We start from the raw sequence: 230686 nt of genomic DNA, 5'->3' as shown, positions 1-230686 counted from the left end.
ATCGCTTTATGGATATTAGCGATTTCTGTCATCATCTCCTCATCTACCGCCAAACGACCCGCAGTATCGACAATCACCACATTATGGCCATGCTGTTTCGCATGAGCTATTGCATTGGTAGAAATTGCCACAGGGTCCATATTGCCTTCTTCGCTATACACATCGACCTTGATCTGTTCCCCTACTACATGCAATTGATTTATGGCCGCAGGACGATATACGTCGCAAGCTACCAACAAAGGTTTCTTGGTTTTCTTCGTTTTAAGGAAATTTGCCAGCTTCCCGGAGAATGTAGTTTTACCACTACCCTGCAAACCAGACATCAGAATCACAGTAGGGGCTCCACTTAGGTTAATTCCTTCGGCATCGCCTCCCATCAATTGCGTAAGCTCGTCCTTTACAATCTTCACCATTAATTGTCCTGGTTGAAGGGTGGTAAGTACGTCTTGCCCAATGGCCTTTTCCTTTACCCTATTGGTAAATTCTTTGGCTATTTTAAAGTTCACATCCGCATCCAATAATGCACGGCGAACTTCTTTGAGTGTTTCTGCTACGTTTACTTCGGTAATACTCCCATGTCCTTTGAGGACGTGTAGGGCTTTATCCAGCTTATCGCTTAAATTATCGAACATATGCTTGCTTCCATTTTTAAGAATCGCAAAGATACAAATTGAGTAGGGAGTGGCAAAGGGTAACATTTTAATAGTTTACGCGTCCAAATATTTAATCGGAGCTATAGAAAATGAAAGCCATTTTAGAGCCTTGCGCAACTACATATGAAAAACCGCCTTGGTTCCCGAAGGTTCCAAGGCGGCCTAACAACTAACTAAACAACCAAACTATTTATAGCCAGTTAGCTATAAAGTGGGTAAAATAACTTTATCAATGGCGTGAACTACACCATTTATTGCTTGTACGTCTACCACTATAATATTACTAACCCTTCCGTTCGAGTCGGTAATGGTAGCATTTGTGGCATCTACGGTCACATCGCCACCAAGTGTGGTTACAGGACCATCGGTAAGATCGGTAGAACGTACATTGGCTTCGCCAATTACATGTAAATTCAAAGTGGCCGTGAGCGTAGCGGTATCAATATCATCCAAACTTCCAGCTCCCAATTCTGTCAATAAATCCCCAAAAGCATCGTTAGTGGGCGCAAATACCGTGAATGGCGCCGGAGCTGTACCATCGGGTGTACTCAATATTCCTACAAAATCCGGTTGATCGGAGCGCGTCAAGGCCGCTACCAATGTAGAGAAGGTCGGGTCTGCCGTTGCAAATGTAACTACCGTAGGCAGCCCAATAACAGCATCCACAGCATGGATTACCCCATTATCTACTTCGACGTCTGCAGTAGCTACCGAAGACTGTCCATTTAATGTTACCCCAGAAGTGGTATCTACAAACATGCTTAGGTTTAAGCCGTCAACAGCAATACCCAAGGTATTAACGTATCCAGTTGTTAACTGGGTAGACAGCACGGTGCCATTTACCACGTGATTCAACAACACATTCGTAAGAACATCGGTTGGCACATCATCCAACGAGGTGAAGTTATTGGCAGTTAAAAAGGCATCGAATGCCGTATTATTTGGGGCGAAAACTGTATAATTTGTAGTTCCATCTAGCGTGCTTACCAATCCTGCTCTGTCTAGAGCGGCCAGCAATGTAGAGTAATCTGCATTATCGGCTACGAAATCGGCTATGGTTTGTCCACCGGGATCCATTACATTGCCATTGTCGTCGTCGTCACTACAGGACACAATAGCCAATGTTAACAATAGAGTCAGTGTTAATTTTAAGAAGTTTTTCATTTCAATTTTTGTTTAAGGTTTGATTCTATACATAAAACAATCTCATGCCAAAAATTACTACCCATGGAATCGGTTTTTATTACTTTTTTAACGTTTCATGGGACTCCAAAAGAAAAGCCTGCTGATAGGGCAGGCTTTGAATAATCTATGTTTTTTAAGCGTTACTGGGGAAGCAATACGGTATCTATTGTATGGATTACGCCATTGGAAGCCTGAATGTTCAATAGTTGAATAATGCTGGTTCGATCATTGCCGTCGGTTAGCGTGGCATTAACAGCATCTACAGTTATTTCATCCCCTAAAGTAGTTAGTGGCCCACTAATTAAATCTTCTGCCCTTAGGTTGGTCTGTCCTACCACATGTGTATTCAACACAGCGGTCAAGGTGGCTCCGTCTATTTCTGAAAGATCACTTATTCCCAATTCCAATAACAATGCCTCGAAGGCCTCATTGTCTGGTGCCCATACTGTGAAAGGAGCATTCCCAGATCCTACACCCGTGGCAAGTATTGTTGCATAATCGGGCTGATCGTCTCTTGTTAAAGCAGCTGTCAATGAACTAAGGTCGGGATTGGCCACCACTAATGTTACGATGGTGGGCAACGTAATAATGGCGTCGACTATATGGATGGTTCCATTTGCCGTGGGTATATCGGCCTGTGATACAGACGAAGTTCCATTAAATGTCACTCCATTGGTCGTATCCACGTACATGCTCAATTGGTTTTCTGTGCTCTCATAGGTAGCTTGGGTGTTCACATATCCATTGGATAAGTCTGTGGACAAGACGTTGCCTTCAATAACATGATTCATCAATAAGGCAGTAAGCTCATCTGTAGGCAGATCGTCTACATCTTCCCCATCTAAATAAGTTAAAAATGTAGCATTATTAGGAGCCAAAAGTGTATAGTCCGAATTTCTGTCATTTAAAACAACATCCAATCCTGTTAACTGTAAGGCTTCTTCAAGAATGGTAAAATCCTGATCTACTTCAATCCATTTTGCTATGGTAGGGTCTACCGTTTCCTGGAGAATTTCGGACCATAGTACACGATCCAATAGATGCATCACCCCATTTAAAGTTTGTACATTGGGTGTTACAACTCCTGTGGGTACGCCCGAAGCATCCAGAAACTGAATGGCATCGCCTAAAGACACCAATACATCTTCACCGGAATTGGTAGTTAAAGCTTGGTCCTGTTGCAAATCGTCACTTTGAAAATTTTCCCCTACCACAATATGATGATCTACGATATTGCGTAATAGGTTTGATGGAATCTCTTCAAAATTCGAAACGCCCATGAAGGAAAACAAGTCCTGAAATGCAGCATTGGAGGGTACAAAAACCGTATACGTGATTTCTTCGAAAGATAAGAGTTCGTTATAATCCGTGATCTCTTGAGAGGCTACATTTAACAATTCACCAAACATGGAGAACTCAGCACTAGTCTGGGCCATATCGGTAACCGTAAACAAATCTATCACAGCCTCAACCTCATGAACAATTCCGTTACTCCTATTCACATCGGGAGTTACCACATTTGCATTGCCGTTTACGACCACGCCACCGTTATTGGAGGCAACCAAGGACAATTTTCTGTCTAAAGATTCTGCGAATGAGTTTACAAACCCCTGAAGATTTGTAGAGGATACATTGCCCACTATTAAATGGTTCAGCAATACCTGTCGCAATGTTTCTAGTGGTACATCGGAAAGACTAGCGTACTCTTCAGCAATCAAAAAGTTCTCGAAAGCTGCATTATTAGGTGCCAAAAAAGTGAAATCGTCTGTTCCATCCAAAGAAGTCTCTAGCCCCACCATTAAAACAGCTTCGTTTAACAGGGAAAACTCGGCGTTGGTAGCTATGAAATCGGCTATGGTTTCAGAATTATCCGGGGTTTGTCCGTTTGAGGTTTCATCGTCATCGCAGCTTACCAAAAAGAGCGAAATCACTAAACTTAGGACAAGGAGTAGGTTATAATTTCTCATAATGTGTTTCAAAGTAGCGCAATTTAAAAAATGATATCTCCACTTTAAAACAAAACGGGGTATAAGTTTTTCAGAATGATGACCTAATTAGTCACAAATTGGAATATGAGCCAAAATCTGGAACTTTAACTCATCGTTGGATTCGATGGTAACGGCCCCGCCATTCTCGAGCATGATATTGATGGGATAACTTATGTTGGCAATCCAATCTTCATTCAATAACTCAATACCTGTAAACGTATCCCTATCATGGTTGAAGGTAATGGTTTCGAAATTTGATGTGGAGGGATCGAATACAGAAATCTCTACGGGATATTCCAAATCTACACAGGTAATCCTTTCGTTATAAATATCGCCATTGGCACATTGCGCCATCAGGTTCTTTAGGGCTGCGTAGGTGGGCACTTCCATCTGGAAATAATCGGCAAAGGTGACATTCACCGGAAATTCAGGAATAAGCTCGTCATACATGGTAAAAGGCCAAAGATCTTCGGCTTTGGTTACCGTATATTCTTTCCCATTGGCAGTGCAATTGTAGGGAAAATCTATACTAAAACATGAGGATTCGTCTACCACATCATCGAAAGAACCATCATGGGTAGCAACTGTTTTCACCAGGTTAAGTAATTCATCATCTTGAGAGAGTTGTTGCTCGTCTTGACTTTCAACAACCCTGAATTCTTCTTTCTGGCACGAAACAAGTGTTAGCAATAAAAATACCCAAACATAATTTTTCATATCAACATTTTTCAACTGTTAATATAACAACTTAAGCGTAAAAATTCCTACTTTCGATACCACAATTTATATATCCAATACTCCTATGGCGAAACCGCTCTTTAATAATGTGTGCAATGAGCAGGTGTTTTCACAATTATACAAAAAATGGTCGAAGGACCTGTATAATTTCATTTATTATCGATATGGTGAGAAGATTGGCCCAGAGGATAAGGTACAGGAAGCGTTCATTAAATTATGGAAGCATTGCAAGGAAACCCCGCCCGAAAAAGCCAAGAGTTTTTTATTTACCATTGCCAATAATTTGAGCTTAAACGACATCAAGCATCAAAAGGTCGTATTGAAATTTCAGGAACGCAAACCACGGGAACACACCAATGAAAGTCCTCAATTTATATTAGAGGAAAAGGAGTATATGGTGAAATTTGAAAACGCATTGGCCAAATTGTCGGATGGACAACGTGAAGCGTTCATGCTAAACCGCGTAGAAGGCAAACGACATAAGGAAATTGCAGAGATTTTGGGAATTAGCCGAAAAGCCGTTGAGAAGCGTATTTACGCGGCTTTAGAGAACTTAAGAAAAGATATTGAAGAAATTTAATGCAATCGAGGTAGGAATTTTTGCGATTCGATTGTTTTATAAGTGAATTGACATGAAAAAGGAAGATTTAATTATTAAGTGGTTGGATAACAACCTCAGTGAAGAAGAGCTAAGGGCGTTCAAGAAATTGGACGCCTCTAGTGCTTTTATGAAAATAGACGAGGCAGCGCAAAGCTACTCGGCTCCTTCCTTCAATGAAGAAGACCTATTCAACCGCATCCAAGAAGAAAAAAATAGTATTGAGAAAGGTACGCACTGGTTCCGTTATGTGGGTGGAATCGCTGCTGCAATTGTGGTTTGCCTTGGTCTTTATTTTGCAATTTTTGATACTGCCAACAACGGAGGTCATTACTTGGCCGAAAATGGACAGCGTATAGAATTCACGCTTCCAGACAATTCTGAAGTGATTCTCAATGCAGGTTCATCCATTTCCCTCGATGAAGACGACTGGGATTCGCGAGAATTGAAATTGGATGGTGAAGCCTACTTCAAAGTAGTAAAAGGATCCACATTCAGTGTTGTGACGGATCACGGAATAGTATCGGTAGTTGGCACCGAATTCACGGTCAATTCTAGGGACGGTTATTTCGAAGTAACCTGTTACGAAGGTATTGTGGAAGTTAATGACAACGCCAATACGGTTCGCTTAACAGCAGGTAAAAATTATAGAGTATATAATGGTAAGGTTTTCGATGGGTCGGTTACCCAAATTGAGCCTTCTTGGGTGCATGCCAAGACCATTTTTAAAAGTGTTCCTTTCTCAGAAGCGGTAAGTGAATTGGAAAGACAATACAATATAGATATCTCCTTTGACCCATCATTACAGAACACCCTGTACACTGGAAGTTTTACACATGAAAATTTGGAAACAGCTTTGGAAGCTATCACAATTCCCCTTAACTTGTCGTACGATATGAAAGGAAAGAATGTGGAGCTAAAATCCAAATAAACTGTGATCCAACCCCAGAAGTTAACATTACTTTTTACACTTCTTATCTCTAGTTTTGTCCTTGCACAGGATGCAACGGGACTACGGGACTATTTAGAGCTTCTCGAAAGTAAATATCCCTATACCTTCTCATTTAAGGATGAAGACGTATCCAGTCATTATATAGTGGATCCAAATCTGAACAGCATCGAGAATTGCCTGGATTATTTGGGTAAGAACACACTTTTCCAGTATATGGTATTACCAGACAATACTATTGCCATAAGCCGTAAGGCCAACCTCATCAGCATATGCGGTACGGTTATCGACGAAGGGACTCAACAAACATTTGCCAGTGTTGGGGTTATGTCGCCTTACCAACAGGTACTCACAAATGTGGAAGGAACTTTTTCCATGGATGTTATTTCTCCTTCAGATAATATCACATTTCAGTACACGGGATACCAAACCATTTCTTATCCAGCACAGAATTTTGCCGACACCCCATGCACTCAAATAGCACTCTCCACAAAAGTGGAAGTACTGAATACGGTAAACCTGACCAATTATTTTGCCAAGGGAATTTCCAAAAATAAAAGTGGAGCCCTAGCCATTAACTACGGCGAATTCGACATACTTCCCGGGCTAATTGAACCGGATGTTTTGCTTACTATACAAGCCCTCCCGGGAATACAGAGCGTAAACGAAACGGTTTCTTTCCTGAACATCCGCGGGGGTACAAACGACCAGAACCTCATTCTATGGGATGGCATTAAAATGTACCAAAGCGGTCATTTTTTCGGATTGATCTCTGCCTTTAACCCTTTCCTAACGGAAAAGGTAACGGTAACCAAAAATGGAACTTCAGCTATTTATGGAGATGGCGTTTCTGGGGTTATCACAATGGAAGGCGACACGGACATAAACGATAAAACCAGAGCAAGTTTGGGTCTCAATCTCATTAGTGCCGATGCTTTTGTAGATGTCCCATTGGGTAACATTGGTTCCATACAGGTATCGGGGCGCAAGAGCATTAACAACATTCTGGAAACCCCTACATATACCTCCTATTTTGACCGTGCCTTTCAGAATACAGAGGTTACGACCATGGGTGGCGATCTACTACCAAACAGCGACGATGACTTTAGTTTTTTGGACACTAGTTTTAGGTTATTGTTGCAACCCAATGACAAAGACCTCTTTCGGGTAAATTTTATGGTATTGGCCAATCAATTGGAGTTTTTGGAAAATGCGCGGATCGATGACGAATTCCAATCACTGCGGAGTGATTTAGTACAAAACAATGTTTCAGGGGGATTCTATTACAAAAGACAATGGAACCCGAATTGGAGTACCGACCTACAGGTATATGGCACCGCCTACGAGCTTCAGGCATCCAACCAGGATGTTGTGAACAATCAGCGATTGTTTCAGGAAAATGATGTGTTGGAATCGGGCGCTCGACTTACCTCGCACCATCAATTTTCCGAAAAAGTAATGGGTCGTATTGGTTATCAGTTTAATGAATCTGGCATCACCAACTTTGAACAGATCAACAATCCTTTCTTCGAGCGAACCGACAAACAGGTAATTAGGACCAACAGTGCCTTTGCCGAAGTGAATTATCAACCCTTTAATTCGACCGCCATTAATGTAGGATTGCGAATGAATCACGTAGGTAAATTCAATGAAGTACTCTGGGAACCCAGATTAAGCTTCAACCATCGCTTCTTAGATTATTTTACCTTCGAATTATTGGGCGAGCTTAAGAGCCAAACCACATCACAAATTATTGACTTTCAAAATGATTTTCTTGGGGTAGAAAACCGTCGCTGGGTACTATCTCGGCCCGATGAAATTCCAATTGTAAAAAGCCAACAGGTTTCTGCTGGGCTTACCTTTAACAGAAAAGGATGGCTGGTTAATGTAGAACCCTATATAAAAATGGTAGACGGGATTACCACGCAAAGCCAAGGGTTTCAAAACCAGTTTGTGAACGAACGCACCTATGGCAGTTATACCGCCAAAGGGGTCGATGTACTTTTGAACAAGAACTTCAAAAAAATCAATACTTGGCTTAGCTATTCTTATGCTAAGAACGATTATGATTTCGAGGAGCTCATACCTTCCGAATTCCCTAATAATTTAGACATTCGGCATACGTTCACCTATGGTATAAACTATTCCTTAAATAATTTCAATCTTTCCGGTGGCTTCAATTGGCACACAGGAAAACCGACAACCACCTTGGTTGCTGGTGAAGAATTGGTAGATGGCGAACTTAATTTTGAACGGCCCAATGCGGTAAACATTAAAGATTACCTACGGGTAGATGTATCGGGAACCTACGAATTTAAGTTGAGCAAAAAATTCAAGGCCTTTGCGGGTGTATCTATCTGGAATCTATTGGATACTCAAAATGTAGTGAATCATTTCTTCAGGGTGAATAGTGAAATGGAGGTTGAAGAAGTAGATGAATTTGCCCTCGGTTTTACGCCAAACCTTTCTTTTAGGATTATTTTCTGAATCTCCCTTTCAGATTATTGGTATATTTAGTGAATTCAATCAAAAAATAACCAAATGAAATCAAAATTTCTTACCCTTTTAGCTGTCTCATTATGTACCACCATTGGTTTTGCCCAAAGCGACAAGGACAAAGTCATGGAAACCGTAAACAAAAGTGAAATTGAAGGTCACATTTATTTCTTGGCCGATGATCTTTTGAAAGGCAGGGAAACAGGGACACCCGAAAATAAAATAGCCGCATCCTACTTAGCGAATATGTTTCGTAACTATGGAGTACAGCCCAATCCAAAGAGTGGAGATTATTACCAAATGGTTCCATTCGAGAAGACTTCTCCTCCTTCTACCTTTACCCTTGCCATTGACGGAAAGGAATTGGATGATAAAGTAGTCCTTAATGCACAAGAAACCATTGTAAATGGAGATGCAGTCTATTTGGGTTATGGACTTGAAGATGACTATAAAGGAAAAAATGTTACAGGCAAAGTGATCTTAATAAAAGCAGGGAGCGACGAGGCTAAAGACGCCCGAGCTGCCTTTGGATTACGCGATAAAAAAATGGAATTGGCACAAAAGGCAGGAGCTACTGCTATTGTAGAGTTTATACAGGCAAGTCCCAATATGTGGGGATTCATAGACCATAACTTCAATGCGCCAAGATTGGCATTGGCCGATGGCGATAGTGATGAAAAAGGAGGTCCAGCTTATATCTGGGTGCAGGATGAAAAAGGATCCCATTCAGAAAAAATGTCTTCAGGTAGTCATTCCATTAGTCTAAAAATGAGTGCTCAGGAAAAAGTGAAGGTTATGAGCCAGAATGTAATTGGAATGGTGGAAGGAACAGACCCGAAACTAAAAAAAGAATTTATTATTTATTCGGCCCATTACGATCATGTGGGTGTAGGTTCTCCTGACGAAAGTGGGGATACCATTTATAATGGCGCAAGGGATAATGCCGTTGGGGTTACCACCGTATTGAGCATGGCAGAAAACCTTGCCAAATACCCAACCAAGCGCTCCGCCTTATTTATTCTCTTTACTGCAGAGGAAAAAGGGTTATTAGGTAGTAAATACTATGTGGAGAATCCTGTATTGCCATTAGATCAGATGGTATATTGTTTTAATAGTGACAATGCAGGGTACAATGACACTTCTTTGGCAACTATTATTGGCTTGCCAAGAACAACTGCTGGACAACATATAAAAGATGCGGCCAAAACATTTGGGCTCACTGCGGTCGATGACCCAGCTCCAGAACAAGGGCTTTTTGACAGGAGTGACAATGTGCACTTTGCGGCGAAGGGTATTCCGGCACCTACTTTTTCTCTGGGATTCACATCCTTTAGTGGTGACGTAACCAAGTACTACCATCAACCAAGGGACCATGCGGACAGTATAGACTATGACTATATGGAAAAATTCTTTAAAGCCTATGTCATGGCTGGAAGAAGTATTGCGAATGATCCTATCACTCCATTTTGGACGGCAGGTGACAAATACGAAGAAGCCGGAAAAGCGCTCTATAAACGCACAGACATTAAGAACTAAGAATAAAAGACTGGGTATTCTCCATTTTTGAATGGAGACTACCTAGTACCATTACATACGGTCTGGCACTTGTATACCCAATAACGAAAAGGCCGTTTTAATTACCTCTCCCGTAGCTCTGGAAAGTTGTACCCTAAAGCTTTTTTGGCGCTCAGTATCGGCGCTTAGAATACTTACGTTTTGATAGAAGGAATTAAAGCTCTTGACTAGGTCATACGTATAATTCGCGATGATAGCAGGACTGTATTGATTGGCAGCCAACTGCAAGGCTTCGGGGAATTGCTGAATTTGTTTCAACACTTCCTTCTCCTTGGCATGCAGCTCGAAACCGTCAAAACTTTCATTCAAGGATACATCGATCGCCTGTCGCTGTATGGCCTGTATCCTAGCGTAGGTATACTGAATAAATGGCCCTGTATTTCCTTGGAAGTCCACACTCTCTTCAGGATTGAAGAGAATACGCTTTTTAGGGTCTACTTTTAGGACATAGTACTTGAGTGCACCCAAGCCTATGGTGTGATATAACTTATCCTTTTCCTCATCGGAAAAATCATCGATCTTACCTAGATCTTCAGAAATATCCCTAGCCGTTTTGGCCATTTCAGTTATAAGGTCATCTGCATCCACTACAGTACCTTCCCTACTCTTCATTTTACCGGATGGTAGATCTACCATCCCATAGCTTAAATGATGCAGGTTCTCCGCCCAGTGATACCCCAACTTTTTTAGGATAAGGAACAATACCTTAAAATGATAGTCCTGTTCGTTCCCCACGGTATAGATCATTCCGTTAATATCCGGCTGATCCTTTACCCGTTGTACGGCAGTACCAATATCCTGTGTCATGTACACAGCTGTACCGTCACTTCGCAGTACCAATTTTTCGTCCAAGCCTTCATCGGTAAGATCGCACCAAACCGAGCCATCGGGTTGTTTGAAAAATACGCCCCTTTCGAGGCCTTCCATGATATTATCTTTTCCTAGTAAATAGGTATTGCTTTCGTAATAATAACTATCGAAATCTACCCCAATGTTCCTATAAGTTACATCGAAACCATCGTACACCCAGCCATTCATCATTTTCCAAAGTGCCACAGTTTCAGGATCCCCTGCTTCCCACTTTCTCAACATTTCTTGGGCTTCCACTAAAAAGGGTGCTTGTGCTTTAGCTTCATCTTCGGTCTTTCCGTTGTCCATCAATTCAGCAATTTGCTCCTTGTATACCTTATCGAATTTCACATAGTAGTTCCCTACCAACTTATCTCCCTTCAATCCAGTACTTTCTGGGGTTTCCCCATTTCCGTAGGTCTTCCAGGCCAACATACTCTTGCAAATATGAATTCCCCTATCGTTAATGATCTGGGTTTTATATACTTTCTTTCCTGCTGCCTTTAAAATTTCAGCTACAGAATACCCTAACAATACATTCCGCACATGTCCTAGGTGCAATGGCTTGTTGGTGTTAGGTGAGGCATATTCAACCATCATCGCATCGTCTCCCTGCTCTACTTTTCCATAAGTAGCAAAGTCGGAAACCGAAGTAAAGAAATTCAAGAAATAGTCATCGCTAAGCACCAGGTTTAAAAAACCCTTTACCACATTAAACTTGGACACTTCGGCGACATGTTCTACCAAATATGTACCAATGCTCTCGCCAATCTGTACAGGATTGCCCTTTACCACCTTAAGCATAGGAAAAACCACGACCGTAATATCTCCTTCGAACTCCCTGCGTGTAGCTTGAAATTCTACGCGCTCCAAGGAAGCACCATAAAGGGATTGTACCGCCGCTTTAATCTTTTCTGAAAGAATATCCTGTAATGCCATGATAACTATTGAAAGGTAACTAAATTAAAAAAGAACACCTTTGCCAAAGCTGCGGTGTTCAAGGGGCAAAGATAAAATTTTTATTTCATACCTTTTATCCAGAAACAAACAACTAAAAGAACCATCTTACATGAATAAATTTGTCCTTCTCTTCCTATTGGTAGCCTTTGCGTCGTGCAAAAACAAAGAAACCCAACCCGTAGTTGCCGAAGCACCACCATCGTACTTGCCGGAGCTCTATGACTTAATGCAGGGATCGTTTAATTCTGAAAAACAATCTATCGCCGATACCACTTACTACAATATTTCCTTGCATATGTACCCTATTTGGAAAGACCAAGGGAACTATTTATATGTAGAGCAAGCCCTTAATAGCATGCAGGACAAACCCTATCGCCAACGGGTTTATGAGCTTACCCAATTAAATGACTCTATATACAGTTCTGCTGTATACACTTTGCCCAATGATTCCCTTTGGATTGGTAAATGGAAATCACCCATGGCCTTTGACAGCATCTCACCTTCCCAACTTGTTGTACGTGAAGGCTGTGCTGTATTGCTGAAGCGTTTGGGCGAAAATCATTACAAGGGATCTACCGATGGCGACAAATGCAAAAGCACACTTCGCGGTGCGAGTTATGCCACCTCTTCTGTAGAAATTACACCCACAAAAATTGAATCTTGGGACCAAGGTTTTGACGCCGAGGGCACACAGGTTTGGGGCGCAGAAAAAGGTGGATATGTCTTCGATAAGTTGGATTAATGAAGGTAAAGAGCAATATCTTTTACGATTTAAGACCACTTTTTTCAAAAACAGAATGATGACTAAAGTCACTTTTTAGGCAAATTCCTCTTTTTATATTTGGGAAGCTGAAAGACGATGAACGCACTTAAACAATTACTTGCCTTGTCATTGGCATGATCTGTTAACAGCAATCATTGTTTCTATTCAGCTACTGTCTAACAAAACTTTATCATCATGAAAAAGAACATGGGAACAACCGACCGAATTATTAGATTCCTGATTGCTGCTGTGGTAGCTGTACTTTACTTTACCGGAACCCTATCTGGAACTTTGGGCATTGTACTAATGGTTGTAGCTGGTATTTTTGTTCTTACCAGTTTCATTAGTTTTTGTCCATTGTATGCACCTTTCGGACTTAGTACCTGCCCAAGGAAGAAATGATACAAGGTTGTAAAAAACATTCTTGACACATCCACAACCCTTTCCTAATATTTGGGTAACCTAGCAGTTCGTCCTTTGTAATAAAAACAATGGATGTTTTCCTCTATGTCTTCGCTGCTTTATTCTCCGTGATAAACCCTTTGGGAACTGTCCCCGTTTTCGTGGGTCTTACTTCTAATGAATCTACCAAAGAACGTAACAAAACTTCTTTGCTTACGGGTATTAATGTAACTGTCATCCTCCTCATTTCCTTTTTTGCCGGCACCTATATATTGAAGTTTTTTGGAATAAGCCTAAATGCACTGCGCATAGCCGGAGGTATGATTATTGTGACTTCGGGCTTTGCCCTTCTAACGGGTAGTTTCAGTAAGCATAAGGGAATGAAAAACAAACGCGTAAAGGAAGATCTAAAAGACCGAGAGAAGTTTTCGCTCACACCACTGGCCATACCCATGTTAGCGGGACCAGGGTCCATATCCCTGCTCATAACCTTTCAGCAAGAGTATTCAAGATGGCTGGATATTGCGATAATTCTCATGGCAATTGTAGCGGTTGGGTTATTGGTATTCTTAATTCTGCGGAGTGCCTATTTTATTACCAAAATTTTGGGTGCCTCAGGAATCAACGCCATTTCACGTATTGTAGGATTTATTGTTATTGCCATTGGGGTGGAATACATTTCCACTGCTGTGGTGATTATTTTTTCAAAAGCATAAGGAATACCTTAATAAGTCTTTATCGGAACCAGACCCATATAGCCTGTATAATACACATAACGGAAGCGCCCTTAAAGAAAACTTTGACGGCATTAAAAAACCATTGCATTTTTCCTGAAACTTCGGGGTTTTTCCTTCGAAAATCCTGTTCCCCTTTCTTCGCCATATAGGGCGCAATAAACCAAAATATTAAAGCACCCAATAAAAAAAAGAGTGTCATTTCAAGCTTTGGGCCCATAGGTATTTAGCTAAATTGAATATTTATCTCCTCGATTTGGCCAATAGTGCAGCTAGGAATGCCGTACCCCCAAGAATGATTTTGGCAAGGGCTTGGTTGTTTTCGGGATTGTCATCGAGATAATCCATGATACCCAAACCTACCAAGACTAGACCTCCTAACATAAGTACCAAACGAAGTATTTTCATGGCACTAAATTACAAAAAGGGTTTGTTTTATGGCTTCCATAGTATTTTTAGCTTTAGGGTTGCTCCATACGATTTTGAATTTGCAAATCACTCGTTCACCCAAAATTTAAAAAGCGTAGCTACCGGTGGCTTCGATACAATTTTATGATTGCACCAGCAATCACAAAATCACTCAGCCACCACTTATTCCTTTGGCAGAAAAACCTCGGCCATCATGCAGCGGGCACTTCCGCCCCCACAGGTTTCTATGGTTTCCAGGTCACTGCTCAAGATCTCACAGTGTTTCTCTATCTGGGCAATCTGTTCTGCACTAAGGCTTTTATGTGCCGCCAAACTCATGACCATGTACTTTTTCCCTTCAGCACCACGAACCTGTAACATATTACCAGCGAACTGATGCATTTGGGCCTCGGTTATGTTTACTACTTCCTTTTTGGTTTCCTTAAGGTGACGAAGCACATTCTTCTTTTCATGTTTATCATCTATGGTATCCAAACAGATAACGGCAAAGTTTTCGGCCAAGGCCATCATAACATTGGTATGGTAAATAGGAAGGCGTTGCCCCTTAACGGTTTGGTTGGCTGTAAAAACCACAGGATCGCATTCGAAATCCTCACAGAATTCTATAAACAATCCTTCATCGGCACGCGGTGAAAGGGCACAATAGGCTTTCTGATGTACCCTATCCATTAAGATACTACCGGTACCTTCCAAAAAATACCCCTCATCTTCGGCGGCCGTATAGTCGACCACATTGGCAATCTTAAAACCTTCTTCCTCCAACCGGTGAATCGTACGTTCACGACGTTCGCGACGACGGTTTTCAGCAAACATGGGATAAAGGCCCACGGTACCGTCTCGGTGGAAACTCACCCAGTTATTCGGAAAGATGGAATCTGGTGTATCATCTTCCAACACATCGTCCTCTACAATAACAGTCACACCAACGGCTCGAAGCTTTGCCACAAAGGCATCGAACTCGGCTTGCGCCTTGGTGTTGATCTCTGCATTTTTAAGATTAAGATCTTCCTGAAAGTAGTTATTTACGGCGGTTTCTTCGTTCATACGAAAAGCCACCGGACGAATCATAAGGATCGTATTGGTGATTTGTTGCATGGCTTCAATTTATAGCGGTACAAAAATACTATGTTCGCACAAATTTTTGTGTAAAGTAAGACAAAGTTTATGCTAAAAAAGCTAATTTGGACTCATCCTCTTTTTACCATCAAATTTATCGCAACATGGGATATTCAATAAAAGGACTGCTTCTACTTCTTTGCTTCACATTTAGCTGTGTTTCTTTTGCACAAACACTCTCTTGTTCCGATTTTAAGGAAGGTACTTTCTATGCGGAAGCTACCGATCCATTTAAAGCCAAATATAAAATTGAACGTAAGGGAAACCATCAAGTAGAAACCCCTTTGGAAGTTCCGCAGGAATTCTTGGATGCCGGCGAGAGTATGGAACCCTATGATGTGAATATAGAATGGATTAACGATTGCACCTATAAATTAACGGTAGACAAGGAAGAGGGAGACCTTACGGAGCTAGAGAAGGAAATGAACGAGGTGGAAGTGCTTACGGAGCTCATTAAGATTGAAGGAAACTGTTTTTATTACAAGACATCTACCACTTTCCAAAATGAAACACTCGTTATAAAGGGTAAGATTTGTAAGGAAGCGTTCTAGCCTGACAGGATACTATATTTTAATCCCAAGCCAAGGTTCTTATCATTTCTCTTATCGTCTCATGATCTACTTAATGGTAATTTTCTGAAAATCAGGAAAAACCCTATTGGTTCACAACACTAAATTAGATACCTTAGGGGTCCCTTACTTTCCGTTACTGCCTATTATTTTTCAACCATTAAATGCCAACCGCATGAGATCCTCTATTTCCATTGTTTTGTTGCTCGTCCTATTCGGGCTTTGCACCAGTTGTTCCACGAGCCTTTGGGGCGTTAAAGGTAGTCACGACACCGTTACTGTTAACATCAAGAAATCGAGCAAGGAAAAATTCACCCTGCGTACCAAGGATGGGTTATTGGTAGATAGTGCCATCCCTACGGCTGCTGGGGTACTTACGTTTAAATTACCCACGGATGTCGCACCCCAAACCCGCCTTTTTAAGGTCGAGGACCCAAAAGGCAAGCCGGTAGCCTTTAAAAGTACGGGAATCACCACTTTTAGAAACCCAACTTGGGAACAGTACCTAAGCAGTAGGGAAAACTATATTACCAGTAGTAAACTCGTAAAGAAATACGAATTCCTGAACGAGGAAATGTTTGGCTATATGCAACGTGCCAGAAGGTCATTACGGTCCAACGATGCCTATGGCAGCGGAACCTGTACCCGACCCAGAAGGGGCAGTTTGCCCCGTTTGCCCTCAACAGCCTGTACACGGAGTGAAGCCCATAAAGTGGGAACGGCGGTATGCCTCGCCTCTACTGGGTCTGCAGAAGCCTGTAGCATGGTAGCCAGCCAGATTGGAAGCAGTTTAGACTTCAATGTACGCAGTTTTATTTCCAGTCCAGCCTGTGGATATATGGTTTCCAAATACCTTAACCAACCTTATACACTTGAAAACTTTCTGGGCGATGTGGCCCTTGGCTTTGGAGAGGATTTGGCGAAGAAGGGCATACAATCGGGCAATCTTTTCGATATCCTAGCCGGATTAATCATTGGAGGGGTGGTGTTGGACCAAAAAGTAAAACGCTTCAATTCGTGTGTGTCTACGGTAAGTCAACAGTGCCGTGCCGAATATCAGAATTGGGAATACCGAAGCCAACAGATCATTAACCGCCCGGGGGAAGTCATGGCCGAATGCGAACGATCGCTCAACAACCTACAGCTCACAGAACCCGTCTACGATGCAGGCGTGGTGCAACTCACCAAATACAGAAAGGAATTTGCCGACAGGAAAAACACCTTGAACCGGGTAGCGGGCAAAGGGCCTTCGGTGATCATGGGCGCCATCATAGCGCCCAAACCAACTACCACCAGCACAGCGGAACCCCAAACGAGGGGCTTGATCGGTTTTAGGGGGGAGAACCTCAAATCGTTTCAGCATGAAGGCAAAACCTATGCCTATGGCGTTCGTATTACGGATATTATAGACAGAGGGCTTCCTGCGTACAAAGCGGGCTTGCGTAAAGGGGATATTATTGTGGGATTGGATGGCTACAAGGCCAAGGATATGGAATATGTGTCTGGGCATGTAAACAAAAACTCGGGCAAAGCCATACGGGTTACCTATAAACGAGGAGCAACCATAAGCGACGCCACCGTGATACCGGAACGGGTTCGTTTTGTGATGGGCGTTACCGTACAGCAGGACGAATACGGGGCCAAGGTGACGAAGGTGAACCCAGGACAACCAGCTGCAGATGGTGGCATGCGGGTAGGTGATATTGTGTTAATGGCCGATGCCGCCCCTGTAGACACCTTATTGGATTTGCAGAACTACCTCACCGAAACCGCAGGACGACAGGTACGACTGGCGGTAAAACGCGGAAACAGTGTAAAGATCGTCTTTGTAACCCCCAAGGTGATGCGACTGTAGTAGCTAATGGGTATGACAATTATTTTAACAATGGGCAGTTTTTGTAAATAATTTTACCAAAGCAGGTTTTTACAACTCAGGATCATACGCCAACGTGGCTACTTGATTGAGGGAACCACCACCAGTCCTGTTTGTTATATAGAGGGTATATACGTGGCTCCCAATTACCGACGAAAAGGCTATGCTGACCTCCTTATTAAAAAGGCTGAAACTTGGGGCAAACGCATGAAATGTAAAGAAATAGCCCCGGATGCGGAGATTTTAAACGACGCAAGCATTGCCCTGCACAAGAATGCAGGTTTCAAAGAAATAAACCGCATTGTCTGCTTTGCCAAGACACTTTCTTAAGCTCCTTGATGACATTCCCCACTGCTATCGATGTATAGGAAACTATAACCAATATCGATATGAAATCTTTTATCATTACCTGTCTTTTCCTTGCTTCTTCTGCCATATTTGCCCAAGAGGGCTTCCGGATTGGACTCAATGGAGGTTTTCCCGCTGGGGACGAAGGCGACTTTGCCTCCTTTGTAGCCAACCTTGAAGTAGAGCACGACTGGGCCATTACCGAAACTATACGAGCAGGAGCCAGTGCCGGAGTTACCGTGTTCTCCGGTAAGGAGGAGTTCAACGACTTTAAATACGCTCCTATCCTGGCCTCTGGCGACATTAACGTGGTAGATTCCTTTTCCTTGGGTGCCGACGTAGGGTACGGTGTATCCCTAGAAGAGGATTTTGATGGTGCCCTTGTGTACCGCTTTACCGCCCACTATGGAATCTCGGACCATTTCGATGCTTCGGCACGTTTTGGTTCCTTCGACAGTGACATTGGGACGTTATCCAATGTTTCCTTCGGGGTGGGTTATCGTTTCTAATACCCATTATTTTTGGTTTGTAAAAGGTCTGGAAACAACTCCCCTTGAGTGACAATTCAAAATAAGGAAATAGGGTTTCAGTTTTTTTGAAGGGAATTCAACCATTGTTTTCAGGCCTTTTTATAGGTATCTTTAGGGTATTAAAAACACGCATTTGCATACCCTAACCCCGACAATTTCCCTGCGCCCGATCAGCTTGCAGGATCATACCGAGCTTTTCACACTTATGGAAGAAATCTACCCTCCTGCGTATCGGCACCTATGGGAAGATGGGGGTATTTGGTACCTCTACCAACAATATTCGAGGGAAAACCTGCAACTGGAGCTTGCCGAACTTAATTCGCATTACTTCTTTATAGAGGTTGCCAAGACCCCTGTCGGTATTCTTAGGTACCTTACCCAATCGTCATGGCCAGAAGACGGTATCGGAAATTCGGTAAAACTGCATCGTGTTTATTTACACACGAATACGCAAGGTACAGGTGTAGCCAGCGTAGTGTCACATTGGTTAGCCGAGCAAGCCAGTACCATAGGGGCTTCCTCCATTCGCTTAGAAGTAATGGATACGCAACCACAGGCCATCCGATTTTATGAAAAAATGGGGTACAAGGTATTTGGAACACGAAGATTAGTGCTTCCTGGACTTCATGAGCATCTTCAAGGAATGTTGTTTATGGAAAAAAGCCTAGTCCCTAATGAGCGGCATGGTAGAACAGCGCAATAGGCCTTCTTGCTTGGCGATTTGGGCATAGGGTACTTCTTCTACCGTAAAGCCTTGTTCTCGCAACCATGTGTTTAATCGGGTAAAATGCCGTTCGGAAATAACAACGTCTTCAGAAATGGAAAATACATTACTGTTCATATCGTACATTTCATCCTTACTGATATGGAAGCAGTTTTCCTTTCCAAAGTGATCTACCAACCATTGGTACTCCCCTTCTTCTAAAAACCCTTCCTTATGAATGATGCACTTTCCTTTTCCCAATGGCTGAAAGCAACAATCTAAATGCAAGGCATTATCCCTGGCTACGGTATTGGATTTACGCAGATTGAATGACTTTACGGTCTTATGGGGAAAGGCTTCCTGTAAACAGACTACAGCTTCCATATTGGTACGTGCCGTGATATAATCTGGATAGTCCTCGCCACGATAGGTTCCCACAAAAATATAGTCACCCCAAGGCATGACATCGCCACCTTCTACATGCGCTTCCTCGGGAAACTGAATTACTTTTTCAGGATCCATCTGGTCAATGACATACTGTATGGCCTTGATCTCTTCTTCGCGATCGGGAAGGATGTTGGCCTTAATGAAGGTATCCTCGATTACAAACCCTATATCACGCGCAAAAATCTGGTTACAGTCCTTGATCACCTGTGGGCGAAACACCTTTACATCGTATTTAGCAAATACGGCTGCCACAGCTTCCATTTCTGGGATCATATCGGCTTCCTTGGGATAGGTCCCCTCTTTTATATGCATAGCACTTTTAGGGTCGTAGGCGTCTTCTAGATGGGGAGTAGGGCCGTTACTTTCGGCAGTTCCGAGTACCACAGCCCGAAGGCGGGATACTTCATCGTTTACATTGAGTTGTAGCATGCGCAAATATAAAAAAAGCCCTTAAAGAATCGGGAAGGCTACGTGTGTTCTTCAAAACAATTTAAAAAAACGCACTCTTAAAAAGATGGAATGTTGTACTGCGGAAAAAGATCGTGTGAGGGCCAATCTGTAGCTTGCATATTATCCGCAAGTGCACTCAATGAGTTATATATGTTGCGAATTTCCTTGATGCTCTTGTTTAGGAGAATGACAAAGGAAACATCTGTATTCCTATGGTGAATGTGCGTACTTGTGGTAGAAGACGAACCGCCTTTTGTATATTTTATAACACCGTTGGAGGCAGTGGTAATGGAAAGTCCAGAATTATTCAGCAATTCGCTTAGAATGGGCCTGCTCAATATAGGATTTTGAACGTTACTATGTAGACTTGCCAGTACCTTGGCCATATCCGGAGCCGAAAAAATCCATCCTCCACTAGAAAGTGTTAAGTAATAATTACGTCCTTCATAGGCCTGGGAAACCAAATTGTCATTTTTGTTTAGGGCACTTTTTACCACACTAAGCTTTGTGGGTTGGTACTTTACCTCTTCCGGATAATCACCAAAGGGGTTACCAATATGTGGACGGGTTAATCCCAACGGTTTCAATATCCTTTCGTATACGTATGAATAATATAGTTTACCTGTTTGTTCTTCTATAAGTTGCCCAAGAAGGGTATATCCAAGGTTGCTATAGCTATAATCCATCCCTACTTTTTTATCTTTTGCCATTTTGCGCATACGACACCATTTCCGTTTTTGCTCAAGGGTAATGGGGACGGCTACCTTTAGGTCTTTTGCTATGGTTGTACTAACTCCATGACTTCTGCTCAATCCGCCCTTGTGATTCAATACGTCTATGATCTTAATTTTATCGTACCCCAATGCTTTGTTCTCTTCATTTTCCGTGGGAATGTAGTTCTGGAACAAACCATTAACATTGAACCCATCCATTTCCATACTACGTATGGCATAGGCCGTTATGAATTTGGTCACACTTGCCGTCCTGTAAATACTTGTGGGCTTGGTAATTGGATATCCTTCCATGGCATTGGTATATCCACGACAATGCACCAGTCTCCCTTTGTACACCACACCTAAACTCCCCGACAGCACATTATTGGCTTCCATGACATCTTGCATGGTTTTATCCCATTCAGTGAATGAGGTATTGGCATTACCAGTCATGGTAAATTTGTGGGGGCGAGGGTGTATGTGTTTCCTGAGTATGATCGAATACTTAATAGTACTCCCATCATCGTACGCATGTATTTTAAACGGATGCAATCCCAAAGACGCTCCATTTTGGATGCGCTCACGCAAGGCTGCTTTATCAGGGCATAGCCACACTTGGAATGGGCCTACCGAGGCATTGGTAAATATGGAAGTAATTTTATTGCCTGCTCCATGAAACACTATATCGGGTCCCGCCCAATGCGAATTATGGGCATGGTAACGCTTAAAGAAGTTCGCTTCGGTGCCATTTACAGCATGGCCCCAAATCAAGGAATCGGTATTAGGTACCATGACACATGCATACAGTGGATCGGACTTGGTGCCATATTGTGTTAAGGTTCTTGGAATATACCCTTTTTTACGGGCTTCACTTATTACTTCCGATATGGAGAGAAGACCACTACCCGTTTTCTTTTTATGGGTCGCTTGCAATACCATATAAGAACCCCCTTGCCCCTGCACCCTTAGTTTAAAAGTTCCTGAAAAAACCGCTGTGGCTGGATCTGTTCCAGATACACTTATGGAAACAGGTTCATAGCCTTTTTGCACGTACACAGTGAGTGCACGTACATAAGCATCCATGCCCTTCTTTGTTGTCGAAACTTGGCGTGGGTTATTGGTTTTTAGCCAAACTACCGCATATCGCAGTTTGCTACCCTGTCCCGACACCGATTTGCAGATCATTTCATAACCTTTTTTATTGAGCTCCTTGTACTTTTTGGATTGATAACCCTTCGTTTGATCGTAGTAATAGATGAGGTGTTCATTATCTACATAAGCTTCCCCATAGCCAAGTTCTTGAAGCTTCGCCATTATCTTCATACTCAATGAAGGATCGTAATTAAATTTCTTTGCCATTAGGGAACCATAAATAGTTATTTACAAGTTACTAAATTGATTTTTAACTACTTAGGCAATACATCACAAATAAGAAAGAGGCGGATAGGATCCGCCTCTCAAAGTTAGCCTGTCTTTTCAATAAGAGCTAAAACAGTGGGGTTGTTTTAACAGGCTTTTACATACTACTTATGCCTACTTTGTATTTCGGTTCAGGAAATTATAAGCCTTTCGTATGTAAATTCCATACCAAATGTTTTATGTACTTCCCCTTATGTGACTTCATGTTTAAAGTCTATACTCAGGAAGCATATTTTAATAAATGCGAATGAAGAAAGTTAGCTGAAATACTACTCTTAAGGGTCGCTTTATATAATCGTGATTTGGTATAGTTAAAAGTAGGCACCGCAAATAGCTTAGCAGTGCTGAGACTTACAATTTGTAAGAATCAGGACTCACAGTTTTTCTCATAATGAGATCTATATGAGCCTGGGGTCTGGCCAGTGAGCTTCTTGAAAGCCGCATAGAATGCAGACTTAGAGTTGAATCCGGCCTCTAGTGCAATAGAAAGCATATCGTACTGCCTAAAGGTGTCGGTTTCCAACATTTCCTTGGCATGGGTAACTCGATAACTGCTTATATAGTCACTAAAGTTCATTTGTGCATGCGAATTAATAACTTTTGAGAGATAATTTGGGCTTATCGATACTTCTTCAGCCAATAAAGGAAGGTCCAAATGTGGGTTGAGGTATATCTTCTGTTCCCTCATCAATACATCTATTTTCTGAAAATGCCTTAGGGTACTCGAATCTTCCCTATCTTCAGAATTGAATTTTGGGTTAAAGGTTTTATCCTTGCTGAATTGATGCAAAGCATGGCGCTCTTTTAATATACTGGTCTGTCGAAAACCTGTATACCCCACGTAAATGATAAGGGATGAAAATCCGAACCAGGAAGGAAGGTATACATAATTGCCCCAGTTGTATATGCTTACCATATCCAGCAATAAAGAAAGCAGCCATATGACACAAAGTAGCAGACCCATACCCAAGACCTTCTTAATCCAGCCTGTATGGGAAACTACTTGATCGTATTTCTTCTTCTTGTTCTGGCGCTCAAAATTACGCACCACCCTGAAACACCATAAGATGACCAAGAAGGAATAGGACAGTGTAATGATTTCCTCTACCTTAAAGACCTGAAAGTATTTCTTGAAGGCCGTTTCATACGGCAAACTGTTTACCACCACATCCAGTTTCATTCCTAAGTACACCACCATGAATATCCAAAATGGTAAGAACAGCCAGAATTTTTGTTTCTGAATTTTTCTTTCCAATCCCAAAAAACGAATGGCAAATAACAAAAAGAAAGGCCCAGGCAATAGCTGGTAGGGTAAAAAAGACAGTACTATGTTCGGGTAGAAATAGGGCGGTTTTAAAAAGATCATCCACAACTGTAGATTGACCAATGCCACAAAAATCATGAACCATGCAAGATACTTTATCGAATCATGCATCTTTTTGGATTGCACAAGTGCTCGGATACCCAGCAATAGGGAAACCGTCACCAATACAAGTAGTGCACAGTTAATCAGAAGGTTAGTCACGCCCAAATATAGTAGAAAAAAGAAAAGTAGCACACAAAAAAACACCCAACTATGTGGGTGTCTTATTATTTGATATACAACAGGTTACCTAAAATCGATGTCTTTAAATGGGCGAAGGTTCTCCCCAATATAAATCTGTCTTGGACGGCCAATGGGTTCTTTGCGCATGCGCATTTCCTTCCATTGCGATATCCAACCTGGCAAACGACCTAAGGCGAACATTGGAGTAAACATTTCTACTGGAATGCCCATAGCCCTATAAATGATTCCTGAGTAGAAATCTACATTAGGGTATAGTTTTCTATCCACGAAGTACTGGTCTTCTAGCGCTTCCCGTTCCAATCCTTTGGCAATGTCCAAAACTGGATCTTCTACCCCAAGATCTTTTAACACCTCATCTGCAGCTATTTTTATAATCCTAGCACGAGGGTCGAAGTTTTTATATACTCGATGACCAAAGCCCATTAGACGGAAAGGATCACTCTTATCCTTGGCTTTTGCCATATATTTTTTCGTGTCACCACCATCTTCTTTAATGGCTTCCAGCATTTCTATCACAGCCTGATTTGCTCCACCGTGCAATGGGCCCCAAAGGGCGTTAATCCCTGCGGAAAGGGATGCAAATAAGCCGGCGTGGGAAGACCCCACAATACGCACTGTAGATGTAGAGCAGTTTTGCTCGTGATCTGCATGCAGGATTAATAATTTATCCAATGCATCTACTACCACTTTGTTAGAAGTATATTGTCCATCTGGCTTCTTGAACATCATTTTCAGGAAGTTGTCTACATACCCTAGTGTATTATCCCCATAATCTAATGGAAGTCCCGCTCGCTTGCGATAAGCCCAAGCCGTCAACACTGGAAATTTACCCATAATGCGTACAATGGCATTGTACATCTCGTCATGGCTATCTACGTTTACCGAAGATGGGTTAAAGGCAATCAAAGCACTTGTAAGGGACGATAAAACGCCCATAGGATGTGCAGATTTTGGAAAACCATCCAAAATTTTCTTTACATCTTCATCAACATGGGATTGCTCCCTAATATCGAAATGGAACTTTTCTAACTGTTCTTTATTCGGCAATTCACCAAAAATCAATAGATAAGCCACTTCTAGGAAGTCAGCTTTCTCAGCTAAGTCCTCAATAGCATACCCTCGGTACCTCAAAACTCCTTCTTCCCCATTCAAAAAAGTAATGGCACTTTCGCAAGAACCTGTGTTCTTGTACCCCGGATCTATAGTTGTTACACCACCAGTGACCCCTCTAAGGGTCTTTATATTGATAGCAACTTCATTTTCCGTTCCTTCTATAATTGGGAATTCATATTTCTCACCGTTGATTTCAATGGTAGCGTTCTTCGACATAGTTCAATTTGATTTTTTTGTTGATTTAAAAGGATTGCTAAATTACGAAAAATTGGACGATTTTTTTAACATTTCATTACTCATGTTGGGTTAAAAAAACCTTAATTAATCAATAACGTAAGGGCAATTGCCCTTGTTAAAGTAACTGCATAAAAAAACGTCTGTCCTAAACTCATAGAACAGACGTCATTGTAGGTAAGGTTATTATTATATTTTAAATGCATTCCTGCCTGGGTAAAAGGCCGTTTCGTGCAGTTCTTCTTCTATTCGAAGTAATTGATTGTACTTGGCCATACGGTCACTACGGGATGCAGAACCAGTTTTAATCTGCCCGGTATTAAGGGCAACGGCCAAATCTGCAATTGTGTTATCCTCGGTCTCCCCACTTCTATGCGACATAACTGAGGTATACCCCGCATTATGGGCCATATTTACAGCAGCAATGGTTTCTGAAAGGGTTCCAATCTGGTTTACCTTGATAAGGATAGAATTGGCAATTCCCTCATTGATACCTCGGGACAATCGCTCCACATTGGTTACGAAAAGGTCATCTCCTACCAATTGTACTTTATCTCCAACCTTATCGGTTAAATACTTCCATCCTTCCCAGTCATTTTCGTCCATTCCATCTTCTATAGAAATGATCGGATAATTTGCGCTCAATTCGGCTAGGTAATCAGCTTGTTCTTGGGAGGTTCTTACCATTCCCTTATCCCCTTCAAATTTGGTGTAGTCATATTTTCCATCTACATAGAATTCTGCAGCGGCACAATCCAATGCGATCATTACTTCATCTCCAAGTTTATACCCGGCCTTTTCAGTAGCTAGTGCGATAGTGTCTAACGCATCTTCGGTTCCATCTAAAGTTGGAGCAAATCCTCCTTCGTCACCAACTGCAGTACTTAATCCCCTATCATGCAACACCTTCTTTAGGTTATGGAAAATTTCTGATCCCATTTGCATGGCATGGGTAAAGCTTTGAGCCTTAACTGGCATTACCATAAATTCCTGAAAAGCAATAGGGGCATCACTATGGGATCCTCCATTAATAATATTCATCATAGGAACGGGAAGTGTTTTTGCGCTTACTCCTCCTACATATCGAAACAATGACATCCCCAATTCGTTAGCTGCTGCTTTGGCTGCTGCCAGGGAAACGCCTAAAATGGCATTGGCTCCCAATTTCGATTTGTTGGGCGTACCATCTAAGTCGATCATGATTTTATCAATGGCTTCTTGCTCAAAAACAGATACTCCTAAAAGGGTTCCGGCAATCTTTCCATTTACGTTCTCTACTGCTTGCAGTACTCCTTTTCCCATATAATCATTTCCACCATCACGAAGTTCGACAGCCTCATGTTCTCCTGTGGAAGCTCCTGAAGGCACTGCTGCTCTCCCAACTACTCCATTTTCCGTAATCACATCTACTTCAACTGTTGGATTACCCCTGGAATCGAATATTTGTCTTGCGTGGATATCGATAATAATGCTCATAATTTCTTTTTTGTTTGGTTGCGTGAAGATACGAATTGTACTGTTTAATAAGGTCTGAAAACAGTAACAAACGTCCTGTTTTCAAACTAAATCGTTTTCGTTTTAACCATTAAAAAAAGCCCAACTTAATGGGCCTTTTCCAATTTTGTACTTTTTAAGTTTTCCACAAATTGATCGAACAAGTAGGCCGCATCGTGTGGTCCTGGACTTGCTTCTGGATGATATTGCACAGAGAATACTGGCTTATCTTTCAACCTAATTCCGGCCACTGTGTTATCGTTAAGGTGTACATGTGTAATTTCCACCTCAGGATGTGCTTCGGTCTCTTCCCTGTTAATAGCAAAACCGTGGTTTTGGGAAGTGATTTCCCCTTTACCGGTTAAAAGGTTTTTAATTGGGTGATTAATCCCTCTATGTCCGTTGTGCATCTTGTACGTGGAAATGCCATTGGCCAATGCCAAAACCTGATGCCCCAAACAGATACCAAATAATGGTGCTCCCGTATTAAGAATATCCTTGGCTGTTGCTATGGATTGGGTTAACGGCTCCGGATCACCGGGGCCATTGCTCAAGAAATAACCATCTGGATTAAAGGCAGCCATTTCTTCGAATGTCGTATCGTATGGGAATACTTTAATATAACAATCCCTTTGGGCGAGGTTGCGGAGGATGTTTTTCTTAATTCCAATATCCAATGCCGAAATCTTGTAGGTAGCATTTTCGTCCCCGTAGAAGTATGGTTCTTTTGCAGATACTTTACTGGCAAGCTCCAATCCGTTCATGTCGGGCACATCTGCCAATTGCTTCTTCAGTCCTTCAACATTATCCACATCGGTAGATATCACAGCGTTCATGGCTCCATTGTCCCGAATATAGCTTACCAGTGCCCTGGTATCTACATCACTAATGGCCAAAAGATTATTCTTATCCAAGAACGACTCTAATGAATCATCGGCCGAGTACCGTGAATGATGATAACTGAAATTTCTACAAATAAGCCCAGCGATTTTTACGCTATCGGACTCTACTTCTTCCTCATTGGTCCCGTAATTACCAATATGTGCATTGGTGGTAACCATTAGTTGACCGAAATAGGATGGATCTGTAAAGATCTCTTGGTAACCCGTCATTCCGGTGTTAAAACAAACTTCTCCAAAGGCTGAGCCTTCTTTTCCCCCTACGGCTTTTCCATGGAAAATGGTTCCGTCTGCCAATAGAATTAGGGCTTTTTTTCGTGTTTGATATTTCATAGTAAGAACAAAAGTTTTGCAAAAATAATTCAAAAAAAGGGATAAACTTTAAAAGCTTATCCCTTTGTTATTCACATTCGAAGAAATCAATTTATTCTTCTTCTTTATTTGCTTGCGTCTCGGCTACTGGAGCGGCTGCTTTTGCAGCTCCTCCACGACGACTACGACGTGTTGATTTCTTTTTAGCTGGTTTTCCAGCATTGTACAACTCATTGTAGTCTACTAGCTCGATCATTGCCATATCCGCGTTATCTCCCAAACGATTACCCAATTTAATGATTCGGGTATATCCTCCTGGACGATCTCCAACCTTTACAGCTACCTCTCTAAACAATTCGGTCACTGCTTCTTTCTGGCGGAGTCTGCTCATTACGATACGACGGTTGTGCGTAGTGTCTTCTTTCGACTTAGTTACCAAAGGTTCTACGAATCTCTTAAGAGCTTTCGCTTTAGCAACAGTAGTGTTGATTCTTTTGTGTTCGATCAACGAACAAGCCATATTGGCTAACATTGCCTTTCTATGGGCTGTTTTTCTACTTAAGTGATTGAATTTCTTTCCGTGTCTCATGACATTTGTTTTTAATCATCATCTTGCTACAACCCTTCTGGGGAGCAAAATATGATGGATTACTTAATCTTTATCTAATTTATATTTTGAAAGATCCATACCGAAGTTCAAACCTTTAACGTTTACTAGCTCTTCCAGCTCGGTTAAAGACTTCTTACCGAAGTTTCTGAACTTCATAAGATCATTCTTATTGTACGATACAAGGTCACCCAACGTATCTACCTCTGCAGCTTTAAGACAGTTCAAGGCACGAACGGAAAGGTCCATGTCTACCAACTTGGTCTTAAGCAACTGACGCATGTGCAAGGACTCCTCATCGTATGTTTCGGTCTGAGCAATCTCATCAGCCTCAAGGGTGATACGCTCATCACTAAATAACATAAAGTGGTGAATCAAGGTCTTAGCGGCCTCTGTCAATGCATCTTTTGGGTGAATGGAACCATCGGTAATGATTTCAAAAACCAACTTTTCGTAGTCAGTCTTTTGCTCTACACGATAGTTTTCTATACTATACTTCACATTCTTTATAGGAGTGTAGATAGAATCGGTAAAGATAGTTCCAAGAGGGGCATTCGCCTTCTTGTTCTCTTCTGCTGGAACGTATCCACGACCTTTTTCGATAGTGATTTCGAAGTTAAGGTTTACCTTGGAATCCATGTTACAGATTACCAAATCTGGGTTCAATACTTGGAAACCGGAGATGAATTTTTGAAAATCACCAGCGGTTAGCACTTCTTGACCAGACACGGAAATAGTTACAGTTTCGTTATCTATCTCATCAATTTGACGCTTAAAACGTACTTGTTTCAAGTTCAAAATGATTTCAGTAACATCTTCCACTACTCCTGCAATCGTAGAAAATTCGTGATCTACACCTTCGATACGTACTGAAGTGATTGCAAAACCTTCTAATGAAGAAAGTAAAACACGTCTTAATGCGTTACCAACTGTCAATCCATAACCAGGTTCCAAAGGACGAAATTCGAATTTCCCCTCGAAATCTGTCGAATTGATCATGATAACTTTATCAGGCTTCTGAAAACTAAATACTGCCATATTATTGTTCTTCGTTTTAATTGTTATTTGGTTGCGCGGTTTAGAAGTTTGAAGAAGACTAACAAACCCTTTGGCCAAATACCAATATGATTAATTTATTATTTAGAATATAATTCGACGATTAACTGCTCAGTAATGTTTTCTGGGATTTGAAGACGCTGAGGCACAGAAACGAACGTTCCTTCTTTTGTCTCAGAGTTCCAAGTGATCCACTCGTAAACATGACTGGCGTTTGCCAACGAATTTTGGATGGCTTCAAGGGATTTAGATTTTTCCCTCACAGCAATAACGTCACCCGCTTTTAACTGGTAAGACGGAATGTTCACTTTCTCTCCGTTCACGGTAATGTGTCGGTGAGAAACCAATTGTCTTGCAGCACTACGAGAAGGGGCGATACCCATGCGGTAAACTACGTTGTCCAAACGGGACTCACACAATTGAAGCAATACTTCCCCTGTAATTCCAGAAGCTGCAGTTGCTTTTTTAAACATGTTTCGGAACTGACGCTCCAAAATTCCGTATGTGTACTTTGCTTTTTGCTTTTCTGCCAACTGAATAGCGTACTCAGATTTTTTACCTCTCCTACGGTTGTTACCGTGTTGTCCTGGAGGGTAATTTCTTTTTTCGAAAGATTTGTCTTCTCCAAAAATAGCCTCTCCAAACTTACGGGCGATTTTTGTTTTGGGACCAGTATATCTTGCCATTTTAAAAAATTGATTTTGAAGGGAAAACTAAATTAAGGTCATCCTCTAGTTTTCTAGTTCCTTCGGTTTATACTTAAATTAATTATACTCTACGTCTTTTTGGTGGACGACATCCATTGTGCGGCATTGGAGTTACATCGATGATCTCAGTAACCTCAATTCCTGAATTATGGATGGTACGAATGGCAGATTCCCTACCATTACCAGGTCCTTTTACGTAAACTTTTACTTTACGAAGACCTGCTTCCTGTGCAACCTTTGCACAATCTTCTGCAGCCAATTGAGCTGCATAAGGAGTGTTCTTCTTAGATCCTCTAAAACCCATTTTTCCGGCAGAAGACCAAGAGATTACATCCCCGTTTTTATTGGTCAACGAAATGATAATATTGTTGAAGGATGCGGTGATATGTGCTTCACCGGTTGCCTCGATATTAACCTTACGTTTTTTTGTACTTTTTGAGCTAGACTTTGCCATATCTCTAGGTATTATTTAGTTGCTTTTTTCTTGTTAGCAACTGTTTTACGTTTTCCTTTTCTCGTTCTTGAGTTATTCTTTGTACGCTGTCCTCTTAAAGGAAGACCCGATCTGTGACGAATACCTCTGTAACAACCGATGTCCATTAAGCGCTTAATGCTCAATTGAACTTCACTACGTAGCTCACCTTCGATTTTGTAAGACCCAACAGCTTCACGAATTTTTCCGATTTCATCATCGTTCCATTCGTTTACTTTTTTGTCTTCGCTAACTCCGGCTTTTTCCAATATATCCTGTGCACGGCTTTTCCCGATTCCAAAGATATACGTTAACGCGATTACACCCCTTTTCTGTTTCGGGATATCTACACCTGCGATTCTTGCCATAACTTATCCTTGTCTTTGTTTGAACCTTGGGTTCTTTTTGTTAATTACATATAATCGGCCTTTTCTGCGAACGATCTTGCAGTCGGCACTTCTTTTTTTAACGGATGCTCTTACTTTCATCTCTTTAGTATCTGTATGTTATACGAGCCTTAGTTAAATCGTACGGGCTCATCTCTAATTTTACCTTATCTCCGGGTAATAATTTAATATAGTGCATACGCATCTTACCCGAAATATGCGCTGTAACAATATGACCGTTTTCCAATTCGACACGAAACATTGCATTAGATAATGCTTCTACAATGGTTCCGTCTTGTTCTATTGCTGGTTGCTTTGCCATATTATGCTACTGCTTTTCTGTTTTTACCACTTTTCATTAATCCGTCATAGTGACGATTTAACAAGTAGGAATTAATCTGTTGCATTGTATCGATAGCCACACCTACCATAATTAGTAGTGAGGTACCTCCGAAGAACAATGCCCATCCTTGCTGCACTCCCATAAGCTTTACGATAAAAGCTGGGAAGATGGCAATAAGTGCCAAGAAAACCGATCCTGGCAATGTTATCTGAGACATGATTCTATCTAAGTACTCCGCCGTATCCGTTCCTGGTTTAATTCCTGGAATAAATCCTCCACTGCGTTTAAGGTCATCTGCCATTTTATTGGTTGGTACCGTAATTGCCGTATAGAAATACGTAAAGATGATAATCAATAATGCAAATACTACATTGTACCAAAGACCGAAGATATCGCTAAAGGTAGCCAACATATTCTGTCCGAAATCCGTATCCCTAAGCCTAGGTAAGTTTGCCAACGCCGTTGGAACAAACATCAATGCTTGGGCAAAGATAATTGGCATTACCCCAGAAGCATTTAACTTCAAAGGAATGAACTGTCTTGCTCCAAAAATATTCTTTTCATATCCTCCGCTTGCTGTTCTACGGGCATACTGTACGGGTATTTTACGCACAGCAAGTACCAGTAGGACCGAGAGCAGTATGATGACAAACCAAATTACCAACTCGATCAACACCAACATAAATGGACTGGAATTTACTTCCTGAACAAATGCCTGAGGCAACGTGGCAATAATACCCACCATAATAAGAATGGAAATACCATTTCCAATTCCTTTGTCGGTAATTCTCTCACCTAACCACATGGCGAAAATACATCCTGTTACCAATATGATAATGGAAGAAACATAGAAGGTAGGTGTAAGACCCAAGACAAAAGCATCTGAAGGGACACCCAAATATTGGATACCTGCAATGTAACTTGGCGCTTGAACCAAACAGATACCAATGGTTAACCAACGAGTAATCTGAGTGATTTTCTTTCTACCACTTTCTCCTTCTTTCTGTAGTTTCTGAAGATAAGGGACGGCAATTTGCATCAATTGTACCACAATAGAGGCAGAGATGTAGGGCATGATCCCCAAAGCAAATACAGAGGCATTTGAAAATGCACCTCCTGTAAAAGCATCAAGTAATCCACCTAGTCCTCCTCCAGCAAATTTACCAGAGAACTCAGATAGCTTTGACGCATCTATTCCCGGTAATACAATTTGGGCACCAAAACGGTACACCAATAGAAGACCCAAAGTAACCATGATACGGCTACGTAGCTCTTCTATTTTGAAAACATTTTTTATGGTATCAATAAATTTCATCCTTTATAAATAATTAAAGTTCTACAGCTTCACCTCCTGCAGCTTCGATAGCCGCTTTTGCAGAAGCAGTAAACTTATGAGCAGATACTTTCAATTTAGCTTTTAGCTCGCCTCTTCCCAAGATCTTTACCATCTCGTTCTTACCAGCAAGTCTTAGACTTACCATAGTATCAAAATCTACAGTATCCTTAATTTTCTTGTTGTCTACTAACGCCTGAAGTGTATCCAAGTTTACTCCTTGGTACTCCTTACGGTTAATGTTCTTGAAACCGAACTTAGGCACACGACGCTGTAATGGCATCTGCCCTCCTTCGAATCCTAGTTTCTTGGAGTAACCAGAACGTGACTTAGCCCCTTTGTGTCCACGGGTAGCGGTACCACCTTTACCGGAACCTTGCCCACGTCCTACGCGCTTTCCTTGTTTTTTAACCGAACCTTCAGCTGGTTTTAAATTACTTAAATCCATTGTTCAATATCTTATTTAGTCTCAACAGAAACTAGGTGATTAACTTTTTTTATCATACCAAGAATATTTGGCGTATCCTCATGCTCCACTGTTTGACCAATTTTTTTCAGGCCTAGAGCTTCAAGGGTTCTCTTTTGGTTTTGCGAGCGCTTGATCGCACTGCGTACCTTTGTTACTTTAATCTTTGCCATAACTCTTCAGTAATTTTATCCTTTATACAATTTCTCTAATGAAATTCCTCTTTGTCTCGCAACGGTTTGGGCGCTTCTCATTTGCAATAGAGCATCGAAAGTTGCCTTTACTACGTTGTGAGGGTTAGAAGATCCTTGAGATTTTGACAATACATCGTGAACTCCAACGGCTTCCAATACGGCACGAACTGCACCACCGGCAATTACCCCCGTACCAGGAGCAGCAGGTAACAAGGTTACTCTAGCTCCACCGTACTTTCCTTTTTGCTCGTGAGGAAGTGTTCCTTTATTAAGAGGAATACGTACCAAGTTCTTTTTTGCGTCTTCAATTGCTTTGGCAATGGCACTAGCAACATCTTTAGACTTTCCAAGTCCTTGACCTACTACTCCATTTTCATCACCAACCACTACGATAGCTGAAAATCCGAAAGCTCTACCTCCCTTGGTTACTTTGGTAACACGTTGTACACCAACCAAACGGTCTTTCAATTCTAGACCTCCGGGCTTAACTGTTTCTACGTTTTTATAATTTTGATACATATTCTTAGAATTTTAGTCCGCCCTCGCGAGCTCCTTCAGCCAATGATTTAACTCTTCCATGGTATAGGTAACCTCCGCGGTCAAAAGTAATGCTTTCAACTCCAGCTTTTACAGCTTTTTCGGCAATTGCTTTACCTACCAATTTTGCTACTTCCGACTTGTTCGCCTTGGAAGCATCTATATCTTTATCTCTTGAAGATGCAGCGGTAATGGTTTTACCATTTACATCGTCAATAAGTTGCGCATAAATTTCTTTATTGCTTCTGAAAACCGCCAAACGTGGTCGTTGCTCGGTACCAGAAACCGACTTTCTAATTCTGAAACGGATGCGATCTCTTCTGTCGCTTTTAGATAATGCCATAACTTAATTTCTTATGCAGATTTACCTGCTTTTCTTCTAATGATCTCACCAACAAACTTGATTCCTTTCCCTTTGTAAGGTTCTGGTTTACGGAAGCCACGGATCTTAGCCGCTACCTGCCCTACCAATTGCTTGTCATGCGAGGTTAATTTTACAATAGGATTTTTTCCTTTCTCACTTACGGTCTCCACTTTAACTTCGGGAGCAATGTCCATAACAATATTGTGAGAAAAACCAATGGCCAAATCCAATTTGTTGCCTTGGTTGCTGGCACGGTAACCTACTCCTACCAATTCTAGTTCTTTGGACCATCCTTCGGATACACCTTTAACCATATTGGCTACAAGAGCACGGTACAACCCGTGTTTTGCTCTGTGATCTTTGGCATCGGAAGGACGCTCTAAAACAACGTTTCCTTCTTCTACTTTTACGCTAACATCGGATATCTCCTGAGTTAACTCGCCTAACTTCCCTTTTACGGTAACTACATTTTCATTCACCTCTACGGTCACACCGTCTGGGATTGCTACTGGGCTTTTACCTATTCTTGACATTTCTAGTCTTTATTAAATTAGTATACGTAACAAAGTACCTCACCACCTACATTCTGAGATTGAGCTTGCTTTCCTGTCATTACTCCAGCTGAAGTAGAAACAATAGCGACACCCAAACCATTCAATATACGAGGCATTTCGGAAGCACCTGAATACTTACGTAAACCTGGTTTACTAATTCTTTGAATCTTCTTGATTACCGGATCTTTGGTAAGCTTGTCATATTTAAGGGCAATCTTAATGGTCCCTTGGGGTCCTTTGTCCTCAAATTTGTAGCTCAATACGAATCCTTGATCGAATAGGATCTTGGTAATCTCTTTTTTAACATTTGAAGCAGGGACTTCAACTACTCTGTGTCCTGCTTTTACTGCATTTCTAACCCTAGTTAGAAAATCTGCGATTGGATCTGTTGTCATTTATCCTAATTTACGGTAACGGTTTTCGGCTTTTGCCAAACCTTCTACCCATTTATAATTTACTACCAGCTAGCTTTTCTAACACCGGGAATTAATCCTTGGTTAGCCATTTCACGAAAAGTTACACGTGAAATACCAAACTGTCTCATATACCCTTTAGGTCTACCTGTTAATTTGCAACGATTGTGCATACGGATAGGAGATGCATTTTTTGGCAGTTTCTGAAGTGCTTCGTAGTCACCAGCTTCTTTCAAAGCTTTGCGCTTTTCAGCATACTTCGCTACCGTTTTTGCTCTTTTCACCTCGCGGGCTTTCATTGATTCTTTAGCCATCTTAGTTCTTTTTAAAAGGTAATCCTAGTTCAGACAATAATGATTTTGCTTCTTTATCGGTTTCGGCAGAAGTAACGAAAGTGATGTTCATCCCTTCGATTTTCTTTACCTTGTCGATATCGATCTCTGGAAAGATGATTTGTTCGGTAACTCCTAAAGAGTAGTTACCTCTACCATCGAATCCAGTAGCTTTAATTCCTCCAAAGTCACGTACACGTGGCAATGCAGAGGTAATTAAACGATCTAAGAACTCATACATACGTTCTCCACGTAATGTAACTTTTGCTCCAATGGGCATTCCTTTACGAAGTTTGAAAGTAGCCACATCCTTTTTGGAAATGGTTGGAACTGCTCTCTGACCCGTAATATTGGTCAATTCGTCTACGGAATACTCGATCAATTTCTTATCGGCTACTGCATTACCAACTCCACGAGATACTACGATGCTCTGCAATTTTGGTACCTGCATAACGTTCTTGTAACCGAACTCATCCATAAGAGCGGTAATTACCTTGCTCTTGTATTCTTCTTTAAGTCTTGGTGTATATCCCATAACTATATTGCTTGTTGCGATTTTTTAGAAAACCGTACTTTTTTACCATCTTCCATTCTGTACCCTACGCGTGTTGCTTCACCTGATTTAGGATCTACAATAGATAGGTTAGAGATATGAATAGGAGCTTCTTTCTCTGTAATTCCACCTTGAGGGTTTGCAGCACTAGGCTTCTCATGTTTCTTTACAATGTTTACTCCTTCTACAATTGCTTTGTTCTTTTCAAGGAAAATACGTAGCACTTTACCCTCGGATCCTTTATGGTCCCCAGCGGTTACGATTACGTTGTCTCCTGTTTTTATCTTAAGCTTTGCCATCTTACTTTCGCATTAAAGCACCTCAGGTGCCAATGATACTATTTTCATGAATTGCTTGTCGCGAAGCTCTCTTGCCACCGGACCAAATACACGAGTACCTCTCATTTCCCCTTGAGGACCTAATAATACACATGCGTTGTCGTCGAAACGGATATAAGATCCGTCAGGTCTTCTAACTTCTTTTACGGTACGCACAACCACAGCTGTAGAAACCGTACCTTTTTTTACATTTCCGTTAGGAGTTGCTTCCTTTACAGTAACCACAATTTTGTCTCCAATAGAAGCGTAACGTTTCTTTGTACCTCCTAACACACGGATGGTAAGTACTTCCTTAGCCCCGGTGTTATCTGCTACTTTTAGTCTTGATTCTTGTTGTACCATGATTACTTAGCTCTTTCAATGATTTCTACTAATCTCCAACATTTGGTTTTACTCATAGGTCGTGTTTCCATGATCTTAACAGTATCCCCTTCGTTGCAGTCGTTTTTCTCGTCGTGTGCTACGTACTTCTTCGTCTTCAAAACGAACTTTCCATACATAGGGTGCTTTACTTTTTTCACCTCTGAAACAACAATGGATTTTTCCATTTTGTTAGAAGTTACTACACCAATACGCTCTTTTCTTAAATTTCTTTTTTCCATCTTTCAGCTTCGTACAATTATTGCACCTCTCTTTTAGTTAGTTCTGTCGCAATTCTAGCAATGGCTCTTCTGTGACCTCTTAATTGAATTGGATTTTCCAACGGTGATATAGCGTGTGCTATTTTTAGATCCGTTGAGGCCTTTTTAAGTTCAGCCAAACGCTCTTGTAGCTCCGCTGTTGATGCTTCTATTATTTCTGATTGTTTCATATTGACAATTCTAAAAATTAAGCTTGATAGTCTCTTGAAATCAAAAACTTGGTTTTCACCGGAAGTTTCTGAGCTGCCAATCGCAATGCTTCTTTGGCAACTTCTAAAGGAACTCCAGCCACTTCAAACAAAACCCTTCCAGGTTTTACTACAGCTGCCCAGTACTCTACGGCACCCTTACCTTTACCCATACGTACCTCGAGAGGTTTCTTGGTAATTGGCTTATCTGGAAAGATCATGATCCACAAGGAACCTTCCCTTTTCATATAACGGGTAGCTGCAATACGAGCGGCCTCTATTTGACGTGCTGTCAAGAAATTCGATTCTAAAGACTTAATACCAAAAGTTCCGTATGACAACTGATTACCACGACCAGCATTACCTTTCATACGTCCTTTCTGCTGTTTACGGAATTTTGTTCTTTTAGGTTGTAACATCTTCTTTTCTCTTTAAAAAATTACTTTCTGTTACGACGTGATTTGTTGTTACCACCTCGACCAGAACCACCTTTTCCACCTTTCTTGGATAAACCAACTAGCGGAGAAAGCTCTCTTTTTCCATATACTTCACCTTTCATAATCCATACTTTTACACCCAGTCTACCATAAGTAGTATGAGCTTCTACCAAAGCATAGTCTATGTCGGCTCTAAAAGTCGATAAAGGAATACGACCATCTTTGTACGCTTCACTACGTGCCATTTCAGCACCGTTTAGACGTCCAGAGATTTGAATCTTGATACCTTCGGCATTCATACGCATAGCTGCAGCAATAGCCATTTTAATCGCACGACGGTATGAAATTCGATTTTCAATTTGTCGAGCAACACTGGCAGCTACCAAGTAAGAATCCAATTCTGGTCTCTTGATCTCATGAATGTTGATCTGTACTTCTTTACCAGTAATCTTCTTAAGCTCTTCCTTTAACTTGTCTACCTCTTGACCTCCTTTACCGATAATGATACCGGGACGGGCTGTAGTGATAGTAACGGTTACAAGTTTCAGGGTTCTTTCGATGATTACCCTAGACACACTAGCTTTACTTAAACGAGCGTGAACATATTTTCTAATCTTATCGTCCTCGGCCAATTTATCGCCGTAGTCGTTACCTCCGTACCAGTTGGATTCCCATCCTCTAATGATACCTAAGCGGTTTCCGATTGGATTTGTCTTCTGTCCCATTTAAATTTAGCTTTGTGTGTTATCGTTAGCTCCAAGCACCAATGTTACGTGGTTGGAACGTTTTCTGATTCTGTGAGCGCGTCCTTGTGGCGCAGTACGAAGTCTTTTCAACATAGTACCACCATCTACACGGATTTCCTTAATAAAAAGATCTGCATCCTCAATAGAAGCATCTTCGTTCTTTGCTTGCCAGTTGGCAATTGCAGAAAGTAACAACTTCTCCAAACGGCGTGAAGCTTCTTTTTGACTGAATCTTAAAATATTAAGCGCTTTATCTACTTTCTCACCTCTTACCAAATCCGCTACTAAGCGCATCTTTCTCGGTGATGTAGGGCAATTGTTCAACTTAGCGAAGTATTGAGTCTTCTTCGCCTCCTTGATTTGCTCTGCTCTTTCTCTTTTACGAACTCCCATGGCCTATTATTTTTTTCCTTTATTTTTTGCACCAGCGTGACCACGGAATGATCTTGTAGGTGAAAATTCTCCTAGTTTATGTCCTACCATGTTTTCAGTTACATATACAGGAACAAATTGACGTCCATTATGTACTGCAATGGTCTGCCCAACAAAATCCGGAGTAATCATAGAAGCACGTGACCAAGTTTTAATCACAGTCTTCTTATTGGCCTCCACATTTGCTAGCACTTTCTTCTCTAACTTATAGTGAACGTATGGTCCTTTTTTTAATGATCTTGCCATAGCTTATTTCTTTCTACGTTCGATTATGTATTTATTACTCGCTTTTGTCTTAGAACGGGTTCTATATCCTTTTGCTGGGATTCCGTTTCTAGATCTTGGGTGTCCTCCAGAAGATTTACCTTCACCACCACCCATTGGGTGATCAACAGGGTTCATTACAACTGGTCTCGTACGAGGCCTTCTACCTAACCATCTTGATCTACCTGCTTTACCAGATACCAACAATTGGTGATCACTGTTAGATACGGCTCCAATTGTTGCCATACATGTAACGAGGATCAAACGGGTTTCACCAGAAGGCAATTTAACCGTTGCATACTTACCGTCCCTTGCCATAAGCTGTGCGAATGCACCAGCACTACGAGCCATTACGGCCCCTTGACCGGGACGTAACTCTAAACAGGAAACAATAGTACCTAATGGGATATTTGCTAAGGTCATGGCATTTCCAATTTCTGGAGCCACTTTTTCACCTGAAACGATGTTTTGACCTACTTGAAGTCCGTTTTGAGCAATTACATATCGCTTCTCACCATCTTGATAGTTTAACAAAGCGATAAATGCTGTACGGTTTGGATCGTATTCAATAGAGGCAACTGTAGCAGGAATTCCATGCTTGTTGCGTTTAAAGTCGATAATTCTATATCTTCTTTTATGACCACCACCTTTGTAGCGCATGGTCATTTTTCCTTGACTGTTTCTACCTCCAGAACGTTTTTTCGGAGCTAATAAACTCTTCTCCGGCTTATCAGTTGTAATGGCGTCAAATCCATTTACAACTCTAAAACGCTGTCCTGGGGTGATTGGTTTTAACTTTCTTACTGACATTGTTGTCTTTTTAAATCTAAATTAGATTAGATGTTTGCGTAAAAATCGATTGTATCACCTTCCGCCACCTGTACAATTGCTTTTTTATAAGCGTTTGTTTTACCAGTTTGGATACCCGTTTTCGTATAACGAACACGTCTATCTGGGCGGACATTCATTGTGCGAACTGTAGTAACAGAAACCCCATAAGCAGCCTCAACTGCTTTTTTGATTTCAATCTTGTTCGCCTTTGAGTTTACTACAAAAGTGAAACGGTTATTGTCTTCCGCATCCCTTGTAGCTTTTTCTGTAATAATAGGTTTAATTAAGATATCCATCTTATTTCTATTTACTTAAGTTTTCTTCAATTCCTTCCAAAGAACCTTCAAACAACACTAGGCTGTTTGCGTTCATAATTTTGTAAGTGCTTAATTCTGAGTTAGTTACAACTTCAGTGCCTTTCAAATTACGAGACGACAAATATACATTATTATTCGACTCTCCCAACACAAACAAAGATTTTTTGTTCTCCAGTCCTAGCTTCTTCAAAACAGCAGTGAACTCTTTGGTCTTTGGCGCATCTAACGTAAAGTCCTCAAGCACAACGATTGACTTATCATTTGCCTTCATTGTAAGGGCAGATTTACGTGCCAAACGCTTTACATTTTTGTTCAATTTAAAGGAGTAATTCCTTGGTCTTGGACCGAACATTCTTCCTCCTCCTTTAAACACACCAGACTTGATACTTCCCGCACGGGCCGTACCAGTTCCTTTTTGCTTTTTGATCTTACGGGTACTACCAGTAATCTCACCACGCTCCTTGGATTTGTGGGTTCCTTGACGCTGATTTGCCAAGTACTGTTTTACATCAAGGTACACAGCATGATTATTAGGCTCAATACCGAACACGTCCTTAGAAAGGTCTGCCTTTCTACCCGTGTCTTTTCCGTTTTTATCTAATACAGCTACCTTCATTATTTCTGAATCGTTACGTAAGCGTTTTTGTGACCTGGCACACACCCTTTCACAACAAGCAGGTTCTTTTCAGCAACTACTTTTAACACTCTCAAGTTTTGTACTTTCACTTTCTCATTCCCCATTTGTCCAGCCATACGCATCCCTTTGAATACTCGTGCAGGATACGATGCCGCACCAATGGAACCAGGTGCTCTTAATCGGTTATGCTGACCGTGAGTAGCTTGACCCACTCCCGCAAAACCATGGCGTTTTACAACCCCTTGGAAACCTTTACCTTTGCTAGTTCCTGCAACATCCACGAACTCACCTTCGATAAAGTGCTCTACCGTAATAGTATCACCTAATTTATACTCCTCTTCAAATCCTTGGAATTCAACAACTTTACGCTTTGCAGCGGTTCCCGCTTTTTTAGCATGCCCATCGGCAGCTTTGTTAGCAGTCTTTTTGTCATCGAAACCAAGCTGAAGAGCTTCATACCCGTCAACCTCTTTGGTTCTGACTTGGGTAACAACACAGGGGCCTGCCTCTATAACGGTACACGGAATATTCTTTCCGTTCTCGTCGAAGATGCTGGTCATCCCTATCTTTCTTCCAATTAACCCAGACATATTTACTAATTTATAGTTATTACTTATTTACTTTTTTTCTCGGAAACCCTTTCTAAAAAATCGGGGTCAAAATAAATTCGACCCCGAATGTTATTTTGTTTCCGTTTTTCCCTCGCCCGCAGCTCAGGACATGTCTTCCAGATAATTCTGGAGGTATACTTACACCTTGATCTCTACTTCTACACCACTTGGAAGCTCTAATTTCATAAGAGCATCGATGGTTTTTGATGAAGAACTGTAGATGTCCAACAAGCGCTTGTAAGAACTTAGTTGAAACTGCTCTCTACTCTTCTTATTCACGTGTGGCGAACGCAACACGGTAAAGATCTTTTTGTGCGTAGGTAAAGGAATAGGACCTGTTACTACAGCACCGGTACTTTTTACGGTCTTTACGATTTTCTCAGCAGATTTGTCCACTAAATTATGATCGTAAGATTTTAATTTGATTCTAATTTTTTGACTCATTGCTGATTATTTATACGTTAGCGGTTCCTCTTGCTGCTGCAATCACCTCTTCTGAAATATTAGAAGGGGTTTCTGCATAATGTGAAAATTCCATGGTAGAAGTTGCACGACCCGAAGACAACGTTCTCAATGTGGTTACATAACCAAACATTTCAGAAAGTGGCACTTCTGCCTTAACAACTTTAGATCCTGCACGGTCGCTCATGTCATTTACTTGACCACGACGACGGTTAAGGTCTCCTACAATATCACCCATGTTTTCTTCTGGAGTTAATACCTCCAATTTCATAATAGGCTCCATAATTACAGCTCCAGCAGATTTTGCTACGTTCTTGAAACCAAGCTTCGCAGCCAATTCGAATGACAACTGATCGGAATCTACAGGGTGGAATGAACCATCCTTAAGAGTCACTTTCATACTGTCTACTTCGAATCCAGCTAAAGGACCGTTTTTCATAGCGGCTTTGAATCCTTTTTCAACTGAAGGGATAAATTCTTTAGGAATATTACCACCTTTAATATTGTTAACGAATTCAAGACCAACTTTTCCTTCATCGGCTGGCCCTAGTGTAAATACGATATCCGCAAATTTACCACGACCCCCTGTTTGTTTCTTATATACTTCTCTGTGATCCGCATCACGCGTAATCGCTTCTTTGTACTCTACCTGAGGCTTACCTTGGTTCACTTCCACCTTAAACTCACGCTTCAAACGATCCACGATAATATCTAAGTGAAGCTCTCCCATACCAGAGATAACTGTTTGACCAGAAGCCTCGTCAGTACGCACTTGGAATGTTGGATCCTCTTCGGCCAATTTTGCCAAAGCCATACCCAATTTATCCACGTCCGCCTTTGTTTTAGGCTCTACAGCAATACCAATTACCGGATCTGGGAAATCCATAGATTCCAATACGATTGGAGATTTCTCAGCAGAAAGGGTATCACCTGTCTTAATATCTTTAAATCCTACAGCTGCACCAATATCACCAGCTTCGATAAAATCGATAGCATTTTGTTTATTGGAATGCATTTGGTAGATACGAGAGATACGCTCTTTCTTACCCGATCGGTTGTTCAACACATAAGAACCTGCATCTAAACGACCAGAATAGGTACGGAAGAATGCCAAACGTCCTACGAAAGGATCGGTAGCAATCTTAAATGCCAAAGCTGCAAAAGGATCTTTCACATCTGGCTTACGGCTTATTTCTTCTTCGGTATCTGGGTCGGTTCCAATAATCGCATCCCTATCTACAGGAGATGGAAGGTAACGACATACAGCATCTAACAAGAATTGAACTCCTTTATTTTTAAATGCAGAACCACAGATCATAGGAATGATAGACATATCCATTACGGCAGCACGCAATGCAGCGTGAATTTCTTCTTCAGTAATAGAGTTTTCGTCCTCCATGTACTTCTCTAAAAGATCTTCGTCATACGCAGCAACCTCTTCAATAAGCTTACCTCTTAGTTCAGCAGCTTCCGCCTTCAAATCCTCAGGAATTTCGATTACATCGAAAGTAGCTCCCTGCGTCTCATCATGCCAAACAATAGCACGGTTCTTCACCAAGTCTACGATACCTTTAAAATCTGCCTCATCACCAATGTTCATAACAATTGGCACAGCATTGGATCCCAACATATCTTTTACTTGCTGACAAACACCCATAAAGTTAGATCCTTGACGGTCCATTTTATTCACGAAACCAATACGAGGTACTTTATAGTTATCTGCCAATCTCCAGTTAGTTTCAGATTGTGGCTCCACACCATCTACTGCACTAAACAAGAAAACCAATCCGTCCAATACACGTAAAGAACGGTTCACCTCTACTGTAAAGTCTACGTGACCAGGAGTATCGATGATGTTAAAATGGTAACCTTTAGTTTCATCTGTTGGCTGTCCATTTTCGATTGGGAATTTCCAAGTACATGTAGTAGCTGCAGAAGTAATGGTAATACCTCTTTCCTGCTCTTGCTCCATCCAGTCCATAGTAGCAGCACCATCGTGAACTTCTCCAATCTTATGGCTTACCCCAGTATAATAAAGGATACGCTCTGTAGTGGTAGTCTTACCGGCATCAATGTGCGCAGCAATACCTATATTTCTAGTAAGTTTTAAATCTCTTGCCATTTTTTATTAGAATCTAAAGTGTGAGAATGCTTTATTTGCTTCAGCCATCTTGTGCGTATCTACACGCTTCTTAACTGCAGCACCTTCTTCTTTAGCAGCTGCCAAAATCTCAGCAGCTAATTTTTGCGCCATCGACTTTTCGTTACGCTTTCTAGCATAACCGATTAACCACTTCATAGCAGTTGAAATCTTACGGTCTGGACGTATTTGCATAGGGATTTGGAAAGTAGCCCCTCCTACTCTTCGGCTGCGAACCTCTACGTGAGGCATTACATTGGAAAGTGCGTCTTTCCAAAGTTCCAAAGCCGATTTTTCTTCGTCTTGTTTTTTCTCGTCTACGATATCGATTGCATCGTAGAAAATTTTGAAAGCCACCGACTTCTTACCGTCCCACATTAAGTTGTTCACAAAACGCGTTACTAACTGATCGTTAAATCTTGGATCTGGTAAAAGCGGTCTTTTTTTGGCTGCTCTTTTTCTCATTTCTTCGTTTTAAAGCTGTTTAAAATTACTTCTTAGGGCGTTTGGCGCCATACTTAGACCTACGTTGTGTTCTACCTTCAACACCTGCGGTGTCCAAAGCTCCACGAACGATGTGGTACCTAACTCCTGGCAAATCCTTTACCCTTCCACCTCTAACCAATACTATCGAGTGCTCTTGAAGGTTGTGTCCCTCACCGCCGATGTATGCGTTTACCTCTTTTCCGTTAGTCAAACGAACACGCGCTACTTTACGCATCGCAGAGTTCGGTTTCTTAGGAGTAGTGGTATATACACGTGTACACACACCGCGACGTTGCGGGCACGAATCTAAAGCAGCCGATTTACTCTTCTTGGTTATTTTGGCTCTTCCTTTTCGTACTAATTGTGAAATAGTTGGCATATAATTCCTTATTATACTTAATTAAATGATATAACTTCCCCTATAAAAGGGCGTGCAAAGGTAGAAATAAAATTGAATTAATCCAATACGGCTGAGTTTATTTTTGGCTGCGGAACAATTATTTAAAATACAGATATGAAAAGCGCACCAATAGCGTTAGTTTTACAGACCCTAAAGTTGGTATTTTGAAGCACTTATTGCATCTTATTTTATACCTTAATATATGTATACTAATTTCTGAAACTGCTTGCGCCCAGAATTTGAAGCTGGAAATATCTGCCGAAATTGTATTTCCAGATGGGCTTTTAGATTCATTACAAACCCAAACAAGCCATCAGAATTACAAATCCCTCTCCTTAGAGATTGACTCCCTTTTGCCTCGATTGCAAAAGCGTGGTTTTCTTGAAAGCCGGCTCTTAAGTATCCGTAAAAAGAACGACACCACCCATGCAGCCAAATTGCATTTGGGAAATCGGTGGAAATTTTTGAAAATACATTTTGAACCAGAACAATTGAACTTGGATATTTTATCTATCGTTTCTGAAGAAGTGAACGAAGATCATTTTGTCATACCCATGAGCAATGCGGAGGAAGTTCTTTCCTATCTCAACAAACAACTTAGCCTTGAAGGCAATCCATTTGCGCGCATAGCTCTTTCCGACATCACAAAGCAGGATGACAAAACCCTTAGGGCGAACTTGAACATATTGCTCGGCCCTCAAAGGACTTTAGATGCGATAGTGATTAAAGGCTATGAAAAGTTTCCGAAGTCCTTTCTGAAATACTATGCCGGGGTGCGAACCGGAAAAACTTTTGACCGCGACAAGATAACAAGGCAGAACGACCTTCTGAACAATCTTGGGTTTGTTAACACATTGAAACCACCAGAAGCACTATTCAGAAAAGATTCCACTTCTGTGTATTTCTATCTTGAAAAAAGAAACAACAATCTTTTCGATGGCATCCTCGGGTTTGCCACAAACCCAGAAACCCAGAAAATTGAATTTAACGGCTACCTGAACCTAGAACTAAACAACAACCTGAATTTTGGGGAGCAATTGTTAATCAATTATAAGGCAGATGGACGGGAACAACAAAACTTCAGGGTAAAAACCGTTTTGCCTTATTTGTTCAAATCTCCTTTTGGGATAAGTGGCGAGCTAACCATTTTTAAAAGGGACAGCACCTTCTCCACAACCGACCAACAAGCTAGGTTTCATTACCAAGCAGGCCCTAGCCTATCCCTGTCTACTGGATATCGTGCTTACGAATCCAGCAATTTACTGGATGAGGTTGTTGCGGGATCCCCAGTACAGGACTACAACTCCAGGTATGCCCTTTTGGGTGTTACTTACCGACGCCCTCAAACACAGGGCTTCTTCCGCACTAAAACCTTAATTGAATTAAATGGGGAAGTTGGTACCCGGGAAAATGACGCTGGCGCTCAAGATCAATTTCGAATTTCGGGACGACTTAGCCATATTTTCGATCTTAATTTAAGAAACTCGATATATTTAAATAGTGAAAGCAGCGTCCTGTCCAGCGACGATTACCTTACCAATGAGCTCTTCCGGTTTGGTGGTATTAACAGCATTCGGGGATTTAGCGAAAACAGTATTGACGCCTCCCTTTTTTCTGTTCTTAATACAGAATATCGCTACCTGTTCAATGGCACCACTTACATACACAGCATTGTAGATCTTGCCTACTTCGAAAACAACGTGCTAAACCTAAAGGAAGAGTTATTCAGTTTTGGCTTGGGCCTAGGACTTAACACCGAGGCTGGTATATTTAGGTTTAACATTGCAAATGGAATTTCCCAAGATCAGGAGTTCAAATTCTCGAACACCAAAATTCACATTAGTCTCTCCTCCCGCTTTTAATATGACCTGGGCGGCACTAAGCTAGCCAACCTATCACATCCTAATTAGCAATGCATGTCCATTTCATTCTTCAAGAACTCAGACCACCCTCGTGCTATGAATAGTATACCACACCAGACTATCAAGGTTTTGACTTCCCGACCCACAAAGACAATTACCCCTACCTTTTTCGCCACGGAAAACATTGATAAGTCATTGACGAAAGTGTAACACCCCTTCGGCATTAACTTTTGATTAAAATGTCAGGAACTGTTCATTTGTATTCTTAATACAGAATGAATATTTATACCTTAATATATGTACACGGTTATAAATCTGCTTTTGCATTGCTCCAATATATGCTGGATGAAGTCCCTAACAATGCGTTAACGTTCCCATAAAAAAAACTAAACTTTAAGTATAAAAAGTTGTGTAATTAACTTTTTATTGTGATTTTTGGCATTGGCTAATTCAAATAAATTATAAAATGAGAACAAAGTTTAGTGGAATTTTAACGCTATTACTGGCGTTTGTAGTGCAACTGACGTTCGCACAAGAAAAAACGGTCTCAGGTACAATCACAGATGAAACAAATCTGCCATTACCTGGGGTCAATGTTATTGTAAAAGGCACATCAAATGGTACTCAAACCGATTTTGACGGAAACTATTCCATCAACGTAGGTGTTGGGCAAACTTTGGTGTACAGTTACTTAAGTTACAAGACTGAGGAAAGAGGAGTGTCTGCAGGGACATCCAATATTTCCTTCGCGATGCAACCTGATGCCTCTATTCTAAACGAGGTGGTAGTAACTGGATTTGCCGTTAAAAAAGAGAAAAAAGCTCTTGGGTACTCGGTATCATCCATCCAGCAGGAGTCTATTAAGGAAAGTCCACAGACTGACCTTACACGTGTATTGACTGGTAAAGCTGCCGGTGTAAATATCACGACTCAGAATGGTTTGTCTGGATCGGCCAACAAAGTTATCATTCGAGGAACCAATTCCTTCTCCGGTGATAACAATGCACTTTATGTAATTGATGGGGTGCCGATTAGTAACGATACGAATGAGGCGGGTAACTTTGTTGACGGTAACATGGGATCCAGTCGTTCTTTCGATATTGACCCTAACAACATTGAGCGTGTGGATATCCTGAAAGGTTTAGCCGCAACAACGCTTTATGGAACCCAAGGTCGTAATGGGGTAATCCTTATTACAACAAAAACGGGTAGCTCTGTTGCACGAAACACTAAGCAAGAGATTGAGGTTTCTTCTTCAGTTTTTGTGAACGAAGTAGCACTTCTTCCTGACTACCAAAATCGTTTTGGTGGTGGATTCGACCAAGCTTTCGGTTGGTTCTATAGTAACTGGGGACCTGGTTTCTATCAAGATGGCTTAGGAGGCTGGGCTAATGACCCTGCGTTCGATGAGGACGGAACACTTCCTCACCCTTACGCAACTTCTAACTTCTTAGCTACAAACTATCCAGACTTCCAAGCATTGTATGAAGATGCTCGTTATGACTGGAAACCAAGAAATAGTGTAGAAGAATTTTTCCGTAAAGGTCTTGCAATTAACTTATCCGTTAGTGCAAGAGGTAGAAGTGAAGATGGTAAGTATGGGTACGGTGTTGTATTCTCTCACCTTGATGAAGACGGATTTACTCCAGGTAACAATGTTAAGCGTAATAACTTAACTATCTCTGGAGACGCTAAACTAAATAATAAGGTAAATATTAGAGGGTCTATGACCTACACCAAGACAGACCTTAAGACTCCTCCTGTTGCTACCAGTTTCGGTAGTAGTGTGAATGGAGCTGGTTCTTCTATCTTTGGTGACCTTTTCTATACTCCAAGAAGTGTTGACTTCTTCGAGCTTCCATTCGAACTTCCTGATGGAGCAAGTGTGTACTATCGTGATGACAATGCGATTCAGCACCCATTATGGACAGTGAAGCACGCTCGTTTCTCTCAGTTGGTAAACCGTATCAATGGTTTTGCAACAATCGATTATGATATCTCAGACAACTTCAACGTTTTCTATCAAGCGAGTGTTGATAACTACTCTGAAGATTCTGTAAACAGACAAAATCGTGGTGGTGTAACTGGAGACATTAACGTTGATAGAGGTTTCTATGAAACGGTTAATACTTCTAACACTATTTACGATCACAGGATTGTACTTTCAGGTAACAACTTTAGTTTCTTTAACGAAAAAGTTAACTTGAACTTCTCTTTGGGTGCAACATCCCAGAGTACAGACTTTAACCGAATCGGTTTACGTAGTTTCAATCAGCAGGTATTTAACTTCTTTGACCACTCAGGTTTTGTGGAAAGAACTCAAATTGAGTTCCACCAGAGAAGAAACATTATAGGGGTATTTGGACAGATCTTGTTAGACTACAACAACTACTTCTTCTTGAACCTATCTGGAAGAAATGACTGGGTATCTAACTCGAACAACAACTCTTTGTTCTATCCTGCAGTTAGTGCTTCGTTTGTACCTACAAGTGCATTCAAAGGACTTCAATCTGACAATGGTATTAACTACCTAAAACTTAGAGCTGGTTACGGAACATCTGCAAACTTTGTAACTGGATATCCAACTGTAACATTGGTTAACCTTGATACTCAAGCTTACCAAGACAGTGACGGAACAGATGTAACCACTAACACTACAGACAGTAGCATTGGTAATCCAGATATTAAGCCTGAACTTTTCGAAGAAATCGAATTTGGTGTGGAGGGTAAATTATTCAACAGATTAAGTTTTGATATCTCTTACTTTACAAGAGAAACAACAGACCTTATCGTTGAAGATCAGCCTATTCCTGCTTCTACTGGAGCTCGTTTTACTGATAACAACATTGGTAAGATCGAATCTAGTGGTATTGAAGCCGACCTTGGACTGAATATCTTCAAGTCTGACGATGGTGGATTCGATTGGAAAGTAAACGTAAACTATACTACCTTCGAAAGTGAAGTTGTTGATTTAGGTCAAGATACTGAGCAGGTAGTATACGCTGGATTTACAAACCTTGGTAACTTCGCAACTGTTGGAGATCCTCTAGGAGCTCTTTACGGATCGCGTGTAGCAAGAAATGAAAATGGACAGCCATTAATTGACTCTGCTGGTAACTATGTTGCAGAGACTGTTACAGAAGATGGTTTGGTTCCAAAAATTGGAGACGCTAACCCTGACTTCGTAATGAACTATATCAGTACCATGTCATGGAAAGGGATTACATTGAATGTTCAGTTTAACCACATCTCTGGTGGAGATATCTTCTCTGCTTACGTATCTACGTTATTAGGTCGTGGTCTAACAACCGATACAGAAGATCGTCTAGGTACTTACATCCTTCAAGGGGTGAACCAAGACACTGGATTGCCTAATGACATTCAAATTAACAACTCAGATTTCTACTTTACTAATGGATTCGCAAGTGCGGCTAGTGACCTATCTGTTTATGATGCTTCTGTACTTCGTTTACAAGAAGTTTCTCTAGGATATTCTCTACCTAGCAAGTTACTTGAGAAGACTCCATTTGGTAGCTTCAGAATTAAAGTAAGTGGATTCAACCTTTGGTATGATGCTTACAATACACCTGACGGAATCAACTTCGATCCTAACACAACTGGATTGGGTGCTGGTAACGGTGCTGGATTTGAGTTCTTAACTGGTCCAAGTAGCAAGAGATATGGAGTTAGTATTAACGCTACATTCTAATTAAAAAAAAGAGATTAAGACATGAAAAAATTAAATAAAATATCAGCAATTGTTTTTCTATTTCTTGGACTTGCTTTTACATCTTGCGAAACCACAGATTTAGATTTACTTGACGATCCTAATGAGATCACCACGGAAAATGCGAGTTTGGACCGTTTCCTTTCTCGAATCCAAATAGACTTTGCAAGCTTTATGCGTCAAATGGGACGTAATGGAGCCCAATTAACTAGAGTTGAGTACATGTTCGGTAGAACTTACGTAAACAACTTCCAGCCAGTAGCTCTTGACGGAGAGTGGACATTGGCTTACCAAAATATGTTCTCGGATATGGCAGCAGCTGAACCTGCAGCCGTAGCAGAAGAAAACTTCCTTCATATAGGAATTATGAGAATTCTGAAAGGATACACTTTAATCACTTTGGTTGATAACTTTGGTGCTGTTCCTTTTAGCCAAGCTACTAATCCTACCGAGTTTCCTGCTCCTGTAGCAGATCCAGGACAGGATGTGTACGCCGGTGCTTTGGCTTTGATCGATGAAGGAATTGATTTCCTTGGTCAAGGAGGCATCCCTCTAGAGAACGATTTCTTTTATAATAACGACGCAGATAAGTGGAGAAAATTAGCTAACTCTGTAAAGATGCAAGCTTACCTTGCCACAGGAAATACATCTGCTTTCAATGCTATCGCAAATAGCCCTGGTAGTTTTATTTCTACCACTGCAGACGATTTCGAATGGCCTTATGGAGCTAACGAAGCAAACCCTGACACAAGACACCCAGGATATTCTGCAGATTATAATACTTCTGGAGCGGGACGTTACAGATCTAACTGGATAATGAATACCATGCTAGAATCAAATGACCCACGAAGAAGGTATTATTTCTACAGACAAAATGATTGTACTCCAGGTGCATCATGTAACCCAGGTGGTAACCAAACCACTTTAGGTTGTTCTGTTGCTCCTAGACCTGTACACTTCCCAGGAGATATGATCTTCTGTAGTGTTGAAGAAGGTTACTGGGGTCGTGACCACGGTAATGCTGAAGGTATTCCACCAGATGGGTTCTTGAGAACTGTTGCTGGTGTATATCCTTATGGAGGACGTTTTGATGACGATACTTTCGGTTCAGCAACTGTTGGATCCGGAGGTGGTGGAGCTGGAATCATGCCTATCATGCTAGCTTCTTACACAGACCTTATGAGAGCAGAAGCTTCTTTAAGTGCTGGTAATGCTGGTGCAGCTCAAAGTTCACTACAAGGTGCCTTGAACAAGTCTATCGCTAAGGCTCAGACTTTTGCTAGTCTTGACTCTGGAGCAGATACTAGCTTTGAACCAACAAGTGGTGAAGTTAATGCCTTTGTCTCTTCGGTTGTAAGTGACTTTGGAAGTGCTAACACCAATGGAAAATGGGAAATTTTGGGGAACCAACATTTCATTACACACTATGGTAATGGATTAAACCCTTACAACTTCTACAGAAGAACTGGGTATCCAAATGATGGATTACAATTTGTAATCGATCCTAACCCAGGTGGATTTGTACGTTCGTTCTTCTACCCTGCCAATGAGGCCAACGTGAACGCGAATATTACACAAAAGCCAAACGTAAGTGTTCAAGTATTTTGGGATAACAATGGTCCTTCACCTGGATTCCCTCCTGCTAATTAATTTTTAAAAAGACACGTATTATGAAAAACATATTCAAATTTTTAATGATAGCGATGGTCGTTCTAGCGGGAAGTTCTTGCGAGGATTCAGATTTGATCATCGATGAAGTACTAGATTCTGTTGACACTGAAACTGGAGCAATTGTAAGAACAATTGAATCACCAGCGGAATTAGTGACGGCAAATAACCCAGACAACAATAACATTGCCATGGTACTTGAAGTACAACAAGGGAATGGTAGTTTTGTACCTGACTTCAAAGAAGTTAGAGTATATGTAAAGTTGTGGGAAGATCAAGATTTGACTACACCTGTAACAGATGGTGCTGGTAATGATGTAGCAGAAGTATTGGTTACAACTTTACCGTCCAGTCAATTTACAATCGACTCAAATGGTTTGCCAAGAACAAGTGTAGAGTTTCCTACTCAGTTTATCCTAGATGCATATCCTGCAGATGCTCAAATTACTGTTCCTTCTTTTATCGCATTGCGATTGGAGCTTGAAATGAGCAATGGAAATATATTTACAGACACTAATGTAGGTGCCACTATTTCTGGGGGTATTTATTTTAATGCTCCGTTCTTATACAGAATCATTTTCCTTAACATCTAAGGAAGAGTTATAATTTAAGTATTAAAAGGTGGGTTTTTGACCCACCTTTTTTTATTCTTTTTAACTTATTTTTATTACAAACCGCGTATTCAATGCCTGTATATGGCGTTTTTTAACAAAAAAATTTGATCTACAAAATTGGTTTTGCCAAAAAATTTGTACATTTGAGATCATATTAAACTTTAAATTTATCTATTATGAAAAAAAATTATTTCGTTTTTGCACTAGCTGCAATGCTTTCCTTTGGCGCTTATGCACAGTTTACTGATAATATGGAAAGCTACACTGCTGGAGCTCCTATCTGTGAGAACTGGTGGACTGACTGGACTGCTGACTGTTCAATTCCTGGTATTGGTAGTGACGCTACTGTAAGAAATGGTGCCATTTCTTACCATGTACCTGGTGACCCAGCTGTTTATGACCCAGTATTGGATCTAGGAAGCAAAATCTTTGGTGAGTGGTACCTAGAATTCTATTTCTATGTTCCATCTAACAAAGAAGGATACTTTAACTTCCAAGGACAAGTACCAATTGGTGCTGGTGAGTGGGTAGTAGGAAACATCTTCTTTAACCAAGACTTATTAACTCCAGGTGAAGGACAAATTGACAACTCTGCTTTAGGAGCTGTTACTTTCAACTTCCCACACGATCAGTGGTTCAGAGTTTATGCAGGATGGGATATCAACAACGGTATCTCTCTAGCAACATGGTTCTTTGAAATTGACGGTGTTGAAGTAATTCCTCCAGGAACTGCTTTCACTGACTCTGCAGGAACAACTGCTACTTCTTTAGGTGGTGTAAACTTCTTCTCTATCTCTGCTAACAATGAGTACTTCATCGACGATATGATCTACTCTGACCAGCCAATTGGAACTGGTGGAATTGCTGAGTTAGATGCTTTAGGAGTTTCTATGTACCCGAACCCAGTACAAAATGTATTGAACGTTCAGGCTAAAGAAGCTATCTCTTCTATCGCTATCTTCAACGTACTAGGACAGCAAGTTTACGCTTCTAATGTTGATGCATTGTCTACTTCAATTGACATGTCTCAAATGGCAAGTGGAGCTTACTTTGTACAAGTTGACGTTAACGGTCAAAGAGCTACAAACAAAATTATCAAGTAATTTTAATTACTTCTTAATATGGAAGGGCTGTCGTAAGACGGCCCTTTTTTCTTTTTACCCATCATCCCCTTACTATCCCTATGAACAAGGAACACATAATTTTCGGCATCTATCCGGTCTTGGAAGCAGTTAAATCTAATGTAACCATAGATAAGGTATTCGTTCAGAAAGGTATTCGTAATAATACCATTGACGAAATTGTTAGTTCTCTTGAGAAAAAAAATGCCTCTATTAGTTATGTCCCGGGAGAAAAATTAGATAAACTCACTCGATCTAACCATCAAGGTGTGGTGGCATTTTCATCCCCCATAGAATTTCAATCCTTAGAAACTGTGGTAGAAAATGCTATTAATAGCACAAAAACCCCGCTGTTTCTAATTTTAGATCAGATTAGTGATGTGCGCAATTTCGGAGCTATAATTAGAACTGCAGAGTGCACCAATGTAGACGCAATTATTATTCAGAAAAAAGGTGGTGCCCCAGTAAGTGGGGATACCGTTAAAACATCTGCTGGTGCCATTTTTAAAATCCCTTTGTGCAAGGTAGATCATATTAAGGATGCCATTTTCTACTTACAAGGCTCAGGAGTTAAAGTAGTGGCTGCTACTGAGAAAACCGACATATCTATACATGATTGCGATATGAGCGCTCCTACGGCAATTGTAATGGGGTCTGAAGGCAAGGGAATTTCTAAATCTATATTAGGCCTTGTAGACGAAAAGGCCTCCCTTCCCCTATTGGGCGAAATCAATTCCTTAAATGTATCGGTAGCCTGTGGAGCATTTCTTTACGAGGTGGTTAGGCAGAGAAAAATTTAAGAAGGGGAATCTTCTTTATCGTTATCCTCTTTGTAGATGTAGTTCACTTTTATATCGTTATTGTCCAAATCTTCTTCCGCTTCTTTCCTTAGTAATTCAAGCCGATTTTCAACGAAATTCCCATCTTCATCAAAATGTTGTAAAAACACATCCTTTTCCTCGTTATAATGTTCCTTCTCCCATTCGTACTTTTTATTTTCCACTGGATAGTTCCCTTTATATATCAGTGCTAGGGCTATACCAACGAGAAAGCCCGAAAGATGACCTTCCCAAGATATTTTTGGATCTACAGGAAATAAGTACCAAACCATACTTCCGTAGAGAAATACGATGATTAAAGAAAGTGCTATTAATTGAAAACGCTTGGACACTATTCCTTTAAAGAATAAAAAAGCCACCAGCATGTACACGATACCACTTGCCCCAATATGCCATGCGGGTCGCGCTATTAACCATGTGAGAAAGCCCGTAGCCAAGAAGCCCACAATCAACACTTTCCAACGTATGTCACGATAAAAGTAAAATAACCCCATGCTTAATACAAAAAGGGGAATGGAGTTGTTAAATATATGGGATAGTCCACTGTGTACAAAAGGGGAGAAAATGACACCTCTTAGCCCTTTTAATGTTTGAGGATATATGCCCCACCTGTTAAAGCTAACATCGAACCTTACCTCGACCCAATACACTCCCCAAATTAAAAAGATGAAAAGTAAGGGATACAGAATTACATCTGTGGAAAACGGTAGCTGAGTTTTCTCCTTCATGATTAACTGTTTGTCAAAAAACAATCCAAGTTCTAATTTATGATAAATTGTCAGTATACTACTTTGGAATAAATGGTAACTTTGTTTCATGAGTACGCCTCTTGCCGAACGAATTCGTCCTTCTTCCCTTAAAGATTATTTAAGTCAGCATCATTTAATTGGACCCAATGGGGCTTTAACCTCTCAATTAACTTCTGGGATGATTTCTTCCATGATATTCTGGGGCCCTCCAGGAACGGGAAAAACGACTTTGGCCAATATCATTGCCAATGAGTCCCAAAGACCCTTTTATACATTAAGTGCGGTTGACAGTGGGGTCGCTGCTGTTCGCGAAGTAATTCAGAAGGCCAAGAAAAGTGATGGCCTATTCTCCACTAAAAATCCTATTCTTTTTATTGATGAAATTCATCGATTCAGTAAGTCGCAACAGGACTCCTTATTGGGAGCTGTGGAGAAAGGTTTGGTAACCTTAATTGGAGCCACGACCGAAAACCCAAGTTTTGAGGTTATTCCTGCCCTTTTATCAAGATGTCAGGTCTATATACTCAAGGCATTTTCTAAGGAAGATCTGGAAGCCCTTCTGGAAAGGGCTATAAAAGAAGATGAGCTAATATCAAAAAAGAAAGTTACCTTAAAAGAAGCCGAGGCATTGATTAGATTGTCCGGTGGTGATGCCAGAAAGCTTCTGAACATGCTAGAACTTGTGGTGTTATCTGAAGAAAGCGATAAGGTCATTATCACCAACGAAATGGTTTTGAAAAAGGTACAGAAGAATACAGTACTCTATGACAAGACTGGAGAACAGCACTATGATATCATTTCTGCTTTTATAAAATCTATCAGGGGAAGTGATCCAAATGCGGCTGTATACTGGTTGGCACGAATGATCGAAGGGGGTGAAGACGTGAAGTTTATTGCGAGGCGTTTGGTAATACTGGCGTCCGAGGATATTGGAATGGCCAATCCCACGGCATTGGTACTTGCCAATAGTACTTTTCAAGCAGTTAATACGATTGGTTACCCAGAGGCTAGGATAATTTTGAGTCAATGTGCGGTGTATCTAGCTACTTCCCCAAAGAGCAATGCGTCGTATAAGGCCATTAAAACAGCCCAGCAGCTCGTAAAGCAAACAGGTGACCTATCTGTGCCATTATCCATTAGGAATGCTCCTACGGCGCTCATGAAAGAACTGGGTTATGGTAAAAATTATGAATATGCTCACGATTATGAAGGGAACTTCGTTGCCCACGAGTTTCTTCCCGAAGAAATTAAGGGAACCGTGCTCTATGATCCAGGGAAAAACAATAGGGAAGCTTCTTTACGAAATTACCTATCTCAATTGTGGGGTGACAAATATGAATACTAGCGTTGGTACTTGAATACCAATTCTTGAAAAGAGGTCGCAATAACCAAATTTTTATTCTCGTCAAAGGAACAACTAAATGCATTACCAGATACATCGGTAAATGAAAGCCCTTCGTCCGTTTTATCAATTTTCCCCTTCAGGGTCAATTCGTCAGTAACCAACTCATAAAGCTTAAACCCTTCCCCTATTTCTTTGAGAATAAATACCTTGCCATTATTCTCATAAAAAGTATCAGTTGTGTTAATATCCGTCTTGCTCAAAACTTCAGTAGGCAGTTCTTCTTTTGTTTCGGCAACAACAGCTTCTTTAGTCTCTTCTACTTCTTCTTCGGGTGTTGGTTCCTTAGTAAAATCAAAAATCTTTAACTCCTTTTGTTTAACTCCTAGGGCAATAATACTTTGAAATGCTTCCCGAAGACCCTCCTGGTAAGCTTTTCCATATTCCTTTAGCTTGCTCCTTCCTTCACTCGATTGAAATATCACCTCACCATTACAGTCTTTCAGCACCACAGTAACCTTGGCCCATACAAAACCGGACTTCCTGGTAACATCCGCCCATAAGCCGTCACAACGTTCTACATTGGGAAGTTCATTGTTATAGTAAGCGTGAAATCCATATTTGTTAAACAAAAATTTTGTGAGTGAATTCAGCTGATACTGATCATCTTCAAACTGAAAGTCATACCTAGTGGGTACTACTACAAAGCTATAGGAATCCAGATCTGATTGTGAAAAAATTTGGGTAAGGGAACATATAGTGAAAAGGGCAGCAACTACATATTTATTCATTCTTCGTCAAATTTTATATTAAAGCCGAGCTGCAAAGATACACTTTTTGCCTTTGCGATATTTCCATAGCTCAAGATGTTATCGGCTGCCACATAAAAATTAAACTTTCCAAAATTTGTTGCAATTCCCAGTCCAACATTGGTGAAGGTATAGGAATCTACAGTGTATGTCGCCTTTGCGGACAAAAAATCGAATAGACGTCTATAATAAAACAGAGTACCTGCCATTTGAGGCCCTTTTGGCCTGAGTATACTGTAGTATTGCAATCCAACCGCTTGCATGCGATCTATGCCTCCTTTATTCAGGCAATCACATTCTGCACCTCCCACAAAACCACCAAAGCTATACTTTATTCCTGCGTTTACCTTCATAGGACGCATTTGGGTGTATCCGTTGGTCAAGGTATCTATAGGAATTTCACGTTCCAATTCATCCTCCAAATCATCATAGTAGGGTATACCTGCCTCTCCAGTACTTAACGGGGGAAAGATAAGCTCAATCCCGTCGAGGGTATAGGTTCCCGTAGCTCTGTAGCTCTCTACATTCTTGGTATGGAATATGGCACCAACGTCCAATACACTGGCACTGGCGGTTATTTGATCTGTTACTTCATAAGTAGCCCCCAAATCTACACCAACCCCAAGGTTGCCTCCCAAGAAAGCCCTTCCAACGATTTGTCCTGCCGTAAGGTTATCGGAAAACCCAGAAGTATTCACTGTCATATCTACATCTTGCACGGTATGCTCATAAATATTTTCGCTATCCGCATCGCCTATATTGGTTACAAACGTCCCCTTATTGTTAGTGCTGCGACCACTGAACAAGCTAGAGTAAATTTTGGCCCTTGCACCCACCGTCCACTTTTTGTTGATTTTTTTATTTGCTCCAAAATGATATACCACCAACGCGTCTGCTGTGGCGCTTACTTGACCAAGATCGAATTCATAGCCAATATAATTGGCATTTCCTTCCCATGCCAAAATGGCTAAATCCCGAGGGAAATAAGAAATAAAATCGAACTCTTGGTACACCCCGCCCGAAAAGTAAATATCCTTTTGAGATCGCCATCCAAAGGAGAGAATTTCCAATTGCTGAGTCGCAGTGAAAAAGTCCTTGTCGGTCATTTCAAAAATCTTCTGTTCAATCCGAGTATTAACATCTACCGAAGATCTTCCAAAAATATCATACACACTCACTCCGGAGGCGCCTCCATTCACATGTATTTGAGACAATAATGGAATACCAAAGTGCATTTTTTGGGTAGCACTTACCTTGCCACCTGGATTTACGAGTAGTGCTTGAGGCACTTCCTCGAAACCATAGAGGATTTGCTTATTTTGAGCCATAGCTGCAACCGATAGCCCGAAGGCTATAAAAAAGAGGGATCGTACTTTCATATAGTTAGTTTCTCTCTTTAATTTCTAGATAATAGGTGGTCTTGGATTGTAAGATTAGATTACCCACAAGATCGGCATCTGCCGAGGGTATGGTCACATTTGCCACTACCTTATTTGCTTGGGTAAGCAAAGCGATGTCATCTCCTTCAACTACTTGGATGAAATCTGGCGGTGTTGCAGGACTCCCTTCCTCACCTGCCGGAACAGTAGTGGCAGTGACATAGGTAATTTCATTTGCCTCACTCAAAAATTGAAAATCTACGACGAAGGACCTTGGAATACTATTGCTGAAACGAAACAAAAAATCTGCACGTAAAAGGCTTTCCTGAATTTCGGTATCATCCAAAAAACGGATTTCAGTAGTATCGGTCAGTGTAAGTCTTGGGGTATTGGATACCTCATCAAAAAACTCATTGGCTTCGAGGTTGAAATGAATAAGATTCAATTCCACAATGGGGGTAGCCGTTACATTTTCGGCTTCATCAAAATCTGTATCCTTGACGCAGGAGAAAAAAAGTAGGCCTCCAAAAATACAAAGCGCGGGTATTAGTAGGTTCTTTTTCATTGGGATTAGGGCTATACATAAGTAACGCTAATATAGTTGAAAAAAGTATAGCTATAGATGTTTTTTAATCTCCACTATATCGTTTATGACCCTATATTCCCCTAGCAAGCGCTCCTTTCTATAATTAAAAAACAGGGTGTGCATTCCCACATTTTCGGCCCCGAGAATATCTGCCTCGAAAGTATCACCTACCATAATACTTTCTTTGGGGATAGCCCGTGCTTTTTGCAAGGCACGATGAAAAACCTTAGAATTTGGCTTCTTAACCCCTACCTCTTCACTAGTAGTGACAGTACGGAAAAAGTGGTCGATCTCACTGTTTTTAAGTTTTAAATGCTGTACTTCCTCAAAACCATTGGTAATGATGTGCATTTCGTACCCCTTCACTAGAAGGTACTCCAAAGTATCGCCTACTCCATCGAAAAGGTAATTATCTTTTGGAAGCTCATCGATATAAGCTGTTGCCAAATTATCGATTTCTTCGATCGAGAACTCAATTCCAAAAGGTTTAAAAGAGTCTTGAAATCTCCCACGACGCAATCCTTGTTTATCGATTCGTTCTTCCCGGTACATTTTCCAATAATCAAAATTAATGGGTTCGTATACCCGAATAAAATCATTCAACGGAACACCAATTTTGAATGCTTCGAACATCCTTTCGAATGCCAACATGGAATTTCGATCGAAATCCCATAAGGTGTGGTCTAAATCAAAGAATATATGCTTTACTCCTAAATTATTCATCCGTTTCGTTTCTTGTAAATAAAACTTTCCAAAATTTATTATTTCTGTCTGATGTAAAATCTTTATTGGAAAATACAAAAGAGAAGGTACCGCCTACTTTTTTCACCTCGCTCAAAAGTTGATTTACAATAACCTCCTGCTCGGAGGCTTTGCTGTTTGAAAGCGCAGTGGTCGTTCCACAAACAGGGTGAATGATTAAGGGGGTTTTAATTTCGTAATCCAAATCGTAAAACAAAAATGGAGTACAGGTTCCAGCCCTAAATCCTATTTCAGATTCGTAAAGCATGGAATAATCCCGCTTCACTTCCAATTCAAGCAGGCTCCTGTAAGTATGCGGAAGCCCAACCTTAAATTTATCGTTCATTGTATTTCCCAATGTCCTATGGATTAAATCTTCCCATTCCCTTTTCTCAAGTTTTAATCGTAACGTATCCATGAGCGAATGAAAAGAAAAAACCAAGCCTACATAGGTATAATCGGCTACGTGTTTCACTAAAAGCCTTATCCTTTTTCTTTTGGTATTTAGATCGAGCGCATAGTTAAAGCCTTCACCCAACAGAAAGAATACCGATAACTTGGCACCATTCTTCTTGGATGCATTAATGATAAAAGTAAAGGTGTCGTAAGGATCTTTCCGGAGGTATAGCAACACCCTGCTTCGCAATAGGATGTTTTTCAGTCTTAGCCTAAAAAGATCTTGGCAATATCCGGTGAGATTCCTCAGGAAACCCCGTTGGAAAAATTCGAAAGGCCTACTGGCTTCAACTACATGATGAACGCCAAAGCTCCTATTTCCAATGGGAAGTTCGGGAAAATGCATCTCTAGCACCTTTCTAAAACGAAAGGCCCAAATATCTATAACGGGTTGTCGTAAAAACCCTTCTTTAAAAGCCAAACTTTCCTGGGGTGGAAATCTTCCCAATTCATCCTTTACGTGTGGCATATATTCTTCGTAACGACTCAGTAAGTAAAACGTTGCTGAAAATATATCGAATGGTAGTGCGCTTTTTTCTCCGGATACCCCAAAAAAGCCAACACTGTCTTCCCAAGGGGTCACAGTAATTTCTAAATCCTCGAAACCCTGTTGAAACAATAGACCCTGAGACTGAATAAACAGTTCATTTCCCATGGGTACTTTTCCGTAGGACAATTTAGGGCCTTGATGGGCAATAAATGTTTCAATTACCGAGGTAAAGGATACTGTATACCCTAGTATTCGGGTACAAATATGCTTAAAGGAATAATCTAGTCGCGGAGTTTGTTTTTGGGTATAAACTAAAAGCATTATAGCAGTTGTTCATCGGCAAAGCTAAAGTACGTCTTTTCAGTGATAATAAGATGGTCCAAAATTTTTATATCCAGGCTATTTCCTGCAAACACAAATTTCTTGGTTAGCTGTTTATCTGCCTCACTGGGCCTTAAGGTGCCACTTGGATGGTTATGGGCCAGTATAATACCCATAGCTCCTATTTGAAGTGCTGTCTTCATGGTTAGCCTAATATCGACCACTGTACCGGTAATGCCCCCTTTACTTAGCTGTTGGGTTTGCAATACCTTGTTTGAATTGTTCACATATACAGCCCAAAATTCTTCATGGGGAAGATCACAGAGCATGGGGCGTAAAAACTCGAAGGCAACCTGACTAGAAGTTATCTTACTACGCTCTAGGACATTTTCCGCCTGACGTCTTCTGCCTAATTCCATTGCTGCCAGAATAGTAATTGCTTTGGCTTCCCCGATACCGTGAAACTCCAATAGATCTGGGATGGATTTTTTCCCTAATTCCTTTAGGCTATTCTCGGCAACACTTAGTATTCTTTTACTCAATCCCACTGCACTCTCATTTCGGTTTCCCGAACCAATGAGAATAGCTATTAACTCTGCATCACTTAAACTAGAAGGACCCTTAACCAAAAGTTTTTCCCTAGGACGGTCGTCCTCATTCCAGGTCTTAATCGAAAAAGATGTGTTGTTTTCCCCCAAAACAATTCGCTTTTCAATAAAGATAATAATGTATCTTTAAAGTGAATTATACTTCACTAATTATTTTATAGAATGAAATCCTTATTTGATTCAGAAGCGCATTCAGAAATTAAAGCCCGAGTAGATCATTTACACGAAAATTCCGAAAGGCTTTGGGGTAAAATGACGGTTGGGCAAATGATGCATCACTGCCAAGGGCCTTTCAATATTATGTTGGGAAAGAATGATTATGGCATGAAACCCAATTGGTTCGCCAAAGTATTCTTTAAAAAGTCTTTGTACAATGACAAATTATGGCGCAAAAACCTTCCAACTGCCAAATTCCTGAAAGAGACAGAGCCTCGCGATTTTGCAACCGAAAAAGTGGTTTTAAACGAATTAATTGATGAATTGGCTTCTCGAAAAGATCAAGAGGAGTGGGACCCCCATCCGGGTTTTGGATACTTTACCAAAGATCAGTGGGGACAGATGCAGTACAAGCACCTAGATCATCATTTACGTCAATTTGGTGTATAAGAAATGAATCCTAAATACCCACCACAACATCATCAAATACAGGATATCGATAAAATGGTATCCCTTGTACAACAATACCCATTCGGGATGTTGGTGTCGGCTGAAAACGGAACGCCTTTTATAACCCATATTCCAATTATATACAATGAGGAAACCGGACGATTGGTGGCTCATATAGACAAATACAACCCACAGGTTAGGACTTTAACCGAAGGGGCACAAGTTACCGTGGTCTTTAAAGGGCCCGACACCTATATATCCCCTGGTGTTTATTCTACTACCCAATTGCCAACATGGAACTATCTCATTGTGCACGTTTCCGGAACAATTCATTTAATTAATGACCCAGAAGCTGCGAAGGAAACCATGATCGCCATGACCGAATTTTTAGAAGGACAGAATCCGAAGTTTGTACTAAAAAAGGACAACAAGCGCATGGAAGCGGCTGTAAATTATATTCAAGCTTTCGATATCTCTATTACAAATTGGGAAGGAAAATTCAAGTTATCGCAGGATAAAAACAAGAAAGATCAGGAATTGGCTAAACAAGCTTTAATCGAAAAATCCAGGAACGATGCCCTGGATTTCATAGAAGCTATGTATTCATAATACTACTCTACCAGGGTATACGATCGTAAGGTAATTAAATACAGTGGCTGCGACTGGCCGACCAAGGCAATGGTTTTCTGAACGGTTCCCACATTTTCTGAAATATGCTGCGAATCTGTTCCGGGTGCCTGCTCACCATCGGGCAAAACCACGTATCGATCGTTTTGGAACGCCTCAAATTCTCCTGCAGGTGTACTTATTGGGATGTTACCCCCTACAAATGTTCCAAAGATATCCCCCCAAGTATTTGAACTAAGCAAGTAATCGTCCGTTTCAGATTTGGAAAAAAGAATAAGGCCCTGTTCGTCTATTAGATACCCCAGGGAATCCCTTACGGTCTTGTTGCCAATATCTGCTATACAATGAACACAATCATCGCTGCCCTCGGAAGTTGTGCTGTAAGTGAAGTACGTTTCGCCATTTATAATGGTCTGTTCGGATATAGTATTGGTAATCACAATATCCATGGGAATGTAATCGTCTTGGGATTCCGAGTATCTTGATACGTCATACTCCCAGGTATTCCCTACGGATAAGGCAAAGAAATTCGTTTGTTCGTTCTCGGTATTATTCGTGTCATCGCTGTTACAGGATATGACACAAAAAGAAAGGAAAAGCACAAAAAATGATAATCTATACATACTACAATGGTTTTTGGTGAATAATGAAGTACTAGTATAGAATAAGCTGACTGGTTAGATTGCTTGAACGGAATCCATACCTGTTTTATTGCTTTTATCCAGCAAACAACTGCCTGGATTCTTGAAAGCCCAGTAATCTGTTATTTTTCTAACTTACTGAAATTGAAGTTTTCCAATAAAGTGTAAGGATACTCCTTTTTAGCTTCCCTCTGTTCTAACTTATATAATTCCCTAATTTTCCCTACTCCATATTGAGACTCTTCCCAAGTAACCGTTGTCATTTGGCTTCTCAATTCGAATAGGGCCTGTTTATATATGCTTAATACGGAGATATAATTCTGAAAGGACGTAGAAGGCTGGTATTTTATATTAAAGCCTGTTGAGGCATTTATATGATCCTTAAAAAAGCGGAGAAGCTCTGATCTATTTGAATATTCTTCGCCATTGACATAGATTGAATCATGAATATCGATTTCAACTATCTTCCAACTTTCTAATTCCTCCCAATTAATCTGAACATAACCCCCTAACCATACCTCAGGCTTAAATCTATTCTCCATTTCTAAAGCATTCAATGTCATCTCGGTAATCCTATAATTAAGGCCTTCCAATTCATACCTACCGGTAAATTGGGTTTTTGGTTTTTGGGTAATATATCGAATCTTAAATATCCCCGTATAGGCCAATTCGTTCTCCACCTTTTTTAATTCTGAAATGGGAAGGTCACCGGAAGCCAGAATATGTACAGGAATTTGGCCTACTAACTCTGGGCGTGTTCTCATTTCAAGTTGCGCTATCCTATTCTGAATTTGATCGAATGACACAAATTCTTGATTCAGATTATATTTTATGATACCGTTTTCGGCATACATTTTTAGGTAGTAGGGTCTCCACGACCACTCTACACTTTCAAAAGAGCTTATTGGGGTTTCTACTTTTGGGTTTCCAGCGAGCAGGGCTTCGTCTAACTTCTGATAATTGAATATGGATGTTCTAGATATAGCAAATACCAACAGGGACAGGATGAGCAAATTAATAACCATCGGTTTAAAAGCCTTCCCTTTGAATACTTTACGTATGTGTTTCCAACTTTCCAAAAATAGCACAACAGCGAATAGATAGAATATGTACATATGCTCAACAAAATATGGGAGCATGTCTATACAAGCGAGAATTCCAATTAGCGCGAACATTTTGAAGAAAAGATGAAGGAAGTTTCCCCCTAGAAATATTTGATCGTTGAGTATCGTCAAACGTCTGTATTTTCTTAAAGTTCCTTTTATAGGACTCATAAATAGAGTTCCCAGAAAAATAGAATTACCAAAAACCGCGGAGATCAATGCATAGCTTACATTTTGACGAGTTCTAGCTACTTTATCGAATAGTAATGGGCCATTGGAAGTTCCGAACTCCAATGCTCTAAATCCCTCCCTTAAAGCACATAGGAAAATATAAATACCTAAAGTCGCAGCAATACCCCAAAGGATAGCTCTTACATAACGCCCACGTGAAATATGAATATTGTTCTTTGCCCTGAGAAAGCCTTTTTGAAGCATGTACCTAAGATACGATTTTCCGTACCTCTTCAAAGTCCAATCCGCCGTAATTACCGCTACTCATTAACAATAAGGAGGTATTTTCAAGTTTCTTGGCAAATAAATAGTCCTTAAAGGCTTTTGGATCTGTATAGATAATTAGATCGTCCCTTTCGAAGGCCTCTGCAATTTGTTTTTCCGATATTGGATCTAACTTCTTTATGGCCACTGCATGTGGTGAATAGAATACAACCGCCGTATCGGCGGCATCTAAAGCTCCTTTATATTCTGAAAGAAACTCTGGGTTTAAACTACTGTAGGTATGTAGTTCCAGACAAGCCAATAAATGTCGGTCTACATATTGGTCCTTCACAGCTTTTGAAGTCGCTTTCACTTTACTTGGAGAGTGCGCAAAGTCCTTATAGGCAATACTGGTATCACCTTCTGCAATTTTTTCGAGGCGTTTACTGGCTCCTTTAAATGTCCTAATCGCCTCATAAAAATCATCCTGATCCACTCCCATAAGTTGGCAGATCCATCGTGCCCCTTCTAAGTTGTTCAAATTGTGCTTTCCAAAGACTTCTATGGGCATAGGACCTTCTGGGGTGTCCAAAAGCGTCTCTCCATCCTCAACTTCATAATCTGGTGTAGTATATGGGTATTTCTTTATCATATGGGTAGAACCTTCTACCACCTTCTTCACTTCTGGATCTTCTTCATTATAAATAATAGCACCTCCGGGAGTGATCTGTTCTAAAAATATGGAAAACTGATCCACATATCCGGAGAATGTTGGAAACACATTGATATGGTCCCATGCAATACCACTAAGCAACGCAATATTGGGTTTGTAAAGATGAAATTTCGGGCGTCTATCTATGGGAGAGGAAAGATATTCATCCCCTTCCAAAACCATAAAATCATTGTCATTCGTAAGACGCACCATAGTATCGAACCCTTCTAATTGGGCACCAACCATATAGTCTACATCCCTATCATGGTAATGGAGCACATGCAAGATCATGGAGGTAATGGTTGTTTTACCATGAGAACCTCCAATTACCACACGCGTTTTGTCCTTGGATTGTTCATAAAGGAATTCGGGATAACTATAGATTTTAAGGCCTAGTTCTTGCGCTTTGAGCAACTCAGGGTTATCGGCCTTGGCATGCATTCCCAAGATAATGGCATCCAATTCGTTGGTTATCTTACTTGGGAACCATCCGTACTCATCGGGTAAAAGTCCTTTATTCTGCAATCTAGATTTGGAAGGATCAAAAATCTCGTCGTCACTTCCTGTTACTTGATATCCTTTTTCGTGCAGGGCCAACGCCAAATTGTGCATGGCTGCTCCTCCAATAGCTATAAAATGTACTCTCATAAAATTGCTGAAAAGAAATTGATTGGTGCAATTCGTTTACCGAAGTAAATATACTGCAAATACATTCACTACAAATGCGGTTTATCCTTTTTTGAAAAGACGGCTAGCCTCGGTACTAAAGTCCTAAAATGATTTCTTTCTCCTCCTGTGCTTCCCTGAAATCCGGTCGATCATGTAAGGCTTTGTCAATCCAGGCCAGTGCAGTATCCTTCTCCCCTTTGTTTTTATATATCTGGGCCAGCCTATAATACGCCCAGTCTTTGGGAACTCCATCTGCCAAAGAATGGTTTTCAATATACTTTTGAAGGCAATTTATTCCCAATTCGGCATCCAGATTGTATTGCGCAGCAATTTTTCCAATCTGATATCGCAAGGAATTCCTGTCGTGAAATTTGAGGCAGGTCTCTACCGTACGAAGTGCCTTTTCTGGTTGATCCGTACTTTCATACAAATTTGTGAGTTTTTCGTAGGTATGTACAGAACCTCCCACAGCTATGGCATCCTTATAATGTCTTTCGGCATCCTTAGGTCGTTTACTGTACTCGGCAATATAACCGTTGGCCAAATGGCCATCTACAGGTGAGATTTTTCCCAACTGATTGGCATATTTAGTAGCTTTCTTTTCACTACCTCCAATGATGCCGGGTAATTGAATGTAAAATTCTACCAAGGCCCAACGTGCTTCGATATGATTGGGATCCAATTTCGCAGCGGTCTCCAATTCCCTTTTAATATCGCCAATGTATGAAAGTGCCCGTATTCGTGAAATCTCCAAGGCCTTCATCCCCATGGTACCACCATATTTAAAGTGATAATTGGCATTGGACTCATCGTCTTCAACCAATCCTTCGTAATAATCCATGGCCGTATCCCAATCTTTTTCATAACCAGCAATATCCCCTAAATATTCACGGGTTTTGCGGTGTTCCGGATGATCCTTGAGATAGGATTCGAACATAGCTTTGGCTTTCTGATAGTTCTCCGCTTTGAAATGGGCTTCAGCCTCCGAAAAATCATTTTGGGCAGCAACAGTAAAAGGTGCAATGAAAAGAAGTAGCAGGAAAAGTCTATTCATAGTGTTCTTTTGGGACTTCAAATATAACTAACTTATTTTTTCGTACTTGAAAATGAAACGTTAAGACCACCGCTTTATTTTTAATTAAGTACCTTTAATAAGTAACAAATTAAATTTTTAGATTATGAATTCTAAAGTTTTTATGGTCATCCGAATCCTCCTCGGACTTTTCGTTCTCGTATTCGGACTGAATAAATTTTTTCACTTTATCCCAATGGACGCGCCTTCAGGTGATGCTGGGGCCTATTTTGGAGCGTTAATGAGCTCTAAAACGCTAACGTTAGTTGCCATTGTTGAAATTGTGGCAGGAATTTGCTTAATCATCAACAAATTTGGGGCACTTATGTCCATAATCCTGATGAGCGTTTCTGTGAATGCAGTTTTATTCCATTTAACCCTGGATCCAGGTAATAGTGCAGGAGCCGTAGTGCTGCTGTTGCTCAATGTATTAGCCCTAGTCGGCTACAAAAGCAAGTACAAAGAATTACTGAATTAACAAAAAATGGGCCCGAAAGGGCCTTTTTTACTTTGTAGGCGGAAACTTCTTCAACGCCTTGGTAATCACATTAAAATAATGCGCATCTTTTTGTTCAGGACTCGCTTTCTCCTTTAAACGACAATCGATAATTGCCTGCCAGATTAACTGATCTTTTCTGGCATCGATAAAGTCTATGGTGATTTGTTGTTCTATGGTTGGCCCTCCAATGGGAATTCCTACACTTCCGCCAACACCCACATTACCACCTCCACCACCTAAGCCAACACCAATGGTGTTTCTAGAATTGGATAAGACCTGTGATGCATAAAAATTTATCAAGAAATCCGGGTTCGTAGACGGACGGTACGATCTAAATGCAAATACACTATCTATCGCATTTTTTATGCGCTTATCATCCAATTCACTGAGGCCGGATTCTATATCTGCATAAAACTGATAATGGGTATATGGTGACCAATCTGTCTGTTTTTCATAATCTGTAGATACAGTTGCTCCACAAGAAAACAGTAGAAAACAAACAGGGATCAATAGTCCTAACTTAAACGCATTCTTTTTTTTCATTGGCCTTAAGGGTAGCTCTATTCCTTTACAAACTTTCTGGTCACAATTCCCCTATCGGTGTGTATCGTTAACAAATATATGCCCTGTGCCAAATGAGAAGCGTCTACGATCCTTTCGGTAGTTTGAGATAATTTCTGACCTAGCAACGAATGAATTTCCATTCGTTCTATGACAATAGTTCCTTCGGCATGCACTGTGAGAATATCGGATACTGGATTTGGCATTATTCCAATGTTGGATAATTCAAAATCATTGGTTGCCAGTAAACAAGAATCCTGTATTTCTTCTACAGAACTACAGCCAGTAGCATTGTTCCCTATAGATTTGGTAATCGATGCGTCGCTTACAACACCACATAAAAAGGGATTCGCACAAACGGCAAGATTCACGTTATTGGCTAATGCCAGCTCTTCAAGTTGCAGAGAAGACACATCGCTTAGGGCGGAAACATCATTTAGGCTTGGGTTGCTAATAATTAATAAACGCTCATTGATAATTCCCAAATTTTCCAATCCATCTAAGGAAGTCAAATTATCATTATCGTAAATATCCAAAAAGTTCACAAAGGTCAAATTACTTAAAAAAGATAGGTTGGTAATCTCCGAATTATAACCAATACGAAGACGTCCAGTAATGGTCGTAATGTTTTCCAGTCCGGAAAGATTAACCAAGTCGTAATTCTCTGTGATGAACAGGTCTTCCAGTGTATTCAATCCATCCAGAGCCGAAATATCCAATAAGCTCTCATTGGCCTGGACATAAACTGAACCTCCCACGTTTTGAAGTGAAGAAAGCTCATTCAGATTCTGGATAGCCTCAGACGAAATCTGAAGATCTCCATCTACGGACTCCAAATTTTCCAAGCCTGCCAGGGAAGTCAAATTATTTCCCCCTAAGGTAAGACCGGATAGGTTTTGAACGAAACCAATCTGGGAAATATCGGACAGGTTATCGTTTTCAAATAGAAACATACTGCTAATACTCTGTAAATTGGGCATTCCCTCTAAACTAACTGCGTTATTATTTATGAACATTTCGAGTCCTCCCAATGCGGTAAGAGCATCCAATCCAGTCAAATCCTGAATACCTTGATTGTTCCAAAGTGTCAACTTACCCATGGTTTCCACATTTTCCAATCCTGATAAATCGACAATATCAGTACTAAACAAAATTAAATCTTCTACATGGGTAAAATTAGAGAAGCCCAGTAAATTGGTAACATCGGTACTTTCCACACGAATTTCATTAATCGGCATGGTACATCCTGGGTAATTGGCAGCGAAATTATCCACTTCCGCTTGAGTAGTTAACACAATATCTGAAGTTGGGCATTGAGAAAGGCCCAAAAAACAACTCAATAAGAAGGACGGGAGTAGTAGTCTTTTCATAGCTTTCAGCGTAATTTGATTATCCCTGTAAGATACGCAAATCTTCGCTTGACCCCCCTATTACTTCTCTTAATTTATAAATTGCAAGAAATTAGGATTTCTTAGTTGAGCATTTCCCAAAGTTTGTCCTTCAATTCCATTAAACCCTGCTGGGCAACCGATGAAAAGAACAAATACGGGATCCCTTCAAAATCCTTATCCAATTCCGCCTTCATTTCAGCTTTCAACTCTTCGTCTAGCATATCACTTTTGGAAATAGCGACCAAACGTTCCTTATCCAGAAGTTCTGGATTGTACCGACGCAGCTCATCTACCAAAATATCGTACTGCTTTCTAATGTCATCGGCATCAGCCGGAATTAAAAACAGTAAGGTAGAGTTACGTTCAATATGCCTTAAAAAGTAATGCCCCAATCCTTTTCCTTCGGCAGCACCTTCTATAATCCCGGGAATATCTGCCATAACAAACGATCGATAATCACGATATTCTACAATACCAAGGTTGGGTTTTAGGGTTGTAAATTCATAATTGGCTATCTTGGGTTTGGCCGCAGTAATGACGGACAGCAATGTAGATTTGCCCGCATTGGGAAACCCTACCAAACCAACATCTGCCAAAACTTTCATTTCTAAGGTAATATTGGCTTCTTCCCCAGGCAATCCAGGTTGTGCATAACGAGGTGTCTGACGGGTAGGACTTTTAAAATGATCATTTCCACGCCCTCCTTTACCTCCTTTGGCGATGATAAACTCTTCGCCGTGTTCAAGGATTTCATGAATGGTTTCGCCAGTATCGGAGTTTTTCACCAAAGTTCCCAAAGGTACTTCAATGTACACATCATCCCCGTTGGCGCCTGTACTGGTTTGTTTACCACCAGCGCCTCCCTGACCTGCCTTAAAATGTCGTTTGAACTTCAGGTGATAGAGGGTCCACATATTTTCATTAGCCCTCAGGATTACATGCCCGCCTCGACCTCCGTCGCCACCATCCGGACCTCCTTTTGCCACAAATTTCTCTCTTCTTAGGTGAGCACTACCTTGCCCTCCTTTTCCAGAAGTAACGTGAATCTTTATATAATCAACAAAATTTCCCTCAGTCATGATTCCTTATAAAAACAGCTTGGTTCAAGCTGTATATTAACTATAGTGTATCGATCACTTCACTCAAGCGCTCGGTGATTTCTTCAATGGTTCCAACACCATCTACACCGTAGTACTTATTCTCGGCTTGATAGAATTCTTTTAAAATATCTGTTTCGGTATAGTACACAGTTATCCTGTTGCGTATTACCTCTTCGTTAGCGTCATCTGCCCGTCCACTGGATTTTCCCCTTTCCAAAAGTCGTTGCACCAAAATTTCGTCATCGACCTCTAAAGCCAACATACCATGAACCTCTGTCCCTTTGCCGGCTAGAAACTCTTTTAAAACATTTGCTTGATCCTTTGTTCTAGGATACCCATCGAAAATAAATCCGTTTACATCTCCCCTTCTATCCACTTCTGCCTTCAACATTTGATTGGTAACACTATCTGGCACCAAATGTCCTTTATCCATATAACTCTTGGCAAGTTTACCCAGTTCGGTTTCGTTTTTCATGTTGTAACGAAACATATCTCCCGTAGATAAGTGTACCAATTGATATTTTTCCTTTAAAACTTCGGCTTGGGTTCCTTTTCCGGCACCTGGAGGGCCAAATAATACGATGTTTTTCATCCGTTTCTTATTACTTCTGAATAATGATTTAAAAAAATTCCACATAACGAAGGTGCAAAGATACCCATTTCGAAGAAGATTGTACCTTTGCGCCATGGCAAATTATTTTTCTTCGGAGTTTGTCCTCGGAATTTTAGGAGGCGGCCAATTAGGCAAAATGATGTTGTATGAAACCCGCAAATACGATATCGCCACCCATGTACTTGATCCCAGTACAGAAGCACCTTGCAGAATCGCTTGTGATCTGTTCCTACAAGGGGATTTAATGGACTTCGAAACCGTTTACGATTTTGGAAAAAATGTAGATGTACTCACCTTCGAGATTGAAGGTGTAAATGTGGATGCCTTGGAAAAATTGGAAGCCGAAGGAAAGAAAGTTTTCCCTTCTTCCAAAACACTTCGGAACATTCAGGACAAAGGGGTTCAGAAGCAATTTTACAAAACACATCAAATACCTACTTCCCCATTTATCGTTTTTGAAGATAAGAATGCTTTAAACGAAGCCATTGTTAGAAAGGAATTGCATTACCCTTTTGTATGGAAAAGCTGTACAGGCGGATATGATGGTAAAGGAGTGAGCATCATTCGAGATGCTGGGGATATTATTCCATTATCCAGCGGACCCTGTATTGCCGAAAAATTGATTCCCTTTAAAAATGAATTGGCGGTTATTGTGGCCAGAAATCCTTCGGGGGAAGTTACAACATACCCCGTCGTTGAAATGGAGTTCCACCCCGAAGCCAACCAAGTAGAATATGTAATCTGTCCTGCGCGTATTGAGGCTCATGTAGCTGAAAAAGCTCGAGCCGTTGCGGCGCAAGTGTCGGAAGCATTTGAACATGTAGGATTACTTGCAGTAGAAATGTTTCAGACCCGCGATGATGAAATTTTAGTAAACGAAGTGGCACCACGACCCCATAACAGCGGGCACTACAGTATCGAAGCAAGTTATACCAATCAGTTCGAGCAGCATGTTCGTGCCATTCTAGATCTTCCCTTAGGCAATACCGATAGTAAGGTGGGAGGAATTATGGTCAATTTGGTGGGTGCAGAAGGACATACCGGTGAAGTAGTGTATGAAAACATTGCAGAAATCATGGCCATGGATGGCGTTACACCACATATTTATGGTAAAAAGCAAACACGTCCTTTTCGAAAAATGGGGCATGTGACTATTGTAAATGAAAATATAGACGAAGCCCGCGTTGTGGCCGAAAAAGTTAAGAACAGTATTAAAGTAATAAGCAAATAAGATGAGTAAAGTAGGTATCATTATGGGGAGCACGAGCGACCTGCCCGTTATGCAGGACGCCATAGACATCCTAAAAGGGTTCGATATAGAAGTGGAAGTAGATATTGTATCTGCCCACCGTACGCCAGATAAACTTTTCGATTATGGAAAGAATGCCCATACCAGAGGTATCTCTGTCATCATTGCGGGTGCTGGTGGTGCCGCCCACCTACCGGGAATGATCGCATCTTTGTCTCCCTTGCCAGTTGTTGGAGTTCCTGTGAAATCCAGTAATTCTATAGATGGCTGGGACAGCGTTCTTAGCATCTTACAGATGCCGGGTGGCGTACCTGTCGCCACTGTGGCGCTAAATGGCGCCAAGAACGCGGGAATCCTTGCCGCCCAAATTATAGGTAGTGCCGACAAATGTGTGCTGGATAAAGTCTTGGCCTATAAAGAAGGACTCAAGATTAAAGTAGAAGAAGGGGCCAAAAAAGTAAGAGGCTAGCACTAAATGAAACATGCCGTACTATCCATAATTGTAGCGGTCTTAGGAATGGTATGGGTAGTGTATCTTAACCATAGCTTTGCCGAGGCCATAATGAACTATAGTGATTATCCCAAAGGCACCACCCTTTCCGATTTCAACCTTAAAATTCCCAACTTTTTTAAAATGTCCGGCCTTATCATAGGCCTTATTGGAATTTTCTTCGGAATAAAAGGATTCTTTAAGACCAAACTTATTAGCATTGTCGGGATTGTTTTAAACATCCTTCTTATCATACTAACTTTCATGCCGATTTATACATATATACTTTCAAATTCCGGCTACGACATTAACATATCTTAATAAAAATTACCGCTCCCGATTCGTATCTTCGTTTCCAATTTTGTGAACCCATCAGATTATTTACCTCATGAATCCACTTCTTCAAAAATTCGATACCGCTCCTTTTTCAAAAATTAAGGAGGAACACTATGTTCCTGCCATTGTGGAGCTAATTGAACAAACGAAAAAAGAGATCGACATCATTGTCAATTCTGAGGAGTTACCATCGTTCGAGAATACGGTGGAAGCCTTAGAAAATACAGGAATGCAGTTGGATCGGGCCACTAGTATTTTCTTTAACCTCAACAGTGCAGAAACGAACGAGGAAATTCAGAAAATAGCTCAGGAAATTTCACCCTTGTTAACCGACTTTAAAAACGATCTTTTATTGAATGAAACTCTATTCAAAAGGGTAAAAGCAGTGTATGATTCTAGGGAAGGCCTGTCATTAAATGGGGAACAGCAGATGTTGTTGGAAAAGCAATACAAGGGATTTGCCCGCAATGGTGCCGATCTTTCCAAAGGGAAAAAGGACAAACTACGTGCTTTGGATGCAGAATTGGCCAAATTGAAGCTAACATTTGGAGAAAATGTACTGGCCGAAACCAATGCTTTCGAAATGCATATCAGCAATGAAGATGACTTGGAAGGGTTGCCAGAAGGAGCCAAGGAAGCAGCCCAACAAATTGCCAAGGAAAGGGGGAAAGAGGGATGGATGATCACTTTGGACTACCCAAGCTATATCCCTTTCATGAAATATGCAAGCAACAGGGATCTGCGCAAAAAATTATCCCTTGCCTTCGGCGGCAAGGCATTTCAGCAAAACGAACATAATAATGAGGAAAATGTCCTGAAAATTGCGAATCTTCGACATGAACGGGCGCAATTACTGGGTTACCATAACCATGCTCATTTCGTGTTAGAAGAGCGCATGGCAGAAACACCGGAAAATGTAAACGAATTCTTGAATGAATTGTTGGAAAAGACCAGACCAGCGGCCCAAAAGGAATTTGATGAATTAGAAGCGTATGCCAAGCAATTGGATGGAATAGATAAACTACAAAAATGGGACAGCGCCTATTATGCCGAAAAGTTGAAACAAGAACGTTTTAACCTAGACGATGAAAAATTGAAGCCCTATTTCAAACTGGAAAATGTGATTGCCGGGGTTTTCCAAGTGGCCGAAAAATTATTTGGGCTTAGTTTTGAAGAAGATGACAGCATTGACACTTACCATGAGGACGTTAAAACCTATCAGGTTAAGGACGCCGAAAATGTCTTGGTTAGTATGTTTTATGCAGATTTTCATCCTAGGCCCGGAAAAAGGGGTGGTGCTTGGATGACCAGCTACAAACCCCAGCAGATAAAGAATGGGGTGAATGATCGTCCACACGTTTCCATCGTTTGTAATTTTACCAAGCCTACCTCCAGCAAGCCTTCCCTACTCACTTTTAATGAAGTAACTACCTTATTCCATGAGTTTGGGCATGCCCTTCACGGTATGCTAGCCAATACCACCTACAAAGGGTTGAGCGGTACAAGTGTATATTGGGATTTTGTGGAGCTACCCAGTCAAGTATTGGAAAACTGGTGTTACGAAAAAGAAACCTTAGAACTGTTTGCCACTCACTATGAAACTGGGGAACTCATACCTATGGAGTATGTTCAGAAAATAAAAGAATCTGCAACTTTCCATGAAGGAATGCAAACACTTAGACAATTGAGCTTTGGTATGTTAGACATGGCATGGCATGGTGCTGATCCATCTAACATTACAAACGTAAAATCCTTCGAAGAGAAGGCGTTCGAGAAAACAAAATTGTACCCCAGCACTCCAGAAACCTGTATGAGTACGGCTTTTTCCCACATCTTTCAAGGAGGCTACAGTGCAGGTTACTACAGCTACAAATGGGCAGAAGTATTGGATGCCGATGCATTTGATTATTTTAAGCAGGAAGGTATCTTCAACAAAAAACTGGCCACTCGATTTAAGGAAACTGTATTATCCAAAGGAGGAACAGTAGACCCCATGGAACTGTATGTGCAATTCCGGGGTAAGAAACCGAATCCAGATGCTTTATTGAAAAGAGCTGGGCTTATTTAGATTCAAATAAATCATTAATATCCCATGTAGTTTTTAAAACAAATTTTCAATTATTTTTGAAAGTTTAAAATTATTTATATATTTGATTCATGAATTACAAAGAAGCAAAAGAAAAATTCATCAGTACCTGGGGAGCATTGGGAACCTTATGGGGAATTAATAAGGCGATGGCACAAATACATGCCTTGCTCTATGTATCCCCAGACCCTTTACCCATGGAAGAAATCATGGAAGAATTAGGTATTTCCCGAGGGAATGCCAGCATGAACCTAAGGGGACTTATGGATTGGGGCATAGTCTACAAAGTAAATGTCCCTGGAGAGCGAAAGGAGTTCTTTGCTAGTGAAAAAGATGTAGCCGAATTGGCCCGAACCATAGCAAAAGAGCGTAGTAGAAGGGAAATTAGACCGACAGTCCGTGTGCTGAAAGAGGTGTCGAACATTGAAGATGACGGAAGCAGGAAAACACAAGAACTTATAAAGAAAACGAAAGAAATGCATGAATTGGTAGAAACTGCCGATGCGATGCTAAATAGAATGGTAAATCAAGAGCAGAATTGGATTACCAAAACCCTGGTAAAGTTTCTGAAATAGGAACAAAATCCGGATGAGATCACAGGGAGTTTGTCTCCCTTTTCTTTGAATAATATATTTCAATAATTATTGAAAGTTTAGAATAAATGGAAAATAAAAAACAACAGATCGGAATTATCACCTTTACCTTGAGTTATATTTTAATGATACTAACTTTCTTCCCATCGGACCATCATTCTTTCCTATTCTTTACTAGTTGGTTTTTTGGAATTGTGAGCTATGTATCTAACCTTAGTCTGAGTGTTAGTATGGGAATGCCCAAGTGGCTTTCGCTTCTATTAATAATCACAGGGCTCTTTTGGATCATCCCTCCTATCGCCTTAATGACATATTTCGGAATTCCATTCGCTATTATTTTCCTGCTCGTTGTGCCAGTGGTTCATATTGAGCATCACAATCAGTGGGAATACCATCAAATGAAAAACAAAATCTAAACATTATGAAACTTGAAATTCCCAATTGGCTCATCGTATTAGGAGGAGCAGGACAAATATTCACCGCATTGGTTTATCCATACATTCGGCACCAAGTATTCGATTGGTATAACGATGTAAAGCAACTCAAACCTTTAAATCAAGAAATTGCAAAAACTTATGGTCGCTACATCCAAGGGTTGAATTTTTCTTTCGGATTAATAGCCATCCTTATCCCCAACGAACTCAAAAATGGGACTTCTTTAGCAATTGCAATTACTGGGCTTATTGCCGCCTATTGGGTTGGAAAAGTTGTTACGCAAATAGCTTACTATCCCATGTATGATATACCTAAGAAGTTTCTATTCAAGTGGGGAGGCATTGGTATGAACTTATTATTTGTACTATTTGCTTCAGTTTACACCCTACTATTGATTCAAAACATTGTATAAATAACTGGCCATGAAAACAATCACCCTTCCTTTTCAAAAGAAAAAAACAAATGCTTCGCAACAAGACATAATTCACTTTTACGATGAAGCTACAGAGGATTACGAATTTTGGAGTAAAGACCTCAACATGCACTTTGGCTATTTCATTTGGGGTAAAACCAACCCATTTAAAAGGGACAGTATGCTTAATGAAATGAATAGTCAAATCTATAATCGCCTTGATCTAAGGGGTGGTCAAAGGATCGTGGCCGATCTGGGGTGTGGAATGGGAGGGACCATGCGCCACTTTATGAGAAAAGATCGGCTACTTTCCATGATCGGAGTCACCCTCTCCCCTTTTCAGGTTAAAGAAGGAAATCGGTTGTTAAAGAATGAAAAGGGAGTCATTTTAGAAGAGAATTACACTCAAACTTCTATTTCGTCCAGTACAATGGACGGGGTAGTTGGTGTTGAAAGCCTTTGTCATTCCGGTCACAATATGGAATGCCTTCGCGAGGGGTTCCGTATTCTAAAAACTGGTGGTAAAATGGTTATCGCAGATGCTTTTCTTAAAAAATCCCCCACACAGCTATGTATGGGAAGTCACTATAGCTACAAAGGGCTCTGCAAAGGTTGGAGTTTAAGCGGATTAGGTGTGATCGATGAGGTAGAAGAACGACTGAAATCTATCGGTTTTCAAAACATTAACGTGGAAGAAGTGTCCATGCGCGTGGCTCCCTCTGTATTGCACGTTCCTTTTGCTATTACTGGATTCCTACTAAAAAACATAATGAAAGGGAATCCTATAAAACCCCAAAGCTGGAACAATCTTAAAGCTTCGTTTTATGCTTTAATTTCGGGATTGCACCTTAAGGATTTTGGGTACTACATTATAACGGCTACAAAATAATGACCACAATAGTCCTACATACACCTATTAAGGCGTCGCTAGATGAGGTGTTCGACCTTTCAAGAAGTATAGACCTTCACTTAGAATCGGCTCACAAATCCAATGAAAAGGTCATTGGTGGAAAGTCATCAGGCCTCTTGGGACCCGACGAGACGGTTACTTGGCAAGGAAGGCATTTAGGTCTTTTATTATCGCATACGAGCAAAATAATCTCATATGAAAAACCCTTTCATTTTACGGATATTATGGTGAAAGGAAATTTTACCTATTTCGTGCACCAGCACTTTTTCAGAAAGAAAGGGAGTCATATAGAAATGATAGATGTTTTAAAGTACAGGGTCCCTTTTGGTTATCTTGGAAGATGTTTGGATAGATGGTTATTAAAAAATCACCTTACAAAATTCCTTTCCCAAAGAAATGCTTTCATTAAAAGGCAGGCAGAACAAAAAGCACTCTATTCCTAGGCTTTTATCAGATTCCGTTAAGGTTTCCCTAAACTTTGTTATTTTTGAAAAAAACTACGACAAAGCCCGCATGCCAATCAACGAAATAAATCCCAGTGGATGGATAGACAAGTATTCAGATTACTTGTACAACTATACCATTGTTCGCGTAAATGATCATGAAATTGCTCAAGACCTGATTTCGGAGACATTTCTGGCCGGACTTAAATCGAAAGATAACTTTAAAGGGGAGTCTACAGAGCGCACATGGCTCATCTCCATCCTGAAAAGAAAGATTATTGACTATTACAGAAAAATAAACTCCAATAAAGGAAAAGCCGAAGTACGGGTTAATTACAAAGAAGGTGAAGATGATGGAGACTGGCTTGAGGAGCGAGTGGGAGATCCTTTCGACAAAACTGCAGAGGATACAATGGAAAATGAAGAATTGGGGATGGCTATTTTTGGGTGCATGGATAAATTACCTGAAAAGCAGTCCACTATTTTTAGGATGAAAACAGTAGATGGTTTTGATACGGAAACCATCTGTAATGAATTCGACATAACCCCGTCTAACCTATGGGTAATCATTCACCGGGCGCGTAAAGCGATGGCTGATTGCCTAGAAGAAAATTGGTTTTAATACGTTATGAATATAAAATTAGAATGCCACGAGGCGAATCACTTTTGTGATAAAAATCAGTACAAGGAAGCAACTTTTTGGGAGAAAGTTCGCCTTAACATTCACCTAATCTATTGTAGGGCGTGCAGAAAGTACACGGCAAGGAACACCAAATTGTCCAAAGCCATAAGAAACCCTACGGTTAAAACAGCAGATAAGAATGCGTTGAAAGAGCGATTACAGCAGGAATTATCCAAGTAATCTTTCAAAAGCAAGAGTTAACATACACCAAACGATCGGGATACTTTCTACTAGAAATGATGCAAAGTATTTCGATTGTTTTTTTTTCGATATCCCAAGAAGATAGGCACTAAGAACACCTACGAGTACCAATCCCGTGAAATGCGCATAATTGATTTCATCTTTAAATCCTTCGGCAAGGATTACTGCAAGCACAAGGGAAAACCCTAATACCTTTACTCCCCTAATTCCGAACTTTTGTGGCAAGGTTCCCAAACTGGGCGCATCATAGGAAATGTCCCTAATTTCAAAAGGTAATGTCCACACAATTACCAAAAAGAACAATTGAAAAAACGACAGCCAAACATCCATTTGTCCCAGCAAGTCTGTATTCCATAAGGGTATTAATACAGATACCCCGGCCCAAACACCTGCTACCACAAATATCTTAAGTCCGTTGAGGGTTCGAAGGCTTTTTTTTCTAAAGAAGGGCACGGCATATAACAATGTCAAGAATCCCAAAACCGATAAAGGACTTAGAAGGTCCGCGGGCACAAAAAACAGGATCGCCAATAGAGCTCCGGCACTTAGCAAAGAAAAAACCTGGATTGCTTTTAAGGAACTAGCCAAACTTCTATGATGCAATCCAGCTATTCGGGCATATTTAATGAAATTATACCCCGAAATTGCCCCAAAAAAAATAACTCCAATCAAAAGGAATAAAGGAGTTACGTCAAACTCCAAAAGTGTCACATACCCAAGTGAGGTGACTGCCAAAGCCACGTGTATGCTTGCATTTATATAAAAGTCGAATACTAGCCTTAACAAGCGCATGAAACAAAAATACCCAAAGTGTTAGTAACTCAGGTTTTTGGTTGAAAAATTCTTAATTCCAACCCTGAAAAAGCCAAAAATTTTGAGGTATATATCGTAATTTTGTGAAAATTTAATTATTTCTTAATGAACACTTCTTCTTTTGCCCTTAGACATATAGGCCCTAGGCCAAGTGACTTACCCCAAATGCTTAAAACAATTGGGGTGGAAAGTATGGAACAACTCATTCATGAAACCATCCCTAACGATATCCGTTTGGAAAAGGATTTACAGTTGGATCCAGCTTTTAGTGAACAGGAATATCTTGAACATATTAACGAATTGGCCTCTAAGAATAAGGTGTTTAAAAGCTACATTGGATTAGGGTATCATGCCGCTAATATTCCCGCTGTTATTCAAAGGAATATTCTAGAGAACCCAGGTTGGTATACCGCCTATACGCCCTATCAGGCTGAAATTGCCCAAGGGCGATTGGAAGCACTTCTAAATTTCCAGACCATGGTAACCGACCTCACTGGAATGGAACTCGCTAATGCTTCGCTATTGGATGAAGCTACCGCAGCAGCGGAAGCCATGAGTTTGCTTTTCGCAGTGAGGGAAAGAGCTCAGAAGAAGGAGAATGTGGTAAAGTTTTTTGTTTCTGAAGAAATTCTTCCACAAACGCTTTCCTTACTGCAAACACGTTCTACTCCGTTGGGAATAGAATTGATGGTTGGGAATCATGAAGAATTTGACTTTTCAAGGGACTATTTTGGAGCCATCCTGCAATACCCAGGCAAAAGTGGTAAAGTATATGATTACGCCTCATTTATTAAGAATGCGAATGATGCAGATATCAAAGTGGCTGTGGCTGCAGACATCTTAAGTTTGGTCAAATTGGAAGCTCCCGGAAATTTTGGTGCTGATATCGTTGTTGGAACCACCCAACGTTTCGGAATCCCATTAGGGTATGGTGGTCCTCATGCTGCATATTTTGCAACCAAAGAGGCTTACAAAAGAAATATTCCGGGAAGAATTATTGGGGTTACCCGCGATACCTCTGGTAATAGAGCGCTCCGAATGGCACTTCAAACACGGGAACAGCATATTAAACGTGACAAAGCCACATCTAACATTTGTACTGCTCAAGTATTGTTGGCTGTAATGGCCGGCATGTATAGTGTCTACCACGGCCCTGAAGGATTAAAGGATATTGCAAACAAAGTACATCAAAAAGCAACTACCCTAGCAGACGCATTGGAAAGGTTAGGGCTATTTCAGGCAAATGAGACTTATTTTGACACTATAGCAATTAAAGCCAATGCCAAGGAAGTTAAAACCATAGCGGAAACACACGGAATTAACTTCTATTATCCAGATAACGACACCGTTTCCATTGCTTTAAACGAAGCTACAACAATAAAGGACATAAATGCTATTGTGGCTGTTTTTGCAAAGGCAACGAACAAGGACGCTTTCCATATTTCTACACTTATGGACGGCAATGCTATTCCAGAAGCTGTGGCTAGAACTTCGGAATTTATGACCAACGAAGTCTTTAATAGTTACCACAGTGAAACAGAATTGATGCGTTATATCAAGAAATTGGAGCGAAAGGACCTAGCCCTTAATCACTCTATGATTTCTCTTGGATCTTGCACAATGAAACTGAATGCCGCAGCCGAAATGCTTCCTTTGAGTGACGCTCGTTGGGGAGGTATTCATCCATTTGTACCTGTAGCACAAGCAGAAGGATATCAAACCATGCTGAAAAAGTTAGAGGAACAGCTTACAGAAATTACTGGATTCGCAGGAACCTCTTTACAGCCGAATTCGGGTGCTCAAGGAGAATATGCCGGTCTCATGGTCATTCGGGCGTATCATGAATCGCGCGGGGATGCACATAGGAATATATGTCTCATACCCTCTTCTGCACACGGAACCAATCCAGCAAGTGCTGTCATGGCGGGAATGAAGGTAGTCGTAACAAAAGCTACTGAAGAAGGAAACATAGATGTGGATGACTTAAGGGCCAAGGCAGAAGAACACAAAGAAAACTTAGCTGCTCTCATGGTCACCTACCCATCTACACATGGGGTATACGAAAGCGCAATTCGTGAAATTACGGGAATCATACATGATAATGGCGGCCAAGTATACATGGATGGTGCCAATATGAATGCACAGGTTGCCCTAACACACCCAGGTGCCATAGGGGCAGATGTATGTCATTTAAACCTTCACAAGACCTTTGCTATTCCACATGGAGGTGGTGGCCCGGGCGTAGGTCCTATCTGTGTAGCAAAACAATTAGTTCCTTTCCTACCTTCTAACCCAGTAATTGAAACCGGAGGAGAAAAGGCAATAACTGCTATATCCGCTGCTCCTTGGGGTAGTGCATTGGCTTGCCTTATAAGTTATGCGTATATAAGCATGTTGGGTGAGAATGGATTGAAAGCATCAACACAATATGCCATCCTAAATGCCAACTACATTAAGGAACGCCTAGACGGGCATTATAGCACGCTATATACAGGTGAACGAGGACGTGCAGCGCATGAGATGATTATTGATTGCCGTCCATTTAAGGAACATGGTATCGAAGTTACCGATATAGCCAAAAGATTAATGGATTATGGTTTCCATGCACCTACCGTTTCCTTTCCCGTTGCTGGGACTATTATGGTTGAACCTACCGAGAGCGAAAGTAAGGAAGAGTTGGATCGATTTTGTGATGCTATGATCTCTATTAGGAAAGAGATTGAAGTAGCTAGTAAAGAAGACCCTAACAACGTGCTTAAAAACGCACCGCACACCCAAGCCATGCTAACCAGTGATACTTGGGAATTTCCTTATAGCAGAAAAGAAGCCGCTTTTCCATTGGACTACGTTTCTGAGAATAAATTTTGGCCGAGCGTTAGACGTGTAGATGATGCATATGGTGATAGAAATTTAATCTGTACTTGTGCTCCGATTGAAGAATTTATGGAGGCATAGTTTACATTTTTAATACTAATGGAAGCTCGAAACTGACTTTTTTGGTTTTGAGCTTCCCTTTTTTTGAACGTTGAACGTCGTATATTTAATGGTATGGAGTAAGGCTAGCAAATACTTTTTACCTACATTTAGCAAATAATTTTTTTTATGGGCATACAAATCACGGGCATTGGGAGCTTTATTCCCAGTAAGGTCGCACCGAACAAAGGATTTGAAAATCACGATTTTTACAATGTTGACGGATCCCCTTTCGGACATGAAAATGAGGTGATCATCAAAAAATTTAAGGCAATAACCGGCATTGAAGAACGGCGTTACCTTAAGGATAAATTGGTTACTTCGGAGATTGCGCATTTTGCTGCCGAAAAAGCCATTGAGGATGCAGGTATTGACAAAGAAACCCTTGATTATATTATAGTAGCGCACAACTACGGTGATGTAAAACATGGAACACAACAGAGTGATACCGTTCCTAGTTTGGCCTCACGGGTAAAGCATCTTTTGCGTATCAAAAACCCTTCATGCGTAGCCTATGACGTGCTTTTTGGTTGTCCAGGCTGGGTAGAGGGAATGATACAGGCACAAGCTTTTATGAAAGCTGGTATGGCACAGAAATGCTTGGTCATTGGTGCAGAAGCACTATCGCGTGTTATAGATCAGCATGACCGGGATTCCATGATCTATAGTGATGGAGCTGGTGCAGTTGTTCTAGAATTGAACAAATCTTCAGAAAGTGACATTTTAGGACATTCCAGTGCTACATACACATACGATGAAGCTCATTTTATTTACTTTGGGGAGTCCAATAATCAAGAATTAAATGGCGCCCGACGTTACATAAAGATGTATGGACGTAAAATATATGAGTTCGCCCTTAGCAATGTGCCCTTAGCCATGAAGGATTGCTTAGACAAAAGTGGGGTTCCCATAGAAGACGTAAAGAAGATTTTCATTCATCAGGCAAATGAAAAAATGGATGAAGCGATTATAGCAAGATTTTTTAAACTTTATGGGATAGATCCGCCAGAAAATGTCATGCCTATGACTATAGATAAATTAGGGAACTCGAGTGTGGCAACCGTTCCCACGGTCTTAGATCTTGTGGTGAAGGGAAAATTGGACGGCCATGAAGTAAACAGTGGAGATATCGTTATCTTTGCTAGTGTTGGTGCAGGGATGAACATCAATGCTATTGTTTACAGAATCTAACTATGTACGAAGGAAAATATCCCAAAAAACGTTATAAATACACCCTAAAGTTCTTAAAAGAATTCATTTCTAAAGAAGAATCCATATTGGATTTGGGTGTTTCCAATCCGTTTTCAGAAATACTTAAGAAGGAAGGCTTTCAGGTAACCAATACCCAAGGTGAGGATCTGGATTTGGACACCAAAGCCGTTCAGACAGAATCGTATGATGTAGTTACAGCCTTCGAAATTTTTGAACACCTTGTTTCTCCATTCAATGTCATAAATGACATCAAAGCCAAAAAGTTAGTTGCATCTGTCCCACTAAAACTCTGGTTTGCCTCAGCATATAGAAGTAAAACGGATGAAAGGGATCGGCACTACCATGAATTTGAAGATTGGCAATTCGATTGGCTGCTGGAAAAAGCTGGATGGCGAATTAAAAAGAGAGAGAAGTTTACCAATCCAGTTAAAAAGGTGGGGATACGCCCCATTTTAAGAAGGTTTACACCACGTTATTACTTGGTATATGCCGAAAGAAAGTAAATGGACTTTTATATTGTTATACCTGCTTATAACGAGGGAGCTTATTTAGAACGAACGCTTCAATCGCTGGTTGAACAAAGTCTATTGCCAAAAAGAATCATCGTTGTAGATGATAGTTCTTCGGATAACACTCTCGGTATTGCAAAATCTTTTTCAGAAATTCATCCTTTCGTTTCAGTTATTTCTAACACCTCCTCAAAGGAGCATCTTCCGGGTAGTAAAGTGATTAGTGCATTTAACGCCGGATTAAAAGAATTGGATGAGCAATACGACATCCTTTGTAAGTTTGATGCCGATCTCATATTTCCCAAAAATTACCTTGAGACCATAGCTTCAGCCTTTCAAAAAAATGAAAAATGCGGCATGGCCGGTGGTTTTTGTTATATCCTAAAAGATGAAGAATGGGTTTTGGAAAGCCTCACGAACAAGGACCACATTCGCGGTGCCCTTAAAGCGTATCGAAGAAAATGCTTCCAACAAATTGGAGGATTGAAAAAATCGATGGGTTGGGATACAGTAGACGAATTACTAGCAAAATATCATGGTTGGGATGTCATTACGAATGAAAACTTGCGCGTAAAACACCTTAAACCCACTGGCACAAACTATGCTGCCAAAGCTGGAAAGAAACAAGGTGAGGCGTTTAGGAAAATGAGATATGGTTTTCTGCTTACGCTAATTGCTTCTGGCAAACTAGCTTTAAAGAAGAAAAATATCGGTTATTTTTTCAGTGCCATAGGTGGCTTTTTAAAGTTTAATGACAATTACATCGTCACCAAGCAAGAGGGGCGATTTATTAGAAAGCTTCGCTGGCTTGCTATACGAAAGAAGCTTATGGGTAGTAACTAACGCAATCTTAACATTTAAGACACCAACATTATCCGTATTTTTGAAGTTCAATTTTTTTATATGAAAAAACTATTCGCCCTTTTGTTAACCATATCCTTGTTCTCATGTAATTCTGGAGATAAGGAAACTACTACTACAGATATAAAGGAAGTTAAGGAACATCCTAAAAATGTCATCTTACTAATTGGTGATGGTATGGGATTAAGCGAGGTTTCCGCTAGTTTATTTTTTAAAGATGCTCCGTCTAACTTTGAGCAATTTCCCGTAGTTGGGCTCATCAAAACATCGTCTTCAGATAAATTAATTACCGATTCAGCAGCAGGGGCTACTTCGTTTGCCAGTGGTGTAAAAACCTACAATGGCGCCATTGGGGTTGATGCCGACTCCACTGTGGTTAAAACAATTGTAGAACATGTTTCGGAAAAAGGTATGGCAACGGGAGTTATAGCCACTTCGTCCATTACACATGCTACTCCAGCCGCTTTTTATGCACATAGCACATCACGAAGGAAAGAGGAAGAAATTGCTTCCTACTTACCAAATTCTGGTGTGGATTTTTTCGCCGGTGGAGGACTGGAGTTTTTCAATAAAAGAAAGGACAGTCTAGATCTACTTTCTGAGTTAACTGCGAAAGGGTTTGTGGTTGATACGGTTGGCCTGAGTAAGAAGGATGCCCAGAAACAAGGCTTCTTGCTTGCACAAAGAGGGATGCCCACTATGGAAACACGTGGGGATTTTCTTCCAAAATCAACTCAACTAGCTTTAGATCAACTATCTAAGAATGAAAATGGGTTTTTCCTTATCATAGAAGGTTCACAAATAGATTGGGGAGGCCATGATAGAGATGGGGAGTATTTGATTGCAGAATTGTTGGATTTTGATGCTACCATTGGAGTGGCATTGGATTTTGCTAAAACTAACGGCGAGACCTTGGTGATTGTTACGGCAGACCACGAAACAGGTGGTTTCACATTGTCCTCGAAAGAGCATAATTATAACGAAATCGAGGCCACATTCTCTACAGACGGACATTCCGCTACGATGGTTCCCGTTTTTGCCGATGGACCTGGTTCCGAGAACTTTGGGGGTATTTATGAAAATACAGGGATCTACCATAAAATAATGGATCTACTAAACAAATAAAGGCCACAACGGAATAGAGAGAAAACACTCCCCGAATTTTGTTACTTTAGCAACAGACGACCGCCTATGAAGTACCTGCATGATATTGGCTCCTATTTTTTAATGCTGAAAACCGTTTTTAGCCGTCCTACCAAAGGTTCGGTATTACGGGAATTGATCCTAAAGGAAGTAGATGAGCTTATCATTAATTCGCTAGGTATTGTTGCTTTTATTTCATTTTTCGTCGGAGGGGTAGTCGCCATTCAAACAGCACTAAACATTGACAATCCATTGATTCCGGAATACTTGGTCGGATTCGCAACAAGGCAATCCATTATCCTTGAATTTGCCCCTACATTTATATCCATCATTATGGCTGGTAAAATGGGATCGTTCATTACTTCGAGTATTGGTTCCATGCGAGTTACCGAACAAATTGACGCATTAGAAGTAATGGGTATTAATTCCATTAATTACTTGGTGTTTCCCAAAGTCATTGCGCTTTTTTTCTACCCTTTTGTCATTGCCATTTCCATGTTTTTGGGCATCCTTGGGGGATGGGTAGCTGGGGTGTATGGTGGATTTAGCACATCGGAAGCCTTTATACAGGGGCTTCAGGAAGACTTTATTACTTTTCATGTCATCTATGCTTTTATAAAGACGTTTGTGTTTGCTTTTATCTTGGCCACTGTGCCTTCTTGGCAAGGATATTTTATGAAAGGTGGAGCTCTTGAGGTTGGAAAAGCGAGTACGAATTCGTTTGTATGGACCAGTGTCTTAATCATTCTAACAAACTACATTATAACTTCTTTACTCCTTAGCTAATGATAACTGTAAAAAACCTACATAAGAGCTTTGGAAGTGAACATATTCTAAAAGGGTTATCCACCACATTCGATAAGGGAAAAACCAACCTTATAATTGGGCAAAGTGGTAGTGGTAAAACCGTTTTCCTGAAATGCCTTTTAGGGCTATTCGAGCCAGAGGAGGGCAAGATCATCTTTGAAGATAAGGCGATTCAGGACATGAATGAAGAGGAAAAAAGAAAGCTACGGGAGAATATGGGCATGGTATTTCAGGGTAGTGCCCTTTTTGATTCCATGAACATTGAAGAAAATGTGATGTTCCCCCTTCGTATGTTTTCGAAGAAGAAAAAATCGGAAATGCTGGATCGTGTGAACGAAGTACTAGCCCGGGTAAATTTGGAAAATGTAAACAAAAAATATCCTTCAGAAATTTCTGGAGGAATGCAAAAGCGGGTTGCGATAGCAAGAGCCATTGTAAACAACCCCAAGTACCTTTTCTGTGACGAACCCAATTCGGGATTAGACCCAAGAACCGCAATCCTTATAGATAACCTTATTCAAGAAATTACTAGGGAATACAATATTACCACGGTGATAAATACCCACGACATGAATTCTGTTATGGAAATTGGCGAAAAGATCGTCTTCCTTCAAAAAGGAAACCTAGCCTGGCAAGGTGATTATACACAAATCTTTAAAACGGATAACAAGGATGTTACCGATTTTGTCTATTCATCGGATCTATTCAAAAAAATACGGGAAGTTCAAATGAAGGAAAACTAGGTTTACTCGTTCTTCAAAACAATAGAATCGGCCTTAATTTGTCCTTTTAACCAAGTTATCAATTGCTGGTTCCTTGCATTTAAAACACTATCCTTAATCGAGGTATTCCACTTTACGGATGCTACATTGATAGTATCTACAGACCTGAAGTCTTTTGAAATAAGCATTTTAGCCAATCCAAAGTACTCCAACTCCTGAAATTCAATCTTGGCATCTTTAGACACTATGGAAAAGGAATACGAATTGCTACTCTGATTAATTGTTGCAATCTCCTCCCTTAGATTTTCGATCTCATTCTGAAGGCCTGCAATGATATTGTCCTTTTCGTCCAAATCGCTTATAGCCCTATCGTAGGCATCGGAAATTTTATCAAAACTCCGGTTTTTGTTTCCATTGATTTTAAGGTCGAAATCACCAATATTGGAATATCTTTTAATCTCATTCCTTAGATCCGTCTCCGTAGCATCTGCAATTTCTCCGTTGAAATAAAGTGTAACTGTTTTCGAATCTGGGTCCAGGATTCCTTTCTGAAACCAAAGCTCATTATTGGGTTCTATTTCAGTCTTTAAGAAGCTGGTATAGTCTCGTTCAAATCCGCTATCCTTCAACACCTTTAAAAAGGTAATGGTAGGATATACCATTACAATTATGGCAGCAAGGGATGCCAATTGAGCGATTCGCTTTCTCTTCTTGGAATTGGCATACTTAAGCATTGGGAAACGCAGCACCTTAAGCACAATAAAGGTCGCCAAGGCGATAAATATTGTGTTAATGGTAAAGAGGTTCATTGCTCCCCCAAAATATCCAATATTACCATTGGCCAAACCGTATCCAGCGGTACAAAGAGGTGGCATTAACGCTGTGGCAATGGCTACACCAAATATTACCGATGCTATCGTACCTTTTTTAGTCCTGGCAATGATGAGTGCCAAACCACCAAAGAAAGCAATAAGCACATCTCGTATATCGGGTTTTGTTCTACCCAATAACTCTGAGGTTTCTTGACTTCCCAGTGGGAAAAACTTAAAAAACAAATAAGCCGTTAACAAACTCAATACGATCATGGTAGCGAGATTGATCAACGATTTTTTTAAGGTATCGATATCGTTTAGGGCTATGGACATTCCGATACCCAAAATAGGGCCCATTAAAGGGGAAATTAACATCGCCCCGATTACCACTGCAGTGGAGTTTGCATTTAAACCAATGGAGGCGACGAAAATTGAACATATAAGAATCCATGCTGTTGCTCCCTTAAAAGGGATATCATTCTTTATGGCCTCTATGGTGGCATCCCTATCCGTATCATCCCTAAAAGCCAATAGCTCTACCATGAACTTTTTGGTACTTACCCAAAGTCCTTTGGCATCTTGCTTTATAGCTTCCTTATTCTGCTCAATTTCTTTCTCCTTGTTCGCTTCTTCCATATGCTATTATTTTAAGAATATCGATCCCCGAATTTTTCTTTTACTTCATTAAGCAACTGCTTTATGTCCTGTTCCTTCTCTTTTGGGAATACAAGCAATACGTCTTCTTTATCTACTACTATATAGTCGTTCAACCCATCTATGACTACCAATTTATCGGTAGCGGTATAGATCATATTTCCTTCTGAGTTCTTAACGTAAGGAGTAGCACGAACCACTGCATTTTCAGTAGTTGCTTCAGTTATCTTATCATGCAATGCACCCCAAGTACCAAGATCATTCCAATCGAAGGTAGCTTTTTTTACCAAAACATTATTCGCTTTCTCCATTATGGCGAAGTCTATGGAAATGTTTTCGACATTGGGATAATTTTCATCGACAAATCTTTTTTCTTCGGTCGTGTTTAGCACACTAAATCCTTCATTAAAAGACGCATACATCTCTGGCATTAATTCCTGAAAAGCCCTAATGATACTCTTCACACTCCATATAAATATACCTGCATTCCAGAAGAAATTTCCTTCTGCGATAAACCGCTTAGCGGTTTCATAATCCGGTTTTTCACGAAACTGCAACACCTTTTTTAAAAGAGCATCATCCTCCTTATCACTTTCAATATAGCCATATCCCGTATTGGGAAAGCTGGGATGAATTCCCAGGGTTACCAAAATATCACTGGAAGCACAAGCCTCGAAACAGGTTTTAATATCCTTAATGAAGGATTGCTCGTCTTCAATCCAGTGATCACTGGGAGCCACAATCATTATTCCATCTGGATTCTCTTTATAAATTTTTAATGCAGAAAGAAGGATACACGGAGCGGTATTTCGCATAGCAGGCTCCAATACAACTTGATCTTCCGATATTTCGGGCAGCTGTTCCAAACATAGGTCCAAATAACGTTCATTGGTCAGCACCTGTACATTCTGTGAAGGTATTTCCCTTGTTAATCTAGAAAAGGTTTGCTGCAATAGGGTGTTCCCCGTTCCCAGCATATCGTGAAACTGTTTCGGAAATTCTGAGGTACTTACAGGCCAAAATCGGGATCCAATGCCCCCAGCCATGATAACTGCGTAATAATTTGTGTTCAATACAATCGATTTTATTTCAAGAACTCTACTTCGGCATTAGGGTTAAATAGGTATACCCTACCAGTGGCAACTTCCACACATTCGTAACGTTTTACCCTTTTATTGCCCCGTTTAAACACCTTTCCATTATACAAACGGAAGGTTCCCCCAAATGGAATTTCAAAGATATAGTTTTTATCATTGGGCGGATCAAATTGCTTTAATGCTAACGATAATTTAGCATCTGTATCGCTACTCGCCTTGGGGTTCTTAAAATGATTTGCCAAAAGCGGTAACAATGCATTTGGAAATACTTCGGGCCTTAAAAAAGGTAGCATTAATCGCTGAAAGGTATGTTTCCATTCCCTCCCATGTGGTTTAATTAGTCTTCCATATTCCGTAAACGCTACCAAATGAGCTATTTCATGGACTAAGGTAATCGTAAATCTATAGGGATTCAAATTTGCATTCACGGTAATCTGATGCTGGCCATTGGGCATTTTTCGATAATCCCCATGTCTTGTAACCCTTTCGCTTACAATCTTGAGATGTACTTCGTGATCTTTGAGAAGCACAAGTACGCTGGATATAGCTGCTGAAGGAATGTATTTGGAAAGGATGTCATCCATTTTTAGGGCGTACTATTAGATACCTGAAGTACTTTTCCGTTATAATATTGTTGACCATTCAAGGCAAAATCCAAAATATACTGGGCCATTTCCTTTGCCGTAACGGGTGCTTTGAATCCGGGAAAGGCTTCCTCTAACATTTCGGTTTGTACCGCCCCAAGGGCAAGTGCATTGAACGCCGGGCCCGAATCCTTATATTCTTCTGCCAAAAGCTCTGTAAGCGTTATTAACGCTCCTTTACTACTACTATAGGCAGCAAGTCCGGGAAACTTTAAACTACCTTGTATACCACCCATACTACTTATATTGAGCACATGGCCTTTCTTGTTCATGAAGGGTAGCACGGCTTGTGTTAGTCCAGCCACTCCAAAAACATTGACATCAAATGAATACTGAAAATCTTCCTTTTTCAATTTTGAAAATGGCTTATTTACCAAATAGCCCGAGTTATTAATAAGTATATCTACCGATCCCCAATGCTCCTTGACAAAGGCGGGCACCTTTTTAATGGCCTTAACATCTGTTATATCGCAGGGAAAGCAATGGCAATTGGTCATACCCATTCCCGAAACGGGTACTTCATTTCTGGAAAGGGCTAAAATTTCATGTTCAGTGTCGGCCAATAGTCCAACCAGTTCATAGCCAATCCCTCTACTGGTGCCTGTAATGATGATCTTTTTCTTCATAGTTGAAAGATACAAAACCTAGTGTTTATATTTTACGGAAAGAGCCTCGCAACAAATGGTTACAAGGCTCTTTGATTATTTCAGTATCCAATTATCCCTACACAAACATGGTAACTGGATTCTCTACATAGTTTCTTAAGGTCTGAAGAAAAGCAGCACCTGTGGCACCATCTACCGTTCGGTGGTCACATGCAAGGGTAACTGTCATGGTATTTCCAATGGCGATAGCTCCATTTTTCACAACTGGCTTTTGCACAATTGCTCCAACCGATAAAATTGCCGAGTTGGGCTGGTTGATAATAGAGGTAAATTCTTTAATACCAAACATCCCCAAATTAGAAACCGTAAAAGTACTTCCCTGCATTTCGTCAGGAGTTAATTTCTTATTTCGGGCCTTTCCAGCTAGATCTTTAACCGAAGCTCCTATTTGTGAAAACGTCATCTGATCGGCAAACTTCAGCACAGGTACTACAAGTCCGTCATCTACCGCTACAGCAACACCTAGGTGAATATGGTTAGCTATTTTAGTGGTTTTATCTGCCCAAGTAGAATTCACTCTTGGGTGTTTTCTCAGTGCCATGGCGCATGCCTTTACGATCATATCGTTAAAGGAAATCTTTACTTCAGGATCTGAGTTAATAGCCTTTCTTGAGGCAATGGCAGCATCCATATCGAACTCAACCGTAAGATAATAGTGCGGTGCAGTGAATTTGGATTCGCCTAAGCGTTTCGCAATGGTTTTACGCATTTGCGAATTGTTCACTTCTTCCCAACTTTCCTCTCCAACAGGAACATAGGCAGGACTACCAGCGACTACTGCACTTGGTTGATAATTTTCTATATCGCGCTTTATAATGCGTCCATTCTCACCAGAACCTTGAACTCGCGTCAAGTCGATTCCCTTTTCTTCTGCCAATTTCTTGGCCAAAGGAGAAGCAAATATTCTCCCACTAGAAGTTTGAACAGCAACCTTCGGTGTATCTGCTTTAACCGGTGCTTTAGTCGGTTCTGGAGTTTTCTTCTCTTCTTTGGGTGCAGATTCCACTTTGGCCGAAGGCTTAGGACTTGCACTTACACCAGAAACATCGGTGCCAGCGGGTCCTATGATTGCCAGAAGTGCGTCTACCTTCGCAGTTTCGCCTTCTTGAATGCCTATTTTGAGTAAGGTGCCACTATAGAAGGATTCAAACTCCATAGTAGCCTTATCGGTTTCTATTTCGGCAAGTATATCTCCTTCTTCAACGGCTTCCCCTTCTTTCTTTAACCATGTGGCAACGGTACCTTCTTCCATGGTATCACTTAAGCGGGGCATCGTAATTATTTCTACTCCATCTGGCAAAGCAGCTCCTTCCGACGCTTCTTCCTCAGCCTCTGCTGCACTTTCGGTAATAGTACCGTCTGCTTGATCCTCTTTCACTGGAACATCTCCTGATAGCAGTCCAGAAATATCTTCCCCTTCCTCACCAATTATAGCTAGTAGGGCATCGACATTTGCTGTTTCACCTTCTGCAATACCAACATGCAACAAGGTTCCTTCATAAAAGGACTCAAATTCCATGGTAGCCTTGTCGGTTTCTATTTCAGCAAGTATATCTCCTTCTTCAACTTTATCCCCCACTTTCTTCAGCCATGAGGCAACGGTACCTTCTTCCATGGTATCGCTCAAACGGGGCATGGTAATTACTTCTGCCATAGTTTATAGTTTATGGGGTAAAAATGGATAGTCTTCTTGTTCGTAAACAGCATCATACATTACGTTTTTCTCTGGATAGGGCGATTCTTCTGCAAACTTCTCGCATTCACTCACCAAAGCCTTTACACGCTTATCTATCACTGCTATTTCCTCTTCGGTAGCATATTTTTTCTTGTAAATGGTATCCAACACATAGCTTATAGGATCTTCCTCCCTCATTTGCTCTACCTCAGCCTTGGTTCTATAATGTTGGGCATCACTCATGGAATGTCCTCTATAACGATACGTACGGATTTCCAAGAAGGTAGGGCCTCCACCCTTTCTTGCACGGGTAATGGCCTCATCTAACTCTTTAGCTACCACTTCTGGTTTCATTCCATCTACCGGGCGACATGGCATTTCATACCCTAATCCTAGTTTCCAAATATCTGTATGGTTTGCAGTTCGTTCTACTGAGGTTCCCATTGCATAACCATTATTCTCAACACAGAACACCACTGGTAAGTTCCATAGCATTGCCAAATTAAAGGTTTCATGCAAAGATCCCTGACGCGTAGCACCATCTCCCATAAAAGTAAGGGTAACACCGTCGTTCCCTGCATACTTATCTCCAAATGCAAGACCGGCTCCCAATGGAATCTGTCCACCTACAATACCGTGTCCTCCATAAAAACCATGCTCTTTCGAAAAGATATGCATAGAACCCCCCAAACCTTGAGAAGTTCCCGTGGCCTTACCATAGAGCTCTGCCATTACTTTTTTGGGATCAACACCCATACCAATTGGCTGAACATGATTTCTGTATGCGGTAATCATCTTATCCTTGCCCAATTCCATAGCATGCAAAGCACCCGCCAAAACGGCTTCCTGACCGTTATATAGGTGAAGGAATCCGCGTACTTTTTGTTTGATGTATACTTGTGCTAGTTTGTCCTCGAACTTGCGCCAGAAAAGCATATCTTCATACCACTGAAGATAAGTTTGTTTGGTTATTTTTTTCATTGAGTTAACGCTAAATTTTCTCCTGAAAAAATTTCAGAATAACAAAAATACTACATTCTTAGGGACTACAAAACCACATTTTCTGAAAAAAACGAGCGAAAACGTTGTCGGAAATGAAATAAGGGTTAGATACTTACAAATAAGAGTTGTCAAAAATAAGCGGCAGCAGGTCCTTTACCGATTGAGAACGTACCACTTTACCTGAAACTCCCATAAAATAGATAGGAATGGGCAATTTTTGTTTCACTTCATATTCGGCCAAAGACTGACGGCAAGCACCACAAGGTGGTATAGGTACCGTGGTTTCTTGTTTCAAGGAGCCGGCGGTTACGGCCATAGCCACAAATTTTGAGGACGGATATAAAGCTCCCGCATGAAACGCAGCAACGCGTTCGGCACAGAGCCCCGAGGGAAATGCCGCATTTTCCTGATTGTTTCCGATAACGATTTCACCAGAATCCAAAAGTAAAGCAGCTCCCACCTGAAAATGCGAATAAGGCGCATAAGCATTTTTACGTGCTTCATGCGCCTTATTCATTAATTCCTGAATATGTTCTGAAAGCTCCGAAACAGATTCGAAAACGTCTAGTTCTGTTTCAATTTTCAGTTTCTTCATTTCTAGTATTCGGTATACTCATCCCCAAAGTTGAAGGTGAGTCCAAAACGAAGGGTTCCTTCTAATGGGCTTCTAACCTTTGAGGTAGAGAATAAGTATGAAATATCAATATTAATGGCAGTGTAACGGAATCCAGCTCCAAGAGAAAGGAACTTTCTAGATCCTTTTTCTTCACTTTCATTGAAGTAACCTGTTCTGAATGCAAATACATCCTGATACCAGTATTCGGCTCCTAATGCCCAAGTAAATTCTTTCAGCTCTTCACCAAATCCATCAGGTGCATCCCCAAAAGAAGAAAACATACCACTAACGAAGCTTTCGTTGTAAAAGTCATCATCCCTTGTTATGGCACCATCGCCATTTGAATCGCTAGGTGTGGGTACCAAAAGTTTATTCACCTCTGCGTTTACACCAATTTTATTGTACTGATCCAGAATAAAGTCGAAACCACCACCTATTCCTAGATTGATGGGTAGACTATTTTCCTGTCCTGTTTCGTCATATTTAAGCTTAGGCCCCATATTGGAAAGATTGAAACCAGCTCTCCAACGACCATCAAAATCGTTGTAAGCTATTTCCTCACTTTGATAGTAACCTGCTACATCTACCGCAAAAGAACCTGCAGCAGAAGCATCTTCATTTGCTGTCTGTAATTTAAGGTCTGATCGTATATAACGCCCTGCGACTGCCATAGAGAATCGATCGCTTAATCGAAGTGCATAGGCAACATCGATAGTCAATTCATTCGGCTTTACAACCAAAGGCTCTTGATCAAAAGTTTCACGCAATTCGATCTCTCCATTACTGAAGTATCTGAAACTTGCTGAAACTGCACTTCGTTCATTAATTCTATTATAGTATGATAAGTTTCCTAAGAAGATATCATTTACCAGGTTACTTAAGTATGGTGTATAGGTAATACCTACTCCCTGTTTGGAAATCGCAAAAGCGTATTTCGCTGGGTTCCACTGCTGTGAAAACGCATCGGCCGAAGTTGCTACTCCCATATCGGCCATACCACCAGATCTTGCATCTGCAGCAATCAATAAGAAAGGTACTCCTGTAGTAATTACCCTATCTTCTGTATTTTGAGCTGTTGTTTTTACAACGAATAAAACCAATAACATTGGAATAAAAAGTTTCTTCATAAGGTCTGAATTTTGAGCAAATATAATTGTAATTTTTAAAGGATGACCAGTTTTTCAAATTTTTCGACTTGCTGATCTATTAACGAAGATTTCACCGTAAGCTTGTATACATAGACACCTTTTCCGATTTTATCACCGAAGTCATCGAGTCCATCCCAGACAATTTCACGTGAAAGTCCTCCTTCGGACATGACGCTTTGATTAATAGTTCGAACCACCTTCCCTGTAACCGTGAATATTTGAACTTGGACATCCAACATTTCCGAGGGGCGATTGTGTTCGAACCAAAACTCGGTGTAGTCTACAAATGGATTAGGATAATTGAGTACACGGCGTATTTCGAGCTGGTTATCACCAAATACGATGAACTGTATTTCGGCGGTAGAGGAATTATTGTATACATCCCATGCCTTTAGGGTTAGTGTATGGAGTCCTTCTTCCAAATTTCTAAGCTTATAATTGGCTGTCCCCATAGTAAAGTCATCGACTTCGGCCTGATAGTATTCATTCAACACGAAGGGATTGGTTTCATCGCCATCCAATATGGCTACTATATCATGACCAATTCCACTAGCGGTATTGATACCGTTCTCATCGGATAGCTTGGCAATTAGGTTAGGGGAATCATTTGTTATTCCACCAGAAATAAAGGACTCATCGTTCATGAATAGTTGAATTTCCGGTCCTTCATTATCGGAGGGTGCATTTTCATTAAGCCCTCCTACCCTAATATCTAGGTTGAAACCTGTCTGATCCTCCAGCACATTATTGCGTCTTGAATACAAGCTTACTTTTCCTTGTCCGACTGGAATTTGAATATCCCTAGGAACCACGAATTCAAATTCGAACTCACCATTCACCACAGTAGCCTTACCATTGAATAATACTTCCCCCAAGGTTTTAAAATCAAGAATTTGAAGTTCGCCATTATTATTGGTCTGTCCATCATTCCCCAGTGTTTGGCGCTGCACATCCTTATCAAAAACCTTTGCCTCCAATACTCCATTGTAATTGGTAAGTACGTTTCCTGACGGATCCAAAACCTGCCCTCCCAATTTGACCCGGCTTAATGCTTCCAGCACTACCGACGACGAACCTACTGGCTCATCATTTAGGGTTGTTATTCGAATGCTTTGTTTAGGAAAAGCCAATTGCAATGCTGGATCTCCCAAATAGAAGACCACTCGCTTATCTGGATTATCTATTCTATTTTTGGTAAGTCGGAGCGCTTCGGCTGGCGGAACAGGGATATCCCGACCAAAACCAAATAAATCTTCGGCCAGCTCCCTATTTACGGTAACTCCAGTACTAATTAAAATGGATCGCGTGGTGGTAATTAAGGAAACTGCACCGCCAGCTGGGTTCCAAAAGGTAAGTTCCCCTGCCGTAATTCGTAAGGGGTTATCGAACTTACTAAACTCACAAGTAACGGTTACAATACAAGAGTATCGATTTTCATTCTTTAGGTTATTGGCCAATTCCTTGGTATAAATGAACTCACTGGCCAGACCATCCTCACCTCCGTGGCCGAAATAATTCACAATAAGTGCCCCTAGTTCTACATCATTAATAATTTTTTCATTTACTTGAGGATAGCGGTCCCCACCAGCAGAAGTTTCTTGTTGGAAAGCATCTGAGTGTATTTTCTTTACATTTATGTAGGGTTTCTCATCGGTGATTCTATCCCCAATTCCGTCCAAGGTCACTACCAAACTCTGAAACTCTCCAGATTTATCGACATCATCCGAAACAAGTACCAAATTATTTCTCCAGTTACCATAGGAAGGACTTAAGGAATAAGCAATGGCTTTATCTACCATTTCATTTGCCAGGGAAACTTCATCTGCTAATATCCTTCCCACAGCTATATCGAGAATATCACCTGTTCTCACTTCTCCGTCATCTTCATCCATCATGCAGAAAAAGTCATCGGACATAAAGGAACCCAAAGAATCATTACTTCGCACCGTATGGAATGTAGGGACGATATTATTGTTGTTCGAAAGCCTGTCCTTTAAATCGACTGAGGTATCTCCAAAAAGACACAGGTATTTTATCCTTCGCTCGGGGGAAGATGCATTTTCATAGATATACCGAACCATATTTCGAATGGCCCCAATATCCTGCTTTCCCGAACTAAATTCCGTATATATCTGCTCAGTGGTAACCACCTTTACATTTAGTCCAGTAACATTTTTATGGTGATTTGCCAATCTAAGCGCTGGTTGTAGTAAAAATGAAGGGGTGACTATCAAATAATCTATGTCCTGAAAATTTCCGGAAGCATCATTAAAAATGGTTCCTTTTAAATCTTGATTTGCGACCCGACTTTCCCTCGCACTAACCGGACTGAAGTAATCGTTCGGATTAATAGCGACATAATCCCTTACCTCTCCCAGATTTGCTTTAAAGGAAAAAGAACTTCCATTGTTTTCATTAGAAAGCGATCTAATGGATTGCGGATCGGTTACATCCCAGACTTGATTAAACTGACTTGCATTGGTTATTTGATATGCTCCGATACCTGATTGATCTGCAACATCATTATTCCTAAACAATAATTGTCCGTCTACACCTTCCAACCGCCGCAAGGCCTCTATATTGATAAAGTCTAAATACCCTACACTTGATGGGTTTCCTCCATTCACATATTCTAAATCTACCACCACATTATTTTGTCCAGAGGCGGGAAATTCCCCATTGAAAAAATCTTCGCTCAATAAAGTAGTACTACCATTCAGTCCAAAAAATGTCAGTGGATCTAAACTGGTTGAATTGATTGAAAGCAACAAGCTAGTGGCCACCTCGGCAGTGGAGGCCGCCCGAATATTCACGCTCATGGAAGATCCCGAAACTAGGTTTGGGAAATTGAATTCGTAACTCTGCTGACTTTCTATATCGAATCGGTTTCCAAACCACTTTCGCCCTACCAATGCTGGCGTAAACTCATCTACTTCATGGAACTGATAGTCATGAAAAGTAGTAATATCCACAGTGGCGGCACCTGTAGGCTCCACCATAGGTTGCACTCTTAATCCTTGCTGTCCGCCTACAGTTACGTAATAGTACGCTTCATCACTATACGGATTGAGGTTGGTACCGTTTTCTTCAAAACTTTTATCGGACCTTCCATCTACACTAATACCGTAAAAAAGGATGAAGTCGGCGTTATCGAAGCTACCATCTTCTTCTCCCACTACCTGTATGGCATTTTCGGGAAGATCCAATGATGGGTTATCCCTATTTAGTAAGGGTAATGGTTTTCCACCATGTCCGTATACTTTTAATGTTCTAGGATCAATACCATTGGTATTCATTCCTAAATCATTCAAAAATGATCGTGTAAGTCTATGAACCCCTGTTTTCTCGACCTTAAATTTGAACCACTGTCCAGAAGCCAACACCGAATTCTGAATAGCCAATCTATTGTTGGTATTTTTTCGTGGGGCATATGAATAATTAATGGAGAACGAACGAATTTTTCGAAGTTGTCCATTCACACGCACTATAGGTGAAATGGCAACAGAGGTATATATAATATCCCTCCCATAGGAGCTGTACATTTCTACGGCTGGTTCATTGGGCACCAACGCCCTATTTACTTTTTTTAAGTCATTGGGGGTTAGGTTACCATATACAATATTAGAAACCCTTGCACTTCCTGGGTTCGCCAACCCCTTATCTTCCCATCTATACCTAAATATTTGTTCCTCATTAGTAATCACAAGATTGAGAGGAGCCATGCGCATGTCGCGCTCGGCTTTTTTATCTGTGGGTTTTTTAACGGGGCTAGTAAGAGTGAGGTCTTCGTCCCAATAAATGGTAATATCTTGTTTTTGGGCATAAACGGATCCCACACCCAAACCTATAAGTAATAGAAGGAGTATTTTTCTCATCATAACAAATAACGCATTAAATATACACTTAGTATAGGTGTTTTTTAAACTTTACAGAACAATTTTTACGTGTAAATAATAATTTTAAAAGACACACGTTACAATCTTGGTCGAATAACGAACAACAGTCATTACAGCGCATAAATATTAAAATATTATTGCTCTTTTATCGTTAATTACTATATTGCGAACCCAATTTTTTCATATTTGAAACTATGAACTTAAGAAAGAACCTATTTACCAAGCTATTTTTGGCAGCTGCTGTTATGTCCCTAATGGTCAGTTGTAGTAAATCTAGAGATTACTCCAATAGCTCGCGAGCCACAGGCTGGCAAATGAACTCCAAAGAAGGTGGTTTCCAGTACAATCCTAAAGCCAAAGAGCAGGAAACTGGACCCGGACTTGTTTTTATTGAAGGTGGTACCTTTACTATGGGTAGGGTTCAAGATGACCCTATGCATGACTGGAATAACAGTCCTAACCAACAGCACGTACAATCATTCTACATGGATGAGACCGAGGTAACTAACCTCATGTATTTAGAGTACTTAGACTGGATTAAGCAAGTATTCCCTCCAAGTGATGAGCAATATCGTCGTATTTACGAAGGTGCGGTTCCAGATACTTTGGTTTGGAGAAACCGGTTGGGTTACAATGAAGTAATGACCAATAACTACTTGCGTCACCCAGCCTATGCACAATACCCTGTTGTAGGAGTAAGTTGGGTACAAGCGGTAGAGTTTAGTAACTGGCGTAGTGATCGTGTAAACGAATTTATTCTAGAAGAGGAAGGATTTACCTCTAGAGGGGCTCGTTATGATGTTAAACCAGGAGAAACTTTTAGCACTCAAACCTATTTAAATGCTCCTAATGTAGCTTACGGTGGAAATGATTCCATTACCCGTGGAGGAAAGCGCTCTGAATCCTTGATGAAGAGAAACGAAGATAGCACCAATCTTTACGTACAGCGTAAGGATGGATTGCTTTTACCTTCGTATAGACTCCCAACCGAAGCAGAATGGGAATATGCCGCCTTAGGTCTTGTAGGACTTAGAAACTACAATGTTTATAGAGGTAGAAAAAAATACCCATGGGACGGACAGTACACCCGTTCTGGCAAGAGAAGATCACGTGGTGATCAATTGGCTAACTTTAAGCAAGGAGATGGAGATTATGGTGGAATTGCTGGATGGAGTGACGATGGAGCGGATATCACAGCAGAAATCAAATCTTATGAGCCCAATGACTTCGGTTTATATGATATGGCAGGAAACGTTGCTGAATGGGTAGCTGATGTATACCGTCCGATTGTTGACGACGAATTTAATGACTTCAATTACTATAGAGGTAATATTTATACTAAGAACGCCATTGATGAAGATGGTAAAGTGAAAGTAGTTACAGCCGACTCTATCGTGTATGACACTTTGAGTAATGGTAAAATTGTAGCACGTAACCTACCAGGGGAGATTTATCAGATCCCTGTAGATGAAAACGAAACCTATTTAAGAACGAACTTCTCAACTGCGGATAACCGTGACTATCGTGACGGTGACAAACGATCCACTCGTTACTACCAATCATTTGGAAGTGAAGATGAGGATGAAGAAGAACTGGACGACAGCAAAAGAATGTATAATTCTCCACGTCACAGGGTAACAGCAGCAGAAGATGGCAGTGACCTTAACCGCCAATACGATAAGTCCTCAAAGCGAACTACATTGGTTGACAACCAGGTTCGTGTATACAAAGGAGGTTCTTGGAGAGATCGCGATTACTGGTTAGACCCAGCACAAAGACGTTATTTCCCACAAGATATGGCTACTGATTATATTGGTTTCCGATGTGCTATGTCGCGTGTAGGATCTAAAACGCAAAAAGCAAAACGACCTAGACACTAAATTATAGTTTCAAGATATAGAAAACCCTCTGATAGTTCAGGGGGTTTTTTTGTACCTTTATATTTTACAAAAAAACCCGAATCCTATTGAAAATAGAGCAACTGCATCAGTACTTTTTGCAAAGTAGTGGCGTCTGTACGGATACAAGAAAAATTACTCCACAATGCCTTTTCTTTGCCCTAAAAGGCGATAATTTTGATGGAAATACATTTGCACAAGAGGCCTTGGACAAAGGGGCCTTTAAGGTGATAATCGATGATCTTCGTTATCACAAAAATACAGGTGAAACCGTATTATCAGGCAATGTCCTTCAATCCCTGCAAAAACTGGCCACTTACCATAGGAATTACATTAAACCTCCCATCATATCCTTAACCGGAAGCAATGGTAAGACTACCACCAAAGAACTTATGAATGCTGTCCTGTCGAAGAAATTCAAAACGACAGCCACAGTAGGCAATCTAAATAACCATATTGGTGTACCGCTTACCCTATTATCCATGACCCAGGAAACTGAAATGGGTATCGTTGAAATGGGCGCCAATCACCTGAAGGAAATTGAAACCTTAAGCAAAATTGCCCAGCCAGATTATGGTTATATCACCAATTTTGGCAAGGCCCATTTAGAGGGTTTTGGAGGAATTGAAGGTGTCATAAGAGGTAAATCCGAACTTTACAAAAATATCAGCGATCGGGATAAAATGGTTTTTGTGAATGGAAATGACCCTAAGCAAATGGAACTAACCCAAAGCATGAACCGTTATGTCTTTGGCAAGGATAATACCGACTGCCCCGTACAGTTATTAAATAGCACAAACACCCTTATCATTGGTTATGACAATCTTGAAATTGAAAGCAATCTAATTGGAATCTATAATTTCCATAATGTGGCCGCTGCCATTGCCATAGGATCCTATTTCGAAGTTCCGTCAGAGGACATAAAAGAGGCAATCGAAGGTTATGTTCCCCAAATGAACAGATCGCAACTCCTAGAAAAGAATGGACATCATATTATTCTAGATGCCTACAATGCCAACCCAACCAGCATGATGGCAGCCCTGGAAAACTTTGAACAAAGCGAAGGAATTAATAAACTAATGATCTTAGGGGATATGTTCGAGTTGGGTGAAGTTGCCAAAAAGGAACATCAGCACATTGCGGATTATGTTGGGCAAAATACCTTTGGAAAAGCATATTTAATTGGCGAAAACTTCTTTGGCATTCAAACCAATTCCGAAAGCATAGTGAAGTTTAAATCCTTTGAAGACTTTAAGGCCTCGGGAGTACTCAAAAACGTTCCCCCAAGCACCTTGCTCATAAAAGGGTCAAGAGGCATGGCATTAGAACGCACCTTAGAATTATTGTAAGAAAATGAAAGAGAAAAAACCAGATCAGGTCGTATACAATGAAGAAGAGCAGCGTTATGACGCTTCCTTAAAGCCTTATGCTACTGGAGTTGGTGCCCCGAAAATCACTACTCCCGATACCATAGCCTGGAAAAACACCAATATAGACAAGGTCAATAAACAAGTGAAAGCGAAATATGACGAGCTAAAAAGTCAGTTCGATGCCCTTATGGATCAATTTGAATACAACAACCTAGTCTATCAGGCCAAGTTTAATTTTGAACCTATTGTAGGGCAGAACTATCACTTATATAAGGATACAAAAGAACAATCCTTCCTTTCTTTAATAAAACCTGAAGAATGTAATTTTGATCATCTTGGAAGCTTCCGCTTAAATGCCGACAAGATGTGGGAAAAAATATAACCTATGAAACCGTTCACACTACTATTCGCTATTTTAATTTCCATTTCACTGCAAGCCCAGGAAAAAGAATATATCAGTATCGACCCTCTTATGACAACCTTATATGAGGTGATATCCGGACCCGCCGATCAGGAACGGGATTGGGATACGTTTTACGATCTATTCCATGAGCAGGCTCTTATGGGTCCAACAAGGAAAAACAAGGACGGCGTGACTAAGTTTAATGCCTTAACGCCTTATCGCTATGTGGAACTTAGTGCCCCACAAATGCGGAAAAGTGGTTTCTTTGAAGAGGAGCTAGCGCGTAAAACAGAAATCTATGGTGGAATTGCCCAAATATTATCGGCCTATCAGTTCCGCTTCGAACCCGATGGCCCTGTCATTCAAAGAGGCGTAAATAGCATTCAATTGATTTTCCGAAATGGCAGATGGTTCATTACCCAAATCTTTTGGCAAGACGAAACAGAAGAATATCCTTTACCAGAATGGGCAGATCAATAAATCATAATATTTACAATGCAATGGTTATTGCTCCCATGGGCCATTTTTCGTTACACTTAAAAACACCTCACCATCTTTTAGTTTTCCTTCGGGATCATACCTAAAAAGCCCTTTCCATCCACCAAACCAAAACCTGCCTTCCCTATCCTTAAAAATGGAAAGAACGCCCTTTGTAATCAAACCATCATCCTCATTTAAGATTTCGAAAGACTGACCATCGTACTTGTAAACCCCCACTCCTTCGACCGAAAACCAGATATTACCATCTTTTTCATAGAAACCCGCAGCCTCTACCCCTTCGATCACACCCTCCTTAGTAAAGTTGGTAAAAGTAGTGCCGTCATAATGACTTATGCCTCCATACATGGTGCCAATCCAAATATTTCCCTTGCTATCTTCCATTATTTCACTCACATTATTATCTGCAAGGCCATTTTCGGTCGTGACAAAGCTAAAATGATCTTCTGAATTAGGGTTGAATTTTGTAATGCCATAACCATCAAAACCAAACCAAATAATACCAGCGCTATCTTCCATTATAGTTGATACCCGGTTTGGGGATAAAATAGGATTCGGGTCTTCAACCTTAGGTTTGGGCACCGGAAAATGGGTGAATTCCTTCCCATCAAATTGCACTACCCCTTCCACTGTACTGATCCAAAAAGTATCCCGTTCATCTATAACAATATCAAAAAGATCATTTTTTATCGGCCCCACCTCAACGCTGAGATTGGTAAAGGTTGCTCCGTCATATTTGGTGAGCCCTCCATAGGTACAAAACCAAACATTGCCCTCCTTATCTTCGGTAATACCATTTACCCTACCTGCTCCAAGTCCGTCCTCTTCGGTAAAATACTCCAACTCCTTTCCATTATAGCGCATGAGCCCAAAATGATTGGTGCCAAACCACAAATTCCCCCTTGAATCCTGAAAAATATTCCGTACCCAATGACAAAGTTGTCCGTCATATGAAAATTCGAGACCTGTATTGTTGGGTCTCGTATTAGCATCTACCGAGAAAGGGGAAGCCACAAAATCGCCAGAAGAAGTTTGCGACTGTGCAGTACTTTCTCCTTTCTGCTCCGATTTATCGTTTGGGTTTGTTCTTTTATCCTGCCCCTTACAAGAGACTATAAAAACCATAAAAAATAGGATACAATAGTACTTGGCCCAATTGTTTCGCCAATATGTATTGAAGTTTCTTTTCATATTTTAATATACTCTTTTTTTAAGGCATTTACACCAAGTGAAAACTTTCATTCGAATTTCTGAAGTTATTAAAAACTAAAATCCCGATGCAATGATACATCGGGATCCCGTTAATTGTGGGTCATACTGGATTCGAACCAGTGACTTCCACCCTGTCAAGGTGACACTCTGAACCAACTGAGTTAATGACCCAAATTCCTAGCATATGCCTATGTTCTAAACAAAACCACTATACCGATAAAACATTCTTTTCTGAAGGAGATCCCTTAAATATCTGGGAGTAGTCCATTACATTTTTAATTCCATCCAAACTACAAAGCAATTCAATAGCCTCACACAATCCATTGAAAAGAACATCCCTGTCCGTTGCATTGACCGGTCCTATTGAATTATGGCGTAAAGGAAGTGCATAACCACATCCTGATAAAAACGCAGCTTCAATTTGCAACAATTCCTGAGGTGTATATCCACCAAACCTACGACCCAATTTCTGATGCACCAACCCTACGTAATTTAATTGAAGTGAGCCGTGATCATCCGCCAGGTGTTTCCACGACTCAGAATTATTCAAAATATTACCTACCGCACATTGTTTACAACACTCGGGATGAAGGTTTCCTGAGTAATAGGCAGTGTACAATTTATGTATGGCTTCTTCGAATCGACGAGGTGTATTCATAGCAACAAGTCTTTCCATAAAAATACAAAAATTGAATGCCAAATTCTTTTCGGTAAATGTTAAATTGAAAAATATATCGGGATATCAATTGAACCAGGACTTTTCAGGTTTTCAAAATAAAAAACCCGATACAAAAATGTATCGGGTTTTCTTGAAGTGGGCGCTGAGGGATTCGAACCCCCGACCCCTTGGGTGTAAACCAAGTGCTCTGAACCAACTGAGCTAAGCGCCCTAACTGTGTTAGCGGGTGCAAATATAAGGGAGTTTTTATTTATCGCAAACAATTCACACAAAAAAATCACAAAACTTCCGCCACCACAAAAGTGCTTCCACCAACATAAATAACGTCTTCTTTTTGTGCTGCTTTCAATGCACTTCTATACGCTTCTTTTACAGTAGCATACACCTGCCCTTTTAGACCAAATGCATTAGCTTCACTTTGCAATATGTGGGCATCTAATGCCCTTGCTATTTTTGGACGACAGAAATAATATTGCGCAGATGTAGGGAAGAGCGGTAGAATGCTTTTTAGGTCCTTATCGCTCACTACTCCCAACACTATTCGAAGCTGTTCATGTGGCTCCCTTTCCAATTGAGCCAATGCAATAGTCAAGCCTTCTTTATTATGGGCTGTATCACAAACAACTTTAGGTTCATGATGCAAGACCTGCCAACGTCCCAAGAGACCTGTATTATTCACCACATTAAGCAAACCTTCTTTTACTTGGTGCTCGGGAATTTCCCACCCTTTCTCCCTAAGATGATCTATTGCTACCAAGGTGGTTCGTTGATTTCCGATTTGATAATCACCTAATAAATCACAAGGAAAAACCTCCTTCTTTGCCGCATCAACAAAATACAAAGGTGCGTGCATTTCCTTGGCAGTGACTTCAAAAACAGGGCGTGTTTCTTGATGATTTTCGCCAATCACCGTAGGAACACCTGTCTTTATGATGCCCGCTTTCTCCTTGGCTATCTTCGGTAATGTGTCCCCAAGGAATTGGGTATGATCCAATCCAATATTGGTGATAACCGCAACTTCCGGCGAAACAATATTGGTACTATCCAACCTACCTCCTAGCCCAACTTCAATTACTGCAATGTCTACTTCTTTGTTTTTGAAGTAATCGAATGCAAGTCCTACCGTCATCTCAAAAAAACTGAGCTGATTGGCTTCAAAAAAAGGTCTGTGCCTACTAACAAATGATGAAACATATCTTTTGGGTATCATTACCCCATTTATCTTGATACGTTCCCTGAAGTCCTTTAAGTGTGGTGATGTATATAAACCCACTCTATACCCCGCTGCCTGCAGAACAGATGCTAGCATATGACTCGTTGAACCCTTGCCGTTGGTTCCACCCACGTGAATACACTTCAACCCTTTTTCTGGATTGCCCAAATAATCGGCTAATTTCCATGTATTGGATAAATCTGCCTTATACGCCGCTTTTCCCACGCGTTGATACATGGGAAGCTGGGCGAATAACCAGTCTAAGGTTTCTGAATAGGTTATGGCCTTGAAGTTTGATGATTAGTTAACCAGCAACCGTTTTACCGCGGTTTTACCTTCTTGCTTTATTCTAATATAATACACCCCTGTAGATAAACTAGAAATATTCAATGTTCCCGTGCGAATCTCACGTAAAGGAATAACTTCTCTTCCCAAGGCATCATAAATCATTACTTCCAGTTCGTTAGTATTTCTCTTTGTTGCTATTGTAACGACTTCGGAGGCAGGGTTTGGATACACTGAAATAGAGGCTTCAAATTCATTGTTGCTATTACTCAGAACATCATCAGAAATGTCTATTTTGTAGGTAGATCTACCATAAGTGGCGGCATACAAATATTCATCAGCTTCATGAATATGCATGTCGGTAACAATGGCCGGAGGCATATTATCCCCAAAAGGAGCCCAATTATTGCCATTATCATCACTTGCAAAAACACCAACATCGGTTGCCAAAAAGAGGTTTCCGTACTGATCCTTTAAAATATCATTAATAGGAATATCTGGTAGGGTAGCACCTATATCGTCCCAGGTGTTACCAGCATCCGAAGTCCTATACACATGTCCAAAATCTTCTCCATATCTATAACCAGATAATGTAACATAGAATGAATTTGAATCATCCCTATCTGCCAGTACTTTGGTGACCCATCTGTCGGGAAAAGTAGCCGAGACATCATTCCAGTTCGTGCCACCGTCCTGGGTAATCCACACATTACCATCATCGGTTCCTGCGATAATAACATTGCTATCCAAAGGAGACACATCGATTGAAATAATAGTACCGTAGGTAAGGTTACCCCCTCCATCTCCGTTGGTTAGATCAGGACTAATGGCCGTCCACGTACTTCCTCCATTCGTGCTTTTGTTTACTCGTTCGGTGCCGAAATACACCACATCGGCGTTAGCGGGATCCAATAAGTGCGGAGTATTCCAGTTTTTTCTTCCAGAGGGAGTGTTCAATGCCACAAAACTTGCTCCATTGTTCGTAGATTTTATGAAATTCCCATTTTGCCACATGGAGTAAATAGTATTGGTATTGGTTGGGTCTACCTCGGTATGAAATCCATCTGCAAAGAACAGAATATTCCAATCATCAATTCCGCCTGTAGTAGTTCGCATAACACCGTTGTCTTGAGACCCTGCATATACTTTATTACCATCTTGGGCATCTACATGTATTCTATAAAGCTGTGTGATTGGTAAGGTTAAGTCCTTAACCCAACTAGCTCCGTCGTTACCACTTTTGTAAAAACCTCCATCATTACCCAGTAACACCTCTCCACCCATACTGGCGTTAAACGCCATAGCATGCTGATCTACATGTACATCTGGAAATGCGGTAAACCAGGTATTTCCTCCATCTGTTGATTTCTCTACAACGAAATCAACATTATAGATGGTGTTTTCATCTGTTGGATCTACAAATATTCCCCGAAACCACCAGTGAAATCCGACATTGGTAAGCTGACTCGAATTAACTTCGACCCAAGTATCACCACCATCCGCAGTTCGATAAACACCTTGAATTCCACCAGTAGCATCCGAATATCGCGCATAAAGCACATCAGGATTCGATTGGGAAATATCGATGCTTATCCTTCCTTTGTCGTTTGGATCGGTGGGCAAACCATTGGTCATTTCCGTCCATGTAGCTCCTCCATCTGTAGATCTATGCAAGCCGGAACCAGCTCCTCCGTAGTCCCTGAATTGTGGACGACGAACACGTTCCCAGGTCGATGCATAGACAATATTTCCATCGGTAGGATGAATAGCCATATCTATGGCTCCTGTCATATCATCAACAAACAGCACTTGATTCCAAGTAGATCCGCCATCGGTGGTTCTATATACTCCACGATTGGCATCATCCCGAAATAGGGGTCCCATAGCAGCAGCTAGAATAATGTCTTCATCGTTTGGGTTTATTACTACCTTTCCAATACTCCCTACATCCTCCAATCCCTTGCTTTCCCAAGTAAGACCACCATCGGTGCTTTTGAACATGCCGTTTCCATCATACGCCAAAGACCCACCACCTGCATTTACCTCTCCTGTACCTACCCAAATGACATCGGTGTCGCTTTTCGAAATTTCCATATCACCTATAGAAAGAGCACCTTCATTATCAAAAATTGGATTCCATGTAGCCCCGGCGTCAGTAGTTTTAAAAATACCCCCTGAAGCAGCGCCTACATAATATGTTTGAGCCTGGTCTATAGGAATTTCAATATCTGTAATACGCCCTCCAATGTTTATTGGGCCTGTAAATTCCCAAATACCCGCTTGAGATCTATTTTGGTTTTGTTTACGCCAGGCCAATGCTTCCGCAAATGCGGCAGTATTTATTTCCCCAGTCGGATATGCTCGTTGCATGAACATATAATCATGTGGGGCTTTTTTCGCTTCAACTTCAGCAACTTCTAAATCCGATTTTTGTGCGCAGCCCACTAAAATAAGGCCCGTCATCACGAGGAAAGTAAATCTTTTCATACCATCTAATTTTTTATAAAGATAGTAAAAATAGCTTCGGTAAATTTTGAGTTTACCCTTCAAATTAAACCATCTCCCTATCGAAATTACCTATCTTTGCACCTCAGTATTTACCAGCCCAAATTGTTAAGAGGAATCATTTACATCTTGATTGCTACCTTCTCCTTCGCATGGATGAACCTCTTGGCACGTTACCTCTCCGAGATGCATCCCTTGCAAGTAGTATTCTTTCGAGCACTTGGCACTTTTGCCTTCATTTTTCCCTATATGCTCTACAAACGCATTCCAGTTATTGGCAAGGAAGTATTTTGGCTTAGCGTTCGTGGCATTATTGGCTTTGTATCCTTGGCGGCCTTCTTTATCGTGATTCAAAGAATCCCTTTAGGGTCTGCTATTTCCATTCGATATATCGGTCCTGCTTTTAGTGTGGTTCTTGCAGTTCTATTCCTAAAGGAAAAGGTAAAACCATTACAATGGCTCTGTCTTATTGTTGCATTAGGAGGAGTCTTTATTTTGAAGGGAGCAGACTTTAGAATAGATGAATTGAGCTTTCTATTGGCCATTTTATCTGCGGTACTAGTGGGTGCTGTTTTCACTTTAGTGCGTTACTTGGGCCCAAAGGAGCATGCCCTTACCATTATTAATTACTTTATGGTTACTTCAATTCTTGGAAGCTTATTCTTTGTAGAAAGCTGGCGAGTGCCTTTTGGCATTGAATGGCTCTGGGTGGTGCTTATTGGAATTTTCGGTCTTGTAGGACAGGTCTTTATGACACGTGCATTTCAGCTAGCGGACACGAATACCATTGCTCCTTTTAAGTATATGGAATTGGTGTATGCACTCGGTTTGGGACTTATCTTTTTAGATGAAGAACACAGCTACATGGCGCTATTGGGAATGTTGCTTATAATTATTGGAATGGTTCTGAATGTCTATGCTAAAAGTCGTGGTCAGAAACCTGAAAAGAAATCTAGTTTGAAAGAGTGAAATTATAAATAATCTTTCCTATTTGCTTGGCAGGCGCATTCGAATCTGAATTGAACTTCGTAGCTAAGGCAGCTCTCTTGGCAGGTTCTAAAAGGCATTTCGAATTATTGGTCGTTCCCCTTACCCCCGGGGTAGCACTTATAACCTTACCGCTTCTATCTACTTCGATACTCACCACTACTTTTCCTGCTTCGTTACAGTCCTGTGTCTTTTTGGCTTTATTAAGCGCCTTTCTTCCTCCCAACAAGTAATTACCATCGCCATCAAGCCCCATACCTGTTCCGTAGTAACTTTTGGCATTTGGATCACCATTTGGATCGCCCTTGTCGCCATCCCTGTTATCATCTCCCTCCCCACCTTGAGACTTTCCATCCTTTTTGGGACCATTGATTAAACTGGACAAGGCATCTGTAGTGGATTTATCAGGCTTAGGTTCCACCTTTTTTGGCTCCACTTTCTTTGGCTCTTCTTTTGGGGTTTCCTTTACTTCTTCTTTTTTCTTTTTCTCCTTTTTTATAACTGGGGCGTCTTCGCTGTCTTGAGTTACAACCTCCTCTTTTATCTCGGTCTTGGTCTCTGGAACAGGTTCGGGAGTGGTTTGTTTTGGAGCCGTTTTTATGGGTTCGGTAGGCTGCACATTTCCTTTTCCATAGTTGGTAGTTCCAAAGTTAACCGCTATACCATTTTCTGGTGGTGGATCTAAATATGTAAACCCGAAAAAGATCAGCAATAAGAGGATGATCACGTGTAAAATTACCGTGATTGTCATGCTTTTCTTTTTATGTTTCGTATCTACTAATCCCATCTGTTAATTAGGCCGAACGGCCAGTACCACTTTAAAGTTGTTCTTATTGGCTATATCCATCACGAATACGGCATCCTCGATTGGCACACCCTCTTCCGCCCTTAAAATAATGGTCGGTTCGTCTTGACCAGCCAATAAACTTCTTAGTTCTTTTTCGACCCCGTATTCGCTTACTCGTTCTTTATTTACATAGTACGCACCGTCTTTGGTGATACTTACCGAAGCCTTTTGTTTATTGGTAGACTTTCCTTTGGCCTTTGGTAAAATTAGGTCGAGCGCGTCGGGTGTTATAGCGGGTGAAGTCAATAGAAAAAACACCAATAATAGAAACACTATATCGGTCATGGAACTCATACTGAATTCTGGACTCACTTTATTTCTTCCGCGTAAATTCATTAAGCAGGCTCGTTTAATAGATCCAAAAAGTCTACTGCCGTGGCCTCCATCTGGTGTACCACTTTATCCGTTTTTACCACCAAATGATTGTAACCCATATAGGCTATAATACCTACGATAAGTCCTGCCACTGTGGTAGTCATAGCCGTATAAATCCCTTCGGCCAAACTTCCCATTTCGGCCTGACCACTGCTGGTTGCCAATTGGTGAAATGCCAATACCATTCCTATTACAGTTCCTAAAAAACCTATCATAGGTGCTGCCCCAGCAATGGTAGCAAGTATACTTACATTTTTTTCCAGCTTATACACTTCCAAGCGCCCCGCATTTTCAATCGCAGTATTTATGTCTTCCAAAGGGCTACCAATACGGGATATTCCTTTTTCAGTTAATCGGGAAACGGGACTGTTTTGCTGCATGCATAGCACTTTAGCTCCCTGAATGTTTCCTGTTGCCACATTGTCCTTAATCTGGCTCATAAAATTCGTATCCATTTTGGATGCTGCCTTTACAGCGAAAAGGCGCTCAAAGTAAATATAGACAGCTACAAATAACAATACGAAGAGTACAATGATGATAACCTGTCCGGCTATTCCTCCATTCATAAGGAGTTCCATTAAGGATAAGGTTTTCTCTACGGATTCATCATCAAGATTTTCCAGAGCCTGTTCGGCTCCATCTTGCATAAAAGAGTTTAGCATAAATAAGGCAATTTAAAGAATAACGGGTTAAGCGTATAGAAATTGTAGGGTCTTAAAAAACTAAGTATTTAAAAAGCAGGAATACGGCAGCTCCCGCTAAGAAACCAACGAGTGCCAACCAAGCCACTTTTCTTAAATACCAGATGAAATCTATTTTTTCCATACCCATGGCAGCTACACCAGCAGCAGAACCAATAATTAGCATGCTCCCACCTGTTCCAGCCGAGTAGGCGATAAAATGCCACAAGGGAGAATCAATTTCGGAAGAGTACATACCTATGGAGGCAGCCACCAATGGCACATTATCTATAATGGCAGAGAATACTCCCAACAACATGACAACAATATCCTGGTTCGGAATTGCACTTTGCAATACTTCGGCCAAATAGCGAAGGGTTCCCACAGGATCTCCATTCTCGGCCACACCATACACCAAACTCTCCAGACCGGCTACCGCCATTAAAATTCCTAAGAAGAACAGGATACTCGATATTTCAATTCTAGAAAGTGCTTTATGGGCAGAATACAAGTGCCTGCGCTCTTTACTAAAATCCTCTTCGGGATGAATATATTCGGAAACAAGCCATACCACTCCCAGGGCTAACATCATTCCCACATAAGGAGGAAGGTGCGTCAAGGTTTTAAAAATGGGCACCGAAACAATCATTCCCAAACCTAGGAATAGCATAGTACGGCTACTTAATAACTTCTCGGCCACTACATCATGTGTGGTATCAACCTCAATATTTCCTTTGAATGGTTTCAAGAAACTGGCGATCCAGAACGGTAGTATAAAGCATGCAATAGAAGGCAAAACTACCCATTTAATAAGGCCGCCTGCAGATACCTTCTTGGCAATCCACAGCATCGTTGTCGTTACATCCCCAATAGGAGACCATGCTCCCCCAGCATTGGCTGCAATCACTACCATGGCCGCAAACCAAAGTCTTTCATTTTTATTCTGAATTAATTTTCGAAGCAAGGTTACCAATACAATAGTAGCCGTAAGGTTATCAATAATCGCGGATAATATGAATGCCAAGATCCCGATAATCCATAATAATTTCTTTTTGCTCTTTGTCCGAACGACACTCTTAAGAACTTCGAAGCCGCGGTGCAGATCGATAATTTCTACAATGGTCATCGCTCCTATAAGGAATATGAGTATCTCCGCCGTTTTACCTAAATGATGCAACAAGGTATTCTCAAAGCCATGTTCGGCTGCTTCACTTCCTGAGCCGAAACTAAATACATTTTCATAGGTATCTATTACATTGAACCACCCTTTATGGAATCCCACTGCCAATAGTGCCCAAATTAAGGCCGCCATAATTAAGGCGGGTACTGTTTTATCGAGACGTAATGGGTGTTCTAGGGTTATGGATAGGTAGCCAATGGCAAAAACGAGAATAATAATTGATTCCATACAAGGGATATTTGGTAAGTCGATTTACGAAATCTAAAAATAGGTAATTAGATTTAATAACCATAAAAAAATCCTGTCATTGAACAGGATTTTTTTGACCTAGGTCGAATTATGTAAAAAAACATTTTTACGCCCTTACAATAACTGATTTAGAGCTATCTCGAAGGCCGTTTTACTGATATTCTTTTTAGTACTGTTGTGATCAAATGTATTCTTGATCGCATTTTTAATGGTCATGGACGTATCATTAAAGATAGCATCGTCCGTCATTTGTACCCTTCTCTCCATAAAATATGCAAACACCCTTGCCATTCCACAATTGGAAATAAAATCTGGAATAAGGCTTACGCGCTCATCGGTATACTCCATAATAGGACCAAAGAAAATCTCTTTATCGGCAAAAGGAACATTGGCACCACAACTAATCACCTCAAGTCCAGAATCGATCATTTGGGATATCTGTTCTTTTGTAATTAATCTCGACGCAGCACATGGTGCAAATATCTCGGTTGGAATCGACCAAATTTTTTGGTTGATCTCTTCGAATGGAATCATGTTCTTTGCCACCAGGGTATTCCCATCTTTCGTAAGAAAAAGCTCTTTGATCTCTTCAAAAGTGAACCCTTCTTCATTCAAAACACCTCCAACACGATCAATGATTCCAACGATTTTTGCCCCCATTTGGGACAAATAATAGGCTGCCGCTGCTCCTACATTACCAAAACCTTGTACGACTGCCCTTTTACCTTCAACCTCGCCACCATATATTTCATAATAATGACGTACGGCTTCAGCAACACCGTATCCAGTAATCATATCGGCTACTGTATATTTCTGTGAAATATCCGGAGAGTAACTCGTGTTCTCCAGCACCTTGATTACTCCATGACGCAATTGTCCAATCCGGTTTATTTTATCTGCTTCAGTAGGTGTAAAATGTCCATTAAAAACCCCTTCCTGGGGATGCCACACACCACTTTCTTCGGTAATGGGAATTACCTCATGAATCTCATCTACATTTAAATCCCCTCCTGTTCCATAGTATGCCTTCAACAAAGGAGAAACTGCTTTATACCAACGCTCCAACACTCCCTTTTTTCGGGGGTCCCTTGGGTCGAAATTAATTCCCGACTTCGCACCGCCAATCGCAGGCCCGGAAACGGTAAACTTTACTTCCATGGTTTTTGCCAAGGATAATACTTCGTTCATATCCAATCCTGGACGCATTCGGGTTCCTCCCCCTGCGGCGCCTCCGCGTAACGAATTTATTACCGTCCAGCCTTCGGCGTCGGTTTCTGGATCCTTCCAGTGAAACACAATTTCGGGATCCTTCTCTTCGTATTTTTTCAGTAGTTCTTTCATAGGTTGTTGTAAAGTGTCGCAAAGATAGGAAAGTGCGTCCTTATTTTTTGGCAAAAAGTAATTACCTTACACAGGAGAACCTATGGACGAAAATTACCTATATAGCGCAAGGAAGCAATTCGAATATTATAAAAGTCTGGGCGAAAGAACTTTTGAACAACTAAACGAAGAAGAATTGCTTTGGCAATACAACCCAGAAAGCAATTCCATAGCCATTATGGCAAATCATCTTTGGGGAAATATGCTATCCAGATGGACGCAATTTCTAAGTAGCGATGGTGAGAAAACATGGCGAAACAGGGATTTGGAATTCGAATCCGTTATTCAGAACAGGGAAGAACTGATGATCAAATGGAATGAGGGATGGCAATGTCTTTTTAATGCCCTTGACACCATTTCACCTGCCGATTACGACAAAAAGGTTCTCATTCGAAATCAGGAGCATACCATTGCCGAGGCATTGAATCGGCAAATGATGCACTACGCCTATCACATTGGACAGATAGTGTACGTAGGAAGAATGATAAAGGCAGGGGAATGGAATAGCCTATCCATTCCTAAAGGTTCATCCCAAAATTTTAATAAGGAGAAATTTTCCAGGGGGAAACACAGGGGGCATTTTTCGGATGATATAAAGTAGCATTCACAACACCTTGTTCAAATTCTTGATATTACCGCAACTCCTAAACCATTAAACCATTCCTATCTTCATTTGCTTCAAAATAGGAACAGAAAGGGAAATTTACCCATAAATGCGCTGGTCAGGGTAAATTGCAACATTTATTTTTTCTGTCGTCTTTATACAAAACAGCAGGACCACCATGAACAGACTTCTATTACTACTATTTGTATGTGCTCTAGGATGCAAGGAACCCAATGGCATAGACTATAGCGTTTCCAAAGCAAAAACCAACAACAAACCCTCCTTACAGGTAAAAATGAGTTTCGATGCCGACCCGAGCGGTGAAACGGTACTTTTATTTCAAGATAAGGCTTGGGGAGAGGAAAACCTACATGACGTCCTAACTGATATCGACTCCGAAGAAGCTTCTGAAATCATAATGGAAAAGGACAGTAACAGGATTAGACTAAAGCATCCAAAAGGACTAAAAACACTTCAGGTATCTTATAAAATCCATCAGGACACAGAGGGTGCATTGACCACTCGAAGTACCTATAGGCCCGTTATTCAAGAAGAATACTTCCATGTTTTTTCACATTCCTTTTTTATGCTACCTAGGCATTATGTCCCCGATTCGCAAGCTCATTTTAATGTGTCGATCACATGGGAAGGTTTTGATGAGGATTTCTCTTTGGTGAATAGTTTCGATACCAATAACAGACAACAAACCCTACAGCATACCACTGAGCAATATTTCCACAATGCTATCTTCACCGGGGGCGATTACAGAACCCACACAATGGATATAAACGGAAATAGGGCTGTTTTGGGAATACGCGGGGATTGGGAAGTATTCCAGGATTCTACCCTTGTCGATGTACTGAAAGAAACTTTGGAAGCCCAAAGGGATTTTTGGAAAGATCATAGTCAGGAGTACTTTGCAGTTACCATGACACCTACTGTTCAGGAAAGGGGAAGTAGTTTTCAGGGTACGGGTCTAACAGATTCCTTTTCAACTTCGGCATCGAATAATGAGTATTTGGATCCACAGGGAATTGTTTATCTCTTCAACCATGAATTACAGCACAATTGGATAGGCCACCTCATTAAAAATGACAACGAGGAGGAGCAGTATTGGTTTAGCGAAGGATTTACCGATTATTACACCATTAAAAACGTGGCAAAACACAAAATCTACGATTTGGATGAAGGTTATTTCATTAGGGAATTCAATGAAATGATAAAAGCATTGTTTGCTTCTCCGGTAAAGGATGCTCCCAACTCAGAAATTAACTATGATAATTTTTGGTCTAATCCTGATTATTCAAAACTGCCGTACCGAAGAGGAGCTGTTTTCGCTTTTTACTTGGACCAAAAAATTAGAAAAGACACTAATGGTGCTCAAAGCTTAGACGACCTTATGATCACTTTGAAGCAAGATGCTGAAAAAAATGATCAACTCATTACCCATTCCTACTTTATTGAAACAGCGAATGCATTTCTTGAGGATGATCTCACTCCCTTCTTCAACACGCATATTGAGGAAGGACAACTGTTCGACCTTAAAGGAATTTTTGAAAGTTTCGGTTATGAGTACAGTCCTACAGCTGAAGTTTTTGACCTAGGGTTTACTTTTTCTGAAGACGATTTATACGTGAGTGCAATTGATGAAGCCTCGAAGGCCTATGCCGCAGGTTTGCGCCAAGGAGATCGAATTACTTTGAGAAGCTATTACTACAACAGACCCGATAAGGAAGCTGAATTTAAAGTCATGCGTGGAAATGAAGAGATTCCCATTCGATACTTTCCCGCCAAGAAAATTCCTTTGCCCTTGCTTTCAGATACTCCGGACAATCGCAATAGGTTGGGATTTAGTGAAAATTCTAATTCCGATTAGATAGTAACCTAGCTATAGGTATAATTTTATATATTGACGAAAAACCGATATATATGAAATTAGGCGCATTCTCTATTAGCTTAACCGTTAAGGACCTTCTAGCTTCCAAAACTTTTTACGAAAATCTAGGTTTTGTAGTCACTGGTGGCTCTATGGAACAGAATTATTTAATCCTGAAAAACGAAAGCACTTTGATTGGGCTTTTTCATGGTATGTTCGATAAAAACATCCTTACTTTCAACCCCGGTTGGGACATTGATGCAGGCAAATTGGAAGATTTTGATGATGTACGTGAAATCCAGAAAAGCCTTAGAAATAAGGGTGTGGAATTTGCATCTCAAGCAAATGAATCTACCACAGGCCCCGGTAGTTTTGTTATTGTAGACCCTGATGGCAATCCTATTCTGGTGGATCAGCACATGTAAGCTTACTTTATTTTCATTACCCCGAAAGAAAAATAGGATTTCCCAGTTGCCTTCACATAGTTCGAATAAAGGCTAAAGATATGCCTTTTGGTACAACAAGTACCGACAGATCTTGAAATCATGGCATAAACACAATCCCACCACAATGATCCCTTAGTGCTCCTGTTACACTAGCCAGACAATTCACCTCATTCCTTAGTCGCAATACCCCAAGTAGACCAAATACCAATGCTTCTTTATACTCGATTATGATATTATCTGGAACTACCAGATCCAAATCCTTTTGTGTTCCAAGGCGCTCCAGCAAGTAGGTATTGTAAGCACCTCCTCCTGTAACCAGCACTTTTCTTTTTTCTTCAAATGCCTGGGCTAATTGAAAAGCTATGTGCTCTGTTACGGTGTGAAGTTTATCCTCAATTGAAATTTCAGAAGAATTCAACAATGGAAAAACATGCTGTTGTACCCATTCCAATCCAAGGGACTTAGGCGGGTCTTCCTTGTAGAAAGCAAGACGATTCAATTCATGAAACAGTGCGTCGTTCAAACTTCCGGACGCCGCCAACTTCCCGCCTTCATCAAAATCATGTCCCAATTGCTCTGCCAAGGGGTTCAAAACAATATTTGCGGGACAGATATCGTAGGCGATACGCTGGTTATTCAATTCGGAAGAAACATTGGCAAAACCTCCCAAGTTAAGACAATAGTCATATGCTGGGAACAAAAGCCGATCACCTATAGGAACCAAAGGTGCGCCTTGCCCACCCAAGGCAACGTCCTGAACCCTAAAGTCGCATACCACTTTGGTGTCAAGTTGTTCTGTGATGCTTTTTAAATTCCCTACCTGTAAGGTGATTCCCCTATCGGGTCTATGTAATACGGTATGGCCATGACTACAGACCGCATCGATATTCTGAAGTTGGTTTTCCGAAATAAAATCACCAATCAATCTACCCAAAAACTGGGTGTATTCTTTATTAAGGGAATGCAACCTTCCTTTCGAAAAATGAATTGCTTCCTTCAACTTGTCTTTCCAGATTTCGGAATAGGCAATGGTAGTGGCTTTCCCTATTTCAAAACTCCAAACCCCAGTCCCTGAAATTTCAAAATTACATTCTGCCAGATCGATCCCGTCTAGGGAGGTTCCGCTCATGACCCCAATTACTTTATAATGTGATTTATTCATCTAAGTAAAAGTAACAAACTTTAACAATAGGGATTTCACATTAATTCGGCTTTAAATTGACAATTTATCAATAAAACGGTATCTTTGCGGCACTTTTTTGAACATCATTTAATATTCCGACCATTATGGATTTTAGTCTTTCTGAAGAACACTTAATGATACGCGATGCAGCTCGCGATTTTGCAAAAACCGAATTACTTCCGGGAGTTATTGAAAGAGACAATAAGCAAGAATTTCCCGCCGAACAGGTGAAGAAAATGGGAGAGCTTGGTTTCTTGGGAATGATGGTAGATCCCCAGTACGGTGGAGGTGGTATGGACACCATTTCATATGTGTTGGCAATGGAAGAATTGAGCAAAGTAGATGCATCTTCTTCAGTAATTGTCTCTGTAAACAACTCCTTAGTATGTTATGGGATACAAGCCTATGGAACCGAAGAGCAAAAACAAAAATATTTAACCAAATTAGCCAGTGGTCAATCCATTGGGGCATTCTGCTTAAGTGAACCAGAAGCCGGGAGTGATGCTACATCGCAACGCACAACGGCCATTGATATGGGTGATCACTACTTACTGAATGGCACCAAGAACTGGATAACCAATGGAGGTACTGCAGATTATTATCTTGTCATTGCCCAAACCGATAGGGAAAAAGGACACAAAGGAATTAATGCATTTATTGTTGAAAAAACCTGGGAAGGTTTTGAAGTAGGACCCAAGGAAGATAAGCTTGGTATCCGTGGTAGTGACACACATACCTTGAACTTCAACGATGTCAAGGTACCAAAGGAAAACCGAATTGGTGAAGATGGCTTCGGGTTTAAATTTGCAATGAAAACACTCTCTGGCGGGCGAATAGGTATCGCTGCCCAAGCACTGGGTATTGCTTCTGGTGCTTACGAATTGGCCAGGGACTATTCCAAAATCCGTAAGGCTTTCGGAACCGAAATATGCAATCACCAAGCCATCGCTTTCAAATTGGCAGACATGCATACTAAAATTGAAGCCGCTCGTCACTTAATTATGAAAGCAGCCTGGGATAAAGACCAAGGGAACAACTACGATATGAGCAGCGCCTTAGCCAAGTTGTATGCGAGCCAGGTTGCCATGGAAGTAACCGTAGAAGCAGTTCAAATACATGGTGGTAATGGTTTCGTTAAAGAGTACCATGTAGAAAGAATGATGCGTGACGCAAAAATCACACAGATTTACGAAGGTACTTCCGAGGTTCAAAAGATTGTGATCTCTAGGGGGTTACTACGTGATTAATACAATTCCGATACGATAATAGAGCCCGGCACATGCCGGGTTTTTTTGTGCTCGGTCGTAACAAAGTATTCCTCTCAGCGACTCATTAAAGGCATTGTGAGCACAATCCTTCAAGATTTCAAGAATTCGGGTTTCCCAACTCGTTTTTTTTACCGAAATTGATACTCCAAAATTTTTGCCTATGCTCGCATAGGCGGTAAAGCAGTTAATAACCATAAAATAGCCATACCTATGTCTGATGATTTTGATTTATTAGAAACCGATTCCTCCTCCCAAAAAGAAGAAAAAGTTGAAGTGAATTGGGGTAAAGCCGTGGACCAAATGAAGTCCAAGCTTGCCCAAGAGGATGATCCCGAAATGCGTCAAAAAATACTGAACGCTACGTTGGATGATGTAGTGCACATGGCCGAAAAAGACCGAACTTCATTATTGGACGCCATTAAGGATTTAACAGATTATCAGGATGAAGTAGGAATTATATTTGAAAAGTTCTCCACCCTTAATGCCGCCGAGCAAAAAGTAATCGATGATGCCCAAAAAGCCTTGGAGCGGGCTCGTTTAGAACTCGAAGACGCAGAAAATGTTAAGGACAATTGGTGGAACAACCTCTGGGGCCGCAAATCACGCATTAAAAAGCGGCAACAGGAATTGGCTGCTGCAGAAAAAGTACGGGAAGGCGCTGACCTAAAGGCCAAGCAAATGTTCCAAGAACGTATTGAAAATGCCGATATACAAACGCTCTTAAGTGAACTTTCCTATAAGAGTCAGGCTGCCGTATCCCGCCTTAAGAATCGGGAAGTGGAGATTAAGGAAGTGGAAGATAAATTGCAGGATGCGATTGTCGAAGCCAGTAAGAACCATACCAAAGCGCTTGAAAAGAAAAAGGAAACAGAGGAGAAATTAGAAGAACAGTATGCCCTTTTAAAACAAGCACGTGCTGCCCTTGAAGAAATTGCCGACAAACAATCTACGGAATATAGTGAGGCCATTGGTAAAATCACCGAATTGGAACAAAAGGTAGAAGAATTGGAAGGCCTTAAAAACGCATATACCACATTGGCAGCCTCTAAAGACAGTTTCGTTCATAAGCACAACCTTACCATAAAAGTATTGACTTCATTACGGAGTAATTTACAAACGCACCGTGCTAAACTAAAGAGTGATACCGATGAGCGTTTGAAATATTATGATGGTTATGTAGTAGCCTTGAAAGCTAGAACGGATCAGGAGTTTGCGGCTATCCTAGAACATTTAGGTGTTAAAACCGATGAGCATATTGGTCAGACCCTAGCTTCCATGCACTCTGCAAGTGCCAGAGCCCGTCAAGAAATGATGGACAATATTCCTGTGCATGAAAAAGTAATGCAAGGTGTGTATAGTAGTTATGCCGAAGCCCTTCAGGAAATTAGAGAGAAAGATCAGGCCATTCAGAAGGATTTTGCCGATCGCTATGGTATTGACATGAAGGAAATTTTCGAAGAGTACTATGCAAGTGATGGTGATGCACCTTCGGGAGATGAGCCCTCTAATGAAACACCAGACAATCCTGCTCCATCTGGAGATGATGATCTGTTAGGGTAATCAAGGTACAATTTCATAAATCAAAATATTAGGTCTCGCCTCCACTCCATCGTTTGTGCTTTGGAGTAAGAGTGCTCGACCAGACTTAACTAATAAATTTTCAGGTTCAAACCATAAAACATGCTTTTACAATAAAAGTCCAATGTCATCCATTAACCAAATAGTCACACCATTAGATAGTGCTATCCTTGAAAATAAGGAACAGTACGACGCCTATTTTAAAATTGTGCAACATGCCTTTAGTGAATCGGTACGTGGTATGGTTGAGAATGAACTTTGCAATCCATTGGAGATTTCCTTTTTCAAACAATATGCAGAATTACTATTGTATTCGCTAGAGGCATTCCGGGTAAAGTATTTATACGATGAGGAGGAAAAAATGAAGGTGGATCTAACCGAATCTGGGTTCCCAAATTACTTAGAGTTTAGATATCTCGTTAACGACTTAGCGCTAAAACAGGAACATATAGCCAAGCTCCCGGATCCTGAGAGCTTAAAAGCCGAGTTTCTGGAAAGTTTATTGAAGTACAAAGAACCTGTCTCCAAAAGGAAACTAGAACAGGCAGCTTCTATAGTGTATTACACCTCGGTTGAAAAGAATTATATCTTTCGGAGGTTTGTACAGGGAAAAATAGTGAAAATCGAAAATAATCCTACGGCTCCCTATTTAACCAGTTGGGGATTTTACGATGTAACCCATAATCGCCCATTTATATGTTTCATGTACTTCGATTTGGATAAAACCTCAGTAACCGAGTATACCGAGAAGATTTATGAAGTACTGGAAAAAACTGCCGACCGTAATATGAGCCTGGATATGATGGCCTATGCGATTGACAAGAAATTGCCCAAACTCATGCCCAAAAAGTTCAGGAAGCTGGATGTTGGGCCATTACATAATGTGTTTGCCAAAGACCAATTGGAAATTACCCATGTCATATTGGAAGGGATTATTCAAAAGAACCTGTCGCTAGCTGCCCATGCCATGAGCTTTTCCATTGAAGAGATTGTGTCCACTGGACAATTTACCGAAGGAAACTTTTTCAGTAAACAAAAATTCCAAATGTGGGAACAGGAAAAACCAGAAGCTTACCTTTTTGCCCCTCACAGGGTAATGCAAACGCTATATGATAAGATTCCCGAAAGCATCAATCAACTAACAAAAGAACCCATAGAAATACCCGAATTAACACTGTAATATGGAGCACAACACTACATTTCCTATAAAACATTCCGAACTCGCCACTTTAAGGGATGAAGCCACGTCCTATTTAAAAGGGGTGCAATGGGACCAAGGAATGAAGGCCAAAAACCGCGATAAAAACGCAAAGGATGAGTCCATTTTATTATACTTATCCAAAGCAACTGGAAATGGAGCCTCGACCAGTGTGACCTCAGTATCCAAAAGTGTATTGGCACTGAAAAAACGGCTCTTACCAGATTCGGTGGCCATACCCTTACACCTTAACGAGGCACTGTTTGGGCTTCAAGAAGGATTAACATTGGGTATATGGCTTAAGGATAGTTATTCGGACGCATCAGGTTTGAGCAATTTGAACGAACGAAAGTCTTCCCTGGATAATATTCAACGTAGGGAATTCGACTCCAAACAACACACAGCCACAGCTTTCATGATTTTTGGTATTGCCTGTAGAGTTTTGTTCGAACTAAAACCCAAAGCGTCAGATGACCTTAGCGTATTGAAAAACAAATTTGCCGGTATTCCGGAGATTTCCCTACTATCGCCTTTAAAGGGGATTTCCTGTGTGCTTTTCTACTATGACAAGTACTTAAACCATCCCGAGATTATTACTAAGGATAAAGATGTAATCGATTTTACCGTGGTGTATTTTGAGGCGATCATAGCCGAAATCCAATTGCGATTGGGCTCTTTGGAATATACCGAAACCATTACCGATAGAACCTATAAACTGGAAAACAGCGAATTTGCCATTTCCGGTTGGGAAAACGTGTTCGAGGGAACTGCCGTAAGTGTAGAATTCAATAAAATACAATTCGAACAGATTGTTGGAAATCGGGATGCAAAACACTTTGCCCGTCGTCTAACGGAACGATTGATGAGCTATGATTTTACAGCCAAAATGAATCCGTTTCAGGAATTGGGAGGATTTATGCCTGTATTTATGGGGTACGGAATTCCAGGAACGGGAAAGAGTATGTTAATTGCTGCCATTGCCACCCGACTCAAAGAACATTGCGATAATTTGGACATACCATTTCTGTTTCATCCCATGCCGGATACTTTGATCTCGACTTTTCAAGGTGGATCTGCCGAGAAAATGGTTCAGTGGATGAAGCCTTTGCAAGATCCAACCAAGCTCATTTTCGCTCCTATTGACGATGCCGAGAACAACCTTCAAGAGCGAACCGCACAAGGGGTTTCTGCCGGGGTAAAGGAAGTGATAGGTGTTTTCCTTCGGTATACGGAAGGAGCTTATGCGGTGAATTATGGAAATAGTTCCATCGGGCTTTTTACCAACCTTCCTGAAATGTTAGACAAAGCAGTCATTTCCCGTGTACAAGGGCGATTTAAGATTGATGGAGCCAGAACCATTCCCGATTTTGTGGATCAGGATTATTTATGGTGGCGAAACCTCAATGAAACCATGCCAGGATTTGTAAACATGAGTGACCCGAATGACTATACCTATTTGAGCGAGCAGGGGTTGGCCAAAAATTTAGGCGAGATACTGCAACAGGCTGAAAAACCGACAGAAGAACGAGTATTGGAAATTTATGACTCGGTGGAAGGCAAGTTTAAAACGGACGAACACTTATTCTATGCAGAATTGTACAAGAACATTCAAAAAGCATTTCCGTTTTTCTCATCCCGGGATATCCGTAACATTCAAAGTGCAGTGTCCCTGAGATTAACCGATTTCGACTTGCCACAGGATTGGTTCGAAAATCCGGATGATTATTTCAGAAAAGACTATGACACCAAATATGGAATGCTTCAGGAACTAATGAAAAGCAATATGAAAGGCTTGAGCTTTTCAGACATTAGAAGACAAGAAGTAGTGCGCTATCTGGATAATGTGGCCACCATAGCCGATACGGACTTTAAACGCAAGGTAGATCAGCGGGTGAATGACTTGAACATACAGCAGGAAGCCAGAAGGCAATTTGAGGAAGGACAATAGAAATTATAACCTCCATGGTATCTATAGTACTCATACCAGTTGTAGCAGTAATTATACTGATTTATTTAACTAATGAAAAAATAAGATTTATAAACGAAAGAAAAGCATCTAAGAAACTCAATGCAAAAGTAGTTTCCTATATTTCGGAAAAGGGGCCGATGAGAAATGATCACACCATGCTGGAGTATCCTTATGTTAAGATTGGTAGTGATGAAGATTCCATTCCTAGAAAGCTAAAGTTTGCAAATAATATCACAAGATCTTTTGAGCTAGATGAAGAGATTAACGTTTTTTGGAGTGGAACAGACTTGCTTTATTGGAATGCTTATGACAAAGGGCTTTACAAATACCTCCCAGAAAAATGGAAATTTTGGGAATAGAATAACTAAAAAAAGCTTCGAAACGAGCTAATTATGGAAAAACTAAAACAAGCAGGATTATACGGGGACGCCTTGGTTAAGGTATCTGGATCGTTAGCGGAACGCTACAACGGTTGCCTGTCTATGTTAGGTCTTTCGCAAACCAAGTTGAAATCGTTCTCCATAGATGGGATGGGATGGAGTCCAGAAGTTGCCGAAGAGAAAGGAGATCATTTTTATCTCAATATTGGGGAAGCCAATAGCAATGCCATTATTATCTCCCCCAAACAAAAGGATAAAGCAGTACATATGCCCTTTCATAGTTTCGACAGGGACATTATGACCGCTATTTTTGCTGCCTATGACAAAGAGATTCGGGATATCACGAAAGATTCTGCCGTATGCGTGCATTTAGATCAGAATATAGACGCCTATTACGAACCTTTCGATCTGCTGCGCTACAAAAAGCTATCTGTGAGTTTTCGATTATTAAACCGTCTTCAGGAAAAACAAAAAGAACAATTGGAATTGGTGAGTCAATTCAATGAAGGCAACAACTTCATAGACAGAAATCTTCATAACAAGTTATTGGAATCGGCCAAGCAATATGGAGATTTACGTAGCCGAAACCTGCAACTGGAACCCATTAGCTTAGATATTGGGTCTTTCTACACCAGAGCCTTTGGCGGCATATTCGTCCTGAGGGATTTTGTAAACGACATTATAGTTTTCGAGGATTTGGAAATGTTCAATAAGGCGATTAAGAATACAGTGTATGAAGTCTCCTTGTTTCACACTTCACACAACGAACTTACCTCTGCCTTGGTAAATTATCGTATTACTGAATTCGATATCAAAAAGGCAGCTAAAACAAAACGTTACGAGCGCATTAAAAAACATAGGTTTGTAGCACATTTGGAAAATGTGGAACATCCCTTACATGAAGTTTTGGAAAGTCCATTCCTCTTCAAAAAGTACTTGAATGATATCGATTTAGAGACACGAAAACAATTGATGAGTGTAGAACTGTACAATCAGCGTAAAATTGTAGAACGTGACCTAAAAATAGACGAAGTCGTAGACCTTCAATACACCAAGGCCCTGTTAGAGCCACATTCTTCTTTAGAGGAAGAACAAGAAGAATTGGTGTGGATGCTGCTTACAAAAATAATTCCATTAGATCCCTTGCACCTTTACTGGTATGACAAGGAGACCTTCTACGAAACATTCCCTACGTGGAAAGACTCATACAAAGACTGGGTGATACAATGCATCCTAGATGAAAACAAAAAGTATAACGCATGACTATAGAAATAATCGTTTTTATTGCCGCCATCCTTTTCGGGATCGTTTGGTATGTTCGCGAATCGAAAAACAACAAACTGTATCGGTTTTTCAACAAACTAATGCACTCCAAGGACCTTCAAATGAAGGCAGATAACAAAAAGGGCTTTGTACACATACAACCTTTCCTGATGCGCTTGGTATGGGTAACCGTACTTTTCGTTGTAGCCGCTGTAATTGTAGCTTTTGTTACACCTATCAATGGCTTTTACATTCAATACTTCGCTTCTGCTATCGTAGGAACTTTGATCGGCACCTATGTCGCTTCCATGTTCTTCGTGGCTTCTGAAGAATTGACCAAAGAAAACATTAAGAAAAAAGCGGAGGAAGCTTATCAAAAAGGAAAGGAGTTTGTCGAAGACTTAAAAGGCGATGATGAGCCAGAAAGTGATTCAGATGTGACAAGTTCCGAAACCGTTACAAACGAACCTGCTTCGGATACGTCGGAACCCGAAACAAAGAAAAGCGCCCGTGACCGATTGAAAGACAAGGGAATGATAAAATAACTAACCTATGGAGGCCGAGTGGCAGTGCTTTAGGCACAGCTGTATCGAAGCCTCAGTAAACGATATACCATGTTAAAAAGATATTGGAATAAAGGACGCAAGCAAAAGATCATTACGATCCTGGGAAGTTTACTATTGCTTATCCTGTTATTTGTATTACGGGACGACTATCAACCCGCCTTACTTTTTCTTAGGAGATTTGTATTCATGATACTGGTTGGGCTGCTCTTTCTGTTTTTTACCATTTCCAAATTCCGAAAGGCGCCCTCGGCAGGTCGTCGTATTCTTATCTTTCTGGGAATCATTGCATTCTTTGCTACGGGTTGGTTTTTTGGACACAAACTAAAGCTCTACGAATTTATGCAGAGCTATAATATTTATAGCGACTTAAATAAGGTAGAAATACATGAACTCCCATTAACACAAAATGAACGCATTCAACCCCTCAACAACATCCTTACCATGGCTTACGAGAGTGTGGGAGAAACCCAAGAGGTGACCATTCCTCATTTAATTAGGGTAGATAGCACGAATCAATGGACCATGGCTGTACAGCCTTCGAAGGATTACACATGGCAGCGAATGAACGATAACACCGAAGAGCTTTTTGCTGTAGAAAGCACTTCCCCTTTTCCACGTTTTTCGGGAGACAATAGGGTACCCGTTACTTTTTCTATAGGACAGTCCTTGGCATTTAGCCGAAATACCTATAATGCCGTAATACAACGACTTAATTTCTTTCAACTCTTTACCCATCAGCCGAGTGATGTTTTTTATATGAAGAATGATACGGGAAAGTGGGTACAGGTGGTTAGTCTGGTAAAATACAAAGGCTTCTTTTTTCCATACCCTACTTATGGTGGTGTCATGGTCATTGAGCAGGGCGAACATGATTTTTCAGACTATATGGAGCGCATCCTTATAGGGAAAGGAACGTACATTCCTCCTTCGGAAATACAAAATTATCCCTTTCTAACAAGGCAGAATACCCTTTCCGAGAAAGTATCCCGATTGCAGGCCCAATCCCTACAGTTTTTAGGAGGGTTTACAGATCCATTACCCTGGAACAAACAAACCGCAGTAAAAATTCCGGATTTAAAGGATGATGAGAACCAACAACCCTTCGTAACCGATTTTAATTGGGACACTATGGAAAATGACGCCTATAGCGGCCTTTACCATTGGTTCGGATTGGAACCCATTGGGGAAGAACGAACCAGTCTTTCCTTTAGCGTTATGATCCCTGCTGATGGGACGGATAAATTATTCTATTACAATCACGCCGCCAAAAAGGAAGGAATGGCCGGTGTAAGCGCAATGCCACTTAAAGTGATTGAATCACGCAAGGAATATGACTGGAGTGTCAACAAACCTGTAGAGTTTAGGCCTTTCGTAAAGGAAATTGCAGGAAGAAAACGGTTGTTCGTTCTTAGTACCATTGCTGCCAAAAAAGACGACAGCAAAAAATTTGACGGTGCGGCTACGCCAGACTTGGCCTTGATCGATTGTGAATACCGTGATGTGGTTTGGATCGATGCCAAGCATCCTTCGCAATGGGAGATGAGCATTCTGGATCAGTTAGGGGAAACCTGGAAGACCAGTGAGGGACTAAAGGATGAAGATGTATGGCCAACCCGAACGGAGATGGACATTTCAAAAGTTCGGGATAGTTTAGTATTGGACACGGTTGTGGAAAGGATTTTCGATGTAATTCCCGATACTATTCAGTAATACGATACTCCAACAATACCACCTTATTCCCCCAACAATTTGAACTCACCATAGGATCATGGGGTGCCACAAAATGTTCGACCACCTCGAAGCCGAAGGTTTTATAATAATTGACCAAATCTGGGTTATCATCCCAAGTATCCATACGAACAAAAGGTCTGTTCTTACTTTTAGCCAAAGCTATAGCCCATTCTAAAACATGAGCAAACAATCGCTGTCCTTTGTATTTCTGTGCAGTGATAACCCGATGAAGAAAAATGGCATCATCTTTATCCTTCTCTCTCCAAATGGGCACATCATTGTACACGATATTGAATACACAAGCCAGGTCCCCTTCGATCAAAACCTTATAATGTAATTGCTTGGCGATGGCTTGTTTCACCCCTTCCCTATCATTACTGCGATACTCAGGATATCCTTTTTGCTTCTGATAGGCTATGGCATCATCAAATAATCGGCAGGCGGCATCAAGGTCTTTCAGTTGGGTATGTGTAATCTCCAATGACATGATTATAGGAAAAAGTTCCAAACGAAACCAAAACGTATGGACGCATCGCGATACGGATATCCCGGTGCCGAGAAATGATCGTTGGTACTGTTGAATAGTTGATTGACAAACTCGTACTTCACATAAATCCTTGTCTGTCGCACTTTGGCATTAAAGAAAATATCTACTAAAGGAAATCCACCAATTTCCTGCCCGTTCTGCACATAAAATTCAGCTAACACAGGATCATATCCATTGGCATTGTAGGCCGTAAAATATTTGAAATTGATCCCTGTTTGAAGGAACATGGCTTTCTTAAACCATTCGTCTTGATAGTAGATAGACTGTCGCGTAACGATTTCGGGCACATTGAATACCTCTTCACCGCTTAACGCCTGTTGAAACATAATGGTATTGTTCAATGCAAATTTCCCCAAACGGAACTCCCTTCCCACCTTTACCTTTACATAATCTACCCGATCCCCAAATTGCTGCGGTGTTGGAGTACTATCATTTGCTTTAATCGTAAAATACGTATAGTCGTCAATTCCAGTATAACTTATTTCGGCATCCAACAATTTTTTTGAAGCGATTTCCAATTTCAACTCTTGGGTTTTTATATTGTTGAAATTATTCTGCCAATTGTAATTTACGTAATCGCTCTGATAGAGCAGAAAATTAAAATTTGGAGCAGCACTGTGAATTTTCACTTGCGCTTTTACGGCGTTTTCCTCATCAAATTGATAGGATGCACCACCTATTATATAGTTTCCATCGAAATCACCTGAAATGTTTATGGCACCTTTCCCATAAATATCGAATCCCTTATACTGTTTGCGATAGCTCGCACCTGCCTGTACCAGGTTTCCCTTTAATCTATTGGTAATTCGGCCTTCATCCAATTCCAACACCGAATCGTATCCATAATTATAATCGGTATATCCAATAAACGCAGACAGCTCTCCCAATATAGAATTATTGAAAGTGGCATTACCTTCTACCCGAAAATCCTCCAACTTTGTTTGTGTAAGCAGATTTGAACTAACATAAGCCTCCCCCAAAAGATCGGAGGCAGCTGTTTGACCGTACTTAAAATCCTTTTCCTCAAAACTTATGGTATTGCCAAGGGTAAGTACAGAGTAATTAAGGCTATCCTTTTTGGAAACGAGCTCGTACTCATGGGATCCCCAAAAGCGAAGGCCCTCCAATTTGTTTTCGGCATCTTCAAAGTTTACATCCAATCTGCCACGATCATCAAATTCTGGATCGCCAGCCTCAAATAGATCTATAGATGTTTGGGTGAGCCCTCCATTTTCCTGATTCAAAATATCCTGTGCCGCTACATGAGCCCTAAGACGATATCTATTGTTCTCGGTTTGGTAATTCGTTGTAAAACGGAAATTCCCTGTACTCGTTAGCACATTTTGATATCTCCCCAAAGAACGTAAACCCTTGTAGGCAATAGAAAAGTTGAAACGTTCATTCGTATTCACGGTAAAAAAAGCATCCAACTGCTGCCCTTGAGCAAAGGCGGTTCTAAAATAGATCTCCGTAAGGGGCGTAGGGACATTGTAATAACTCATATCATCGGCATCCATATAATTGAAATGGTGCGATTGAGCCACAAATTTTGGCATCAGGTTAAGTGCGTCAAAGGTATATCCCAAGGAATTGTATGTCTGACCGATATTGGAAAAAGGAAGTAATTCGAAATCGTCCCTTCGCAAATAGTTGAATTTGTATTCCCTTTGCACAGAAAGTGTTGTGTCTACAAATGTGGTGTCCCTATCCGCAGAAATAATCTTGTACAACTCAATGGGTGGTTTTTCAGGTTTACCCTTAGCTCCCTTATTCTGAAATTGGCTCGGAATATTTTGTGAAAACACCATTGCCGAAGCACTGAAGAAGAAAAGTAGCAAAAGTGTCCTAATCATTTATAAAAGCTGTTAGTCAACAAAGGTAAATGTTTAAACGGAAATGTGTATTTTTAATTTTGAGTGTTGAAGTTAAAAATTCATAAAGATTTAATTGAATGTGGAACCGATGAGGCCGGTCGTGGATGTCTCGCAGGACCCGTTACGGCTGCTGCAGTCATATTACCCGATGATTTTTCCCATCCTTGGCTTACCGATTCCAAACAACTTTCCGAGAAGAAACGAATGGAACTAAAACCCATTATTGAGGAAAGCGCCATTTCATTTGGGGTCTCCCATGTAATGATGGAAGAAATTGATCAGATAAACATTCTCAACGCTTCCATTGCCGGAATGCACAGATCTATTGATCAGCTTAACAGCACACCACAATTCATTGCGATCGATGGAAATCGATTTAAACCCTATGCCAAAATCCCTTATGAATGTGTCATTAAAGGCGATGGCAAGTATCTGCATATTGCTGCTGCTTCCATTTTGGCCAAGACGTATAGGGATCTTTATATGAAGCAGTTGCATGAAGAATACCCCATGTACAATTGGCTCAAGAACAAAGGATACCCTACCCAAGAACATAGGGAAGCGATAAAGAAATACGGTCCGAGCCCGTTCCATCGTAAAAGCTTTCGATTGCTACCCGAACAACTTAAGTTGGATTTCAAATAATTCGATGTTGAAAACCCGTCGATAAACTGTTTCCCTAACCCCTTAATTACCTCCAAAAGCTTGTTATTTTTGTGTATGCGCCTATCATACACACTCCTGTTTTTGGTTATGCTAACCCTATTGTTTTCTGCTTGTGAAAAACAGGTGAAAAGAACAGAGAGTTTGGTCGATTATCTTCCACCCAATCCAGAAGTTGTGGTTAAGATTGCAAACTTGGAAACGGCCAAAAAGGATTTCGATAACAGTTCACTCTACAATGAACTTTCCAATCCACTTTTACACGATTTTCTTAAAGATCATCCTGAATTTATAGGCTCTTTCCATCCATCGCACCCTAGCGTCCTGTCTTTTGTAAAAAATTCGGATTCCCTTCAATACACCTTTGCCACTAAATACCATCCCGGGGTTTTTGCATTCGATTCCTTGGAAACACCAAATAACCGATCGTTTAAAAAACAAAATATACAGATTTTTGAAAGGGATGGCAGGCCCTATTTCAGTACTCTTTTGGACAGCGTATTCGTGGTTTCATCCTCGGATGAATTGATAGAATCCATAATTGAAGGCACATTATCCGATGAAGATCCCTTACGTAAAGCCTTTCAGCTTAAACAGAATGCAGACGTATCATCCATCTTTTCACCAGATCCGGTTACGATCGATTCTTCTCAAATAAGATTGGCTTTCCAGGCCGTAATGGCCATGGACATTTTACCAAAAAGTGTTTCAGCGACAGGTGTACTAACCAATAAGGATAGCCTTCCGAGCCTTATTTCTTTGTTCAATGGGTTGGTACCGCAAAGAAATGAGATCGCCAAGGTAACTCCAATGAATGCCTCACAGGTACGGACCATGACATTTCAGGATGTAGAATTGCTGTCGAACAACCTCATGCAATTTCATGGCGACAGTATTGCATTGCCACATTTTTTTGATGCCATATTGGAAATTAGCAGTATTGTTGCCAACGAAGGAACGAACCTTATCGCAAGGAGTATAGACCCTGATATTACCCGGGAAGAGTTAAATAGCAATCTCACAGAATTATCGGAGTTTAGGGAAATACAGTTATTTCAGTTTACGCCTGAAGAAACACCTCTATTTGAGAGGCTATATCCCATGTTACACACCGCTACCCCTACCATCCTTTTTCAATGGGAGGATTTTTTCGTTTTTGCAGAGAATGAGGAAAATGCCAAAAATATGATTACGGCCATAAAGAACGGATCTGTTTTGGAAAAATCAACAGCTTATGAAGATGCCGTTCCTAATCTGAGTCAAGCATCTTCATTTCTGGTCTACAATTTAAAAGGACAAGTAGATGCATGGATTGCGCCTTTTCTTGGCGCGGACGAAGGAATTGTGACTGGACACCCCCTAATTTCCCTTCAAATAAGTAATGATCGAGGTTTTGCACATCTTAATTTGGTGTGCAAAGAACTCAATGGATCCAAAAAACAAGTATCCGGAGTGGTAACCCAGTTGTTCTCCGAAACCCTTGAGGCTCCCGTATTGGCTGCTCCTCAATTCTTCACAAACCATCGTACAAGGGGCAAGGATATTGTAGTTCAGGATATAGAAAATCGCATCTATCTAATATCCACCAGTGGTAAAACCTTATGGAAAAAAAGATTGGATGGTCCCATTTTGGGAACCATTCAAGAAGTAGACCTATTACGAAATGGCAAGAAACAACTGGCTTTTGCCACCACAAACACTTTTTACATCTTGGACAGAAATGGAAATGCAGTGAGTCCATTCCCTAAGAAATTTCAAGATCCTATTACACAGCCATTGTCCATTTTCGATTATGACAACAAAAGAAACTACCGATTTGTGGTTACACAAGGAAAAGAGGTTCATATGTATGATAGCAAAGGAAAAACAGTGACAGGATTCACCTTCAAAAAAACGAAATCCAATATCGTTTTACCTCCGCAACACATTAGAATGCGAACCAAGGATTATCTGATCATCGCCGAAGAAAATGGAAAACTGAATATTCTAAGTCGTGTTGGGAAAGAACGCGTTCGTGTTTCCAATACATTCGATTTTTCGGATATGCCTATTGCTAAAGAAGGGGATAACTTTGTCGTAATAACCCAAAAAGGAACCAAAGAAACCATTTCCCAAAATGGCAAAGTCACATCGCAATCACTGCAAGTCTCCGATAATTATCAATTTAGGGTTCTTGGAAACACCAAGGTTACCTTAGACGACAACCTATTGCGGATTAACGGAAAATTAGTTGAACTTCCTTATGGCATTTATACGGCTCCACGGGTATTCAATTCTAATAGGGGTGTTTTCATTACGATTACGGAAACACAAGAGAAAAAATTATATGTCTTGGATAAATCTGGAAGTATAGTGGATGGATTTCCAATTTATGGTGGTACAACGGCGGATGTTTCAATTGTAAAAGGTAGATTACTAGTCACAACTGGAGTAGAAGAAAACGAAATTGCGGCATATTCCCTGTAAAAAAACAAGAAAAACCCTGTTGTAAATCAATTAGTTGGAGTATATTTTTGTGCAATAAGCTAAAAACCACTCCATGAAAACCTCGCTAAGAATTTCCGTTACCCTCGCCTTATTATTATTTGTAGGCTCCTCTATCCAAGCCCAAACCAAACGAATTAAGCGACCCAAAAGCAGTGTGGGCATCTATAGTGTAGATACCTTCGTTCGAAATTCGTTCGATATATACGATAAAGTGTATCGCTACGATGGTTATGCGAAGGCAGGGACACCGTTGGATGATGACGATATTGATGTGTTGGAAGATGCGTTGCTTGATGCAGAGCAGCTTCTTACTAGTGCTCCCAATATTCTATCCGACCTAGACGGACAAGGAGCTTTGAAACAGGCAAAGGCAACATTGCAGATTAATAAAGCAAAGAAAGCCTTAAAATACAGTGTAAAAACGGCTAAAGAACTTTTGGCTGGTAAACGGTCAGGCGATGAAGGGAATTCTGACACCACGGAGGAGGATAATGAAGGTAGCAATGGTAATAGCGGAGGATCTGGAACCAATTCTGGATCGGGGTCGGACTCAGGCAGTTCAAATGAGAGTACCTCTTCAGAAACCTTCAAAATAAACAGCAAATTCGATTTTGTCCCTGGGGACGAACTATTGTTTTTCGATGATTATTCCAATGATTACATCGGTGATTTCCCAAGTAAATGGAATACCAATGGTAGTGGGGAGGTCGTCACCTTTAACGATAGTTCGGATCGTTGGTTGGAAATTCTTTCGGGATATGGCATTTTTTATGCGCCATTAGACGTGACCCTACCCGAAGAATACACTATAGAATTTGATGTGTTTGGATATGGTTTGGACAGCAAGACCTCTTCTACGGCAAAATTGCACATCCTACTATCTGACGACACCAAATTGAAAAGAGGTGAAAATTGGTGTGCCGCTTGGATCCCATTTGGACAGTATGGTGCTTTTGGTATTCAGGTAAAAAGTTATACTCCAAGTGAAGGGTATATCATTAATAACAGTATTACGGCGGATATTAGGAATGCCACACAAAATAAACCTCACATTTCAATTGCCGTAAACAAGGAGCGCTTTCGTTTGTGGGTTAACGACAAAAAATACATCGACATTCCGAAAATGTTGACCCAAAGAGAACATATAAAAGCTTTAAAATTTAGCGCTGAGGGTTTCAAAGATGGCAAAGAGAAAATTTTCATTTCCAATCTAAAAATCGCTAAAGGTGGAGTCGATTTACGCAGAACTTTGCTTTCAGAGGGTAAGGTATCTACCAATGGCATCCTATTCAATTCTGGATCTGCCACCATACAACCACAATCCTACGGTATATTAAGGCAGATTTCCCAAGTACTTCAACAGGAATCTTCCATTAAATTATTGATCGTGGGACATACAGATAGTGACGGAAGTGATAGTGCTAATCTTTCCCTTTCAAAATCTAGGGCTGAGTCGGTGAGACAAGCGCTAATGACAACCTATGGGGTGGACGGAAGTCGTCTTACTACAGATGGTAAAGGGGAAGGTGAACCAGTTGCTGACAATAGTACGGTCGATGGAAAAGCTAAAAATCGTCGGGTTGTTTTTATAAAGCAGTAAATCAATTAAAGAAGAATTGAGTTACACTGTCTTTTTCTCTAGTAGCCTTGCTTCGAAGAGTTCGGAGAAGTGTTTCATTAATTTTTCCTGAACCTCTGTCATGGACACTTCTGTTTTACCCAATTCCACATTTAGGGAGGTAACGGCTTTGTCCTTTATACCACATGGAATCATATAATCGAAATACCCCAAGTCGGCGTTGACATTGAATGCAAATCCATGCATGGTTACCCATCTACTTGCGCGAACACCCATGGCACAAATTTTACGGGCAAAAGGCGTCCCTACATCTAGCCAAACACCTGTTTCGCCATCCGATCGTTCAGCTTTAATCCCATATTCCGCCAGCGTCCTTATAATCATTTCTTCTAAAAGACGTAAGTACTTGTGAATGTCGGTAAAGAAGTTTTCCAAATCGAGAATTGGATATCCCACTATTTGCCCAGGTCCATGATAGGTAATGTCACCTCCACGATTTATTTTATAAAAAGATGCATTTATCTCTTTTAATCGGGACTCGGATATCAATAAATTATCGAAGTCCCCACTTTTACCCAACGTAAATACATGAGGATGCTCCACAAAAAGGAAGTGATTGGGTGTAGGTAAATTAGCCGCCTCCCTCCTGTTCTTAATTTTCAAATCCAGGATTTCCTTGAACAATTCTTCTTGATAATCCCAGGTTTCTTTATAATCCTTAAGACCTAAATCTTGTATGTATATGTCTTTGTTCAAAAATGAAGTGATATTTCAACGAATTACAAAAATACTCCATAATTATGGGATAGTTTCAAAATCTAACCAAAACCTCATAAATCCAAGGGTGCGGGCATTATTTAGTATATTTGGAGTTATATCACAAAAAAAATTGCAATGAAAATTAGAATTATTAAATGGGCATTTGTTTGTGCTGCCTTTGTTTGTTCATCCGCCTCCTTTGGACAATCGGATAATTTCTGGACTTCGGTTCAGGAAACAAGGGTAAGCTCTTTAGATAAGGAGTTTAGAAACTCTATGCCCTCTCACTATGAGTTGTTTGAATTAGATGTAGATGCATTTGCTCAAATTGCGAGCATGGCACCCACCCGAAAAAGCAATCATACCTCGAACACTTTTCTTTCCTTGCCTTCGAACAATGGCAAGGCAATGACCTATCGTGTACTGGAAGCTTCTGTGTTAAGCGATGGATTGAAGGCTCAATTCCCGAACATTCAATCCTACGTGGCCCAAGGAATAGAAGATCCTTCCTCTGTGGCTCGTTTTAGCGTATCACCCATTGGGGTTCACGTTATGATTAGTTCGCCCAAACACAAAACCATTTACATAGATCCTTATACCAAGGACAAAAGGTTCTACATTCACTACTCCAAGGATGCCGTTCCGACGAACCCAGATTCTTTTGAGTGCCATGTAGAAAATACTGTATCCACTTATGTGGAAGACTCAGAAAATGGCAATAGAAATGCAGATGACGGAATGCTAAGAACCTTTAGGTTAGCATTGGCATGTACTGGTGAGTATGCTATTTTTCACTTAAACAACCAAGGAATAGACCCCGGCGAGCCAGATTCTGTTAAGAAAGCGGCTGTATTATCTGCGATGAATGTTTCCATGACTCGAGTAAATGGGGTTTTTGAGAGGGACGTAGCTTTAACTATGGAAATTATCCCAAATAATACGGATATTATTTTCCTGGATCCCGCTACCGATGGTTATACCAATAACGATCCATTTGCCCTCTTAGGTGAAAATCAATCCAAATGTGATGCAGTAATTGGAAATGCTAATTACGATATTGGCCACGTATTCAGCACACAAGGTGGTGGTGTAGCGCAATTAAATTCGCCCTGTGTAAGTGGTGCCAAAGCACAAGGAGTTACAGGGATAAACAATCCTATCGGTGATTTTTACGATATCGATTATGTTGCGCACGAAATGGGACACCAATACGGTGCCAATCATCCGCAGAATAACAACTGCCAACGTTCTTCAGTTTCCATAGAACCAGGTAGTGCCTCCACAATTATGGGCTATGCAGGAATTTGTGCTCCAAACGTACAAAGTAATAGCGATGATTACTTTAACGGAGTAAGTATTATTGAAATGTGGAATAATATCTCGGCCGGAAACTCTACTTGTGCTGAACAGACCGATACCAATAATGAGCCACCAGTAATAAACAATGGTGGTGGGTTCTTTATTCCATTATCTACTCCTTTTGTGCTTCGTGGGGATGCTACAGACCCAGACGCTGAAGATATATTGACCTATTGCTGGGAACAGATAGATGCGACACCAGCTCCAATGCCACCGGTATCTACATCGACTGTAGGGCCCTTGTTCAGATCATTGGATCCCTCGGAGTCACCAGACCGATATATGCCAAAATTGGAAACCGTATTATTGGGATCTACCAGTACCACTTGGGAGGTAGTACCTTCTGTACAACGTAGTATGGGATTCCGTTTGACCGTTCGTGATAATGTCGTTAATGGTGGGGCCAGTGCAAGCACTGTAACAGGCGTTACCACAATTGACGGGACGGGTCCGTTTGTTGTAACATCACAGACCTCGGCAGAAGATTGGGCACTCGGAAGTACCCAAACAGTAACTTGGGATGTAGCCAATACAGATGCTGCTCCAATTAGTACTACTGCTGTGGATATTTTATTATCGGTAGATGGTGGATTGAATTTCGAATATACCATTGCCGAAGATGTTTCGAATAATGGAAGCCATACCCTAACGGTACCCAATGTACCGAACACCTCTGAGGCTCGCTTAATGGTAGCTGCTAGGGATAACCTATTCTACAATGTGAATGCAGTAGAGTTCGTAATTTCCGGTACCGCTGCGACTGAAGATTTCACGTTGGAAAACCTAGCGGTTTGGCCTAACCCAACTTCAGGAAACCTTTCTGTTTCTTTTATCGCGGTGGATGAAAAAGTCGCCATCGACTTGTATGATATTAGAGGAAGAAAAGTGTCTTCGAATACGTTTAATTCAGGTTCTGGAGCTGTATTCAATGAAACTTTGAACTATAACAATCTTCAGACTGGAATGTATTTCGTAAGAATTACTAATGGAAGTGCAGTGGCAACACAGAAAATTATCCTTCAGTAGTGATCATTATCACATAAAAAAAAGGGAATCTAAACGATTCCCTTTTTTTATTTTCTGATGATTCTGTGTATGGTATGTGTAAGATTGTTCATTTTAAACTGCAAATCGAAATTGAGTGCGCCGTCCTTATCATGAAATAGCTTTAGGGCACCTTCGGTGACCTTATAATATCCTGCCTCACCTTTGCAGAAACAATGCTTGTTAAATACAAGATTTACATCTTGTAGGGCGTCTCCTGTATAGGATTTACCTTTCCCTATATCCTTCGGAATATTAAACTGGATTACTTCGGCATAGTCGCCATCTGCTGTTCCTTCCGGTCCTTTCTCCTTGTAGCTAAATTCTGCAACTGAACCATCGCCTTGTTCAAACTTTGGGTATAAGGCCCCTGTTCCATCAGTTTCAAAAGTAAAGGAAGTACCTTCCTTTATTTGGAAAGAGCATGTTCCTGCCTCTGGACAAGTCCCTTCATTAACGACCACTTTTGGATCGACCGATGTATTTTGTTCGTCGGACGCTTTCTTTGAACTATTGCAAGCAAACAAGGTTATGACGAGCAATAGGGATACGTATTTTTTCATAGCAAATATTAATTAATTTTCTAATTCTACTTCTAAGTCCAGTACATCTGGGTCCTTGAAATAGTCGATAAATGGGACTTCAAATTCTACCGTCTTGCCATCTAAAGAAAATCTGGCATTGTCTACAGATACGGTCTTAATACGCCTTGGGAAGGTATATTTTATTCTATACTTCATGCTGCTCATAAAAGCTTCGGCATTTTTTATACTATCCATTTGTACTCGATGCTTTTCCTTGTCTGTAATAAAGGCATCACGAACAAACTTGCCATTTTCGTAAGAAAAATTTACTGCCATCATTCCACCGGAATCAGGATCGCTATATATGTCACCTCCTCCAGGCCCAGCACTTGGAATGAAATCCCCACTGGATTCGAAGGCGCTCATTAAATCATTTGCTTCGTTCACATTCTTGAAATTTGCATAAAGATTGAAAAACATTTCTTGTTTTTCAGAATCCATTACCGTGTGAAAATTAAAGTTTTCCAATTTTTTCAGTTTTGCCTGTTGCTTAGCCGGCAACTGGGCAATACTATCTTTTTTGTCCTCAAGGACATCTTTCATCCGAATGAGTGTGTCCATTTTCTCTACTTTGGCCGAGTCGGACAGTTCTCCAGAAAATGCCATCATTTCCGACATATCCATTGAGATCGAAATCCTTCCACTGCCATCCTCATTTAAGGTGAGCGTTTCGTTAAACTGGCAACTTACTGTTAGCAAAGCAAGTGCCAAGAAATAGAATAGTTGTTTCTTCATAATTACATTGATTAGGTTGTCTAACCACACTATACAGTATGACCATAGCAACAAAGATACCGAAATGACCTTAATAAAAACTGCTGGGTTTCAAGTACCACCCAATACCCGAATTTAAAAGTTATTTATCCGGATTGTTCAAAATGATAAGTGCGGCAATAACGCCAGGAACCCAACCACAAATGGTTAGAATGATTACAATTAGGATAGAGCCGCAGCCTTTATCCAAAACGGCAAGGGGCGGAAACAAAATAGAAAGTAGGACTCTCCAAAAACTCATGGGCTAAAATTACTTAATGATTCATCTATATGTGTTATTCAAACTACTTTTGTTACAACAACGTTTCTTGTATATTAGCTTCGTGATTATGAAAACGAAAATTGTATGCATCATATGTTTCTTGACAGGTCCAGCGCTATGGGCTCAATATCAATTTTCGGGTAAGGTAAATTCAGAAAATCTCGATGGAAGAATTTATCTGTCGGTCGTTGAGGATTATCGAAAAATGTCGGGGGTGTATCCGGAGCAGATATTAAATGAAACCCAAGCAGATTCATTGGGTTACTTTCAATTTAATGGCAACAACCTTCCAGATGAAAATAGGATGTACCGAATTCATATTGACAATTGTAATGAGGAAGAAGAACGGGTGAACCATTTTACGGGTCACTGTCCCAATAGCAAGGAAATTGTTTTTGTTGCCAATAACCATACAGAGCTCATGCTTCCCTTTTCCTTTGAAAATGAAATGTTCTGTGAAGTGGTTTCTCCCAATGAACAATCGAAGGCACTTTTAAAAATTGATTCCTTGAAGAACGATATGCGCTTTGCCTTTAGTACGTATCGAAGTGAGGCGAACCGCAAACTTAACTCGAAGAAATGGTTTAGCATCCTTCAGCAGTATGGCGAGCAACTGCAAGAACCCTTAGCAGAATTGTATAGCTATGCGTTCCTAAGTGATCGTAGCAACGAACTTTATGGTTATTATTTGGAAGATTTAAAGAAGAATACCTACTACGACAATCTATTGGTTCGGCTTCAGGAAAAATACCCAGATAGCCCTTACACCCAACAATATGCTGCAGAATTACAATCGGATCGATACCTAATCGCACAGCATGCCAAAAGCGAACTACCCTGGTGGTTCTGGCTTTTAACCACCATATCGGCACTATCTTTATTGGGAAATTATTACTTCTTCAAAAAGAACAAAAAGCTGGTACGTAAAGATAGTTCCAAAAGTAATTTGACTCAACAGGAAAACAAAGTACTGGAATTAATCCTCCAGGATAAAAGCAACAAGGAAATTGCTTCCCAACTATTTGTAAGCGTTAGTACGGTGAAAACACATATAAATAATGTGTACAAAAAACTGAATGTCTCTTCCCGTGAAGAGGCTAAAAAGAAACTGGCCTAGGCCAGTTTTGAAAATTCCACCTAGGGTCTAGACCCCATTTCCAACGCTGTATTCTTTCCTCTTTTACCAATCGACTTCATCTTAGCGCTGTCAACTAAAAAACGAACAAAGATGAAATCGAAACTATTTTTCACAGCACTATTCCTATTATTCTCCACAGCCGGGTTTGCACAGGCATTCAATCAGGAAGTTACTTTGGAAGGAAAAAAGCCTTTTCTATTGGGCAAAATAAACAAAGAAGGATTTACCCAGGAGAATTACCCTTGGTTTAACGAAAACTACCAAGCATATCCAATTAATTCTACTGCAATAGATACATTAGAACGTCATTTAGACAAGTATACAATAACTGCATTTATGGGCACTTGGTGTGGGGATAGTAAAAGGGAGACCCCTCGTTTTTACAAGGTATTGGAACAGGCAAATTTCCCATTGGAAAGATTAACCATGGTGGCAGTAAGTAGGGATAGGGAAACCTATAAGCAGAGCCCAGGTGGCGAACACGAATCCTTGAACATACATAGGGTACCTACCTTCATTATTTATAAAAATGGAAAAGAGGTAAACCGAATTGTAGAATCCCCAGTCGAAACCCTTGAAGAAGACCTTGTGAAAATTATTCAGAAGGAGTATACACCAAATTATCATGGAGTGACCTTGGTAAACGATATGCTCACCGAAATGAACTTGAACAAATTCAACAAAAAGCAACGAAAACTCCTTCCGAAATTGAAGGAACTCGTCACCAACATGTACGAACTAAACACTTATGCCAACGTTTTGTTCTATGCGCATAAAAAAGAAGAAGCCATTATTGTGGCCAGATTGAACACACTGCTATATCCGGAAGAACCCAAGACCTATGTAAGCCTAGCCAACAAGCTATCGCAAAACGCAGATCCCGAAGGGGCAATGGAAAATTATAAAAAAGCACTCTCCTTAGACCCGGAAAACGAGGAATACAAAAAGACGTTTCTCGAACTGCAAGGCCTAAGAAATGGAACACAATAATCCGTTGGCAACAAAACAATACCTTGAATTGAAAAACACATAGTTTGTCTGTATCTTTGCCTCTTATTTTTTATAGACAGTTATGCAACTTTCAGAACAAGAGCTCGTACGACGCGAAAAATTGGCTCAATTGCGCCAAATGGGAATAGACCCTTATCCTCCCGAATTATATCCGGTAGACCACACGTCTGCCAAGATTAAACAGGATTTTTCGGAAGGTAAGAAGGTGACCATTGGTGGCCGTTTAATGTCGCGCCGTATTCAAGGAAAAGCTTCCTTTGCCGAGCTTCAGGATAGTGAAGGACGCATTCAGGTATATTTTAACCGCGACGAAATCTGTCCAGGGGAAGACAAAACCCTGTACAACGATGTGTACAAGAAACTTCTTGACATTGGGGATTTTATTGGTATTGTTGGGGAACTATTCACCACACAAGTGGGTGAAAAAACCGTAATGGTAAAAGAGTTTGTATTGCTTTCGAAAGCATTAAAGCCGCTACCCCTTCCCAAAACGGATAGTGAAGGGAATACCTTTGATGAATTTAACGATCCTGAGCTGCGGTACCGTCAGCGCTATGCCGATTTGGTTGTAAACCCAAAGGTTAAGGATACATTCGTGAAACGTACGAAGATTACCAATACCATTCGCGAATTCTATAATGAGATGGGATTTCTTGAAGTGGAAACCCCCATCCTACAGCCTATTCCGGGTGGAGCTGCGGCGCGACCGTTCGTAACCCATCATAACGCATTGAACATACCATTATACTTGCGAATCGCCAATGAATTATACCTAAAAAGATTGATTGTAGGTGGCTTTGATGGAGTATACGAATTTGCCAAGGATTTCCGTAATGAAGGAATGGACAGAACCCATAACCCTGAGTTTACGGTAATGGAAATGTATGCTGCTTACAAGGACTATCATTGGATGATGGATACTACCGAGAAATTGCTGGAAAAAGTGGCCATTGCTTTACATGGTACAACCAAAGTCCAATTTGGTGACAACGTAATCGACTATAAAGCACCTTATAAGCGCATCGGAATACTAGATGCCATAAAGGAACATACGGGTTATGATCTTTACCAGAAAAGCGAGGAAGAAGTAAGGGAAGCCTGTAAGGCCTTAGATCTGGAAGTGGACGAAACCTTCGGTATTGGTAAAATGATCGATGAAATATTTGGTGAAAGATGTGAGCACAATTATATCCAACCCACCTTTATCATGGATCATCCGGTAGAGATGAGCCCGTTGACCAAAAAACACAGAAGTAAGATAGGTCTTACCGAACGTTTTGAATTAATGGTAAATGGAAAGGAATTGGCCAATGCCTACACAGAGCTTAACGATCCCATTGAGCAACGTGAGCGTTTCGAAGATCAACTAGAGTTATCTGAAAAAGGGGATGACGAAGCCATGTTTATAGATCAGGATTTCCTAAGGGCATTGGAGTATGGTATGCCTCCTACTTCCGGAATTGGAATTGGGGTAGACAGGTTAACCATGTTTATGACCAACAATGAATCCATTCAAGAGGTATTGTTCTTCCCGCAAATGAAGCCCGAGGTAAAACAAGTAGCGATGACGGACGAGGAAAAAGCTGTATTCGCAATCTTGAAGGATAGTAGCCCTATAGATCTCAATGCGCTCAAAGCCCAATCTGGTTTAAGTAACAAGAAGTGGGATAAAACCATAAAGGGATTGACCAAAAACGGTCTTGCCAAAGTAAACAAGACAGATGACGGTCTTTTTGTGGAGGCAAACTAAGACGACGGCAAAATTTATAAAACTTAAAAGGAATCACAGTTCTGTGATTCCTTTTTTTTATGAGACCTAATTAGCCTTTTGGAAACTTAGGGAGGTCGCGCAAATTTCACCTGTTTGATTTTACGATTTATTATTATTTTAGGCCCATCAACGTAAAAAACAAATTATGATCATTGAAAAGCAAGAAGCGGATTACAATATGCTCGATTGGTGGAAAAAAGTTTTTATAAAGAATTACGCCAATTTTGAAGGTCGTGCACGTAGATCAGAATATTGGTACTATGTGCTCGTTAATATTCTTATCATGATAATTCCAATAGTTTTAATGTTTACTGGAATTGGAACTTATGATGGTGATTCTCCCCTTTACTACATAGGTCTTGCACTGGTAGTTTTATTTGGTCTGGCCTCCTTTATACCTAGTATTGCGGTGGCCGTTCGCAGATTGCACGATACGGGAAAATCAGGATGGTGGTACCTAATAGGTATCATACCTGTTGTTAGCTATATAGGAGGTATTGTCCTCTTTGTATTCTACTGTATCGATGGTGATAAAGGACCCAATCAATATGGCCCAGATCCCAAAGGCAATAATGATACAGAAATCGACCAGATTGGAATAGAGTAATAAACCAAGGCCCATTTTTAGGATACGAGTATCAAAAAGGTATCGGCAAAAGGGTCGGTCCCAACAACGGTATAATAAAAAATGGCTCCCAGCCATCCGTGAAATATTCCCAAGACATACACATTGCGTTCCTTTAAGAATACAAAGCCATAAAATAGGGCCAATAAAAAGGTCCCTAGCATAAGCCACAAAGAAGGATAATGCACCACCGAAAACAGGACGGCAGAACCCAAAATGATTTGCCAGTTCTTCAATCCGAACAAATTACTGTCCTTGCTGTTTCCTGTTACAAGTGAAATGAGCAGAAATTGCTGAATCGTGCCCCAAATAGGGTAGGTAATGAGGATAGGAAGAATATGCCAAGTCACATGAATACTCCCCTGCCAAAAACCAATGACGAAAAACACCATTATTGAAAATGCCCCAAAGGGCATGACCCATGTCAGTGCTTTTTTAAAATTATCTGTTCTAAAGCCCCAATACTTTAATATCCCGGGTGTTTGCCGCTTTCTGTACAAGATATAGACCAACCAAATTAGAACAGCAGTTGCGACATATGGAAACCTCCAATTCAGGAAATCCATAAAGATAAACTTACCCAAAGCTGTTAGTATAACTCCCAGAATTTCGTAATAGCGGATTCTATTTTCAATTTGTACGTTGGCCATCGTTAAAACATGGTATAATAGGAAAGCAATACACTGGAAATTACAGAGCCAAGAATAACCATTTGGGACGCCCCTATTTTTTGGTACGAATTGACCAACTTCAGAAAAACAACCGTTACTACAAACGAAAGGAACAACCATGGGAAAATGGTCAAAAGTTCCGATGAATATGCAATGCTGCCATCACCTATTCCTGTTAACATAGTTTCAGAACAGAGGAACATAGCGACAATGGATAGTGCTAACCCCAATAAGCTTCCCCATCTTTTATTGAAAAACAGTCCCATACTGGTAGTAATGGAAAGCAAGGTGATTAGTAGGGGAGCTTTTAACAACCATACAAATTCCAGTACTCCCATGTTCTTTCCGCTCCAGCCAATGCCAATGGCGGCTATCCAGGCAAAACTAAAAGTATATACTGCAGCCACTATGGACCATGCTAGGAATACCAAACCGAATACTACTCTTATTAAATACATTGAATCTAAGTTTAAAGTTTGAAAAACCCCGCCCATGGACGGGGTTAATGGGTTAGAACAACCCTTCATCAAAACAGGAACCTAACAGATAAGTCCCTGTTTTGGTTTACTTCGTCTCTTGTCTATCCAAAAAGTGAATATCCCTCGTGTTCTTTTGTACCGCGACTGCGGAAAATAGACTCAACAAAAATGACATTCCGTAGAAGCCCTTTTCACTTAGCTCTAAATCTGCATTCCAAAGTCCTATGATTAGAAGTAGGATGGAAGCAATGGTAACGAACCAACTTATGCCGTAGTAAATTTCGGTAACGGGAATTCCCTCCAATTTGTCCCGAACACTTTTTTGAACAGATACTACGGCAAAAAGTCCAAACAATAAAATGGTAAAATAGTAGCCTTTTTCATTCAATTCCATATAAGCATTCCAGAGTCCTACACAATAGGACACCATTCCTATAAAAAGTGCCGTCCATGATGCGGCAATAAAGGCAGGTGTAGGTCGACATTCAAATTCGTCCTTGGTCTTCTTAATTTTTTCAATCAATGGTGCATTAACTGGTTTCTTGTCTTTAAAAATTGGATTTTCCATAATCTAATGTTTTGATGATTTAATTTGATTACGGAGCAAATATGTAGGGAATCCTTCTTTGAAAAAATACCATTTTCAATAAAAACTTATGATTAAATATTTAAATAATATGATTTTAATTCAATATTTATAGTATTTTTATTATATAAATACTTATGATTTAAATGAATACTTTATTACAAATAACAAATATATTATCAGTAGAAGACAAGCGGGATTTTGTGGGGCTCCTTCGAAAAAGGAACAGAAGGGGGGACACAAAAAACATAGAATTGTTTCGGCTTATAGACCAAGGAAAGGTTACTGGTATTGATGAGGCGCTGTACGGAAAGCCATCCAGAAACGCATACCATGCCCTTAGCAAACGACTCCATGATAGCTTGATCGATTTTTTAGCCACCAAAAGCTTTCAAGGGGAAACAAGTGAAGAACTGGACATTTTGAAATTGCTCCTGGCCAGTAGAATATTTTTTGAGCACAAACAGCACAAACTAGGGCATAAAACCCTGTCAAAAGCAGAAAAAAAAGCAACTCAATTCGACCTGTATGCCATACTAACAGAAATCTATCATACCAAAATACAATATGCCCACACCCAAGTTGACCTCAACCTAAAAGAGTTGATAAAAATTTCCCAGAGGAATCTTTCCCTTTTTCACCGAGAACAACGACTTAACATGGCTTATGCCACCATTAAATCGAACCTTAAGTCGGAAAAGCCAAAATCTATAGATAGTATCATTACCCAAGCCTTCTCCGATTTTGAGATCGAACTGGATCAAAACCTTGGCTACAAATCACTTTTTCAATTAATGAGCATCGCCTTTTCGGCGGCTCAACTTCAGAGTGATTTTCACCAAATAGAGTCGTTCATGACCGAAATTCACGGAATTGTATTGCAAAAGACCAGCCCCGAAAAAAAGCACCTGTTCTATCTAATCGAAATAGAACACTTAATGGCGAATACCCATTTCCGAAATCGCAATTTCGATCGCTCCATACAGTTCTTGATGAAAATGGAAGAACGGATGCAAATGAACAACCGTTCCTATTTCAATCGTTTTCTGGAAAAGTTGGTTCTCCTAAAGGCATTAAACTATAATTATACCGGAAACCCCGAGAAAGCACTTTCCATACTATCGGATTACCCCAATCACTCCTTGGAAATTTCATTAACACAGATCATGTGCCTATTTCAACAAAATGAACACCACCAAGCATATCAAATTCTCAAAAAACTTTCGCATAGTGACCGATGGTATGAAAAAAAAGTCGGTTGGATCTGGGTGCTTAAGAAGAATATTATTGAACTATTATTATTAATAGAATTAAATAGATTGGACCTTGTGCTAAATCGAATGCAAAGTTTTGAAAGACGATTCTTTAAAAGATTGACTCAAGAGAATGAGCATCGAGTGGTACAATTCATGAAATTAATTGCTTTTGTATACGATCACCCAAAGGAAATCACCACTGCTGATTTTAGAAAAAAAGTAGAGGCTTCTTTTACCTGGAAGGAAGCATCGCAAGAGGATGTGTTCGTAATGAGTTTTTATGCTTGGCTAAAATCCAAAATGGAACAAAATGATTTGTATACCACTACCCTGCAATTGGTAGCCATGAAATAAAAAGGAAACACCGCCCAAGCGCTCCTCCTTTTGGCATAGGGGGCCAGTATCCCTACCGGCGGACTTGGGCGGTGTTTAACCAACCTAAACTATTTGTAGTCTAAAAGTAGCAGGTTGTCATAGAACATCAAAAAAAGTGGCCTCTGTTTTTATAAATCAAGACCTTTTATCCTACTCTTTACCTACTTTGCTTAAGAATTTTATGTCATTCTCTACAGTAAGCAACAACAGGCTTGTTGCCGTACAAAATACTGGACTTGTAATACAGTGATGCCCATTCCAACTTCCGTCTTGGTTTTGGATTTTTAGGATTCTTCCGCTCATATCATCATACCACTTCTTCCAATCCTTATCCTTGTTTACCACAAGGGATTCGCCCGTTTGTAAAAAACTAAGGAACTCTTCACCTCCATTGTTTCCAAATCCATTCATCACGTCTTCCTGCTGTGCTCTATTCTTAGCAGATTCATAAATTTCGTAGGAAGTACTATACTCCATTGCCTTGGCATTATCATATCCTATATCCTTTAAGGTCTCTACAGATATTTCAGCGTCCTTGTCAATTTTACCTTCCTTTTTGGCTTTGGCAAAGTCCTCTTTCGCTTTTCTGGCTTCTTTAGCACTTGCCCTTACACTATTACTTACAGCATACAACATAACCCCTGCGCCATCGGCAGTATTTACACTTCCGCTTTGGGAATCATAATTGCTTTTCTGGTAATTCTTGGAGCGTTCTATCACCTCTTCCTCTACATCGGCCCCCACAGCTTGGGCAGCTTCCAATGCGCTTGTAGCCAGGCCACTTTGTAGTACTCCAGCCCAACCTGCACCTTTTTGACGTCCTGAAGCATCTGTTCCCAATTGAATCTTGGACACACAAATATCCAGACACTTATTGATTCTCTTTTTATCGATTCCCTTAAGGTTTCTATCAAGCAAATTTGACAATACCTGAGCCGTAAGGACTGCATCAATATTCTCCCCCAGTTTTGACTGTATTTGAGTACCCCTAACGTCGGTGACATACGGACTATCTTTAGGGGTATTCTCAACGGTTTCCAACAAAAAGGATATCGCATTCTTCAAATTACCGGCATACTTGCCGCTTTTAAGGGTGGTTCCACTTCTTAGGAATGCTTGCACCACCATTGCCGTAGTCGCGGGATCTGCTTTGACCGCATGAGGATCCCGGATGTGCTGGGCATTATGGGTCCCAGCCCCATATCCGCCGTTGGGTAGTTGGGCGTCGTTTAACCACGCCAAACCATCATCTACAGAACCACTTAGGTTCTCATTGTTTTTAAAAATTCGATAATCGTCTGAAGGCTGTTCACCCATTACCGTCATAAATACACAGCCTTCCTCCGGCTGTAATGTGCGCTTGGTTTCTGCATAGTCCCCTTCCGAGAAAGTGGCCGAAACATAAAAAGCACCAAATAGTACTGGCAAGGCCAGCAAAAGCAACTTACTTTTCATCATTATTCTGTTTAAAAGTTCTTGGGTAAAACTAGGCCTGGGACTTCGGCCTGACAATACAGCTTGAGGGAAAGGGTCTTTTCAATTAGGAAAATGCAACGCAATGGAAGGGGAACCCATTTTTTGAATCGGATTTAACAAAACTTTATTGATTTACTGTTTAAACCCTCTATCCCTCAAGCAGTCATAAGAATGTTAAACTTAAAATTCTATAACAAATGAAAAACGCAGTATTAATCCTATGTTTATTGGCCGCTTTTGGTCAAACCCTGGCGCAAGGACATCCCCAAAGAAAAGGACAGGAACGTGGTGAACGACTTGAAATGATGAAGGATCTGTCGCCAGAGCAACGGGCAGAGTTAAAAACAAAACGAATGACATTGGATTTGGATTTATCTAGTACGCAGCAGCAGCAGGTAAAAGCACTATTGGTACAAGAAGAGAAGAACCGTCCTTCTTCGGAGGAAATGAAGGAAAGAAGGGAAAAAAGGAAGGAGTTAACTAGTGAAGAATTCTATCAAAAAAGCATTGAGCGATTAGATTCTCAAATAGCCATGAAGGCCAAATTCAAGGAAATTCTTTCTGAAGAGCAGTACGAAAAGTTCGAAAAATCCAATAAACGCAAGAGTCACGCAAGAAAGCGTCAGCATAAGCGACAAGGGCGTAGATAGTTTTTTGGCCCAGTTCTTGGTTCTTTGATGCTAAATTGGTTACTTTAGTGACCTCTAAATTAAAGACCATGAAAAACATTTTTAAAATTATCGCCCTATCCTTCGTGCTCTTTTTGGGAATGAACACGGTGAATGCCCAAACGCTTAAACAAGACCAAAATCGCCCTGAAGTTATAGCCAAACAACAAACGGCAGACTTAAGTGAGGCATTAGGACTTAATGGAGACCAACAACGCACTATTTTTAGAGCCTTGGTTCACCATAAGGCAGGAATAAAACGTGTAGAAGGAAAAAGTAGCAGTATTGTGGCTGCTGAAAAGAAGAAACTAGACGCATCGCTACAAGCCACTATGAAGAAAACGTTGACTAAAGAACAGTACGACAAGTGGCTAACGCTTAAGCAGTAGAAATTTTGAATACATAAAAAAAAGGCTCCGATATTCGGAGCCTTTTTTTTATGCAATTTCTTTGGAAGCCTTATCGCATGCTTCAATGGTTCTATCCAGATCCCCTTTAGTGAGGGCATCGCACAAAAACCATGTTTCGTAGGCACTGGGAGCAATATATATCCCTTGGCGAAGCATACTATGGAAGAATTTACCAAATGCATCACCCTTGGCAGCCACAGCCGCTGAATCAAAATCCAAAACCGGGGTTTCGGAAAAGTGAACCGAAATCATAGATCCAATTCTATTAATGGTATAAGGAACACCATTGGCTTTTAATACTTGATCCATCCCATCATGCAAATAGGCTGTCTTTTTTGCTAGTGAATCAAATATATTTGGGCTATCATTTAAGATGGTAAGCATGGTAAGGCCTGCTGCCATTGCCAAAGGATTTCCGCTTAATGTTCCCGCTTGGTACACTGGACCTTGGGGAGCTAGAAAATCCATAATCTCACTTCTAGCACCAAAAGCGCCTACTGGAAGGCCACCGCCGATCACCTTCCCGAAGGTTACAATATCCGCATTAACACCTAATAACTCCTGAATGCCACCCTTCGCTAAACGAAATCCGGTCATTACCTCATCGAACACCAACAATATCCCATGTGCATCGCATAGATTCCTTAATCCATCCAAAAAACCTTCAACAGGAGGAATACAGCCCATATTACCCGCTACGGGTTCCAGTATGATACAAGCGATTTCATCGGAATTCTGAGAAATGATCTCCTGCACATGCCCCAAATCATTGTATCGGGCAAGTAGCGTGTCCTTTGCAGTCCCCGATGTTACACCAGGACTATTTGGCGCGCCAAAAGTAACGGCACCACTCCCCGCCTGAATAAGGAATGCATCACTGTGTCCATGATAGCATCCAGCAAATTTTATGATCTTTTCTTTGCCTGTATATCCCCTTGCCAAACGCACTGCACTCATGCAAGCTTCAGTCCCACTGTTTACGAATCTAATTTTATCGATATTGGGCACCATTGAAACTGCCAGAGCAGCAATTTCAGTTTCAATTTCAGTAGGCATACCAAAAGAAGTGCCTTTTCTAGCTTTGTCAACCACAGCGTTCACTACATCGGGATGCGCATGCCCCAATATCATGGGCCCCCAAGAGTTGATATAATCTATAAGCGTATTTCCGTCTTCATCATACAAGTAGGCACCCTTAGCTTCTTTTACAAAAATAGGATCGCCCCCAACCGCTTTAAATGCCCGCACTGGGGAATTTACACCGCCGGGAATTACTTTTTGCGCTTCGGCAAACAAAGCGCTACTTCTTTTATATAGCATGGAAAAAAATTATCGTCCTTTTACAGGATGCAAATATAACACTTGCCCGACAGAAATTGAATTGGTAAGTAGGCCATTGTACTGTTTTAAGGTTTCAACAGTGACATTGAACCTTCGTGAGATACTATACAGGGTATCCCCTTTTACAACAGTATATGTTTTTATCTCAGGTTCTCCTTTACCACCCCTATCATCACTATTGCCCAATACCTCGTCATCATATTGCGTAAGATCATAGCGTTCAATAATGCTAATCAATTTGTCCGGATATTTGGGATCGGTGGCATAACCGGCTCGTTTTAGCCCTTTCGCCCATCCTTTGTAGTCATCTTTTCGCAATTTAAAGAGACCGCTATACCTACTCCTTTGTGTTAGGAACAATGAATGGTCGCGGAAGGAATATTTGGGATCCTTATACTTTCTGAAACACTCCCCTTTTTCGTCATCATCATGATACACCCTTTCACCTGTCCAAGTGGTATGGCATTTAATTCCAAAATGGTTGTTTGCGCGTTTGGTAAGATCTCCACGACCGGCACCACTTTCCAAAATCCCTTGGGCAAGGGTAATACTGGCAGGAATACCATACTGAGCCATCTCATCCTTTGCAATCTGGCTATAAGAATTAATATAATAGGCCACGACTTCGGCATATGGGGCATTGGCGCTTGGGGCTGTACTTTTATTTTTTTCGGTTTTGGGAGGAGGCGTCACTTTGGTACCCCGATCCTTTATAACTACCTTTTCCGTAGTTGTTTTACCTTTAGAAGTAATGGTCTTTTTCTTCGATTTACAGGAAGTGGCAAAAAGAAGCATGAGTGCCAATAAGGAAATCCATTTGAGGTTCATATTATTCAATTTGAGGTAAATTTTTCTTTACTAATTTTTCATTCATACCCTTTATCCCTTGTAATCCTCCAGTATGTATGGCCAATATTTTACTGTTTACTTCGAAAAAGCCTTTTCTCGCCAGATCAAATATTCCATACAACATCTTACCAGTGTAAATCGGATCTAGTGGAATTTGGGTATTCCGTTTGAAATCATTGATAAAACGAACCAAACCTACATCTATTTTACCATACCCTCCAAAACAATAGGTATCCAAAATTGTAAAATTAGCGTTATCTGTATATTTCTGCACTTCTGAAGTCTGAAAAGTCCCGTTCAAAGCCGAAAAGCCGATAACCCTCTGATAGGGTTGTGCTGCTTTTACAATTCCAGCTAGGGTGCCTCCCGTACCCACAGCAGTACATATATAATTATAATGCTTCGTTCGCTCTGAGAGTATTTCTTGACAACCCTTTACAGCCAGAGCGTTAGTGCCTCCTTCTGGCAATAGAAAAAAGTCACCAAAAAGCTTCCTCAATTCCGAAATATATGATGGCTTCTCCTTTTGGCGATAGATTTCCCTACTAACAAAATGCAAGTGCATCCCCTGTGATTGCGCAAATTGCAATGTGGCATTCCTTTTTTTGCGTATCAATTCTTCCCCACGTATGACGCCAATCGTCTTAAAACCCAAACGTTTGCCCGCGGCAGCCACAGCAGCAATATGGTTGGAGTAGGCACCCCCAAAAGTGAGTAGACATTCCTTCTGTTGCATCTTAGTCTCTTCCAGATTATAAATTAACTTCCTAAATTTATTCCCAGATACAAAGGCATCTAACGTGTCTTCCCTAAGCACATCCAAAGCTCCTAATTGAAATGGCAAATGGTCCGGATTAAGGGAATGTATTGGGGCGGTATTTTCGGATAAAAACAAATTATCGGATTAAAGAAAGTTCATATGTATAATTATTCCCGATTGCATAACATTTTAGGAGGGAAAAAACCTCATTATTTTGTCAATGTTAAACACATGGAGTACTTAATGGTTTCACAAAATTAGGTATCTTTTTCGTATGACACCGCTCAGATTTCATATTAGTCGGGACACAGCGATATTGATGAAAAGAGATCTTTAAACGACCCCTGTTTATGATCGTAAAATAGTAGGTCTTTAGCACTTTTTGGCTAAATCGATGGAAAGTTGAATTTTTCGACAGCAACGTATAAATTGCTGTTTTCTTGTAGTTTTTTGTAGTATTTTTCTTATTTAATTGGTTTTTAGTGCATTTCATCGATTTTTTTTGGTTTTTATGGAATATAAAATGTAAACTTGTTCTAACCAAATCACTAAAGACCCTTAAAATGCGATCCAAATTTACCATGGATTACTTATGCTGGATTGGAATTAACGTTCCAAATCTTACATTGAACGAGTTTATTAATAAGCTTGTTGTACCCCTTTTCGGAAACCTTGAAAATGAGAAGTGGGCCACTAATTGTAACGCCCCCTTCTTCAAAATCAAATTGTTTTCGAAACCCCCCCAACCGGTAAATTATTCAAGGATCACATCGAAAGTTTTGGTGATTTGACCGAAAACAATTTTTGAAAGGATTCTTAGAATCCATTAAATGTTGAATTTTAACGGATACTTTTCTAGGTGCGCAGCAATGTTACCTAGGGACCCCTAAAAGTCAAATCATGAAGAAAAACTACTTTTTCAATGGGATGCTATTGTGCCTTTCCTTTTTTGCTTTCATGACCTATGGTTATGGGCAAGTTGGGATTAACACAGACATGCCACAAGGAAGCTTAGAGGTAAGCAGCTCCAATATGGGAGTGGTACTACCTCGGGCCGCATTAACTTCATCTATAGTGCAAGCTCCGGTAACCAATCCGCAAACAGGTTCAATCCCTGTAGGAACTACCATTTACAACACTGCAACCACAATGACGGGAACTAATGACGTAGCTCCCGGGATATACTCTTGGGATGGCAGCAAGTGGATCCCTCAATTTCCGAAAAAACAATATTCTATTTACAAAAGTAGTACAGGATTTCGCCCATCTGCAGGATCGTCGCAAACGATCATAAGTACCACTGCATTTACAGCAGAGTTTACTGGGAAATATAGAATTAACCTGAGGGTAGATTTTGGAGCAGGGGGAGCATTAGTTCCTAATGTTAGCGGAGGTACTTCTCAAGGACACCTAAATATAGCCGGTGTAGATGGTACTTATACATTTAATTTCGACGGAACAGCCTATACGATCCCAGTATCGGCCTACTCTACATCCTATGATGGCTCTATCGGTGCTACCAATTATTTTGCCATTTGGGAAGAATCGCACAGAACTTTTTACACTACCATGGATGCCGGGGACACGGTTAATTTTAGCCTATCCTTTTTACATGGAGCAGGTTATGCAATGGTTAGTGGTGCAACATCAGGCACTGGACGTGGCTACGTGGCCTATGATATTCCATGTCATGTAGAAATAACCTATTTAGGCGAATAAAACTTAGCTTATGAAAAAACAGTACTTATTTATAGCATTATGTATTTCCTCTTTGTCCCTGATGGCGCAAGTAGGAATTAATACCACTTCCCCAGAGGGAGTACTAGACATTAGCGGAAGTAACATTGGTCTTATTTATCCAGTGGTAAGCCTTACCGATGTAACGGTAGAGACCATTACAAATCCGAACGGAGTTTCCATTATTGAAGGAACCACCGTTTTCAACACAAATACCTCCACAGCAGGATCGGACAGTGTGTATCCGGGAATCTATATCTGGACAGGTACCAAATGGATACCCCAGTTCAATAAAAATGACAGTATGATTGCCACACAAACTACTGTTGTTCTTAGAACGGATGGTAATATCGGTGTACAGACCATTAATATGGATACTTCGAGTTTTACCCCTAACTTTTCTGGGGAGTATCGCATTGTGGTAACGGTTCATTTTGGTGGTGGAAGACTGAACGTGGTTTCTAACCCACAATATGCCAATTTTGCACAGCAAAAGGGTGAATTCAATTTCAGTTTCAATAGTACACCCCATAGGTTTGATGTCCGCAGTTTTTCCGGGATTAACAACGACGATTACTCCGATGGTGGAACTAATAGAATATACGACAACAGATTTCATCAAGTTACTTATGTAGTAAATAAAACCCTGACAAGGGGAACCAACTACCCATTTGAATTGAGGTTCGACATGGATTCTAACGCTGCCTTCCAAAATAGCGGAAACAGTGGAAACGGTAGAGGGTATATTAATCAAAACAATGATATTCACTGTACCATTGAGTTCAATTATATGGGCGAATAAATCAGTATAATTATGAAAACAAATTACTTTTTTACAATAGTACTTTTTGCACTTTTCTTAGGTTCGTCTGGCATTAGTCTTGGACAAGTAGGAATTGGAACAACATCTCCGGAAGGTGCATTGGATGTTGCGGATGATAGCCATGGGATTGTATATCCTCGTCTCGCACTATCCAATTATAGTGTGCAGGCACCAGTTATTAACCCAAATGGAGGAAATGTGGCTGTTGGAACAGTAGTATACAACACAGCACTGACGACAAATGGGGCAAGTGATGTATCCCCAGGATTGTATGCTTGGAACGGTTCCCGTTGGGAAGCGCAATTTATCCGTGTGGATTACGAAAAATTTGAACAAACCAGTGCCCCTTTCAGAACAACCATTAGAGAGAGTTATTCGGATGCCCAACCAGGGGATTCCGATAATATCCCAGGTTTGACAAACCGAACCTTTACTCCTGAATATTCTGGCTTTTATAGAGTTGAAGTAAGAGCCAATTTTGCAGCTGGTGAAATATCGGACTTTACCAGTACCGATGCCATATCATTGGCTACTACCGAAGGAGCCATCTTCTTTACCATGAGTGGAACAGGTATAGATATTGATCCCTCTAGTGGATTCTACGATAATGACGAAGGTTGGCTATATATGCATTCCTATGGTTCGCATAGTGATGTAGGCTCTCCTGCGGTTGTTAGTCAAGGATTTGTTCATTACGCGACAAGTGTATATTATTTATATCTTCGTGGCGGCCATGACTACGACTTTAATCTAAGCAACTGTATTAATACAGGTCACAGCTACTTTGTCAATAATGGCGATAGTGGCACAGGCCAAGGATATATAGGACTGGAAATTCCATGTTCTGTAGAATTCACATTTATTGGTGACTAAAAACTAAACTCAATTAAAAATTGCACAGACCCCTATGAAACGACTCTTACTTACCTCTCTTACGTTATTTATTTATTCATTGAACGTATCTGCCCAGACACCCTGCTCTGGAGGAACTGCTGGAAGCTATCCTTGTGATGGATTAGATCTACAGGATTATATTTCTGCCTCGGACATGAATGCAGACGAAGCCCAAGATTCTTGGGGCTGGACAGATCCTTTAGATGGAAAAGAATATGCCATTGTTGCACTAGATAACGGTACCGCATTTGTAGATATTTCTACACCAACCAATATTCGCTATTTAGGAAGGATGAATTCTCATTCCGGAGGTAGTAATTTGTGGCGGGATGTAAAAACCTACAACAATCACGCCTTTGTGGTTAGTGAAGTAACCTCTGACGGAATGCAGGTTTTCGACCTCACACGACTAAGAGGACTTTCTACAAGCCCTACAGGTGGCGGAAGCAGAACATTTTCTGAAGACGCCTTCTTATTTATAGGAGATGGGGGGAGTAATGACGGACGTGCCCATAACATCGTAATCAATGAAGATTCGGGTTACGCTTATATTGTTGGTGTGAATAGGAGTTCTAATTCGTCGGACGGCCCATTATTTGTGGATATCTCGAACCCAACAAGCCCATCTATTGTAGGAGAGTATGGTCCTAGCGATTATTTCCACGATGCGCAAGTAGTTACCTATGACGGTCCAGACCCTGACTATCAGGGAAAGGAAATCATGATTGGTTGTAACGAAAACAATATGGTTATTGTAGATGTAACCAACAAATCCGCTCCAAGTAACATAGCGACTATTGCTTATAGTAATGTTGAATATACACACCAAGGATGGTTTACAGAAGACAAACGATTTTTCCTAGTGGGAGACGAATTGGATGAAGATAACTTAGGAATTCCTACAAGGACCCTTGTTTTTGATTTAGAGGATTTAGATAACCCATCTTTACATTATACCTACAGTGGACCAACGAGTGCAATAGACCATAATGGCTATGTAAGAGGCAATCGCTTCTATCTGGCTAACTACGCAGCTGGAATGCGAATCTTGAAAATTGATGGTTTATATGATGCCACGCCAAGTATGACCGAAATAAACTATTTCGACACCTACCCATTAAATAACAACGCTGCGTTTAATGGAGTTTGGAACGTGTATCCATATTTTGAAAGTGGAAACTTAGTGGTTTCCGGATTTGGTCGAGCGAGTATTAATGGAGATGGAGGATTATTCATTATTAAGGATCCTTTATACGACAACACAGACCCTACGGCAGTATGCCAAAACATAACGGTAACATTAGATCGTCTTACTGGAACGGCTTCCATTACAGCAGCCGATTTAGACGGCGGTTCTACTGATGACTTCGGTATTGTGGCGAGTAGTATAACCAATGGACAAACCACTTTTACTTGCGATGATGTTGGGGATACATTCAATGTGACCCTTACGGTTGAAGATGACTACGGAAACGAATCTTCTTGTGTAGCCCAGGTAACAGTAGCTGCCGAAACTACAGCCTTTACGGGTGCAACATGGTCCAATGGAACCCCATCTATAGGTTCCAATGCCAAAATAAGTTCAAATTACAATACAGCCTCTGATGGCGGAAGTATAGATGCCTGTACCTGCGAGGTAGATGCAAGTCGTACGCTGACCATTGAAGGAGGAGACTATTTAAATATTACTCAGGATATTACCGTAAACGGTACATTGGTTGTTGAACACCAAGGAAGTGTAGTTCAATCAGACGACAGTGCTGTTACTACCAACAACGGCACGATCAACGTGAACCTTACGACCCCAAACCTTGCCTCCCGTGACTTCATGGTCCTTGGTAGCCCTATGAGCACTGAGACGCGCGAGAGCGTTTGGAGCAGTGCCTTTTTGGTACTGGAGGCCAACACGATCGACTTCGTCCCCCACCCGGACGTAACGGCCCTGTTCCCCGGTGCGGAGAACTTCGCTGACGACAACAACGATTTCTGGACCGAGGTGGTGACCGGCACGGCCAACCCGGGCGAGGGTTACATCGTGCGCCCACAGGCGGGCTACGGCCAGCCCGGCGGTATCTTCAACTATACCTATGACGACGGCACCCTCAATACGGGCGACGTGGACTTCACCGTGATACAGAACACCCCCGGCCCCACGGCCGCGGACAACAAGAACGCCAGTCCCAACGTACTGGCCAACCCATACCCGTCCGCCATCTGGGCCGACGACCTTATCAACGCCAACGCCATGATAGACGAGGTGTACTTCTGGGAGCACCTTACGCCCCCTAGCCCTTCGTTGCCTGGTGCTGGCAGCATGAACTTTTCCATGGAGGACATCTCCATGTATAACCTTTCGGGGGGTACGGCGGCGGCCTCGGACCCCGGGACCTCGACGGAGCCCAACGGGTACATATCCACCGGGCAGGGGTTCGGCATAAAGGCCAGTGCGGCCGGTACGGCGACCTTCACCAATGCCATGAGGAGGACGGGCAACAACAACACCCTCCGCCTTCAGGGGCAGGACAGGGAACGCATCTGGCTTAGCGTGACCAACACTGAGTTCGGGATGCAGAAACAGGCCCTTGTGGCCTTCGACCCGGTGGCGACACTGGGGATGGACGCCGGTTACGACAGCAGGAGGCTGGCCACGGTGGTATCGCTCTACACGCACCTACAGGACGGTAGCGGGGAACTGGGGATACAGAACCTTGGGGCCTTCGACGAGTCGATGACCGTCCCGATGGGCTTCAGCACACTGATCGATACCGATACGGAGTACAAAATATCCATTTCCAATATTGAAGGGCCACAACTTACAGAATCTGAAGTATACCTCGTTGATAACCTTACTGGAGCCATGCACAATCTTAAGTCGGACTCTTATTCATTTACAAGTGACAACGGTACTTTCGACAATAGATTTACTATTTATTTCTCTGGACAAGTACTTGGTTCTGAAAACAACATAGAAGATAGTATTCTTCTATATCCAAACCCTGTAAACGACGAACTCTCTATATTCTCCATGAATTCCTATATAAATTCAATTGAAGTATTCGATATACGTGGTAGAAGAATGAAACAAGATATTGAAGAAGAAAAAAACTCTTGCACATTAAATGTTTCAAGTTTAGAAACAGCAGTTTATTTCGTTCGAGTAGTTACTGAATCTGGATCTGTTACCAAGAAGATCATAAAAAGATAACACCGAAGCGACTTGATAAAAAGGGCGGCATGAATAACGATTCTTGCCGCCCTTTTTTTGTTCTTTCATTAAAGGTTTACCAATAATGATACAGATCAAACTAAGGTGAAGCAGTTCCCTTACATACCTCTTATAAATTTAATTAGATTGTAATGCCCTCATTAGAAATTAACAAATAGTGCGTTTCATCGATTTTATTTGTTTTTTATCTGTTAATATAGTAATATTGAGTAAGAATTTTAATACGATTATTAGTAAATACATAAGATATGCCCCAAAATCACTTTTCACTACTTAAACGCATCACTTTGGTGGCCGGAATCCTTTTGGTATCAGTGGCCGGACATGCGCAAATGGACTATGAAACGGCCGAAACCGAAACTGGATTTGTGACCGTACACGAAACTTCAGAAGATGACATTATCACTATGGAATCGGGAGTCGGAAAATTAGAAAATGGAATTGCAAAGATTCAGATAAATCCAACAATTGCAGACCTCATTAATGGTGACCGTATTGAGGATATGGTAAAAATTTCCATTCAATTAGAAGGAGAAAGCAACGGAATTTATGTGTCCAAAAAAGGAAAACATTCGTTCGAAATCTTGGAATTGAACAATGGAAAATCCAACGCAAAGTTTACCTACGAACTTGTTGTAAAGGACTTATAGAATTTCTAAATATATTTTAAAAATAACCAAAAGGACCTCTTTTTTAAATAATGGAGGTCTTTTTCGTTTGCATACGCTTCTTTCTCAAAACTAATCCCGTAGTAAGCAGCCTTTCGACTTTTCAATTGAATCCACCTTACAAAAAATTCAATCACATACCATACGTAGAAGAACACGACGAGCATTTCCAATTGTTGCCGGAAGTGAATCCTTTCATGATTCATGAATACACCGTCCTGTTTCAGGCGTTTTTCCTTCAGAATTACAAACGGCCAAATTGTAATTCCCAAAAAACCTTTTCGTATTAAATTCGGATTCACCAATACAATCATCCACACAAGTTAATAAAATGGTATTTTTGTAGTATGTTCTTCAAGAAAAAAATAGAACTGGAAGAAGGAGATTATTACCTCACCCCTGAAGGGTACAAATGCTTCACAGAGCAATATCACTTAAAACGGGGATATTGTTGCGAGAGTGGATGCAGGCACTGCCCATATGGTTTCAATAAAAAAACCAACAGACAAACTTAATTCGTGGATACTCAACTAAGGAAATACAAAGTCCTAATAGCGATGCACTATCACCGTGCTGACATTAGATATCCATAGTTACTACTACTTGCCAAAAGAAAACGAAGTAGTAATTAAACAGATATTCAAATGACATTCAAAGAAGAAATAAAGCAAGGAATCCCTTCACAAATTCCAGCAGAAAGACCTTATGATTCAACTGCGAATCATGCACCTAAAAGAAAAAAAATACTTTCCCCAGCCGAAGAAAAATTAGCTTTAAGAAATGCCTTAAGGTATTTCGATTCTAAATTTCACGCCTCCCTCCTTCCTGAGTTCAAGGAAGAACTAGAAACCTATGGTCGAATCTATATGTATCGCTATCGCCCTCATTATGCTATGTATGCACGGCCCATATCGGATTACCCAGGAAAAAGTGAACAGGCCAAGGCCATTATGCTCATGATCCAGAATAACCTAGATCCTGCAGTGGCTCAGCATCCCCATGAATTGATTACCTATGGGGGCAATGGCGCTGTTTTTCAAAACTGGGCGCAATACCTTTTGGTCATGCAGTATTTGGCTGAAATGACAGACGAACAGACCTTGGTCATGTATTCCGGACATCCGTTGGGGCTTTTTCCATCCCATAAAGATGCTCCTAGGGTGGTGGTTACCAATGGAATGATGATTCCTAATTATTCACAACCAGATGACTGGGAGAAATTCAATGCCTTAGGCGTCACCCAATATGGCCAAATGACCGCAGGTAGTTATATGTACATTGGTCCCCAAGGGATCGTCCATGGAACTACCATTACCGTTTTAAATGGCTTCCGAAAAATAAAGAAATCCCCTTACGGCGGCCTATTTGTTACATCGGGACTGGGAGGAATGAGTGGAGCACAACCAAAAGCGGGAAATATTGCGGGTTGTGTTACTGTTTGTGCTGAAGTGAACCCAAAAGCAACGCATACAAGGCATAGTCAGGGTTGGGTAGACGAAGTTATTTCAGATCTTGACCAATTGGCCGATAGGGTATCAATGGCTTTAACCAATAAGGAAACGGTTTCTATTGCCTACGATGGAAATGTGGTAGAGGTATGGGAGCATTTCGACAAGAAAAACATTCATATTGATTTGGGAAGCGATCAAACCTCGCTTCACAATCCATGGGCAGGAGGGTATTATCCGGTGGGCATGAGTTACGAAGCTTCTAACGAAATGATGGCCAACAACCCTTCCCTTTTTAAGGAAAAAGTACAGGAAAGTCTAAGAAGGCATGCGGATGCTATCAATAAACATACTGCCAAAGGAACCTATTTCTTCGACTATGGCAATGCCTTTCTATTGGAGGCATCCAGGGCCGGTGCCGATGTAATGGATGCCAATCATCCTTTGAGGGAATTTAAGTACCCCTCGTACGTTCAAGATATTATGGGCCCCATGTGCTTCGATTATGGTTTTGGGCCTTTTAGATGGGTTTGTGCCTCTGGCGATCCTTCCGACTTGAAAAAAACGGATGATTTAGCATGTGAGGTATTGGAGGAAATGATGAAAAACGCCCCCAAGGAAATTCAACAGCAAATGGCCGATAACATTCAGTGGATCAAGGGAGCCCAAGAAAATAAATTGGTGGTGGGTTCACAAGCCCGAATACTATATGCAGATGCCGAAGGAAGGATGAAAATTGCATCCGCCTTCAACAAAGCGATTAACGAAGGAACTATCGGAATAGTGATTTTGGGTCGGGATCATCATGATGTATCGGGGACGGACTCTCCATTCCGGGAAACATCCAACATCTATGATGGCAGTCGATTTACTGCAGATATGGCCATGCACAATGTAATTGGGGATAGCTTTCGGGGTGCTACATGGGTGAGTATTCATAACGGCGGAGGCGTAGGATGGGGAGAAGTTATGAATGGAGGTTTCGGTATGGTTCTTGATGGTACTAATGAAGCGCAACGCCGCTTGGAATCCATGTTGTTCTGGGATGTGAACAACGGTATTGCCAGACGTAGTTGGGCTAGAAATGAGGAAGCAATCTTTGCTATAAAGCGAGAAATGGAGCGAACTCCTTCTCTAAAAGTAACCCTTCCAAATTTCGTAGACGACGAATTATTAAATTAAAAATTACTGCTATGAAAATTTTTAAAGGAATCGCTTCACTCTTCTTCTTACTTATTTTTCTTTCTTCATGTACTACGGTTCGCGTTGCGACCGATTACGATCGCGAGGCCAATTTTGGTGAATACAATACGTTCGCGTTTTTTAAGCCGGGTATTGACAAGGCTCAGATTAGTGATCTAGACAAAAAACGGATCTTACGGGCCATCGATGCCGAACTTTCCGCCAAAGGAATGGTAAAAAGTGAGAACCCAACCATTTTGGTGAGCATATTTACCAAGGAACGTGAACGGGTAGATGTGTACAATAACAACTTCGGATGGGGATGGGGATGGAATCCTTGGTGGTATGGAGGTGGTGCTTTTGGAAGCACCGTATCACGATCGACCGAAGGAAGTCTATACATTGACCTTATTGATGCCCAAACCAAAGAATTGGTATGGCAGGGTGTTGGAAGTGCTAGACTCATCACGAGTGGCAATATCGATAAAAAGGAAGAACGAATTCGAGAAATCGTTCGGGAAATTATGGCCGCGTATCCACCGGGCATTGCTTCCAACTAAAAACGAAATATCCCATTCATAAAAAAGCCGTTCCATAGAACGGCTTTTTTTAATAATTAATGAGTTCCTGAATTTTCTGTTTTACCTTTTCCACAGAAGGGATCATGGTTTGTTCCAGAGTAGAATTTAATGGAATGGCGGGCATGTTCTCACTTCCAATGACCATAACGGGACCATCCAGTTCCTGAAAGCACTCTTCCTGTATTCTCCCTTGCAGTGCCCTACTAAAGCTATTTTCGGAAGGTTCCTCGGTTACCACCAAACACTTTCCGCATTTCTTCACACTTTTAAAGACGGTGTCATAATCTAAAGGATGTAAGGTCCTGAGGTCTACAATCTCTATAGAATCTTGCAAGCCGAGCTCTTCGGACGCATTGATGGCCCAATGCACTCCCATTCCATAGGTAATGATGGACAAGGTTTCTTCTTCTTCCTGTTTCCAAATTTCCTGAAGCACCCAAGCCTTCCCAAAAGGCAAAACATAGTCATCGGCAGGTTCTACAGATGTGGCACCCTTGGTTCCGGGGACTTTGCTCCAATACAAGCCTTTGTGTTCGAAAATAACTACGGGATTGGGATCGTAGTAGGCTGCCTTCATCAGTCCTTTTAAATCGGCGCCATTACTAGGATAGGCTATTTTAAGCCCTCTAATATTCGCTACTACACTTTCTACTGAAGAGGAATGATAGGGCCCACCACTGCCATAAGCTCCGATAGGAACCCTTAAAATCATGGAAACGGGCCATTTACCATTGGAAAGGTAACAGCTTCGACTTACTTCAGTAAAAAGTTGATTGAGTCCCGGCCAAATATAATCGGCAAACTGTACCTCAACAATGGGCTTTAACCCCACTGCACTCATCCCTACGGTAGATCCTACAATAAATGCTTCCTGAATTGGGGTATTGAATACCCTATTGTCACCAAACTTCTGAGCCAGGGTGGCCGCTTCGCGGAAAACGCCTCCTAGCCTTCCTCCAACATCCTGTCCATAAAGCAGGCATTCGGGATGTTTGGCCATAAGCTCCTCTATGGCAAATAGGGCACAATCTACCATGACCACTTTATCTGCTCCTTTTGGGGAACGTTCCCCTATTTCCTCTGTGATGGGAGTTGGGGCAAAATCGTGCGTAAATAAATCTTCAGGGCTAGGGTCTTCTGCCTGTAAGGCTCGATCCAAGTCACCGCGAACTACAGCAATACATTCATTTTCTATCTCCTGTAATTCATCATCGGACAAACCACGGGATTTCAATAATTCTTTAAATTTCGGATATGGGTCACGACTCCTTGCTTCTTCCAAATCGTCGCGATACCATTCCATTCGAACTCCTGAGGTGTGGTGATTTAGCAAAGGGGCTTTGGCATGTACCAAAAACGGACGTCGTTCTTTCCGAATAGTTTCCAATACATACTGAATGGTAGAATAAGATTCCTCGAAATCGGTTCCATCTATGGATATTGCTTCCAGACCATGAAATCCCTGGGCATACTCATAGGCATCCTGAGCACGTGTCTCTTCTGCATTAGCACTAATGTCCCAACCATTATCCTGTACTAAATACAAAATAGGCAATTGCTTAAGAGCAGCCATTTGAAAGGCCTCCGCAATTTCCCCTTCCGTTACCGATGCATCTCCCAAAGAACACACTACTACAGGAGCTTCTCCATCAGAATAGGATGCCAGGCTCTCCGCTTCGGAGTACCAGAATCCCATAGCCACGCCCGTTGCTGGGATAGCTTGCATTCCAGTTGCCGAGCTCTGATGGGGAATCTTTGGCTTGTCATCATCCCGCAAACTAGGATGACAATAATAGGTTCTTCCACCAGAAAAAGGGTCCTCTTTTTTGGCCAATACCTGAAGCATTAGCTCGTAAGGCTCCATTCCAATCGCCAATAACATGCTATCATCCCGATAATACGGAAATGCATAATCTTTAGGTGTTAATTGCATGCCAACGGCTGTTTGAATCACTTCGTGCCCCCTAGATGTAGCGTGTACATATTTGGAGACTACTTTAAAATTCTCTTCGTACTGAAATGTCATCGCCTTGGCCGTAACCAAATTCCTGAAACCTTTTAGTAGTATTTCTGTATCTATTGCAGATGTGTTCAAATCGTGTGCTTGTTCTTTTATCATTCTATTGAACTTGGGTCATCCAATTAAATTTATCCTCTATTTTCCCAGTCTTGATAGCATTAAGCGTATTGTTAACATCCAAACCTACTGGACTATCATCGCTTACATGTATGGTTTCCTCTCCCCATCCAATTTCTTGAATATACGCAATTCCAACTGCGGTTCCGGTTCCGAAAGCTTCTTCCAAAGTACCATTTTCTGAAGCCTCCTTAATTTCATGAATAGTAATAGGTCGTTGCTCAATTTCGAATCCTTTTGCCTTTAGAACTTCCATAACGCTCATGCGGGTAATTCCATCTAAAATCGCTCCATCCAAATTGGGAGTTACGAACCTCCCATCTATTTTGAAGAAGATATTCATGGTACCCACTTCCTGTATATATTCATGCTTTAAAGCATCTAACCAAAGTACTTGATCGTATCCTTTAGATTTGGCAATCTCGGTAGGGCGAATAGCTGCGGCGTAATTTCCTGCAGCCTTGGCTTCACCGGTTCCACCTTCGGCAGCACGAATGTATTTTTTCTCCGCCCAAAGCCTAATTCTTTTACTGAAGAAAGGTCCGGCTGGAGAAGCTATGATCAAAAACTTGAAACTTGTAGCTGCGCGCATTCCAATAAAAGGTTCGTCCGCATACATGAACGGACGCAGGTATAATGCACTACCGTCTTGCGGTGGAATCCAGTTGCGCTCCACCTTGACCAAGGTTTTTAATCCTTCTACAAAAAGGTCTTCTGGAAATTCTGGCATTCCCATTCTTCGGGCGCTAAAATTGAGACGTGCCGCATTCTTTTCGGCCCGGAAAAGCATGGGCGTTCCGTCTAGTGACACCGTTGCTTTCATTCCTTCAAAAATAGCTTGCCCATAATGTAATGCCATGGCCGCCGGATGCGTTGGAATATAGGACAAAGGTTCTACCCTTGGATTATTCCATTGGCCATGTTGATAATCGCAAATGAACATATGGTCCGTAAAAGTTCTCCCCAACGGGATATTGCTAAAGTCTAATTCAGATACTTTAGAGTTCTCTACTGTGGTGATTTTTATGTTTTCTGTTGTTATCATTTCAATAACTTTTTATTCATTAGGTCATTTCTTGAACTCAGTCCCTGTCCATTCTGAACTCGATTCAGAATTCATTATTCGTACCATTCCTTTGCAAGATCCATCCCAACCATCTCTCTTCATTGGACGCTGAATCAAGTTCAGCGTGTCATGCGTTAAACTTTCCTACTTACATCAAACTGCTCCATCTCATCGGCAATCCTACGCAAGAATGATCCAGCCAAATAGCCGTCTACAATTCGATGATCGAACGAAAGGGATAGATACATCATATTCCTTATTTCGATGGAATCCCCTCCTGGGCGTTCCATTACTTCTGCTCTTTTCTTAATGATTCCCGTTGCAAGAATGGCAGCTTCGGGCTGATTGATAATAGGTGTTCCCATCAAACTTCCAAAGGTTCCCACATTGCTTATGGTGAAGGTGCTTCCCTTGGTATCGTCTCCTTTTAATTTACCTTCACGTGCCTTGGTTACCAACTCATTTGTGGCCGAAGCCAATTCTTTCAGATTTTTCTTGTCTGCATCTTTTACCACAGGCACAATAAGGTTACCACTGGGAAGTGCCGTAGCCATTCCTATATTAATATGCTCTTTTACAATAATGTTCTTTCCATCTAAAGAAGAATTTATCATTGGAAACGCCTCTATGGCCTTGGCTACACATTCCACAAATAAAGGGGTGAAAGTGAGCTTTTCACCATGTTTCTCTAGAAAAGCCACCTTGTTCGCATTTCGCCAGTTGACCATTTCGGTAAGATCGGCCTCTACGTATGCCGTAACGTGTGGAGACGTATGTTTGCTGAATACCATATGGTCTGCGATCATCTCTCGCATCCGGTCCATTTCAACAATTTTACCAGTACCTTTATCAAATTGAAGATCGGGTACCTGAAAACCAGATTTCTCCACAACTGGTTGTGCAAATTGGAAAGGCCTTCCCTCTTCCACATATTGAATGACATCACTTTTGCGTAACCGCCCATCCTTGCCAGTTCCAGGAATACGGGCAAGTTCCTCGTAGCTTATATGATGCTTTCTTGCCATGCTGTCCACCAATGGCGAGATGAATATATTTTCATTCACCTTAAAAGCAGTATGTGTCGCGTTTTTGGCCTTTGAAGCTTTCTTGGTCACTGACACTTTCTTAACTGGGCTTTCAGTAGTGGAAGGCTCTTGCTTTTTTTGAACTCCTTCTGCAGAAGCATCCAAAATGGCAATGGTGGCACCCACCGCAACGATATCTTTTACAGCAACTTCATGACGAATCATGGTGCCCGAAGACGGAGCCGGAACTTCATTATCGACTTTGTCGGTTCCCACTTCTACCAAAATATCCCCTTCTTCAAAAGATTCCCCTTCCTGAACCACCCAATTGAGAATGGTTCCTTCGGTTATGGACTCTCCCATTTTTGGGAGTTTAAATTCAACTTCTGGCATGTGTTGCGATTATTTTTCTTTTCTGAATTCTTCTAATGTTTTATAAAAATTTTCCTGAACGGGACGATCTCTCGGAATTTCACGCAAGGGATCTACCTCCCGTAGACTTTCGTGACAATCGGCAGGCAATTGCTGATACAACCTAGTCCCAGCCGTCTTCCATTCGATCATTTCGTCTGAAACTTCCTTTACAGACTTGGCAGGGTTACCCACAATTAGTTGTCTTTTTTCAAAAACGGTTTTCGCCTTCACAAAGCTCATGGCCCCTACAATACATTCATCTCCAATTTCGGCATCGTCCATAATGACGCTGTTCATCCCTATGAGGCAATTACGCCCTAGGTTAGCACCATGAATTACGGCCCCATGCCCTACATGTGCTCCTTCCTTTAGTACGATGCTTTTACCCGGAAACATGTGTACCGTGCAATTTTCCTGTACGTTTACCCCATCTTCCAAAATGATCTCTCCCCAGTCCCCGCGAATGGCAGCGCCAGGTCCTATATAACAATCCTTTCCAATGATCACATTACCCGTAACGGCAGCCAATGGATGCACGAAGCTGGATGCATGAACGACAGGAATATGTCCTTTGAAGGAATAGATCATTTATTTAAATCGTTTCAGTGTTTCTTTTGTGAAATCGGAAAGCACCAACCTTCCTGAAATGGCAGCTCTTTCTGCTAGTAAATTATCCCAATCTTCGGTTCCTTTCCAGAAGACTTTCTTCATTTCCTTCATGGCCTCTGTATTGTAGGTACATAAATTTCCCGCCAAACCTTGAACGGCTTCATCCAAAGCTTCGGTCGATTCATACACCTGGGCATACAATCCTTTTTGGCGAGCCCATTCTGCATCGTAAAAGGAATTGGCATCTATTGCAATTTGAGACATTCCACTTAGCCCTAATTTGCGTTCTACAGCAGGGCCTACCACAAAAGGTCCTATACCTACATTCAATTCACTCAGTTTAATAGCGGCAAACTTCGTAGCCATACAATAGTCGGTTGCGGAGGCAACGCCAACACCACCCCCTACTGTCTTACCTTGTATTCTCCCAATGATGAATTTTGGACATTTTCGCATTGCATTGATCACATTGGCAAAGCCACTGAAAAATACACGTCCCGTCTCGGCATCATTGATATTGATAAGTTCCTTAAAACTAGCCCCGGCACAGAAAGTACGATCCCCACCACTTTTAAGGACAATTACCTTTACCTCATCATTAGTTCCGGCATTGGTGATGGTTTGGGCCAACTTGGCCAATAAATCCCCTGGGAGGCTATTGTGGGCAGGATGGAAAAACTCAATAGTCGATATCCCGTTTTCTATATGTTCTTTTACGTATGGATCACTCATAGTTTGATTTTATGTTCATTCCTTTTGCTCGTCCAAAAGAAACGAACCAAAGAAAAAGACGCCTTTTCCTAGGAGTTTTTCAGCATAGCTGAAAACCGATTTCAAAACTCCGCGTTGCAAAGCTCCTGAATCTCGGAGCTTTTGTACATCTATTCTGCGGAAAAGGGGTTAAAAACTTCATTTTCTAATATTATATCAAGTTAAACTGTTCGAAATGGTGGTTTAGGTGCTTTCGCTCCAATAGATACCATTCGAATCTATTCAGTTCGCCAAAGACCACATTCTTGGTCTTAGCATCTGGGTTTTGTTTGAAATATTCTAAGTATTCCTCGCGCGCTTCCAACAACTTGGCTTTGGCTGTTTCCAAATCAGGATGCTTAGCTTTGGTTATTTCAGATCGCTCGGCCAATGGAAAATCATAACCCGATGGCATTTTTTGATAGTTATATAAGGTCGCATGTACCTTTTCCAAAATCTTTTCTGGGGTGGCAATTTCGAAATCCTGAATTTGGCCAGAAGCGATTCTATAGGTATACTCTAAATGCTCTATCATGGTTTGGGCCGTAAGATCGCCCCAATTCGGTTTGGCACCTTCGGTTAACTTTCCTAAACATTCATGGATCTTTTCTGAGGTCATTTCCACTAGGGTGGTCTGTTTCTTTTGCACCATAGTTAGGACGGTCACAATCGCTACCAATTCATCATCGGCATCAAATACTTCGCCATACCATTTTACGATTCCACTGGGTAATTCCGTTCCCCTTTGCTCACGATCGATCTTTTGCTTGCAAGTAAGGCGCACATAGATGGTATCGTTATGATAAATGGGACGCAGGAAACGACAGTCTTCCAATCCATAATTAGCTGCCACGGGGCCTTTGTTAGGATACACAAACAATCCAGCTGCTGCCCCTAGTAAGAAGTAACCATGGGCGGTTCTCTTTTCGAAGATACTGCCATCCAAGGAAGTGATATCGGTATGCGCATAGAAATGATCCCAAGTAAGGTTCGCAAAATTTACAATATCACTGTCCGTAATGGTTCGCTTGTGCGTTTTTAGGGACATACCAGGTTCTATGTCTTCCCAATGGTATTTAAATGGATGTTGCTCAGCTTCTTTATAAGCACCCTTAGGCTGATAGATTCCCGTAACCTCTGTTAAGGTAGTTGGGGTTCCCTGCACTGCACATCGCTGTAAATAATGCTTTACACCACGCATTCCGCCCATTTCTTCGCCTCCTCCGGCCCGACCCGGACCTCCATGTACCAATGCTGGTAATGGTGAACCGTGACCTGTACTTTGCTTCGCATTTTCACGATTCAGTATAAGAATTCGACCGTGATGGGAAGCCGCATTGATTGTATATTCTTTCGCAATGGTATCATCGTATGTAGCAATAGATGACACCAGGGATCCTTTACCCATATGCGCTAGTGTAATGGCTTCATCCAAATTTTTATAAGGCATAAGCGTACTTACAGGACCAAAGGCCTCAGTGATATGCGCGGCTTCATTTTTAAAAGGGTCATCTTCCCTGAGTAAAATTGGTCTTAGGAAAGCGCCCTTTTTCGCATCGGCACCAATAGTTTGCACCTCATCGAGATTTCCATACACCATCTTGGCAGTTTCAGAAATTTTGGCCACTTGCTCCCGAACCGAAGTGCGTTGTGCATCACTTACCAAGGCTCCCATTCGAACCTCTTTTAGTCTCGGGTCTCCGATAGTTACTTTATCCAATTGTTTTCCTAGCGCAATTTGAACATCTTCAAGCACGTTCTCAGGGACAATGATTCTTCGAATAGCCGTACATTTTTGACCCGCTTTTACCGTCATTTCCTTTCGAACTTCTTTAATGAACAAATCGAATTCTGGAGTTCCAGGAAGGGCATCTTCCCCTAAAATAGAAGCATTCAAACTATCGGCTTCCATGGTAAAGGGAACGGATTCTTCAATGAGCTGTGGATGGTTTTTTAGCTTTCTACCGGTATGGGCAGATCCAGTAAAGGTTACTACGTCCTGTGACTGTACCGTATCTAAAATATTTCGTGCAGTACCGCTAATTAATTGAATGGATCCTTCAGGCAATATACCTGAAGCAACAATTTCCCGTACCACGGCTTCCGCCAAATAGGCTGTTTGCGGTGCAGGAAGGACTACTGCCGGCATACCGGCCATCCAGTTCACCGCACATTTTTCCAACATACCCCAAACTGGAAAATTAAAGGCATTTATATGAACCGCAACCCCTCTTTTAGGCACCATAATGTGATGGGCCATAAACCGACCTCCACGCGATAAATCGATGGGTTCACCTTCTACATGATAGGGTTGATTCGGAAACAATTTGCGGAGGGAAGCATTGGCAAAAAGATTTCCAAAACCTCCTTCTATGTCGATCCAGCTATCTATTCGGGTAGCACCAGTGCGATAGCTAAGCTCATAAAATTGTTCTTTTCTTTTATTAAGGTACATGGCCAATTTTTTAAGCATGAGGCCGCGTTCCTGAAACGTCATTTTACGAAGGGTGTCGCCTTGTGCCCTTCCATACTGAAGAATATCCGGTATGTCCAATCCTTCAACGGTAACACTGGTAAAGTGTTCCCCTGTTACGGAATCTAGCACAGGAACACCTTCTCCAAGTCCGTCTCTCCATTGCCCTTGTACGTAATGTTGTGTTTTTGTCATGAGTTATGCGTTTACACGTATGATTTGCCCTTTAATTCTCCCTTCGGCACTTTTAGCATAGCCGTTTACCACTTTGTTCATGGCAACGGGATCGTGTCCCGGGAAATAGTCTTTGTATTTTTCGAAGGCATCTTCTACCAACCCAGCGGACACCGCATTTACCCGAACTCCTTCTAATTCTAATGCTACGGCTTTTACAAAACTGTGAATACCTCCATTTACCATGGCGGCACTTGTGGTCATGTCTACTGGGTCATCTGCTAAAATCCCAGTGGTTAGGGTGATAGACCCTCCTTTATTGATGTACTCTTTTCCAATTCGAACCAAATTGACCTGTCCCATCAATTTACTCTTGATGCCTATGTAAAAATCTTCTTCCGAAAGATTATCGAACTTATCCCATTTAGCCTCACCAGACACATTAATGACAGCATCTAACCGTCCGACTTTTTCAAACGCACTTTTAATGGATTGCGAATCGGAAATATCGACAGTAACATCACCGCTACTTCTTCCTCCCACAAGCACTTCATGAGTCTGTTTAAAGTAAGCAGTCACTTTCCTTCCTATGGTTCCATTTCCTCCTATGATTAATATCTTCATATTATACCCGAGATGACTTTTAAACGTTTACATTTTCGATAATAGCTGCATACCCTTGCCCTACCCCTACACACATAGTGATAAGAGCATAGCGCTTCCCTGTTTCATTCAATTCCAGCGCTGCGGAATAGGCAATTCGTGTTCCTGTAACTCCCAATGGATGTCCGATGGCAATAGATCCGCCATTCGGGTTGATTCTTGGATCGTCATCGGCCAGGCCCCATTCGCGAATACAAGCCAAGGCTTGTGATGCGAAGGCTTCATTCAGCTCAATGACATCTATATCTCCCATTTTCAATCCAGCCTTTTCCAAGGCTTTATTGCTTGCTTGCACTGGGCCAATTCCCATAATCCGGGGTTCTACACCCACTACAGCAGAACTCACAATGCGGGCTAAAGGCTTCAGATCATATTTCTTTACAGCTTCTTCGGAGGCAATTATGGTAGCGGCTGCTCCATCATTTAAGCCCGATGAATTTCCCGCAGTAACGCTTCCTCCTTCTTTTTTGAATGCGGGCCTAAGCTTCGCCAAAATATCCTTGGTTGTGGTTGGTTTTATAAATTCATCGTCAGAGAAAACAATCGGGTCTTTTTTGCGCTGTGGAATTTCAACTGGTACAATTTCTTTGGCCAATCGTCCATTGTCCTTTGCTTTGGCCGCCTTCATTTGGCTTCCGTAGGCAAACGCATCCTGATCTTCGCGGGATATCCCGTATTTCTCCACAAGGTTCTCTGCAGTATTCCCCATACCATCCGTTCCATACAATTCCTGCATTTTCTTATTCACAAATCGCCAACCAAAACTTGAATCGTACATTTTACTATCGTTACCAAATGCCGATGAAGGTTTAGCAATGACGTATGGCCCCCGCGTCATATTTTCTACACCACCGGAAATGAACAAGTCTCCGTCCCCTGCTTTGATTGCCCGATTGGCCTGAATGATAGCTGATAGTCCGCTGCTGCACAGTCTATTGACTGTTTCACCAGGCACGGTGAAAGGCAACCCTGCCAGCAGCAGCGCCATACGCGCCACATTTCTATTATCTTCTCCTGCCTGGTTGGCACATCCCATAATTACATCGTCATAAGCCTCTTTTGGTATACTTGGATTATTTGCTACCAATGCCTTAATAACATGGGCGCCTAAATCGTCCGTACGAACAGCACTTAGGGTTCCTTTATAGTTTCCGATTGGAGTACGTACTCCGTCAATGATATATGCTTCTTTCATATGTTATTCTTCCCAGTCCTTACTGGTTCTATATACTACTCCTTTAAATAGGGCTACAATTTCCTCTCCTCGTTTTACTTCAATTACATTAAAACCCACTTTCTTTTTCTGAATATCGATAACAGCTTCCGCAACTAAATAATCCCCAGCTTCAAGTGCTTCTATATGATTTACACTAGTCTCAATAGACACCGCGTACTTTCCATGGGTATTGGCGGCAAATCCAAATGCCGTATCGGCTAACGAATAGCTTATCCCTCCATGCGCATACCCCATACTATTCAACATTTCGGGTCGAACCGTCAGGGCAACCTTGCAACGTCCTATCTCACATTCCAATATTTCAATACCTAACCAAGTACTAAAAGCGTCGAGCGAAAGCATTTTATATGGTATCCTTTCCCCTTTCATTAGAAAAATGATTCATTTGCTTTATTCATCCTTCTCAGTAATGGGGAGCATCTGTAACGATCTTCATGGTACTCTTCATAAAGGGCATCCAATTTTTCCACGCACCAATCAATTCCTTTTTCGTCGGCCCATGCCAATAATCCTTTGGGGTAATTCACTCCTTTGGTCATAGCATTGTCAATATCCTCAGCAGAAGCAATATTTAAAAACAAGGCATCTACTGCCTCGTTAATAAGCATTACCAATACACGATCGAATATCTTTTGTGCCAAGGCAACATCTTCACGGGGTTGTGGCTTATCGACCCCTTCTTTATAGGTATAATACCCTTTTCCCGTTTTTCTTCCCAAATATCCTGCTTCACTCAATCGTTTCTGGGTAAATGAAGGTTTGTACCTTGGGTCGTAATAGAATTCCTTAAATACAGTCTCGGTAACCGTATAGTTTACGTCGTTGCCTATAAAATCCATTAATTCAAATGGGCCCATACGAAACCCTCCCAAACTTCTAAGTGACCAGTCTATCGTAGCAAAATCGGCAATCCCTTCTTCATAAATCCGTAGCGATTCACCATAGAATGGTCGAGCTACCCTATTAACAATAAATCCTGGGGTGTCTTTTGCCAATGCCACTGTTTTGTTCCAACCTTCAATAGTTTCCATCACAACTTTGGTCGCTTTCTTGGAGGTCTGAACAGCCGGAATCACCTCCACCAACCTCATCAAGGGAGCTGGGTTGAAAAAGTGAATCCCAATACAGCGTTTAGGACGCTTAAGGGATGCGGCAATTGAGGCTATTGACAGCGAAGAGGTATTGGAAGCGATGATGCACCTTCTCGATACATATCCTTCCAACTCTTGAAAGACCTTCTTTTTGATTTCAAGGTTTTCTATTATGGCCTCTATAGTCAGATCGGAATCGGATAGGTCTTCCAAAGAATGAACGTACTGAATATTTCCTTCAATTCTATTCTTCTCTACAGTATCGATACGTCCCTTTTCTACAAGTCGGTTCATTATTTTAACCAAACTAGCCTGTGCTTTTTCCAAGGCTTCTGGCTTTGTATCGAATATCTTTACTTGGCAACCAGCGGTAGCCGCCACTTGGGCAATTCCGCTACCCATGGTACCACTTCCAATAACTCCAACTTTCTTTATATCTGACATAGAAAAACCCCTTTATGCGATCGGGGGTAGTGTTTAGTTACTATTATTTTCCCTGAAAATTCGGTTTGCGCTTTTCAACAAAGGCAGCCACACCTTCACGATAATCATCGCTTTGTGCCGCCTCTATCTGATATTTTGATTCCATTTCCAATTGGGATTGTAAATCATTGGTCATGGAGGCATTCATCAATTCCTTTGTCATTCCTAAGGCTTTGGTAGGCATCTGTGCTAAACTTTGGGCAAGCTTTTCCACCTCATTTATAAATTCTTCTTGGGAAAACACCTTATATACCATTCCTAATCGTTCTGCTTCGGAAGCCCCTACTTTATCTCCCAACATCATAAGTGCAGATGCTTTTTGGAATCCAATTAATCTGGGAAGGAAAAATGTACCCGCACTATCTGGAATAAGGCCTATTTTACTGAACGCCTGAATAAAACTCGCTTTTTCTGAAGCCACGACAATATCGCAAGCCAATGCAATATTCGCTCCTGCTCCCGCTGCCACTCCATTCACGGCGGCTATCACTGGTTTTCGGATGCTTCGGATACGGGAAATTATAGGATTGTAATGCTCTTCCAGTATTTTTTTGAAACCTGGGTTCAAATCCGGTGTGGTTACCTCTTTTAAATCCTGTCCTGCACAAAATGCTTTCCCACTTCCAATAACCACAATAGCCCGCACGGCATCATCCTTTTCGGCCGAATCTAAGGCAGCTTGAAAAGCCAATGCCATTTCCCTATTGAAACTGTTGAAAACATCTGGGCGATTTAAGGTTAAAGTCGCCACGCCATTTTGAATATGGGTTTGTATACTACTCATTTATTTCAAACATTTAAAGTAATCGAAAGGTTCTTGACAGTGATCGCATTTAAATAATGCCTTGCACGCCGTTGAACCAAATTGACTTACAAGATGTGTATTTGTGCTACCGCAATTCGTACATTTTACGATCTTTTCATTTCCCAACAATGCTGCCTTATCGGCCGTTTCTTCTAACGGTGCAGCAATCCCGTATGCCTCCATTTTCGTTTTGCCTGCCTCGCTAATCCAATCGGTGCTCCAAGCAGGTGACAATACAAGTTCTACAGTGGTTTCCTTTCCTTTCTCGGCAAACGCACTTCTTAGATCATCGCCTATGACATCCATCGCAGGGCAACCAGAGTATGTTGGGGTAAGCTTTATGTATATGTGCCCATCTTTTTCTATTGCCTCACGAATTACCCCCAAATCCAATACAGTGAGCACAGGAATTTCCGGGTCGGAAACTGTTTCCAATACTTCCATTAAGTGGGAATCGATATTTGGATGCAGTGCAATTGTCATTGGCTATTGGATTAAACGGGTTACCATTGCATATTGGGATAGGCCCGCTGCATGTATTGTAGCTCTGCCAAAAGATATCCCATATGTTCTGTGTGCACCCCCTTTTTTCCTCCATAGGTAAAGTTAGTGCGCTCTGGAATTTCCAAAGTTGCTTCAGCTAGTAATTCGGATACTTCCTCATAGTACGTCTCCTTAAGCTTGGAAATATCGACTCCAATTCCCTTGGATATCATTTCCTGATCCGTTTCAACCATTTCAAACAATTCATCTGTATACCTCCAAAGACCATTGATTGCTTCTTGCATCTTCTCGTGACTCTCCTGAGTACCATCACCTAGTCGTTTCACCCAATCACCAGAAAAGCGCTTGTGGTAGCTTACTTCCTTTATGCATTTTTTGGCTATGGCAGCAAATGTTTCGTCCGAACTGTGTTGTAGTTCATTCAAAAACAGAAGATGGAAAACATCGAATAGATATTGTCTTGCAATGACAAATCCAAAATGTGTATTGGGTTGCTCTACCAAAAGTGCATTTTTGTATTCGTGCTCATATCGCAAGAATGCGACATCATCTTCGGTCTTGTCCTCTCCTGAAGTTTTAGCAGCATATTGGTAATAACTTCTAGCTTGCCCTATTAGATCCAAGGAAAGGTTTGTGCAAGCGATGTCCGTTTCCAAGCTAGGCCCGTGACCACACATTTCGCCCAAACGCTGTCCTAGTACCAGACTGTTGTCTGCAATTCCCAATATGTAATTATATAACATTTGGCTCTTCATACTACATATGTTTTAGCTCATCTGGAAGGGTATAGAACGTAGGATGTCTATACACCTTATCTTGAGCAGGCTCGAACATCTCGCCATTATTTTCAGGATTGGAAGCTGTTATATGCTTGCTTTCTACTACCCATATGCTTACTCCTTCATTACGCCGCGTATATACATCCCGTGCATTTTCTAATGCCATCTCGGCATCTGCAGCATGTAAACTTCCAAAATGCCTGTGCTCCAATCCGTTCTTACTGCGAACAAATATTTCCCATAAGGGCCAACTCTTCTTCATATCGTTGTTTTAACTTGCTTTTGATACTTTTTTACTTTCTTGCTTTTCCGCATAGGCCATGGCAGCATCCCTAACCCAAGTTCCTTTTTCCCAGGCTCCAACACGTGCTTCCATGCGCTCTTTATTACAGGGCCCATGCCCTTTAACCACCTGCCAGAACTCATCCCAATTAATTTTACCAAAATCATAGCGGCCTGTTTCCTCATTCCATTTTAGATCTGGATCTGGAATGGTTAACCCCAGAATTTCGGCTTGGGGCACCGTTTGATCTATAAATTGCTGGCGTAATTCGTCATTCGTTTTGCGTTTTAGCTTCCACTTCATGGATTGCTCAGTATGGGTAGATTCTGCATCGACAGGACCAAACATCATTAAGGAAGGCCACCACCAACGGTTTAATGCATCCTGTGCCATATTCTTTTGTACTTCCGTTCCCCTACAAAGGGTCAACATAATTTCGTACCCTTGTCGCTGATGAAAACTTTCTTCCTTACACACCCTTACCATGGCGCGTGCATACGGCCCGTAGGAGGTATTGCACAAAGGCACCTGATTAATAATGGCTGCGCCGTCTACCAACCATCCTATGGCCCCCATATCGGCCCAAGTAACTGTTGGGTAATTGAAAATGGAAGAATACTTTGCCTTGCCAGAATGCAACTGTTCGTATAGCTCCTCCCTGGATATACCCAATGTTTCACAGGCAGAATATAGATACAATCCATGTCCCGCTTCATCCTGAACTTTCGCCAGTAAGGCCGCTTTTCTTCTCAAAGAAGGTGCTCGAGTAATCCAATTACCTTCTGGGAGCATTCCCACAATTTCTGAATGCGCATGTTGAGAAATCTGTCGTATGTGCGTTTTACGATACTTCTCGGGCATCCAATCTTTTGGCTCAATCTTTTCGTCACGCGCTATGCGTTCTTCGAAAATTGCTTCTAAATTCTTTACTTCTTTTTCACTCATATTTTTATGTTTTAACCTAAGCTATAGCCATAGGTAATTAAACATCGAAATCTACTTTTACTTTTTCTGATGTGGGAACCGCTTGGCAACTCAATACAAAATCCTGAGCAACTTCGTCTTCCTCTAAAGCATAATTGATTTTCATTTCAACATCACCATCCAATATTTTACACTTACACGTACTACATACGCCACCCTTGCAGGCAAAAGGAAGGTCTGCACCGGCTCCTAGGGCCGCATCCAGAATGTTGTCGTATTCATCGGTCATGGTGAAATGAAACTCTTTTCCACCATCGACGATGGTAACCTCAACACCTTCCACATTTTGTTGTGCGAGTCGCTCAGCTCGTTTTTTGTCTTCTTCGGATAATCCTGTTACAAACAACTCGAAGTGAACTAATTCCTTCGGCAAACCAGCCTTCACCAAATAATCACCCACATAATTCACCATTTCCTCTGGGCCACACAAAAACACCTCGCTTGTATCGGGTATATCTATAAAAATACGGGTTAGCACCTCCATTTTCGCATCGTCGAAACGACCATTGAACAATTCAATATCACGGCGCTCCTTGGTGAGAAAATAATAAATCTCCAACCTTCCAAAATACTGATTACGAAGCTGTTCCAATTCTTCCTTAAAGATAATGGATTTTGATGTTCTATTTACATAAAAGAGCTTGCACGTAGATTGTGGTTCTTGGGCCAAATGCGTCTTAATCATGGATACTACAGGTGTAATTCCACTACCTGCAGCAAAGAATAAGTAATTCTTCGCTGTGCCGGAAACACAATCCACACCAAAAGTTCCACTGGGTGGCATTATTTCTAATGTGTCTCCCGCCTTTAATTCTTCATTTACATAGGTGGAAAACTTCCCTCCCGGAATTTGTTTTACCGCTACTTTCCAGGCACCTTCCAAAGGACTGGAACATAAACTATAGGAGCGCCGGGTATCTTCGCCATCAATTTCAGCCTTTAGGGTAAGGTGCTGTCCTTGACGAAATGCAAACTCCGTAGTAAGGGATTCTGGGATATCGAAGGTAATCACACTGCAATCAGCAGTTTCTTTATAAATGTCTTTAACCGATATTGTATGGAATGTAGCCACTAGTTCTGATTTCAGGAACACAAAACTAACGATTGTTAGTTAGATTTGCAAATGGTCTATTTCTTCCATTTATCCTTCCATGCTTTACGGTAGTATATATGGGTAACCAACAGCGCTATACTTCCGAAAAACCACAACCCTAAAGTAGCAGCCATAGTAGGCAATCCACATCGTATGTCGCCTTCATCATATTCTGGGTAGAACCATTCTGGAAACACATAAATGTAACCCACTACAATTAAAAGGACTGTGATAAACTTACCTCCCTCCCAGCTAAGCCGATGACTTAGAAAGTAGAAAAACAATTGTAAGATGGAAATAAGAACACAGAAAACCAGGATCATACGATACCTTCGATCAAAACGCATACCATATCCTTTTTCAGGACATTAACATCCAGTTTTCCGCGTTTTTGGTACCACAGGTACAGCGTTCTAAGTGTGGAAAGAATGGAAAAAAGAATAACTTCTGGATGACGTGGTTGGATCTGTCCCATCTCGATTCCATTTTTTATGATATTCCTGAAATTCTCTTCATAATCTTCCCGCATTTGCACAAAATCGATCAAATCCTGTCCTTGCAAATGCATCCAATCATTGTTAAGGGCAGCCAAGGCTTCAGAATGATTCACCGTGATATCGATATGCAATTCGATAAGGGCCTTTACCTTCTCCAAGGGTGAAGCGCCAACCTGTTGCACCTGCTCCATACCCTTGGTGAAATCCTGGGCCAACTTCAAGATCAAGGAAGAAAGGATCTCCTGTTTACTGCTAATATGATTGTATAGACTTGCAGCCTTTATTCCCATTTCTTGGGCAATATCCCTAACAGAGACGGCTGTAAAGCCCTTCTCTTCAAAGAGCCTTGAGGCTACCGTAATGATTTCTTCTTTGCGTGTGGTCCCTTTCATCATGTACAAGTTAACAAATATGAAAACATTTGTTTGAGGAATAAAATTGCAACAAGACATTGGAAACCGCAAGGATTTAAATGATATAATTTCTAAAAATGATTATGCGTTTTAAAAATTCGAATTCTTTAAGCAGAAAAATCGATGAAATGCACTAAAAGAAGATTATTTGAAAAAAATATCGATAAAAAGATTTTTGTTTTAACACAATATTAACAATCAAGACTTATATTTGTAGTGTTGTAATACGTTTACAAAAAAGAAGTCCGGTAACTGGAATTACCGAACTTCAAAGTAATATTACACTTTTTCAAGCCAATATTTGATAATATCCCACATCATTCGAGCCGCGGGATATATCCAACCAAAATTGAGCCATGTCCTCCTTGAGGATTTAGGCTCGCGCTTATTGAAACGCATACCATTAATTCACATGAGTCTTAGTGAATTAATTTTGTTAAGGTTGTAAAAGAACTGCTCTGCAGATAGTCCGTAAATTCCAGCGAACTATTATTCAAATTTAGTTAATATCTTACTCTATTTTATACTTTTTAGCTAAGTATTAGCCGAACGGAATAATTATATCGATTAAATAACGCTATTATACGGTTTTTCCATAATTTATTGTAGGAATACAAATTATCTAATTGTTCTATCAATATTAATTATTCATAATTACCTTACTAATTAATGAATACTTCCTACTTTTGATTGTCTATGGAACAGCAGATAGAAAGCAATGAGCTTATAGATCGGTTACCCCCTCATTTGAAGCAGTATATCAAGCCGCAAAATTATGAGGAATACACGCCTATAAATCAGGCAGTTTGGCGCTATGTAATGCGTAAGAATGTGGATTACTTGAGTAAAGTCGCACACGAAAGTTATGTGGAAGGACTCGACAAAACTGGAATTTCCATAGACTCCATTCCATCCATGTACGGCATGAACCGAATCCTAAAGGAAATTGGTTGGGCTGCTGTGGCGGTAGATGGATTTATCCCGCCAAATGCCTTTATGGAGTTTCAGGCTTATAAAGTATTGGTCATTGCCAGTGATATCCGCCAACTGGAAAATATAGAATACACCCCAGCACCAGACATTATTCATGAGGGAGCGGGACATGCCCCCATCATTGCAAGCCCAGATTATGCCGAATACTTACGTCGATTTGGAGAGGTGGGCGCTAAAGCCATTACCAGTGCTCATGATACAGAAATGTATGAGGCAGTTCGGGAATTGTCTATCTTAAAAGAAGCAGAAGGCACCCCGAATGAACAAATAGATGCGGCAGAAAAGAAGGTGGAAATGCTGCAAAATAAAGAGGTAGAACCTTCCGAGATTTCCCTTATCCGAAACCTACATTGGTGGACCGTTGAATACGGAATGGTAGGAACTGTCGAAAACCCGAAAATTTATGGGGCAGGGTTGCTTTCTTCCATTGGGGAAAGCGAATGGTGTATGAAGGAAGAGGTTAAAAAAATACCTTATTCCATAGATGCGGCATATCAGGATTTCGATATTACCAAACCCCAACCTCAACTCTACGTAACGCCTGACTTCGCGTATTTACAGGAGGTTCTTGAAGAATTTGCCAATACCATGGCTGTTCGTAAAGGAGGCTGGAGAGGCCTGAAGAAACTGATAGGATCCAAACAATTGGGTACCATAGAAATTAGCACGGGGCTTCAAGTTTCTGGGGTATTTACCCGAATGATTCAAAATGAAGATAATGAAGTAGTTTATTTTGAAACCGAAGGGCCTACAGCTTTGGCGTATCGGGAAAAAGAGGTTATTGGACACGGTGTTAGTCGACATAACCATGGATTCCGATCCCCCTTGGGAAAGCTGAAAGGCATTAATCTCGCCATTGAGAATATGGGACCCAGGGACTTACAGGCATATAATTTCTACGACGGGAAGCCCATTGCTTTCGAGTTTGAAAGTGGCATCACGGTAGAAGGAATGAACGTTACGGGAATGCGAAACCTCCGCGGGGAACTCATGCTCATACAGTTTACCGACTGCACCGTAACCTATAAGGGCGAGGTTCTCTTTTCTCCGGAGGATGGGGATTTCGATATGGCCGTAGGGACCGACATACTTTCTGCATTTGCAGGAGCCGCAGATTATTTGAGTTTCGATCTGGCCACCCATCAGATTAGTGAAACCGAAACGGTTCGCACTTCCTTGTCTGAAGAAGAGAAGCAATTGAACGAGCTCTATGGAAGGGTTCGGGAATTACGCGAAGCGAATACCCAAAGCCAAGACGAACTGGTAACAATTTTTAATGCGCTAAAAACGGATCATCCTTTAGATTGGTTATTACCACTAGAAATTTTTGAACTTACTGCGAGCACTCTAGTATTGGAGTATTTAAATACCTTGAAACAAAAGCGCCCAGAAGTGGCTCACTTAATTTCAGGTGGGCTAGATTTACTTCAAAAAGAGCCTCAGAACTTATAACATATAAATTCAATTGAAACGAAACGCTTTACTACTGATTTTTCTATGCCTGCCATTTTTCACCCTGGTAATTGCTCAGAATAATTATACTATCCAAAAGAATAAAAGAATAAAAATTGGTGTTTCGGAGCATTTCAAATATGCATATGATTTAAATTCTGGCGATAGCACCCTAGTGCATCATGTGAAATATCATAAAAATGGAGAGCCCATTAAGGATTATGTATACAATGAAATGGGGCAGCTCAAAGATTCTTCTGAGTATACATTCAATTCGAAAGGATTACGGGCCAAACGAACCAGATTCAAAGATGGCAAAGTCTTTCGTATAGACCTCTACAATCATGATGATCAGGGAAACATGATCGATCACTTTCAATATGATGGTGAAGGGACACTTCTTATTCATCAAAAAAGAAAGTATAACAGTAAGAATGAAAATACGGTTATTCACAATAAACATCGTAATGGTAAAGATTATTACCTAGCTGCAAAGTATAAGTACACCAAGAGTGGCAAATTCGAATCTAGAAAACGATTTAACCCTTTAGGCAAAATTCATAACACTTCGTTATACACTTACGACGAGAAGGATAATTGCACCTCAGTTGCCCAAGATAAAGGTTCAGGTTACCAAACCTATCTCCAACTAAAATATGACGAAAACAATAATTTAATTGAAAGAAACTTCGTCCTAGAAAAACTAACCAAACAATATGCTTACGATGGTGAAGGCGCCAATATTGAAGAAATCCATCGTGAGAACAATACACTGACTAAGAAATTTAGATATTTTTACAAGAAATTTGAATAATTGAAATTGCTATGGGACTATTCGGTCTATTTGGAAATAAGAAAAAGAAAATTGCCGACTTTCAAAATCGCGGGGCCATTATTATCGATGTGCGCACCAAAGGAGAATACAAAGGTGGAGCCATACCCGGTTCCAAAAACATTCCATTACAACAGGTTTCCGTTCGGTTGGCTGAAATAAAAAAATGGAACAAACCAGTGATTACATGCTGTGCTAGTGGTGTGAGAAGCGGAAGTGCTGCAGCCATATTGCGGTCTAACGGAGTGGAGGCCATGAATGGTGGCGGATGGTTTTCCTTGAGCAAGAAACTAGAGTTTTAACTCGGAGAAAGATTCTTCAGAATCAAGCGTTTCACCATTGTACTGTAAGGTCCAACCCATGGAATTGGTCAGAATATAGATTTTCTGCAATTCCGATATCAACCTATTTTGCGCATTATCGGTTAATTTGGAAGCTTCTATCTTTTTGCGAAGCGATTCATCCACCTTGGAAGATATGATATTCAGGTCTTCTGAAGTAAACTTATTGAAATAACCCTCCTCCATATCGTAATATTCAATCTTAGGATAAATTTTCAATTCTGGTTCTGGAATATGCGTAATGGTAACAGTCTTCATTTCTTCAGAAATTTCAGTTTCAATCCGACTTAGATCATATGAAATGGTAGCATCGGCATTTACGATCACCAATGCTTTTTTGGTAGAAAAGAAATCGAAATACAGTTCCTTGGAGTCTTCATAACTAAAGACCTCGGCAAAGGAACCTTCAGTCACGACAAGCTTCCCCACATTTTTAAGTTCTTTTTGAATAAGCGAACTATGCTGAATTACTCGTTCCTTTCCATCTTTACGATATTCACAATACTGAACCCCAAAGACCAGAAGCAACGTAATTACCACGCCAAATAGTATCTTGCGCATTCCTAAGTTTTTCAGAAAGATAGCAAAAAAAGCCTCTCAAATTTGAGAGGCCTAGTGTCATTTCTTCTTCACTTGTTCTGCCAATACCCCGCTTACAATCTTAAGGATATCGTCTAACAGTGATTCGTGGTTCTTAAAAAGCTCGAATAGCTTGGCTACCATAAGGGTGATTTCATCACCGGTATCGCAAAAACCCAAAGCCGAGGAAATTCGTTTCGGATTTTCCTTCACACTTTTTAGAAAGGTTTCGTTGGTAAGCATTACCCTGAAAAGCTCCAACCGTCTTTCTTTTAGTTCGGCTGCCATGATCTACTTTTTATTGGAAGTCCTATTGGATTTCTTCTCCTCCTTTTCTTCCTTTTCCTTCTTAGCCTTGGCGTCTGCCTGTTTTCGCACCTTGTACTTCTTTTCGAAATCAATCTTGTCTAAGATTTCCTTAAGTTGTTTTAGGTACACTTTAGCTTGCGAAAGCTGATCCTTAGCCTGTTCATCCTTATCATCGTTATGGTACTCGATGAACTTTCTAAAATGATCTTTAAACTTTTCCCATTGTTCCTGAGCTTCTTCAATGCGTTTCACTTCCTGTTCATCTGGTGGCAACTTCGCATTGTTCTTGTTCATTTCAAGGAGCATGTCGGTAATGTCCATGATCTTGTCATGAACTTTGTCCTTCTCCTGATTTCGCTTGTCTTTGGATTTTTTCTTATCCAGAAGTTTCAATAAATCATCAATAATACTGATGATACTCTCAATAGTGGTTGTCTCTGCCATGATTTTTGATTTTTAGATTCGACAATTATTAAACAACCTAGCTAACCTACCCCAATAGTATCACCATCAGGTTAGAAAAACAAAGGAAAAACCACGGTTTTCAAAGAATGAATTCCACCAAAAAAATAAGGCAAACAACTGTTAATGTGTCGTTTGCCTTTAAAAATTATAGGTTGAAATTTTATAAATTGTATTTCACTACCAGCATTACAATTCGAGGCAATACAAAGTATTGGTTGGTGGTATTGAATTGATCATTAAAACTATCACTATTCGTAAATTCAGTATTCAGTATGTTACTGGCCTGCACGGACAACTCCCAAGGACTTTCCCCTTTCTGAAAGTAGAGTTTGGCATTTACAAATGAGTACTCATTTTCTATGGTATCTGCGGCATCGGTATAATTGTAGAAATCCCATTCCGCATTCAAATAAAAATGCTTCAAAAAGCTTACATCTATATTCGCAAACGGCCTTTGTGTATAAAAGGTCTGCTCCAAACCACCATTATTGTAATTGTTCACTGTAATACCATAACCTACCTCAAAATTGGGCCATTCCCTAAATGAGCTCCTAACGGTAGCACGATAGCTCTGTGTGAAACTTTCACTTTTCTGAACCTCTTCATTGAATATGTTGTATGACGTGCTATAGTTTACATTTACATTTCCGTTAAACTGAAGTCGTTTGATTCGTTTACTGAAACGACCAAAGGCAGAAAACGTTTCATCCGGGAAATTACTGTCGATATTCTGAACGGTAGATGCCTGATTTATCCTATCTATACGTCCATTGCTCTTAATCCCTTCAATGCGCTTGGTATAGCTTATATTGGCATTTACATTGGTATAATTAAACATATTAAAGCTGAAATAGGTTAAATTATACGTGTGGGACAAGGAATTCTCCAAATCCCTATTACCACGGAACAAACTATTGTAGTTATTGAAAATATAAGCTTCCGCAAAATTATTTACATCAGTATATTCTGCGGCCATGGCATAATTAAATCGAAGACTTTCGCTTTTCTTAATATCGAATATGGCATTGAAATCCGGAAGTAATCGCCAATCATTCTGACTGGTTTTAGCACCCAACTGCTCATTGCTAATATTGTAATTGTGAAGAGTGGCTCCAGGGGTAAATGTGAATTTTCCGGTTTTCAATTTATAATGGAATCCCAAGAACAAATCGCTAAAATTAAAATTTACATCATTCGTCAATGGCTCCGTTTCACCATCCATTTCTTCCGTTTCCGGTAGATCCAATCTATTGCCATTATCCAATAGTTGAAAAATGTTGGAATTAAACTTCTGGTTGCTGTAAGTGCCACCCAAAGTTAAATTGATATTACTCGTATTATTCAAGACACGGTAGTAATCTATCTTCGCATCCGCCTTATGGCTTTCTACATTTCTATCCTGATTAAGGTTATATCTATCCTGGGGCGTATCTAAGGGTAAAATAGTTTGGAAAGGAATAGAATCCTGTACCACATTGTAAAATGGGTCTTCATCCTGCCACATATGCTGTGCATACCCTGCAAAAATATTGTTATCGTCCAAAGTATAGTAGGCATTAATATTCTGACTTATGGAGGCTGGTTTGTTTTCCATCGCCTCGTCGATATCGTTCACGGCAGTACCAAATTGGGATAGCGTGTTGGACTCTTCCGTTTGCTTCGACACCTTGATAAGGGCATCGTAATCGAACTGGAAGTTGGTATTGGGCTTGTATATACTACTCAATTTTAGCATTCCCAATTGATTCCGCTGATCTATATCATTACTCGTATTTTCAATGAACCCAGTAGAAATGTATTGTCGAATTGCATTGGTAACTATGTTGGTTTTATTGTCGCTTAAAATGGTAAAACCACTTACATCCCATTTTGGACTAGCTCTCCAGCTGAAGTTTCCAGCTACAAAATTGGACTCTATGGCATTGGCCCGATTGTTTTGGGTAAGGGCAAAACCTAAGCCACTGTCACTTATATTAAAGCTGGTCCCTCCACCACGGTTAAAATTTCGGAAACCTCCAGTAAAATTGAAGTAATCCCTCCAAGTAAAGGGTACTTCCCCAATGTCATTAAAATCGGTAATAAGGTTAATACTGTAATCTGGACTGTAATAGAACAATTTGGGATGCACCAAATATCGGGCTTCGGATTCATCATCCAATCCTCCTCCGGCTGTTATCTCTCCAAACCAAAACCTTTTTTTACCTTCCTTAAGCTTAATGTTAATGGCTACATTATCCTGATCATTTCCCAGTCCGCGCATCTGATCTACTTCATTGTAATTCCGAAGCACTTCTACTTTGTCTACTGCATCGGCCGGAATGTTCTTTGTGGCCAATTTAGAATCGCCATCGAAGAAATCCTTTCCTTCTACCATGACCTTTTGCACGGTTTTTCCCTCAACTTCTATTTCACCATCTTCATTTACCTCTACTCCCGGAAGGTTCTTCATGACATCTCCCAATTTTTTTTCATCCCCGCGATTAAAAGAGTCTGCATTGTATACGATGGTATCCCCCTTAACCGTAACCGGCATTTCATACACAATTTCTACTCCTTCCAATTGTGCCGCCGACTGCCTTAAGCTAAAATCCTGTGTCATATTTTCGGCATTCTCGGGAACTGTAATAGTGGTCTCAGCATTTTCATACCCCAAGAAGCTGGCTTTTAAAATGTAGCTATCTCCTTTTCCCAAATCCAATTGATACATCCCGTCGCTATTGGTAATGGCATAGGACTCTATAGCTCCCGATTCTGCTTTGGTTGCAATAACATTGGCCAATTCCAATGGATTGCCAATAGAGTCCTTAATGACCCCTCGTACTTTTATAGTTTGAGCGGAGAGCCCGGTAACTATTAAAAGCAACATACAAAGTAATAGGTTTTTCATGCTTAGTTTTATTTAGTTAATAACCAATAGTATCCTCCTCCCATATTGTATTGGGAGCATTCATGGTTGTTAAATAAAATGTGATTTTAACCTCCGAATCTGCGACCACCGCCTCTACGGCCTCCTCCCCCTCGCCAGTTATCGCGCATTTCTTCGGTTTTTTCTTTTACGATCTTATTATACTCTTCCCTGGTAACTTCTTTTCCCTTTTCAGGTTTCTTTATTTCCTCAGCCTCCTTTGGGTTCAGCACTATTTTAGAACATAAGATGGTGGTTCTATCTATATTCATTTCTAATATTAGACCAGGCAAACCTCCGTATTCCCCCGGACCCATTTGTACCGGAATCTGTGGTGTAAACCAAGCGGTAACAAGAACCTCTTTGGGCACCTCAATCTCATCCATCGGATCTTTTACTTCTGTACTATCCTTTACCTCTTCGGCCCCTTCTTTTCTTTCTCCGTTCCGATCCCTTCCCCTTCTTCTTCGGGCCATACTGAAGTCGTTAGGATCGACCTGTTTCATAGCCGTAGCCTTTATGGCTAAGTACTGTCCGATCTGTTTGGATTCCTTCCCAACCTGCCATTGCAAATTGGTTATGGTATCATTTATTAGGAATTGCTTTCCGAAGAACTCCCGTTCTTCTAAAATCTGATTTGTCCCAAGGTCCTTGTATTGTTTCCCAGCGGAAAAACTACTCATCATCATCCTAAATCCGCCCCCATTATCACCTGTTTCCAATCGCTCTTCTTCCTTGTAAACCGATTCGTTCCCGCTAAACGTAAGGATATAGGTTTTTTCCAGCATATTCTTCATTCTATCGGCCACCCGACGTTTCTGCTCCTCGCTCATTCGACCTCCTCCCCATTCGCTCATATCGACAGTGGTCTTAGATTCGTAATAAGCCTTTCCACTAATGTTTTGAGCTATACAAATGGACGAAACTAAAAGCAGTGCTGCTAAGAAAAAGGATTTCATGGTCTTATGGATTTTTTGAATACTTTCAAAGTTATTACAATATCCTTAGACTGTTGAAATTCCCAAAGGTTTAATTAGCCTCCAATTCTTATTTCTATTTCATTGCCATGGCCCCCTTTTCTGTTATCACTTTCATAACGTTCCCGCATTTCTTCCATTTTTTTCTCCATAATTCCATCATACTCTTCTTGGGAAACCTTTTTTCCTTGATTGGGCTCTTTTATCGCTACTCCTTTTTCAGGATTTAAAACTACCTTGCTGCACAAAATAGTAAGTTCGCCATCTCCAACCTCCAAGATAAGGCCCGGTAAACCATCGTAATTATCCGGTCCATTTTTTACCGGAATCTGTGGTGTGTACCATGCTGTCAAGGTAATGGTCTCCTTTTGTTCTTCTTCTTTAGAGTCCTTTTCGCCATTCTCATTAGAATTCACCATGCGCATCATGCTTCTTTCATAGGTACTAGTAGCTTTGAAGCAGGTATATTGACCAATGTTCTTGGTTTCCTTCTCCAATTTCCATTCACGCTCTTCCATAGCGTCCTTAATTAGGAACACTTTCGAAAATGATTCGGTCTGATTGGCGAATCGGTTTTCATCCAAGTTTTTATACAATACACCTTCTCCTCCGGACCCAATAACTTCTACCTGAACCCAACTTGCACCTGCTTGGGGACCGTCCAATTTTGGAACCTCCTTATATACAGATTCAGCATTGGTAAACTCTAACGTATATTCCTTTTCGAACTGCTTTTTGAGCATGGCCATCATTTGTTGCTGCATAGCATCGTCCATCTGGGTACTATCCAATTGAATGTCAACTTTTCGCTGCGTCTTATAGGTCGCTATTCCTTGAATGTCTTGACCCATGCTAAGTGTCGAGACAAAAAATGCTAAACAACAAACTATTCGTATTACTGATTTCATGATTACGGTTTTTAAAATTTCACCCCACAAATATGCAAAGGAGTAGTGTTTTTATGCGTTAAGCAGTGTTAACGAGTGTTAACCGTTTTGGCGAAGAGCTAATCATATTAGTACATTTGGCACATGAAAGCTTTGCAATACAAAGGAATACTCTATTTCATTACCACAGTAATTGTGGCTACTTTTTGTATTCAGGTGTATTGGAATTACAAGAACTACTCCGCTAGCAAACAACAACTCATGAATGACGTTCAAGCCAGTCTGGACAATGCAGTAGAGCAATACTTTACCGAATTGGCGGCCGATGATTCTTTCGAGTTTATAGGCAAGGAACCTACTTTTAAGGATTTCATGAAAACCGACAGTCTATTGAATGGTCATTTTAAGAGCGGCAAGGCTTTCATGTTATCCGACTCTCCCCACGTAAAAATCGACACCTTACACTATACAGACAGTTTGGGGTCATCTATCACTATCTTAAAAGCCAACAGGGGCGATAGCCTGAATATGGACATTGAATTTGGCACTTCACGGGATTCACTGAATTTAAATCGGGTGATGAAGGATAGTTTCACCGCAAATTTAGATGTAAGTTCTATTACAGCGTTATCCAGCAAAATCATGATTTCTTTTTCTGAAGATGAATTATCCCTTTCCACGGTAGATAGTTTGTTCTCGGAGGAACTCAACCGAAAAAGCCTTGATCTGGAATATGGCCTTACCTATAAAAACCATTTGGGTAAGTTGGACACCTTACGAAACAGGAATGTGCTAAAATCCAACCTCACAAGTAGCACCCATTCACCATACTCTTTTCACGAGGACGAATTGAAGGCCCATTTTGCTAATGTTACCCTTGCTGTGCTCAAAAGAAATACCATAGGGTTATTGCTTTCTTTCCTTTTAATGGTAGCTGTGATTGGGTGTTTGTTGTACCTGCTCAAAATCATTCAGCAGCAAAAACAATTGGCAGAGGTTAAGAATGACCTTATCGGGAATATTACCCATGAGTTCAAAACGCCAATCGCTACAATTGGCGTGGCCATGGAAGCCATTCAGAATTTCTCCTCCGAGGAGGATCGTGAAAAAAACCTGCGCTATGCGAAAATTTCCAGTGAACAAGTGGACAAACTAAATGTTATGGTCGAAAAACTTCTGGAAACTGCTACCTTGGATAGTGAGAAATTGGAATTGAACCAAGAACCTTTAAACCTAGTCGAGTTACTTAGGAAAGCGGCACAAAAAGAGCTATTCACGAATACGCATAAAGAGATTACCTTTCGAACCAATGATGAGTCTATTGTGCATTCGGTAGATTCCTTTCATTTCGAAAATGCGATGAACAATATTATTGATAACGCTATCAAATATGGTGGCGACACAATTGCAGTTGCCATTGAAAAGGGAAAAAACACTACCGAAATTACAATAAGCGATACTGGGAATTCCCTGCGTGAGGCGCACAAAAAACAGCTATTCGAAAAATTTTATCGTATTCCCAAAGGAAATACTCATGATGTAAAAGGGTTTGGTATTGGTTTATACTATACCAAAACCATCATTGAAAAACATGGCGGAACTATTAATTTGGACATAAAACCGAATACGGCTTTTAAAATATCCCTGCCTCATGGATAGCATTGCAAAAATATTGTTGGCAGAGGATGAACCAGCATTAGGACAAATTGTGAAGGAGAGTCTCGAAACTAAAGGGTTTCAAGTGCTCCTATGTAAAGATGGAAAAGAAGCATTAGAGGTATATTATCAGGAAAAACCACAACTTCTCGTGCTAGATGTCATGATGCCTAAAAAAGACGGCTTCACTTTGGCCAAGGAGATCCGCATGCAGGACGAGAATATCCCTATTATCTTTCTTACGGCCAAATCCCAAACCCAAGATGTTGTTGAGGGTTTTACACTTGGGGGCAACGACTACCTGAAGAAGCCATTTAGTATGGAAGAGCTCATTGTTAGAATAAAGAACTTACTGAATCATAGAAAGGAAACTTCACCTTCAGAAATGATTATTGGTGATTACACGTTCGGATTTCGCCAGCAGACACTTGCTTTTAAGAAAGAGGAACCTTTAAAACTGACCCATAGGGAAGCACATCTCCTTTACCATTTATACAATAATAAAAATCAGGTATTGGACCGTTCCATTATATTGAAAAAGCTATGGGGGGACGATGATTTCTTCAATGCGAGAAGTATGGATGTTTTTATTACCAAACTTCGAAAAAAACTGAAAAGGGATCAAAACATTCAAATCGTGAATGTTCGAGGGTTTGGGTACAAGCTTATTTGCTAATCTTGGCTGGGTTTTTGTATCTTGTCCATATATGAAATGGTTGCTCCTTCTACTTTTCGGATGTGCTACGTTACAAGCCCAACAATTTGAGTTAAAGACTTCTCAACCCCTTGAAGCGGACGAATTCATTGGTGTAGATTCATACAAGCACACCTACTACATTAAAGAAGGCGTACTCCATAAAAAGGGAAGCTTAGGCGAGTTTGTTTTTCAGGACTATCAATTAGGCCCGATTGCCCATGTGGATATTATCAATCCTTTGAATGTTGTTGTTTTCTACGCAGAGGTAAACACAGTGGTGTTTTTGGACAATAGGCTAAATGAAACGGAAAGGATAAATTTCAACACCATTTCAAACTTTATCAATGTAGGCGCTGCTAACAATGCAGGAAACAACCGTTTATGGCTTTTTAACAGTGACACCCAACAATTACAGCTATTCGATTATAGGACCTTAAGGGAAACGGTATTCTCCCAACCCTATGAAGGAGTACCAAAATCCATGGTCAGTAATTTCAATGACTGTTATTTATTGACCGAGGATCGTTTATGGCAGGTAAATATTTACGGAAGTTTACTCTCTGAAAAAGAATTGACCGGATATGAAAGATTAGTTCGCTATGGGGACAGTCTTATTGGACTCAAAGAAAATAAATTATATTGGATTGGTTCGGAGACTGTTGATCCTTTGGAATTTCAGTTGGCCGAAAACCAAATAAAAGACTTGCAGTTAACGCAAGAATTCCTTTATATTTATGACGGAAAACTCCTCTACAGCTTGACACTAACTCAACCAAAGAAGTAAGATTTATGCATGTTGCTATCGCAGGAAATATTGGCTCCGGCAAGACCACACTTACGCGTTTACTAGCCAAACACTACAAATGGAAAGCTCATTTTGAGGATGTAGAAGACAATCCTTATTTAGATGATTTTTACAATCAGATGGAGCGTTGGTCTTTCAACCTTCAGATCTATTTCCTGAACAGTCGTTTTCGCCAGATCATGGAAATTCGCAAAACGGGAAAAAAAGTAATTCAAGACAGGACTATTTACGAAGACGCTTATATTTTTGCTCCTAACTTGCACGCCATGGGCCTAATGACCAATAGGGATTATGAAAATTATCGTTCCCTATTCGACCTTATGGAAAGTGTTACCGAAGGGCCCGATCTTTTGATTTACCTAAGGAGCACCATTCCAAATTTGGTGAACCAAATACACAAACGCGGTAGGGATTACGAAAACTCTATAAGTATCGATTATCTAAGTCGTTTAAATGAGCGTTACGAAGCTTGGATACATACGTACGACAAGGGTAATCTTCTGGTGATTGATGTGGACAACCTCAACTTTGTGGATAACCCAGAAGATCTAGGAGAGGTTATTAATAAAATTGATGCCGAACTCCATGGACTCTTTTAAGTAAAAGAAAAGATAAAACATAAAAAGCCCGAACCAATGGTTCGGGCTTTTTACTATTTGTTAGGTGTTTTAATTATTGTGTCACCTCTTCTTCAACTTCTTTGATCACTTTCTCGCCTTCAACTTTCATTCCCGACTTCAATGCTTCGATCTGCTCTTTTACCTCTTCCTCAGTTCCTGTGAACGTTTTGGTCTCGGTAGATTCAACACCATCCTTAGTTGTGGTAATCGTTACATTACCTACAGTTTGTCCATCCGCCTCAGATAGTTCCACCTTGATTTCCTTCTGAACTTCAACTGTTTCTTTTACTCCATCTGTAGTGATTTCCAATTTGGTTCCATCTTCTGTAACCATAGAAACTTCATCGCTACCATGACCTCCAAGAATTGGAGCGATCACCAATCCAACCAAACACGTTAGTTTAATAAGAATGTTCATGGATGGCCCAGATGTATCCTTAAATGGATCTCCAACGGTATCTCCAGTTACTGCAGCTTTATGCGCATCACTTCCTTTATACGTCATTTCCCCATCGATCTCTACTCCAGCCTCAAAAGACTTCTTAGCGTTATCCCAAGCACCACCGGCGTTGTTCTGGAAGATCGCCCACATTACTCCACTCACACATACTCCTGCCATATATCCACCTAGGACTTCAGCCCCTAATAAATAATCTCCAGAAATAAGTGCTGTTCCAATTCCAATTAATAATGGGGTTACGATGGTAAGCAATCCAGGTAATAGCATTTCCCTTAAAGCTGCCTTTGTAGAAATATCTACACACTTTGCATATTCTGGAGTTCCTGTTCCTTCCATAATTCCAGGAATTTCCCTGAACTGTCTGCGAACTTCCTGTACCATTTCCATCGCAGCTTTACCTACACTCTTCATTGCCATTGCTGAGAACACAACAGGGATCATACCTCCAATAAATAGTGCAGCCAAAACTGGTGCTTTGTATATATTAATACCGTCGATCCCCGTAAAGGTTACGTAAGCTGCGAACAAAGCCAATGCTGTTAATGCTGCAGAGGCAATTGCAAATCCTTTTCCGACAGCTGCGGTTGTATTTCCAACAGAATCCAATATATCAGTACGTTCACGTACTTGTGGTTCTAATTCACTCATTTCAGCAACCCCTCCAGCATTATCTGCAATAGGCCCAAAAGCATCAATTGCCAACTGCATCGCAGTTGTCGCCATCATAGCAGACGCAGCCAAGGCTACCCCATAGAATCCTGCCAATGCATAAGATCCCCAGATAGCAGCAGCAAATAATAGCACAGACAGGAACGTAGATTTCATTCCAACTGCCAGACCTGCAATAATATTTGTTGCAGCCCCTGTAGATGAGTTCTGAACAATATCCATAACTGGTTTCTTACCTAAACTTGTATAGTAGGCTGTTACGGTAGAGATCAAAGCTCCAACCGCCAATCCGATCATACATGCATAGAACACATGTCGCGATGGGATTTCTTTGGCACCTTCCCCAAAGAAGTTCATCGTCATGGTTTCTGGCAACATCCAGTCGATTAGAAACCAACTCGCTATTAATGTTATAATGATAGCACCCCAGTTTCCTGTGTCTAGTGCTTTCTGAACTTGGGATTCCTTTGCTTCGTTATTCTTAATTCTTACCAGGAAGGTTCCAACAATAGATGCCAAAATTCCAACTCCCGCAATTACGATTGGAAGCAAGATAGGTCCCATATTATTAAAAGCATCCGTAAACGGGGCTTCCGTAGACATATCCCTAATTACATAGTTCCCCAATACCATAGCAGCCAAAACGGTTGCTACATAGGAACCAAAAAGGTCTGCACCCATTCCTGCCACATCTCCTACATTGTCTCCCACGTTATCTGCAATGGTTGCAGGGTTACGGGGATCGTCTTCTGGGATACCGGCCTCTACTTTTCCAACCAAATCGGCACCTACATCCGCCGCTTTAGTGTAGATACCACCTCCTACACGTGCAAACAAAGCTATACTTTCCGCTCCCAAGGAGAATCCAGCCAGCGCTTCAAGCACAATGGTCATATTGGCATAAAAACCTCCTTCGTTACCCATAAATTGGCCTACGAAGAACATAAAGAACAAACTTAATCCTAGTACCGCTAATCCTGCAACACCTAGTCCCATTACCGTTCCACCACCAAAAGATACTTTCAAGGCTTGTGGTAAACTGGTTTTGGCAGCCTCTGCCGTTCTAGCATTGGCTTCGGTTGCAATTCGCATCCCAATATTCCCTGCTAAAGCTGAGAAAATTGCACCAAAAATAAAGGCAGGTACGATCATCCAACTTGTGGACTCTACTATAGTGGATACCACATACAATAAAACTGCAGCAATTACTGAGAAAATTACTAGCAAACGGTATTCCGCATTCAAAAAGGCAAGTGCTCCTTCTTTAATGGCTTTGGAAATGCCTTGCATTTTTTCATTTCCTGCTGCTTGTTTCTTTACCCAGCTCATTTTCACCAACATGAACAATAAGCCCAGTATGGAAAGTGCGATAGGTACATAAATAATGTTTTGTTCCATTATAAGTTTTTTAGTTAAAGATCATTTTCAATTTAGCGGGGCAAAAGTATGAAAATAGCACAAAACAAAAAAGCAATAACTCCTAGGTTATTGCTTTACAAACTATTAGTTGTGCAATATTATCGAATACTAACGTCGGTTACTGGGACATTACTAGCCCTAAAACGATCGATGCATTTGGCAACAATTTCTTTAGCTTCTTCTACATCTCCCCATCCACCAACGTCTACTTTCTTCTCTTCTAGGTCTTTATACACTTGAAAGAAATGCTCAATTTCCTTGATTAAATGGGCATTTAATTCGGAAAGATCCTTCACACGACTTGCGATAGGATCGCTAACCGGAACACAAATTACTTTTTCATCCGGTCCTTTTTCGTCAGTCATATGAAATACACCTATAGGTGCTACTTCAATCACACATCCCGGAAATGTAGGCTCTGTTACCAGCACCAATACATCTAACGGATCTCCATCTAGGGCCAATGTTTCTGGCACAAAACCATAATCTGCTGGATACATCATAGAGGAGAATATCATACGATCGTAGCGAATCTTCTTTAACTTAAAGTCATATTCATATTTATTTCGGCTTCCCTTAGGAATTTCCACCAATACATCGAAAGTAGTTACTTGATCTGCGGTCATATATCTTTTCAATTAAAATTTTCAATAAAACACCCCTTTAAAAGGGGTGCAAAAATACGAAATTACTATGGGTTTAGCCATGAAATTCAGCTTTATTAAACTGTTAAGTTACCTCTTAATACTCCTGAAAATCAAAAAGTTATTCGACCACAAGTTGAAATACCGCCTTTTCCTGATCTATCTGAATTTCAACCAAATACATTCCTTGTGACAATGAACTAATATCAAATTCGGTAGCAATAGGGTCAACTATTTCATATACTCTTTGTCCTAAAACATTGACAAATGAGATTTTGCTAATTTCTGAGGATACCCTTAGCAATCCATTTGCGGGATTAGGTGCCAAGGCAAAATTGTTGAAAGCACTTTCGGAAATTGAAAGGATGGTTGGATTCTGAATGGCCGCCCACGCCATTTGCGTTCCAGATTCACTGGGAATAAGGTCACCCACCAAGGTGGTCATTCCTGTACCCAAATCTACCGTACGCACTTCTCCTTCTAACAAACCACTATTGAAACAAACCATATACATGGTTCCCGAAGCAGAATCCCATTCCAGGTCCTGTCCAAAATTGGCGTCAAAGCCTATGGGGCCAATCAGACTACCTACACCGGTCGTTGTGTTAATACTATAAAAGTTATCATCTACTACATCATATGCATACATTTCACCTGTATCGGTAATAGCAATTGCAATGGCTCCTAGCGAACCAATATTTCCGACAAGTGTATGACTCATAGCGCCAACATCTATTGTCGATATACTGGATACACTACTGAAATCCGACGACACACCATATAAGGTTCCGGTGGCCGGATCGAACTCAATTCCATTCCACTGTTGCCCAGCGGGCGGTGCAATGGTACCCATAGAGGTATAGGTGCCAGTAGTAACATCGATACTGTAAAACTCACCGCTTGACAAGGTAAGTACATACCCCATGGTTAAATTGTTCGGATCTATATCGCCAGAGGATTCGAAGTCGGTTGAAGTCAAGGAAGGTCCCAGTGTATTGAACGTAGTAAGGTCTCCTGGATCGAAGTTTCCGAATTCATTTTCACTGTTAATGGGGCCATGGATTAGTGTTCCTCCAGTTTGCCGGTCTACTGTTTGATTTAGACCAGATTGCAAATAATCCCTTAAAAGAAGTTGCTCCTCCGGTGTAAAATAATGGCTTGGGGAATTCCCATTGGAATCCAAGTTTTCATATCGGTTTAACAAATCGTCTGTAAGGTTTTGCGCATTTGTTAACGTGCAACTCAATACACAAACGGCTGTAAAAAGTAGTAATTGTTTCATATTGTGCTCATTTTTAGATACATAAATGTATCGAAAAAGAACCGAAATGTGAGCAAAAAAAATTAAAATGAAAATCCAAAGGCCCCAGTTATTCCAAATTTACGGGCGTCTGGGTTGTTGAGATAATTACCCCTGAAGTTAAAATCGATACGGAAAATCCTGAAAATATTGCCAACTCCCACACTATACTCCCAATATACTTCATCCGAAGGTGCTAGAGCGTTGGGCAACAAGGGACGACCATCGGCAATAGATTCAAAAGCCGGGCGGCTTAGATCTATGTTTTCCTGAGACAGCTCACCGTAGACTGCCCTAAATCCTACAATTTCACGTAGGTTTAATTTTCTTAGGAATGGTATACGGGAAAAAATGCGCCCTCCAAAATTGTGCTGTAAATGAAAGGATGCATACGTATCGCTCACAAATTCATAGAAATCCAGATTGGTGAATGTATTGTAAATACTAAACAGTGTTTGGTTCCCTGGGATTGGGCTCAACAGGCTTAACGGAACTGGGTCGAACGTTTTTCCTAACTCCAAAGTAGTGTACATTCTACCAAAACCACCAATATTCCAAGGTTGGGAATACAGTGCCTGCAAACGTGAATATTCGAAATCCCCACCCAAAATACCTTTTAAACCATAACTATATCCCAAATACATATTGGCAAAATCACCATCATTTATTATAGTTCGTTCTACTCCATAACCAGAAGTTTTTCGTTTTGGGGTAAAGAAGACACCAAGTTCTACTTCTGGCTGTTGCACTTCATTCTGAAGGTTACCATCCGAATCGAAATAATCTAGCTTAAAGGTATCCGTAGCCGATTGCAATGTGCGATACGACCCCGTAAGTCTTACATTGAAATTTTTGGCAGGCTCAAAGGAAAATCCAACCGTGCTTAGATTAATACGGGTCAGTCGATCATTGGCACCAACAGAAATTAATGAAGACGACGCTAAATTTCTTCCGAGAACATCATTACTTACTGTGAGACTGGCCCCCGTTTGTTCCACGTCCTTTCTATTGCCGGCATATACCGTAAGTCGGGATTTACGATCCAGCAGCCACTTTCCTGAAACCCCATATTTAAAGCGCTGGTCCCGGAATCCATAGGCCCCAAATACTTCCAAACGCCAAGGATCGTTTTGACTAAAATAGGTTCTTCCTCCCAGTCGGATACGTAATCCTTCGGCTTCATTGAACCCAAATACCGAAAACACAGGACCAAAGTCTAAATTACCCACCTGATAATATCCACTGGCCAACGTTGCCCCAATATTATATAAAGATTTGAAACGAGGCACTGTTTTAAGGGTATCTAACATCTTATAGACACCTACCTCGTCTTTGTTCAATTCTTCCATTCGATTGGACTCCCAAAACTCATCGGGCCTATTGTATATTTCTTCCCTATAAGGGTCTACCTGTTCTCCGTAAAACGATTTGGGCTTCTCTTCATCGAATGCATAATTATCATACAAAGTAGTCCGCTTCCCATAGATACCTTGAGCCTTTTCCTTTTTTCTAAGGGAAAAGTCACTCAAAAAATAATCCCTTTTAATCAGGAATATAGAATCGTTCAGCACATCGAATTCCTGTTCTATATACACTTCTCGCACCCAGTTTAGATTGGCACTTTTAGAAGCTTGAAGATTTATCTCCTTTATGGCCCAAGTAGTATCGTTAACCCAAAAGTCGCCCTTAAATGTTAACTCATTTTTTCTTCTTGGGTAATACACAATATTGTAGCACCATTTATTATCACGATAGGCACTGTCCAATAACACATAATTGTATACATCTACCCCAGTTTTGGAAAGTGGACTGGTAAAAGCTTTGTCGAAAAACTTAAGGTAATTGTCGTAGACATTATACTCTTTGTACATGTCTTTCACGAATGCAATTAAGGTCTGATTGTTTTCGAAGCCAGAATTTTTGTTTCCTTCAAGGATTTCCTTTTCTTCCTTTAAAAGGTTGTCCCCATATACTTTGGATATGGCTTCATTAATGAAAATGGGCAGATAAGAGTTTCCCGTAATATTGGAGGTATCTATCTGCTCCCAAACGAACTCCATCCCCCTAAATAATTTACTCTTAATTAGGGATGAGTCTATGGTGTTAAGGTCAAATTCGAGCTTCTCATACTTGTCGTACTGATATTGCTTGAACTTCTTTACGCCATTTTCGCGTCGATTTTCCCAAATCTTCTTTAATATGGTAATGGCCGGGTTGTCCTTTTTTGATGTCTTTCCACTAAACACAACTACTTCATCCAATGTGGCGGCTTCTTCCTTGAGGGTAATCTCTAACTGATAGGTTGTTCTTTTCTCTAAAGGAACCACCTTCAATTCATACCCTACAAAGGATACCCATAGTGCATCATGAATCTCCTCACTTTCCAAATAAAAGCGTCCATTTTCATTGGTGATAGTTCCTTCATTGGAGTCTTTGAATATAACATTTGCAAATGCCACGGGATCGCCATACTCATCTTTTACCTCTCCGCTCACCTTGGTTTGAGCGAACAATGCGGAAGTAAAAATTAGGAAAAAGAAGAGTAATGTTTGCTTCATAGCAAGTATAAAGGTGACAGATTTGGAAACGGAAATATCCTAAAAAAAGTGTGATTATTACCTATATAACACTTTTTTAACAGCCTTTACAACATCGTTGCTATTTGGCAACCACTCTGCCAATAAAGCGGGAGAATATGGAGCTGGAGTATCAGCCGTATTTATCTTTTCGATAGGTGCATCCAAATAATCGAACGCCTGATTTTGCACTTGGTACGTAATTTCTGTAGCCACATTTCCAAAGGGCCAGGCTTCTTCTAAAATTACAAGACGGTTGGTCTTCTTTACACTATCCAAGATCGCCTTATGGTCCATTGGACGTACCGTTCTAAGGTCTATGATTTCACATTCGATACCTTCCTTCGCCAATTCATCAGCAGCTTTATAGGCCTCCTTAATGATTTTACCAAATGAAACAATGGTTACATCCTTTCCTTCACGCTTAATATCGGCAACCCCAATTGGAATTAAGTATTCCCCTTCAGGAACTTCACCCTTATCCCCATACATTTGCTCACTTTCCATGAAGATTACCGGATCGTCATCCCGGATGGCACTTTTCAACAATCCTTTAGCATCTGCTGGGTTACTGGGCACTATCACTTTTAAACCAGGACAATTGGCATACCAGCTTTCGAAAGCTTGGGAATGCGTGGCTGCAAGTTGCCCTGCCGAAGCAGTTGGGCCACGGAAAACTATAGGGCAATTAAGCTGCCCGCCACTCATTTGACGGATCTTGGCCGCATTGTTTATTATCTGATCGATACCAACCAATGAGAAATTGAATGTCATGAATTCCACAATGGGACGGTTGCCATTCATGGCAGACCCCGTTGCGATTCCAGCAAAGCCCAATTCAGAAATGGGAGTGTCGATGACTCTCTTTTCACCAAATTCATCCAACATCCCTTTACTGGCCTTGTACGCACCATTATATTCGGCTACTTCTTCACCCATAAGGTAAATGGATTCGTCCCTTCTCATCTCCTCGCTCATGGCCTCGCAAACCGCTTCTCTAAATTGTATCGTTTTCATAGTTTTCTTGAAATCTAGTTTTTCAGGAAAACAAAAATAATACTATTTCTTATTACGCAGTAAATAAATTGTGAATTGAACCAATATTACGACCGCAAACGTTTTCAGAACAACTATCACCTGCTAATTCGATTTAAAATAATTTTAAATTTTTACTATGCATGCATAGTAAAATTCATATTATAGTTGTATCTTCGTGACCCGAAAAAATTCATTCAACATTACATAAAATCTTATATGAAAATATTAGTCTGTATTAGCCACGTACCGGATACGACTTCTAAGATCAACTTCACCGATGGGGATACAAAATTTGACACCAATGGCGTTCAATTTGTAATCAACCCCAATGATGAATTTGGCTTAACCCGTGCCATGTGGTTTAAGGAAAAACAAGGCGCTAGCGTTCATGTTGCTAACGTTGGCGGTGCCGAAACAGAACCAACGTTGCGAAAAGCACTCGCGATTGGTGCCGACGAGGCGATTCGCATTAACACTCCTGCCACCGATGGTTTTTCTGTGGCCAAGCAATTAGCCAATATCGTCAAAGAAGGAGGATACGATCTTGTCATCGCTGGACGTGAATCCATCGATTACAATGGAGGCATGGTTCCTGGGATGATTGCCAAATTGACGGGGGCAAACTTTGTAAACACCTGCATTAGTTTGGAGGTAGAAGGCACAAGTGCCACTGCAATTCGAGAGATTGACGGCGGAAAAGAAACCCTACAAACCACTCTTCCACTTGTTATTGGTGGTCAAAAAGGTTTGGTAGAGGAAAGTGATCTTCGCATTCCGAACATGCGTGGAATCATGCAGGCCAGATCCAAACCTTTACATGTGAAGGATCCTGTGCCCACCACTGCAGAAACACAAACTACTTCTTTTGAGAAACCTGCCCCAAAAGGAGCGGTTAAATTAGTAGACAATGTGGACGACCTAGTTAATTTATTGCATAACGAAGCTAAAGTGATTTAAGACATGTCAGTACTAGTATTTGCCGAATCGGATAACGGAAAATTTAAAAAAATTGCTCACGAAGCTGTTTCCTATGCGAAGGGAATCGCTGATATGATGGGAACAGATGTAACTGCCGTAACCATTAATGCTGGAGACACTTCAGAATTAGGAACGTATGGTGCATCTAAAGTTTTGGAAATAAATAATGACGATCTTGCTTCTTTCGATGCCGAAGGGTATGCAGATGTCGTTGCTCAAGCTACCAAGAACGAAGGAGCCCAAGTGGTTGTATTAACCTCCAGTGCCAATGGAAAATTCATGGCCCCTTTGGTAGCGGTAAACCTGGAAGCGGGGTATGTGCCCAATGCTACCGAGCTGCCTTCTAGCACTTCGCCATTTAAGGTGAAGCACAGTGTCTATACAAACAAAGCTTTTTCGCATACTGAAATTAACACAGAAACCAAGGTAATTGGGCTGGCTAAAAACGCCTATGGCGTGCATGAAAATTCAACCAGTGCGACTTCCGAAAGTTTTTCACCTGCAATTAATAAAGGGAATGTAGAAGTTGTGTCTGTAGACAAGGCAACGGACAAGGTTACCATTGCAGATGCCGAAATCGTGGTTTCTGGTGGTCGTGGATTGAAAGGCCCTGAAAATTGGGGATTAATTGAAGACCTTGCACAGACCTTGGGTGCCGCAACAGCATGTTCCAAACCTGTTAGTGATATGGGTTGGAGACCGCACAGCGAACACGTGGGACAAACAGGAAAACCGGTTGCCTCAACACTTTATATTGCCATAGGAATTAGTGGTGCTATCCAGCATTTGGCAGGTATCAATTCATCCAAAGTGAAAGTGGTGATTAACAACGATCCTGAGGCCCCATTCTTTAAAGCGGCAGACTACGGAATCGTTGGAGATGCCTTCGAAGTGGTTCCTCAGCTTACCGAAAAATTAAAAGAGTTTAAAGCTCAAAACGCATAATTTTTTAGTATTTTGTGCCTTGAAAAAGGGCTGTTTAAATAAGTAAAACCCTTGTTTAAACAGCCTTTTTGCTTGCCACTTGCAATCTTTAATGAATGAGCCTTATTAGACTTAACATAAAGGGAATTTCGTATAGCCAAACGCAAAATGGAGCTTACGCCCTGATTCTTAGCGAAGAAGATGGTGACCGAAAGTTGCCCATTGTAATCGGTGCTTTCGAAGCCCAATCCATTGCAATCGCACTTGAAAAAGAGATAAAACCACCTCGGCCACTAACACACGATCTTTTTAAGAATTTTTCCGATCGATTCGAGATTGTCATTAAGCAGGTAATCATCCATAAATTGGTGGATGGGGTTTTCTATTCCAGTATCATCTGTGAACGTGACGGCATCGAAGAAATTATTGATGCCAGAACCAGTGATGCCATTGCTTTGGCCTTGAGGTTTAAAGCTCCTATTTTCACCTACAAAGCCATATTGGATCAAGCAGGGATTTATTTAAAAACCCCTGCCAAGGATGAAAGCGAACTTACAGGTCAAGAAGAGCAAGTGATCGAGGATCTGTTGTCCGACGACGAAAAGGAAACGGTTCATGTGGTTTCGGAAGACTATAGCAAATTCTCACTTAAAGAACTCCATCAAATGCTTGATGAAGCAGTTACTCAGGAAAATTATGAGCGTGCTGCAGCTATTAGGGATGAGATCTCCAAACGCAACTAAAGCTTATGCGCAGTATTATTCTTCTTAGTCTGTTATTTGTATCCGTAAGTCTATTTTCCCAGAACCTTGAAAAAACATGGAATTTTTCAAATATTAGTGACTCCCAAGGGAATTCATTGTTTTCCATTAGCGAAGGAAATGATCAATTCGTATTAAACCAAGACGGAACTTTTGAGTATAGTTTAGAGGCCAAGAATAACCTTAAAGCTTCTGGAGACTATATGTTTCAGAACAATCTCTTGGTGCTTTTCTATAACCAACCCAAAGATACTATTAGAAGGTATCGCGTTGGAACCATTACGGATAGCACTTTGGTTTTTTCTGAAAATCAGGTACAATATGCCTTTACCGCAGCTGCACCTGTCATAGCCGAAGTGCAAGAAGAGAATTCTAATGATACTGCTCAAATTATTCCTTCTCAAGGCTTCTCATTAAGGAGTTTATGGCGGGGTGTTTTGGGAATGTTTACTTTGTTGCTTATAGCTTTTTTATTTAGTGCCAATAGAAAAGCCATTAACTGGAGAACTGTGGGTATTGGTTTGGCATTTCAACTGGTCATAGCAATTGGAGTTCTTAAAGTATCCTTTGTTCAATCTATATTTGATGGGGTTGGTAAAATATTCGTTAAAGTATTAGAGTTTACCCAAGCCGGAAGCAAGTTTTTATTTGAAGGCCTTGTTGTGGACATGGACACCTTTGGATTCATCTTTGCCTTTCAGGTATTGCCTACGATTATATTCTTCTCTGCACTAACTTCGGTGCTTTTTTACCTTGGCATCATCCAAAAAGTTGTAAAGGCATTCGGATGGCTATTGTCCAAATTATTGAAAATTTCAGGAGCCGAAAGCTTAAGCGTAGCGGGTAATATATTCTTGGGTCAAACAGAGGCTCCTTTACTTATTAAGGCCTATCTCGAAAAGATGAACAAATCGGAGATACTGCTTGTGATGATCGGCGGAATGGCTACGGTAGCTGGTGCCGTATTGGCTGCCTACATTGGATTCTTGGGAGGAGACGATCCTGCCATGAGACTCGTTTTCGCCAAACACCTTTTGGCAGCTTCTGTAATGGCTGCCCCTGGGGCCATTGTTATTTCAAAAATACTATATCCACAGACAGAAGAAATCAATACAGATGTCACTGTTTCTTCAGAAAAATTAGGTTCAAACATACTTGATGCGATTGCCAATGGAACTACTGAAGGTCTTAGGCTTGCCGTTAACGTAGGTGCAATGCTCCTTGTATTTGTCGCATTTATTGCAATGATCAACTGGTTAATTGGAGGCCTTGGAGAAATTACCAGTATTAATACCTGGATGGCCGAAAACACCGCTTACCCTAGACTATCATTGGAGGCTATTTTAGGAACTGTATTTGCACCACTCATGTGGCTAATCGGTGTAGAAAGAGCCGACATGATGATGATGGGACAGCTATTGGGAATTAAGCTTGCAGCCAGTGAATTTGTTGGATATATCCAACTGGCAGAGCTAAAAAACACGGCCAACGCAGCCCATCTTACCTATGAAAAATCCATTATTATGGCCACCTATATGCTCTGTGGTTTTGCCAATTTTGCCTCGATCGGAATTCAAATAGGGGGTATTGGTTCGTTGGCGCCTGGCCAGCGTAAGTTATTGTCAAAATTTGGTATGAGAGCACTTCTTGGAGGTTCTATCGCTTCGCTTATTTCTGCTACTATTGCTGGAATGATTATTGGGTAAGCGAAGTACCGTTCATCAAATAATACATTCAAGAATAAACCGTTAATAACTTATAATAAATCGACGGGTATAGGGTTCACAAACTACCGAGTGTTTTTTACATTTAACCTTCCAATTTATTGATTGAAGATGAAGCAATACCACGACCTTGTAAAGCATGTCTTAGCGCATGGAAACGAAAAAAGTGATCGCACCGGAACCGGAACCAAAAGTGTATTTGGTTACCAGATGCGATTCGATTTAAGTGAAGGCTTTCCTATGGTAACCACCAAGAAGCTACACCTAAAATCTATTGTACACGAATTACTTTGGTTTCTGAAAGGAGATACAAACATTCAATATCTTCAGGAAAATGGGGTCCGTATTTGGAATGAATGGGCCGATGAAAATGGGGATCTTGGACCCGTATATGGACACCAATGGAGAAACTGGAACAGTGAGGAAATTGACCAAATAAAAGAGGTAATTCAAACACTGAAAAGCAATCCAGACAGTCGTCGTATGTTGGTAAGTGCATGGAACCCAAGTGTTCTTCCAGACACCAGCAAACCTTTTTCCGAAAATGTTGCTAATGGAAAGGCTGCCCTTCCCCCATGTCATGCTTTCTTTCAGTTTTATGTGGCCAACGGCAAACTATCATGCCAATTGTACCAGAGGAGCGCCGATATTTTCTTGGGCGTACCGTTCAATATTGCATCCTATGCCCTATTCACCATGATGATGGCTCAAGTATGCGGTTATGAAGCGGGAGATTTTATTCACACTTTTGGTGACGCACACATTTACAGCAATCATATGGAACAATTAGAACTTCAATTGTCCCGTGATCCGCGCCCTTTACCGAAAATGTTGCTTAATCCAGATGTAAAAGATATATTTGGCTTCACTTTTGATGATTTTGAATTGGCAGACTACAATCCTCACCCACACATTAAAGGAGCCGTCGCCGTTTAATTTTAAAACCTACTTTATGAAAAAATTGCTTTTTATTGCTTGTATTCTCGTGTCCACTATCGGATTTTCTCAAGAATGGGGCTCTGTAAATAAAAATACTGTGACCATGAAAGAGATCGCGCCGGTTTGGCCCGGTTGCGAATCGAAAAGCGGTGCAGGGATCGATGCCTGTTTCAAGCAAAAATTAGGAGCTCACATCGGGAAGAACTTTAAATATCCAGCCGATGCTTACAAGTCAAACCAACAAGGAAGGGTCGTTGTTGAATTCTATATTACTGAGCAAGGAACCGTAGATATTAAAAATGTATCTGGAGGAACACTGCTACTTCAAGAAGAAGCAAGAAGGAATATAACTCTAATTCCAAAAATGGTGAAGCCAGGCATGCTTGCAGGTAAACCAAGAGCCATAAAATATACCGTTCCCATTACGTTTAAAACTGGGAAATAGAAAAGACCAAATGTAGAAGTGCCAATTTTAAATTGGCACTTTTTTTGTGCCCTATATTGAAACCATTTTGCGATGAAAACCAAACCATTTATCATCCTAGCCCTGTTCATGGGTTATTTAGGATTTGCCCAAACAAAAACGAAAGTTCCCTTTTCACAAGTAGAAATTAGCCCCATCTACCCGGGTTGTAATGACGCTGCAAATGCCGAGATAAAAAAATGCACCCAAGAAAGTATTGATGCCTTCCTAAAGGCTAACTTCAACACAAACCTGCTCAAGCCAAACCACAAAAAAGTTGGGATTCACTTCTTGATTACGGATACTGGAGCCATAGAAGAAATCTCCGCTGCGATCCGATATAAATACCTAGAAGAGGAAGTGGTTCGCATAGTCTCTCTTTTACCACCCATGGAGCCGGGAAAAAGAAGGGGACAAAAGATTGGGGTGCTGTATGGAACCATCTTGGATTATTCTGAAAGAAAGAAGTCTTAACATCCCTTAAACAGGTTCGGTCATAAGATTTTGTATCTTTAAAGTGTCGACTACAATGTGGACACTTTTTTATGATAACAACCCAAAATTTAGTCTCCTTGTTACTCGAAACAAGGCAACGTACGGAAGCACTTTGCAAGCCTTTGGAAATTGAAGATTATGTGGTGCAGCCTACTATGGATGTTTCACCTCCGAAATGGCACCTTGGGCATACCACCTGGTTTTTTGAAGAATTTATTTTAAGACGACATAAACCTAACTATAAGTTGTTCCATGAAGACTTTGCATTTGTCTTTAACAGCTATTACGAAACTTTAGGAAAAAGGGTAATTCGGAGTAATCGGGGAAACCTATCCCGTCCAGGCGTTGCCAAAGTATACGATTACCGGCATTATGTAACCAACGAATTGAAAGAATTCCTTGCTGGTGTAATTCCAGAAGATTTAGAAGAAGTACTACTAATTGGAATTCATCATGAAAAACAGCACCAGGAATTATTAATGACCGACATAAAGTACATTTTGGGCAACAACCCTCTTCTTCCTCAATACAATGACACCTTTGTGGAGCATCCAATTGTTCAGGAAAATCAGGAATGGATTCCTATGCAAGAAGGTATTTACGAAATTGGACATGCGGGTTCTGATTTTTGCTATGACAATGAACTGGGACGGCATAAAGTTTATGTGCAGAATTATGAAATCTCGAATCGGGAAGTGAGTAATGCCGAATATATAGAGTTTATTGAAACTGGTGGATACAAAGATTTCAATCACTGGCATGCCGATGGTTGGGAATGGGTAAAACAGGATCAGATTACCCAGCCTATGTATTGGCATAAAATTGATGGCGAATGGTACCATTATACGTTACAGGGACTGAAAAAATTAGATCCCAACACTGCAGTGTGCCACATATCCTACTATGAAGCATTTGCATATGCCCAATGGAAAGGATGCCGTCTTCCTACGGAATTTGAATGGGAGGTCGCACAAAATCATTTTAACTGGGGTAAGCGCTGGGAATGGACCGAAAGCTCATACCTGCCATATCCTGGCTATAAGAAGGCACCAGGAGCAATTGGGGAGTATAATGGTAAATTTATGGTAAACCAAAAAGTCCTTCGCGGGAGCTCCGTTGTAAGTCCACCACACCACATACGACCTACCTATAGAAACTTTTTTCAACCCAACCTACGGTGGCAATACACTGGAATAAGGTTAGCAAAATAATCGGGACTACTTTTTTATGAATCCAACCACCTCTACAATGCTCGACACTGCATTTAAGAAAGATGTGTTCGAAGGCTTAAGGGCTTTCCCAAAATTTTTATATTCAAAGTATATTTATGATGCTAAGGGTGACAAACTTTTTCAGGACATCATGGCTTTGCCAGAATATTACCTAACCAACTGCGAATTTGAAATATTCCATACGCATACCGCAGAAATTTCAAACTTATTTAAGGGTAACGGAAATGGTTTTGATCTCATAGAGCTTGGTGCTGGGGATGGAAAAAAAACCAAGGTTTTATTGCGTCATTTTTCAGAAAATGGACTGGATTTCGTTTATAAGCCAATCGACATCAGTCAGAATGCCATAGACGCCCTTTCGGCTTCTTTGGCCCAAGAGCTGCCCAAAGTACGGGTAGACCCAGAGAAAGGGATGTATTTTGACGTTTTAAAACGAATACAGCAATACAATGAGCGAAAAAAAGTGTTGATGGTCCTAGGCTCCAATATTGGAAACCTTCTACATGACAAAGCCATCGATTTCCTATCTCAGTTAAAGAATGCCATGAATCCCGGGGATCTTTTGTTCATGGGGTTCGATCAGAAAAAAAACCCGCAGACCATACTGGATGCCTACAATGATGCTACTGGTGTTACAGCCGAATTCAACAAAAACCTACTTCACAGGATAAATACGGAATTGGATGGCAATTTCGACGTAGATGCTTTTAAGCACTGGGAAATATATGACCCAGAAAGTGGAACAGCCAAAAGCTATTTGGTGGCTAAACGCGCCATGCAGGTAAGGATAGAGGCATTGGATTTGGCGATAGATTTCGATCCATGGGAGACCATTCACACCGAAATTTCGCAGAAATACGACGATAAGGTGGTCGCTTGGTTAGCAGATGAATCGGGCTTGAAAATTGAAACTTCTTTTTCTGATTCAAAAGAATATTACAAGAACTACGTATTCCGAAAAAAGGAATAGTAAACCATTAAAAAATGAAAGCAATTTGGAATGGCCAAGTATTGGCAGAAAGCGACAACACAGTGGTAGTGGAAAACAATCACTATTTTCCTGCAGAAAGTTTACAGAAGGAATATTTCAAAAACAGTGATACCCAAACATTTTGCCCTTGGAAAGGCAAAGCTTCGTACTACTCACTTGAAGTAGCTGGCAAAGCCAACCCTGACGCAGCTTGGTATTATCCTGAAACATCGCATGCAGCAAAGCCCATAGAAGGGTATGTAGCCTTTTGGCGTGGAGTGGAAGTCGTAGAGTAGCCTACCCTTTTAAAAGACTCAACAAACGATTTAAGTCCTCTTCCGTATTATAAATATGGAAGCTCACCCTAATGCCTTGTCCGCGTAACGAACCGACTATCTTTTCGGTCTTCATTTTTTCGAACAATTCCTTATCTCCCGAGATATTGAAAATGGTGGAGTGATTTTTCCTTTGGGATGCCATTTCAGACAACAGCCCCAGTTCTAAAAAGGAATTCTTTGCCTTGGTAGTTAGATTGTGAAGATGGGTTTCAATAGTTGATCTACCTAACGAATTTAAAAAACGAATGGACTCCCCCAGACTGCCATAATTTAAAGTATCCTGATGACCAGGCTCTAGATGTCCAACAAATTCAATATCATTTCTCTTGCTGAAATTGGCATCCGCCGAATTGAATCCAATGGTTTCCAGGAACACGTTTTCCTGAATCCCCTTCTTAATCATAAAAAGTCCGCAGCCATATCCAGACAATAACCATTTATAAGCGCTTGCCCCGACAATATCGAAAGGGCTTTTTTCAAAATTAAAATCTGTGGTACCCAAAAATTGAGTTCCGTCTCCTATAATGGTAAGCTGAGGGTAGGTACGTTTTAAATCACTCAAAAAATCCAGATCTATCTTTATTCCACTTATGTATTGCACTATACTTAACGCCAAGATATCGGGCCGATGTTTCTGGACCGCGGCTTCTATGTTTTTTTCCAGGTTCTCATTTAGCTCGGCATAGCATACATCGAAATCACGATTTTCGATGGGCCAATTCACAGAAGGGTAATCCCTTTTTAAAAGCAATACCTTTTTTCCTTTCGAAATTCCCCCGAGAAGCACATTCAATCCAAATGAAAAATTCGGAACCAATGCAACTTGATTAGGTGTGGTATAGAAAAATTGAGCAACTTCCTCCCTTATCTCGGCCACATGCTTCTTATGAAGATCCCGAAACATACTTCCTCCTTTCATTAGTTGAAGGTCATGCTCCCTTCTCCATGTTACAAGAGAAGAGGACAGAAGCCCACAGGAAGCGGTGTTGAGATAGGTATATTCTGTACTTACTGGAAAAAGGGAAGAAAGGTCATTCATAAAACAAGGATACAAAATGAAAAAATGGTATTTTTACGAAGGTTATAAAAATAACCCACAATGTTTTCAAAAACCAACAAATCTTCAAGAATAGATCCTGAGCAGAGGGAACAGTACGAATATGCCCGAAAAAGAGTGAAGCAAAAGAAACGCCTTATGCAGCACTTTGTGCTATTCCTTGCGGGTTCGGTGCTCCTTATCATCATTAATCCAATCTTGGGTATTGGCAAGGATTTCTTTATTAAAAACTGGTTTGTATGGGCTATTTTAATCTGGGTACTTTTCTTCTTAATTCATTTACTGAACGTACTGCTATTAAGTAAGTTTATGGGCAAGGAATGGGAAGATCGCCAAATTGAAAAATTGAAATCCAAACAGGAAGCCCGAATTGCAGAGCTGGAAAAAGAAGTTCGCAAAGAGGTTATTACCGCAGAAGTAAAAAAAAAGAAAGAGAACGACCTACCACCCCAAGAAGAACTATGATTACCATGATAGCCGCTGCTGGCGAAAACAACGAATTAGGCAAGGACAACGACCTAGTTTGGCATTTACCTGATGATTTTAAGCGTTTTAAACAACTTACTACAGGCCATAACATCATTATGGGACGCAAGACTTTTGAGTCCTTCCCCAAATTATTACCCAATAGAACCCACATAGTTATTACCAGAAATTCTGAATATAAAAAAGAAGGGGTCATTGTTGTTCATAGCTTAGAAGATGCCTTGAACCAGGCAGCAAATGACGAACAGCCTTTTATTATTGGTGGCGGTGAAATTTATTCGATCGGAATGGCATTTGCAGACAAAATTGAGCTTACCCGAGTGCATGGCACCTTTGAAGCAGATGCATTTTTCCCAGTTATTCCTGAAGACACATGGAAATTGGTTTCATCCGAATTCCATGATAAGGATGAACGGCATAACTATGCATTCACCTACGAAACATGGGAAAAACGATGAAATGAACACCTTCCTCGAACATATAGGTTCGGTCTTACAATCTACTGTTATTAATGCCACGCCACTCGCAGGCGGAGATATAAATACAGTGACTCTTCTAGAAACTTCCGACGGCCCCTTTGTACTAAAACAGAATGAAGGCGCCAATGTAGCCGACATGTTTGAAAAGGAAGCTTTAGGCCTGGAAGTATTATCCAAATCCAATTCGTTTCGTATACCAAAGGTGATATCGACTGGGACCTTTGCGAAAACCTCCTATTTACTACTTGAATACATCTCAAATAGTCCAAAAGCAATTGGGTTTTGGGAAGCTTTTGCTATGTCCCTGGTTAAACTACATAAAACAACACATTCAAAATTTGGTTTGAGACACGACAATTATATTGGTAGCCTAGTGCAAAAAAACAAGCAATGTGACTCCAGTGTAGATTTCTTTATTACTCAACGTTTGCAGCCACAATTTAAGAGTGCCCACAATAAAGGGTTCGTTTTTAAAAATCTGGATGGCTTGTACCAAAATACTTCAAAAATCATCCCTGACGAGCCTTCTTCATTAATTCATGGTGACCTATGGAATGGAAATTACCTTGTCTCAACAATGGGACAACCTACCCTAATAGATCCAGCGGTTTCCTTTGCATCCAGGGAAATGGATTTGGCAATGATGCAATTGTTTGGCGGTTTTCCAGATGTAGTGTTTTCCATGTACAATGAACAATTTCCAATATTGGCAGAATTTGAATCTAGAGTGGCCTTATGGCAATTATACTATATACTGGTTCATCTCAATATTTTTGGAGGTAGTTATCTGCAACAAGCGAAAGAAATCGTTTCTCGATATAGTTAAGAAAATGGACTTTAAGTAAATATTTAAAGTCGTATTTTTGCCATCAAAACCAATCGAAATCCAAGGATTATGAAAGCATATCTTTTCCCCGGACAAGGGGCACAATTCACGGGAATGGGTCAAGATCTTTACGATGCCTCCGAAAAAGCCAGAAGTTTATTTCACCATGCGAATGAGGTACTCGGATTCGACATTACCAAAATCATGTTCGAAGGAAGTGCAGATGAACTGAAACAGACCAAAGTGACTCAGCCTGCAATTTTTCTTCATTCAACCATCCTTGCTGAAGTAATGGGAGATCGCTTTACCCCAGATATGGTGGCTGGGCACTCCTTAGGAGAACTTTCTGCCCTTGTTGCCAATAGAACATTGGCCTTTACAGACGGATTGAAATTGGTATCCCAGAGAGCTCAAGCCATGCAAAAAGCTTGTGAACTTAAGCCTTCAACCATGGCTGCTGTATTGGGCTTGGATGACGAAGTGGTGGAAAAAGTGTGTATGGATACAGAAGGGATTGTCGTAGCTGCAAATTACAACTGCCCTGGACAGTTGGTTATTTCTGGAGAAATCGACGCAGTGAACCAGGCATGCGAAGCGCTAAAGGAGGCTGGAGCACGAAGAGCATTACTATTACCAGTAGGTGGCGCCTTTCATAGTCCCCTTATGGAACCCGCTAGGGAGGAGTTAGCAGCAGCAATAGAGAATACTCAATTTACAGATCCTGCATGCCCTATTTACCAAAATGTAAGCACAAAAGCCGTTACCGACCCTACAGAAATTAAGAAAAATTTAATATTTCAATTAACAGCTCCGGTGAAATGGACACAGAGTATCCAGAATATGATTGCCGACGGTGCCGACGAATTTATCGAAGTGGGACCAGGTAACGTTTTACAAGGGCTGGTAAAGAAAGTGGATCGAAGTTTGCATACCGAAAAAGCTTCCATTTCTTAGCTAAATTTTCACATTTCCTGATGATTGTTTACTCGAAAACCACAATTTGAGTAAGGTAAACCTTTATCGGATTTGCCCAAATTTTAACATTTTGCTCATAAGTTAGATTCAAATTTAACGCTATGGACAAACTGTCAATTACTTCCATCGAAAAAAGATCACTTCCATATGTAGAAGCAGGTAATGTTTCAGAAGTGGGTCAGATTTTTTCACCTAAAAGAATGTTCTTTACCATCATTGCGCAATTTTCATTAAAGCTGTACCACTTTCACGAAGCGCGACAAGAGCACTACAAAAAACTAAGTGAACGTCTTAAAAAGAAAATTGATCATGAACCTTCAAAGATAAATGAAGTGGATTACAATAGTCTTGGAATTTCGAAGGAAATATTGGAAACAGTTATTCTAAAAATCCATTCTTTCGAAAGTCAAAAGATGTTTCTTAGTCAGGAAGTAAACTTAAGTTCGCTTTCCAAGGAATTGGGTACGAACAGCAGTTATCTATCAAAAATCATTAATCACATTAAAGGTAAATCCTTTAAAAACTATGTGAATGATCTCAGAATAGAACATGCACACAAAGATCTTCTGGAAAACCCTCAAAAGAGAAAGTACACCATAGAAGCTATTGCCTATGACAATGGTTTTAGAAGTGCCGAAAGTTTTTCAAAAAAATTCCGGGAAAAGTACAACCTCTACCCATCTGTATTTCTGAAAAGTCTAGCTGTCTAGAAAGTGAATATTGTATTCCTTACGAAATAGTTGTAAGTCCTATAAATGTATGCAATTTAGGATAGGGTCGACAAAATCATATTTGTTAATTGATGATAAAGGCCCTATCTTCGTACTAAGGTAGACTGGATACAATTTCCGACCCTCCAACGTATCTGGAAACTGCTTTACTATTACATTTTTCTCCCTCCATTATTGCTTGTTCACGTGAATAACGGAATTCGGAATTTTCGTTTATTAAGTGGATTGCTACGAATTTGAAGTAATCGACAACGCTTATAAGTTTCCTATTTCTTTTTTCAAGAATAATGAGCAATTTGAACTGAAATCAAGCAACTATTGGTCTTCAGAAGGAGCCAATATGCGCACAAATTTATAGAAAGGGAAAAATTATGTCATTACACTTCAATTCAAATTATCCAGACGTCACGTCGACCACAAATGGGAAAAGCATTGGGACTCCCGCTACAAGAAATGGTTCGGAAGCAGGCAACTTATCCTTGTTGTCGGCTCAACTGAAGGCGACTTCATATTTGTACGAATACCACAAGAAAAAGCAAGCACAACTTAAGAAACGACTTAATTGGCTATCGGAACAATTAGGTGAAGATCTTTTAATACCAGAAAAAACCAAAATGAGTGTTCCAAGAAAAACTTCTGAAAGAATTATTGAAAAACTAACCGTTTTTGAAAATAACAAAGACTTCTTATCTCCAGATATTTCCTTGCAACAGCTTGCGAAAAGATTTGGTACCAATTACAACTACTTATCGAAAGTGATTAATTCTGAAAAAGGAAAGAACTTTTCGAATTACATCAATCAGCTAAGGGTAGACCATATTTACAATGAGCTTTCCAATAACTCATTGTACAGAAAATATACGGTTAAGGCTATCGGGCAAGAAATAGGATTCAAAAGCACCGAATGCTTTTCGAAGGCATTCTTCAAGAATTATGGTTTGTATCCCTCCGAATATCTAAGGCAACTAAGGGAGGGTTAATTTTTGTAAATAACGCCTTCTTTCATGACAAAGACTACATTTTCCATTGTTGAGATATTTTGGGTAGGATCATCATTAACGGCAACTATATCCGCTAGGTAGCCTTCTTTTAGAACACCAAGACTACCTTCCATATCCAAAAGTTGTGCATTGGTAATAGTAGCGGCTTGCAGTGTTTTCATAGCTGGCATCCCTGCTTCTACCATATATCCGAATTCCTTGCCATTCTCACCATGGGGAAATACCCCGGCATCGGTTCCAAAGGCGATATTTACGCCTTCCTTATAAGCCATGCTGTACATGTTTTGAATCTTAGAACCTATTTCCAATGCTTTTGGGACAATAATCTCTGGGTAATACCCTGGTATCCTAGCTTTTTCCGCTACGTACTTTCCTGCTGAAATAGTAGGAACCAAGTAAGTATTGTACTCTTTCATTAAAGCGGCTGTTTCTTTATCCATTAAAGATCCATGCTCTATGGTAGTCACTCCTGCTCTAATGGCCCGTTGCATGCCTTCAATGCCGTGGGCATGGGCTGCAACCTTCATTCCGTACTCTTTAGCGGTTTTCACGATTTCATTTACCTCTTCCTGCGTAAATTGGGGGTTCTGACCACTCTTGGCAACACTCAAAACACCACCAGTAGCTGTAATCTTGATCCAATCGGCACCGTTTTTATACCGTTGGCGCACCGCTTTACGGGCATCGGCAGGACTATTAATGACACCCTGGGCTGGTCCCGGGTCTCCCATCAACTCTTTTTTTCTTCCATTGGTTGGATCGGCATGGCCGCCCGTTGTTCCAATGGCTTTTTCTGCCGTAAATAACCTAGGGCCGGGAATTTTACCCTTTGCTATAGCATTTCGCAAGGAAACATTCACGCCCGAACCACCAAGGTCCCTAACTGTAGTAAAACCTGCCATTAAAGTTCTTTTGGCAATATTGGCCGCATCGAAGGCCACATCGGAATCATTCTTGGTAAACACATCCAAATAACGTGTTGGACTGGTTTCACCTTCAATATGAACATGCATATCGATAAGTCCGGGCAATACGGTCTTATCCTTCAAATCGATGACCATCGCATTTGTATTTGATGGTGCTACATACCCATTGTCTACTCTCATAATCTTATCTCCGGACACCACAATTGTTTTTTCCTGAAGTACTTTTCCGTTTTCGGTATCGACAATCTTTCCGCAATGCAAATAGATATCTTGTGCTTGCACAGTGAAACTCATGAACAGACCCAATAGTAATAACCCTAAAGATTTCATATGATTTATTTTAATTAATTCTAATTGCGAATCAGGAATGCAAGTTCAAGCATTTGAACTCTACAATGCCCTTACCTTCTTTTCCCATAGCCAAGCCGAGGCCAATGCTTCTTCCATGGTTTTCTTTGTCTTCCACCCGAGCACTTCATTTGCCTTTTTGGTATCCGCGTACACGGAGATAACGTCTCCCGGGCGCCTATTCACGATTTTATAATTCAGTTTTTCTCCTGTTACCGCTTCAAAAGCTTGTACCACTTCTAAAACTGAACTTCCACGTCCTGTCCCCAAATTGAAAATTTCGTAGTTAGCACTATTGTCTTTAGCCAGCAATCGTTGCAATGCAACTACATGGGCCTCGGCGAGATCAACTACATGAATATAATCGCGGATGCAGCTACCATCTGGAGTAGGATAATCGTTGCCAAATACCGATAATTCCTTCCGAAGTCCTGCAGCAGTCTGAGTGATAAAAGGAACCAAATTTTGTGGGGTTCCTTTGGGCAACTCCCCTATGGCAGCTGAATCATGTGCCCCAATAGGATTGAAATAACGAAGACTTATGGACTGTAGATTGCTATCTGCACTACAGGTATCTTTTAATATTTCCTCACAAATTTGCTTGGTATTGCCATAAGGTGAAATAGCTTCTTTTATGGGAGCGGCTTCCGTAATTGGCAGTGAATCCGGTTCCCCATAGACCGTACATGACGAACTAAAGATGAAATTAGCTATGTTTCGTTTTCTGCATTGTTGTAGCAGGTAAACCAAAGAATGTACATTGTTCTCATAATACAATAGTGGATTCTCCACACTTTCCCCTACAGCTTTACTAGCTGCAAAATGAATGATCCCATCAATAGGTGTTCTTTCAAAAAAAGCTTCAACTTCTTCCTTAATCCGTAAGTCTATTTGTTCAAAGACGGGCCGGTTTCCAGTAGTACTTTCGATTCCATCGAGTACAGAAACTTCAGAATTGGACAGGTTATCAATAACAACTACATCGAAACCCTCTTGTTGTAGGGCAACAACGGTATGGGAACCTATATACCCTAAACCTCCAGTAACAAGAATTCTATTCATAAAAATGGGTTGAAATTAGGATACAAATTCAATAACGGCTTGCGTGATATATTCAATCTGCTCATCATCCAGTTCGGTATGCATGGGTAAGGAAATCACTTCCTTTACCAATTGATTTGTAACGGTAAAGTCCTCTTCATTGTAACGTTCATCTTGGTATGCCTTTTGACTATGCAGTGGAATTGGATAATACACGCCACATGGAATTCCTTTTCCCTGTAAATGCTGCACCAATGCATCCCTGTCGGTATTCACCACTCGAAGTGTATATTGATGGAACACATGACAATCGCATTGATCGCATACAAAGCTTTCGTCACCACAGCTACCTTTTGGTATTACTATCGCGTCAATACCATTAAAAGCCTTGGAATATTTTCGTGCGGCATCGCGTCGTGCTGCATTGTATTGATCTAAGTTTGGCAGTTTGGCCCTAAGAACCGTAGCTTGTATTGAGTCCAAACGGGAATTTACCCCAACTACGTCATGATGATATCGTACATACATTCCATGATTCACAATACCTCGGATGGTATGAGCTAGGTCATCATCGTTTGTAAATATGGCCCCTCCATCACCATAGCATCCTAGGTTCTTCGATGGGAAAAATGAAGTGGAGGCTACATGCCCAATAGCTCCAGCCTTTTGCTTTGATCCATCCCTCCCTGTATAACTTGCTCCAATGGCCTGCGCATTATCCTCTATTACATATAGGTTATTTTCATTGGCCAGTTCCATGATCTCATCCATAGGAGCCACCAGTCCGAAAAGATGAACAGGTACAATAGCTTTGGTCTTAGGTGTTATTGCCCTTCTAATGGCATCTATATCAATATTAAAGGTTACGGGATCTACATCTACCAAAACCGGTGTTAGCCCCAATAAGGCGATAACTTCTACGGTAGCTGCAAAAGTGAAATCTGCCGTAATAACCTCATCACCAGGTTTTAGCCCTAAACCCATCATTGCAACCTGCAAGGCATCGGTCCCATTGGCACATGGAATCACGTGCTTAACGCCAAGGTATTCTTCAAGTTCTTTCTGAAATTGATGCACCTCTGGCCCATTTACAAAAGCTGTGGATTCTATTACATCCAAAACCGATTGATTCACACGTTCTTTTATGTGTTCATATTGACCCTTGAGGTCGACCATTTGTATTTTGCGCATGGATATCTTTGAATAAGTTCTTGGTAAAATTACGAAAATTGTCATCTGTATCAGGAAATCTTGCACAGAATTTACAACTCAAAATCCTAAGGGGTTCCTAAAGGTTAATTGGTAAATAACAACTATTTTAGCCTTATGAGGACGCTTTACAATCTCCTTTCCAAAATCACGTATGCACATTTACAGATTGCACAGGGTTTCAGCAAAAAACTGAAACTATTTGTTCAAGGTCGAAAAAATACTTTTCCCACCCTTTCTTCCCAAATTAAACCAAACGATAAAACCATTTGGCTTCATTGTGCTTCGCTTGGTGAGTTTGAACAGGGCGTACCGATTATTGAGGCCTTGAGGCTTTCATTCCCAGATTGTAAAATTTTGGTAACCTTTTTTTCGCCCTCTGGCTACGAAATAAAAAAGAACACGTCCTTGGCAGATACCGTGGTGTATCTTCCGTTCGATACCCAGAAAAACGCTCGGCAATTCTTATCCATTACGCAACCCGTGCTAGCCCTGTTCGTGAAATACGAAATTTGGCCTAACTACCTTTTTGAATTGAAGGAACGGCAAATCCCAACGCTCTTGGTTTCGGGTCTGTTTGCAAAAAAACAAGTGTTTTTTAAGTCTCATGGAGCATTCATGAGAAAGGCCTTACTGTCCTTTGATCATTTCTTTGTCCAGGATCGAAACTCTGAAGAACTTCTAAGGAGTTTGAATATAGATGCCGTGACATTAAGTGGCGATACTAGGTTTGATCGTGTTTCCCATCAGATTGAGCAGGACAATACATTAGATTTTATGGAAGCCTTTAAAGGTGATAGTCTCTGCGTGGTATGTGGAAGCACCTGGCCAGAGGACGAAGAAGCATTATTGTCCTCCATTAATTCAAAGGAGTCTTCCATCAAATTTGTCTTGGCTCCCCACAAAATCGAACCTTCCAAAATTGACGCCTTCAAAAAGAGGCTTACGAAGCCTTCCGTACTCTATTCTGAAAGGGAAGACAAGGAACTGAACTCGTATTCCGTGCTTATATTAGACACCATTGGATTGCTTTCCAAAACCTATAGCTATGCAGATATAGCCTATGTTGGTGGGGCTATGGGGACTACTGGACTGCATAATATTTTAGAACCTGCAACATTTGGAATTCCTATCATTATTGGAAAGAACTTCGATGATTTCCCTGAAGCCAAAAAGTTGCAACAATTGGCTGGCCTCTTCTCAATTTCAAGCGAAACTGAATGTAAAAGAGTTTTAGACAAGTTGATTGCCCATAAGGATTTTAGAAATACAACCGGAATGATCTGCGGACATTTCGTGAATAGCAATACAGGAGCCACACGAATTATAATGGCACATATATCTAAGTTATACGGTAACCGCCTCGTTTAGATATCTCCTAAAAGGCAATAGCTCTTTATATACTTCAATTACTTTTTTATCAAAATCGGGAGCCATCACCTCTTCATGTGTTACGTAACAACCGGCTGCAAAAGATTTCATTTTCAGTAAATCGATGTGTGGATGATCTTCTTGAAACCCTTTAGGCGCTTTCACCAAAGTATCAGCGGGCACCATGCCCCCAAACATTTTTCTAAAACCTCTTTTATTCAGTATATCTTTTAGTTCTTCTCCGTTATAATCGATCGCTTCGCGTATGCTCCTTAGCAATTTTGAGGAAGGGTGCCAATAACCTCCGCCCATAAAGCACTCGTCTACACCAAGCTCTATATAAAAATCCCCTTGTTTACTTACCTGATCCAGGCCTGCAGCAAAATGATCCTTGTACACAGGTTTATTGGGGAAAAACATGAGATTGTTATTTATTCGATTGATGGCTTTTTTCCCTGGGGTATCAAAATAAGCATCATCTACAGTTGCTAATTGAGCGTTCAGGTCATCTAACCATGAAATAAAAAAATCACGGACAGTGTGATATTCCTTTCGGTGTTCATCCATCCATTCTTTCGAATTATTCCCTTGAAGTCGTTTCAGGAAATCAAACAATTGTTTAAAGCCCATACTATGCTTGCAGATTGTTAACCTGTTTCTTCAATTCATCCATAGAGTGCTGTAACTGTTGAAGTAACAAGCTATCTGAAGGTTCTTCTATACCAAAGGATAGTTTGCTATTTACCTGCCAAAGTTCTTGGATATCCTTGACATCGACGTCTATCGGCAAATAAGCGGTATTAAGGGAGATCAATCTAACTTTTCCGGGTGTGGATGGAACTTTTTGCAATTTCTTCACCAACACCGAATCATGCAGGACTACTATATATATTCTACTGTCGTTAGCTTCTGAGATACTGGCAACTGCCTTGCCCAATACCCAATCGTTTGGGCGAATATTAGGCAACATACTATCCCCTTCCACCTGAAACCCACGATAGGTAGCATTGCGGTATTGAGGAAGTGGAATATCGAATGTAGGAAGTGTTTGAAACCAATCAACATCCTGCACATTATGGGGATATCCTGCAGCAGCCTTCTGGTTTACTAAAACGATGGAATCGTTTCCATCCTTATCTAGCGTTAAAACCTTTGGACTCACGTCCCCTCCGTCAATATCCACTGTTTTCTGATAGCTCTTACCGAACAACCACAAGGGATTAATTTGATACCTTCTAAGGAGTTCCATTACGATCTTACCGGATATTTTGGTTTTTCCCCTTTCAATATCCGCCGTTGTGGCGCCAATACCTAGAAGTTCGGCAAAGGATTGCTGTGTGAGATGCTGTTCTTCCCTGATTTTCTTAAAGCGTTGGGCTTCAATAGATATATCTTTGTCCATATTCAAATATATTACTTTATTGGAATTATTCCAACTAATAAAAAGGAATTATTCCAATGAAAATCAAAAAGATAGCCCATCGTTTACTCTGCGCAACAAAAAAACCGTGCCTTTTACAGACACGGTTTGGACAATTAAAATTTATTTAAATATGAAAAACTAATTTCTTACACTTACCAATTTAATTTTTAATAAATCCCTATTTAAAATTGGCAGGTATATTATTAACTAATACTATATAAATACACAACTTGAGTTTAATTCTGGTGACCAAGGTCAAAAAAAGTAAAAGATCCTGAGAAGATTTCCCCTAATCTTATGTTTCAGGATCTTTTTACTTTTAGTTAAAGTTTACATCTTAAGTTTAACCAATATCGCTAAAAACTTAGTTAACAGTTGCAACTTTTACTCCAGAATTTCAATAAACTTGCCTAAAATTATTCAGAATAAGAAACATATCCTTCTAGGTAGATCACAAAAAAAATACGGCTAAACCGTATTTTTGTATGCTTTTTAATCCTTAACACCTATAAACACTAGACAAAGCCTCTCTTCCGTGCTTCTTCAATTAATTGTTCATCATTAGCGGCTTTCATATCGAACAATTCCTTTATGTAATTCTTCCTTTTTTCAATGGCACTAAGGGATAGGTTGATATAATTGCCTAGGTTTTTGGTTCTTACCCCTCTAGAAATATGATAAAGAATCTGAAGATTTTTTTGATCTAAGGAGAAATTATTCGAAATCGTCTTTCGAAAATGATTATTTACCGTGGCGCTGTAATAGGTTTTCCCATCGACAACATCCTCGAATGCCCTTGCAAATTCCCTTGAAGACAAATCACTTTTAATAAGAAATCCTTCTGGATTAATGTTCTGAAGTATATTATGAATCCTATTGCCCTCATTGTGCATGGTAAGAATCATTACATATGCCTTAGGATGGTGTTGCTTTAGTAAAATGGCAACATCTACACCCGAAGTTATCGTTCCATCTTTTGATGCTGGCACTTTAATATCGATCATTGCCAGATCATATGGCTTCGTCTTGGCGCGCTTCTTAATTAGGTCCTGGGCCTCATCGCAGTCCGCGGCTATATCCACCGTAATGGAATAGACATCTTGGTATTTGGACAACAAGGTATTCCTATAGCCCTCTATGATCATAGGATGATCATCTACCATTAAAACATTCAACCTCCGTTTCATTGTAAAAAACTTTTAATGCGTCTAAGCGTTTAACAAACAATTATCTGCGGGGAAAAGCTGATGTATTAGGGGGTGTTCGTTGGTACTAATTTACGATTATATCTTAATTTTTACCAATATTGACGTTCCTTTTCTACTCTTGCTGGAAAAATTAACGGTTCCACCTATCTGTTTTACCCTTGAAGAAATGTTTTTCATCCCAATACCTTTTTTAACCCTATCAACGGCAGCAAGGCCCTGTCCATCATCAATAATTGAGAGTGCCAAATGACCTTCTTCCCTTTTAAAATCGATCCAAGCATTTTGTGCCTTTGCGTGTTTTCTAATATTTTGAAGTCCTTCCTGAATAATCCTATACAGATGAACCTTAATAGCATTCGGCATCTTTTCCCAGTTTATGACGGGGTCATTATTAAAGTGATAGGCGAGTCCATTTTGCATGCCCACTTTGGATTGGTCCTCGATCAAATTCTCAATAACTTCAATAAAGAAAATATCCCTTGCAAAAACGTTTGAGCTCAAGTTATGGGAAATACGCCGTATTTCATCCTCAATGTTTTTCAATTCATCTATGTACCCGGCCCTCATATCAATAACTCCCTGATCCTGACTTTCATTCAAACTATCTAAATTAAGTCTAGTACCGAAAAGACGACCCAGTACTCCGTCGTGCAATTCCTCCGAAATGCGATTCTTCTCCATTCGTTTTCCTTCCTCCAGTTTTTCTTGCTGATGCAACATGAGATTATATATGTCTTCATTTGCCTTTTGCTGGGCTTCCCTGAATTGAAGTTCTTTCCTATTGGATCTACGCTGAATAAATATATACACCAAGAAAAAGGCCGCAACCAGCCCTAGCAACAAAATGGTAAGTTGCCGCTTCTGACGGGTCACCCTAATGTTTTCACTTTCAATTTTATCTGTTTCATAACGGATTCTGGCAAATTGTTCACGATATCCCCTTTCGGCCGTTTGAAGGCTATCTATCAGACTCATCTGAACTTTGGCAAAGCCCAAAGCGTCTTCAGTATTCGCTGTTTCAACAAGCATATCCAGGGCTTCCAAAACACCCCTGTTGTACTTAAGTGGTTTCGATTTCTCCAAGGCAGTTAGTGCATAGCTATGAGCCTTGGATATAGTGTCTTTATTCAAATAATATTCTGCCAAATGGAGATTACTGGTCACCACACCAAAGTCATCTCCTTCCGCCTCTCTCATTCTTAATGCATCAAAAAAGAGGTCTGGCAATCCGTCCTCATCCCCTTTTAGGGATTTGGCCCTTGCTAAATTATCCCATAGACGGGCCTTGGTCCTTGGACGACTGACCAGCACCGTATCATACGCCAAAGCCATATTGTAGTAGTGAATAGCTTCGGCATAGTCCTTTTTCTTCGCATGCACCAGCCCAATATTGTTTAGGGAACCTATAACCAACCTATTATTTTTTAACTCTTCTCGATTATCTAGGGCAATGGTATGATAATCGATAGCTTCCTCGAATTTTCCCATTTCATTGGAAATAAGCCCTAAATTATTATTGGCAGAAGCTAGATACTGCTTATCACCTGCCTTCTCCAGGTGGTTAATTGCACGAATTGAGTTGGCTTCACTGCCAGCGTAGTCCCTAATATTTTTTTGAATAATGGCCATAGACAGGGCAGCCCTTCCTGCCCATTTGTAATCCTTGGTTCTTGCAAATAGCCGTTCTGCAAAGAAGTAATTCTGATAAGCGCTGTCTATTTGCTCTTTTCTGAAATGGTAACTACCGAAGTTATAATAGGCCCTTGCGATTCCCAATGAATCCCCAACATCCCTAGAAATCATGTCTAAATCCTGGGAAGTATCGTAAAAGGAATCTAGGTTTTTACCAAACCAAGCTATTCCTATATCGATGTATGCCCTAACCTTAAGGGAGTCATTTTCTATTTTGTTGGCATAGCCCTTGGCTTCGGATATTAAGCGAATTACATTGGCCTTGTCCAGCTCCTTGTCTGCCGATTTTCTTAAATAAGCATACGAGCTATCGGCATTGGCCTCGCCGTACTTAACTAATTCGGCGGATTTAGTCTGTTTTTGGGAATCGCACGATAGCAGCAATGCAAAAAGCAGTAGGCATATGCCAATACATTTGCTTTTCCCCAGAGGGTAATGAATATGGGTTGTATGACCGTTCATGCAGAGGAGTATT

Annotated in this window: 228 protein-coding genes, 2 tRNA genes and 2 pseudogenes (2 of these 232 only partly in view); 99 read left to right on the top strand and 133 right to left on the bottom strand. The window is 40.8% G+C overall.

Annotation, left to right across the window (positions count from 1 at the left end):
* From ffh to AC6JAD_RS10505, 4 genes are all read right to left on the bottom strand, one after another.
* On the bottom strand, positions 1 to 632 hold the start of the coding sequence (ffh, locus tag AC6JAD_RS10520; RefSeq protein WP_461305034.1) for a signal recognition particle protein. The gene continues 697 nt to the left of window position 1, outside the view; the window shows 632 of its 1329 coding nt (coding positions 1–632); the start codon lies at positions 630 to 632; its stop codon lies off the left edge, out of view.
* Positions 633 to 857: 225 nt separating this feature from the next.
* Entirely contained in the window at positions 858 to 1817 is a 960-nt protein-coding gene (locus AC6JAD_RS10515) for a fasciclin domain-containing protein (RefSeq protein WP_461304881.1), read from the bottom strand.
* A gap of 161 nt (positions 1818 to 1978) precedes the next feature.
* Complete coding sequence (locus AC6JAD_RS10510; protein WP_461304882.1) at positions 1979 to 3817, bottom strand: fasciclin domain-containing protein; 1839 nt, start codon at positions 3815 to 3817, stop codon at positions 1979 to 1981.
* Between the two features lie 75 nt (positions 3818 to 3892).
* Complete coding sequence (locus AC6JAD_RS10505; RefSeq protein ID WP_461304883.1) at positions 3893 to 4543, bottom strand: hypothetical protein; 651 nt, start codon at positions 4541 to 4543, stop codon at positions 3893 to 3895.
* Between the two features lie 85 nt (positions 4544 to 4628).
* On the opposite strand from AC6JAD_RS10505, the gene AC6JAD_RS10500 reads away from it, so the two are divergent.
* From AC6JAD_RS10500 to AC6JAD_RS10485, 4 genes are read left to right on the top strand one after another with little or no spacing between them, the layout of a single operon-like run.
* Positions 4629 to 5144 (top strand): RNA polymerase sigma factor, encoded by a 516-nt coding sequence (locus tag AC6JAD_RS10500; RefSeq protein WP_461304884.1) that lies wholly within the window; start codon positions 4629 to 4631, stop codon positions 5142 to 5144.
* A 52-nt stretch (positions 5145 to 5196) separates the two neighbouring features.
* Complete coding sequence (locus AC6JAD_RS10495; protein WP_461304885.1) at positions 5197 to 6093, top strand: FecR family protein; 897 nt, start codon at positions 5197 to 5199, stop codon at positions 6091 to 6093.
* A 3-nt stretch (positions 6094 to 6096) separates the two neighbouring features.
* Positions 6097 to 8598: a TonB-dependent receptor gene (locus tag AC6JAD_RS10490; RefSeq protein ID WP_461304886.1), complete on the top strand. Its 2502-nt coding sequence runs from the start codon at positions 6097 to 6099 to the stop codon at positions 8596 to 8598.
* A 54-nt stretch (positions 8599 to 8652) separates the two neighbouring features.
* Positions 8653 to 10143: a M28 family metallopeptidase gene (locus tag AC6JAD_RS10485; RefSeq protein WP_461304887.1), complete on the top strand. Its 1491-nt coding sequence runs from the start codon at positions 8653 to 8655 to the stop codon at positions 10141 to 10143.
* 51 nt (positions 10144 to 10194) lie between these two features.
* Here the strand turns inward: AC6JAD_RS10485 and argS are convergent, their stop codons facing one another.
* On the bottom strand, positions 10195 to 11970 hold the full coding sequence (gene argS, locus AC6JAD_RS10480) for an arginine--tRNA ligase (protein ID WP_461304888.1): 1776 nt from the start codon (positions 11968 to 11970) through the stop codon (positions 10195 to 10197).
* A gap of 130 nt (positions 11971 to 12100) precedes the next feature.
* On the opposite strand from argS, the gene AC6JAD_RS10475 reads away from it, so the two are divergent.
* The 3 genes from AC6JAD_RS10475 to AC6JAD_RS10465 all read left to right on the top strand — a co-directional run bounded on the left by AC6JAD_RS10475 (position 12101) and on the right by AC6JAD_RS10465 (position 13872).
* Positions 12101 to 12733: a chromophore lyase CpcT/CpeT gene (locus AC6JAD_RS10475; RefSeq protein WP_461304889.1), complete on the top strand. Its 633-nt coding sequence runs from the start codon at positions 12101 to 12103 to the stop codon at positions 12731 to 12733.
* Positions 12734 to 12949: 216 nt separating this feature from the next.
* Positions 12950 to 13156: a YgaP family membrane protein gene (locus AC6JAD_RS10470; RefSeq protein ID WP_461304890.1), complete on the top strand. Its 207-nt coding sequence runs from the start codon at positions 12950 to 12952 to the stop codon at positions 13154 to 13156.
* 89 nt (positions 13157 to 13245) lie between these two features.
* Positions 13246 to 13872 carry a MarC family NAAT transporter gene (locus tag AC6JAD_RS10465; RefSeq protein ID WP_461304891.1) on the top strand — a complete coding sequence of 209 codons (627 nt, stop codon included), beginning with the start codon at positions 13246 to 13248 and terminating at the stop codon, positions 13870 to 13872.
* A 261-nt stretch (positions 13873 to 14133) separates the two neighbouring features.
* Here AC6JAD_RS10465 and AC6JAD_RS10460 read toward each other — a convergent pair whose 3' ends face one another.
* Positions 14134 to 14298 carry a hypothetical protein gene (locus AC6JAD_RS10460; RefSeq protein ID WP_461304892.1) on the bottom strand — a complete coding sequence of 55 codons (165 nt, stop codon included), beginning with the start codon at positions 14296 to 14298 and terminating at the stop codon, positions 14134 to 14136.
* A 183-nt stretch (positions 14299 to 14481) separates the two neighbouring features.
* Positions 14482 to 15414, bottom strand: a complete 933-nt coding sequence (gene ctlX / locus AC6JAD_RS10455) for a citrulline utilization hydrolase CtlX (RefSeq protein WP_461304893.1) — start codon at positions 15412 to 15414, stop codon at positions 14482 to 14484.
* Between the two features lie 125 nt (positions 15415 to 15539).
* Between ctlX and AC6JAD_RS10450 the strand changes: the two genes are divergently transcribed.
* The 5 genes from AC6JAD_RS10450 to AC6JAD_RS10430 all read left to right on the top strand — a co-directional run bounded on the left by AC6JAD_RS10450 (position 15540) and on the right by AC6JAD_RS10430 (position 19458).
* Positions 15540 to 15986 (top strand): hypothetical protein, encoded by a 447-nt coding sequence (locus AC6JAD_RS10450; protein ID WP_461304894.1) that lies wholly within the window; start codon positions 15540 to 15542, stop codon positions 15984 to 15986.
* Positions 15987 to 16179: 193 nt separating this feature from the next.
* Positions 16180 to 17859 (top strand): PDZ domain-containing protein, encoded by a 1680-nt coding sequence (locus AC6JAD_RS10445; RefSeq protein ID WP_461304895.1) that lies wholly within the window; start codon positions 16180 to 16182, stop codon positions 17857 to 17859.
* Positions 17860 to 17961: 102 nt separating this feature from the next.
* Positions 17962 to 18207, top strand: coding sequence for a GNAT family N-acetyltransferase (locus AC6JAD_RS10440; protein ID WP_461304896.1), 246 nt, complete (start codon positions 17962 to 17964; stop codon positions 18205 to 18207).
* Between the two features lie 59 nt (positions 18208 to 18266).
* Positions 18267 to 18734 carry a hypothetical protein gene (locus AC6JAD_RS10435; protein WP_461304897.1) on the top strand — a complete coding sequence of 156 codons (468 nt, stop codon included), beginning with the start codon at positions 18267 to 18269 and terminating at the stop codon, positions 18732 to 18734.
* A 154-nt stretch (positions 18735 to 18888) separates the two neighbouring features.
* A complete protein-coding gene (locus AC6JAD_RS10430) occupies positions 18889 to 19458 on the top strand; it encodes a GNAT family N-acetyltransferase (protein ID WP_461304898.1) in 570 nt (189 codons plus the stop codon).
* Here the strand turns inward: AC6JAD_RS10430 and AC6JAD_RS10425 are convergent.
* The 39 genes and pseudogenes from AC6JAD_RS10425 to rpsL all read right to left on the bottom strand — a co-directional run bounded on the left by AC6JAD_RS10425 (position 19420) and on the right by rpsL (position 45332).
* Positions 19420 to 20334 (bottom strand): dimethylarginine dimethylaminohydrolase family protein, encoded by a 915-nt coding sequence (locus AC6JAD_RS10425; RefSeq protein ID WP_461304899.1) that lies wholly within the window; start codon positions 20332 to 20334, stop codon positions 19420 to 19422. The genes AC6JAD_RS10430 and AC6JAD_RS10425 overlap by 39 nt on opposite strands.
* Positions 20335 to 20411: 77 nt before the next feature.
* Positions 20412 to 21473, bottom strand: a pseudogene (locus AC6JAD_RS10420) (serine hydrolase domain-containing protein); the annotation flags it as partial.
* A 390-nt stretch (positions 21474 to 21863) separates the two neighbouring features.
* Positions 21864 to 22382: pseudogene (locus tag AC6JAD_RS10415) on the bottom strand (hypothetical protein); the annotation flags it as partial.
* Between the two features lie 472 nt (positions 22383 to 22854).
* Complete coding sequence (locus tag AC6JAD_RS10410; protein WP_461304900.1) at positions 22855 to 24012, bottom strand: helix-turn-helix domain-containing protein; 1158 nt, start codon at positions 24010 to 24012, stop codon at positions 22855 to 22857.
* A gap of 84 nt (positions 24013 to 24096) precedes the next feature.
* The gene (locus tag AC6JAD_RS10405; protein WP_461304901.1) at positions 24097 to 25383 is read right to left on the bottom strand and encodes a citrate synthase; all 1287 of its coding nucleotides are present in this window, start codon (positions 25381 to 25383) and stop codon (positions 24097 to 24099) included.
* 207 nt (positions 25384 to 25590) lie between these two features.
* Positions 25591 to 26877, bottom strand: a complete 1287-nt coding sequence (eno, locus tag AC6JAD_RS10400) for a phosphopyruvate hydratase (protein ID WP_461304902.1) — start codon at positions 26875 to 26877, stop codon at positions 25591 to 25593.
* A gap of 125 nt (positions 26878 to 27002) precedes the next feature.
* Positions 27003 to 28127, bottom strand: a complete 1125-nt coding sequence (gene carA, locus AC6JAD_RS10395; RefSeq protein WP_461304903.1) for a glutamine-hydrolyzing carbamoyl-phosphate synthase small subunit — start codon at positions 28125 to 28127, stop codon at positions 27003 to 27005.
* Positions 28128 to 28218: 91 nt separating this feature from the next.
* Positions 28219 to 28695, bottom strand: coding sequence for a 50S ribosomal protein L17 (rplQ, locus tag AC6JAD_RS10390; RefSeq protein ID WP_461304904.1), 477 nt, complete (start codon positions 28693 to 28695; stop codon positions 28219 to 28221).
* Positions 28696 to 28758: 63 nt separating this feature from the next.
* Positions 28759 to 29751 (bottom strand): DNA-directed RNA polymerase subunit alpha, encoded by a 993-nt coding sequence (locus AC6JAD_RS10385; RefSeq protein WP_461304905.1) that lies wholly within the window; start codon positions 29749 to 29751, stop codon positions 28759 to 28761.
* A gap of 98 nt (positions 29752 to 29849) precedes the next feature.
* A complete protein-coding gene (rpsD, locus tag AC6JAD_RS10380; protein WP_461304906.1) occupies positions 29850 to 30455 on the bottom strand; it encodes a 30S ribosomal protein S4 in 606 nt (201 codons plus the stop codon).
* 82 nt (positions 30456 to 30537) lie between these two features.
* Entirely contained in the window at positions 30538 to 30930 is a 393-nt protein-coding gene (gene rpsK, locus AC6JAD_RS10375; protein ID WP_461304907.1) for a 30S ribosomal protein S11, read from the bottom strand.
* Between the two features lie 11 nt (positions 30931 to 30941).
* The gene (gene rpsM / locus AC6JAD_RS10370; RefSeq protein ID WP_461304908.1) at positions 30942 to 31316 is read right to left on the bottom strand and encodes a 30S ribosomal protein S13; all 375 of its coding nucleotides are present in this window, start codon (positions 31314 to 31316) and stop codon (positions 30942 to 30944) included.
* Positions 31317 to 31319: 3 nt separating this feature from the next.
* A complete protein-coding gene (ykgO, locus tag AC6JAD_RS10365) occupies positions 31320 to 31436 on the bottom strand; it encodes a type B 50S ribosomal protein L36 (protein WP_013305171.1) in 117 nt (38 codons plus the stop codon).
* Positions 31437 to 31440: 4 nt separating this feature from the next.
* Positions 31441 to 31656 carry a translation initiation factor IF-1 gene (gene infA / locus AC6JAD_RS10360; RefSeq protein WP_034259287.1) on the bottom strand — a complete coding sequence of 72 codons (216 nt, stop codon included), beginning with the start codon at positions 31654 to 31656 and terminating at the stop codon, positions 31441 to 31443.
* Position 31657: 1 nt separating this feature from the next.
* On the bottom strand, positions 31658 to 32992 hold the full coding sequence (gene secY, locus AC6JAD_RS10355) for a preprotein translocase subunit SecY (protein ID WP_461304909.1): 1335 nt from the start codon (positions 32990 to 32992) through the stop codon (positions 31658 to 31660).
* A 13-nt stretch (positions 32993 to 33005) separates the two neighbouring features.
* Positions 33006 to 33458 carry a 50S ribosomal protein L15 gene (rplO, locus tag AC6JAD_RS10350; RefSeq protein WP_461304910.1) on the bottom strand — a complete coding sequence of 151 codons (453 nt, stop codon included), beginning with the start codon at positions 33456 to 33458 and terminating at the stop codon, positions 33006 to 33008.
* An 11-nt stretch (positions 33459 to 33469) separates the two neighbouring features.
* Entirely contained in the window at positions 33470 to 33649 is a 180-nt protein-coding gene (gene rpmD / locus AC6JAD_RS10345) for a 50S ribosomal protein L30 (protein WP_461304911.1), read from the bottom strand.
* A gap of 15 nt (positions 33650 to 33664) precedes the next feature.
* Positions 33665 to 34189, bottom strand: coding sequence for a 30S ribosomal protein S5 (gene rpsE / locus AC6JAD_RS10340; protein ID WP_461304912.1), 525 nt, complete (start codon positions 34187 to 34189; stop codon positions 33665 to 33667).
* A gap of 4 nt (positions 34190 to 34193) precedes the next feature.
* Complete coding sequence (rplR, locus tag AC6JAD_RS10335) at positions 34194 to 34550, bottom strand: 50S ribosomal protein L18 (RefSeq protein WP_461304913.1); 357 nt, start codon at positions 34548 to 34550, stop codon at positions 34194 to 34196.
* Positions 34551 to 34561: 11 nt separating this feature from the next.
* Positions 34562 to 35104 carry a 50S ribosomal protein L6 gene (gene rplF, locus AC6JAD_RS10330; RefSeq protein WP_461304914.1) on the bottom strand — a complete coding sequence of 181 codons (543 nt, stop codon included), beginning with the start codon at positions 35102 to 35104 and terminating at the stop codon, positions 34562 to 34564.
* Between the two features lie 17 nt (positions 35105 to 35121).
* Entirely contained in the window at positions 35122 to 35520 is a 399-nt protein-coding gene (gene rpsH, locus AC6JAD_RS10325) for a 30S ribosomal protein S8 (RefSeq protein ID WP_461304915.1), read from the bottom strand.
* 62 nt (positions 35521 to 35582) lie between these two features.
* Complete coding sequence (gene rpsN / locus AC6JAD_RS10320) at positions 35583 to 35852, bottom strand: 30S ribosomal protein S14 (RefSeq protein WP_272863804.1); 270 nt, start codon at positions 35850 to 35852, stop codon at positions 35583 to 35585.
* 1 nt (position 35853) lies between these two features.
* On the bottom strand, positions 35854 to 36405 hold the full coding sequence (gene rplE / locus AC6JAD_RS10315) for a 50S ribosomal protein L5 (RefSeq protein WP_461304916.1): 552 nt from the start codon (positions 36403 to 36405) through the stop codon (positions 35854 to 35856).
* A gap of 2 nt (positions 36406 to 36407) precedes the next feature.
* Entirely contained in the window at positions 36408 to 36722 is a 315-nt protein-coding gene (gene rplX / locus AC6JAD_RS10310; RefSeq protein ID WP_461304917.1) for a 50S ribosomal protein L24, read from the bottom strand.
* A gap of 12 nt (positions 36723 to 36734) precedes the next feature.
* The gene (gene rplN, locus AC6JAD_RS10305) at positions 36735 to 37103 is read right to left on the bottom strand and encodes a 50S ribosomal protein L14 (RefSeq protein WP_461304918.1); all 369 of its coding nucleotides are present in this window, start codon (positions 37101 to 37103) and stop codon (positions 36735 to 36737) included.
* A gap of 2 nt (positions 37104 to 37105) precedes the next feature.
* Complete coding sequence (gene rpsQ / locus AC6JAD_RS10300; protein ID WP_104812864.1) at positions 37106 to 37363, bottom strand: 30S ribosomal protein S17; 258 nt, start codon at positions 37361 to 37363, stop codon at positions 37106 to 37108.
* A gap of 17 nt (positions 37364 to 37380) precedes the next feature.
* Complete coding sequence (gene rpmC, locus AC6JAD_RS10295; RefSeq protein ID WP_461304919.1) at positions 37381 to 37572, bottom strand: 50S ribosomal protein L29; 192 nt, start codon at positions 37570 to 37572, stop codon at positions 37381 to 37383.
* 17 nt (positions 37573 to 37589) lie between these two features.
* A complete protein-coding gene (rplP, locus tag AC6JAD_RS10290) occupies positions 37590 to 38009 on the bottom strand; it encodes a 50S ribosomal protein L16 (RefSeq protein ID WP_461304920.1) in 420 nt (139 codons plus the stop codon).
* 20 nt (positions 38010 to 38029) lie between these two features.
* Positions 38030 to 38752, bottom strand: a complete 723-nt coding sequence (gene rpsC, locus AC6JAD_RS10285) for a 30S ribosomal protein S3 (protein WP_461304921.1) — start codon at positions 38750 to 38752, stop codon at positions 38030 to 38032.
* Between the two features lie 6 nt (positions 38753 to 38758).
* Positions 38759 to 39166 carry a 50S ribosomal protein L22 gene (rplV, locus tag AC6JAD_RS10280; protein WP_272863812.1) on the bottom strand — a complete coding sequence of 136 codons (408 nt, stop codon included), beginning with the start codon at positions 39164 to 39166 and terminating at the stop codon, positions 38759 to 38761.
* A 6-nt stretch (positions 39167 to 39172) separates the two neighbouring features.
* The gene (gene rpsS, locus AC6JAD_RS10275; RefSeq protein ID WP_461304922.1) at positions 39173 to 39451 is read right to left on the bottom strand and encodes a 30S ribosomal protein S19; all 279 of its coding nucleotides are present in this window, start codon (positions 39449 to 39451) and stop codon (positions 39173 to 39175) included.
* A 3-nt stretch (positions 39452 to 39454) separates the two neighbouring features.
* Complete coding sequence (gene rplB, locus AC6JAD_RS10270; RefSeq protein WP_461304923.1) at positions 39455 to 40279, bottom strand: 50S ribosomal protein L2; 825 nt, start codon at positions 40277 to 40279, stop codon at positions 39455 to 39457.
* A gap of 26 nt (positions 40280 to 40305) precedes the next feature.
* Positions 40306 to 40596, bottom strand: coding sequence for a 50S ribosomal protein L23 (gene rplW / locus AC6JAD_RS10265; RefSeq protein WP_461304924.1), 291 nt, complete (start codon positions 40594 to 40596; stop codon positions 40306 to 40308).
* Between the two features lie 7 nt (positions 40597 to 40603).
* Positions 40604 to 41233 (bottom strand): 50S ribosomal protein L4, encoded by a 630-nt coding sequence (gene rplD, locus AC6JAD_RS10260; protein WP_461304925.1) that lies wholly within the window; start codon positions 41231 to 41233, stop codon positions 40604 to 40606.
* Entirely contained in the window at positions 41233 to 41844 is a 612-nt protein-coding gene (rplC, locus tag AC6JAD_RS10255; protein WP_461304926.1) for a 50S ribosomal protein L3, read from the bottom strand. The genes rplD and rplC overlap by 1 nt, the downstream gene beginning before the upstream one ends.
* A 159-nt stretch (positions 41845 to 42003) precedes the next feature.
* On the bottom strand, positions 42004 to 42309 hold the full coding sequence (gene rpsJ / locus AC6JAD_RS10250; RefSeq protein ID WP_010181931.1) for a 30S ribosomal protein S10: 306 nt from the start codon (positions 42307 to 42309) through the stop codon (positions 42004 to 42006).
* A gap of 10 nt (positions 42310 to 42319) precedes the next feature.
* On the bottom strand, positions 42320 to 44449 hold the full coding sequence (fusA, locus tag AC6JAD_RS10245; RefSeq protein ID WP_461304927.1) for an elongation factor G: 2130 nt from the start codon (positions 44447 to 44449) through the stop codon (positions 42320 to 42322).
* A 6-nt stretch (positions 44450 to 44455) separates the two neighbouring features.
* Positions 44456 to 44932 carry a 30S ribosomal protein S7 gene (gene rpsG, locus AC6JAD_RS10240; RefSeq protein WP_461304928.1) on the bottom strand — a complete coding sequence of 159 codons (477 nt, stop codon included), beginning with the start codon at positions 44930 to 44932 and terminating at the stop codon, positions 44456 to 44458.
* Between the two features lie 25 nt (positions 44933 to 44957).
* Positions 44958 to 45332 (bottom strand): 30S ribosomal protein S12, encoded by a 375-nt coding sequence (rpsL, locus tag AC6JAD_RS10235; RefSeq protein ID WP_024770883.1) that lies wholly within the window; start codon positions 45330 to 45332, stop codon positions 44958 to 44960.
* Positions 45333 to 45517: 185 nt separating this feature from the next.
* On the opposite strand from rpsL, the gene AC6JAD_RS10230 reads away from it, so the two are divergent.
* The 6 genes from AC6JAD_RS10230 to rlmB all read left to right on the top strand — a co-directional run bounded on the left by AC6JAD_RS10230 (position 45518) and on the right by rlmB (position 55145).
* Positions 45518 to 47215 (top strand): POTRA domain-containing protein, encoded by a 1698-nt coding sequence (locus tag AC6JAD_RS10230; protein ID WP_461304929.1) that lies wholly within the window; start codon positions 45518 to 45520, stop codon positions 47213 to 47215.
* A 466-nt stretch (positions 47216 to 47681) separates the two neighbouring features.
* Complete coding sequence (locus tag AC6JAD_RS10225; protein ID WP_461304930.1) at positions 47682 to 50924, top strand: SusC/RagA family TonB-linked outer membrane protein; 3243 nt, start codon at positions 47682 to 47684, stop codon at positions 50922 to 50924.
* 21 nt (positions 50925 to 50945) lie between these two features.
* A complete protein-coding gene (locus tag AC6JAD_RS10220) occupies positions 50946 to 52592 on the top strand; it encodes a SusD/RagB family nutrient-binding outer membrane lipoprotein (RefSeq protein WP_461304931.1) in 1647 nt (548 codons plus the stop codon).
* A 20-nt stretch (positions 52593 to 52612) separates the two neighbouring features.
* Positions 52613 to 53203 (top strand): hypothetical protein, encoded by a 591-nt coding sequence (locus AC6JAD_RS10215; RefSeq protein WP_461304932.1) that lies wholly within the window; start codon positions 52613 to 52615, stop codon positions 53201 to 53203.
* A 197-nt stretch (positions 53204 to 53400) separates the two neighbouring features.
* On the top strand, positions 53401 to 54327 hold the full coding sequence (locus AC6JAD_RS10210; RefSeq protein ID WP_461304933.1) for a T9SS type A sorting domain-containing protein: 927 nt from the start codon (positions 53401 to 53403) through the stop codon (positions 54325 to 54327).
* A gap of 80 nt (positions 54328 to 54407) precedes the next feature.
* Positions 54408 to 55145, top strand: coding sequence for a 23S rRNA (guanosine(2251)-2'-O)-methyltransferase RlmB (rlmB, locus tag AC6JAD_RS10205; RefSeq protein ID WP_461304934.1), 738 nt, complete (start codon positions 54408 to 54410; stop codon positions 55143 to 55145).
* Here the strand turns inward: rlmB and AC6JAD_RS10200 are convergent.
* Positions 55142 to 55912, bottom strand: a complete 771-nt coding sequence (locus AC6JAD_RS10200) for a rhomboid family intramembrane serine protease (RefSeq protein ID WP_461304935.1) — start codon at positions 55910 to 55912, stop codon at positions 55142 to 55144. The genes rlmB and AC6JAD_RS10200 overlap by 4 nt on opposite strands.
* Positions 55913 to 56000: 88 nt before the next feature.
* On the opposite strand from AC6JAD_RS10200, the gene AC6JAD_RS10195 reads away from it, so the two are divergent.
* Positions 56001 to 57278, top strand: coding sequence for a replication-associated recombination protein A (locus AC6JAD_RS10195; RefSeq protein WP_461304936.1), 1278 nt, complete (start codon positions 56001 to 56003; stop codon positions 57276 to 57278).
* On the opposite strand, the gene AC6JAD_RS10190 is transcribed toward AC6JAD_RS10195, so the two are convergent.
* The 6 genes from AC6JAD_RS10190 to radC are packed head-to-tail and all read right to left on the bottom strand — an operon-like array spanning position 57275 to position 62755.
* Complete coding sequence (locus tag AC6JAD_RS10190) at positions 57275 to 58066, bottom strand: hypothetical protein (protein ID WP_461304937.1); 792 nt, start codon at positions 58064 to 58066, stop codon at positions 57275 to 57277. The genes AC6JAD_RS10195 and AC6JAD_RS10190 overlap by 4 nt on opposite strands.
* The gene (locus AC6JAD_RS10185) at positions 58063 to 59463 is read right to left on the bottom strand and encodes a DUF5723 family protein (protein WP_461304938.1); all 1401 of its coding nucleotides are present in this window, start codon (positions 59461 to 59463) and stop codon (positions 58063 to 58065) included. Before AC6JAD_RS10185 ends, AC6JAD_RS10190 begins: the two co-directional genes overlap by 4 nt.
* 4 nt (positions 59464 to 59467) lie before the next feature.
* A complete protein-coding gene (locus tag AC6JAD_RS10180; RefSeq protein WP_461304939.1) occupies positions 59468 to 60028 on the bottom strand; it encodes a hypothetical protein in 561 nt (186 codons plus the stop codon).
* A 51-nt stretch (positions 60029 to 60079) separates the two neighbouring features.
* Complete coding sequence (locus AC6JAD_RS10175) at positions 60080 to 60772, bottom strand: YjjG family noncanonical pyrimidine nucleotidase (protein WP_461304940.1); 693 nt, start codon at positions 60770 to 60772, stop codon at positions 60080 to 60082.
* Entirely contained in the window at positions 60765 to 62057 is a 1293-nt protein-coding gene (locus tag AC6JAD_RS10170) for a DUF7033 domain-containing protein (RefSeq protein WP_461304941.1), read from the bottom strand. Before AC6JAD_RS10170 ends, AC6JAD_RS10175 begins: the two co-directional genes overlap by 8 nt.
* Positions 62057 to 62755: a RadC family protein gene (gene radC, locus AC6JAD_RS10165; protein WP_461304942.1), complete on the bottom strand. Its 699-nt coding sequence runs from the start codon at positions 62753 to 62755 to the stop codon at positions 62057 to 62059. Before radC ends, AC6JAD_RS10170 begins: the two co-directional genes overlap by 1 nt.
* A gap of 72 nt (positions 62756 to 62827) precedes the next feature.
* Here radC and AC6JAD_RS10160 point away from each other — a divergent pair, with 72 nt between their 5' ends.
* Together AC6JAD_RS10160 and AC6JAD_RS10155 are read left to right on the top strand one after the other, a co-directional pair.
* The gene (locus AC6JAD_RS10160) at positions 62828 to 63271 is read left to right on the top strand and encodes a DUF1569 domain-containing protein (RefSeq protein WP_461304943.1); all 444 of its coding nucleotides are present in this window, start codon (positions 62828 to 62830) and stop codon (positions 63269 to 63271) included.
* 3 nt (positions 63272 to 63274) lie between these two features.
* Positions 63275 to 63880, top strand: coding sequence for an FMN-binding negative transcriptional regulator (locus AC6JAD_RS10155; RefSeq protein WP_461304944.1), 606 nt, complete (start codon positions 63275 to 63277; stop codon positions 63878 to 63880).
* 2 nt (positions 63881 to 63882) lie between these two features.
* On the opposite strand, the gene AC6JAD_RS10150 is transcribed toward AC6JAD_RS10155, so the two are convergent.
* The 4 genes from AC6JAD_RS10150 to AC6JAD_RS10135 form a co-directional block, all read right to left on the bottom strand.
* Entirely contained in the window at positions 63883 to 64521 is a 639-nt protein-coding gene (locus AC6JAD_RS10150; protein WP_461304945.1) for a hypothetical protein, read from the bottom strand.
* A 140-nt stretch (positions 64522 to 64661) separates the two neighbouring features.
* Positions 64662 to 66077 carry an ExbD/TolR family protein gene (locus AC6JAD_RS10145; RefSeq protein ID WP_461304946.1) on the bottom strand — a complete coding sequence of 472 codons (1416 nt, stop codon included), beginning with the start codon at positions 66075 to 66077 and terminating at the stop codon, positions 64662 to 64664.
* Between the two features lie 4 nt (positions 66078 to 66081).
* Positions 66082 to 67437, bottom strand: coding sequence for a UDP-N-acetylmuramate--L-alanine ligase (locus AC6JAD_RS10140; protein WP_461304947.1), 1356 nt, complete (start codon positions 67435 to 67437; stop codon positions 66082 to 66084).
* A gap of 115 nt (positions 67438 to 67552) precedes the next feature.
* Positions 67553 to 68512, bottom strand: a complete 960-nt coding sequence (locus AC6JAD_RS10135; RefSeq protein WP_461304948.1) for a tetratricopeptide repeat protein — start codon at positions 68510 to 68512, stop codon at positions 67553 to 67555.
* 124 nt (positions 68513 to 68636) lie between these two features.
* Here AC6JAD_RS10135 and AC6JAD_RS10130 point away from each other — a divergent pair, with 124 nt between their 5' ends.
* On the top strand, positions 68637 to 69008 hold the full coding sequence (locus AC6JAD_RS10130) for a DoxX family membrane protein (protein ID WP_461304949.1): 372 nt from the start codon (positions 68637 to 68639) through the stop codon (positions 69006 to 69008).
* A gap of 27 nt (positions 69009 to 69035) precedes the next feature.
* Here AC6JAD_RS10130 and AC6JAD_RS10125 read toward each other — a convergent pair whose 3' ends face one another.
* From AC6JAD_RS10125 to AC6JAD_RS10110, 4 genes are all read right to left on the bottom strand, one after another.
* Positions 69036 to 69572 carry a DUF4136 domain-containing protein gene (locus AC6JAD_RS10125; RefSeq protein WP_461304950.1) on the bottom strand — a complete coding sequence of 179 codons (537 nt, stop codon included), beginning with the start codon at positions 69570 to 69572 and terminating at the stop codon, positions 69036 to 69038.
* 17 nt (positions 69573 to 69589) lie between these two features.
* Complete coding sequence (locus AC6JAD_RS10120) at positions 69590 to 70960, bottom strand: T9SS type A sorting domain-containing protein (protein ID WP_461304951.1); 1371 nt, start codon at positions 70958 to 70960, stop codon at positions 69590 to 69592.
* Positions 70961 to 71061: 101 nt separating this feature from the next.
* Positions 71062 to 72060 (bottom strand): GTPase ObgE, encoded by a 999-nt coding sequence (gene obgE / locus AC6JAD_RS10115; RefSeq protein WP_461304952.1) that lies wholly within the window; start codon positions 72058 to 72060, stop codon positions 71062 to 71064.
* Positions 72061 to 72100: 40 nt separating this feature from the next.
* Positions 72101 to 72673 (bottom strand): adenylate kinase, encoded by a 573-nt coding sequence (locus tag AC6JAD_RS10110; RefSeq protein WP_461304953.1) that lies wholly within the window; start codon positions 72671 to 72673, stop codon positions 72101 to 72103.
* Positions 72674 to 72767: 94 nt separating this feature from the next.
* Between AC6JAD_RS10110 and purK the strand changes: the two genes are divergently transcribed.
* The 11 genes from purK (at position 72768) to AC6JAD_RS10055 (ending at position 80510) form a co-directional block, all read left to right on the top strand.
* A complete protein-coding gene (gene purK, locus AC6JAD_RS10105) occupies positions 72768 to 73925 on the top strand; it encodes a 5-(carboxyamino)imidazole ribonucleotide synthase (RefSeq protein ID WP_461304954.1) in 1158 nt (385 codons plus the stop codon).
* Between the two features lies 1 nt (position 73926).
* On the top strand, positions 73927 to 74412 hold the full coding sequence (purE, locus tag AC6JAD_RS10100) for a 5-(carboxyamino)imidazole ribonucleotide mutase (RefSeq protein WP_461304955.1): 486 nt from the start codon (positions 73927 to 73929) through the stop codon (positions 74410 to 74412).
* A 6-nt stretch (positions 74413 to 74418) separates the two neighbouring features.
* On the top strand, positions 74419 to 74754 hold the full coding sequence (locus AC6JAD_RS10095) for a hypothetical protein (RefSeq protein WP_461304956.1): 336 nt from the start codon (positions 74419 to 74421) through the stop codon (positions 74752 to 74754).
* A 67-nt stretch (positions 74755 to 74821) separates the two neighbouring features.
* Complete coding sequence (locus AC6JAD_RS10090; protein WP_461304957.1) at positions 74822 to 76837, top strand: M3 family metallopeptidase; 2016 nt, start codon at positions 74822 to 74824, stop codon at positions 76835 to 76837.
* A gap of 89 nt (positions 76838 to 76926) precedes the next feature.
* The gene (locus tag AC6JAD_RS10085) at positions 76927 to 77430 is read left to right on the top strand and encodes a GbsR/MarR family transcriptional regulator (protein ID WP_461304958.1); all 504 of its coding nucleotides are present in this window, start codon (positions 76927 to 76929) and stop codon (positions 77428 to 77430) included.
* Between the two features lie 86 nt (positions 77431 to 77516).
* Positions 77517 to 77864: a hypothetical protein gene (locus AC6JAD_RS10080; protein ID WP_461304959.1), complete on the top strand. Its 348-nt coding sequence runs from the start codon at positions 77517 to 77519 to the stop codon at positions 77862 to 77864.
* 5 nt (positions 77865 to 77869) lie between these two features.
* Positions 77870 to 78295 carry a hypothetical protein gene (locus tag AC6JAD_RS10075; RefSeq protein ID WP_461304960.1) on the top strand — a complete coding sequence of 142 codons (426 nt, stop codon included), beginning with the start codon at positions 77870 to 77872 and terminating at the stop codon, positions 78293 to 78295.
* A gap of 10 nt (positions 78296 to 78305) precedes the next feature.
* Positions 78306 to 79184, top strand: a complete 879-nt coding sequence (locus AC6JAD_RS10070; protein ID WP_461304961.1) for an SAM-dependent methyltransferase — start codon at positions 78306 to 78308, stop codon at positions 79182 to 79184.
* Positions 79184 to 79648, top strand: a complete 465-nt coding sequence (locus AC6JAD_RS10065) for an SRPBCC family protein (RefSeq protein ID WP_461304962.1) — start codon at positions 79184 to 79186, stop codon at positions 79646 to 79648. The genes AC6JAD_RS10070 and AC6JAD_RS10065 overlap by 1 nt, the downstream gene beginning before the upstream one ends.
* A gap of 70 nt (positions 79649 to 79718) precedes the next feature.
* Positions 79719 to 80270 (top strand): sigma-70 family RNA polymerase sigma factor, encoded by a 552-nt coding sequence (locus AC6JAD_RS10060; RefSeq protein ID WP_461304963.1) that lies wholly within the window; start codon positions 79719 to 79721, stop codon positions 80268 to 80270.
* A gap of 6 nt (positions 80271 to 80276) precedes the next feature.
* The gene (locus AC6JAD_RS10055) at positions 80277 to 80510 is read left to right on the top strand and encodes a hypothetical protein (RefSeq protein WP_461304964.1); all 234 of its coding nucleotides are present in this window, start codon (positions 80277 to 80279) and stop codon (positions 80508 to 80510) included.
* Here the strand turns inward: AC6JAD_RS10055 and AC6JAD_RS10050 are convergent.
* A complete protein-coding gene (locus tag AC6JAD_RS10050; RefSeq protein ID WP_461304965.1) occupies positions 80499 to 81323 on the bottom strand; it encodes a UbiA prenyltransferase family protein in 825 nt (274 codons plus the stop codon). The two genes, AC6JAD_RS10055 and AC6JAD_RS10050, sit on opposite strands and share 12 nt — an antisense overlap.
* A gap of 126 nt (positions 81324 to 81449) precedes the next feature.
* Here AC6JAD_RS10050 and gcvP point away from each other — a divergent pair, with 126 nt between their 5' ends.
* The 7 genes from gcvP to AC6JAD_RS10015 all read left to right on the top strand — a co-directional run bounded on the left by gcvP (position 81450) and on the right by AC6JAD_RS10015 (position 89592).
* Positions 81450 to 84299: an aminomethyl-transferring glycine dehydrogenase gene (gcvP, locus tag AC6JAD_RS10045; RefSeq protein WP_461304966.1), complete on the top strand. Its 2850-nt coding sequence runs from the start codon at positions 81450 to 81452 to the stop codon at positions 84297 to 84299.
* Between the two features lie 147 nt (positions 84300 to 84446).
* Positions 84447 to 85508, top strand: coding sequence for a 3-oxoacyl-ACP synthase III family protein (locus tag AC6JAD_RS10040; protein WP_461304967.1), 1062 nt, complete (start codon positions 84447 to 84449; stop codon positions 85506 to 85508).
* A gap of 2 nt (positions 85509 to 85510) precedes the next feature.
* A complete protein-coding gene (locus AC6JAD_RS10035) occupies positions 85511 to 86032 on the top strand; it encodes a class I SAM-dependent methyltransferase (protein WP_461304968.1) in 522 nt (173 codons plus the stop codon).
* Positions 86033 to 86881, top strand: a complete 849-nt coding sequence (locus tag AC6JAD_RS10030) for a glycosyltransferase family 2 protein (protein WP_461304969.1) — start codon at positions 86033 to 86035, stop codon at positions 86879 to 86881.
* A 60-nt stretch (positions 86882 to 86941) separates the two neighbouring features.
* Positions 86942 to 88024, top strand: a complete 1083-nt coding sequence (locus tag AC6JAD_RS10025; protein ID WP_461304970.1) for an alkaline phosphatase — start codon at positions 86942 to 86944, stop codon at positions 88022 to 88024.
* Positions 88025 to 88090: 66 nt separating this feature from the next.
* Complete coding sequence (locus tag AC6JAD_RS10020; RefSeq protein WP_461304971.1) at positions 88091 to 88828, top strand: MlaE family ABC transporter permease; 738 nt, start codon at positions 88091 to 88093, stop codon at positions 88826 to 88828.
* Positions 88828 to 89592: an ABC transporter ATP-binding protein gene (locus AC6JAD_RS10015; protein ID WP_461304972.1), complete on the top strand. Its 765-nt coding sequence runs from the start codon at positions 88828 to 88830 to the stop codon at positions 89590 to 89592. The genes AC6JAD_RS10020 and AC6JAD_RS10015 overlap by 1 nt, the downstream gene beginning before the upstream one ends.
* A gap of 2 nt (positions 89593 to 89594) precedes the next feature.
* Here AC6JAD_RS10015 and AC6JAD_RS10010 read toward each other — a convergent pair whose 3' ends face one another.
* From AC6JAD_RS10010 to porU, 9 genes are all read right to left on the bottom strand, one after another.
* Entirely contained in the window at positions 89595 to 91019 is a 1425-nt protein-coding gene (locus AC6JAD_RS10010) for a DUF389 domain-containing protein (protein WP_461304973.1), read from the bottom strand.
* Positions 91020 to 91030: 11 nt separating this feature from the next.
* Positions 91031 to 92110, bottom strand: a complete 1080-nt coding sequence (locus tag AC6JAD_RS10005; protein ID WP_461304974.1) for a mannose-1-phosphate guanylyltransferase — start codon at positions 92108 to 92110, stop codon at positions 91031 to 91033.
* Positions 92111 to 92121: 11 nt separating this feature from the next.
* Complete coding sequence (locus AC6JAD_RS10000) at positions 92122 to 92718, bottom strand: SprT-like domain-containing protein (RefSeq protein ID WP_461304975.1); 597 nt, start codon at positions 92716 to 92718, stop codon at positions 92122 to 92124.
* 2 nt (positions 92719 to 92720) lie between these two features.
* Entirely contained in the window at positions 92721 to 93404 is a 684-nt protein-coding gene (locus AC6JAD_RS09995; RefSeq protein WP_461304976.1) for an SDR family NAD(P)-dependent oxidoreductase, read from the bottom strand.
* Positions 93405 to 93501: 97 nt separating this feature from the next.
* Positions 93502 to 95097 carry a pyruvate dehydrogenase complex dihydrolipoamide acetyltransferase gene (locus AC6JAD_RS09990; RefSeq protein WP_461304977.1) on the bottom strand — a complete coding sequence of 532 codons (1596 nt, stop codon included), beginning with the start codon at positions 95095 to 95097 and terminating at the stop codon, positions 93502 to 93504.
* A gap of 3 nt (positions 95098 to 95100) precedes the next feature.
* The gene (gene pdhA, locus AC6JAD_RS09985; RefSeq protein ID WP_461304978.1) at positions 95101 to 96099 is read right to left on the bottom strand and encodes a pyruvate dehydrogenase (acetyl-transferring) E1 component subunit alpha; all 999 of its coding nucleotides are present in this window, start codon (positions 96097 to 96099) and stop codon (positions 95101 to 95103) included.
* Between the two features lie 133 nt (positions 96100 to 96232).
* Positions 96233 to 96715 (bottom strand): cytidine deaminase, encoded by a 483-nt coding sequence (locus AC6JAD_RS09980; protein ID WP_461304979.1) that lies wholly within the window; start codon positions 96713 to 96715, stop codon positions 96233 to 96235.
* A 2-nt stretch (positions 96716 to 96717) separates the two neighbouring features.
* The gene (gene porV, locus AC6JAD_RS09975; protein ID WP_461304980.1) at positions 96718 to 97863 is read right to left on the bottom strand and encodes a type IX secretion system outer membrane channel protein PorV; all 1146 of its coding nucleotides are present in this window, start codon (positions 97861 to 97863) and stop codon (positions 96718 to 96720) included.
* Positions 97864 to 97898: 35 nt separating this feature from the next.
* Positions 97899 to 101762, bottom strand: a complete 3864-nt coding sequence (porU, locus tag AC6JAD_RS09970) for a type IX secretion system sortase PorU (protein WP_461304981.1) — start codon at positions 101760 to 101762, stop codon at positions 97899 to 97901.
* 212 nt (positions 101763 to 101974) lie between these two features.
* Here porU and gldJ point away from each other — a divergent pair, with 212 nt between their 5' ends.
* The 4 genes from gldJ (at position 101975) to AC6JAD_RS09950 (ending at position 105931) form a co-directional block, all read left to right on the top strand.
* Complete coding sequence (gene gldJ, locus AC6JAD_RS09965; protein WP_461304982.1) at positions 101975 to 103660, top strand: gliding motility lipoprotein GldJ; 1686 nt, start codon at positions 101975 to 101977, stop codon at positions 103658 to 103660.
* An 86-nt stretch (positions 103661 to 103746) separates the two neighbouring features.
* Positions 103747 to 105027, top strand: a complete 1281-nt coding sequence (locus AC6JAD_RS09960; RefSeq protein ID WP_461304983.1) for a UDP-N-acetylmuramoyl-tripeptide--D-alanyl-D-alanine ligase — start codon at positions 103747 to 103749, stop codon at positions 105025 to 105027.
* 4 nt (positions 105028 to 105031) lie between these two features.
* Entirely contained in the window at positions 105032 to 105430 is a 399-nt protein-coding gene (locus tag AC6JAD_RS09955; protein WP_461304984.1) for a DUF2452 domain-containing protein, read from the top strand.
* A gap of 3 nt (positions 105431 to 105433) precedes the next feature.
* Positions 105434 to 105931 (top strand): hypothetical protein, encoded by a 498-nt coding sequence (locus AC6JAD_RS09950; RefSeq protein WP_461304985.1) that lies wholly within the window; start codon positions 105434 to 105436, stop codon positions 105929 to 105931.
* A gap of 24 nt (positions 105932 to 105955) precedes the next feature.
* On the opposite strand, the gene AC6JAD_RS09945 is transcribed toward AC6JAD_RS09950, so the two are convergent.
* The 6 genes from AC6JAD_RS09945 to AC6JAD_RS09920 form a co-directional block, all read right to left on the bottom strand.
* Positions 105956 to 107140 carry a ligand-binding sensor domain-containing protein gene (locus AC6JAD_RS09945; protein ID WP_461304986.1) on the bottom strand — a complete coding sequence of 395 codons (1185 nt, stop codon included), beginning with the start codon at positions 107138 to 107140 and terminating at the stop codon, positions 105956 to 105958.
* 117 nt (positions 107141 to 107257) lie between these two features.
* Positions 107258 to 107332, bottom strand: a tRNA-Val gene (locus tag AC6JAD_RS09940).
* Positions 107333 to 107369: 37 nt separating this feature from the next.
* Positions 107370 to 107819, bottom strand: coding sequence for a Na(+)-translocating NADH-quinone reductase subunit F (locus AC6JAD_RS09935; RefSeq protein ID WP_461304987.1), 450 nt, complete (start codon positions 107817 to 107819; stop codon positions 107370 to 107372).
* 157 nt (positions 107820 to 107976) lie between these two features.
* Positions 107977 to 108051, bottom strand: a tRNA-Val gene (locus AC6JAD_RS09930).
* 66 nt (positions 108052 to 108117) lie between these two features.
* Positions 108118 to 109335, bottom strand: a complete 1218-nt coding sequence (locus AC6JAD_RS09925) for a bifunctional folylpolyglutamate synthase/dihydrofolate synthase (RefSeq protein ID WP_461305036.1) — start codon at positions 109333 to 109335, stop codon at positions 108118 to 108120.
* A gap of 18 nt (positions 109336 to 109353) precedes the next feature.
* Positions 109354 to 111825, bottom strand: coding sequence for a T9SS type A sorting domain-containing protein (locus AC6JAD_RS09920; RefSeq protein WP_461304988.1), 2472 nt, complete (start codon positions 111823 to 111825; stop codon positions 109354 to 109356).
* A gap of 96 nt (positions 111826 to 111921) precedes the next feature.
* Here AC6JAD_RS09920 and AC6JAD_RS09915 point away from each other — a divergent pair, with 96 nt between their 5' ends.
* Positions 111922 to 112812 carry a DMT family transporter gene (locus tag AC6JAD_RS09915; protein ID WP_497865368.1) on the top strand — a complete coding sequence of 297 codons (891 nt, stop codon included), beginning with the start codon at positions 111922 to 111924 and terminating at the stop codon, positions 112810 to 112812.
* On the opposite strand, the gene AC6JAD_RS09910 is transcribed toward AC6JAD_RS09915, so the two are convergent.
* The 5 genes from AC6JAD_RS09910 to AC6JAD_RS09890 form a co-directional block, all read right to left on the bottom strand.
* Positions 112796 to 113617: an energy transducer TonB gene (locus tag AC6JAD_RS09910; RefSeq protein ID WP_461304989.1), complete on the bottom strand. Its 822-nt coding sequence runs from the start codon at positions 113615 to 113617 to the stop codon at positions 112796 to 112798. The genes AC6JAD_RS09915 and AC6JAD_RS09910 overlap by 17 nt on opposite strands.
* 3 nt (positions 113618 to 113620) lie before the next feature.
* Positions 113621 to 114013: an ExbD/TolR family protein gene (locus tag AC6JAD_RS09905; protein ID WP_461304990.1), complete on the bottom strand. Its 393-nt coding sequence runs from the start codon at positions 114011 to 114013 to the stop codon at positions 113621 to 113623.
* Positions 114013 to 114714 carry a MotA/TolQ/ExbB proton channel family protein gene (locus AC6JAD_RS09900; RefSeq protein WP_461304991.1) on the bottom strand — a complete coding sequence of 234 codons (702 nt, stop codon included), beginning with the start codon at positions 114712 to 114714 and terminating at the stop codon, positions 114013 to 114015. The genes AC6JAD_RS09905 and AC6JAD_RS09900 overlap by 1 nt, the downstream gene beginning before the upstream one ends.
* A gap of 52 nt (positions 114715 to 114766) precedes the next feature.
* A complete protein-coding gene (gene nhaD, locus AC6JAD_RS09895; protein WP_461304992.1) occupies positions 114767 to 116140 on the bottom strand; it encodes a sodium:proton antiporter NhaD in 1374 nt (457 codons plus the stop codon).
* Positions 116141 to 116275: 135 nt separating this feature from the next.
* A complete protein-coding gene (locus tag AC6JAD_RS09890; protein ID WP_461304993.1) occupies positions 116276 to 117502 on the bottom strand; it encodes a Glu/Leu/Phe/Val dehydrogenase dimerization domain-containing protein in 1227 nt (408 codons plus the stop codon).
* A gap of 82 nt (positions 117503 to 117584) precedes the next feature.
* Here AC6JAD_RS09890 and AC6JAD_RS09885 point away from each other — a divergent pair, with 82 nt between their 5' ends.
* From AC6JAD_RS09885 to AC6JAD_RS09875, 3 genes are all read left to right on the top strand, one after another.
* Positions 117585 to 118142 (top strand): DUF1572 family protein, encoded by a 558-nt coding sequence (locus AC6JAD_RS09885; RefSeq protein WP_461304994.1) that lies wholly within the window; start codon positions 117585 to 117587, stop codon positions 118140 to 118142.
* Positions 118143 to 118323: 181 nt separating this feature from the next.
* A complete protein-coding gene (locus AC6JAD_RS09880) occupies positions 118324 to 120021 on the top strand; it encodes a M1 family aminopeptidase (protein ID WP_461304995.1) in 1698 nt (565 codons plus the stop codon).
* A 53-nt stretch (positions 120022 to 120074) separates the two neighbouring features.
* A complete protein-coding gene (locus tag AC6JAD_RS09875) occupies positions 120075 to 120446 on the top strand; it encodes a VOC family protein (protein ID WP_461304996.1) in 372 nt (123 codons plus the stop codon).
* 118 nt (positions 120447 to 120564) lie between these two features.
* Here the strand turns inward: AC6JAD_RS09875 and AC6JAD_RS09870 are convergent, their stop codons facing one another.
* On the bottom strand, positions 120565 to 121629 hold the full coding sequence (locus tag AC6JAD_RS09870) for an anhydro-N-acetylmuramic acid kinase (RefSeq protein WP_461304997.1): 1065 nt from the start codon (positions 121627 to 121629) through the stop codon (positions 120565 to 120567).
* 125 nt (positions 121630 to 121754) lie between these two features.
* On the opposite strand from AC6JAD_RS09870, the gene AC6JAD_RS09865 reads away from it, so the two are divergent.
* The 8 genes from AC6JAD_RS09865 to AC6JAD_RS09830 all read left to right on the top strand — a co-directional run bounded on the left by AC6JAD_RS09865 (position 121755) and on the right by AC6JAD_RS09830 (position 131582).
* Entirely contained in the window at positions 121755 to 122897 is a 1143-nt protein-coding gene (locus AC6JAD_RS09865) for an acyl-CoA dehydrogenase (RefSeq protein WP_461304998.1), read from the top strand.
* Positions 122898 to 123128: 231 nt separating this feature from the next.
* Positions 123129 to 124478, top strand: coding sequence for a coiled-coil domain-containing protein (locus AC6JAD_RS09860; protein ID WP_461304999.1), 1350 nt, complete (start codon positions 123129 to 123131; stop codon positions 124476 to 124478).
* Between the two features lie 142 nt (positions 124479 to 124620).
* On the top strand, positions 124621 to 125676 hold the full coding sequence (locus AC6JAD_RS09855; protein ID WP_461305000.1) for a hypothetical protein: 1056 nt from the start codon (positions 124621 to 124623) through the stop codon (positions 125674 to 125676).
* A gap of 1 nt (position 125677) precedes the next feature.
* On the top strand, positions 125678 to 127642 hold the full coding sequence (locus tag AC6JAD_RS09850) for an AAA family ATPase (protein WP_461305001.1): 1965 nt from the start codon (positions 125678 to 125680) through the stop codon (positions 127640 to 127642).
* 14 nt (positions 127643 to 127656) lie between these two features.
* Positions 127657 to 128022 carry a hypothetical protein gene (locus AC6JAD_RS09845; RefSeq protein WP_461305002.1) on the top strand — a complete coding sequence of 122 codons (366 nt, stop codon included), beginning with the start codon at positions 127657 to 127659 and terminating at the stop codon, positions 128020 to 128022.
* 33 nt (positions 128023 to 128055) lie between these two features.
* Positions 128056 to 129306 carry a DUF6638 family protein gene (locus tag AC6JAD_RS09840; protein ID WP_461305003.1) on the top strand — a complete coding sequence of 417 codons (1251 nt, stop codon included), beginning with the start codon at positions 128056 to 128058 and terminating at the stop codon, positions 129304 to 129306.
* Positions 129303 to 129851 (top strand): hypothetical protein, encoded by a 549-nt coding sequence (locus AC6JAD_RS09835; protein WP_461305004.1) that lies wholly within the window; start codon positions 129303 to 129305, stop codon positions 129849 to 129851. The genes AC6JAD_RS09840 and AC6JAD_RS09835 overlap by 4 nt, the downstream gene beginning before the upstream one ends.
* Before the next feature lie 69 nt (positions 129852 to 129920).
* Complete coding sequence (locus tag AC6JAD_RS09830; protein ID WP_461305005.1) at positions 129921 to 131582, top strand: hypothetical protein; 1662 nt, start codon at positions 129921 to 129923, stop codon at positions 131580 to 131582.
* Here the strand turns inward: AC6JAD_RS09830 and AC6JAD_RS09825 are convergent.
* Together AC6JAD_RS09825 and AC6JAD_RS09820 are read right to left on the bottom strand one after the other, a co-directional pair.
* Positions 131572 to 132090 (bottom strand): GNAT family N-acetyltransferase, encoded by a 519-nt coding sequence (locus tag AC6JAD_RS09825; protein ID WP_461305006.1) that lies wholly within the window; start codon positions 132088 to 132090, stop codon positions 131572 to 131574. The genes AC6JAD_RS09830 and AC6JAD_RS09825 overlap by 11 nt on opposite strands.
* 2 nt (positions 132091 to 132092) lie before the next feature.
* Positions 132093 to 134003 carry a putative porin gene (locus tag AC6JAD_RS09820; protein ID WP_461305007.1) on the bottom strand — a complete coding sequence of 637 codons (1911 nt, stop codon included), beginning with the start codon at positions 134001 to 134003 and terminating at the stop codon, positions 132093 to 132095.
* Between the two features lie 63 nt (positions 134004 to 134066).
* Between AC6JAD_RS09820 and rnhB the strand changes: the two genes are divergently transcribed.
* From rnhB to AC6JAD_RS09805, 3 genes are all read left to right on the top strand, one after another.
* Positions 134067 to 134669 carry a ribonuclease HII gene (gene rnhB / locus AC6JAD_RS09815; protein WP_461305008.1) on the top strand — a complete coding sequence of 201 codons (603 nt, stop codon included), beginning with the start codon at positions 134067 to 134069 and terminating at the stop codon, positions 134667 to 134669.
* A 75-nt stretch (positions 134670 to 134744) separates the two neighbouring features.
* Positions 134745 to 137153, top strand: coding sequence for a hypothetical protein (locus AC6JAD_RS09810; protein ID WP_461305009.1), 2409 nt, complete (start codon positions 134745 to 134747; stop codon positions 137151 to 137153).
* 73 nt (positions 137154 to 137226) lie between these two features.
* Entirely contained in the window at positions 137227 to 138774 is a 1548-nt protein-coding gene (locus AC6JAD_RS09805; RefSeq protein WP_461305010.1) for an OmpA family protein, read from the top strand.
* 21 nt (positions 138775 to 138795) lie between these two features.
* Here AC6JAD_RS09805 and lipB read toward each other — a convergent pair whose 3' ends face one another.
* Positions 138796 to 139509: a lipoyl(octanoyl) transferase LipB gene (gene lipB / locus AC6JAD_RS09800; protein ID WP_461305011.1), complete on the bottom strand. Its 714-nt coding sequence runs from the start codon at positions 139507 to 139509 to the stop codon at positions 138796 to 138798.
* A gap of 138 nt (positions 139510 to 139647) precedes the next feature.
* Between lipB and AC6JAD_RS09795 the strand changes: the two genes are divergently transcribed.
* Positions 139648 to 141897, top strand: a complete 2250-nt coding sequence (locus AC6JAD_RS09795) for a zinc-dependent metalloprotease (protein WP_461305012.1) — start codon at positions 139648 to 139650, stop codon at positions 141895 to 141897.
* 47 nt (positions 141898 to 141944) lie between these two features.
* On the opposite strand, the gene AC6JAD_RS09790 is transcribed toward AC6JAD_RS09795, so the two are convergent.
* The 3 genes from AC6JAD_RS09790 to AC6JAD_RS09780 all read right to left on the bottom strand — a co-directional run bounded on the left by AC6JAD_RS09790 (position 141945) and on the right by AC6JAD_RS09780 (position 143514).
* On the bottom strand, positions 141945 to 142478 hold the full coding sequence (locus tag AC6JAD_RS09790) for a hypothetical protein (RefSeq protein ID WP_461305013.1): 534 nt from the start codon (positions 142476 to 142478) through the stop codon (positions 141945 to 141947).
* Positions 142479 to 142490: 12 nt separating this feature from the next.
* The gene (locus AC6JAD_RS09785; protein WP_461305014.1) at positions 142491 to 143234 is read right to left on the bottom strand and encodes a hypothetical protein; all 744 of its coding nucleotides are present in this window, start codon (positions 143232 to 143234) and stop codon (positions 142491 to 142493) included.
* Positions 143235 to 143355: 121 nt separating this feature from the next.
* Entirely contained in the window at positions 143356 to 143514 is a 159-nt protein-coding gene (locus AC6JAD_RS09780) for a YqaE/Pmp3 family membrane protein (RefSeq protein WP_461305015.1), read from the bottom strand.
* A gap of 88 nt (positions 143515 to 143602) precedes the next feature.
* Between AC6JAD_RS09780 and AC6JAD_RS09775 the strand changes: the two genes are divergently transcribed.
* From AC6JAD_RS09775 to AC6JAD_RS09760, 4 genes are all read left to right on the top strand, one after another.
* Positions 143603 to 144652 carry a helix-turn-helix domain-containing protein gene (locus AC6JAD_RS09775; RefSeq protein WP_461305016.1) on the top strand — a complete coding sequence of 350 codons (1050 nt, stop codon included), beginning with the start codon at positions 143603 to 143605 and terminating at the stop codon, positions 144650 to 144652.
* Positions 144653 to 144763: 111 nt separating this feature from the next.
* Positions 144764 to 145663 (top strand): thioredoxin domain-containing protein, encoded by a 900-nt coding sequence (locus tag AC6JAD_RS09770; RefSeq protein ID WP_461305017.1) that lies wholly within the window; start codon positions 144764 to 144766, stop codon positions 145661 to 145663.
* A gap of 82 nt (positions 145664 to 145745) precedes the next feature.
* Positions 145746 to 147434 carry a lysine--tRNA ligase gene (lysS, locus tag AC6JAD_RS09765; RefSeq protein WP_461305018.1) on the top strand — a complete coding sequence of 563 codons (1689 nt, stop codon included), beginning with the start codon at positions 145746 to 145748 and terminating at the stop codon, positions 147432 to 147434.
* A 166-nt stretch (positions 147435 to 147600) separates the two neighbouring features.
* Positions 147601 to 148062: a DUF805 domain-containing protein gene (locus AC6JAD_RS09760; protein ID WP_461305019.1), complete on the top strand. Its 462-nt coding sequence runs from the start codon at positions 147601 to 147603 to the stop codon at positions 148060 to 148062.
* Between the two features lie 17 nt (positions 148063 to 148079).
* Here the strand turns inward: AC6JAD_RS09760 and AC6JAD_RS09755 are convergent, their stop codons facing one another.
* From AC6JAD_RS09755 to yiaA, 3 genes are all read right to left on the bottom strand, one after another.
* The gene (locus AC6JAD_RS09755; RefSeq protein WP_461305020.1) at positions 148080 to 148730 is read right to left on the bottom strand and encodes a CPBP family glutamic-type intramembrane protease; all 651 of its coding nucleotides are present in this window, start codon (positions 148728 to 148730) and stop codon (positions 148080 to 148082) included.
* 2 nt (positions 148731 to 148732) lie between these two features.
* The gene (locus AC6JAD_RS09750) at positions 148733 to 149209 is read right to left on the bottom strand and encodes a hypothetical protein (RefSeq protein ID WP_461305021.1); all 477 of its coding nucleotides are present in this window, start codon (positions 149207 to 149209) and stop codon (positions 148733 to 148735) included.
* Between the two features lie 106 nt (positions 149210 to 149315).
* Positions 149316 to 149798 (bottom strand): inner membrane protein YiaA, encoded by a 483-nt coding sequence (yiaA, locus tag AC6JAD_RS09745; RefSeq protein ID WP_461305022.1) that lies wholly within the window; start codon positions 149796 to 149798, stop codon positions 149316 to 149318.
* A 164-nt stretch (positions 149799 to 149962) separates the two neighbouring features.
* On the opposite strand from yiaA, the gene AC6JAD_RS09740 reads away from it, so the two are divergent.
* Positions 149963 to 151426: a hypothetical protein gene (locus AC6JAD_RS09740; RefSeq protein ID WP_461305023.1), complete on the top strand. Its 1464-nt coding sequence runs from the start codon at positions 149963 to 149965 to the stop codon at positions 151424 to 151426.
* A gap of 171 nt (positions 151427 to 151597) precedes the next feature.
* Here AC6JAD_RS09740 and AC6JAD_RS09735 read toward each other — a convergent pair whose 3' ends face one another.
* Positions 151598 to 152905 carry a prenyltransferase/squalene oxidase repeat-containing protein gene (locus AC6JAD_RS09735; protein ID WP_461305024.1) on the bottom strand — a complete coding sequence of 436 codons (1308 nt, stop codon included), beginning with the start codon at positions 152903 to 152905 and terminating at the stop codon, positions 151598 to 151600.
* Between the two features lie 215 nt (positions 152906 to 153120).
* Here AC6JAD_RS09735 and AC6JAD_RS09730 point away from each other — a divergent pair, with 215 nt between their 5' ends.
* On the top strand, positions 153121 to 153573 hold the full coding sequence (locus AC6JAD_RS09730) for a DUF4890 domain-containing protein (protein WP_461305025.1): 453 nt from the start codon (positions 153121 to 153123) through the stop codon (positions 153571 to 153573).
* 68 nt (positions 153574 to 153641) lie between these two features.
* Positions 153642 to 153980 (top strand): hypothetical protein, encoded by a 339-nt coding sequence (locus AC6JAD_RS09725; protein ID WP_461305026.1) that lies wholly within the window; start codon positions 153642 to 153644, stop codon positions 153978 to 153980.
* A gap of 48 nt (positions 153981 to 154028) precedes the next feature.
* Here AC6JAD_RS09725 and hemL read toward each other — a convergent pair whose 3' ends face one another.
* The 3 genes from hemL to AC6JAD_RS09710 are packed head-to-tail and all read right to left on the bottom strand — an operon-like array spanning position 154029 to position 157035.
* Positions 154029 to 155321: a glutamate-1-semialdehyde 2,1-aminomutase gene (gene hemL, locus AC6JAD_RS09720; protein WP_461305027.1), complete on the bottom strand. Its 1293-nt coding sequence runs from the start codon at positions 155319 to 155321 to the stop codon at positions 154029 to 154031.
* A gap of 9 nt (positions 155322 to 155330) precedes the next feature.
* The gene (locus AC6JAD_RS09715) at positions 155331 to 156170 is read right to left on the bottom strand and encodes a glucosaminidase domain-containing protein (protein ID WP_461305028.1); all 840 of its coding nucleotides are present in this window, start codon (positions 156168 to 156170) and stop codon (positions 155331 to 155333) included.
* Between the two features lies 1 nt (position 156171).
* Complete coding sequence (locus AC6JAD_RS09710) at positions 156172 to 157035, bottom strand: 1-aminocyclopropane-1-carboxylate deaminase/D-cysteine desulfhydrase (RefSeq protein ID WP_461305029.1); 864 nt, start codon at positions 157033 to 157035, stop codon at positions 156172 to 156174.
* 816 nt (positions 157036 to 157851) lie between these two features.
* Here AC6JAD_RS09710 and AC6JAD_RS09705 point away from each other — a divergent pair.
* The 8 genes from AC6JAD_RS09705 to AC6JAD_RS09670 all read left to right on the top strand — a co-directional run bounded on the left by AC6JAD_RS09705 (position 157852) and on the right by AC6JAD_RS09670 (position 167489).
* The gene (locus AC6JAD_RS09705; RefSeq protein ID WP_461305030.1) at positions 157852 to 158670 is read left to right on the top strand and encodes a phage tail-like protein; all 819 of its coding nucleotides are present in this window, start codon (positions 157852 to 157854) and stop codon (positions 158668 to 158670) included.
* Between the two features lie 10 nt (positions 158671 to 158680).
* The gene (locus tag AC6JAD_RS09700; protein ID WP_461305031.1) at positions 158681 to 159490 is read left to right on the top strand and encodes a phage tail-like protein; all 810 of its coding nucleotides are present in this window, start codon (positions 158681 to 158683) and stop codon (positions 159488 to 159490) included.
* 12 nt (positions 159491 to 159502) lie between these two features.
* Positions 159503 to 160384, top strand: a complete 882-nt coding sequence (locus AC6JAD_RS09695) for a phage tail-like protein (protein WP_461305032.1) — start codon at positions 159503 to 159505, stop codon at positions 160382 to 160384.
* A gap of 34 nt (positions 160385 to 160418) precedes the next feature.
* Positions 160419 to 163610, top strand: coding sequence for a choice-of-anchor B family protein (locus AC6JAD_RS09690; protein ID WP_497865354.1), 3192 nt, complete (start codon positions 160419 to 160421; stop codon positions 163608 to 163610).
* A 269-nt stretch (positions 163611 to 163879) separates the two neighbouring features.
* Positions 163880 to 164281 (top strand): hypothetical protein, encoded by a 402-nt coding sequence (locus AC6JAD_RS09685; protein WP_461305202.1) that lies wholly within the window; start codon positions 163880 to 163882, stop codon positions 164279 to 164281.
* Positions 164282 to 164646: 365 nt separating this feature from the next.
* On the top strand, positions 164647 to 164814 hold the full coding sequence (locus AC6JAD_RS09680; protein WP_461305203.1) for a C1orf53 family protein: 168 nt from the start codon (positions 164647 to 164649) through the stop codon (positions 164812 to 164814).
* Between the two features lie 129 nt (positions 164815 to 164943).
* A complete protein-coding gene (gene hutU, locus AC6JAD_RS09675) occupies positions 164944 to 166929 on the top strand; it encodes a urocanate hydratase (RefSeq protein ID WP_461305204.1) in 1986 nt (661 codons plus the stop codon).
* An 11-nt stretch (positions 166930 to 166940) separates the two neighbouring features.
* A complete protein-coding gene (locus AC6JAD_RS09670; RefSeq protein ID WP_461305205.1) occupies positions 166941 to 167489 on the top strand; it encodes a DUF4136 domain-containing protein in 549 nt (182 codons plus the stop codon).
* A gap of 49 nt (positions 167490 to 167538) precedes the next feature.
* Here AC6JAD_RS09670 and AC6JAD_RS09665 read toward each other — a convergent pair whose 3' ends face one another.
* The 18 genes from AC6JAD_RS09665 to AC6JAD_RS09580 all read right to left on the bottom strand — a co-directional run bounded on the left by AC6JAD_RS09665 (position 167539) and on the right by AC6JAD_RS09580 (position 184972).
* Positions 167539 to 169629, bottom strand: a complete 2091-nt coding sequence (locus AC6JAD_RS09665) for an alpha-ketoacid dehydrogenase subunit alpha/beta (protein ID WP_461305206.1) — start codon at positions 169627 to 169629, stop codon at positions 167539 to 167541.
* Between the two features lies 1 nt (position 169630).
* A complete protein-coding gene (locus tag AC6JAD_RS09660) occupies positions 169631 to 170692 on the bottom strand; it encodes a branched-chain amino acid aminotransferase (protein WP_461305207.1) in 1062 nt (353 codons plus the stop codon).
* Positions 170693 to 170847: 155 nt separating this feature from the next.
* The gene (locus AC6JAD_RS09655; RefSeq protein WP_461305208.1) at positions 170848 to 172131 is read right to left on the bottom strand and encodes a dihydrolipoamide acetyltransferase family protein; all 1284 of its coding nucleotides are present in this window, start codon (positions 172129 to 172131) and stop codon (positions 170848 to 170850) included.
* Between the two features lie 9 nt (positions 172132 to 172140).
* The gene (locus AC6JAD_RS09650; RefSeq protein ID WP_461305209.1) at positions 172141 to 172740 is read right to left on the bottom strand and encodes an acyltransferase; all 600 of its coding nucleotides are present in this window, start codon (positions 172738 to 172740) and stop codon (positions 172141 to 172143) included.
* Positions 172741 to 173493, bottom strand: coding sequence for an enoyl-CoA hydratase/isomerase family protein (locus AC6JAD_RS09645; protein ID WP_461305210.1), 753 nt, complete (start codon positions 173491 to 173493; stop codon positions 172741 to 172743).
* Between the two features lie 190 nt (positions 173494 to 173683).
* Positions 173684 to 176179, bottom strand: coding sequence for a phenylacetic acid degradation bifunctional protein PaaZ (gene paaZ / locus AC6JAD_RS09640; RefSeq protein ID WP_461305211.1), 2496 nt, complete (start codon positions 176177 to 176179; stop codon positions 173684 to 173686).
* Between the two features lie 3 nt (positions 176180 to 176182).
* A complete protein-coding gene (locus AC6JAD_RS09635; protein WP_461305212.1) occupies positions 176183 to 176782 on the bottom strand; it encodes a short chain dehydrogenase in 600 nt (199 codons plus the stop codon).
* A gap of 19 nt (positions 176783 to 176801) precedes the next feature.
* Positions 176802 to 178016, bottom strand: a complete 1215-nt coding sequence (pcaF, locus tag AC6JAD_RS09630; protein ID WP_461305213.1) for a 3-oxoadipyl-CoA thiolase — start codon at positions 178014 to 178016, stop codon at positions 176802 to 176804.
* Between the two features lie 3 nt (positions 178017 to 178019).
* Positions 178020 to 178427 carry a PaaI family thioesterase gene (locus tag AC6JAD_RS09625; RefSeq protein WP_461305214.1) on the bottom strand — a complete coding sequence of 136 codons (408 nt, stop codon included), beginning with the start codon at positions 178425 to 178427 and terminating at the stop codon, positions 178020 to 178022.
* Positions 178427 to 179593 (bottom strand): 3-hydroxyacyl-CoA dehydrogenase NAD-binding domain-containing protein, encoded by a 1167-nt coding sequence (locus AC6JAD_RS09620; RefSeq protein ID WP_461305215.1) that lies wholly within the window; start codon positions 179591 to 179593, stop codon positions 178427 to 178429. The genes AC6JAD_RS09625 and AC6JAD_RS09620 overlap by 1 nt, the downstream gene beginning before the upstream one ends.
* A 43-nt stretch (positions 179594 to 179636) precedes the next feature.
* Complete coding sequence (locus tag AC6JAD_RS09615) at positions 179637 to 180416, bottom strand: enoyl-CoA hydratase-related protein (protein WP_461305216.1); 780 nt, start codon at positions 180414 to 180416, stop codon at positions 179637 to 179639.
* Positions 180417 to 180920, bottom strand: a complete 504-nt coding sequence (paaD, locus tag AC6JAD_RS09610) for a 1,2-phenylacetyl-CoA epoxidase subunit PaaD (protein ID WP_461305217.1) — start codon at positions 180918 to 180920, stop codon at positions 180417 to 180419.
* A gap of 20 nt (positions 180921 to 180940) precedes the next feature.
* Positions 180941 to 181696, bottom strand: a complete 756-nt coding sequence (gene paaC, locus AC6JAD_RS09605; RefSeq protein ID WP_461305218.1) for a 1,2-phenylacetyl-CoA epoxidase subunit PaaC — start codon at positions 181694 to 181696, stop codon at positions 180941 to 180943.
* 1 nt (position 181697) lies between these two features.
* Complete coding sequence (paaB, locus tag AC6JAD_RS09600; protein WP_461305219.1) at positions 181698 to 181982, bottom strand: 1,2-phenylacetyl-CoA epoxidase subunit PaaB; 285 nt, start codon at positions 181980 to 181982, stop codon at positions 181698 to 181700.
* Between the two features lie 9 nt (positions 181983 to 181991).
* Positions 181992 to 182948: a 1,2-phenylacetyl-CoA epoxidase subunit PaaA gene (paaA, locus tag AC6JAD_RS09595; RefSeq protein WP_461305220.1), complete on the bottom strand. Its 957-nt coding sequence runs from the start codon at positions 182946 to 182948 to the stop codon at positions 181992 to 181994.
* 37 nt (positions 182949 to 182985) lie between these two features.
* Entirely contained in the window at positions 182986 to 184059 is a 1074-nt protein-coding gene (locus AC6JAD_RS09590) for a 2Fe-2S iron-sulfur cluster-binding protein (RefSeq protein ID WP_461305221.1), read from the bottom strand.
* 56 nt (positions 184060 to 184115) lie between these two features.
* Positions 184116 to 184427 (bottom strand): hypothetical protein, encoded by a 312-nt coding sequence (locus AC6JAD_RS09585; protein ID WP_461305222.1) that lies wholly within the window; start codon positions 184425 to 184427, stop codon positions 184116 to 184118.
* Entirely contained in the window at positions 184400 to 184972 is a 573-nt protein-coding gene (locus AC6JAD_RS09580) for a TetR/AcrR family transcriptional regulator (RefSeq protein WP_461305223.1), read from the bottom strand. Before AC6JAD_RS09580 ends, AC6JAD_RS09585 begins: the two co-directional genes overlap by 28 nt.
* A gap of 714 nt (positions 184973 to 185686) precedes the next feature.
* Here AC6JAD_RS09580 and AC6JAD_RS09575 point away from each other — a divergent pair.
* From AC6JAD_RS09575 to AC6JAD_RS09565, 3 genes are read left to right on the top strand one after another with little or no spacing between them, the layout of a single operon-like run.
* Complete coding sequence (locus tag AC6JAD_RS09575; RefSeq protein ID WP_461305224.1) at positions 185687 to 187435, top strand: aromatic amino acid hydroxylase; 1749 nt, start codon at positions 185687 to 185689, stop codon at positions 187433 to 187435.
* Between the two features lie 13 nt (positions 187436 to 187448).
* A complete protein-coding gene (locus tag AC6JAD_RS09570; RefSeq protein ID WP_461305225.1) occupies positions 187449 to 188249 on the top strand; it encodes a hypothetical protein in 801 nt (266 codons plus the stop codon).
* An 11-nt stretch (positions 188250 to 188260) separates the two neighbouring features.
* Complete coding sequence (locus AC6JAD_RS09565) at positions 188261 to 188569, top strand: rhodanese-like domain-containing protein (protein WP_461305226.1); 309 nt, start codon at positions 188261 to 188263, stop codon at positions 188567 to 188569.
* Here AC6JAD_RS09565 and AC6JAD_RS09560 read toward each other — a convergent pair.
* From AC6JAD_RS09560 to AC6JAD_RS09535, 6 genes are all read right to left on the bottom strand, one after another.
* Positions 188558 to 189169 (bottom strand): DUF4230 domain-containing protein, encoded by a 612-nt coding sequence (locus AC6JAD_RS09560; protein WP_461305227.1) that lies wholly within the window; start codon positions 189167 to 189169, stop codon positions 188558 to 188560. The genes AC6JAD_RS09565 and AC6JAD_RS09560 overlap by 12 nt on opposite strands.
* 57 nt (positions 189170 to 189226) lie before the next feature.
* Positions 189227 to 189475: a hypothetical protein gene (locus AC6JAD_RS09555; RefSeq protein ID WP_461305228.1), complete on the bottom strand. Its 249-nt coding sequence runs from the start codon at positions 189473 to 189475 to the stop codon at positions 189227 to 189229.
* 3 nt (positions 189476 to 189478) lie between these two features.
* Positions 189479 to 189940 carry a hypothetical protein gene (locus AC6JAD_RS09550; protein WP_461305229.1) on the bottom strand — a complete coding sequence of 154 codons (462 nt, stop codon included), beginning with the start codon at positions 189938 to 189940 and terminating at the stop codon, positions 189479 to 189481.
* 181 nt (positions 189941 to 190121) lie between these two features.
* The gene (locus tag AC6JAD_RS09545; protein ID WP_461305230.1) at positions 190122 to 192848 is read right to left on the bottom strand and encodes a carboxypeptidase regulatory-like domain-containing protein; all 2727 of its coding nucleotides are present in this window, start codon (positions 192846 to 192848) and stop codon (positions 190122 to 190124) included.
* Between the two features lie 86 nt (positions 192849 to 192934).
* Positions 192935 to 193825 (bottom strand): GLPGLI family protein, encoded by an 891-nt coding sequence (locus AC6JAD_RS09540; protein ID WP_461305231.1) that lies wholly within the window; start codon positions 193823 to 193825, stop codon positions 192935 to 192937.
* A 74-nt stretch (positions 193826 to 193899) separates the two neighbouring features.
* Positions 193900 to 194751 carry a GLPGLI family protein gene (locus tag AC6JAD_RS09535; protein WP_461305232.1) on the bottom strand — a complete coding sequence of 284 codons (852 nt, stop codon included), beginning with the start codon at positions 194749 to 194751 and terminating at the stop codon, positions 193900 to 193902.
* Between the two features lie 123 nt (positions 194752 to 194874).
* Between AC6JAD_RS09535 and AC6JAD_RS09530 the strand changes: the two genes are divergently transcribed.
* The 4 genes from AC6JAD_RS09530 to AC6JAD_RS09515 are packed head-to-tail and all read left to right on the top strand — an operon-like array spanning position 194875 to position 198487.
* Positions 194875 to 196389 carry a sensor histidine kinase gene (locus AC6JAD_RS09530; protein ID WP_461305233.1) on the top strand — a complete coding sequence of 505 codons (1515 nt, stop codon included), beginning with the start codon at positions 194875 to 194877 and terminating at the stop codon, positions 196387 to 196389.
* Complete coding sequence (locus AC6JAD_RS09525; protein ID WP_461305234.1) at positions 196382 to 197062, top strand: response regulator transcription factor; 681 nt, start codon at positions 196382 to 196384, stop codon at positions 197060 to 197062. Before AC6JAD_RS09530 ends, AC6JAD_RS09525 begins: the two co-directional genes overlap by 8 nt.
* Before the next feature lie 31 nt (positions 197063 to 197093).
* A complete protein-coding gene (locus tag AC6JAD_RS09520) occupies positions 197094 to 197867 on the top strand; it encodes a hypothetical protein (RefSeq protein ID WP_461305235.1) in 774 nt (257 codons plus the stop codon).
* A 5-nt stretch (positions 197868 to 197872) separates the two neighbouring features.
* The gene (locus AC6JAD_RS09515; RefSeq protein ID WP_461305236.1) at positions 197873 to 198487 is read left to right on the top strand and encodes a deoxynucleoside kinase; all 615 of its coding nucleotides are present in this window, start codon (positions 197873 to 197875) and stop codon (positions 198485 to 198487) included.
* A 73-nt stretch (positions 198488 to 198560) separates the two neighbouring features.
* Here AC6JAD_RS09515 and AC6JAD_RS09510 read toward each other — a convergent pair whose 3' ends face one another.
* The 5 genes from AC6JAD_RS09510 to AC6JAD_RS09490 form a co-directional block, all read right to left on the bottom strand.
* A complete protein-coding gene (locus AC6JAD_RS09510) occupies positions 198561 to 201035 on the bottom strand; it encodes a sodium-translocating pyrophosphatase (protein ID WP_461305237.1) in 2475 nt (824 codons plus the stop codon).
* Positions 201036 to 201154: 119 nt separating this feature from the next.
* Entirely contained in the window at positions 201155 to 201682 is a 528-nt protein-coding gene (locus AC6JAD_RS09505) for an inorganic diphosphatase (protein WP_461305238.1), read from the bottom strand.
* Between the two features lie 139 nt (positions 201683 to 201821).
* A complete protein-coding gene (locus AC6JAD_RS09500) occupies positions 201822 to 202982 on the bottom strand; it encodes a T9SS type A sorting domain-containing protein (protein WP_461305239.1) in 1161 nt (386 codons plus the stop codon).
* Between the two features lie 62 nt (positions 202983 to 203044).
* Complete coding sequence (locus AC6JAD_RS09495; protein WP_461305240.1) at positions 203045 to 205558, bottom strand: DUF5686 and carboxypeptidase-like regulatory domain-containing protein; 2514 nt, start codon at positions 205556 to 205558, stop codon at positions 203045 to 203047.
* A 57-nt stretch (positions 205559 to 205615) separates the two neighbouring features.
* Positions 205616 to 206593: a pyruvate dehydrogenase complex E1 component subunit beta gene (locus tag AC6JAD_RS09490; RefSeq protein ID WP_461305241.1), complete on the bottom strand. Its 978-nt coding sequence runs from the start codon at positions 206591 to 206593 to the stop codon at positions 205616 to 205618.
* A 237-nt stretch (positions 206594 to 206830) separates the two neighbouring features.
* On the opposite strand from AC6JAD_RS09490, the gene AC6JAD_RS09485 reads away from it, so the two are divergent.
* The 10 genes from AC6JAD_RS09485 (at position 206831) to AC6JAD_RS09440 (ending at position 215396) form a co-directional block, all read left to right on the top strand.
* Positions 206831 to 207571 (top strand): electron transfer flavoprotein subunit beta/FixA family protein, encoded by a 741-nt coding sequence (locus AC6JAD_RS09485; RefSeq protein WP_461305242.1) that lies wholly within the window; start codon positions 206831 to 206833, stop codon positions 207569 to 207571.
* 3 nt (positions 207572 to 207574) lie between these two features.
* Complete coding sequence (locus AC6JAD_RS09480) at positions 207575 to 208537, top strand: electron transfer flavoprotein subunit alpha/FixB family protein (RefSeq protein WP_461305243.1); 963 nt, start codon at positions 207575 to 207577, stop codon at positions 208535 to 208537.
* Between the two features lie 95 nt (positions 208538 to 208632).
* The gene (locus AC6JAD_RS09475; RefSeq protein ID WP_461305244.1) at positions 208633 to 209259 is read left to right on the top strand and encodes a bifunctional nuclease family protein; all 627 of its coding nucleotides are present in this window, start codon (positions 208633 to 208635) and stop codon (positions 209257 to 209259) included.
* Positions 209260 to 209264: 5 nt separating this feature from the next.
* The gene (locus AC6JAD_RS09470; RefSeq protein ID WP_461305245.1) at positions 209265 to 210983 is read left to right on the top strand and encodes a nucleoside transporter C-terminal domain-containing protein; all 1719 of its coding nucleotides are present in this window, start codon (positions 209265 to 209267) and stop codon (positions 210981 to 210983) included.
* Between the two features lie 129 nt (positions 210984 to 211112).
* Positions 211113 to 211937: a thymidylate synthase gene (locus tag AC6JAD_RS09465; protein WP_461305246.1), complete on the top strand. Its 825-nt coding sequence runs from the start codon at positions 211113 to 211115 to the stop codon at positions 211935 to 211937.
* Positions 211938 to 211953: 16 nt separating this feature from the next.
* Positions 211954 to 212385 (top strand): energy transducer TonB, encoded by a 432-nt coding sequence (locus AC6JAD_RS09460; RefSeq protein ID WP_461305247.1) that lies wholly within the window; start codon positions 211954 to 211956, stop codon positions 212383 to 212385.
* Positions 212386 to 212457: 72 nt separating this feature from the next.
* A complete protein-coding gene (locus AC6JAD_RS09455; protein ID WP_461305248.1) occupies positions 212458 to 212877 on the top strand; it encodes a hypothetical protein in 420 nt (139 codons plus the stop codon).
* A gap of 71 nt (positions 212878 to 212948) precedes the next feature.
* Complete coding sequence (gene egtB, locus AC6JAD_RS09450) at positions 212949 to 214109, top strand: ergothioneine biosynthesis protein EgtB (RefSeq protein ID WP_461305249.1); 1161 nt, start codon at positions 212949 to 212951, stop codon at positions 214107 to 214109.
* A gap of 16 nt (positions 214110 to 214125) precedes the next feature.
* Positions 214126 to 215100, top strand: coding sequence for an L-histidine N(alpha)-methyltransferase (locus tag AC6JAD_RS09445; RefSeq protein WP_461305250.1), 975 nt, complete (start codon positions 214126 to 214128; stop codon positions 215098 to 215100).
* A gap of 14 nt (positions 215101 to 215114) precedes the next feature.
* Entirely contained in the window at positions 215115 to 215396 is a 282-nt protein-coding gene (locus tag AC6JAD_RS09440) for a DUF427 domain-containing protein (RefSeq protein ID WP_461305251.1), read from the top strand.
* Between the two features lies 1 nt (position 215397).
* On the opposite strand, the gene AC6JAD_RS09435 is transcribed toward AC6JAD_RS09440, so the two are convergent.
* Positions 215398 to 216477, bottom strand: a complete 1080-nt coding sequence (locus AC6JAD_RS09435) for an aminotransferase class V-fold PLP-dependent enzyme (RefSeq protein WP_461305252.1) — start codon at positions 216475 to 216477, stop codon at positions 215398 to 215400.
* 60 nt (positions 216478 to 216537) lie between these two features.
* Between AC6JAD_RS09435 and AC6JAD_RS09430 the strand changes: the two genes are divergently transcribed.
* The 6 genes from AC6JAD_RS09430 (at position 216538) to AC6JAD_RS09405 (ending at position 220972) form a co-directional block, all read left to right on the top strand.
* Positions 216538 to 216960: a 2TM domain-containing protein gene (locus AC6JAD_RS09430; RefSeq protein WP_461305253.1), complete on the top strand. Its 423-nt coding sequence runs from the start codon at positions 216538 to 216540 to the stop codon at positions 216958 to 216960.
* The gene (locus AC6JAD_RS09425; protein WP_461305254.1) at positions 216957 to 217439 is read left to right on the top strand and encodes a dihydrofolate reductase; all 483 of its coding nucleotides are present in this window, start codon (positions 216957 to 216959) and stop codon (positions 217437 to 217439) included. Before AC6JAD_RS09430 ends, AC6JAD_RS09425 begins: the two co-directional genes overlap by 4 nt.
* A gap of 1 nt (position 217440) precedes the next feature.
* On the top strand, positions 217441 to 218286 hold the full coding sequence (locus AC6JAD_RS09420; RefSeq protein ID WP_461305255.1) for a fructosamine kinase family protein: 846 nt from the start codon (positions 217441 to 217443) through the stop codon (positions 218284 to 218286).
* Positions 218287 to 218355: 69 nt separating this feature from the next.
* Entirely contained in the window at positions 218356 to 219240 is an 885-nt protein-coding gene (gene fabD / locus AC6JAD_RS09415) for an ACP S-malonyltransferase (RefSeq protein ID WP_461305256.1), read from the top strand.
* Positions 219241 to 219362: 122 nt separating this feature from the next.
* A complete protein-coding gene (locus AC6JAD_RS09410; protein ID WP_461305257.1) occupies positions 219363 to 219971 on the top strand; it encodes a helix-turn-helix domain-containing protein in 609 nt (202 codons plus the stop codon).
* A gap of 392 nt (positions 219972 to 220363) precedes the next feature.
* Positions 220364 to 220972 carry a helix-turn-helix domain-containing protein gene (locus AC6JAD_RS09405; protein WP_461305258.1) on the top strand — a complete coding sequence of 203 codons (609 nt, stop codon included), beginning with the start codon at positions 220364 to 220366 and terminating at the stop codon, positions 220970 to 220972.
* Here AC6JAD_RS09405 and AC6JAD_RS09400 read toward each other — a convergent pair.
* Genes AC6JAD_RS09400 through AC6JAD_RS09390 form a run of 3 tightly spaced genes read right to left on the bottom strand, consistent with a single transcriptional unit; the run spans position 220969 to position 224499 of the window.
* Complete coding sequence (locus tag AC6JAD_RS09400) at positions 220969 to 222249, bottom strand: metal-dependent hydrolase family protein (protein WP_461305259.1); 1281 nt, start codon at positions 222247 to 222249, stop codon at positions 220969 to 220971. The two genes, AC6JAD_RS09405 and AC6JAD_RS09400, sit on opposite strands and share 4 nt — an antisense overlap.
* 60 nt (positions 222250 to 222309) lie before the next feature.
* Positions 222310 to 223329, bottom strand: coding sequence for a UDP-glucose 4-epimerase GalE (gene galE, locus AC6JAD_RS09395; RefSeq protein WP_461305260.1), 1020 nt, complete (start codon positions 223327 to 223329; stop codon positions 222310 to 222312).
* 15 nt (positions 223330 to 223344) lie between these two features.
* Positions 223345 to 224499, bottom strand: coding sequence for a DegT/DnrJ/EryC1/StrS family aminotransferase (locus AC6JAD_RS09390; protein ID WP_461305261.1), 1155 nt, complete (start codon positions 224497 to 224499; stop codon positions 223345 to 223347).
* A gap of 135 nt (positions 224500 to 224634) precedes the next feature.
* Here AC6JAD_RS09390 and AC6JAD_RS09385 point away from each other — a divergent pair, with 135 nt between their 5' ends.
* Entirely contained in the window at positions 224635 to 225888 is a 1254-nt protein-coding gene (locus AC6JAD_RS09385) for a 3-deoxy-D-manno-octulosonic acid transferase (protein ID WP_461305262.1), read from the top strand.
* Here the strand turns inward: AC6JAD_RS09385 and AC6JAD_RS09380 are convergent.
* The 4 genes from AC6JAD_RS09380 to AC6JAD_RS09365 all read right to left on the bottom strand — a co-directional run.
* Positions 225865 to 226518, bottom strand: coding sequence for a DUF2461 domain-containing protein (locus AC6JAD_RS09380; protein WP_461305263.1), 654 nt, complete (start codon positions 226516 to 226518; stop codon positions 225865 to 225867). The genes AC6JAD_RS09385 and AC6JAD_RS09380 overlap by 24 nt on opposite strands.
* Before the next feature lies 1 nt (position 226519).
* Positions 226520 to 227290: a LexA family transcriptional regulator gene (locus AC6JAD_RS09375; protein ID WP_461305264.1), complete on the bottom strand. Its 771-nt coding sequence runs from the start codon at positions 227288 to 227290 to the stop codon at positions 226520 to 226522.
* A 536-nt stretch (positions 227291 to 227826) separates the two neighbouring features.
* Positions 227827 to 228498, bottom strand: coding sequence for a response regulator (locus tag AC6JAD_RS09370; RefSeq protein WP_461305265.1), 672 nt, complete (start codon positions 228496 to 228498; stop codon positions 227827 to 227829).
* 96 nt (positions 228499 to 228594) lie between these two features.
* Positions 228595 to 230686: the 3' portion of a tetratricopeptide repeat-containing sensor histidine kinase gene (locus AC6JAD_RS09365; RefSeq protein WP_461305266.1), read on the bottom strand. 8 nt of this gene lie beyond the right edge of the window; only the last 2092 of its 2100 coding nucleotides appear in the window; the start codon falls outside the window, past its right edge; its stop codon occupies positions 228595 to 228597.

Source organism: Aureisphaera sp., assembly GCF_059726885.1.
The sequence above is the reverse complement of the archived record's forward strand: the minus strand, read 5'-3'. Positions and strand labels throughout refer to the sequence as shown.

Excerpts from the sequence above, each read along its gene's own strand:
- AC6JAD_RS10515 (WP_461304881.1), bottom strand. The coding sequence starts at position 1,817 with ATGAAAAACTTCTTAAAATTAACACTGACTCTATTGTTAACATTGGCT.
- AC6JAD_RS10505 (WP_461304883.1), bottom strand. The coding sequence starts at position 4,543 with ATGAAAAATTATGTTTGGGTATTTTTATTGCTAACACTTGTTTCGTGC.
- AC6JAD_RS10500 (WP_461304884.1), top strand. The coding sequence starts at position 4,629 with ATGGCGAAACCGCTCTTTAATAATGTGTGCAATGAGCAGGTGTTTTCA.
- AC6JAD_RS10495 (WP_461304885.1), top strand. The coding sequence starts at position 5,197 with ATGAAAAAGGAAGATTTAATTATTAAGTGGTTGGATAACAACCTCAGT.
- AC6JAD_RS10485 (WP_461304887.1), top strand. The coding sequence starts at position 8,653 with ATGAAATCAAAATTTCTTACCCTTTTAGCTGTCTCATTATGTACCACC.
- argS (WP_461304888.1), bottom strand. The coding sequence starts at position 11,970 with ATGGCATTACAGGATATTCTTTCAGAAAAGATTAAAGCGGCGGTACAA.
- AC6JAD_RS10475 (WP_461304889.1), top strand. The coding sequence starts at position 12,101 with ATGAATAAATTTGTCCTTCTCTTCCTATTGGTAGCCTTTGCGTCGTGC.
- AC6JAD_RS10470 (WP_461304890.1), top strand. The coding sequence starts at position 12,950 with ATGAAAAAGAACATGGGAACAACCGACCGAATTATTAGATTCCTGATT.
- AC6JAD_RS10465 (WP_461304891.1), top strand. The coding sequence starts at position 13,246 with ATGGATGTTTTCCTCTATGTCTTCGCTGCTTTATTCTCCGTGATAAAC.
- AC6JAD_RS10460 (WP_461304892.1), bottom strand. The coding sequence starts at position 14,298 with ATGAAAATACTTCGTTTGGTACTTATGTTAGGAGGTCTAGTCTTGGTA.
- ctlX (WP_461304893.1), bottom strand. The coding sequence starts at position 15,414 with ATGCAACAAATCACCAATACGATCCTTATGATTCGTCCGGTGGCTTTT.
- AC6JAD_RS10450 (WP_461304894.1), top strand. The coding sequence starts at position 15,540 with ATGGGATATTCAATAAAAGGACTGCTTCTACTTCTTTGCTTCACATTT.
- AC6JAD_RS10445 (WP_461304895.1), top strand. The coding sequence starts at position 16,180 with ATGAGATCCTCTATTTCCATTGTTTTGTTGCTCGTCCTATTCGGGCTT.
- AC6JAD_RS10435 (WP_461304897.1), top strand. The coding sequence starts at position 18,267 with ATGAAATCTTTTATCATTACCTGTCTTTTCCTTGCTTCTTCTGCCATA.
- AC6JAD_RS10425 (WP_461304899.1), bottom strand. The coding sequence starts at position 20,334 with ATGCTACAACTCAATGTAAACGATGAAGTATCCCGCCTTCGGGCTGTG.
- AC6JAD_RS10405 (WP_461304901.1), bottom strand. The coding sequence starts at position 25,383 with ATGTCGAAGAACGCTACCATTGAAATCAACGGTGAGAAATATGAATTC.
- eno (WP_461304902.1), bottom strand. The coding sequence starts at position 26,877 with ATGAGCATTATTATCGATATCCACGCAAGACAAATATTCGATTCCAGG.
- carA (WP_461304903.1), bottom strand. The coding sequence starts at position 28,127 with ATGAAATATCAAACACGAAAAAAAGCCCTAATTCTATTGGCAGACGGA.
- rplQ (WP_461304904.1), bottom strand. The coding sequence starts at position 28,695 with ATGAGACACGGAAAGAAATTCAATCACTTAAGTAGAAAAACAGCCCAT.
- AC6JAD_RS10385 (WP_461304905.1), bottom strand. The coding sequence starts at position 29,751 with ATGGCAGTATTTAGTTTTCAGAAGCCTGATAAAGTTATCATGATCAAT.
- rpsD (WP_461304906.1), bottom strand. The coding sequence starts at position 30,455 with ATGGCAAGATATACTGGTCCCAAAACAAAAATCGCCCGTAAGTTTGGA.
- rpsK (WP_461304907.1), bottom strand. The coding sequence starts at position 30,930 with ATGGCAAAGTCTAGCTCAAAAAGTACAAAAAAACGTAAGGTTAATATC.
- rpsM (WP_461304908.1), bottom strand. The coding sequence starts at position 31,316 with ATGGCAAGAATCGCAGGTGTAGATATCCCGAAACAGAAAAGGGGTGTA.
- ykgO (WP_013305171.1), bottom strand. The coding sequence starts at position 31,436 with ATGAAAGTAAGAGCATCCGTTAAAAAAAGAAGTGCCGACTGCAAGATC.
- infA (WP_034259287.1), bottom strand. The coding sequence starts at position 31,656 with ATGGCAAAGCAACCAGCAATAGAACAAGACGGAACCATTGTAGAAGCA.
- secY (WP_461304909.1), bottom strand. The coding sequence starts at position 32,992 with ATGAAATTTATTGATACCATAAAAAATGTTTTCAAAATAGAAGAGCTA.
- rplO (WP_461304910.1), bottom strand. The coding sequence starts at position 33,458 with ATGGATTTAAGTAATTTAAAACCAGCTGAAGGTTCGGTTAAAAAACAA.
- rpmD (WP_461304911.1), bottom strand. The coding sequence starts at position 33,649 with ATGGCAAAGATTAAAGTAACAAAGGTACGCAGTGCGATCAAGCGCTCG.
- rpsE (WP_461304912.1), bottom strand. The coding sequence starts at position 34,189 with ATGTATCAAAATTATAAAAACGTAGAAACAGTTAAGCCCGGAGGTCTA.
- rplR (WP_461304913.1), bottom strand. The coding sequence starts at position 34,550 with ATGGCATTATCTAAAAGCGACAGAAGAGATCGCATCCGTTTCAGAATT.
- rplF (WP_461304914.1), bottom strand. The coding sequence starts at position 35,104 with ATGTCAAGAATAGGTAAAAGCCCAGTAGCAATCCCAGACGGTGTGACC.
- rpsH (WP_461304915.1), bottom strand. The coding sequence starts at position 35,520 with ATGACAACAGATCCAATCGCAGATTTTCTAACTAGGGTTAGAAATGCA.
- rpsN (WP_272863804.1), bottom strand. The coding sequence starts at position 35,852 with ATGGCTAAAGAATCAATGAAAGCCCGCGAGGTGAAAAGAGCAAAAACG.
- rplE (WP_461304916.1), bottom strand. The coding sequence starts at position 36,405 with ATGGGATATACACCAAGACTTAAAGAAGAATACAAGAGCAAGGTAATT.
- rplX (WP_461304917.1), bottom strand. The coding sequence starts at position 36,722 with ATGGCAAAGCTTAAGATAAAAACAGGAGACAACGTAATCGTAACCGCT.
- rplN (WP_461304918.1), bottom strand. The coding sequence starts at position 37,103 with ATGGTACAACAAGAATCAAGACTAAAAGTAGCAGATAACACCGGGGCT.
- rpsQ (WP_104812864.1), bottom strand. The coding sequence starts at position 37,363 with ATGGAAAAAAGAAATTTAAGAAAAGAGCGTATTGGTGTAGTAACTTCT.
- rpmC (WP_461304919.1), bottom strand. The coding sequence starts at position 37,572 with ATGAAACAATCAGAAATAATAGAAGCATCAACAGCGGAGCTACAAGAG.
- rplP (WP_461304920.1), bottom strand. The coding sequence starts at position 38,009 with ATGTTACAACCTAAAAGAACAAAATTCCGTAAACAGCAGAAAGGACGT.
- rpsC (WP_461304921.1), bottom strand. The coding sequence starts at position 38,752 with ATGGGACAGAAGACAAATCCAATCGGAAACCGCTTAGGTATCATTAGA.
- rplV (WP_272863812.1), bottom strand. The coding sequence starts at position 39,166 with ATGGGAGTTCGTAAAAGAGAAAGAGCAGAGCAAATCAAGGAGGCGAAG.
- rpsS (WP_461304922.1), bottom strand. The coding sequence starts at position 39,451 with ATGGCAAGATCATTAAAAAAAGGACCATACGTTCACTATAAGTTAGAG.
- rplB (WP_461304923.1), bottom strand. The coding sequence starts at position 40,279 with ATGTCAGTAAGAAAGTTAAAACCAATCACCCCAGGACAGCGTTTTAGA.
- rplW (WP_461304924.1), bottom strand. The coding sequence starts at position 40,596 with ATGGATATCTTAATTAAACCTATTATTACAGAAAAAGCTACAAGGGAT.
- rplD (WP_461304925.1), bottom strand. The coding sequence starts at position 41,233 with ATGAAGGTAGCTGTATTAGATAAAAACGGAAAAGACACGGGTAGAAAG.
- rplC (WP_461304926.1), bottom strand. The coding sequence starts at position 41,844 with ATGTCTGGGTTAATTGGAAGAAAGATAGGGATGACCAGCATCTTCGAC.
- rpsJ (WP_010181931.1), bottom strand. The coding sequence starts at position 42,309 with ATGAGTCAAAAAATTAGAATCAAATTAAAATCTTACGATCATAATTTA.
- fusA (WP_461304927.1), bottom strand. The coding sequence starts at position 44,449 with ATGGCAAGAGATTTAAAACTTACTAGAAATATAGGTATTGCTGCGCAC.
- rpsG (WP_461304928.1), bottom strand. The coding sequence starts at position 44,932 with ATGAGAAAAAGAGCAGCCAAAAAAAGACCGCTTTTACCAGATCCAAGA.
- rpsL (WP_024770883.1), bottom strand. The coding sequence starts at position 45,332 with ATGCCAACTATTTCACAATTAGTACGAAAAGGAAGAGCCAAAATAACC.
- AC6JAD_RS10225 (WP_461304930.1), top strand. The coding sequence starts at position 47,682 with ATGAGAACAAAGTTTAGTGGAATTTTAACGCTATTACTGGCGTTTGTA.
- AC6JAD_RS10220 (WP_461304931.1), top strand. The coding sequence starts at position 50,946 with ATGAAAAAATTAAATAAAATATCAGCAATTGTTTTTCTATTTCTTGGA.
- AC6JAD_RS10215 (WP_461304932.1), top strand. The coding sequence starts at position 52,613 with ATGAAAAACATATTCAAATTTTTAATGATAGCGATGGTCGTTCTAGCG.
- AC6JAD_RS10210 (WP_461304933.1), top strand. The coding sequence starts at position 53,401 with ATGAAAAAAAATTATTTCGTTTTTGCACTAGCTGCAATGCTTTCCTTT.
- rlmB (WP_461304934.1), top strand. The coding sequence starts at position 54,408 with ATGAACAAGGAACACATAATTTTCGGCATCTATCCGGTCTTGGAAGCA.
- AC6JAD_RS10200 (WP_461304935.1), bottom strand. The coding sequence starts at position 55,912 with ATGAAGGAGAAAACTCAGCTACCGTTTTCCACAGATGTAATTCTGTAT.
- AC6JAD_RS10195 (WP_461304936.1), top strand. The coding sequence starts at position 56,001 with ATGAGTACGCCTCTTGCCGAACGAATTCGTCCTTCTTCCCTTAAAGAT.
- AC6JAD_RS10190 (WP_461304937.1), bottom strand. The coding sequence starts at position 58,066 with ATGAATAAATATGTAGTTGCTGCCCTTTTCACTATATGTTCCCTTACC.
- AC6JAD_RS10185 (WP_461304938.1), bottom strand. The coding sequence starts at position 59,463 with ATGAAAGTACGATCCCTCTTTTTTATAGCCTTCGGGCTATCGGTTGCA.
- AC6JAD_RS10180 (WP_461304939.1), bottom strand. The coding sequence starts at position 60,028 with ATGAAAAAGAACCTACTAATACCCGCGCTTTGTATTTTTGGAGGCCTA.
- AC6JAD_RS10175 (WP_461304940.1), bottom strand. The coding sequence starts at position 60,772 with ATGAATAATTTAGGAGTAAAGCATATATTCTTTGATTTAGACCACACC.
- AC6JAD_RS10170 (WP_461304941.1), bottom strand. The coding sequence starts at position 62,057 with ATGCTTTTAGTTTATACCCAAAAACAAACTCCGCGACTAGATTATTCC.
- AC6JAD_RS10160 (WP_461304943.1), top strand. The coding sequence starts at position 62,828 with ATGAAATCCTTATTTGATTCAGAAGCGCATTCAGAAATTAAAGCCCGA.
- AC6JAD_RS10155 (WP_461304944.1), top strand. The coding sequence starts at position 63,275 with ATGAATCCTAAATACCCACCACAACATCATCAAATACAGGATATCGAT.
- AC6JAD_RS10150 (WP_461304945.1), bottom strand. The coding sequence starts at position 64,521 with ATGTATAGATTATCATTTTTTGTGCTTTTCCTTTCTTTTTGTGTCATA.
- AC6JAD_RS10145 (WP_461304946.1), bottom strand. The coding sequence starts at position 66,077 with ATGCTTCAAAAAGGCTTTCTCAGGGCAAAGAACAATATTCATATTTCA.
- AC6JAD_RS10140 (WP_461304947.1), bottom strand. The coding sequence starts at position 67,437 with ATGAGAGTACATTTTATAGCTATTGGAGGAGCAGCCATGCACAATTTG.
- AC6JAD_RS10135 (WP_461304948.1), bottom strand. The coding sequence starts at position 68,512 with ATGAATAGACTTTTCCTGCTACTTCTTTTCATTGCACCTTTTACTGTT.
- AC6JAD_RS10130 (WP_461304949.1), top strand. The coding sequence starts at position 68,637 with ATGAATTCTAAAGTTTTTATGGTCATCCGAATCCTCCTCGGACTTTTC.
- AC6JAD_RS10125 (WP_461304950.1), bottom strand. The coding sequence starts at position 69,572 with ATGAAAAAAAAGAATGCGTTTAAGTTAGGACTATTGATCCCTGTTTGT.
- AC6JAD_RS10120 (WP_461304951.1), bottom strand. The coding sequence starts at position 70,960 with ATGAAAAGACTACTACTCCCGTCCTTCTTATTGAGTTGTTTTTTGGGC.
- obgE (WP_461304952.1), bottom strand. The coding sequence starts at position 72,060 with ATGACTGAGGGAAATTTTGTTGATTATATAAAGATTCACGTTACTTCT.
- AC6JAD_RS10110 (WP_461304953.1), bottom strand. The coding sequence starts at position 72,673 with ATGAAAAACATCGTATTATTTGGCCCTCCAGGTGCCGGAAAAGGAACC.
- purK (WP_461304954.1), top strand. The coding sequence starts at position 72,768 with ATGGCAAATTATTTTTCTTCGGAGTTTGTCCTCGGAATTTTAGGAGGC.
- purE (WP_461304955.1), top strand. The coding sequence starts at position 73,927 with ATGAGTAAAGTAGGTATCATTATGGGGAGCACGAGCGACCTGCCCGTT.
- AC6JAD_RS10095 (WP_461304956.1), top strand. The coding sequence starts at position 74,419 with ATGAAACATGCCGTACTATCCATAATTGTAGCGGTCTTAGGAATGGTA.
- AC6JAD_RS10090 (WP_461304957.1), top strand. The coding sequence starts at position 74,822 with ATGAATCCACTTCTTCAAAAATTCGATACCGCTCCTTTTTCAAAAATT.
- AC6JAD_RS10085 (WP_461304958.1), top strand. The coding sequence starts at position 76,927 with ATGAATTACAAAGAAGCAAAAGAAAAATTCATCAGTACCTGGGGAGCA.
- AC6JAD_RS10080 (WP_461304959.1), top strand. The coding sequence starts at position 77,517 with ATGGAAAATAAAAAACAACAGATCGGAATTATCACCTTTACCTTGAGT.
- AC6JAD_RS10075 (WP_461304960.1), top strand. The coding sequence starts at position 77,870 with ATGAAACTTGAAATTCCCAATTGGCTCATCGTATTAGGAGGAGCAGGA.
- AC6JAD_RS10070 (WP_461304961.1), top strand. The coding sequence starts at position 78,306 with ATGAAAACAATCACCCTTCCTTTTCAAAAGAAAAAAACAAATGCTTCG.
- AC6JAD_RS10065 (WP_461304962.1), top strand. The coding sequence starts at position 79,184 with ATGACCACAATAGTCCTACATACACCTATTAAGGCGTCGCTAGATGAG.
- AC6JAD_RS10060 (WP_461304963.1), top strand. The coding sequence starts at position 79,719 with ATGCCAATCAACGAAATAAATCCCAGTGGATGGATAGACAAGTATTCA.
- AC6JAD_RS10055 (WP_461304964.1), top strand. The coding sequence starts at position 80,277 with ATGAATATAAAATTAGAATGCCACGAGGCGAATCACTTTTGTGATAAA.
- AC6JAD_RS10050 (WP_461304965.1), bottom strand. The coding sequence starts at position 81,323 with ATGCGCTTGTTAAGGCTAGTATTCGACTTTTATATAAATGCAAGCATA.
- gcvP (WP_461304966.1), top strand. The coding sequence starts at position 81,450 with ATGAACACTTCTTCTTTTGCCCTTAGACATATAGGCCCTAGGCCAAGT.
- AC6JAD_RS10040 (WP_461304967.1), top strand. The coding sequence starts at position 84,447 with ATGGGCATACAAATCACGGGCATTGGGAGCTTTATTCCCAGTAAGGTC.
- AC6JAD_RS10035 (WP_461304968.1), top strand. The coding sequence starts at position 85,511 with ATGTACGAAGGAAAATATCCCAAAAAACGTTATAAATACACCCTAAAG.
- AC6JAD_RS10030 (WP_461304969.1), top strand. The coding sequence starts at position 86,033 with ATGGACTTTTATATTGTTATACCTGCTTATAACGAGGGAGCTTATTTA.
- AC6JAD_RS10025 (WP_461304970.1), top strand. The coding sequence starts at position 86,942 with ATGAAAAAACTATTCGCCCTTTTGTTAACCATATCCTTGTTCTCATGT.
- AC6JAD_RS10020 (WP_461304971.1), top strand. The coding sequence starts at position 88,091 with ATGAAGTACCTGCATGATATTGGCTCCTATTTTTTAATGCTGAAAACC.
- AC6JAD_RS10015 (WP_461304972.1), top strand. The coding sequence starts at position 88,828 with ATGATAACTGTAAAAAACCTACATAAGAGCTTTGGAAGTGAACATATT.
- AC6JAD_RS10010 (WP_461304973.1), bottom strand. The coding sequence starts at position 91,019 with ATGGAAGAAGCGAACAAGGAGAAAGAAATTGAGCAGAATAAGGAAGCT.
- AC6JAD_RS10000 (WP_461304975.1), bottom strand. The coding sequence starts at position 92,718 with ATGGATGACATCCTTTCCAAATACATTCCTTCAGCAGCTATATCCAGC.
- AC6JAD_RS09995 (WP_461304976.1), bottom strand. The coding sequence starts at position 93,404 with ATGAAGAAAAAGATCATCATTACAGGCACCAGTAGAGGGATTGGCTAT.
- AC6JAD_RS09990 (WP_461304977.1), bottom strand. The coding sequence starts at position 95,097 with ATGGCAGAAGTAATTACCATGCCCCGTTTGAGCGATACCATGGAAGAA.
- pdhA (WP_461304978.1), bottom strand. The coding sequence starts at position 96,099 with ATGAAAAAAATAACCAAACAAACTTATCTTCAGTGGTATGAAGATATG.
- AC6JAD_RS09980 (WP_461304979.1), bottom strand. The coding sequence starts at position 96,715 with ATGAAGAAACTGAAAATTGAAACAGAACTAGACGTTTTCGAATCTGTT.
- porV (WP_461304980.1), bottom strand. The coding sequence starts at position 97,863 with ATGAAGAAACTTTTTATTCCAATGTTATTGGTTTTATTCGTTGTAAAA.
- porU (WP_461304981.1), bottom strand. The coding sequence starts at position 101,762 with ATGATGAGAAAAATACTCCTTCTATTACTTATAGGTTTGGGTGTGGGA.
- gldJ (WP_461304982.1), top strand. The coding sequence starts at position 101,975 with ATGAACTTAAGAAAGAACCTATTTACCAAGCTATTTTTGGCAGCTGCT.
- AC6JAD_RS09955 (WP_461304984.1), top strand. The coding sequence starts at position 105,032 with ATGAAAGAGAAAAAACCAGATCAGGTCGTATACAATGAAGAAGAGCAG.
- AC6JAD_RS09950 (WP_461304985.1), top strand. The coding sequence starts at position 105,434 with ATGAAACCGTTCACACTACTATTCGCTATTTTAATTTCCATTTCACTG.
- AC6JAD_RS09945 (WP_461304986.1), bottom strand. The coding sequence starts at position 107,140 with ATGAAAAGAAACTTCAATACATATTGGCGAAACAATTGGGCCAAGTAC.
- AC6JAD_RS09935 (WP_461304987.1), bottom strand. The coding sequence starts at position 107,819 with ATGAATACACCTCGTCGATTCGAAGAAGCCATACATAAATTGTACACT.
- AC6JAD_RS09920 (WP_461304988.1), bottom strand. The coding sequence starts at position 111,825 with ATGAAAAGATTTACTTTCCTCGTGATGACGGGCCTTATTTTAGTGGGC.
- AC6JAD_RS09910 (WP_461304989.1), bottom strand. The coding sequence starts at position 113,617 with ATGGGATTAGTAGATACGAAACATAAAAAGAAAAGCATGACAATCACG.
- AC6JAD_RS09905 (WP_461304990.1), bottom strand. The coding sequence starts at position 114,013 with ATGAATTTACGCGGAAGAAATAAAGTGAGTCCAGAATTCAGTATGAGT.
- AC6JAD_RS09900 (WP_461304991.1), bottom strand. The coding sequence starts at position 114,714 with ATGCTAAACTCTTTTATGCAAGATGGAGCCGAACAGGCTCTGGAAAAT.
- nhaD (WP_461304992.1), bottom strand. The coding sequence starts at position 116,140 with ATGGAATCAATTATTATTCTCGTTTTTGCCATTGGCTACCTATCCATA.
- AC6JAD_RS09890 (WP_461304993.1), bottom strand. The coding sequence starts at position 117,502 with ATGAAAGAACTACTGAAAAAATACGAAGAGAAGGATCCCGAAATTGTG.
- AC6JAD_RS09885 (WP_461304994.1), top strand. The coding sequence starts at position 117,585 with ATGGACGAAAATTACCTATATAGCGCAAGGAAGCAATTCGAATATTAT.
- AC6JAD_RS09880 (WP_461304995.1), top strand. The coding sequence starts at position 118,324 with ATGAACAGACTTCTATTACTACTATTTGTATGTGCTCTAGGATGCAAG.
- AC6JAD_RS09875 (WP_461304996.1), top strand. The coding sequence starts at position 120,075 with ATGAAATTAGGCGCATTCTCTATTAGCTTAACCGTTAAGGACCTTCTA.
- AC6JAD_RS09870 (WP_461304997.1), bottom strand. The coding sequence starts at position 121,629 with ATGAATAAATCACATTATAAAGTAATTGGGGTCATGAGCGGAACCTCC.
- AC6JAD_RS09865 (WP_461304998.1), top strand. The coding sequence starts at position 121,755 with ATGGATTTTAGTCTTTCTGAAGAACACTTAATGATACGCGATGCAGCT.
- AC6JAD_RS09860 (WP_461304999.1), top strand. The coding sequence starts at position 123,129 with ATGTCTGATGATTTTGATTTATTAGAAACCGATTCCTCCTCCCAAAAA.
- AC6JAD_RS09855 (WP_461305000.1), top strand. The coding sequence starts at position 124,621 with ATGTCATCCATTAACCAAATAGTCACACCATTAGATAGTGCTATCCTT.
- AC6JAD_RS09850 (WP_461305001.1), top strand. The coding sequence starts at position 125,678 with ATGGAGCACAACACTACATTTCCTATAAAACATTCCGAACTCGCCACT.
- AC6JAD_RS09845 (WP_461305002.1), top strand. The coding sequence starts at position 127,657 with ATGGTATCTATAGTACTCATACCAGTTGTAGCAGTAATTATACTGATT.
- AC6JAD_RS09840 (WP_461305003.1), top strand. The coding sequence starts at position 128,056 with ATGGAAAAACTAAAACAAGCAGGATTATACGGGGACGCCTTGGTTAAG.
- AC6JAD_RS09835 (WP_461305004.1), top strand. The coding sequence starts at position 129,303 with ATGACTATAGAAATAATCGTTTTTATTGCCGCCATCCTTTTCGGGATC.
- AC6JAD_RS09830 (WP_461305005.1), top strand. The coding sequence starts at position 129,921 with ATGTTAAAAAGATATTGGAATAAAGGACGCAAGCAAAAGATCATTACG.
- AC6JAD_RS09825 (WP_461305006.1), bottom strand. The coding sequence starts at position 132,090 with ATGTCATTGGAGATTACACATACCCAACTGAAAGACCTTGATGCCGCC.
- AC6JAD_RS09820 (WP_461305007.1), bottom strand. The coding sequence starts at position 134,003 with ATGATTAGGACACTTTTGCTACTTTTCTTCTTCAGTGCTTCGGCAATG.
- AC6JAD_RS09810 (WP_461305009.1), top strand. The coding sequence starts at position 134,745 with ATGCGCCTATCATACACACTCCTGTTTTTGGTTATGCTAACCCTATTG.
- AC6JAD_RS09805 (WP_461305010.1), top strand. The coding sequence starts at position 137,227 with ATGAAAACCTCGCTAAGAATTTCCGTTACCCTCGCCTTATTATTATTT.
- AC6JAD_RS09795 (WP_461305012.1), top strand. The coding sequence starts at position 139,648 with ATGAAAATTAGAATTATTAAATGGGCATTTGTTTGTGCTGCCTTTGTT.
- AC6JAD_RS09790 (WP_461305013.1), bottom strand. The coding sequence starts at position 142,478 with ATGAAAAAATACGTATCCCTATTGCTCGTCATAACCTTGTTTGCTTGC.
- AC6JAD_RS09785 (WP_461305014.1), bottom strand. The coding sequence starts at position 143,234 with ATGAAGAAACAACTATTCTATTTCTTGGCACTTGCTTTGCTAACAGTA.
- AC6JAD_RS09780 (WP_461305015.1), bottom strand. The coding sequence starts at position 143,514 with ATGAGTTTTTGGAGAGTCCTACTTTCTATTTTGTTTCCGCCCCTTGCC.
- AC6JAD_RS09775 (WP_461305016.1), top strand. The coding sequence starts at position 143,603 with ATGAAAACGAAAATTGTATGCATCATATGTTTCTTGACAGGTCCAGCG.
- AC6JAD_RS09770 (WP_461305017.1), top strand. The coding sequence starts at position 144,764 with ATGAAATCGAAACTATTTTTCACAGCACTATTCCTATTATTCTCCACA.
- lysS (WP_461305018.1), top strand. The coding sequence starts at position 145,746 with ATGCAACTTTCAGAACAAGAGCTCGTACGACGCGAAAAATTGGCTCAA.
- AC6JAD_RS09760 (WP_461305019.1), top strand. The coding sequence starts at position 147,601 with ATGATCATTGAAAAGCAAGAAGCGGATTACAATATGCTCGATTGGTGG.
- AC6JAD_RS09755 (WP_461305020.1), bottom strand. The coding sequence starts at position 148,730 with ATGGCCAACGTACAAATTGAAAATAGAATCCGCTATTACGAAATTCTG.
- AC6JAD_RS09750 (WP_461305021.1), bottom strand. The coding sequence starts at position 149,209 with ATGTATTTAATAAGAGTAGTATTCGGTTTGGTATTCCTAGCATGGTCC.
- yiaA (WP_461305022.1), bottom strand. The coding sequence starts at position 149,798 with ATGGAAAATCCAATTTTTAAAGACAAGAAACCAGTTAATGCACCATTG.
- AC6JAD_RS09740 (WP_461305023.1), top strand. The coding sequence starts at position 149,963 with ATGAATACTTTATTACAAATAACAAATATATTATCAGTAGAAGACAAG.
- AC6JAD_RS09735 (WP_461305024.1), bottom strand. The coding sequence starts at position 152,905 with ATGATGAAAAGTAAGTTGCTTTTGCTGGCCTTGCCAGTACTATTTGGT.
- AC6JAD_RS09730 (WP_461305025.1), top strand. The coding sequence starts at position 153,121 with ATGAAAAACGCAGTATTAATCCTATGTTTATTGGCCGCTTTTGGTCAA.
- AC6JAD_RS09725 (WP_461305026.1), top strand. The coding sequence starts at position 153,642 with ATGAAAAACATTTTTAAAATTATCGCCCTATCCTTCGTGCTCTTTTTG.
- hemL (WP_461305027.1), bottom strand. The coding sequence starts at position 155,321 with ATGCTATATAAAAGAAGTAGCGCTTTGTTTGCCGAAGCGCAAAAAGTA.
- AC6JAD_RS09715 (WP_461305028.1), bottom strand. The coding sequence starts at position 156,170 with ATGAACCTCAAATGGATTTCCTTATTGGCACTCATGCTTCTTTTTGCC.
- AC6JAD_RS09705 (WP_461305030.1), top strand. The coding sequence starts at position 157,852 with ATGAAGAAAAACTACTTTTTCAATGGGATGCTATTGTGCCTTTCCTTT.
- AC6JAD_RS09700 (WP_461305031.1), top strand. The coding sequence starts at position 158,681 with ATGAAAAAACAGTACTTATTTATAGCATTATGTATTTCCTCTTTGTCC.
- AC6JAD_RS09695 (WP_461305032.1), top strand. The coding sequence starts at position 159,503 with ATGAAAACAAATTACTTTTTTACAATAGTACTTTTTGCACTTTTCTTA.
- AC6JAD_RS09690 (WP_497865354.1), top strand. The coding sequence starts at position 160,419 with ATGAAACGACTCTTACTTACCTCTCTTACGTTATTTATTTATTCATTG.
- AC6JAD_RS09685 (WP_461305202.1), top strand. The coding sequence starts at position 163,880 with ATGCCCCAAAATCACTTTTCACTACTTAAACGCATCACTTTGGTGGCC.
- AC6JAD_RS09680 (WP_461305203.1), top strand. The coding sequence starts at position 164,647 with ATGTTCTTCAAGAAAAAAATAGAACTGGAAGAAGGAGATTATTACCTC.
- hutU (WP_461305204.1), top strand. The coding sequence starts at position 164,944 with ATGACATTCAAAGAAGAAATAAAGCAAGGAATCCCTTCACAAATTCCA.
- AC6JAD_RS09670 (WP_461305205.1), top strand. The coding sequence starts at position 166,941 with ATGAAAATTTTTAAAGGAATCGCTTCACTCTTCTTCTTACTTATTTTT.
- AC6JAD_RS09665 (WP_461305206.1), bottom strand. The coding sequence starts at position 169,629 with ATGATAAAAGAACAAGCACACGATTTGAACACATCTGCAATAGATACA.
- AC6JAD_RS09660 (WP_461305207.1), bottom strand. The coding sequence starts at position 170,692 with ATGATAACAACAGAAAACATAAAAATCACCACAGTAGAGAACTCTAAA.
- AC6JAD_RS09655 (WP_461305208.1), bottom strand. The coding sequence starts at position 172,131 with ATGCCAGAAGTTGAATTTAAACTCCCAAAAATGGGAGAGTCCATAACC.
- AC6JAD_RS09650 (WP_461305209.1), bottom strand. The coding sequence starts at position 172,740 with ATGATCTATTCCTTCAAAGGACATATTCCTGTCGTTCATGCATCCAGC.
- AC6JAD_RS09645 (WP_461305210.1), bottom strand. The coding sequence starts at position 173,493 with ATGAGTGATCCATACGTAAAAGAACATATAGAAAACGGGATATCGACT.
- paaZ (WP_461305211.1), bottom strand. The coding sequence starts at position 176,179 with ATGACAAAAACACAACATTACGTACAAGGGCAATGGAGAGACGGACTT.
- AC6JAD_RS09635 (WP_461305212.1), bottom strand. The coding sequence starts at position 176,782 with ATGAAGATATTAATCATAGGAGGAAATGGAACCATAGGAAGGAAAGTG.
- pcaF (WP_461305213.1), bottom strand. The coding sequence starts at position 178,016 with ATGAAAGAAGCATATATCATTGACGGAGTACGTACTCCAATCGGAAAC.
- AC6JAD_RS09625 (WP_461305214.1), bottom strand. The coding sequence starts at position 178,427 with ATGAAAGGGGAAAGGATACCATATAAAATGCTTTCGCTCGACGCTTTT.
- AC6JAD_RS09620 (WP_461305215.1), bottom strand. The coding sequence starts at position 179,593 with ATGTCAGATATAAAGAAAGTTGGAGTTATTGGAAGTGGTACCATGGGT.
- AC6JAD_RS09615 (WP_461305216.1), bottom strand. The coding sequence starts at position 180,416 with ATGAGTAGTATACAAACCCATATTCAAAATGGCGTGGCGACTTTAACC.
- paaD (WP_461305217.1), bottom strand. The coding sequence starts at position 180,920 with ATGACAATTGCACTGCATCCAAATATCGATTCCCACTTAATGGAAGTA.
- paaC (WP_461305218.1), bottom strand. The coding sequence starts at position 181,696 with ATGAAGAGCCAAATGTTATATAATTACATATTGGGAATTGCAGACAAC.
- paaB (WP_461305219.1), bottom strand. The coding sequence starts at position 181,982 with ATGAAGAAGAGTTGGCCCTTATGGGAAATATTTGTTCGCAGTAAGAAC.
- paaA (WP_461305220.1), bottom strand. The coding sequence starts at position 182,948 with ATGAGTGAAAAAGAAGTAAAGAATTTAGAAGCAATTTTCGAAGAACGC.
- AC6JAD_RS09585 (WP_461305222.1), bottom strand. The coding sequence starts at position 184,427 with ATGCGTTTTGATCGAAGGTATCGTATGATCCTGGTTTTCTGTGTTCTT.
- AC6JAD_RS09580 (WP_461305223.1), bottom strand. The coding sequence starts at position 184,972 with ATGATGAAAGGGACCACACGCAAAGAAGAAATCATTACGGTAGCCTCA.
- AC6JAD_RS09575 (WP_461305224.1), top strand. The coding sequence starts at position 185,687 with ATGGAACAGCAGATAGAAAGCAATGAGCTTATAGATCGGTTACCCCCT.
- AC6JAD_RS09565 (WP_461305226.1), top strand. The coding sequence starts at position 188,261 with ATGGGACTATTCGGTCTATTTGGAAATAAGAAAAAGAAAATTGCCGAC.
- AC6JAD_RS09560 (WP_461305227.1), bottom strand. The coding sequence starts at position 189,169 with ATGCGCAAGATACTATTTGGCGTGGTAATTACGTTGCTTCTGGTCTTT.
- AC6JAD_RS09555 (WP_461305228.1), bottom strand. The coding sequence starts at position 189,475 with ATGGCAGCCGAACTAAAAGAAAGACGGTTGGAGCTTTTCAGGGTAATG.
- AC6JAD_RS09550 (WP_461305229.1), bottom strand. The coding sequence starts at position 189,940 with ATGGCAGAGACAACCACTATTGAGAGTATCATCAGTATTATTGATGAT.
- AC6JAD_RS09545 (WP_461305230.1), bottom strand. The coding sequence starts at position 192,848 with ATGAAAAACCTATTACTTTGTATGTTGCTTTTAATAGTTACCGGGCTC.
- AC6JAD_RS09540 (WP_461305231.1), bottom strand. The coding sequence starts at position 193,825 with ATGAAATCCTTTTTCTTAGCAGCACTGCTTTTAGTTTCGTCCATTTGT.
- AC6JAD_RS09535 (WP_461305232.1), bottom strand. The coding sequence starts at position 194,751 with ATGAAATCAGTAATACGAATAGTTTGTTGTTTAGCATTTTTTGTCTCG.
- AC6JAD_RS09530 (WP_461305233.1), top strand. The coding sequence starts at position 194,875 with ATGAAAGCTTTGCAATACAAAGGAATACTCTATTTCATTACCACAGTA.
- AC6JAD_RS09525 (WP_461305234.1), top strand. The coding sequence starts at position 196,382 with ATGGATAGCATTGCAAAAATATTGTTGGCAGAGGATGAACCAGCATTA.
- AC6JAD_RS09520 (WP_461305235.1), top strand. The coding sequence starts at position 197,094 with ATGAAATGGTTGCTCCTTCTACTTTTCGGATGTGCTACGTTACAAGCC.
- AC6JAD_RS09515 (WP_461305236.1), top strand. The coding sequence starts at position 197,873 with ATGCATGTTGCTATCGCAGGAAATATTGGCTCCGGCAAGACCACACTT.
- AC6JAD_RS09510 (WP_461305237.1), bottom strand. The coding sequence starts at position 201,035 with ATGGAACAAAACATTATTTATGTACCTATCGCACTTTCCATACTGGGC.
- AC6JAD_RS09505 (WP_461305238.1), bottom strand. The coding sequence starts at position 201,682 with ATGACCGCAGATCAAGTAACTACTTTCGATGTATTGGTGGAAATTCCT.
- AC6JAD_RS09500 (WP_461305239.1), bottom strand. The coding sequence starts at position 202,982 with ATGAAACAATTACTACTTTTTACAGCCGTTTGTGTATTGAGTTGCACG.
- AC6JAD_RS09495 (WP_461305240.1), bottom strand. The coding sequence starts at position 205,558 with ATGAAGCAAACATTACTCTTCTTTTTCCTAATTTTTACTTCCGCATTG.
- AC6JAD_RS09490 (WP_461305241.1), bottom strand. The coding sequence starts at position 206,593 with ATGAAAACGATACAATTTAGAGAAGCGGTTTGCGAGGCCATGAGCGAG.
- AC6JAD_RS09485 (WP_461305242.1), top strand. The coding sequence starts at position 206,831 with ATGAAAATATTAGTCTGTATTAGCCACGTACCGGATACGACTTCTAAG.
- AC6JAD_RS09480 (WP_461305243.1), top strand. The coding sequence starts at position 207,575 with ATGTCAGTACTAGTATTTGCCGAATCGGATAACGGAAAATTTAAAAAA.
- AC6JAD_RS09475 (WP_461305244.1), top strand. The coding sequence starts at position 208,633 with ATGAGCCTTATTAGACTTAACATAAAGGGAATTTCGTATAGCCAAACG.
- AC6JAD_RS09470 (WP_461305245.1), top strand. The coding sequence starts at position 209,265 with ATGCGCAGTATTATTCTTCTTAGTCTGTTATTTGTATCCGTAAGTCTA.
- AC6JAD_RS09465 (WP_461305246.1), top strand. The coding sequence starts at position 211,113 with ATGAAGCAATACCACGACCTTGTAAAGCATGTCTTAGCGCATGGAAAC.
- AC6JAD_RS09460 (WP_461305247.1), top strand. The coding sequence starts at position 211,954 with ATGAAAAAATTGCTTTTTATTGCTTGTATTCTCGTGTCCACTATCGGA.
- AC6JAD_RS09455 (WP_461305248.1), top strand. The coding sequence starts at position 212,458 with ATGAAAACCAAACCATTTATCATCCTAGCCCTGTTCATGGGTTATTTA.
- egtB (WP_461305249.1), top strand. The coding sequence starts at position 212,949 with ATGATAACAACCCAAAATTTAGTCTCCTTGTTACTCGAAACAAGGCAA.
- AC6JAD_RS09445 (WP_461305250.1), top strand. The coding sequence starts at position 214,126 with ATGAATCCAACCACCTCTACAATGCTCGACACTGCATTTAAGAAAGAT.
- AC6JAD_RS09440 (WP_461305251.1), top strand. The coding sequence starts at position 215,115 with ATGAAAGCAATTTGGAATGGCCAAGTATTGGCAGAAAGCGACAACACA.
- AC6JAD_RS09435 (WP_461305252.1), bottom strand. The coding sequence starts at position 216,477 with ATGAATGACCTTTCTTCCCTTTTTCCAGTAAGTACAGAATATACCTAT.
- AC6JAD_RS09430 (WP_461305253.1), top strand. The coding sequence starts at position 216,538 with ATGTTTTCAAAAACCAACAAATCTTCAAGAATAGATCCTGAGCAGAGG.
- AC6JAD_RS09425 (WP_461305254.1), top strand. The coding sequence starts at position 216,957 with ATGATTACCATGATAGCCGCTGCTGGCGAAAACAACGAATTAGGCAAG.
- AC6JAD_RS09420 (WP_461305255.1), top strand. The coding sequence starts at position 217,441 with ATGAACACCTTCCTCGAACATATAGGTTCGGTCTTACAATCTACTGTT.
- fabD (WP_461305256.1), top strand. The coding sequence starts at position 218,356 with ATGAAAGCATATCTTTTCCCCGGACAAGGGGCACAATTCACGGGAATG.
- AC6JAD_RS09410 (WP_461305257.1), top strand. The coding sequence starts at position 219,363 with ATGGACAAACTGTCAATTACTTCCATCGAAAAAAGATCACTTCCATAT.
- AC6JAD_RS09405 (WP_461305258.1), top strand. The coding sequence starts at position 220,364 with ATGTCATTACACTTCAATTCAAATTATCCAGACGTCACGTCGACCACA.
- AC6JAD_RS09400 (WP_461305259.1), bottom strand. The coding sequence starts at position 222,249 with ATGAAATCTTTAGGGTTATTACTATTGGGTCTGTTCATGAGTTTCACT.
- galE (WP_461305260.1), bottom strand. The coding sequence starts at position 223,329 with ATGAATAGAATTCTTGTTACTGGAGGTTTAGGGTATATAGGTTCCCAT.
- AC6JAD_RS09390 (WP_461305261.1), bottom strand. The coding sequence starts at position 224,499 with ATGCGCAAAATACAAATGGTCGACCTCAAGGGTCAATATGAACACATA.
- AC6JAD_RS09385 (WP_461305262.1), top strand. The coding sequence starts at position 224,635 with ATGAGGACGCTTTACAATCTCCTTTCCAAAATCACGTATGCACATTTA.
- AC6JAD_RS09380 (WP_461305263.1), bottom strand. The coding sequence starts at position 226,518 with ATGGGCTTTAAACAATTGTTTGATTTCCTGAAACGACTTCAAGGGAAT.
- AC6JAD_RS09375 (WP_461305264.1), bottom strand. The coding sequence starts at position 227,290 with ATGGACAAAGATATATCTATTGAAGCCCAACGCTTTAAGAAAATCAGG.
- AC6JAD_RS09370 (WP_461305265.1), bottom strand. The coding sequence starts at position 228,498 with ATGAAACGGAGGTTGAATGTTTTAATGGTAGATGATCATCCTATGATC.